This is a genomic window from Spiroplasma endosymbiont of Thecophora atra (genome assembly GCF_964019735.1).
Taxonomy (GTDB): Bacteria; Bacillota_I; Bacilli_A; order Mycoplasmatales; family VBWQ01; genus Spiroplasma_E; species Spiroplasma_E ixodetis_A.
On sequence record NZ_OZ026464.1, the window covers coordinates 57,672 to 288,357 of the forward strand.

The following is a 230,686-nucleotide window of genomic DNA, read 5'->3' on the forward strand; positions in this document are numbered from 1 at the left end:
ATAAAAAATACAAATCTAAATCACCAGCGTTAAATGTTTCATATAATTCATTAACAAAAACAACTTCTTCAATTAGCAGTCCGCAAAAAAAAGGTGTAGCGCTTGTAGTTACTACAAGAACACCAAAAAAACCTAACTCAGCTTTAAGAAAAATTGTTCGTGCTCGTTTAACTAACGGTATGGAAGTTACTGCTTATATTTCTGGAGAAGGTCATAATTTGCAAGAACATGCTATTGTTGGAATCCGTGGTGGGAGAGTTAAAGATTTACCTGGAGTTAGATACCATGTTATTCGTGGGTATTCTGATACTGCCGGAGTAGTAAATCGTAATCAAGGTCGTTCTAAATACGGAACTAAAAAACCAAAAGATAAGAAATAAGGAGGTAAAACTAAATGCGTAAAAATCAAGCTATTAAAAGAGAATTAGTTGCTGATCCAATTTATGATTCAAAAATTGTTACTCAATTAATTAACGCCATTATGATTGATGGTAAAAAAAGTGTAGCTCAAAAAATTGTTTATAATTCTTTTAAAATTGTTGGAGAAAAAACCCAACAAGTACCATTAGAAGTATTTGAAAAGGCAATTGCTAATATTACACCACAATTAGAAATTAAAACTCGAAGAATTGGTGGTGCAAACTATCAAGTTCCTATTGAAGTTAGTGCTACTCGTAAGATAACTTTAGCAATTCGTTGATTAGTTTCTTATTCACAAGCAAGATATGGTAATAGTATGCAAGATAAACTTGCAGCTGAGATTATGGATGCTGCTACTGGTAATGGTTCATCAATTAAAAAACGTGATGAAATTCATCGTATGGCTGAAGCTAATAAAGCCTTTGCTCACTATAAATGATAATAAAGGAGAGAGAAAATGGCAGAAAAATCAGGTCGAGAATATTCACTAGCAAATACTAGAAATATTGGAATTATGGCTCATATTGATGCTGGTAAAACTACAACAACAGAAAGAGTTTTATATCATACTGGTAAAATTCATAAAATTGGTGAGGTACATGAAGGTGCCGCAACTATGGACTGAATGGAACAAGAACAAGAACGTGGTATTACTATTACTTCAGCTGCAACAACTGCTGTTTGAAGAAATAATCGAATAAATATTATTGATACTCCGGGTCACGTTGATTTTACTGTTGAAGTTGAACGCTCATTAAGAGTTTTAGACGGAGCAGTTGCTGTATTAGACGCGCAAACTGGAGTTGAACCACAAACCGAAACTGTTTGAAATCAAGCAACTAGGTATAATGTACCAAGAATTGTTTTTGCAAATAAAATGGATAAAATTGGGGCTGACTTTGCTCATTCAATTCAAACATTAAAAGATCGTCTTGGTGCTAATGCTCATGCAATTCAATGACCAATTGGTGCAGAAGATGCTTTTGATGGAATTATTGATATAATTGAGATGAAAGCATACCATTTTGATGGTAAACCAAATGAGGATTATAAAGAAATTGCAATTCCTGAAGAACTTAAAGATGTTATTGCAAGTAGACGTGAGGAATTATTAGAAGCACTTTCTCACTTTGATGATGATTTCTTTATGAAATATGCTGAAGGAGAAGTAACTGTTGCTGAAATTAAGACAGTAATTCGTAAAGCAACAATTGCTGCTGAGTTTTTCCCAGTATTATGTGGTAGTGCCTTTAAAAATAAAGGTGTTAAATTAATGTTAGATGCAGTTATTGATTACTTGCCTTCACCATTAGATGTACCTGCAATTAAAGGAATATTACCTGTTTCATTAAAAGAAGTAGAACGTTATTCTAGTGATGAAGAACCTTTCTCAGCGTTAGCATTTAAGATCATGACTGACCCTTTTGTTGGAAGATTAACTTTTTTTAGAGTATATTCGGGAACATTAGAATCTGGTAGTTATGTATTAAACTCAACTAAAGAAAAAAAAGAGCGTGTTGGTCGAATTTTACAAATGCATGCCAATAGTCGTGCCGAAATTAAAAAGGTTTATGCTGGTGACATTGCTGCTATTGTTGGTTTAAAAGATACAACTACTGGTGATACATTATGTGATGAAAAACATGAAGTTATTTTAGAAAAAATGGTATTTCCAGAACCAGTTATTTCATTAGCGCTTGAACCTAAAACAAAAGCTGATCAAGAAAAAATGAGTTTAGGTTTACAAAAACTTGCAGAAGAAGATCCAACATTCCGTGTTTCATCAGATAAAGAAACAGGACAGACAATTATTTCAGGAATGGGAGAACTGCATTTAGACATCTTAACTGATCGTTTAAAACGTGAATTTAAAGTAGCAACTAACATTGGAAATCCACAAGTTGCTTATCGTGAAACAATTAAAGCAGTTTGTGAACGCGCTGAGGGTAAATATATTCATCAATCAGGTGGTCGCGGCCAATATGGACATGTTATTATTAAATTTGAACCAAATCCAGATAAAGGATTCGAGTTTGTTGATAAAATTGTTGGTGGTAAAGTGCCACGTGAATACATTAAACCAGTACAAGAAGGATTAATTGAATCATTAGCTAATGGTTTAATTGCAGGATATCCAGTTATTGACGTTAAAGCAACATTATATGATGGTTCATTCCACCCTGTTGACTCTTCAGAACGTGCCTTTAATATTGCAGCTTCTAAATCTTTACAAGATAATAAAGATTTATTAAAACCAGTATTATTAGAACCAATTATGAATGTTGAAGTTATTATTCCAGATGAATATTATGGTTCTATTGTTGGTAAAATTTCTGGTAAAAGAGGTACTATCGAAGCAGATGAAATGCGTGGTAATAGTAAAGTTGTTAAAGCTAAAGTGCCTTTATCTGAAATGTTTGGTTATGCTACTGAATTACGTTCAATGACCCAAGGACGCGGAACATATACAATGTCTTTTTCACACTATGAAGAAGCACCAAAATCAGTTGCTGAAGCAGTTGCTGGTAAATATCAAAAAGGAAGAATTACTAAAAAATAAAATAATTTAATTGAAAGTATAATAACTTTACTTTAAAATTATCTTAGTGTTTAATTTAATTAAATAAAAATAAGTATTAATTATTTCCAAGGAGGAAACAAAAATGGCAGAAAAAGAAGTAAAAAAATCAAAGCCTGTATCAACAGGCCCAAAACAAAAATTTGAACGTACAAAACCGCACGTTAATGTTGGAACAATTGGTCACGTTGATCACGGAAAAACAACATTAACTGCTGCAATTACTAGTTATTGTTCAAAACATGAAGCAGATGGATATAAAGGTATGTTTAAGGACTATGCTTCTATCGATGCTGCTCCAGAAGAAAAAGCACGTGGTATTACTATTAATACAGCTCACGTTGAATATGAAACACCAACTCGTCACTATGCACACGTTGACTGTCCAGGTCACGCTGACTACATTAAAAATATGATTACAGGTGCAGCTCAAATGGATGGTTCAGTGTTAGTTGTTTCTGCAACTGATGGTCCAATGCCACAAACACGTGAACACATTCTATTGGCACGTCAAGTTGGAGTTAAAAAAATTGTTGTATTCTTAAATAAGTGTGATATGGAAAGTGTAGACGATGACGTATTAGAACTTGTTGAAATGGAAATTCGTGAATTACTAACTAAGTATGAATTTGAAGGTGATGATACACCAATTATTCGTGGTTCTGCAAGAGGAGCATTAGATGGTAAAAAAGAATGAGAAGCAAAAATTAAAGAATTATTAACAGCAATGGATGAATGAATCCCAACACCAAAAAGAGAAGTTGATAAACCAGTATTATTAGCTGTTGAAGATGTTTTCACTATTACTGGACGTGGAACAGTAGCTACTGGAAGAATTGAACGTGGAACTTTAAAAGTTAATGATGAAATTGATATTATTGGTATTAACAAAGGTCTTAAAAAAGTTGTTGTTACTGGTATTGAAATGTTCAGAAAATTATTAGATGAAGCACAAGCTGGTGATAACGTTGGAGTATTATTACGTGGAGTTAAACGTGAAGATATTCAACGTGGACAAGTTATTGCTAAACCAGGATCAGTTACTCCACATACTAAATTTAAAGGTGAAGTTTATATTCTAACTAAAGAAGAAGGTGGACGTCATACTTCATTTAATCCGGGATATCGACCACAATTTTATTTTCGTACAACTGATGTTACAGGAAGTATGGGAAACTTTATTAATAAAGGTGAAAAATCGGAATTAATTATGCCAGGTGATAACGTTACTATTACTGTTGAATTAATTCACCCAGTTGCCCTTGAGAAAGGTACTCAATTCTCAATCCGTGAAGGTGGAAGAACTGTTGGAGCCGGACAAGTTACTGAAGTTATTGAATAATCACATTTAATCAAAAATCTTTATTCTCTTTTGAGAATAAAGATTTTTGATTAAAAATATTTTAGTAGTAAAATTAATTTATAGAAAAGAGATGACAAATCAATGCCTTATGTTAAAGAACTGGAAAGTCTAATTTTAAATCGTAAATCAATTCGTAATTATGATCCTAGTAAAGTTATTAGTGATAGTAAAATTAACGATATTCTTAACTATGTGCGTCATACCCCATCTTCATATGGTTTAGAACCATGAAAAATTTTAGTTATTAGTAATTCTAAAATTAAAGCACAATTGCAACCAATCATAAATAATCAACAACAAGTTAGTACTTGTTCACATTTATTTATTTTATTAAGTTATAGTGGTGAAAATTTCAATACTAGTAATCAATGATTTGTTGATACTGTTATGAAAAGACGTAATTTAACAAAACCACAATACGAAATTTATAAATCAACATTTAATAATTTCTTTGATCATGACAAAAAAACACAAATAAATCATTGGGCACAATGTCAAACTTTTATTTTATTACAAAACCTTTTATTATTATTAACTGCTCATGAAATTGATAATGTTGTATTAGGTGGTTTTAATGAACAACAATTATTAACTTACTTAGAATCAAATAAGATTATTGAACCTAATAAGTATCATGTTACAATTTTAGTGTCTGCTGGTTATGGTTATCCATCAAAAACTAAAATTATTAAAAATGAAGTTAGTGAAATCAGTACTCTTATCAAATAAATGTATTAGAAAAGGTATTGCAATGGAAAAATTAAAAATAAATAACTTAGATATTGAATTAAATATTAATGTTATTGGTAAATTTTTAGATAAGATTGAATATCCAATTCTTATTTTTGATTTTGAGACTTTTCGTAATTTATTACATAAAAAAAAGAACAATTCGTATGCTCATGATTTTGAAAAAATTTTTTCAATTGCATTATTAATTATTAATAAAAAAGAAGATTTAAGTGTTAGTAATTTACAAAATAAAAAGTTACATTTATTCGTTAAAACTGTTATTCCACAACCAAATATTTTAAATGAAGATTTAAAACTTGTTAAACATCAACAACAGTTTTTTAAATTTTTAACTAATAAGTTATTAAAATATAACATTAAATCTTTGATTTTACTTGGTGCCAGAACTGAAATATTAATGTTAAAAAACTATTTGAGTTATCATAATGATGAAAGTAAATTCAAAAATAAAGTTAGTTATTTTTTTCAAAAACATAAAATTTTTGATTTATATGATATTTGAAATAATGATCAAGTTTTAAATTTACCTTTATATAAAAAAGGTTTACATCTTGATGTTGGTGCTAGTAAAAAAACTTCAATACTAATTAAAAATAATAATGATTATTGTAAAATATTAAAAGAACAATTTTCATTAACAAATAATAATATTGGAAGAATTATTGATCAATATTTTTTTAATAATATTTGTTTATTACCTAGTTTTACTACGCAAGTAGCAAATCATAATCAAAATGATGTTTTAATTGGCGCTGCAATCTTATCATTACTTTATACTTTTTGTGATAAATATTAAGAAAATAAAAAATATTAATTTAAATAATTAATATTTTTTATTAAATTTTATTTTTTTAGTTCAAATTTTTTGGTATTTGTGAATTATATATTGTTGTATTTGTTGATAAAGGCATTAAATTATTAATTTCATTAACATTCAATCTTGTTTCACTATTTGAACTTACATCTTGAGTTTCTAAATTATCATTATTATTTGTTAATTTAAGTAAATTTTGAAATTGTTTTTCAAGTTCTGTTTTAGATTGACTAATTAAATAAGTATTTTCAAACACTGATTTTTTGCAAGGATATCAATATCCATCTTCATCTCAAATTAAAACATCTTCTTTAGTATATTTTACTTCTTTTTTAGTACCATTTGGATCCCAAGGTAGTGATAATTCTCCGCTTTTATTATCTTTATTAAGATTAACTATTTTTATTTTAGAATCGGGATTTGCTCAAGCTTCCCCCTTACTTATATTATTAATAACCGGAATATAAGTAGTTTTAAATTTTTTTGGTTAACAACTCAATGTTCACCAATAACTCCTGTAATAATATAATCATCGCGATGACAAGTTACTGTTACTTTTTCTAGTGTTTCAATTTCTAATGGGTTATTATCTTGATGTAATTGAAATTCATATTTTACAGTAGGATTTTTAATACAAAATGTAACATTTGAATTTTCTGTATTTTCTTTAAATAACATATTTTCTCCTTCATCTTTTTGTTTTTTGAATAAAGACTTTATTTTAAAAATAAACATATAGTAAATTTTAAATTTCAATATTTATCTTTATTTTTTTTAAAATAATTTAATAAAATGCTGAGTTATACTTGTAAGTGCAAGTAAATAAAATTGCAAAAAATTCTCATATAAAAATTTCATAATGCTAAATTTAGTTTAGAAAAAAGTAAGGAGTTTTTATATGAGTTATAAACATCTTGGCATAGATGAAAGGATTTATATTGAGAATCAATTGAAATTTAAATTTAAAATTAGTGAAATAGCTAAAAATCTTAATCGAAGTATTAGTACTATTATTCGAGAAATTAATAGAAATAAAGATAATAATCATTATTTTTCATTAATTGCACAAAATAAAGCTGAAAATCGAAAACAATCACATATTAGTTTTCATAAGTTTAAAAATAAGAATTTAGTAAAATATGTACAACAAAAATTACTATTAGGTTGATCACCTGAACAAATTTATGGCAGAATTAAAAATTTTCATAAAGAGTGAGTTATTAGTTTTAAAACAATTTATACTTGAATTTATTTTGGAATGCTTGATAAAGTTACTAGTAAAAATTTAAGAAGAAAAGGTAAAAAACGAAAATCTAAAGAAAATCGTGGCAAGTTTAATGGTAAATCAATTAAAGAACGAGATATAAATGTTAATGATCGTATAACACTTGGTCATTGAGAAGGAGATACTATAGTATCATCACGAGGTAAAAGCAAATCATGTTTAATAACTTTAGTTGAAAGAGTATCACGATTTACTTTAGCAATATTAGTTAAAAACAGAACTACTAAAGTTATTAATAAAAATGTTAGTTATTATTTATCAATTCTTCCTAAAAACATTGTTAAAACTATTACTTTTGATCGTGGCAAAGAATTTTCAAATTGACAACAACTTGAAAAAAATTTAGATATAAAAATTTATTTTGCCAATCCATATTCACCTTGACAAAGAGGTACTAATGAAAATACTAATGGTTTAATTAGAGAAAAATTTCCTAAAAAATTTATTTTTTCAAAAACTAATAAAAATGAAGTTCATAAATTTATATTGTCTTTAAACCAAAGACCAAGAAAAATACTAAATTATCTTTCACCAATCGAATATTTGGATAGAAAAATAATTTAGTTGCACTTACCTTTACAATTTAGCAAATTAAAAAAACTAATATAGATAAAAATATCTATATTAGTAATGAACATTTAATAAATTATTATTAATAATATCATTTTTTTATCTTTTTTAAAAATATTTTTGTAATTAAATTATTATATATAATTGTAAAATTATAAGTAAAAGTAGCAATATTATAAATTAAAATCATAATTTTATGATTTACTAACACCCAAACTAATACCTAATATAAGGTGTACTTATGTTATAATTACTATAGTATATTGTTGACTCTTCGTTAAAATTAAGTTTGAAAAGGAGTACTAACTATGAAAATTGGAATTATTGGAGCATCAGGAAAATCAGGACTTGCCTTAACTAAAGAAGCTTTAAAACAGGGATATCAAGTTGTTGCCATTACTAGAAATCTTATTAAAATGCCAATTCTTAATAATGATAATCGATTGACCATTAAAAAAGCTGATCTTACTAATAAAAGTAGTATTAAAGCGGTTGTTAATGATGTTGATATTTTAATTAGTGCTTACGGCCCTACTATTGATAATCCCCAAAATATTCATCAGCAAGTTGCTAAAAACTTAATTACTATCATGCATGAATGTCAAAATATTAAAAGGTTATTAATTGTTGGTGGTGCTGGTAGTTTGTTAAATGATAAGAATGAAATATTAGTAGAAACAATTGCATTTCCTGAAGCATGAAAAGAGCATGCACAACAACAAGTTCAAGCATTAGATACTTATCGTAGCAGTGACATTAATTGAACATATTTTAGCCCTTCTTTATACTATGACCCAGAATTACCAACTTTAGACAAATTTAAAATTGGTAACAATCACTTAATTGTTAATAAAGAAGGAAAAAGTGAAATTAGTTATGGTGATGCAGCAATTGCTATTATTAATGAGATTAAAGAACAAAAATTTATTAAAAAACGTTTTACAGCGGGTTATAATTAATATTTTGTTTGAAAGGATATTAGACAAATGTTAAAACTTACAAAAGAACAAATTTTACAAAAAACGATAACTTTAAATAATGGTGTCAAAATTCCTCAATTTGGATTAGGTACATATTTAATGGTTGATAGTAAATCTATTTATAATTTAGTAATTTGTGCTTTGCAAAATGGTTATCGTCATATTGATACTGCAGAATATTATAAAAACGAGGAGATAATTGGGAATGCAATTAAAGATTTTTTAGCAGAAAATCCAGAAGTTAAAAGGGAAGATTTATTTATTACTTCTAAAATTTGAAATGACAATCATGAATATGAACTTACTAAAGATGCTTTGCGTGGTATCCTGAATCGTTTAAAACTAGATTATTTAGATTTATGTTTAATTCATTGACCAACTAAACAAAGTTTTGAATGTTGAAGAGCCTTAGAAGAATTTTATGAATATGGTAAAGTTAGGGCAATTGGTGTTTCAAATTTTAATAGTTCACAATTGAAAGATTTTTTAAAAAAAATAAAAATAAAACCAGCAATTAATCAAATTGAAACACATCCTGGTTTTAATCAAAAAAACACAATAGATTTTTGTTACGAGAATAATATTGCTGTTACTTCATGAAGAACAATGCTAGGTGGTAGAGCAGATGAAATACCATTATTACAAGAATTAGCAAATAAATACAAGGTTACTACTAGTCACATTGCTTTAAGATGAGCTTGACAATTGGGTCAAGTAGTTATTCCTAAATCAACTAATCCAGAGCGAATTATTAGTAATCCCGATATTGGGGGTTTTCAACTAACAGAAGAAGAGATGTTAAAAATTCAAAAATTACCACAAACTGCTTTAGGGCCACAATCTAATGATAAAAAATTTTGAAAAGGAATTATGATGGATTAAATTTAAAAAGGGGGTTAAATAATTGTGATTTGAAATGATTCAACTAAGGAATTAGCAAAAAAATTAAATACTAATTTTGTTACAGGTTTAACTGAAGAAGCCGCAGCTCAATTGCTAATAGAAACAGGACCTAATCAATTACCAGTTACGAAAAAAAAACCAATTTGAAAAATAGTTTTAGCACATTTTATTGAACCATTTGTTTTAGTATTAATTGCATTAGCAATTATTGCTACTGTTATTGGTCAATGACAAGAAGCATTAGTTGTTTTTTTAATTGTAATTGTTGATGCTACTTTGGCTACTTATCAAGAAGTAAAAGCTGCAGCTTCTTTGGACTCTTTAAAGAAATTAGTTTCTTCACAAGCAGTAGTAATTCGTAATGGTAATAAATACGATATTGATGCTAAAGATTTAGTGGTAGGTGATTTGGTTTATTTAGATGCGGGAATGTTTGTACCTGCTGATCTGCGTATTATTCAGTCTTATAATTTACGTACTAATGAATCACTTTTAACTGGTGAATCAACCTTAATTAGTAAAACTACTGAAGCATTAACTGAAGAAAAATTATCAATTGGTGAAAGAACTAATCTTGTTTTTATGTCTACTTCTATTGCGACAGGTAGTGGTCTTGGTTTAGTTTATGCAACAGCAAAAACTTCTGAAATTGGAAAAATAACTAAGTTATTACAAGAAGAAAAAAAACCTAAATCACCATTAACGCGACAAATGTCTTTTTTAATTAGAATAATTTCGGTTTTTGCTTTATTATTAGGTTTAGCTATGTTTTTATTACAATTTTTCTTAATTAAAGTACCTGCTATTAATGCTTTAATTTTTGGAATTGCTTTAACAATAGCAGTAATACCTGAAGGTTTGCAAGTTATTGTTACCGTTTCATTATCACTGGGAAGTTCAAGAATGGCAAAAAAACATGCTATTGTTAAACATTTACCTGCTGTTGAAACATTAGGTCAAGTTGATATTATTTGTTCTGATAAAACCGGAACTTTAACACAAAATAAAATGACTGTTAAAAAATATTATTTAACAAAATCAGTTAATGATAGTAATGACTTTAAAAAGAAAACTAAGCAAGAACAATTATTTTTAGATTGTTTAGTATTATGTAATAATAGTGAAGTTAGTAAAAATAAAACTATTGGTGATCCAACGGAAGCAGCACTTATTAATTGATCAGAAACATTAAAGTTTCCAACAAAGGCACTTAGTGATAAACATACTCGAGTTCATGAAATACCTTTTGATTCCAATCGTAAATTAATGTCAACAATTAATGAATACGATAAAGAAACTTATGTTTTTGTTAAAGGTGCGGTTGATAATATGATTAATATTTGTACTCATGCGCTTATTAATAATGAAAGGGTAGTATTAACTGCACAAATTAAAAAAGAAATAATTGCAAGTATGGAAGAAATGTCAAATTCAGCATTACGTGTTTTGGGAGCAAGTTATAAAACTGTTAATAATACGAAAGATTATAGTAATATTAGTGAAATTGAAAGTAATTTAACTTTTTTAGGATTAGTTGGAATGATTGATCCACCAAGAAACGAAGTTAAAGATTCTTTAGTTAAAACTAAAAAAGCAGGTATTGATACAATTATGATTACTGGTGATCATTTAAATACTGCTGTTGCTATTGGTCAAGAATTAGGTTTCATTGAAAATAAAACACAAGCACTTAGTGGTAATACGATTGATGATATTCCAGAAGAATCATTTAATGCTAATATTAATCAATATCGAGTTTTTGCTCGTGTTTCTCCTGAACATAAAGTTAAGATTGTTAAAGCATTGCAGAGTCATAATAAGGTTGTTTCGATGACTGGTGATGGTGTTAATGATGCTCCTAGTTTAAAAGCGGCAGATATTGGAGTAGCGATGGGTATTATGGGAACTGATGTTGCTAAAGAATCTTCACAAATAGTATTAACTGATGATAATTTTGCTACTATTGTTGATGCTATTGAAGAAGGACGCAATATTTACAGTAAAATTAAAAGAATTGTTATTTTTATTTTAATTACTAATATGGCCCAAGTATTTTCAATTGTTATTGGTGCTATTTTTGGATGAAATGAATTATTGCAACCAATTCAAATTTTATGAATTAATTTAATTGTTGAATCTGTTATTGCAATTCCAATGTCAATGGGACCTAATAACCCTGATTTAATGCTTAGAAAACCAACGAAACGGAATAATAGAATTCTTACTGGTAGTTGAGGATTTATTTGTATTGTTAGTATAATATTAAGTACCTTATTACTATTAGCTTTTCATTTTTTACCTCAAATTTTACGTGAAAATAATAGTGAAGGTTTTGTTTTTGTTATAATGACTAATGTTCCTGTTTTTTATGCATTTTCTTTTGTTTCAGGTGCTAATACAAGTATTTTTAATAAGATTACTTGAAAAAATAAATATATTTGAGTTGCGGCGATTAGTGCTTTTGCTATTAATACTTTTATTATTTTTACACCTGTTGTTAGCAATGCTTTTGGTATTGGTGCTGGTTTTCGGGTAGTTGATTGATTACTTTGTATTGCTTTATCAACAATATCAATGTGATTATTAGAAGTGTATAAAGGAATTAGACTTTTAGTTAATAAATTAATTAAAAAAGAACAAAATAAAGTAAAAGTTAAATAATATAGAATGGAAAATTAATAATGAGAATTATTCCGTATGAATTATTTAGTTATACACCAGATATGAGTTTAACTGCATTGCGTAAAGAACTACTAATGTATGATCATTGTTTAAATAAAAAAATTACAAATATGGCCATGCAACCATTTTTAGATTTGGAACGCAACTATTTTAATTTACTTTTATGTAAATGAGAATTAGAAATGAAAAAACGAAATCATTATGTTAATTCATTATTTAAATGTTATACTAAATACAATGATTTTGAATTTGTTGCAACTCCTGATTTTTTAATTATTGAATGTTGTATACAATGAGATTTAAAAGGTTTTCAGCCATATAAATGTAATTTAAATTGATATGAAATTATGATGATGACAATTAAAAATAAAGATAAAATAAATAAAGATTTTTATGAACAACTTTCTTTGTGGTATAAAGAAATGTTTATGAAAATTAATAATAATGGTTCTTTTAAACCTAAGAAATTAAATATGAATGTTGTTTTTGAAAAAATAAGTAATTTTTTATTAACAGCATAATAGTTTTTGAAAAAAATTTTGATTTTATTTTATAATTAAATTATAAAACACTCTAATAGAATGGAAATTTTATTTTTGAAATTAAACTAAATATGTTGTTGAATTGCTTCTATTTTAATTACCCTTTTTAAACAATTAACCCATTTACTTTGGCATAAAAGTAATGGGTTAAAATTATATATTGGATAGCAACTATATGTTATTAAATTTTGTGTATTTTCAATAGACTTCTTTCATGTTTGATTTAAAATTTACATTAGTTAATAATTTTAATAGCTTTTGGTAAAGTGACAGATATTAAATTAGTCATTCCAACAAAATCAATTGAATTTCATTGAGCAGTAATTTTAACTTTGACTATCTTACTAGTAGTTGATAAATCAATAGTAGTAATTCTATTAATACAATCTTCATCTATTATATCATATACATAATCAAGGTTTTTGATGACAATATCGCCATAACATATTTTTTGTACAGAATTATTGATGATTGAATCTAATGCATTTTCTATTTCTTCTTTTGTAACAGCATTTGGGTAAATAGCCTCAATTTGACTTGGACTATCAATATTAGTAATTTCGTTTAAATCATTTCATCATTGTAATAAGCAATAACTAATTGTAATATTATTTTTTTCTCCTTTAAATTTGGCTCCATTTTTAGCAACAATTTTAATATTTAAATTTAAAGTTAAAAAATCATTTGGTTTAAAAATATCAATAAAGTATAAATCTTTAAAGTAAAAATATTTTTCAAAAATTTTTATATAAACATCATAGTCATCACTTGTAATAGTTTTTAAACCTGACATTGCTACTAATTTTGCTTGTAATTTATTTAAAAATTCAGATTTTATATTTTTTTTAAATTTTAATGTACCTAAATTTATATTATTAGGAATTTTTGTTGAAATATCAATTTTTGTATCTTTTTTTGAGTCTGGTGTATCACAAGCAACTACAGTTAATGGTATTGGTGTTGATATTGCTAAAATTGATAATAATTTTAATAAATTTTTCATTTTATTTTTCTCCTTTAAATTCATTTACCTTCATATAAATTATATAAAATAAAACTTAAATACCATTATATAATATTATTCACGGCAATAAATAAGAATGACAAAAAATTTCTAAAATAAAGTGTAAAAATAATTAGTAGTTTTAATGATAAAAGTTATCAAAGTTCAATAATTATTGATATAACTAAACAAACAAATATTTCAGATATTTATATGCAAAATTATTTTGCAGAGAAAACTAAACCAGTAACATCAGATAAACAGCAGGCAATTGCAGTTTAAAGAAAATTCAAAAAAATGAATATCTTACTAAGTCAATTAGAAGGTATGTATAAAGAAAAAAATGATTTTAATCAAAGGATAATGATTATACATTAAGATTTGATAAGAGTCCTTTAATAAAAGGTATTATTGAAGGTAGAAATGTATTAGCGCATCAATTAATTTTTATTAGTCCATATCAAAAAATTAGTTATTTTCCTCACTTAATTTCTACTATATATTTAGTTTTGTGATATCTTTATGAAATAGATTACTAAAAATTTATTTAGATAATAATTGGAAATTAGATATCTTTACCACTTTTAATTGTTTTAATATCTTTTTTTAACTGCTCTTTTAAAAATTTAATATCATTCTCACTATTTTTTACTTTTTTTAATGCTTCAATTTTAACTTTAGTATCTTTTTTTAATGCTTGAATCTTATCATTTTTTTCAGTTCTAATTAACAATTTGGCTCCAACTTTCTTTGTTAAAATGTGTAAACCCCTAAAAGGGTATTTTTTTAATAAAAGTTTTTCATATTCAATTAATTCTTGATTGCGAGAAGCAATAACAGTAGCTTGTAAACCACCAGAAATATTAACTGCAGTTCTGCCCATATCAAATAAACCATCTAAAGCACCAATAATACCATAAACAGCAGCATAATAGCTACCAAAACCAAGACCACCTAAAACACCAGCTGTTACAACAGCAGCAGTTCCTGGTACTCCCGCAATTCCTAATGAAGCAACTAATGTTACAATTAAGCCATTAATAAATAAAATAGCAATTGTTCAGTTGGGGAAATTACCAGGAAGGATAAAACTAAATCATAAGAAAGATAAAATAATGCCAGCTTGCACTCCAGCACAGCCATTTAAACCTATTGTTGTTGAAAGCGGCATTACTGTATCACTACCCTCTTCTTTCACTTTTAAATCTTCTTTTAAGGTATTCATAGCAATTGGTAAAGCGGCATTAGAAGACTGAGTTGTAAAACCAGCAATAATTGGTTTCTGTGCTTTTAATAATCAACGATAAGGATTAATACCAAATAAATATAATGATAATAAATGTCATAAGAAAGTAATAAGTAGTGCTAAATAAGTGACTCCAATAATAATGCCAATATTAGCAAGTGCACCAATTGGTTGATTAATAATTGCTGTTGCTAGCATACTCATAACAGCAAATGGCATAATTTTAATAAACATCATTAATATTGAAATAATAATTTTTCATATTGTTTCTAAAGTGTTTCTTGCTTTGTCCATTCGTTCTTCATTATGCTTAGTTAGTTTTTTAATTGCAAATCCAATTAAAGCACCAAGGACAATGATTGGAATAATTAATGTTTGAGTAAAAACACCAATTAAGTTGCTAGGAACGTAACTAATGATAATTTCGGGAATTGTTTTGGCAGTAGTTTTATCGTAACTACCACCATCAGTTAAATTAAAACTTTGGCCAATTTTAAAAGCAATTCCTAGTCCAAAGGCAATAGTAAAAGCAATAGCCACATTTATTAATAAAATAGTAATACCAACTCCTGAAACTTTAGTTATTGTTTTTGAGTTACTATTTTTTTTACTAGTAATTCTAGCAATAGCTAAAAATACTAATGGAATAGTTAACATAGTAATACCAATAATAAAAATAGTTTTTAATAATTCAATTCAGTGTACAATTTCTGCAATTCAGGGTATATAGTCAGGATTGGGTTTTATTGGTGTTCCAGGTAAGTTAGGATAAGTAATGTTATGACTATTAAAACCAGTAATAGCTTGGATAGTAATACCAAAAATTAGTCCTAATCCCATTCCAGTAAAAATACGAATTGGAAATTTAAGTTTAGTTTTTTAATAAAAATAGAAAGTGCTAGGATAATACTAAAAAAGACAATTATCCCGATTAGACTTTGTCAGTGTGAAATACCAACAAAGTCTCTTAATAAGTTAATATTGTCATTACTAAGAGTTGTCATAGTTGCTACCTCATTCTTTTTATTTTTTATAGGTTATGACGATGTTACTTTTCTGCTTGCTATATGAATAATATCACTAGTACGAGCAAAAGGAGGTGAATAAACTAAATCTAAATTTTGTAAATCACGGATGTCCATTTTATTTCAAATGGCAGTAGCAAGAGCATTAATTCTTAATGTGGCATGATTATAGCCTGCCATTTGTGCTGCCAGTAATTGGAAATTTGTTTTATCATAAAATAGTTTCAAGTATAAAGGACGAGATTGTTTTAAGTATCTTGGTAGATCATAATCTTTAATATAAACACTACCAATTTTATTTTTATCAATCGTATCAAAACTACCAGTTTTTGTTATTTCTAAATTACCAACACGTAAAATACTTGATCCTAAAGTTCCTGGATATTTATGTTCTGGGTTTTTAATATTATCAGCAATAATACGTGCCATTTTATTAGCATTAGTTGCCAAGGGAACATATATTGATGATTTATCAAATTGACTATATATTTGTGCACAATCACCACCACTATACATATTTGAAAACTTTTTTGTAACATTTTCTTTAGAAGGAATTTGACAGAATTCGTTAATAATAATTGCTTTATTTTTATTTAATTCAATGTTGCTATTTTGTAAAAAATTCGTATTTGGTTCAAAACCAACTGCTAGTATTACTAAGTCACAAGGTATTGTTTTTCCATTTTTTTTATCACTTACACTTCTTAAACGCAAATCATTAACATTATTATGAGTCATCATTAGTTCTTCAACTTGATAGTTTAGTAAAATAGTGGCATTGTTTTTTGATTTAGTTTTATGATTAATATTTTTTTTGGTTAGTTCATCATAAATTAATTGGCTAAATTCTTTATCAACAACGTCTGCCATTAATCGATCTTTCATTTCAACGATTGTGACATCTTTTTTTTGTTTTAAGCATGCTTCTGCCATTTCCATGCCAATGAATCCACCACCAATAATAACTATTTTTTTAGCATTTTTCATTGCTTTTTTTAGATTTATGGCATCTTCTTTAGTAAAAACATTATAAACATTATGTGGCAAAATACCATGACTAAAAGGTGGCGGAATTTTTGGTTTGGCTCCTGTTGCAATAACTAAGGCATGATAAGATACAACTTTTGCTTTAGTTTTATCGTCTGTTGTTTTTTTGACATGAATTTCTTGTTTTGCTGTATCGACTTTAATAACATTTTGATTTAAATGAATTTTAATTTTATTTTTATTATTAGTTTTTTCTGAAAAATCTTTTTTTGTACGATCATTTAAAAGTTTTTTATCTTTAAATTCATTAGCAATATAATAAGGAATACCACAAGCACCAAGTGAAATATAGTTTTTTTCTTGATAAACATGGATATCAAAATTTTTATCACTATTTTTTTCACTACGTAATAATTTACTCGCAACTCCCATCCCAGTCGCGCCAGCACCAATAATAATAACTTTAATTTTCATTTTTATCATCGCTCCACTCTCATTAATTATAATATATATTTAATAAAAATATCAATTAATAGTGTTTATCTTAAGTATTGATTCATTTTTGAACAAATTCTAAAGTAGTGTCACTAATACCTTTATCAGTTACTAAATTATATTCATTAACAACTGTGTGGTCTAAATCACCAATTAAAAAACTTTGACCGTGGTTAGCATCAAGGATAGTGTATAATGAACTTTTTTTTGGTATTTCATATCGAATTTTTTCTTGAAATAATTCGTTAGCATTAGTGTAGTTAATAAAGTGATCATTTTGACCATGAAGAAATAACATTGGCATATCAGGTATTAGTTTTAAATATTTAATTGGTTGTATTTCTTGTAAACCATCGACACCAAATGTTTTTTGTGCTTTTTTACGACTTAATTTCAACATTAAATTAGTAGGTAAGAAAGCATAATTGTATAGTTTTTCACTATACGTACGATCTAAGCGACTAAATGTACAATCAGAAATAATGAATTTTACTTTTTGATTAATTTTATGTTTTGCATATAAATTGCTTCACATTACTACTGTTGCGCCACCTAATGAAAAACCATATAATCCTAAAGCAGTAGTTTCTTGTTTATATGTTTTACAACAGTATTCAATAATGTCTTGTAAATCTTGTGATTCTTTTAAACCAAAAGTTGTTGGTGATGCATCACTTTCACCATGGTTACGAGCATCATATCAAATAACATTGTAGCCAGCACGTAAAAAAATGAAAGCTTGTTTAAATATTCAAAATCTTGTATTAGTTATTCCATGTAATAAAATTATTGTTTTATTATTATTTTCATTTTTAAGGGGACTTTTTAAAAGATTACCGTATAATGTTAAATTGTCAATTGATGTTTTAATTGAAAAAGGAATTATATTTTCATGTTTTTCTAGGTATTCTCAATATTCAAAATACATTCGCCATTTTGCTAATTCAATTTTAACTTTCGGTTGAAATTGAGAATTATATTGCAAGCATGCTTTAAACATTTCAATTGAATTTATATTAACTTTTTGTCTTAATTTTATTCTATTAATACTACTTTGTTTCATTAGTTTTCCTCACATTTTAGGTCATACACTTTAATAGTCGATGTTATTTAATATTGTTGGTTTTGGTTTACAACGAATATATTTTTTGTATTTTTTATAAGGTATAAATTTAATATATTTGTATTTGCTAACTACGTGTTGTCCATTATTTTTACTATTTCGTCGTAAACAGGGTTTTACTTTTTTGATTTTAAAAGTACCAAAATTAGGAATAGTAATTACTTTACCTAGTTGGTTAATATTTTTAATTTCTTCAATTACACAATTAAAAACTATTTCAATATCTTGAATGTTAAATTTAGTTTTAACTGATACTCTTGCAATTAATTCTTTTGCGTTCATAAAAATCAACCCTATCTGTTTGCCCATATCCTTCTAATATTATTTTATATTATTTTATTTATAAAATGTAATCTATAAATTTTTCGTACTTTGCTTATTAATAATTTTATATATAAAAGGCATTTTACATATTTAATTTGAATAATTTTAACATTAAAAATAATAAGAATCAAAGATAAAAATTTCTTTATTATATTCAATAGTATAAGTAAGCATATTCCTTAACTATAATTATAATTTCTATATAATGTAATTACAAAAATAAAAGCGTTTGGCCATTGCTTTAGTTTTAAAGCAAGTGGTTTTTTATTTTTGAAAGAAAAGAAAGAGAGGTTTAAAATTATTCTAGAGATAGCGACAACAAATGTTTCAATAGGTGATATTGAAAATAAGATTAGAAAATTTAAAGAAAATTTAGAAATTTTTAAAAAAGAATTCACATTTTTCATAAATGAAAGTGTTGAGGAACAACGTAATTATAAACAAAGATATCAAGATATTTTATCAGAAGAAGAATTAGAAAATAGTAAATATGAAAAGGATTTATTTTATAAAGAAGATGATTTAAAAAACTTAAAAAGTAATATTGAAGATTTAACAAAAAGTAGGACTAATAATCAACTTAGAAATCAAACATTGGATGAAAAAATAGCAAAAGATCAAAAAGAATTAAAAAAAATAAGAAAAGAAATTAAAGCTTTGCAAAAAGATAAAGAAGAGTTTAAAGAAAAAAGCGTAAAGATAGATAAAGATACTTTTCAAGAAACTCAAAAAAATATTGAAGATTTCCAAACTACTATGAGAACAAAAATAAAATATGTTGAAGTAGTATCAACTTTAATTGAAGTTAATTCAAGTGATGCAAACATACAAAAGCATTGAGATGCATTATGAATCGATTATAATAATAAAGTTAAAAATTCAAAAGAAAGAGTTCATATTTTAGAAACAGAAATTTCAAATTGAAAAAAAGAAATTTCAGAAAATGAAATTAGTATTAAAAGCCAAGAAAAAGAAATAATAGTATTAACGCAAGAACAATTAAAGTTAGAAATTGATATAAAAAAAATTAAAGATAAAATTGAAAAAAATATAAAAGAAATAAGGGATAAATTAAGTGAAATTAATAATAAAATGAATAGTTGTTTTACTGAAAATAAATTGAATATAACCAAAAAGAGTAATGATATTATTAATTTATTTAATGAATTTAAAACTTTTCATGAAAAAATAAAAGAAGATTTTAAGTTTTTCATTACAATAAAAGAACAAGTAGATAAATTTTTAGGTGAATATTTTTTTATTAAAAACTCTAAAATTGAAAATTCTATATCAATAGTTGCTGATTATGATGCTGCACTTAAAATTATTATCAAGAATTTCACTACTTTTTTTGGAGAAAATAAATATGGTGAACTTTTAAAAAGTATAAAACAGTTTAATAACTATAAAGAAAGTAATGCTCAACAAGAATTACAACCATCAACTTCTAGTGATATCACTATTAATATCAATAATGAAAATAATGGTAAATGCAAATTATTTGATTTTGAAGAATTAAAATTAGAATCAGGATCAATAGTAAAAATGACTCTTAATTATTATAATTTTTTACAAGAATATAAAGGTCCATATTCTTATCTAATTTTTATTAAAGATGATAGTTTAAATGAAGGGAAGAATCAAAAAATAGCAAAAAACCTTTATTTTAATCCATTACTATTATTTGAAGATTGTAATGAAGAAGAACAAATGATTTTTAAAAAATTACAAAATAAAATGGCAAAAAACAGTAAAAAGAATTTTCTTTTTAATGAAAACAAAAAATTTGCTTTATTATGTACTAATGAAAATGATAGTTCGCAAAATCTTTTGTTTTTAATTGATTTTACAACATTAATTAAAATTCCTAAAAAGTTTATTCCATTAATGTATGATTATCAAAAAAAATATAATTTAAATCAAAAAATATGTAAAAAAATAGTTAATAATTTTGAACAAAAAAATAAAAAAGATTATAAATTTATGTTTATAAAATTTAGAGTACAAAATAATAATATTAAAAATTATATTAAAAATTTAGATTTATTATATGAAAAAATTTATCAACAAAAAGATCAATTACAAGAGTTAAAACATTTATTTTTTGAATTTAATGAATTTCTTGATTTAAATAAAAAACAGCAAAATATAAAAATAAGTGATTATGAATCTCAACAAACTAGTGAATTTCTTAAAGAAAATGATTTTGTATATAAAATGGTAAAAGAAATATCTAATATTTTAGATATAACATTAAATTCAATAAATTCAGATTGTTTGATAGGAAATTCTAATAATGTATTACAAATAGCAGATGTTGAATCAATAAACCAAGAAGTATCAGTTGGTCTAGTACTTTCTGAACAAAAGATAGCATTTACAAATAATATATAATCAAAAGTTTTAAACTTATAAATAATGCATATTTTCCAGATAATTAAATTATCTGGAATTTAAAATTAATAAGGAAAGAAATTTAATAATTTAATTTTTTTATATAAATTTTGAAATACTTCTATTTTTAACATTGATTTCTTCTCATGATTTTTCATCATTAATATATTTTTTAAATAAAATGGGAGCGTACCGATGTTGTCAATAAGATTCAAATTTGTCTTAAAATTATAAAGTTAGACGAGAATAATTTTGACTTCAATATGCAATTGTATGTTAATTTTAACACTTGAAAAATATTAGTCAATAATAATACTTACTTTTATAACACAAAAACTCTTATTAAAGTAAACTTTAATAAGTTTTATTTTATTTTTCATTTTTTTTAAAAATCTTTAATCTTAATTTATAATAACTGGATGGCAGTATTTATTTGATAGCATTTAAAATTAACCATTTTTGTATACATATCAATATTATAAGTTCTATCACCAATCATATGTTTTAAAATTTGTTTAATATTAGTTTCAGTAAAGCAACCAATATTTTCAACTAATGCTTGGTTTAATACACCATCTTTTGCATTAATAAAATAACCAACTTTTAATTTTTTATATTGTAAGGTTAATGATTGTAAAAAATCAATTAATTCATAATATTGACCTTTTTTAAATAAAGTTATTGCATTTTGATAGTGTAATTTAGTGATTTTATTTTTTCTTCTTCCAGCCATTATTCCAAGAAATAAAACATGAAAAGCATGAAATTTATCTAAAATAAATTTAGCATTTAAAATTGTAGCAGTTTTTCTAATTCATTTTGCACTATCACCACAAACTATTAAATTTGCTTGCTCAAAGTTTTCAAAATATAAATTACCATATTTTTGAATAAATTTAGCTGTTTTTTCTGCACCAATTTCTGTTTTTGATACTCTTATTTTACAAACTGCTCTTTTATTAATTAATTTTCCATTTTTCTTTTTACCAGTACAAAATACTAATAATCTCATAGAACATTTTTTACAATTTTTAGTATTGTGTTTTTCATTAAACTTAAATTTTCTATGTCCATCATCAATATTTATATATAAAGTTTGATTTTTTTCTAATACTATTTTAGGTATATTTGCTTTTGGTAATTCAAATTTTTGATATGTTCTACAAACTGTACTATTGCTTATTAAACCTTCAATAAAAGTATCACAAACATCACGATACTTTTTATCATCAGCAAAATATTTTAAAATTTGTTTAATAACATTTGGTGCAAGCTTACTATATTTTTTAACACCAAGATAGTTATCTAATAAGGATACGTATTCAGTTTTTTGTTTTTCTATGTTATAATGTTTATAAATACGCCGTTTATAAGTTAGTAAACCCTTTTTTGTTTTTAATTTTCTTTTTCTAAATCTATATGATTTATATTCAGATTTATCACATATACTTCATAAATAATCATCTATTTTGGAAAATAATTCTTCTGTTTGTTTTAAACTTAATTCATCTTGATTAAAATCATGTTTATCTCAATCAAAATTATTAGTAAATGGTAATATAAACATTTTTAATGTTCCTTTCTAATTTTTGTTTGTTAATAATTTAAGTTTAATTTTTTTTTTAAAAAATAAGGAGTAAATATGGCTTTTATCACTAGTTATGCACAATTAAATAAAAAATATAGTCTTAATTTTAGTGATAATAATTATGGTTTTAGTTGAGATATTTTTAAACAATTTGTTGGTGATGAATGAGCAGAATTTTTTACTACCAATTGTTTTTATCGTTTTGTACCAACTGCACGTGGAACAAGAAAAACTTGAAACTGTTTAGCATTTGATTTATTTATATGTTGTAATTTTAGTGATAGTAGTGTCCAAGAAGTAAGAAGATATGAAAATACTCATAGTGAAACTACAATTGGTGCATTAATGAATGTTTGTCAAGTTTTATTAGATAAATATGATATTAATTTACTACCTAATAACCCACATGGTATTAAATGAAAAATAACTAAGGATGGTGGTTGTATCATTTTTCCTAATAATCAACAAATTGATTTTATTGGTTATGCTAATGGTAATAAAATTTTTGGAAAAGAAGCGGGTGGGTCAAGTTTTTTAGGTTCAAGAACAGATGAAATAATAATGGCTGAAGAAAAAGAAACTTTAACAGAAAAGCAACTAACATATCGATATGAAAGATTACAAAACTCTATGTTTAGAAGCAACAGAATTAAAGTGTCAAATGAACCAATTAAAGAGTGAAGTTGAACATTTATTGATAAAAATATATATAGTAGTACATTTGGACAAAAGATTACTCGCTATTTTTACAAAAGTTTCTTTATTACTTTTACATGTAATCCATATGATAAATATCATCCATTTTATTTAAAATACTGTACGTCGTTTTTACCATTAAATGATAAAGTGATGAATAATCTTAAAAAAGTTGGTAAAGTTTACTATGAAAATCAAGACATATTTAGTGGTTTAGGTTTATTTGTTTTAAGATTTACTATTCAACCATTTTGAAATAAATTACCTGAAATTCAAAAAAGAACATTATTAGAAATGAAAAAAAGTAATCCTGATGAATTTAATACTGTTTATTATGGTTTTGAATTTTTAGATAGTGATGCAACAATTTTTCCATTTCAAAAAACAGTAAAATATTGACAATCATATAATTTAAAACAATTTTATAATCAAGAAAAAGATATGTATAAATTTGATTTTTATAGTGTTGGTATTGATTGAGCTACGGGACCAAAAGACCATACTGTATTTATGATAGTTGGTTTTAAAGAATATAATAATACTGGTTATTATGACCCGTATGTTATTTGTGAATTAGTAGTTACTCCAAACGATTTTATTAATGAAAACGAAAAAATTAATGCTTATGTTAATGAAATTTTAGGATTAATGGATAATTTTGAAAATTTTGACCAAGTAATTTATTTTTATGATGATAAAGCAAGAACAGCAATGGATTGATTAAATCAAAAATTAATAGATGAACATAATACTATTTTAATAACACAAACTGCTATTAAACATGCTTCAAATTTAAATCAAGAAGCAGGATTAACTAATAGAGTGGTTTGAATGAGAAATATTATGAGTTATGGAAACTTTTATGCTAATAAAGATGATTTACCAAAAACTACTCAATGTTTAGAAGAATTACGTTATGATGAAACAAAAACTAACATTCCAGACAAAAATATGTACCAAGACCCATATGATGCTTTGTTTTATGCACTATATCCATATAAAAATGTAATTAGAGGTAAAAATAATGCTACTGTGAAAAAAAGTATCTTCACATTTGCTATATAATAAACAATTTCAATATAATTAATAGTATAGGTCTCATAAAATAAACGCCTTTAATTTAGGCGTTATTTTGCATTTAAAAGTATATTTGTAAAAATAATCAAAAATAGTACAATTTAAAAGTAAAATCAAGGAAAAAAGGAGAATTAAAATGCAAGATAGCAAAGAAATGATAAAAAATGTAGAAAATGAAAAAGAAGAAAAAGGAAAAAAATTAAATAATTTTAAAAAATGAATTAAAATAAATTATAAAAAAATAATATTATGAACTGCTGTTATAGCTGCACTTTTATTAAGTATAATGTCATATTATAAAACTTATAATTATAAGTCATATTTAGGACATGATTATACAGTCTACTGGGGGGGCTGGAACAACAATATGATCACATGAAACAAGTGATGAACATAAAATAAATTTATATTTTAGTGTTAAACAAATTCTTGATTATGACATAAAATGAGATGGTATTTATCCAGATGGATATTTTGATAATTAAATTTCTATATTTATATAAGAAATATTTTCATTATATTTATCAAATAAATTAATATTTTTTAAATTTATTTCTTGTTTATCAGTTATTAAAATTATTTCATAATTAGCAGCACCAAATATACCACTAATTTCAATCCGATTTAAGTTATTAATCGGATTTTCAATTTGTAATTCAAATTGATTATTATTATCAATTTGTGAAATTTCTTTATAAAATTCTAATTTAGAAAATAATTGAGATTTATTTGAACCGTATAAATTTAAAGCATTTTCAATTTTATTGTTACTAATAATTGCTCTTGTAAAATACTTTCCATATTCTCCATTACCTAATGTTCAATCAGCAGGAATTAATGACGGAATATTATTACTTTCAAGTTCATTAGTTATAGATAATCAGTTAAATTGATTATCATCTAATTTAAATAATTGATTTTGGCTAATATCATTATTTTTTAACTTAATGTTATTAATATCTGTAAAATCAAAATATTCAGATTTTAATATTACTTTTATATCTGTAAATCTTCAAATATCATCTTTAGTAGGTTTTATTGGGCTTGATTTTAATTCAAAATAATAAGGTAATAATATTTTATTATCATCATTTAATCCTTTATTTATTGATAATGATGAATAAATATATTTTGATAACATAATAAATACTTGTTTAAATACTTTAATTTGCAATAATTTTATATAATTTGGATATTCAAACTCCCATTGTTTAAATAAGTTAGTAATTATTTCATCGGGTTTTTGTCCTGAAAATGTATCACGTAATTCTGCCATCTTATTTATTGCTTTTCCTTTGTCATTGTATAAAGCACCATTAAAATTTCTATTATAGTTATATGTATAACTTAACATATCTAATAATAACTGTTGTAAACTATCAATTGTTGGCGCATCTTGTATTTCAATTGCTATACTTTTAAATCTATTATTAGTTGCAAGATAAACATATCATCCTTCATTACTATAAGATAAAACTTTTTTATCTTCCAAATGTATTTCATGTTTTAATGGTCAATTACCATCTCAAACAGCACCCATTTCCCAACTTAATCAATTATCAGTTACTCTTGCATTATTAATAACTTCTTTTCTTGTTACAGTACCAGTACTAATTTTAATTAAATCTAAAACTGATTTTTCTTGTCCTATAAATTGTTTTGCTAAATTTCAAGGTAAAATTTGTTCACTAAATCATTGTTGTAATATTCTAACTTTTGGTTGAGTTTCAATAGGCATTGATAACAAGGGAAATGCTATCTTATCTTTGACAAATAACTTTGGGTATACTTCCATATTGTCAACTTCACCAAGTACCTTTATATTGCCAAAAATCATGCTTCTAGGGGATTTAATTTTTAAACCAATTACTTTTGTATCTTTGTCTAATGGTTTTTGTAATTTAATAATGATTGGATAACCATCTCTTGTTTTAAAATCTTTAATTTTAATAATAGTTATACTTTTAGTACTTCTTGTTTTTGGATTTTGATAAGGTTGTGAATAATTATTAATGATATATAAATTATCAATATTATTTTCAGTTAAGGGTTCATTAATAGATACAGCATATAACTTAAATTGATTTAATAAATTTATTTCTTGAAAAATTAAATTTTTAATATCAGTCATACTATATTCAATAGTATTATCATTAATATTAGTACTTGGTCTTTGATTTAATTGCATAGTAAAGTCTGATGTTTCAGTAGCAGTAGTTTTTAATACTTTATCAATATCAATAAAACCTATTTTAATAGTATTTGCTGAAAATCTTAAACTATTATTTTCATTATTTTTAAATAAACGTTCAATTTCATAAATATATATAGTTCTTTTTTTAAATTCATCGTAATTATATTTATCAAATCTATATGGGAGGTTCCCAAAAAAGTAGGAAGATGAATTACTAGATAAATAAATTCTTTCCAATATTACCATTTAAAAATGATGATAGAAAAATTAAATTCTCTTTTACCCTTAAATTTATATTCGACGTATTTTAAAAAATATATATTTAAATAAAATAAAAATTATTCTCAAAGTTATTATTAAGGAAAAAGACAAGAAATAATCTTGTCTTTTTTTTGTAATTGTAAAATTTTAAAATTTTTAATAAACCTCTTTAACGCTATTATCAACACGTGTTAGGGAACTAAAAAAGTGAACTACAACACAGTTGTTAAAAATAGTAGCTAGAACATGTGGACTTGCATGGATAAATAAAAAGTGGAGTGATACCTAATAAAATATACTAACCATTTAATGGTAATTCTTGGGGTGGGAGCGAATTGGAAACTAGTATATATAGACCTGTTGTAGGGACCTATTGTATTAATTCTATTCTTTATTTAACCAACCTTGCCACCCCCCAGTGAGCAAGTGTTGGTTTTATTTTTTATTTTTTTTGAAAATTTTTTTGGGCGAGAAAATAAATTTCAAACTTGTAAAAAAAATTGAGCGGTGCCGGTTCAATTAAAATATTAATTTGTTTAACACAAATTAAATAAATATTGAATCGAATGCCTCGATTTCTTTTTAAAATTTCACAATTTATTTTTGAGCCCAGAATTTCTGAAATGAATAAAACTAATAGTAGTATTATTAATAATCTAAAAATCAAAATATATGTTCTTTATGCTATAAGCAACAGAACATATTAGGAAAGGATTATTATGCAAATAGAATTTAAAAAAGAACAAATTGTTAAAGATAAACCACAAGCTATTCTTATTGATTATGGTGAATATAAATTACAATGTCCAAAATGAATGGTTAAAAATAATAGTTTTATTGCTGATGATAAATATACATATTGAGTTTTTAATTTAGAAAATATTAAAAGAGAATTAAGTGGTAATGAATTAATAAAATTATTAGAACCATATATTAAAGACCAAAAAATAACTGTTAATAAACCAACTGCTTCAAAAGAATATTATCTTAATGATATAAAACTTGAACCATTAAAATTTTATGAACAGCATAATAGTTGATTTATGGGTGAAATAACAGATAACAAAACTAAAATTACTAATCCTTGTTTTAAATATAACATTACATGAGAAGAAAACAGAAAATGTTTTAAAATAAATAATCCATATAAACATGATGATTTACCAATTAATTATATAGTTACTTCTTATAAGGAAATTTCAACTCATAATGAAAAAGTATTTTTGTTGAACATGTAAACAAAATAAATTAGATTATTTATTCTTTAATACTAATGATATAAAAACAAGAAAATATTTTTTAAGAGATAAAAATAGTAAAACAATTTGTTACGACTGTATCTTAAATATTAGGTTAAGCAGGAGGTATAAATATGGATAAAGAAAAATTAATTTATTATCTTGATAATGAATTTATGGAATTACTTAAAGATGATATTAGTGATGAAATTAAAATTAATATTAGTAATTGAAAAATGAAATTAATAATGAGATTACAAGAAAAAATTAAAAATGGAAACTTTGATTAATAATGCAATATGACTTAATTATTGGAATTGACCCTGCTGGAATTGGTAATAATGGAATCGTTATATATTCAAATGAAACTAATAGTATTGTTTTAAATAAAACATTTAAAACAAAAACTATTTTAGAAAGTAAAGATTTTTATAAAATATATTTTCAAATAACTAAAAACAAATTTATTGATAAAAAAATATTAGTTATTGTAGAAAATTTCTTTTTAACTTCAAAACAATTATTAACTAATCCATTAGCAACTCCTAAAATTATTGGTGCATTAATGGTATTAGTAGAAGACGTTATGAATTGAGATTTTCAAGAAAACGAACCAAAAAATAAAACTAAAATAGAAAATTATAAAGGAAATATAAAATTTACAAAACATGAACAAGATGCATATAAACATATTCAATATTATTTAAGGAATTATAAAAATGAAAGATAAAGCAAATTATGTCAAATTAACAGTAAAACTGAGTAACACTATTGAAGCAAAATATTACGAAAAAGGTAATAAAGAATTATATTATAGTGTTCGTGGTCAATGAAATGGATTAAACTACGTTACTTTAATTTTTAATAACCCAAAACTTTATAGACGCTGTATTTTATTAAACAAAAATGATGAAATTATTGTAACTGGTCAAATCTTTAACACTTTAAACATTCCTAAAAATCGTGCATTTTGTTCAATAAATGTTAAATGATTTAAAAAATGAAAAGAGTAAAAAATGATATTATGAAAATTTTTATTAATAGTACCAATATTAATAACAAGTATAACACTAATAATATTTTTAATATTTATTATTAAAGAATTAAAAAATGAATATAAAGTATTAAAAATATTAAATGAAATTGCTAATCAAATTGAAAATAAGGAGAAATAATATGAAATATGAAGATAAATGTTCTATGTGCAATAAAGTAAAAGAAAACTTTTTATCCAATACCTGTAATAGTTGTTGATTAGAAGCAGTTAATAAATGAAATAGAAGAAGTTGAGGAAATTTAGGAGACTTTGATAATGAATAAAGAAAAATTACTTAAATATATGAAAGATATAATTAAATGAACTAAAAAAATTAATTATACAAACTCTGATTTTGACAAAAATATTTTAAATTTATTAATTGAAAAAATAGAAAAAGGTGAATTTGACTAATGATAATATTACCTACTTTGTTTGAAAATAAAGATGAAATTGAAATATTATCACCATTTCCAAAAGCAATTCATACAAGTAATGATATTAGAGCAATTATTTTAAGACAATACCCAAATGTTAAATCCAAACACATAATTGTTTCGGACCCAGAAAGTAATGTTGCATTAATAGTTGGTAATAATGATGTTTATCAAGGTTGAATTAAAGTAACAATTAAAAAATTAGAAAATTAAAGGAGAATAAAAAAATGAAAAAGGAAAAAATTAAAATTAGAAATTATGAATTTGAATTATATGAATATCAAGTAAATACTTTATTAGATATTGTAAGAGAAATGTTAAAAGTAAATAAAGGAGATTAAAATGCCAAACGAAAATACACAATCAAATTATACTTTAACTAAGTTAATTAGAACTGGTATAAGTCCAATTTGTGCAATGATTGGTACAAGTGCTTATTATGGTCAAGTAATTGCAAATCCAGTATTAGGTTCAATTAATAGTTTATTATTTGGTAAAAAATTAGGTTTAGATATATGAAATTTAAATCAAAGACCAAATACTAAAACTAAATTAATTAATAGTAGTAAAAAAATATTATTAGGTTTAGGAACAATTGGTTTAGCAAATTATAGTAAATGAACAGAAAATAATATTAGTCCTATTATTCCTACAACACCAACTCCAATAACTACTACAACTACAACAGAAGGTCCTCCATGATTACTATTAAATAAACAAGAAAATCAGTCATTAATGGATTGAGATACATATATTAGTTTAAATGCTTATGGTATATCAAATCTTATTAGTGGATTAACTGAGTTAATACCTAATAAATTTGAAACAATAAGAAAGATTTGTAATATGGCAACTGGTGGATGTTTAATATCAAGTGGAGTTGCTATGGGTATTAATAATGATTTTAATAATGCTTATGCAGTACCTACTATTATTGCAGGAATAAGTGAAATTATTCATAATTTATTACCAATGGAAACAACTAATCATATTGAAGAAATGCAAGAAACATCATTTAATAATGAAACTGCAAGATTAATTAATGATAATAGTTTCACAATTAATAGTGAAAGAACTAGTCAATATGGTAGTGATAATATGAGCGAAGTTCCATTAAATCATGATAATGCTTCACTAAATTGAGATTATAATCACATGAGTTTATAAAGGAGGTGAATAATTTATGAATAAAGAAAAATTACTTGAATATTATAATAATGAAATTCATACATATAAAGAGAGAATGGAACAATTAAATAAAGAAATTGCCTTATTAGTAAGCATTATAAGTAATTCAAAATCGATGATTGAAAGAATTAATGGTGGTCAATTTGATGAATAATTAAAAAATAAATAATTGAAAGGAAAATATTGAAATGAAAGAATTTTTACATGAATTAATAATTATTGGAACAAGTGTTGGAACATTAATTTGCAGAGAAATTATTGTTTTATTAAAAAGATTTATCACAACTCCAAAACATGTTAGAGCAAATAACAAAATTATAAAACATCAAAAAAAATTAGCAAAATTAAATGAAAAGATTAATAAAGGAGAAAAATAATATGACAAAAATTGAATTTAATGAAAAATATAGAAAACAAGATATTAGTATTGATAGAAATTTTGATTTACATATTGATAATTGTTTTAAATTTTCTGATATTGATACATTAGAAAATGCAGTTAATGATTATAAAAAATTAATAAGTGAAATACCACAATTAGTTAAAGATTGATTATTGGGATAAGATTAGGAGAATGTTAAATGTTAGAAAATAAAGATAATGTTCAACAAACAACTGAACCTTTAACTGAAAATAATGTTCAACAAGAAATAGAAAATAAAGTTAATGAAGCAGAAAATAAGTTAAATAAACTTAATCAAGAAATTAAAGAAAAAGAAATAATTAATATATTTAAAAAATATCAAGTTAAAACTGAATTTTATGATTATTTAAAATTTAAAACTAATAATTTAGAAAATTCAAAAATTGAAGAAACTATTAAAAAAATGATTAAAGAACAACCAGTATTTAAAGAAACAATTAATACAGGTGGAAATAAACAAATAATTATTAATAATAAAACAAATGATAAAGAAAATTTTTTAATTAATTATAAAAAGAAAAATTATTTATAAACGAAAGGAAGAAATAAAATGTCAGTACCATTTAATCAAAATTTAGACAATACAGAGAGATTAGTAGAAGCGCCAGAATTTATAGAATTTTTTAAAATTTCAAATAGTCCATGAGCAAACTTTTTCCCTACTGAAATTGTTGACTCAGTAAATATTGAGTTTATTGTTAAAAAACCAAAAAAACCAGAAGTAAAAATTATTGCTTGAGATGATAAAAGTAAAAGATATGAATTACCATATGTTGATACAGATAAAATTAGTAAAAAAATAACTAAAAAATATCTTGCAGGAGAAATTATTGCAGATGTAGATTTAAAAGCAAATAATGGACAAAATTTATTAGATAGTATGCAATATGAAGTTGCAAATGATTTAGCAGATAAATTGGCAATTGATGATACACAAGCAATTGCAAAATTTGCTACTAAAATCGATATTGAAGATACAACACCAGTAGACTATTTAAAATCAATGTTATCTGCTTGAAATACTTTGTTTCAATTTAGAAACATTGCAAATAGTAAATTTTTTATTACTAATGGTCTTTATGATAGTTTAGTTTATTTAGCAGATAATAAAGGTTTAATTACCGATAATCAGTTGGCACAACAATTACGTTTAAATGGAAATAATTTATATGTAAAAGGTGTATTATGTGAAATTGTTCTTGATGATTATATGATTTTTACTAATGATAAAAATGAACAACAATTAATGACCTTTATTTTAGCAACACCAAGAGCGATGAAAAGATATATGATAGAAAATACAGTTATTTATGTAGATTTTATTAAAGATGATAAAGCAGGAAGAGCATATAAAGTTGCTGGTGAAGTTGTTGGAGAAGCAATACCATATATTTCTAATAATGAAACAACATCACGTTGAATGTTATGTGGAGTTATTAAAACAGAAAAAACTGATTTAAAAACTAAAATTACAAGTTTAACAACTGATATTACTGCAAATGTTAATAACAATAATAGTGAATTAAATACACAAATAAAAAGTACTAATGAACTTAAATCATTAAATCCAAATTTAACAAATCCAACTATTAAATATTTTAGTGATGCACAAGGAAAAACTAATGTAAGTAATCAAAAACAAAAAGCAGGTGACTTATATATAACCATTACTGCTAATGTTAATGACTTAAATTATAAAGGAACAACAAATCCAATTAAAATAACTCTTAAATAAAGGAAATTAATATTATGCCAATCGGTACAACTAGTACAGCAATACTTTTAAACATAAATAAACCAAAACATACTAGAACAAGTAACCAACAAGAAAACAAAAGTTTTTGATGAGAAATTTTAGAAATGATTGGTGTACAAGTTATAGCAGTAGCACTTGCTCCTTTTACTGGTGGATTAAGTGAAAGTTTTGCACTTGGATTAGGTGCAAGTGATTTAGTTGCTAGTATTAGTGCTGTTGGTGTAGAGTTTTTAACTGATTTTACTATTAATCAAGTTTATGATTATTTAAAAGGAAATGTAACAAAATTAAATACTTTCTTTAATATACTTCCTGCATTTGCTGGACTTAATAAAATTAGTCGTGGTTATCGTACAAGTAAATTTATTAAACTAGCACAAAAAACTAAAACATTAGAACAAGTGGGAATTAAAGAAGCAAAAAATTTACAAGAAATTATTAGTCAAGTAAGTGGAAAAGAAATTTTAACAGATAAAATTATTGGTAATAAACGTTATTTAATGAATTATAGTTTTACTCCTAATCGTGAAACAGTATTACGAGATTTAGGTTATGTTGCTGAAAGACAATATAAAAATAATTTTCAAAAATTAGAAGCACAAGAGTTAAAAGATTACTTATTATTACAAAATACATTAATAAAACTAAGTCCACAATTAACTCCTAAATTTAAAATTAAAGATATTGAAAAAGCAAATAACTTTTTAAAAAAATTTAATACTGATTTAAAAGAAGTATTAAAAATGAATCAACATGATTGATTAAATTTAGTTCATACAATACATACAGAAAATAGATATGGAAAAACTTTAATTTTAGATTTACAAAAAATTCGTGCTAATGCTATTAAATTTAATTTTAAAAATAATGTTATTCATCAACTTGTTTTAAAAGCAAATCAAACTTTTAAATATTTTGATATTAGATTTTATTTAAAAAAAGGTTTAAATAAATTTTGAAAAGATACACCATATTTTGAAAAAATACGAGAAAGTATATATAAATTACAAGAAAAATTTGAAAAGTTAGAAAAACAAGTATTTGAAAAAATTCAGAAATTAAAAGAAAAAGCAACTAATTTATTTACTAGTGCAGAAAAAAGAGCAATTAAACACGCACAATTAATTCCATTAAATTCACCAGTATTTATGGGTTGTAAAATTCAACCTTTGTCATTAAATAAATGTGCAATTACTATTTATCATCGCAATCCTAAATATAAATCAATTACAGTTGTTGATAGTATTCTTAAAGCAAAAACTTTTGTTACTCAAATACATCCATTCCATTGATATCGTTGATATAGTGGTTGATACATTGGTTATGGTGTTAATCATAATAAATGATTAAAAGCAATAGCATTTGCTCCACCAGTGGTACAACAAGTAATTAGAGATAGTTTTAAAGTATATAGAGAAATATTTAGAACTATTAGAACTTATCATAAAGTAGTAAATATTATTAATAATCCTATTGAAAATATTAACAAATCATTTAAAAATGTTGGTTTAAAATTTAGTGTTAATACTTTATTTGGTACTGGATTATTACATCATTTAGAAAAATTTGCATATAGTCAAGTTGTAACAAAAAGTAAGAAAAATTTAAAAAAAGGTAAAAATAAAATACAAAAAGAAATTGAACATATAACACATAAAAAAACAAAAAAACATACTCATCATTATAAACAAGCATTTTTTAAGGAATGATAAATTATGATTAATAAACTTTGAACTGATGTCAGTCTTGAAAATTATAATAACTGATATCCATTAACTGGAAAAATTACAGAAACGCCACAGCAATATATACAAACATGACCAAATGCTAATGATTGATTTAAAACATTTGCTATTCGTGCTCAAAATGATATTAATGCTTATCTTAATTTTATTTTATCTAAATTTCCTTTTGATAGTTTTAAAGATGAATTAATTAAAGAAACATTAAGAGATATGGTTTATGTAATGGTAGAACATTGAGTATTTAATCGTACACCAATTGAATTTAATGTTGATGCTACTATTCAATTTAATAATGGTAATCAATTTAGTGCAAGTAGTATTCCTACAATTAATGTTTGAGATTTAGCACCTAGTAGAATGAAAATATGGGCAAGACTAACAGAATTAAAACAAATATTTTCAAGTTATAATGATGATGAAATAGATGTTGAAAAAATTGACTTAAAAGCATTTTATACTAGAAATCAAGTTGATGAATTAATTGAACAACAAAAAGAATTTACATTATTAAAACAAATTAAATTATATGATGATTTAGTTGATGATAATGAAAATGAAATATATAGAGGTCCTGTTAGTAAATTTATTAATAAAGGTTATGTTGCAACTGATTATGATAAAGAAACTGAAACAATGATTTTAGATTGACCTGATGAAATTGGTACATTACCCCCCGAAGCATTACAAAATAATCCACAAATTGGTGATTATACACATGCACCAACTTGTGATTTTTCTGCTAAACAACAAAAACGAATTACTACTAATGAAAATGAAATTACCAAATTAAATACTGAATTAATTAAAGCAAATGAAAATATTAATGATGTTAAAAATAATTGATTTAATATTGAAACTAGTCCTTTATGAAAAAAAGTTGAAAATAATAATATAGAAATATTTAAATGATATTTTATTAAAATCAGTTATCAATATTTAACAGAAAATAACTTTATGAAATTTTATAAAGTAATTAAAATTTATTTAAATAATGTTTTTAATGAATTTGAATTGCTAAATGTTGATTCCATGACGTATAGTGAACAAATCCAAAATAAAAGAATTTTAAATACCGGAACGATTTACTATGACAATAGAAATAAAAAATTTAGGGGTGGTGGTAATTCCTATCCTGAACGTGGAAAAATTAATTTAATTGGTGATATAGAAGAAATATATCAATATCAAGGAATAGATACACCAACTGAATTTATAACAGAAGAAAGTACTGAACATGATTATTACACAAAACTAGAAACTAATAATTTATTAGATAAAAAGCAAAATATCAATGATGATGCTTTACAAACAGTTTCTAAACAAATCGTTCCTGCAATTAATGAAATCAATAATAAAATTCCTAATTTATCTGATTATTATAAAAAAGAAGAAGTAGATAAAAAATTAGAAGATGTAAAATCACAATTTCCTATTGCATTTCAAATAAATACTATTAGTGCAGAAATTCCTAATTTAGAAACTACTGATAAAACTATTGTCGGTGCTATTAATGAATTAAAAGAAAAAATAAAAGATAAAAAATTTTCAAATGATTATTTTAAATATAATACTGAAACAAATGAAATTGCATTAAATGATGAAGAAAATTCATTACTTTGTAAAGATTTATTAGAAAATAATGAATATAAATTATTAAAAACTCAAAATAAAAAATTATTACAAGCCATTAATGAAATATTAGAAAAACAACCACAACCCAGTCCAAGTGGTTCAAATTGAAAAGAAGTAGGTAAAGTCGTAGTAGATAAAAATAATATTACACATATAGAATATATATTTAAAGATAAAACACATTATAGAATATATTATAGTTTTGGTGATTATACTAGTAAAGAAAATAATAAAAATTATAGTTGACAAATAATTAATTTTTATTATCAATTAGATACAAATGTTTTAAAAAGTAGTTTATGAATATCAAATAATAATGTTAATGCGGATACTGAAATTAATATTTATAATAATAGAATAATGTGGGGTATGGGTAGAGATTATATTTTTAAAAAATTAGAAGAATTACAGGAATAATATTATGTTTTTTAAAATTATAAAAATTATTTTAGGTTTAATTGGAGTAATTCTATCATCTGCAACTGCTGGCTTAATTATATTTATTATTGTCAAAATTATATTAAAAATTAATCAAATATTTTAAAGAAAGGTGGTAAATATTATGTTAGGTAGATTTTTTAGAAGAGATAAAATAAATACTAGTGATAATCAAAATGAAAAAGTAAAATTTTTAACTAATAAACACAAAAGTACGCATGCTTCAATTTTAAATTATTTTGGTTTTAATGATTTTAATCATGAGACATATTTTACTGATTTTGTGGCAGAAAATAATGCTAATTTATATAATGCTCCATTAGAAATAAATAATGAAACTATTAAACAATACTTAATTCAACAAGAATTTTACAGAAAAAATTGAAATTCTATTTTTAAATTAAGTAAATTAGGAATTAGTGGTTATTTAATTTATATTGCTAATGATGACTTATATTTTCAAGTAGTAGATATTCAACAAAGAGTTTATGATATTACTGGTAAATTAATTCAATGTACTATTTTTTATGATAACTATGAACAAAATGTACAAACAGTAAGACTATTTGAAGTTTATACATTAAACAATGAAGAAGTAACAATTAATCGTGCAATTTATAGTATTAGTGATAATAAAAAACAATTTCCATTAGATTTTAAATTATATATTAATAATCCTAATTTAGCACAAGAACAAACACTAAATATTAACTATATACCAATAGCAATTATGAGAAATAAAGCAAATGAGCTAGCAGATTGTAATAAAGTAATGGATAAAATTAAAGCATTAGATGTTATTTATGAACAAATTGTTTTAGATACCATTTTAAATTCACCTAAATTTATATTTAGTCAAACTTATGGCAATGTTCAATCTTTAATAGAAGACGCAGTAAGAACTTTGGTTACTAAAAATTACATATTTAAAAGTGGTGGAGATAATAATGAACAAAATGAAAATATTAATATGACAAATAGTAATTTTAAAGGTAAAAATTTAACTGATATATACGATTGAAATGTTAATGAAATATTTAAACGTTGTGGTATTCATATACCAAGTCAAAAGAAATCAGCACAACAATCAGTTCCAGAAAGTACAGCTGTAAATATTTCAACTATTAATTATATTGAACAAAAGTTATGACAATTTAATATTGATATTCTTAAATTTATTCAAATATTAGTACGTTTAGATAAAGACTTATTAAGTAGTAAAACATTTAATATTAATGATGAACAAGAAATTAATAATTTAACTGTTAAATTAAAATTATTTAACCCCAAAAATAACCAATTAATAGGAGAGAACAATGGAAAACAACAACAAACCACAAACGAAATTTCCACAGAAACAAACTAAACTTAATCAAGCAGAATTAGAAAATGATTATTTAATTGATAATATTCCTTATGACTTTACTAATATGATGAGAGCTACTAGTGACCCTGATATTAATAGAGCATATGATGAATTTAAAAAAAGAACAATTTATATTTATGAAATTGAACGTTTATTTAAAAATAATGAAAATAATAGTTTAAGATTTTCAGCAAATACTATTAAAATTGGTTTTATTGATATTGAGAAAGTATTAAAAACTACTGCTGTTGAAACATCAGACTTTACTATGCAATTAAATCAAAGAGCAAGTACTAATATTAATGATAATACAATTGAATATAGTATGACTGATATTAAAAATTTAATTTTTCAAGAAATAAATTTATTAAATCAATTTAAGTTATATGCTGTATCTATTAATGAACCCTTAACTGAAAATAATATTGATAATTTATATATTATTAATAATTATTCACAACCTTATCAAAATCCAAAAACAAGAAGTACTAAAAGTATAACTATTATTAAAATTAAAGATTTTAAAACAAGAGATGGTTATCCAATCATAATTAAATTACAAAAACCATTAGATAAAGATACAAAAGTTACTGGTTTAAAAATTAAAGCCCCTAGAAGCATGATTTTTGGCAATATAAAGGTACTTGGTGAAGTTGACAATATGGAAGTATACCCAAAGTTATTTATTAAAGATAAGATAGCATTTCCGTTGTTATCAATGCCTATTGAAACTCAACCAAAAGTTAGAATATTACAACAATGATTTAGTGAACAAATTTTACCTTGAAATTTAGCAAAACAATTTATTGGGCAAGAAAAATCAGTTTTAGATTTAATTGCTATTAGTGGGGGTAAAGAAACAAGAAAAGAAGTAATTAATAATGCAAGAGTAACTGATACTTGATTAGGTTGAGAAATGGGTGGTATTTGAAATGGTAATTGACCATTAAAACATGAAATACATTTAGAAGATAAAAAAGTTTTATCTTTTAATAATGAGGGATGATATGTTTATCTTGCAACCAATAATAGATTTAAAAGTATAGAAATTGAAATAAAAGATGCACCAACAATTGATAGTTTACAAAAATTATTATTAGATATGTTAAGTTATACATATAACTATAATAGAAATTTCGAAGGTGCAGATTATGATGATAAAGGTAAACCAAAAAATAAAATAGCAGAATTAAGAAAAAAATTTGAAGGTCAAAAACCCGATGAAGTAATTACCAACTTATTTAGGCAATGAGAGTTAGATTATCCAAATTATGTTAATTTATCACAAGTTAAAATATTTAAACAAATATTTACTATGTTATCAAAATATATTTATTCATCATTATCAATAAATAAAGGATTAAATGATGATAATAAAATTTTATTGCCATATTATTTTGAATTACAATCAAGTCCAATACAACCTAGTGAAAATGATATTTGACAGTATAAGGATATAAAAGTAATATTAAAATCTGTATATTTTGATTTTACTGATGTTAATAACATTAAACTAAAAAATAATGATATTAGTCAAAATGAATTATTTAAATTAGATGATAATCAATTTAATTGATTATCAATAACAAATGAATTAGAAAGTAATAATATACCTTCATTAATTCCTGCTGATTGAACATTAGCTAATGGTGAATATGGAAAATATTTTACAAAATTAATTATTCATAATAATAAAATTGAAAATGCTTTAAATTTATATGGTTCAAATAAATCAAAATTATTTTCTAAATTAGAATTTTATAAAGAAATTTCTAAAATTGAAAATGTTAATGAATTTGAATTACTAATTGAAAATCCAATTAATAATTTAAATCGGATTGAAATAAGTGGTATTTTTGGTGCTGGTAACTATGATTTAATTTTAATTACCGATAAACAAGAAATAAACCTACAAAATATTAATTTATTTGATAAATATAATGAAAATATTTCTTATATTAACTTAGAAATATAAATTATTTATTAAAATATCCATTAGGATATTTACCATTTCATATTATATCTGTAGTGTAATATCAATTTTGAAAAGATATATCAAATTTTCTTCTTAATGGTTCATCTGCAAAATATAACTCAAATTTATAATCTTTTTTTAAAGTATCATTAGGATTAGTTGTTCAAATAGTTTGAACAACTCATTCAACTTGTTTATGTGGAGTTAAAAAATATTTAACTCCACTAACATTATGGGTAAGCACCCCCATGATTAATCCTATTGTTCCAGTTGTTGTACCAGTTAATGCTAATGCTAATGTTATTTTACTTAAATTTGTTTTTATTCATGTTTTCATATTAAATTCTCCTTTTTTTCCTTGATTTTACTTATAAATTGTACTATTTTTGATTATTTTTACAAGTATGCTTTTAAATGCAAAATAAACGCCTAAATTAAAGGTTTTTATTTTGTAATACCTATACTATTAATTATATGTAACTTGTTTATTATATTTTAAATATGAAAGTGGTTTTTTAAATAATTTTTTATTTTAGTTAAAATTACACTTATATATTTATATAATATATGCAGTAAATTATTTTTTTAAATTATTTACAATAAATTTAGAATTTTTTAAAATAGTTAGGAAAAAAAATATGAGTTTTAATTATTTATGAACTTTAAAAGAAGCAACAAAAAGAATGTATCAATCATTTAGAGATGATATAAAAAATCAATGAGAAAAAACAGATTGAAGAATATTAAAAGAAAGAGATAGAAAATATATTCCAGTTAAAATTAAAGAAAGAACTAGAAATACTATCAATGGTCTTGTTACTTATAAATGTCGTGATTATAAATATTATGATGAACAATTAAAAAAATGAGTAAGAGTTTGTTTATTAGATGAAGAATTAGAATTACCTAAATATAAAAGAACTTGTCAGGATATCAAAAATAATGTTATTGAACATTTTGCTGATGGAAAAAGATATGTTGATATTTTACATACTATGAAGCAAACAAAATTTAGTACAACAAGTATTAGTAGATTATTTCAAGAATATCAAGTTAATAAATTAAATGTTCCAAAAATAAAATTAGAACCAAATCAATTTATTTATATTAGTATTGATGATGGACATCGAAAATTTTGAAAATTTAAACGCAATTCTGGTAAATATTCAATGCGTTTAGTATTATTTTGTACAGATAATGTTAATCATAAATTAGTTAATAAAAGAGCAGATGTAATAATAAGACCAACAAAAACAGCAATTGGTGTTAAAAAAACTGCTGAATTTATCAAAGAACAAGGAAATAGATTTTTCGAAAATTTTGACCAAACAAAAATTATTATTTGTGGTGATAGTGCAGGATGAATTAAAGATGTAGCAGATTATTTAGGTGCGCAATTTGTTTTAGATAAATTTCATTTAGTTAAAAAATTATATGTTGGAATAATCGCTGGAAATAAAGGAAAATATTGAAACGAATATAATACTTGTAGAAATTTTATTGAAAATGGTCAATATGCTGAGTTAATAAAATATATGAATGAAATATTAAAAAACCATAAAAAATTAAAAAAACAATATTTTAAAAATAATAAACAAGGTATTGAAAATCAAGGTGCAAAGTGAAATATAGGTTGTTTTACAGAAGGTAATATTTGACATATTTTAAAAGAAATGCTTGGTAATAGAACTTATAACATAAATATTTATATTAAAATGGTTATTTTTAAATGTAATCAAATAAATTTAAAAACATAACTTAATTAATTTTTTTTATTAAAATTTTAAAAACTTATTAAATTAAAAGTTAATAAGAATTTTTGTTGTGTATAAATATTAATTTTTTTATTGATTTTTTCAATATTTGTATTTTAATTGAAATTAATTTAATTTAGTAGTAAGATATATTTACAATTGCATATAATTATAGTTATTTCTTGTCTATAATTTGAAAGAAATGTTTAAAAAGTAATTATATCCTCCGTTTTTGTTATCGTCCCTATTAGAATACATACCAAAAAACATAAAAGGAAAAAATACACTAAAATCAGAAGACTTAAAAAGATTTATAAAATCTTTTAGAAAACATTTTGAAAGACAAAATCACATAGGAATAAAATACATAGCCTCAAGCGAATACGGAACAAAAACAAAAAGACCACATTATCACATATGTTTCTTCAATTTACCATTAACAGATACAGAATTTCTAAAAAAGAAAAAAGGAAACAACTACTACATATCAAAAACTGTTGACAAAATATGAAATAAAGGAATGCATGTAATAGGAAAAACAACTTATGAAAGCGTAGGTTATACAGCAAGATATACATTAAAAAAATTAGACAAAATTGACTATAAAAAAAATGACATTGAACCTGAAAAACTAACAATGTCAAAAGGTATCGGTTTAAAATTTTTTGAAGAAAACTGAGAAACAATTTATAAATATGATTACATACCTACAGAAGACAGAAACTTCAAACCTCCCAAATATTATGACAGAAAACTAAAAGAAATCAATCCAGAACTATTAGAAGAAATAAAAAAACATAGAAGAGAAATTTTTGAACAAAACATAAAAAATGAAATAAATTCTCAACAAACACTACTAACAGAAATCATGGGAAATAAACAAAGACGTCTTCACAAAAACTTAAAAAAAATTTCTCAGCCATTAAGAAACGAAAAGTAAAATCACACAAATATATAAAATTCTGCTAAGATTAAAAAACAGAAATTAAAATATCGCAATATGGATGAAGCCTCGAAAACTCGAACCATATTGCTTTAATCATTATATACAAAGAAAATGATTAATCAAAGTCAAGTGTTTCAAACACTTGATTTTTTTATTTTCTACCATATTGAAAGTAGGTGAAACAATGAGACGCAAACACATCAAAATGACTAGAAAACACAGAAGATACTTCAAAAACTCTGCAAGAAAAACAAGAATAGCAAACACAATGCCAACAATAAAACGCGGAGGTTACAGAGCATAATGCAAGACTATCAAAAAATAAATATAAACATAGAATGATTTAATAATAATAAACACAAACTAATAACAATAAAATGTCCAACAATACAACTATTAACAAAAACAACAGACATAATCTGTTACCTATTAGCATTAAACATATATCCAAAATTCCAACCAAACAAAACAATACAAAGTTACATATTAGAAAATGGACAAACTGGATACCTAACAATTTGTGGTAACAACTATGAAACAATCGGACATACAAATTTTAAATTCACAAAAGGAGAATAAAATGAAAAAAGAAGAATATTGAAGAAACCCATTTAATTTTGAAATATTTATAAAAAAAGAAAACAAGGAGAACACAAAATGCAATGAAAAGAAATACTACAAATCATAATCACTATCGCAAGCACAATATTACACAAATATTTCACAAAATCAAATGATGAAAAAAAACATTAAAAAACTAAACAAAATAAATAAAAAACAATCAAAACTAGAAAATAAATTAAACAAAATTAAGGAGTTAAAATAATGAAATTTCACACTCAATATAATAACAAAAGAACACCAACAAAAGCAGGTGAAGAAGAAATTACAGAATATCAAAGAATATAAAACGAACATACAAAAGAATGAAAACTTAAACCAATAGGTAAAAGAAACATATATAACGAAATACAAGAAGCAGGTATAGGAACAAGTTTAAAAGAAATGATAACAAAATACCAAAATGACGAAATAGACCAACTAGGAAACAATCAAAACAATTACATAGATACAACAACAATACCTGAAAACAAAATAGACTTTGAAGAACACATAAGAAATCTTGAAAAACAAATCAATGAAACAAAAAATAAAAGAACAAGAAAACAAAACAAAACAAATATATGAAAAAGCAAGAAAGGAAGAATTAGAAAATGAAAAAAAATAAACTAATATACAGTTTCGAAAACACAATAAGTTCTCACCCCAAACACTCAAAATTTTTTAGAAATCAAGAACACAAAACAACAATGAATGCAAGTGATTTAATACCAATATTTGTAGATGAAGTATTACCTGGTGACACATTCAAACTTACAACAAAAGTAATCATCAGACAAACAACTTTAATAAAACCAGTAATGGATAACTCATACATTGACATTTCATATTACTTCGTTCCAAACCGTCTAATCTGAGATGATTGAAAAAAATTCATGGGTGAAAATACTGACGGAGCATGAGCAGTACAAACAAAACCAACAATACCTCAAATAACAGCACCAAACGAAGGATGAGAAATTGGAACAATAGCAGACTATATGGGAATACCAACAGGAATACTAAACCTATCAGTATCAGCATTACCAATCAGAGCATATACACTAATATTTAATGAATGATATAGAGACCAAAATTTACAACAAGAAGTACACCTAGACAAAGGAAGTGCAACAAAACAAGGAACAAACAGAAATAACTACATAAATGATTTAGAATGCGGTGGAATACCAGCAAAAGCCGGTAAATACCATGATTACTTTACAAGCGCATTACCAAGTCCACAAAAAGGACAACCCATATCAATACCAATAGGAGAACTAGCACCAGTTAAAACAGGAACAAACAGAAATGAAATACCAGAAGAACCACTATATATGAGAGGAAAAAAAGGAAGTGCATTAGGAACTGGAACAACATCACTAAATATAAACAGCACACAAAATATAGGAATAGTAGAACAAGGAAACAACATATCACCACCAGCAGGAGCAGCGCAAATGGCACCTACAAATCTATACGCAGATTTAAGACAAGCTTCATCAATTACAATTAATGAACTAAGAGAAGCCATAACAATGCAACAATTATTAGAACTAGACGCACGTGGCGGAACAAGATACGTTGAAATGCTTAAATCACACTTTGGAGTAAATAGCGGAGACGCAAGACAACAAAGACCTGAATATCTAGGCGGAATACATCAACCTTTAACAGTACAACAAGTACCACAAACAAATTCAACAGACGCAACAACACCACAAGCCAATCTAGCAGCATATGGACATAGCGGATTAGAAAACCGTTCATTCAAAAAATCATTCACAGAACATGGTCATATCATTGGAATAGCCACAATAAGATATAATCATACATATCAACAAGGTTTAGAAAAAATGTGAAATAGAAAGGACAGAGAAGACTTTTATGACCCAATTTTCGCAAACATTGGAGAACAACCAATATTAAATAAAGAAATCTTTGCCCAAGGAACAGACAAAGATAACGAAACTTTTGGATATCAAGAACCATGAGCAGAATATAGATATAAACCAAACAGAGTTAGTGGAAAATTCAGAAGCAAAGCGAAAGACCCACTAGACATCTGACACTATGGAGATTTCTATAAAAAATTACCTAAATTAAGTGCAGAATGAATTCAAGAAGACCAAAGTAATATAGACAGAACATTAGCAATCAAATCAACAGGAGAAAATGCTGAACCACAATATCAATGCGACTTTTTCTTTAAAAACGAAATTGAAAGACCAATGCCTACATACAGTATACCTGGTTTAAACAAAATCTAAAGGAAAAAAACAATGTCAAAAGGATTAATAATAATAACAGTAATAACAATAATAATTCTACTAATAATAATCATAATAAAACTCGGAGGTAAAAAATAATGGATTGATTAAACGATATATTAGGAACGGGTAACAGTTCAGCGCGAGTACAAAATCAAATGAACAGAGACTTTGAAGAACGTATGTCTAATACGGCCATGCGTCGCTGTATGGCCGACATGAAAGCCGCCGGAATAAATCCTATACTCGCCGCAGGCGACGGCGCGAGTACGCCTGCGGGCAACGCTGGCGCTGGAGGCCAAGGAGCCGGCGCATTCATTCACCAAGCAGGAAATACAATAGGACGCACAGCAAAAATACTAGGAAAATACTTCTCACATCCATACGGAAACGCAGCTCGCAAAATAGAACAAAACTATGGAAAAAAAAGCGTTAAAAAGTATCATAGCAAACGCAGCAAAAGCGCTAGCTTAAAAAACAAAAAAAATACCAAAAAAAAATAACCTTGAAATTCAAGGTTAAAAAACAAATCTTGTCGTCGATGGGGCATATTATATTTATTTAAAAAAATACAATTAAAAACTATTTCAATATCTTTAATATTTAATTTAATTACTAATTTTAGTATAATTAATTTTTTTAATTTATTTATATTAATACTATTACAATTAAATAACAGTAAATGATCTCACTAATTCAGAAGTAGATAAACTATCATCTAAGCATATACCACTATCGATAATATCTTGTTTAGAAAATGCTTTTTGACTATTAGAAATAGATACAGTTTCTTCTTTATTTAAACTGCTATTTTCTGCAATCATTATTTTACTTTCATTTTCAATATCTTCTTCATCAGTATCTTCTCAGTTAGCAACAGAAAAATAACGTGGAGGAAGTTCATCTAATATTTCATGTATCCTATTTAAATCTTCTGCCTTTTTAAGTAACTTAGCAATTTCAATAACTTTAGTAGTTTCATCATTTATATTCATTTTTTCATTAAACAAATCAGTTAAATCCAATACATTGTCTTCAGAAATTTGTTCTTTTTCTAATCAATTATTAATTTTTTGATTAAATAATTTAGTTAAAATTACTGCATCTTCCTCAGAAATATTAAACTTTTTTAATCAATCATTATTTTTTTCATTAAATAACTTGGTTAAAATTGCTACATCTTCTTCAAAAATTTTTCTTTCTTTAAACAAATAATTAATCATTTTTACTCAATTAATTTCATCTTTATATTTTCTAAAAATAATACGTTTAAATAACGTATTCTTATCTTTTTCTGGCATATTTAATTTTCCTTTCAATGTTTTTTAAATAACATTATAACATCAAATATAATGATAAAAACTTTTACAATAGTATATAATTATAAATAAGTAAGGCTTAAAAATAAATATAACTTTTAGGAGGAAAATATGGAAAAGAAATTTTTAACTTATCCTCATGATATATCAAAAAAAATTATTAATCATACTAGGTATAAGTAAAATTGCAATTGGTTTGTCTATCTTATTTGTTTTTATTACAAACTTAATTATCTATACTAATTCAGGATTAATATTTCCTTTTAGAGAAATAACATAAAATAAATTTACAAAATAAAAAATGAGTATAAATGCTTTAAAACATTTATACTCATTTTAAATTTATATTAATTTTAAAAATTCTAAAATTCGATTTAATTCTTTGTGATTACTATAATTGATGATTAGTTGTTTTTTATTGATTTTTACTTTAGTATCTAAAGTTCTTGATAAAGTATTTTCTAATGCTACTAAATGAAGATCTGACTTTTTCTTATCATTTTGTTTTTGATTTAAACTTAATTGTTGCATATTAATAACATCTTCAACCTTACGAACACTTCATTGTTCACTATATGCCCTTTTAGCAATAGTTACCATTAAATTAAGATTAGTACCTAAACTTAATAATGGTTTAACATGACCCATTGTTAATTCATTGCGTTGAAGCATTTGTAAAATCTCTACTGGCAATTGCAAAATTCGTAAAGTATTAGCAATGTGACTACGTGATTTATTAACTTTTTGTGAGAGTTGTTCTTGAGTTCATTTCATTTTACTAATTAAAGTTTGATATGCCTGTGCTTCTTCAAAAGCATTCAAATCAACACGTTGAATATTTTCAATCAAAGCAAATTCCATTAATTGTTGATCTGTTACTTCAATAGTTACTGCAGAGATCTCTGTTAAACCTGCTAATTTTGCAGCTTTAGTTCTACGTTCACCAGCAACTAATTGAAAAACACCATCTGTTATCGTTTTTTTAACAATAATTGGTTGAATTAAACCATGAATTTTAATTGAATCACTTAGTTCTTTAATTTCTTGTTCATTAAATACTACACGTGGTTGATATGGATTAGGAATAATTTTAGCAAGAGAAATAGTTTGTGAAAAAGTTTTAGCAATTTCTGGTGAACTTTCAATGTTAGTTATCAAATCATTTAAACCTTCACCAAAAATTGATGCTAAACCTTTAGCAGAAATACGATTTTTTTTATCATTAGACATTATTTAACACCTCGTTCACTAAACTTTGATAAGCAATAGCACCACTGCAACGTGGCCGATAACTAAAAATATTTTTACCATGACTTGGTGCTTCACTTAGGGTTACATTTCTTGGAATATAATTTTTATAAACTTTTTCTCTAAAATTTTTTTGAATTTCTTTGATAACTTCAACAGAAGAAGTTGTTCTAATATTAACCATAGTTAATAAAATGCCTTCAATTTCTAAATTGGGATTAAATAATTGTTGTACTAAACGAATAGTAGATAATAATTGTACCAAACCACCTAATGCATAAAACTCAGCTTGTAACGGAATAATAACTGAATTAGCTGAAGCTAAAGCATTACGATTAACTAATCCTAAACTAGGCGGACAGTCAATAATAATAAAATCATATACTTCCTTTACGGGTTCTAATTTTTCTAATAAAATATTTCTTTTATTACGAGATTGCTCTAATAAAAATATTTCGGCTCCCGCCAAAGAAATGGTTGATGGTAATAAATCTACTCCTTGACAAACTTCAGTTTTAATGACTTTTTCCAATGGAACATCATGTACTAAAACATCATATATATCTTGTTCAACTTTATCAGCAGCAAAACCCATTGAAATAGTAGCACTACCTTGTGGATCCAAATCAATAAGTAACACTTTTTTATTTTTTATACCTAAACCTGCAGCAAGATTAGTAGCAGTAGTTGTTTTTCCAACTCCACCTTTTTGATTAGCAATTGCAATAATTTTGCCCATAATAATTACCTTTCTAAATTAATAGACTAATATTTTATCCTACTAATTAAGTTTAACACTAATTTTAATTAATATTATTTACAAAGGTTTACTTTTAATTTGTTGATAAGGTCTTGGATATTTTAAAGCACATAATTTATATTTTTGAAAATGAAGGATTGTTCTTTGACCATAGTTGTTTGGCAATTGAATAGTAAATTGATTAATTAACTTTGCACCCATTGTGTTAATACTATTTTGTGCCAACGCAAGTTCTTCTTCAACTTTAAGACCCTTATAAGCAATAAATAATCCTTCAACTTTTACTAATCCTAAACATAATTCACTTAAAATATTTAGCGGTGCTAATGCTCTTGCTGTTACAATATCAAATGTTTCACGATATTGATGAGCAAATGCTTCTGCTCTTTGATTAATTATATAAACGTTTTCTAAGTTTAATTCAGTAATTACTGTTTTTAGAAATTGACATTTCTTTGTATTTGATTCAATAATGGTTAATTGTAATTTGGGAAAACAAATTTTTAAAATTATTCCTGGTATACCAGCACCACTACCAACATCACAAATATTTTGATCATCCAAAGTGATGTTATTACTAATTAAAAGAGCATCATAGAAATGTTTATAATAAACTTCTACTTCTTCAATAATTGTTGTTAAGTTATATTTTTTATTTTCAGCAATTAAAATTTTATAATACCGACTTAATTGTTGTTCCATTATTGGTGTTAAAGTTAAATTAGTTAAACCTATAGTTCAATCTTTATTCATTGCTTACTCCTAAATCAATCTTTTAATAAAATACTTTATTTATAGTCTACTTTAAATATAATGCTTTAAATAATTAAATATAATTTAATTATAATATTTTTTTAGTATATACTTGAAATTTTATCACATAACTACTATCCTTCAAAATTTAATGTTATTTTTAATTAATTATTAATTAAATAATTTAAAATGCTTAAAATATCATTTTCGTTATATTTTCTTTAAACTCAAATATAATTAACACATATAATAAGAATTATTAAACAAATTATAAAAGTTTTTTAACTCATTGCTTAATTTAAAGTAAATAAGTTTTTATGTTTTAATTGATACCATTGAAAGGAAAAATAAAAAAATGAAAATTTTACTTAATTTTTCAAAGGAACTAACAAAATCTATTAATAATAGTTAATTAAACACTATTATAGAAATTAATAATTGAACAAATCCTATCCAAGAACATAAAAACAAATTTGAAGAAATATATCAAAATTTTCTAAAATCACAAGAATTATCAAAGGTTTTATTTAATAAATCAATAAATGCTAAATTGTAAAGGTAAGTGCAACTAAATTATTTTTCTATCCAAATATTCGATTGGTGAAAGATAATTTAGTATTTTTCTTGGTCTTTGGTTTAAAGACAATATAAATTTATGAACTTCATTTTTATTAGTTTTTGAAAAAATAAATTTTTTAGGAAATTTTTCTCTAATTAAACCATTAGTATTTTCATTAGTACCTCTTTGTCAAGGTGAATATGGATTGGCAAAATAAATTTTTATATCTAAATTTTTTTCAAGTTGTTGTCAATTTGAAAATTCTTTGCCACGATCAAAAGTAATAGTTTTAACAATGTTTTTAGGAAGAATTGATAAATAATAACTAACATTTTTATTAATAACTTTAGTAGTTCTGTTTTTAACTAATATTGCTAAAGTAAATCGTGATACTCTTTCAACTAAAGTTATTAAACATGATTTGCTTTTACCTCGTGATGATACTATAGTATCTCCTTCTCAATGACCAAGTGTTATACGATCATTAACATTTATATCTCGTTCTTTAATTGATTTACCATTAAACTTGCCACGATTTTCTTTAGATTTTCGTTTTTTACCTTTTCTTCTTAAATTTTTACTAGTAACTTTATCAAGCATTCCAAAATAAATTCAAGTATAAATTGTTTTAAAACTAATAACTCACTCTTTATGAAAATTTTTAATTCTGCCATAAATTTGTTCAGGTGATCAACCTAATAGTAATTTTTGTTGTACATATTTTACTAAATTCTTATTTTTAAACTTATGAAAACTAATATGTGATTGTTTTCGATTTTCAGCTTTATTTTGTGCAATTAATGAAAAATAATGATTATTATCTTTATTTCTATTAATTTCTCGAATAATAGTACTAATACTTCGATTAAGATTTTTAGCTATTTCACTAATTTTAAATTTAAATTTCAATTGATTCTCAATATAAATCCTTTCATCTATGCCAAGATGTTTATAACTCATATAAAAACTCCTTACTTTTTTCTAAACTAAATTTAGCATTATGAAATTTTTATATGAGAATTTTTTGCAATTTTATTTACTTGCACTTACAAGTATAACTCAGCAATACATATAAACCACACTTCACAAAAATGCAAATACAAGCACTCACAAGCGAACAAATACCACACTTCACAAAAGAACAAATACCAAGTTTTACAACAAAACAAATAAAAAATTTTACATGAAAACAACCATTTACAGCAGAGCAAATACCACACTTCACAAAAGAACAAATAGCAGCAATACCACCAATTCAAATTTCATGATTTCATGATGATCAAATCCAAGCACTCACAATAAAACAAATACCAGTATTAACATCACAATAAATTAAATGATTTTACTATGAACAAATCCAAGTTTTTACAAAAGAACAAATTCAATCATTTACAATAGAACAAATATCAAAATTTACAATAGAACAAATACAAGCACTCACAAAAGAACAAATACCCGCATTCACAACACATCAAATTAAAGCAATGACTGAATGACAAATTAGTTTATTTACAAAAAAACAAATACCCTGATTTACAGCAGAACAAATAGCAGCGTTTCCAAATTTAGGAATACCGGCATTCACAATAGAACAAATACAAGCACTAACACAAGAACAAATACAATCATTTGCACCAGAACAAATACCAAAATTTGAACCAGAACAAATAGAAAAATTTACAAGCGAACAAATAGCAGCATTTTTATCTGAATAAATAGCAACATTCACAATCGAACAAATTACTTGATTCACCATTGAACAAATAGAAGCACTAACAATTCAACAAATACCACACTTCACAAAAATGCAAATACAAGCACTCACAAGCGAACAAATACCACACTTCACAAAAGAACAAATACCAAGTTTTACAACAAAACAAATAAAAAATTTTACATGAAAACAACCATTTACAGCAGAGCAAATACCACACTTCACAAAAATGTAAATACAAGCACTCACAAGCGAACAAATACCAGTATTAACATCACAATAAATTAAATGATTTTACTATGAACAAATCCAAGTTTTTACAAAAGAACAAATTCAATCATTTACAATAGAACAAATATCAAAATTTACAATAGAACAAATACAAGCACTCACAAAAGAACAAATACCCGCATTTACAGTCTCACAAATACAATCTTTTACAGAAAATCAAATAGCGTCATTTAAAACTTCACAAACTATTATCTTAACATCAAGACAAATCCAATCTTTCACAACACAACAAATCCAATGATTTACAAATTCACAAATTTATTATTTAAAAATCTCACAAGTACAAGCTTTGACAACCAAACAAATAAGTTCACTTAACTACAATAAAATTAGAATGTTTACATCACAATGAACTAAGAAATTCAAAGTTTCACAAATCCAAGCTTTCACAACACAACAAATCCAAGTACTCAATGAAAAACAAATTTCTACTTTTACACCGATTCAAATACAAATGTTTAAAACAAAACAAATCCAAGTTTTTACAAAAGAACAAATTCAATCATTTACAATAGAACAAATATCAAAATTTACAATTGAACAAATACAAGCACTCACAAAAGAACAAATACCCGCATTTACAGTCTCACAAATACAATCTTTTACAGAAAATCAAATAGCGTCATTTAAAACTTCACAAACTATTATCTTAACATCAAGACAAATCCAATCTTTCACAACACAACAAATCCAATGATTTACAAATTCACAAATTTATTATTTAAAAATCTCACAAGTACAAGCTTTGACAACCAAACAAATAAGTTCACTTAACTACAATAAAATTAGAATGTTTACATCACAATGAACTAAGAAATTCAAAGTTTCACAAATCCAAGCTTTCACAACACAACAAATCCAAGTACTCAATGAAAAACAAATTTCTACTTTTACACCGATTCAAATACAAATGTTTAAAACAAAACAAATCCAAGTTTTTACAAAAGAACAAATTCAATCATTTACAATAGAACAAATATCAAAATTTACAATTGAACAAATACAAGCACTCACAAAAGAACAAATACCCGCATTTACAGTCTCACAAATACAATCTTTTACAGAAAATCAAATAGCGTCATTTAAAACTTCACAAACTATTATCTTAACATCAAGACAAATCCAATCTTTCACAACACAACAAATCCAATGATTTACAAATTCACAAATTTATTATTTAAAAATCTCACAAGTACAAGCTTTGACAACCAAACAAATAAGTTCACTTAACTACAATAAAATTAGAATGTTTACATCACAATGAACTAAGAAATTCAAAGTTTCACAAATCCAAGCTTTCACAACACAACAAATTCAATGAATTGATTATGAACAAATACCAGAATTTACCAAAGAACAAATACAAATATTTACAAATCAACAAATACAGGCACTAACACCAAAGCAAATACCCTCATTGACTATTTTACAAATTAGTTGATTTACAATTGAACAAATACAAGCACTAACACCAAGACAAAATAGAGTATTTACAGAAAAACAAATACAAGCACTAACACAAGAACAAATACAATCATTTGCACCAGAACAAATACCAAAATTTGAACCAGAACAAATAGAAAAATTTACAAGCGAACAAATAGCAGCATTTTTATCTGAATAAATAGCAACATTCACAATCGAACAAATTACTTGATTCACCATTGAACAAATAGAAGCACTAACAATTCAACAAATACCACACTTCACAAAAATGCAAATACAATCATTTACCAAAAAACAAATACAAGTTTTTACAGAAAAACAAATTCAATCCTTTACCAAAGAACAAATACCAGCATTTACAATTGAACAAATACCATATTTCACAACATAACAAATCTCAGCACTAATTATTTCAAAAAAAATATATGCACTTACAATTGAACAAATACAAGCACTCACAATTGAACAAATACAAGCACTAACATCAGAACAAATAGAAGGATTGACAAGAGAACAAATTAGTTGACTTACAAATCAACAAATAGAAGCACTCACAAAAGAACAAATACCCGCATTAAGTCCAAGAAAAATGGGAGCATTAAGTCTAGAAAAAAGAAAAATATTAAAATTATTAATTAATAAATACCAAAATCAAGAACAAAAAAGCAAATCTAAAAAAGATTTAACAAAAAAAATTTACCAACAAGAAGCAGAAAAAAAAGAAAGTATTAGCAGTACAAATCAAGAATATAAAGAATCTATATTATTAGAAAATATAAAACCATTAAATTCACACATTAAATGATCAAAATCTTTGCATGAAGAAATAACAAAATATGAAAACCAAGATCTTAATATAACAACTAATCAATTTATTAATAAATACTAGTATTTAACAATCTTTCTTTTTTAAAAATTATTATACAAATTATAAAAAATATTTTCTTAAAAAATAAATGTTTTAATCTAATTTACATTACTATACACTTATTTTTTTTAGATTTAAAACTTATTTCTTCATCATCATTAATTTTTTGATAGTTAATATTAGAAATTTTATTAATTATTTTCTTCTCATTATTTTTAAATGTTTTTATTTTTTTAATATTTTTTTCTAAACTCTCATTGTTCTGTTCAGCCAATTTCTCAAAACTGTCATTTAAGTTTTTTACCATAATTTAAATTTCCCCTTTTTTCATTGTTTAATAAATTTATTATACACAATAAAAATAAAAACTTAATTTATTAAAAAACATTTAAAACATTTATATTTATTAAACTTGATAAAGGTTTTAAAATATTGCTAGCATATAATTTTATTGTCATTTTCTACCTGCTTTAACATAAGGTTGCGCTCAACTTTTTACCAATTCTGTATTAGGACGAAAAATCATTAATGATACTAATGCTATTAAATATGGAAACATACCTCATAATCAACTTGGAATATTATTACTAATAACTATAAATGTTTGTGAAGCATTTATATACTGATATAAAAAAGAAAAAATAAAACAAATAATAGAAGTTAAAAAAAATCTACTGTGTGCCATCATTCATAAAGCAATTGCCAAAAAACCAATACCAGCAAAATTATTACTATAAATAAAAGTACTTGGAAGTACATAAACAAATAAAGCACCTGAAAAACAAGCTAAAGAACTAGAAAATAGCGAAATATAAAATCGAGAACGACGAACATGAATATAATTTAAAGCTACTGCGGTTGGATTTTCACTAATTCCTCTAATGTATAATCCAAGCTTAGTCAAAAATAAAATAGCTGCAAAAATATAAATTGCTAAAAAGGTTACCAAAATTGCAATTCAAGAAAATTGATAAATATAAATACTTGCTAATGAATAATTTATTTCTCCAGTAAATGTTAATGGTAAAATTACTGCTAATCCATAACCAAAGTAATTAATAACCATTGATACTAAAAATTGATTAGTTCTAAACAATAAGGTTGCTAAACTATGAATTAAGCCAAATACAATTCCAATGATAATAGTGATAAAAAATGCCAAAATTGCAACTCCAACACCCAAATTATTTTTTAATTGTGAAACAATTATACAATATGTGGCAGCACCAGTACACATAATACCATCAAAACCAAAATTAACAATTCCTGCTCTAGTATTTAAAATTCCACCTGTACATAACAACAATAATGGACAAGCAAATAATAATGTATTAACTAAAATTGTTGAAAATGAGAGTAACATAATTATTTTTTTATCCTTTTCCTTTTAAATATTTTATTTTTTTTAAAAATTTTTGAAGATTTTGATTCAACATTAACAATTTTAACATTTTGTTATTCATCCTTAATTAATTCTTTTTTTCATATTAACTTCTTTTTTAGTCTTATTAAATATTCTTTAATAGCAATAGAATGAGTTAAGTAATGCCAAATAAAAGAATAAATACCAATAATGTAAATGGTTATTGATAATACTATTATTGCAATTTCTAGATTTTTCAAATACATAAAAGCATTATTTTCAATAGGACTAATAAATAAACTCATAAAAAATGATGAAAATAAAATAACTCCTGGCGTATATCCTGCTAAAGCAGCTACTACTATCCCATAAAATCCTTCTTGAATTGGAGCAGAAAGCGAAGGTAAATTATTATTAACTCCTAAAAAATAAAGATAACCAGCAATTCCTGCTATCGCTCCTGAAATTGGTAAAATTATTAAACCCTGATATTGGGGATTTAATCTGGCATATTTTGCAGCAACGGGGTTTTTAGCAATTGCATTTAATTTAAAACCAAGAGTGCGATTATTAAAAATAATAATTGCGATTAATAAGGCAATAATAGCAATAATAATACCAGCAGAAAATAAATTACTAATGCTAAAAGGTCCACTAATTAATGAAAATCTAAGATTAGTAATTTGTGTTGGAATTTTTAAGTTATGATAAACATTACTGGCTATTAAACCTTTATATCCTTCTCAAGCAATAAAATTAAATAAAATAGTGCTAATAATTTCATGAATTTTAAAATAAGTTTTTAAAATTGCAATAATTAAACCAGCTAAAGCACCAATTAAAACTGCAATTAATAAAAGAAAAGGAGTAATTCATTGACTATAACCACCACTTTTAAAAATAGCTACTGCCAATACATATGTTATCATAGCACTAAATAACATTTGACCACTAACTCCAAAGTTATAAATACGATACTTAAAAGTAATAGCTACTGCTAATCCTGTTAATATTAATACACTATATGTTTCAATTAAATTACTAAAACTTACTAAATTAGTTAAAGGATTAATAAAAATAGTTTTCCAAAATGATAATGGATTAACTTGTAAACATAACATTAATAAACTAACAAAAAATAGAGTTATTAGTAATAATAATGCACCCACTAATCAAAAATTTCATTTTTTAATATTTTCCAACATCTTTTAACCCAACCTTGACCTAATATTTTCCATTTTTTTATTAATTCAACTAGTAATTTTGACAAATGGTCTTTTCAAATAATTAATTGTTCTAATTATTTTTTTCTTTTTCAAACTTCACTTTGTTTGTGGCAATTGATACATTTTATCAGTTTTAACAATTATTTCATTTGTAATAGGATAATCATTCCATAGTGCTGGATTGTTCATTATTTCAACTTTAACATTTTTATTTTCCAATTTACAAACAAATTGTTTGTGATAAATAACTGCTACTCGTTGACACAATAATTGTAATAAGTACGGATCAGTATCAATAATTAAAATACTTGAACCACTTTCGGGTAACTCTATTATCTTTTTAATAATTAATAACGAAGAATTTTCATCTAAATCAGAAAATGGATTAGATAAAATTAATAATTGTGGTTGCTCTTCAATACTTCTTGCTAATACAAATTTCTGCATTTCTCCTTTTGATAATTTATTAATTTTAATAAAAATATTATTATCGTTAAATATTTGATATTTTTTAATAATTTCTCGTACCTTTTTATTAACAACGGCTGTTTTGACAACTCCGGATTTAGTTACATATTTTTCTTTATTATAATTTCAAAAGGTAAAATTTTCAAATAAAGTGGCATCAGGAATTATAGCAGTATTACTATAATGTCCAGATATTCAATCAATTCCTAAATTACTAATTTCTTGCGGTTTAAAATAAGTTACTTCTTGTTCTTGAAAAAAAATGCGTCCTGTTTGCGTTTTAATCATACGTACTATACTTTCAAGTAAAACCTCGCTATAAAGGTTTTCATAATCATAAATACCATATATTTCACCAGGGCGAATTGCAAATTCAATTTTATGAAAATTTGAAATATTGGGTTTATTCAAAGAAAGATTATCAATATAAAGCATTGGTACTGAATTTATCGATTTTGGTTTTTTATAATTAAAAATCTTACCTCAATAATTAGTTGTAAACAATTTAGTATTTTCTTCTAATTTCATTACTTTTGTTTTACCAATATTTAAGTTTTCAATTCAAGATACTCGGTTAGCAACCATTTTAGCAAATTCTTCATCTCTAGTTGTGAAAAGGACCGTTATTTCTTCATTACGAAATGTTTTAAAAATCATTCAAAACTCTACTTTTTGACTATCAGATAAACCAACAGTTGGTTCATCTAACAACAATATTTTAGGTTCTTTGAATAAAGCACGAAGTAAAGATAATTTTTTTAATTCTTCAATCGCAAGTGTTGATACTCTCTTATTTAAATTAAGCTTAATTTTATATTTTTCCATTAAATTATTAATTTTAAATTCAGCTTCTTTTCAATTAGGAAAAATTTTAGCAATAGTTGGTTCATTACCAAGTATAATATTTTGTTTAACAGTAAGATTGTCTAAGAAAAAATCATCTTGACCAGCATAAGCCATTCTAAAATAAAGCATTTCACTAGGATCACGAGGAAAATAATATCCTTTTCTTAAACTATTAATAACAATTTTTCCTTTAGAAGGTTGTTCAAAACCAGCAAGCATTCTAATTAATGTTGATTTACCAACGCTATTATTACCAACAATGGCATGAATTTCTTGTGTTATTTCTAAATTAACATTTTCAAATATAACACGAGTATCATAATATTTACTAATTTTTTGTAACTTCAATATTGTTTTTTCCATAATTATATATCTCCATACTGATTAGTAAAATCAATGTTATTAACACCATAAGTTTGGATTTTACTTTCTGAAGCACTAGGTATAATTTTAAAATTAGGATTAATCTCTTCTTTAAATGTTTCATCAATAATTTCCAAATCAGGCATAAAACCAAAAGCTAAATAATTAATATTATCATAAACATAGTCATTATTATTAATAATATTCGATCCAACAAAACTAATAGTTTTACTATAGGTTGGACGTGAAGATATTAACCTAGCAGTATAGGCAATAATACTGTTATATCAATAATTAGTATTAATAATAAAATTAACACCATGTGTCTCATATAATGATTGGGCAATCTGACCAACACCGGCAACACTATCAGCACTATAAATATTACTTGTTACAAAACTATCATGATGATTAGCATAAATAATTTTATATGTAATTTTGGGATTATCAATACCATTAATTATCTCAGCAAATTGATTCAAAATAGTTTGATCATAATCAATGCCAATATTATTAATAATACCAATTCTAACTATCAATTTACCGTTGTCATCAACATCAAAGTTATATTTTTTATTTATTATTCCATCCTGAACATTTTCAACAAAATATTCAGCAATTTTACTGCCATAATTTAAATGGCTACTAGTTACGTTATCAATATTATATCTAATATCATAAATATTATTAGTGACTTTAACCGTATCAGCAATAATATTATTAAAAAAATAAAATTTAACATTCTGAAATTGTTGTAATACTCTAATTAAGTTTTTAGTAGAATAACTACTAGTTTCACTATGATGTGGAATATACTTTTGAAAACTAGGATTTAAAATATAAACTTTTTTGATATTATATGTAGATAAAAAGTTTCTCAACATTAATGCATAATAATTATCATCTTGAGAACTAAACAATGTTACTACATGATCTTTACCATAAAAAGTTTGTAACTTTTGATAAACAAGTCGGTCATAAATGTTTTGATTTTGTGCTTGTTGATAACTTGTTATTAATAAAACTGTTGGTTGTAAATTTCAAGTACAAGCATAAATACTACTACTAATAGTAGTTATTGTTGGCAAAATTATAGTGAATAATAGAAAACGTCGAAACATAAAAACCACCTACTAATAATACTTATTTATAATTATACAAGAAATTTTAGTTTAATATCAAACAATCAATTTATTGCAAATTAATTAAACAGTTTATTAAAAAAATAATAAAGAATATAAATAAAAAGGATTTATGACAATTAATTTTATTAATAGTAATATTTGGTTTGTTATTATTTTCAAAGTTATTTTCTTTTGTTATTTCTAAAATGTAATGATGAGGAATTTTAATTTTATTTTTAGTCCCATTTACGTTCTTATTTATATCTTTTGCTAGATCATTTATTTGAAACTCTAATTTTTCAATGATTTTAAAAAACAAAAAAATAAATCATTTACTATTAACTTTAACTTATTTATATAAATTTTACATACTTTAAATTTATTTTTAATAAAAACTTAATTAATTGTAAAATACATAAAATTTGATAATATACAATTGTTATATAGTATATATAAATTTTAACCAATTACTTTTATAGGAAAGTAAATGGATTTTTTGTTAAAAGGAGGCATTAAAATGGCAGACAAAAATAAATCAGAAATATTTCAAAAAATAATAGCACAGCAAGACATTAAAGATATTTTAAACCAATCAAATTCTACATTTAAAAATAAAAAAGGAAGAAAAAAAGAAAGACATGGTGGCTTAACATTTAAATTCAGTAAAAAATGATACTAATAATCAATTAACAGATGTAATAATTAATGATAACCCATCAAAAAGTCATATAGAAAATTCAGAGACAGTTTCTATTATTTCAACAGATAGTGAAAATATACAAGAAACAAATAATGATATATGAACAGTATGAACAAAATTCAAAAATTATGTATCACCAGCATCAACTTCAATTTCAAATACAGAAGAAATATCACAAACACAATCAATAATTCAAAAACTAACAAAAGAAAATCAGCAACTTAAAAGTAAAATCGAGTCATTAAAACAAGAAAAAGAAAACAATATTAACTTCGACAATTTTAAATATAATGCTGTAACAATTTTAGATGAATATAAAGATATTTTATTTTGAAAAAATCAGCTTCAAGATCAAAAAAAAGAAAAACAAGAACTTGAACAACAACAAGAAAATATAAAAAAAGAAATTTTAAAAAAAAGAAAACTAATTGAAGAAAATGAAAAACTAAAAAATAATAGTCTAAAAGAAAATAAAAATATTACAAGAGAACAAATTAGAAGACAAAGTATTTGAGAAGAAGAAATATACAAAAAAGAAAAACAATTAGAACACCAATTACCATCAATGTGATTAAACCAAGGATTGCCCGTTTCTGAGACAGTCGGATTAAATAAAGATATTGAAAATAAAAGGGAGCGTACCGATGTTGTCAATAATATTCAAATTTGTCTTAAAATTATAAAGTTAAACGAGAATAATTTTGACTTCAATATGCAATTGTATGTTAATCTTAACACTTACTAAATATTAGTCAACAATAATACTTACCTTTATAACTGAAAAATTCTTATTAAAGTAAACTTTAATAAGTTTTATTATATTTTTAGTTATTTTTGAATTTAGATTTTAATTTATAATAATTGTATGGCTGTATTTATTTGATAGCATTTAAAATTAACCATTTTTGTATACATATCAATGTTATACGTTCTATCACCAATCATTTTTTTTAAAATTTGTTTAATATTAGTTTCAGTAAAACAACCAATATTTTCAATTAGTGCTTGGTTTAATACACCATCTTTTGAATTAATAAAATAACCAACTTTTAATTTTTTATATTGCAAATTTAATGATTGTAAAAAATCAATTAATTCATAATATTGACCTTTTTCAAATAAAGTTATTGCATTTTGATAGTGTAATTTAGCAATTTGATTTTTTCTTCTTCCAGCCATTATGCCAAGAAATAAAACATGAAAAGCATGAAATTTATCTAAAATAAATTTAGCATTTAAAATTTCAGCAGTTTTTCTAATTCATTTTGTGCTATCTCCACAAACTACTAAATTTGCTTGGTCAAAATTTTCAAAAAATAAATTACCATATTTTTCAATTAATTTTGCAGTTTTTTCAGAACCAATTTCTGTTTTTGATACTCTTATTTGACATGCTGCTCTTTTATTAATTAATTTTCTATTTTTCTTTTTACCAGTACAAAATACTATTAATCTCATAGAACATTTTTTACAATTTTTAGTATTGTGTTTTTCATTAAACTTAAATTTTCGATGTCCATCATCAATATTTATATATAATGTTTGATTTGGTTGTAATACTATTTTAGGAATATTAGCTTTTGGTAATTCAAATTTTTATATGTTCTGCAAACTGTACTATTACTTATTAAACCTTCAATAAAAGTATCACAAACATCACGATACTTTTTATCATCAGCAAAATATTTTAAAATTTGTTTAATAACATTTGGTGCAAGTTTACTATATTTTTTAACACCAAGATAGTTATCTAACAATGGGACGAATAAATATAACGGATAGATTTTCTAACTTCAAACAATAAAACTAGCAAATCTAAATATTTGTTAATTAAATTATATCATAAATTTTAAAAATGTTAAAAAATATAATTATGATTTTCTAACTTAAATAACACAAAAATACTAATCTTAAAATTAGAATTAAAAAATATTAAATTGTATTATTTTAAGCACTATTAATATAATTTCTACTATTTAAATAATTGGCTCTAGCCATTAACATATTAATTAACGTTGGATAAGCATATATTTTTGCACCTTTTGTTTGAGATTTAACTAAATATTGAATATCACTTTCAGCACTACAGCCAATATTTCAATCAGCAGGTTGATTAATAATACCTTCTTTATTATTTTCAAAAATCCTTAAAGTTTCTTTATTTACTTTTGTTTCAATTAAAAATGCTATTAATTCATCATATTGACCATTACAAAAATATTTTCAAGACTTTAAAAAGTTTTTTAAATTTTCTGGATTAACTTTATTTTTTCTTTTATCAGGTTTATATGCAGTTCATAAATAATAAAAAGCATGATATTTATCTAATACATAATAAGCACCTAAATATTTTGCTAAATTATATATTCATCCAGCACCATCTCCAGAAACTACTAATTTAGCATTTTCAAATTCATAATATTTTTTTAATCCATTTCAAGTAAAATCAACTGTTGGATTTGCTTGTAAATAATCTTCTTTAGGACTATATTTATAATCACCCATAAAAGTATAAATTTTATTTGATAACTTATTTCTATTTTTATCTATTTGTTTTTTACCAGTATTGTAACTAATACTACGAATTTTTTGCATTTCTCTTTTATGATTTTTATTTCAAACAGGAACATAACAATCATCAGCATTAATATAAATAAATTCACTATTTTTAACTTTAAATTTTTGTTCTGGTAATTTTTCTTGCACTTTTGCATTTTTATGAATTTTACTAATTGTTACTTTTGAAACATAAGTGTATTTTAAAATATCTTGTATATCTTGATAATGTTTCTTTCTTCCAATATATGATATTATTTCTTCTTTTAATCAACTAATAATTTTTGCTCTTTTTTCAATATTAAACTCTTCATAAACTGGATAATAATATTTTTTCTTTAATTTATCTCAATAAACTCTTTGATTAAAAATCATTTTACCAAATTCAAAAATAATACTACGATTACATTTTTTAGCAACTTTATATCTATCTTTATCTCTATTTTGAAAAAAATATTCATCAAAAGCATGGATTTTATTAACATGATTTGTTATAATTCTATTAATTTCATATTCAAGATTATTTTTATAATTAAACATTTTTTAACACCTTTCTATTTATTTTTTTATCCTAACTATTTTAACAAATTTGTTAAAATATTGTTGAAAAATGTTTGGTTTTAGAGTATAATATTTAAAGAACGATTGAAATAACTAGCAAATCTATTGCAACGTTTAAAGATAACTTTTATTAGTTATCTTTTCTTTTTTAATAAAATAATGTACAATAAAGAAAAATATAAATAGAAAAGGAAAATAAAAATGATTGAGCAATGATTAGCAGATGTAATAGTACTTTCAGTAATGTTTGGAATAGTATTTTTGGTGTTAATTACATGTAAAGGACATGATTTATGCCATAGAGAAAAAAAATGGGTATATTTTTTATGTTTATATCTTTGAATTTTTTTGGTTTATTTTGAGCATATAAAATATATAAAAAAGACCATCCTAATTTTAAATTCTGATTAACTGTAAAAAATAAATTTAGAAGAAAAAATAAAAAAATAGCAGTATAATGCTATTTTTTGTTATAATTATATTATAAAAATTAAAAAAATAAATATATGAATAATTAATAAAGTTAATAAGTTATTTTTGGTAGTTTAACTTAAAGATTATATTAATTATATCATAAATTTTTGTGTTTTTAAAGCATATGAAAGGAGATTTTTATGTGCAAGAAGAAAAAATAAAAATAAGAACAATTTTTAATGATGCTAAAGTTTTAAGGGTAGCATTAGAAGAATACTTTAAACATTGTAAACAAACTGAAGAAGTACCTACTAAAATTGGTATGTTAGTTTATTTAGATATTACAGAAAATACTCTTTATAGTTGAAAACAAAAAAAGAGAAATACTTTTTTACAACAAATTAATTGAGCATATTTACAAATACGCCATATTAATACACAAAGATATTTAAAAGCAAATGCAAATAATACTGCATGATATTTAGAAAGAGCATTTGTGAAAGAATATCATTTATCTACAAAAATTGATATAAAAAGTAATGATAATACAGCCCCTATAGCAATTAGTTTAGAAAATAAAGGTAAGAATAAATGTTAAGTAATTTTGGTTATTTATTAGATATTGCTAAAAGAATGTATTTAAAACAACCATTAAATATTACTAAAATTAAACAATTAGGTAGTCTTAAATCAGGTAAAAACATTTAGTGATATTGAATTTCTTGGTATTTTATTAATGTTAGATAATATTAATATTCATGCTTATTTAATTCGTAATATGTCAAAACAATTAAATGATAGTTGACAAGAATTAAAACAAATTATTAGAGCAACATATCCTAGTATTAATTTTATTATTAGTGAAACTAAAAAAACTATTGAATTTAATGGTAGTAAAATAACTTGTAAATATTTACATTCACAAGATAATAGTAATGTTAAATTAACTGGATTAGCAAGTAATTATTTATATGATTATGTAATTATATGAAGTGATGAAAGATATGAAATTACTGAAAATGATTATCAAGATTTAAAAGATGCAATAAGAGGTGCAAATCAATTATTAGAAATTGAAAGTTGTAATCCTTGAAGTATTTTAAATGAATTTATTAAAAAAACTATAAATGCTTGTCCTCAAAATGAAAAACAAATTATTAATGAATTTGAACAATTTACTATTATTGATAATACTATTTATCATTATCAAAATTGAAAATTAAATACTCATTTAAAAGATAGTGATAAACAACAATTATTAGAAATAGAACTTCTAGACCCAATATCTGCAAGAGTAAGAAGTCATGGTTTAGTTGGTTATGAATCTGGTGGAATATATTCACATTTAATTCATAAGATTAGTAGATTATTACAACCAAGTTATAGATTTAGTGCTGGATTAGATTATGGGTTTAAAGATGATGCTTTAGCATGTTTATTAATAGGTTTTGATTATAATTTTAAATTTGTTAATGTTATTGATTGTTTAAAAATAGAAAATAAATTAATTCGTTATGATAATAAACAATTAGCAATATTAGTAGTTGAATTTTATATTAAATTAGCAAAAGAAAATAATTTGTTATATGAATATGGTTTAACTGTATATTGTGATTTTAGTAATTATACATTTATTGAAATGTTAAATGATACAGCAATTAAATATCAAGTTAACTCATGACTATATTTTAAAGATTGTGTGAAATTAAGACTTGAGTTTAGAATAGGTAAGAATGTGGCTTTAATGGCATCAGAACGCTTAAATATTAGTATGAATGCACAAGCATTATTAGATGAATTTAGATTGGCTGTATGAGACCCTAAAAGTATTAAACAAATACCATTAGCGGGTAATGACCATTTAAGAAATGCTTTTGATTATGCTATAGAACCATATATTAGAAATTTAAGTGCAAATATAAATCCTTATTTTGAAAGGAAATAACATATGAATAATCATAATACTGAAATATTAACTCCTAATTGATGTATGATAAATCTTCAAGAAATTATAGCAAATCATGCAAGTAAATTATTATGGGGTAATGGTTATACTTTAACAAGTGAAGATGATAATTATAAAAGAGCAATTGAAAAATTAAAAGAATGAAATAATTTTGATAGTTTATTTTATCAAGATTGTCATATTAAATCTGGTTATGGTTATAGTATTGTTCAAATTGATAAAAGTAAAACTGGTAGAATATCATTAAATTTTGCTCAACCATATGCTCAATCAAGAGTGGCAAGAGTACTAGAAACTGAATATAGTGCATCAACATGGTCAAGAGTACAATATGATGACCAAAGTATTTATGTTAAAACAACATATACTCCAAATCAAATTATTAGATATTTTACTAGTGATTATGTTACTTTAGATGGATTACAAGAAAAAATAAGTAAAGATTTACAATTACCTTTAATAGAAAATCATAATTTAGGTATTATTCCAGTTAAATTTATGCAAAATTTACCTAAAAAGAATTTCTTTGGTGGAGTTATTGGTGATTATTATCCAGATATGACTGCTTGTAAAGGATTACAAAAATTATTAAATCATACGTTTCAAATTATTTGAAAAGAACTTAAATATAATCGTACAAGAGTGTTTGCTGATATTACTCAACAAGAAATAAATCAAACTACAACTGCAATTGATATGAATGAATTATTTGGTGATTTTGTATTACAAGCAAATTTAAGAAGTCCGGGAAGTACTAGTGGAACACCACCAATTGCAATAATACAAGGAAATCCAGTATTAGATAAATACTCTTCATTTATACAATTTATTATTGATAAAGCATTTGAGGGTAGTGGATATAGCCCAGTAAATGATACTACAAGTCAAAAAACTGAAGCAGAAGTATTAATTACTAATAGTAGAGATATGGAAACTACAAGAATTAAAAGAACTTTAAATCAAAGTGATTGAAATGAAATATTTCAAAGATGTTTTATATTAATGGGCTTAGATGGTGATAAATCTAAATGAACATTTGAAATTAAAGAAAATACTATTATAGATAGATTAAAATCATTAGAAATTAATGAGAGAAAATTAGCATTAGATTTAACTAATAGAAAACGTATTCTTGTGCAAGAAGAAGGTGTTAGTGAAGAAGAAGCAATGAACATTCTTGAAGAAAATAGAAGAATGAGAAAAGAAGAAATTGATTTTGATAATAAATTAGTAAAAGATATTGATGGAGAAATTAAAAATGGGAATGATACCGAAAATAAATCATCAATTAATTAAAACAGTTTGAAAATCAACTGGTGAAATTGAAAAAGATTTTACACAAAATAAAGATTTACAATTTCGTGTATGTCCTTTTACTATTATTTTAGGTGCTATAAATTCAACAGAAACTGGTTATAAACCACCAACTAGTATTCCTAATGATTATACTTCATTTAGTAAAATCTTTACTGGAAGAGAAGCAATACAAGCAGTATGAGACCATTCTTATTATCCTATTCAAAATAAAGATAATCCAGATGAAGCATATAAACAATTACAAGTTGGTGATGTATTTTATGGGAATATATTATCAGACCAATTAGGTATTACTTATTCACCAACACCACCAAATAATGCTTTTATTCAAGAACAAGCAATTAAAAATGTAGTTATTAATATTCCAAATGAACCAAAGAATTTTGATTTTATTAATAATATTGTTTCAAATTTATATAAGTTATATATGATTCCAGAAATTAATAAAGTTATAAATAATGATAAATCAATTAAAGTTGATAGACAATGATATATTCTTGAAGTTGCTAGTAAAACATATAATAATGAAAATAAAGAATTGGCTTATATTCAATGTACTTTTAGTTCATTAAATGATAAATTAGCACATAGTGGATTAGCAATTAATCAATATGTACAATTAGGCGCACCTGCTGACCCAGTAGCATTACCAGCATTAGATGAAAATAATAATATTATTTTAGATTCAAATTATTTAACTCTATTACCAGTTACTCATTGTCAAATATCTTTTTATGGTTCAGTAGAACCTATTTCAATAGCATTATGAGGTAGAGAGATTGATAATAATCCTGAAAATACTAAACAACATAAATATAGACAATATACAAGTAAATTATTATTTCCATGAGAATATCAATGTAGTACATATGACCCAGTAAGTTTTCAAGCATTACCAGAAACAAATTATGTATTAACTGTTCAAGGACAATCAGTTTTAGATAGTTATCAAGATTGACAAAAAGTAATTGCTCCAAATTATGATGATGGTGCAACAAAACATTATGAAGGTCATTTAAGAACTAATGTTGAAAAAACTAAAAATACTAATAAATTAGATGTTTCTAATAGATTAGTAAATTATTGAGATAATAATTTTTTAAATGGTGCTGAAATAGAAGATTATAATTATGCAACTGCTGGTAATCCATATTTTCAATATTATAATAAAAATAATAAAAAATTTATTGGTAATACTCATTATAATATGAATAATAATAAATTTAAGCAATTAAATACTATAAATGCATTACATTATTTTATTTATAATCCTATTAGTGAAATACCATTAACAGTTAGAGAAACTATTAAAATTAATCTTAATACTATTCCAGTATTTGGTTCATTTATGAATGCTTTTGTTGGTGGTTTAGATATTGGTGCTAAATTATCAAGTAATTTATTAATACCTCAATTTCCTTATATAAATGGTTTAATATCTGCTGAATTATATAATTTTTATACAACATTATTATATAGTTCACAAAGTACTAATCCAGCATTAATTCCATTCGATGTATTTAGAAATGATACTCCAGATGCTATTCAATCTGTTGCTGGAACAGCAAGTCATATGACATCATTTACATTTAATTTAACTGATAGTTTATCAATGTCAAAATTTAATATTAATGATAATACTAGTTCTACTGGTTATAATCTTACAACTGATAATTTAGTTCAATTAGATAAAACTGATAAAACACAAATATATTTATTACCACCAGATAATGATATTAATCCTTTATTAAAAGAATCAGATTTTACTAATAAAAATATATTAAAATGAGCAATTGATATGATTGATATTAAAGTTGTAGGTAAAAGTAATTTTAAAATCACATTTTATAGTATGCCAGATAATAGAAGTGGTGCTGTTAATGATAATTTTAGTATTTGAAGTGGTACTTATCAAACCGTTGGTAAAGCAAGTAATAATAGTAGATTAATTCAAAATACATTTATTTTAGCAAATAATACTTTTAAATTTGACCAACCATTTAATTATCCACAAGCAATACAACCACCACCATTAATAGAAAGAGCGCATCCTATATTTATTGATTTAAGTAATCAAAGTCAATATGGGATTACAAATAGTATTATTAGTACTACTCAAACAGATATTCATCAAAGTAGATATCAAATGAGACCGCATATTTTAGAAGATGTTAAAGGTAAATTTCATAATAGTATTGGTATTTATGTAAATCAATATGGTTATGATAATGTTGATAAATTTAAAGAAGATTATGAAAGTATAACATTTAATTTTAATTTTAATATGAATGCGTTATATGAAACTTATGATGGTGAAACTACAAAAAGTTGAACTAATTCTAAAAATTGATTTACACCTATTAAAATAAATTTAAATGATATTGGTAATTTACCAGATGACCAAAATGATACTGCTCTTTTCCAAGATAAGGATATTATTTATAATAATAATTCTGGAAATCATAATGATAGTAATAATAATTGAACATTTAATGTTAATAATAAAGAAGATTATAGTCAAATTGCTTCTTTAACAAATGCAGAAAGATTAAATAATATATATATTAATGATTTATTATGAACAAATGATAATCCAAGTAGTGGTCACACAATATCTTCATCAACATGATTTAAAATAATGACTTTTAAAACAAAAGCATATGAAAGTCAAGAAGATAATTTAATTGTTATTGAATATCAATTTATAACTACGTTTTCAGCAATACCTCCACAAAGACCACCTTCATATGAAAAAACTAACGCTAATTGAAACTTACAGACTACATCATTAGTAATTAATCCAAAAAGTTCAACTTAGAAAGGTGGTGGTAATTATGTTAAATGAAAATATAGAAAAGGAAGGTAATAATATGGAAGAAAAAGAAAAAGATGAAGAACAAGAAAATGAATCAAAAGAACCAAAAAGTGAATCAAAACCCGAAGATAATGAATCAAAACAAGTAGAAAGTGAATCAAAAGAGAAAGAAGCTGAAGAATCTAAAGAACCAACTTTAGAAGATAAATATAAAGAATTAGAAGAAAAATATAATGCTTTATATAAAGAAAAAACTGATAAAGATAGAGAAATTAGACATTCAGAAAGTTATAAAAAATATGATTTATCACAAGAAAATATTAATTTATTAAAAAGATATCTTGGAGATAAAGAAGATATTGATAAAGAATTATCATTATTAAATAAAGATTTTCCACATTTATTTAATAAGCTAAATTGTAAAGGTAAGTGCAACTAAATTATTTTTCTATCCAAATATTCGATTGGTGAAAGATAATTTAGTATTTTTCTTGGTCTTTGGTTTAAAGACAATATAAATTTATGAACTTCATTTTTATTAGTTTTTGAAAAAATAAATTTTTTAGGAAATTTTTCTCTAATTAAACCATTAGTATTTTCATTAGTACCTCTTTGTCAAGGTGAATATGGATTGGCAAAATAAATTTTTATATCTAAATTTTTTTCAAGTTGTTGTCAATTTGAAAATTCTTTGCCACGATCAAAAGTAATAGTTTTAACAATGTTTTTAGGAAGAATTGATAAATAATAACTAACATTTTTATTAATAACTTTAGTAGTTCTGTTTTTAACTAATATTGCTAAAGTAAATCGTGATACTCTTTCAACTAAAGTTATTAAACATGATTTGCTTTTACCTCGTGATGATACTATAGTATCTCCTTCTCAATGACCAAGTGTTATACGATCATTAACATTTATATCTCGTTCTTTAATTGATTTACCATTAAACTTGCCACGATTTTCTTTAGATTTTCGTTTTTTACCTTTTCTTCTTAAATTTTTACTAGTAACTTTATCAAGCATTCCAAAATAAATTCAAGTATAAATTGTTTTAAAACTAATAACTCACTCTTTATGAAAATTTTTAATTCTGCCATAAATTTGTTCAGGTGATCAACCTAATAGTAATTTTTGTTGTACATATTTTACTAAATTCTTATTTTTAAACTTATGAAAACTAATATGTGATTGTTTTCGATTTTCAGCTTTATTTTGTGCAATTAATGAAAAATAATGATTATTATCTTTATTTCTATTAATTTCTCGAATAATAGTACTAATACTTCGATTAAGATTTTTAGCTATTTCACTAATTTTAAATTTAAATTTCAATTGATTCTCAATATAAATCCTTTCATCTATGCCAAGATGTTTATAACTCATATAAAAACTCCTTACTTTTTTCTAAACTAAATTTAGCATTATGAAATTTTTATATGAGAATTTTTTGCAATTTTATTTACTTGCACTTACAAGTATAACTCAGCATAAAAATAAAGATACAAATATTAGTAATTCTTTAGATGTAAAAGATAAATTTAAAGAAAATAAAGAAGATGAAGTAGATACTAGAAAAATAGGAATGGTAGGTTAAAAATATGACAAAAATTGAATTTAATGAAAAATATGAAAATCTTCAAAGTGATTATTTTGATATTTTTAATATTACTAGAACTACTAAAGTGGAATTACCAGAAGATTATAATATTGAAAAAATTATTAATGAATATAAAGCCAGTAATATTGATTTAGAAAAATTAATTAATTTTCAAAAAGAAATATTAAATGATTTAAAACAAATTAAAGGAGAATAAAAATGGCAATTATTACAACACAATCAACAACAATTAATGACCCAAGTAATCCAACTGGTAAATTAGATTTATCAGTAAAATATATTAAAAATTTAAAAGTTTTATTATCAAAAAGAGTAGCATTAATTAATGCAACAGTAGAAAATAGAGAACAATTAGATGCTGGTACTGCTATTTATAATATTACGAAAAGAAATCCTACTGAAGATTATACAGCAGGTGCTGGTGCCAATATTCTAACAGCAGTGAATACAGTTCAAATTCTTTTAAATAAAAAGAAAGAAATTAATTTTGAAGAAGAAACATTAGATTTAAAGTTATTAGGTGCAAGATATGAGGATGGTAATGTTCTTGTATCAGATAGTTTAGCATCAAGTTGAATTGATGCAAAAGCAAAATCAGTAGAAATATATTTAGTAGCAAAATTATTAGCATTAGCAGTTAAAACAGCCAAAGATAATGGAATTATTAATATTGCATTACCAAGTAATCCAAAAATAGATGATTATAGAATGCTTTTATGATTAAAAATATCAAATACATTAGCAACATTAAAAGCAAGAATTACTGATGAATATATTGGTACAGATGAAGAAGATTATGTATTATGAGTATCTAGTTTTTTTAAACCATTAGTATTATTATCAACAACTACATTAGGTAGTGATAGTGCTTCACAAGCATTAAAAGATGGTAAAATTGTAGAAATTGGTGGTATTAAAATTATAGAATGTCCTTGATTAGGAAGAAATTATCCTGCTGGAGTTATTGATAAACAAGAATCATTTAATTTTTTAGGATGTGATGCTGTATTAGTTCATAAAGAATCAATAGCATTTCCATTTAATCGTGGTCAAGATAATACTTTTGTTTTACAAACAAATGGTAATGTTAAGAATTTTCATAAGTTTTTAGTTTCAGAAGGTAAAGCATTACGTCCAGATTTAGTTAAAGGATTTACAGTTACTTCAAGTATAGATATTGCCACAGCAATTGAATTTACTAATTTAGGAAAAATAACTATGGCTGGTGATACTCCAACTGCAGATGAAGTAGAAAAAGCAGTTATTACTAAAAATCCTAATTATCAAAAAGGTAATGCTAATTTTTTAAATTTAACAGCAACAAGTGCAAATGTTGAAGGTAAAACTTTATATGATGGTTCTTTACAAGTAACTTTTACAAAGAAGTAATAAAGAAGTAATTTAAATGCCTATTATATTATTATTAAGAATGATATTAGAAACTGCTGTTAGTGATATACAAACTGCTGAATTAATAGAAAAATTTAAAAAAAGTAATTCATTATTTAATAGTTTTTTAAAAAATCCAGCAGGAATATTAAAAAATCAATTAATGTCAAAAGTATTAGGACAAGGTAAATCTCAAAAAGAATTAGCTGAATTTCAACAAGTTTTACAAAAATTAACAAATTTACCAGTAATTCATAAAAAAATAATGACACATATTACTAATAATAATATTGCTAAATTACAACATATTCAAAAACAATATTTAAATGGTAAGTCATTAATGGATAAAGGTAAAGAAATAATAATGAATTCTTTAACACAAGAAGATTATGACAGTATGATTGGAGTTTATGTAAATCTTTCTAGTAGTGCATTAGCAGGTGGTATATGAACTCCCGTAGTACAAGCACAATCTGGTACGTATGGTATTGCTACATTAACATATAGAACAAATTTAAGTAAATCATATGATTATTTTAATGTTTCAAGAGAAACTTGAATTGATATGTGTAAATCTATGGGTGCTTATGGTACGGGTGCTAATAGTGTTTTTATTAGAGAGTATTTAGGTGGAGTTAATAAAACTAGAAAAGAAATGAATTCTACTGTTAGAAAAAATGTTAGTCAATTAAATAGAGCAGTAACTAAACCTAATAAATCAGTTATTAGTACGGTTAATAAATCACAAGCAGTACAAGGATATGGAAGGTATAAAGATTATGGAAAACAAAAATAATATTGATTGAAATGTAAATTTAAATTATATTACAAAAGATGATTTAAAAACTATATATGGTTTTATACCAGATGCAGACCAAACTACTACTGATAATACTAAAACTGATTTTACTATTATGGCAATTGCTATTTCAAGTGAAAGAATTAATACTATTACTGGTAATCAAATTGAAGTAATAGGATTTAAAAATCTTAATGAAACTCAACAACAATTAGTTAAAAGAGCAACAGCAAGAATGACTATATATTATTTAACTGATGGAATGGCATTTATAAGAAGTTCAGTATCTATTAGTGGTAATGGTTTATCAAGTAGTATTAGTCCACCAAGTGAACCAGATTATGTATTAATGGAAGTATATAATTTATTACAACAAGCAAATTTACATACTCCAAGAAAAGCAATTAATAATCCTATTTCATGTAATACAGATAATTTTAATACACCTAGTATATTTGATGAAAGTGATACAAGAGTTATTACTTGAGATTCTGGTAATAAAACATTTTTACAAAAAATGGGATTAATTGAAGGTACTGGTATTACTATTCAAGATGTTAGTGATACTATACCTAAATTAAAATTTAATGTTGATAGTAATATTGATTCATTATGAGAAGTTGATAAAGATAATCCTAATTTTATAAAGTCAAAAGATTATAAAGGTATTGATGTTAATGGAAAAAGAATTATTGATGTTGGTACCCCTACATTTTTAAGTGATGCTACAACTAAAGAATATGTTGATAGTAAAATTCCAGATTTAACTAACTATTATAATAAACAAGAAACTAATCAATTATTAGATAAAAAACAAGATAAATTAACTGTTGGTTCAAATATTAATATTGATGAAACTAATACCATTAGTGCAAATTTAACTAATTATTATAATAAATCAGAAAATGATAAAAAATTAGAAGATAAAGTGGATATAGATAAATTTTCATATGCTTTTACTATTAATGCTCTTAGTACTGAAAATCCTAATTTAGAAACTACTAATAAAACTATTGTTGGTGGTATTAATGAGTTAAAAGAAAAAATAAAAGATAAAAAATTTTCAAATGATTATTTTAAATATAATACTGAAACAAATGAAGTTTCATTAAATGATGAAGAAAATTCATTACTTTGTAAGGATTTATTAGAAAATAATGAATATCAAATATTAAAAACTCAAAATAAAAAATTATTACAAGCAATTAATGAAATATTAGAAAAACAACCACAACCAACTCCAAGTGGTTCAAATTGAAAAGAAGTAGGAGAAATTATAACAGATAAAAATAATAATAATCAAAATTATATAAAATATATATTTAAAGATAAAACACATTATAGAATATATATAAGTTATGGGGATTATACACGTCAAGAAAATAATAAAAATTATAGTTGACAAATAATTAATTTTTATTATCAATTAGATACAAGCGTTGTAAAAAGTAGTTTATGAATAGCAAATAATAATAATAACCAACAAACTGAAATTAATGTTTATAACAATAGAATAATGTGGGGTATGGGTAGAGATTATATTTTTAAAAAATTAGAAGAATTACAGGAATAAGATTATGATTTTTAAAATTATAAAAATTATTTTAGGTTTAATTGGAGTGTTATTATCTTCGGCTGTTGCTGGTTTAATTATATTTATTATAGTAAAAATTGTATTAAAAATTAATTAAATATTTTAGAAAGGTGGTGATTAATATGGATACTACAGCAATTATTATAGTTGCTAATTTATGTATTAATGGAGGTTATGTTTTAATTAAATTAGGAAAAGCATTAGTTGCATTTGGTAAATCTTTAACAGACCCTAATAAAAAAGCACTTAAAAAACAAAATAAAATTAATAAATTACAAAGTAAATTAAATTCTATTAATAAACAACCAGAAATAAAAAGTATTTATTAATAGTAAAAAATGCCTATTAAAGGCATTTTTATTTATTTATAAACTCATATGATTATAATCTCAATTTAATGAAGCATTATCATAATTTAATGGTACTTCACTCATATTATCACTACCATAATATTGACTTGCAGTTTCACTATTAATAGTAAATCTATTATCATTAATTAATCTTGTAGTTTCATTATTAAATGGTGTTTCTTGCATTTCTGTATTATTATGATTTGTATCAATTGGTAATAAATTATGAATAATTTCACTTGCACCAGCAACTATTGTAGGAACTGCATAAGCATTATTAAAATCATTATTAATACCCATAGCAACACCACTACTAATCAAACAACCACCAGTAGCCATATTTGCTATTTTACGTATAGTTTCAAATTTACTTGGTATTAATTCAGTAATTCCAGCAACTAAATTTGCAATACCATATGAGTTAAGACTAATAAATGTATCTCAATCCATTAAATGATTATCATTATTATTAGTAGTACTTAATAATAAATCTGGTGGAAAAGGGTCAACAGTAGTAGTTATTGGACTTTCTGTTGGATTAGGATTAATTGAAGAGTTAGTAAATTTAGCATAATTAACTATTCCAATTGTTCCTAATCCTAATGCTATTTTTTTACTTGAATTTAATAGTTTACTTTTTAAACTTGGCATTTGATTTAAATTTCATATATCAATACCTAATTTTTTGCTAAATAATAATGAATTAATACTACCTAATATTGGATTACCTATAAGTTGACCATAATAAGCACTTGTACCAATCATTGCACAAATTGGACTTATTCCAGTTCTTATTAATTTTAATAAAGTATAATTTGATTGTGAATTTTCTGTATTTGGCATTTTTTATTCTCCTTTTATAAATTTAAATTGCATATTTCCTACTGTATCTCGATTATTACCACAAATAATTAAATATCCAGTATTATTTTCTAATATTCATGAATAATAAATATATTGTGGATATAATTTTGGATGCTGAGTTATACTTGTAAGTGCAAGTAAATAAAATTGCAAAAAATTCTCATATAAAAATTTCATAATGCTAAATTTAGTTTAGAAAAAAGTAAGGAGTTTTTATATGAGTTATAAACATCTTGGCATAGATGAAAGGATTTATATTGAGAATCAATTGAAATTTAAATTTAAAATTAGTGAAATAGCTAAAAATCTTAATCGAAGTATTAGTACTATTATTCGAGAAATTAATAGAAATAAAGATAATAATCATTATTTTTCATTAATTGCACAAAATAAAGCTGAAAATCGAAAACAATCACATATTAGTTTTCATAAGTTTAAAAATAAGAATTTAGTAAAATATGTACAACAAAAATTACTATTAGGTTGATCACCTGAACAAATTTATGGCAGAATTAAAAATTTTCATAAAGAGTGAGTTATTAGTTTTAAAACAATTTATACTTGAATTTATTTTGGAATGCTTGATAAAGTTACTAGTAAAAATTTAAGAAGAAAAGGTAAAAAACGAAAATCTAAAGAAAATCGTGGCAAGTTTAATGGTAAATCAATTAAAGAACGAGATATAAATGTTAATGATCGTATAACACTTGGTCATTGAGAAGGAGATACTATAGTATCATCACGAGGTAAAAGCAAATCATGTTTAATAACTTTAGTTGAAAGAGTATCACGATTTACTTTAGCAATATTAGTTAAAAACAGAACTACTAAAGTTATTAATAAAAATGTTAGTTATTATTTATCAATTCTTCCTAAAAACATTGTTAAAACTATTACTTTTGATCGTGGCAAAGAATTTTCAAATTGACAACAACTTGAAAAAAATTTAGATATAAAAATTTATTTTGCCAATCCATATTCACCTTGACAAAGAGGTACTAATGAAAATACTAATGGTTTAATTAGAGAAAAATTTCCTAAAAAATTTATTTTTTCAAAAACTAATAAAAATGAAGTTCATAAATTTATATTGTCTTTAAACCAAAGACCAAGAAAAATACTAAATTATCTTTCACCAATCGAATATTTGGATAGAAAAATAATTTAGTTGCACTTACCTTTACAATTTAGCGATATAAATTTAATGCTAATAAATAACATAAAGCATCTTCTTTATTTTTTAATAATCCAACTGTTGGACATTTTATTTCTTTTGGACTTTTTTCATTATAAAATCATTCAGTTCTAATATTTCTCATTATTTCACATCCTTTTATGAACTCATCAGCACCGTAAATAAACGGTGGACTATAGAATTATAATGTTATCCAAATTTTAATAATTCTATAGTTTCGTTCTGTATAGAGATAAAATCTCTGTTATAGTTAGGACTTACATTGACATATTTTAAGCAAGAATAAAAAATAGGGAATAGGAGTTAGAAAGGATATATGTCAAATGCCTAAATATTAATTATTGTTTACTTTCCTTATCTTTATTTAGTTCTTTATTTTCGTATTCTATAAAGCAGATTTCATGCATATATCATTTTATTTTTTTGAATCAAAAAATTTTTCTATAATTTCTTATTCAATTACCATCCATTATGAATTTTTTACAATAATTACATTTATAAATTATCATTATCAAATTCTCCATTTTCTATAAATTCAAGTACTTTATAATAAGCAGTAAGTTTACCTGCTTCTTTTAAAGAATCACATAAACAAATACTAATTTGTTTATTTAATCAAATAATTAATTTTTCTTTATTCATTATCAAATACACCTCTTTCTAAATATTCAATTATTAATTCCATATCTAATGTGTCATGTTCAATTAAATATTCAATTAATTTTTCTTTATTAATACAATTTTTATGTCTTGATTTATTAATTTCATCAACTATTTTTCTATGAATAGAACAGTATACTCTGCCATATTTATCTGGTTTTTCTTCTGATTTATTTTCACATTGTATTTGTATATTATCTACTTTATTTTCTATTAAAGTTTCTAATGATTCAGTTCACATACATGTCATGATAAATTTACCTTTCATTAAACTTCAAAATTTTCTATAATTTCTTCTTCTTTTTCTAATTCTTTTAATTTAGATAAGGTAGAATTTAAATCAGTATTATCAATATTATTATTTGAATTAATAATTTTAACTTCATCACCATTATTATCTTTATAAGCAATAGTTTCTTCATCAATTACTACACCTTGGTCTAATTGAAGTGCTAAATTAATATCATCTTGATTATTTAATACAATAATTGGTGTTTTATTAATTTCTCGAATAAGTGCTTTTACAACAGTTTTTAAAGCCATTTGGTCAAAAGCAGAAGTTCATATATGATTTAATTTTCATTCTTGACTTTTTTTATTATAAGTTTTGCCATATTTATCTTTATGTTGATTAATTTCTTCAACAGTCATTCCTTTATAAAAATTATTAATTTTACCATTTTTATCTAAAAGAGAAATATAACAATAATAACCAATTGTATTAATACTTTTTCTTTCAAAAATTAATGCTGGATTAATTTCTCATTTATTATTTTCTTTATTAAATTTATGTGCAGTTGTTATTTTTTCTCTTTGAAAATCAATTACTAATCCAGTTCTTTGTAATAATGTTAATCAACCATCTTCTTGAATTTGTACTTGTAATTCATCACCATAAGGTATTAATGCTAATTCTTTTTTAATTGGATTAATAGAAAGATTTAACTTATATAAATTAATTAATGCATTAATTAAACTTTGTGTATTCATAGTTTTTAAATCTTTACTAGAATTTATAATCATTTCATAATAATTTCTAAATTTTACATATTCTTCTTTATTACTTTTAATAAAATTAGGAATTTTTAATTCATTTTTATTATTACTCATTAGTTGATTCTCCTTTTTTATTTAATATTTCTAAAATTTCATCTAATTTTTTATTAATTTTGCCTATATGTTTTAATAAAATTAAAATTGATTTATCCATGATTGTCATCCTTCTTATTACTTGTTATTTCATCAACTATTTTTTCTAAACATTTCATACATCAATTTTTACTTAATCAAATTCTTTTATTACAATATTTACATTTATTCATACTTATTTATCCTTGTTTTTAATAAACTTAATTCATATTTAATTTGTTTTCTAATTTCAAATTCAATTACTTCATCATGCGAATATTCTAATAATTCATTTAAATATTTAATATTTTCTTTAATTTGTTTGATTGTTAATTCGTTTTTTATTTCATTAAATGTTTTCATTTTTATCTTCTCCTTTAAAATATTTTGTTTTTGCATTCATTCATTCAATTATTAATTCATTTGTTATTTCTATTTTTATTTCTTGTTGACTATTTTTATTAGTTAAATAAACATAAGTTTTATAAGATGGAGTTATACCATTCTCAAGTAACATACAATAATAAGCAGTTAATTGTAATTTAATTCTTTTTAATTTATCTTCATCAATACAAGCATATGTTTTATAATCAACTAAATAATATTTATTTTCTTTTTTATCTAAATAAACTAAGTCTGGAGTTCCAGCAATTAAATTATCAGTAATAGGTTTTTCAATAATAAATTCATAATTATTTTTATCTTTAAATTTTTCTTTTAAAAATATAAGTGATTTTTTACAATAAGAATAATTTATATTATTTGTTAAAGGTTTTAATTTTTTTAATAAATTATTAATAATATTTTCTTCATTAATATTTTGTAAATATAATTCATTAAGTTTATGAACTCATTTACCACGAACTGAAGCATTTTTTAATACTTCTCGGGCTATATGACTATATCCAAAACCTAAATAATTATCAATAATTCTAGAAACTGATATTAATTCTTTATCTTCTAAAAAATATTGATGTGTTTCTTTTTTAAAAATTAATTTACTCATATTTATTTCTACCTATTAATAATCAAAAACATTTATTACATAATCTATTACCAAAAGAAGATTGTTTTCTATATTTATCACAAGAACCAACCATTCTATATTCTCTATATTCCATAAATATTTTTCCTTTCAATTAATGTTTAGAAGCAATAATTATTAATGTTAAAATCATAATAATAATTCCAATTGTTAAAAATATAATTTTACTTTTTCATGATTTTTTATAAAATTCTTTTTGTTCTTCAATTAATTCAATTTGTTCTTTTAATAATTTATTTTGTAATTCTTCATTTTCTTTTTCTTCTTCCATTTTTAATTCCTTTCATTAATTAAGTTTTTTATTTAATTCCTTATTATTTAAATTTATGTCTAATTCCATTACTAATATTTCATATTTTTCAATATAAGCATCTTTGAATAAATGATGTTTATAATTTCTATGAAAGTTAGTAGCATTTTCTACAGTTGAAAAAGCCTTATATTTTATTTGACCTGTATAATTAACTTCATATTTTAATAAGTAAATATATTTCATATTTATTTTTCTCCTTTATTTTATTTATTGTGTTATGATATTGTTAATGAGGTATGTATTTATATATAAACCCCCTATTTTTTTAAATAATACAAATGTAATTATTAATATAGATTAATGGGTTATTTACTGAGCCATAATAAGGCTATTCAAATTAATCTATAATTACATTAAGCGATACAGTGTAACATTTTAACTTGCTTAACATTAAATGCTCTTTTATACTGATATAGAAGTATTTACATTTCGTACTCACTATTTGACTTCTACGACAGTTTTATGAAGTTTTAATCTTTTAACAAAAAAAGAACGATAGTTATATCGTTCTTTGTTATTTCTAAATCTATCTATTAAATTAATGCGCCCCATTATCATAACCAATGTTTAAATTATTTTGTTGCTCATTATTATTTCTATTTATTAACCAGTTCCTAATTGTAACTCCACATCTAAGACCTGTTATAGCACCTAATAAAAAAAGTCCTACACCGACACTATTGAGATTACTAGCATCATTGTTTTTTATTAAACCATATATTGCACCAACACCCAAGCCCATTGTTGAAAGTAATGTTGATGATAACATTGTGATACAACAACAACCAAAATCTTTTTGTAAACAACTTGTATTTGTACTTGTATTTGTCATATTTGCTCCTAATAAACGTGTTGTTTCATTTCTTGATTGTTCTGTTGAATTATTCATAAATCTCACTACTCCTTTACTTAATCAATTTTATTTAATAATTAATTGTTTTTAAATTTAAAAAATTAATGAATATGTTGTGTTATCAACATATTAATTATAGTTAGCTGAGTTATACTTGTAAGTGCAAGTAAATAAAATTGCAAAAAATTCTCATATAAAAATTTCATAATGCTAAATTTAGTTTAGAAAAAAGTAAGGAGTTTTTATATGAGTTATAAACATCTTGGCATAGATGAAAGGATTTATATTGAGAATCAATTGAAATTTAAATTTAAAATTAGTGAAATAGCTAAAAATCTTAATCGAAGTATTAGTACTATTATTCGAGAAATTAATAGAAATAAAGATAATAATCATTATTTTTCATTAATTGCACAAAATAAAGCTGAAAATCGAAAACAATCACATATTAGTTTTCATAAGTTTAAAAATAAGAATTTAGTAAAATATGTACAACAAAAATTACTATTAGGTTGATCACCTGAACAAATTTATGGCAGAATTAAAAATTTTCATAAAGAGTGAGTTATTAGTTTTAAAACAATTTATACTTGAATTTATTTTGGAATGCTTGATAAAGTTACTAGTAAAAATTTAAGAAGAAAAGGTAAAAAACGAAAATCTAAAGAAAATCGTGGCAAGTTTAATGGTAAATCAATTAAAGAACGAGATATAAATGTTAATGATCGTATAACACTTGGTCATTGAGAAGGAGATACTATAGTATCATCACGAGGTAAAAGCAAATCATGTTTAATAACTTTAGTTGAAAGAGTATCACGATTTACTTTAGCAATATTAGTTAAAAACAGAACTACTAAAGTTATTAATAAAAATGTTAGTTATTATTTATCAATTCTTCCTAAAAACATTGTTAAAACTATTACTTTTGATCGTGGCAAAGAATTTTCAAATTGACAACAACTTGAAAAAAATTTAGATATAAAAATTTATTTTGCCAATCCATATTCACCTTGACAAAGAGGTACTAATGAAAATACTAATGGTTTAATTAGAGAAAAATTTCCTAAAAAATTTATTTTTTCAAAAACTAATAAAAATGAAGTTCATAAATTTATATTGTCTTTAAACCAAAGACCAAGAAAAATACTAAATTATCTTTCACCAATCGAATATTTGGATAGAAAAATAATTTAGTTGCACTTACCTTTACAATTTAGCGTTAATATAATTAATACTTTTTATATAATTTTTTATTTTATAAATAAGATTTTCAATTTTTTGATTTTCATTATTGATAACTTATCATCTCTTAAATTTGAACATATTTACAATTTTTATTTTTGTTCATCATAAATGCAATCTATGCTAAATTTTAAAAATTAAAATCAAAAAAGATTTCATTTTAAAAAAATATTTAATATATAAAATTAGTAATTTTTCAATTAAAAAACTACTAATTTTTGTATTATCTATCTTTAAGGTTTAATAATTTTTTTTAAATTATTATATTAACTTCAAACATTATTATTATCACCCTCTATTACCGCATAAGTTGGAGCAAAAGAATATGCTAAAGATAAAACATAACCATTAAAATACATTCAAATATCAACAGTACCTAAAGACAAATTATCTATAATATATTTATTATTTTTTAATTTAGAATTTAATTGCGTGTTTTGTCATCTAAGACCTTTTTGCCCTAATTCATGACAATTAATTAATTCTAGTGAATCATTATTTTGAAAAAAACGATTCTTTTTTGCTAAATCAGTAGTTTTATCTTTTAAATATTTTAAAGTATCACTAAAATTATTATTTTCGTAAGCTTTAAAATCATTTTTATTCATTTTCATTGTAAAGTCACCTTCAAACTTACTGATAGTAAGACGATTGTTTCAAATACCATCTTTAGAACAAAATTTGGCTAATTTATCAGCAGTATTATTAATTCGATCTTGTGTTGACATAGTATCGCGGATGACAACAGGAATTTTAATAGGGTCTAATGTTAAATTATAATATGTTCAACTATTAATTTCAAATTCTCCAAACAAACTTACTTTATCTAGATCTGAAATAATTTTGTTTCTATATTTTCAATTTTCAAATTTATTTTCAAAGGTTTGTGCATATGAATTAGCTTTATTAGTAAAAATTGATTTAACATCAGAACCTGATTGATTTAAAAATACTTTTTGTGCCATACTTTGAAAATCATTTTGTGTTTCTTTAGTGACACTTCAATTATTATTATTATTTGGCAATTGATAATTATGAAATTTCGTTTGATCACGAACAATAAACTTAGCTCCCAATTTTGTTTTTATTTTTTCTAAAATGTCTTCTTTTAACTCATTACTGTTTCATCATTTTGAAATATTTCATTTTAAATCTAAGGTAGTTTCGACAGTATAATCTTTTAAATTATCTTCAATTTTACTTGCTACTTTTTCAATTACGCCTTCAGTATTAGCATTTTGATTAATAAAGTTTATATCAAAAAAATCTATACTTAATTCACGATCTAATGTATTACCATCAAAATCTTTTCATTTTAAATCAAATTTTAGGCTTGATTTTAGAAGATTTCAAGATTCAATTTGATACTTTTCTTTATTATAATCATCCATCCCAAAAGCATTATTATTTTTTCATTCATTAAATTCGACTTTAGTAATTTTTGATTTATCAGTATTTAATTTTAAAATTTCATTAATATTAATACCAGAAAATAATGATTTTAAATTAGAATCATTACCTAGTTCAGAACCAAAATTACTAATGTTTTCTTTAATTACGTCATAAAAATGTTTAGTTAAATCTTGATTAGTAATTTCTTGATTATCAGGAATATTATTAATTTGATTTAATAGTTCTTGTCCAGAACTAGCAAAGTTATCTGGTCTTAAAATATTTTTTTTCTCTTTTATTAGATCCCCAAATAAACTATTAACTTTTTCTTCTGCTATTTTTAATAAATCAGTATCACTCTGTTCTTTACCATGCTCTTCTGGTATTGGTTCATCATTATTTCCACCACAAGCAATAATATTTGTAGTAGCAGTAGTACTTAAAATTATTGCCCCCAAAATACTTAATAATTTTTTCATAATTTATACCCCCATAAATAAATCTTTTTATATAATTAAATATATTCAATACAACTATTATTGACATTAGTAATAAAAATCAAACTTGGATAAAATATGTTTTTAATTTAACAAATTAAAGACATATTTAAATTGTTGAATATATTTACTTCATTTTATATTATTCTAAAATTGTTTTTTATATTATGTTTTAAAGTTTTATAATAAACACTAATAATATCATATTTAGTGATTTTTTATAAGTTTTTTTATGTTTTTACTTATTTTATTTTTTAAAATAATAACTAGTTTTAAAATTTAACATTTACTGTATTTAATACTATTAAAACAAGATTTATTATATAAAACATAGTAAAATTCTACTAAGAAATTTTTCATATTATGCTTAATATTGATTATATAATTGCTAGTATATATTGTTGTTTCTAAATTAATAAAATTGTTTTTTTAAATAAAAATATTATAAACTAATACATTGAGAGGTTATTTAAGAGAGGTATGGTTGAAAAAGCAAATTTAGGTAAATTATTAGAGTTTATTTTTATTAAGGTTTATTATTCTTTTATTACAGTTTTTTTATTTATTTTATCAATATTTATATCTTTAACAATATCTATTGTTTTTTTTACTTTGAAATTAAGTTCAAATACTTTTTTCATTATTTTTCAATATTATATTATGATTTTGTATAGCATTTTTCTTTTTATTTTTGCTTTAATGAATTCTATTAAGTTATTTGGTACACAATTTGAAGATAATTCTTTTCTTCTAATACTAACAAGGCCATATTCAAGAAAAGTAATTATCCTTTCACAATATTTCGTGTTATTTTTATCTTCATTATTTTTTATCGTATCTAATATTATTACTTTATTAGTTTTTGGAGGCATCATAGGAGTAATTCTAAAAATAATATATATTAAATTTTATATTTTAATTATTTTAAAATTATTTCTTTTTTTACTTTTTTTCTCAATTTTAGTAACTAATGGATCGGTAGCTATGTTAGCGTTTTTTTCATCAGAAAAGGTTTTTTTAATATTTGTTATTTTTTGTAGTTTATTCCTTTTGGGTGGTTTGCCTTCTTCTTTGATATTAAATAAAACAGAAAATTTACCAATTTCTTTTAAAGAAGGTGTTGGACCTTATTTGGTTAAACAAATTAAAGAAGCAATGTTATTTAATAAATATTATAAAATGGGATTAATTCGTTATCCTAATTTAACTAAAGATATTGCTGATTTTTATAATAGTTTAACAATTGATGAATTACAAAATATTAATAAAAAGGAAGTTATTAGTAAAAGACAAGATTTTTATAAAAAAGAAGGATTTCTTTTAAATAGTTCATTTAATAGTGGTGAAATGGAAGGTAAAATTGATGTTTGAAATGGACATAATGATTTTAATGGCAAAACAGTTAAAATAGTTTTAGTTTTTAATAAATACTTTATTAATTTAAAAGAATTAAAACAAAAAATTGAAGAATCTAATAACGATACTCAAAAAGATTTATTTCAATTATATGAAGATTATAATAATGAATTTGAAATTAATAATTTTTGTTATTTACAAAAATCAAAAATACCTGATTTGTTAGAATATGATCTTGCTAAATCTTATGTTGAGGAAGGTAGTAATAAAAAAACATTAACTAGTGATGATTGAACAAGAGCTTTTAAAGATGGTGGATATTATGTTAAATTTAGCAGTCCATTACGTAACAAATATGATAATCTTTTTTTTAATCCAATTTATATTTTATTAAGAACTGTGGAAGATTACATTTATAATCAAATATGAATTTATTATCAAGTTAAATCAGAAAAAGTTTTAAATGATGAAAATTTTATTGCATTTAAAAATAATATGAATTTATATACTTTGATTAACTATTTTAATTTTATTGAGCATTGAAACCAAATGTGAACAAATTATATGGGATGTTATGGTAATTTTTGATTTAAACCATTAGCTTTATCAAGTATTGATTTTAATGTTCAAAAAAATACTTTATTTAGTTATCCTGATTTTACTTTTCATTTAAATAGCGAATATAAAATTGATGTTAATAATACTACAAGCATACAAAATAATTTGATTGTTAGTTTATTTTACGGTGTGTTGTGTATTGTTTTATTTTTCTTATCATTTTGTTTTTTCTTAAAAAAGAATATTGGATAAGTTAGTTAGGAGAGTATTTATGTCAACAAATGATAAAAATAAAATTTTAATTAATGTTCAAAACTATAGTAAAAAATTTAAGAAATTTCACATAAATAATATTAGCTTTACTGTATTTGAAGGAACTATTCATGCTTTAGTTGGCCGTTCAGGAAGTGGTAAATCAGTACTGTTGAAATCAATTATTGGTGCTATTCCAATAAGTAATTACGAAGGATTAATTACCATTAATGGCTATAAAGCGGGAACAACTTTTTCAAAAAATAGTTTAGGCTATTCTTTGAATATAGAAAATTTTCCTCAGGGATTAAGTGCTTATAATTTTTTGAAATTTTTAGGTAAAACAACAATAATTTCAGAAAGTAAATTACTAGTAAATTTAGAAAGATTATTAAAAAATTTTGGTTTATGAGAATCACGTAATAAATCTTTAAATTCATTTTCTTCAGGAATGAAAAATAGAATTATGTTGATTGTTGCCCTAGCACATGATCCAAACCTAGTTATTTTAGATGAACCAGGAGCTAATTTAGATTCAGAATCAAGAAAATTTTTTACTTCTGTTTTACAAGATTTAAAAAAAGAAGGAAAAACTATTTTATTAACAACTCATATGATTGATGAAACAAAAGATATTATTGATAATTGTACTATTATTGAATATGGTAAATTAATTTATACTGGGCCAATTGATAAATTTGGAGTTGGTAAAATTTTTGTTTTAAAAACAAGCAATAATCTTGTAGCATCATCACTTTTAAGTTTATATAATTTTCAATTTAAATATAATAAAGATACTGATAGTATTTTAATTAAATTAATTGATAAAAATTATATATCACAACTTAATTTTATTTTGAGTGAAAAGAAAATTGTTATATATGATTTACATGAAAAAGAATTAGATTTATTTTTTATCAATTCATTTTTTTAATTTATTTTTATTTTATAAATAAGATTTTCAAATTTTTTGATTTTCACTTAAAACATGTGCAGCAGGAGGATATTCATCAGCTAATTTGTTGATTGCATTTACCATTACTTCTTTTTGATAATTATTATTAAATTGTAATTCTTGTTTTGTTTTTTTCCTTTTTTGATATAATTTTTGATTATATATTTTCTTTTTTGCTTTCACTTCAGGTCTTTGCTCATATTTTCGTTTTTTATCTTTATTTTTTTGATATCAAGCTTGATCATATTTTTGCTTTCTTGCTTTCACTTCGGGTCTTTGCCAATATTTTTTCCTTCTTGCTTTCACTTCGGGTCTTTGAGCATATTCTTTCTTTTTTGCTTTCACTTCAGGTCTTTGCTCATATTTTCGTTTTTTATCTTTATTTTTTTGATATCAAGCTTGATCATATTTTTGCTTTCTTGCTTTCACTTCGGGTCTTTGCCAATATTTTTTCCTTCTTGCTTTCACTTCGGGTCTTTGAGCATATTCTTGATTTTTTGCTTTCACTTCAGGTCTTTGATTATATTGATTTATTTTTTCTTGATTTTTTTGATATTTTTCTTGATCATATTTTCTCTTTTTTGCTTTCACTTTTTCTTATACTCTTTTTGTTTTTCATTATTCATAAATTTATCACCCCTTAAATCTGTGTCATTGTTTCAGATTTACAATTTTTATTACTGTTTAATTTTTTTTGGTCATCACAAATTAAAATCTTCTTTAAACTTTAAAATGCAAGTAAAATATTTAATATATAAAATTAGCGAACTTAATTAAAAAATCGCTAATTTATTAAATATTTAAATTTGGATATTTGCGTTTTAAAAAAAATAATAAAACTTGAATATCAGCAGGACTAACACCAGAAATTCTTGTAGCATGACCAATTGTTAATGGTCTAACACGCTTTAATTTTTCTCTAGCTTCACCAGTAATACTTTCTACTAAATCATAATCAATATCACCAGGAATTTGTTTTTTTTCTAAACTATTAGTTTGTTGCGCCATTTTTAGTTGTTGATTAATATATCCTGAATATTTAATTGTAATTTCTAATTCCATTAATTGATGATATTGTAAATCATTTATTAAAGGTAACTGTGAAGTAAACATTGATAATTTGACACCTGGACGTTTTAATAATTCATAAGCAATAATATGATTATCGGGAATTGGACCTAAATTATTATTATTAATATACTTAGCAACTTCTGAATTGGGACTAACTTTAATAGTTTTTAATTTTTCAACAATATTAGACATTAATTTTTGTTGAATATTAAATTGTGATCAACGTTGTTCACTAACTAAGCCAACTTGATAACCATATTTAATTAATCTTGTTTGAGCATTATCATTTCGTAATAATAAACGATGTTCAGCTAAAGAAGTTAATAAACGATAAGGTTCAACTGTTCCTTTTGTTACTAAATCATCAATTAAAACTCCGATATATGCTTCATCACGCTTTAAAATTAATGGTTTTTCTTTTTTTATTTTTAAATGTGCGTTAATTCCGGCCATTAAACCTTGACACGCTGCTTCTTCATAACCACTAGTACCATTAATTTGACCAGCACTAAATAAGTTTTTAATTAATTTAGTTTCCAATGTTGGTCATAATTGTGTTGGTTCAAAAGCATCATATTCAATAGCATATGCTCATTTTAATACTTCACAATTTTCTAAACCAGGTAATGTTCTCAACATTTTATCTTGCACATCAATTGGCATCGATGTTGAAAAACCTTGGACATAAATTGAATCCAAAGCAAGTGATTCTGGCTCTAAGAAAATTTGATGACGAGGCTTATCAGCAAAACGTACTACTTTATCCTCAATACTTGGACAATAACGTGGTCCAGTACCTTGTGCTTCACCATTATACATTGGTGATTTATCTAAATTATTATTAATAATAGTATGAGTTTTATCATTTGTATAAAGTAAATAACAAGGTAACTGTTTTGCTAATGGTAAAAAATTTTTAGTTTCATGTGAAAATGCTAAAGGTAAATGACTACCTAGTTCAATATTAGTTTTGTCAAAATCAATACTATTTTTTTTAATACGAGGTGGTGTTCCTGTTTTTAAACGTATCATATTAAAGCCTACAATTTTTAATTGTTCAGAAATACCATTACTTGTTCTTTGACCATCTGGTCCTTCTGATTTCTTATTATGACCTTGTAAAGTTAAAGCTGTCATATAAGTGCCAGTAGTTAAAATCACAATTTCACTAGTAATTTTTTCGCCATTCTCTAAAATAACACCCTTAGCAGTGTTTTCTTCAATTATTAATGATTGTACCATAACTTCTAAAATTGTTAAATTTTCTTGTTTATTTATTGCATTTTGCATATATTGTGAATAAGCAATTTTATCAGATTGAGCACGAATAGCTCAAACTGCTGGACCACGTGAATGATTTAATAGTTTCATTTGCAAAGCAGTAGCATCTGCTGCTTTAGCCATTTCGCCACCAAGTGCATCAATTTCACGAACCACAACTCCTTTGGCGGGTCCACCAATAGAAGGATTACATGGCATTAATGCAATTTTAGTTTTATCAAGAGTAATAATAGCGGTTTTATGACCTGCTCGTGCAGAAGATAATGCCGCTTCAACACCAGCATGACCAGCACCAATTACAATAATTTCATACTCATATTTCATTGATTTCACCTCCATTTCATAAAATATTACATATCAAAATTAATAACATCAAAAATAAGAAATTTTATTTTTAATTTCTTTAGTAATGTTATCATAAACAAGCAAAATATTCATGTACTTTTTAGACTTTTATTAAATAAAATTGAATTTTAGTTAATAATCTTCTCAATTATAATTCATTATCTTTTATACAAGATATAAATATTATTTAAAGAATTAGTGCTGCACCTAAAAATAGCAACTGTTTTGATTAATAATCATTAATACTAATTAAAAGCCAGTAATTACTTACTTTTAAGTATTTTATTTATTAGCACAAGATGTGTTTTTATTGAAAAGACACTTTTGTCATTAACATTGGTGACTGTATCCAATGGTGATAAAACATATGCAACATCTATTTCTTTTTCCATAACTGTAACCTCTTTTGTATACAATTTGACTTAAATAATTTATCTTAATATCCCTACATAAGTATAATTATAATGTTAATTTTTAAATTTGCAAATTTTTATTTACTATACCTTTAAACTTAAAAAGTATTTTTATATGCTGAGTTATACTTGTAAGTGCAAGTAAATAAAATTGCAAAAAATTCTCATATAAAAATTTCATAATGCTAAATTTAGTTTAGAAAAAAGTAAGGAGTTTTTATATGAGTTATAAACATCTTGGCATAGATGAAAGGATTTATATTGAGAATCAATTGAAATTTAAATTTAAAATTAGTGAAATAGCTAAAAATCTTAATCGAAGTATTAGTACTATTATTCGAGAAATTAATAGAAATAAAGATAATAATCATTATTTTTCATTAATTGCACAAAATAAAGCTGAAAATCGAAAACAATCACATATTAGTTTTCATAAGTTTAAAAATAAGAATTTAGTAAAATATGTACAACAAAAATTACTATTAGGTTGATCACCTGAACAAATTTATGGCAGAATTAAAAATTTTCATAAAGAGTGAGTTATTAGTTTTAAAACAATTTATACTTGAATTTATTTTGGAATGCTTGATAAAGTTACTAGTAAAAATTTAAGAAGAAAAGGTAAAAAACGAAAATCTAAAGAAAATCGTGGCAAGTTTAATGGTAAATCAATTAAAGAACGAGATATAAATGTTAATGATCGTATAACACTTGGTCATTGAGAAGGAGATACTATAGTATCATCACGAGGTAAAAGCAAATCATGTTTAATAACTTTAGTTGAAAGAGTATCACGATTTACTTTAGCAATATTAGTTAAAAACAGAACTACTAAAGTTATTAATAAAAATGTTAGTTATTATTTATCAATTCTTCCTAAAAACATTGTTAAAACTATTACTTTTGATCGTGGCAAAGAATTTTCAAATTGACAACAACTTGAAAAAAATTTAGATATAAAAATTTATTTTGCCAATCCATATTCACCTTGACAAAGAGGTACTAATGAAAATACTAATGGTTTAATTAGAGAAAAATTTCCTAAAAAATTTATTTTTTCAAAAACTAATAAAAATGAAGTTCATAAATTTATATTGTCTTTAAACCAAAGACCAAGAAAAATACTAAATTATCTTTCACCAATCGAATATTTGGATAGAAAAATAATTTAGTTGCACTTACCTTTACAATTTAGCATATATAAAAATACATCTTATATTAATTAAGATAAAGAATCACCAAATAATTTTCCCATTTTAATATTAAGATTATTATATAAAGTTTTTAAATGGTAATGTTCACTGAAATGTATATTAATTAATTTATGTAAAGTGGTAACATCTGCCAATGGATCATGATGATCAAATTTAATTTGATTACTATGAGTAAGAGCACTTAAACGGTTATTAGGATAATCATATGTTCTTCTAAATAACTTAACTGAACAAATGTAAAAAAAATTAGGACATTTTAAATCATAATGATTAATTAATGATCTTAAGATATTAATGTTAAAGTTAGCGTGATGAGCAATAACAACAGTATTTTCAGTAAAAAAAGTAACGATGTCTACTCATAATTCTTTAAAGTTTGACATTAAAGATACGCTTTCACTTGTAATTCCATGAACATGAGAAAAAGTAAATTCTTCGGGATGTGGTTTAATTAATGAACTATAAGTTTTGACAATTTTACCTTGTGTTACTTTTATCATAATTAATTGACAAGCACTTGTTTTATTCGAATTTGCAATTTCAAAATCAATAAAAACATAATTAGTATTATCAATCCCTCAATCATGAACACTAAATTTTTTCTTATTATTTAATTTTGATTGTTTTCTTTTTAATAACATTTTTTTAGCAAAAAGATTTTTACTATCTTTACTTTTATACTGTTTAAAAGGTGTAATTATTTCTTGTTTTCCTTCTATATTACCTTTTGATTCAGAATTATCATCTGTTTCAAAATCATCATTTGTCTTCTTGAATTTTACACTTTTAAAAAACATATTAATGGCAATAGCACCTTTCTATCTAAATTTTCATAAATTAATATTAGTTATTCCTTTGATAAATTATAACATTGATAAGTTAGAGTAACTATATTTTTACTTATAAAACTTCATTTTTTGCAAAATTCATTAATTAATTATCATTCTTTAACAAATAACTTAATATAATTTATAAAAATAATATTATGAATAAAATATTATATTGTTGACAATAAAAAAGATTGCGGTTGCAATCTTTTTTTAAATAAGAAAAATATTATAATGAACACGAAGGTGAAGAATTATATCTAGTAATTAATGGTTCACTATCATTTACTTCATTTTGAAAATTATTAATTTTTTTAACTTTTTAGCTATTTTAACTTGTTTATTAAGTTCTTTTTCTTCTAATTTTTGATTTTTTGCTTTTAAATTTTTTAATTTATTTTCTGTGTCTTGCAGTTTATCTTCTCTTTTTTTAATTTTATTTTTACTTTTTACAATTTTATCACTAAGTGTTCCTAATAAAGGACTATTTTTTTATTAATTTTTCTTTGACGTTGTGCATCTTTAAGATTCATTCGTACTAGTTTATCTTTTTACAGTTTAGTTATTAACTTATAAATTTTGATACTTATTGCAGCAGCAATTGCTCCTCCAATAACTATTGGTACAGCATAAAGTAAAAAGTCTAATCCTTCAAATAAATCACTAAAAAATGATTCTATCCCTTGTCAACCTTTTTCAAAAAAATTTCCTACGTCTTTTGTAAAATCCTCAAATCCTTTTGAAATATCTTTTCAAATGCCACTAATATCTGAGCCAATATCATCTACACCTTTACCAATTTCTTCTAATCCTTTACCAATATCATTTCCAATATCTTCTATACCTCTTCCAATATCTTCTACACCTTTACAAATATCATTTCCAATATCTTCTATACCTTTAGCAATATCATCTAATCATCCAAACATAATTTTTCTACCTTTCCTTTAACCTAAACTTGGTCTTAATGTTGTTTTATCACTATTATTTATATTTGTTTCTAAACTATTAGCACCTAATACTATTTTATTATTAAACTGATTAATATTGGGATTTAATTCAGACAATGGTTCTCTATTACATTTATTATTTAGTTTTTCTAAATGATCATCTAACATTTTTAATTCAATTTTTAATTTTTTTGTTTTCTACTTCTTTTTCAACCAGTCCCACTTCAAATGTTTTTCTTTCATAATCGTATTGTGCTTTTTGACTTGCTAATTTTGATTTGAAACATTCCATTTGTTCTTCTTTAAATATTTCATTTTTTTGTTTACTTTCTTTTTTTGCTTTATTAGTTTCTAGTTTTCTATCAGCAATAGAAGCGACAACAGCAGTTGATGCTGTTGCTGCTAGTGCTCCTATGTTAATAGTAATCCTCCACCAACTGCAACAGGTCCTATAATAGGCATATTTTTTTTAAATTGTTTTTTAACATTATTTGCAATTTTCTTTGGTGATGGTATTCCACTAGACTTCTTTACTTTTTCATTATCATTAATTTCTAATTCAGATGATGAAGACACATTTGAATTCAATCTTTTAAAATCAGGCATTTTTTATTTCTCTCTTTCTAATCTATAAAATATTTTTTTAAAGTCTTGTTACTGATTCAGTACGTAAAAGGGGTGTTGCATTAGTTTCTAAATTATTAGCAACTGATAGCATATCATTATTAAAATTATTAATGTTTGGATTTAATTCAGATAATGGTTGTCTATTAGAACGATTATTTAGATTTTCTTGTTCTTCTCTTTTTTGATTTTTTTAACTGTTTTACCAACATTTTTTGTAACATCTTTATCTTTCTTGGGAAATTCTGCTTTCATATTATTTTCTAGTTCATTATTATTAATTTCTAACTCAGGTAAAGGTAAATTAGATTTTTTTTCTTTTTTGTTATTAGGCATTTTTATTTCTCTCTTTCTAATCTATAAAATAAAATATGTTTATTTAACTAAATAATTTAATAAAAAAACTAATATAAATAAATCAGAAAATCTATATTAGTAATGAACATTTATTAAATTAATAACAATATAACATATTTTTTTATGAATGTCAGAATCATACATATATGACTATTAAATGATGAAAATAATAGTTAATAATCATTAATAATGTGTGAAAATAATTTCTTTTATAAAAAAACAGTAACACAAAGTTACTGTTAATTAATTTTTATTTATTTTAATTTAAAAACATATATTTTATCAATTCTTGTTGCTTTACCAGCTTTGCTTCCAAGAGAATTAGTAACTTTTTTCTTTTGAATTATTGAATCTTCATAAGTTTCTTCTAATCTTAATGGAATTTCAATTTTAATACTATCCCACATAATATCAAAATAATTACATACTTTTCTATTATTTGCATCACCAACTACTAAAATAACTGAAGTATCTTTATTACATATTTTTGAAATTTGTAATAAATACTCTTTCATAAAAATTTTATACGTTTCTAAATCATGTCTATCATCTAACTTAATGTTTTTATTATCTTTATTAGTATCAAATCCTAATATTCACATCTTAAGTCAATTTTGTCTTGTATAATTAATTAAATTTAAATATATCAGTTTTTAATTATTAAAAATACTAAAAACAGTATTTTCTGTTAAATATTGTATTTTTTCTAAATTAACATCATATTTTAAATTTTTTATACCACTTGGAATTTCTTGAAATTGCGGTATAAAATGGGAGTCGTATATTTTTATATTTAACATAGTTTTTTCTAAATCAATACAAGGGCCTTTTTTAAACTCACTTATTCCAAATTTAAAAAATAAAGTATCTACTTTACAAGCAAATTCATAATCATTAAATATCTCTTTTAATTGTAATGAAAAATCATATAAAGATAGTCCTTTATCTCTTTTACTTAAAATTACTGATGATATAACTTTTTTAGTTTCTTGCGTAGAAAATATTTGTTCATGATTAAAACTATGAATTCTAGAACTATTTGTAGTTGATTTAACCTCTAAAATTAAATTATATCTAAATTCAAAATCAAATAAATTATTAAAATTTGAATGTCAAAATTCAATAATTGATATATTAAATTTAATTTTAAAAAAATACATAGTTAATAATTCACCAAATATTCCATTTGCTTTTTTTTCATCATAAAAAATATTAGTGTGTTCAAATAATTGTCATATTTTATTTACTTCATCAACAATATTTTCTTTTATATCAGAATAATAATTAATTAAATTTAAAATAAATAATTGAAAAGTATTTAATAACTCTTTATCTTCGGAAAGTAACTCTATTATAAGTGAATTAAAAATAGTTTTTTTTCTTCAAAATTTACTTCAACTTTTTTATTAAAATAAATTTTTATATTTTTATTAACTAGAATTTTAGTAGTAATATTTTTTTCATTAATATTAAAAATAACCATAATTTTTCCGTTATTTGTACCCAAAAATATATTTTCTTTAATCTTAATAACTTTTTTTAAATTATTATTAAGTTTTTCAGTAATTTTTTTAAATTCAGTAATTTTATTCGGTGTTAACATAATGCATTACTCCTCTTCCGGTATGTATAAAGCATAAAAAATAGCATTTTTTTCAAGAATAGTATTATTCTTCATTATATCAAACATATGTATTTCTAATAAAATATGTTTTTCGTTATTTGGATATTTAGTTAAATATCTATCACCTTTATAATTTCCACTTTTACCAGCAAAAATACTTACATATCCATTTTCATATTGTTTTCTTTTAAAATTATTTATATCATTTGGTCTCATAAATATCACTTTTAAAGGATAACTATTCTTATCTTTTAATTCTTCTCAATCTTCATACTTAATTTTACATTTATCTAATATTTTAGTTGAAATATTTTCAAAATCTAGTTCAAATTCTTTTATACTATTAAAAGTAATTTCTTTATGAATTATATTTAATCCATATTTTTGTGGAATTGCTTTATTTAATAATTCAAAATATAATTTTTCTTCAGATTCATTATTTTTAATAATGGCATTTTGCGCACATCATGCAACCAAAGAAGTTTGTTCTATTTTTGCTGCTCCTTTTCTCGTAGGTCTAATATCCTTATCCAATTTAATTGCTCTAATTTTTCATTCTTTTAAACAATCATCACTCTTTTCTCATTCTTTTAATTCAAATCATAATGCTTCTTCTGCAATTAAAATTTTTTTAAAATCTTCATCAATTGAATTTTTACAAAATATCCTTATATATTGTAAAAATTTTTCTCTATATCCAAACCATCTTGCGCTTTGCAAAGCTGTATCTGCATTTGTAGTATTTTTTGCTCTTCTAGTTATAAAAGTTACTAAAAGATTAGGAAACGTTATTCCTCTTTCTACCAAATCAGCTCCTATATATAATATTAGGATTTAATGGTTTTGAAGAGGTATTACGATTAGTTTTGTTTGTTGAATTTTTAATTTGAGTTTCTGTTTGATTAACTCTTGAATTTATAACCTCTAATATTTCATTATCCTTTACATTATTAATATCTAATTCTCTATCAAAATATTCTTTAAAACCTAAATTAATAAATTCTAAATAAGATTTATAGCGAAAATTTAAAAAATTTTTATTTTCTGACTTTAATTTTAAATTTTCTTTATATATTTTTAATTTTTTATTAATATTTTCAAAAATTCTATTTTGCTGATTATTTTGTCTTTCTGAATGAACGAGCATTTCAGAAATATCTTCTTCATCATCAAATAATATCTGTTTTAAAGCAGAAGCTACAAAAAAAGTTGATAATGCCTTTTCAAATGATTCTGTTTCTGTAGAATCAACATCTTTTTCATCTAACTTTTAAGTTTCATGTTCATGTAACTTTCTTATATACTTACTACTACTTTCTTCACCATGAAATAAATCTAAACCGGTATAACCTTTCCCTGGATTTATTGTAACTATAAAAGAAGGAGATAAGTCATTAAATTTACTAATTAATAAATTAGCATATGGAGTTGCTGTTATGGAAATATAAGAATGATATATTAATAGTTCTTTTAATTTAATTATTTGCTTATACAAAGTTGTAGGTTCAATTTTTTTAGTATTATAATTAGAATTTAAACTATATTGATCACCTTCATCATCTATAATCATTATCTTTTGATTTTGTAAATAACTACTTTTATTAAAAATTTTATATAATTTTTCTAAATGAGTTTTATTTTTTAAACATGTTATTATTAATTTTTTATTTGTATTATTTTTCATTCATTCTTCCAACTGATTTGAAGGATAAGTTATAGAGGTTATAACTCTACATTTATTTTTATTACTTACATCACTCTCAAAAACTTCTTTTATTCTATCTTCATTTTGAAGTAATAAATCTTTATCTTTACCCCCAATAACAACTCCCAAATTATAATTATTATCAAATGCAAGTGATAATAGTCCTAAAAAATTAGAAGTTTTTCCAGATTGAACCTTTCCTACTACTACTCCTGTTTTTGAATTTGGAATTCCTAAATTATCAATGCATTTTGAAAGTATATTGATTGAATTATTTAAAATAGAATTTATGCCATCCATATCTTTTATTTTGGAATAATATATTTCTTTAAATTTTTTTACATATTCACCAGAAATATTAATTTCTTTAATATCTTCATTAATAAAATCAAATGTTCCTAAATTATTTTCCATTATCCTATTTCCTTTAATTAATTAAGTTATTGATTTATACATTTTTTAAGTATAAATTCATTATTTCAAAAATTTGAACTGGGTCTATTTGTTTATAATGATTTATATACTTTGACTGTATTATTGAAGCAGCTAATGCAATAATAAACCGTTTTAACAATAATAAAAAATCTTCTTCTCCAACATAAGGTTTAAAAAATGGATGTTCTAAATATATTTTAATATTATAAATATTATTTTTTTCATTTTGAACAATATCTATTCAATTTTCTGTTTGATTAATAGATATATCATGTTTAAAATTAATATTAATACTCTTACCATTTTCACTCTTTAAAGTAATTAAATTATCTAAAATTCTATTTTTATCTTCATAGTTTGTTTTTATATCAACCTTAGTTAAGATATCATTTTCATTTAAAGAATGCTAAATTGTAAAGGTAAGTGCAACTAAATTATTTTTCTATCCAAATATTCGATTGGTGAAAGATAATTTAGTATTTTTCTTGGTCTTTGGTTTAAAGACAATATAAATTTATGAACTTCATTTTTATTAGTTTTTGAAAAAATAAATTTTTTAGGAAATTTTTCTCTAATTAAACCATTAGTATTTTCATTAGTACCTCTTTGTCAAGGTGAATATGGATTGGCAAAATAAATTTTTATATCTAAATTTTTTTCAAGTTGTTGTCAATTTGAAAATTCTTTGCCACGATCAAAAGTAATAGTTTTAACAATGTTTTTAGGAAGAATTGATAAATAATAACTAACATTTTTATTAATAACTTTAGTAGTTCTGTTTTTAACTAATATTGCTAAAGTAAATCGTGATACTCTTTCAACTAAAGTTATTAAACATGATTTGCTTTTACCTCGTGATGATACTATAGTATCTCCTTCTCAATGACCAAGTGTTATACGATCATTAACATTTATATCTCGTTCTTTAATTGATTTACCATTAAACTTGCCACGATTTTCTTTAGATTTTCGTTTTTTACCTTTTCTTCTTAAATTTTTACTAGTAACTTTATCAAGCATTCCAAAATAAATTCAAGTATAAATTGTTTTAAAACTAATAACTCACTCTTTATGAAAATTTTTAATTCTGCCATAAATTTGTTCAGGTGATCAACCTAATAGTAATTTTTGTTGTACATATTTTACTAAATTCTTATTTTTAAACTTATGAAAACTAATATGTGATTGTTTTCGATTTTCAGCTTTATTTTGTGCAATTAATGAAAAATAATGATTATTATCTTTATTTCTATTAATTTCTCGAATAATAGTACTAATACTTCGATTAAGATTTTTAGCTATTTCACTAATTTTAAATTTAAATTTCAATTGATTCTCAATATAAATCCTTTCATCTATGCCAAGATGTTTATAACTCATATAAAAACTCCTTACTTTTTTCTAAACTAAATTTAGCATTATGAAATTTTTATATGAGAATTTTTTGCAATTTTATTTACTTGCACTTACAAGTATAACTCAGCGAATTAATATTCTTAAAATTTTCAAATTCTACTTTATTATTAGAAATATTTAACATATTAAAAATTTGTTTATCTGTTCTGGTTACTTTTTGAACATTTAAATTTTGCATACTAACATTATTAAAGGATTTTTCTTTCACACGATACTCTTTAGCGGTTTTTCTATAGTGACTTGATATTTTTTTTATTTTATTTATAAAGGCATCTTCTAAACCATCATTTCAATCAAATGCATCTTTTGTTTCACTAACCGGCCAATTATCTAAATTAATTTCATCAAATAACCTTCTATAAGTAAAACTGCCAGTATCACCAAAAATATCTTTTGGTCTATAACTAGTATCTCGACCGCCAATAATAACTCTTCCTCTTCTAATTAAAGAGAAACCAGATTCTTGTCTACTAAATTTATCACTAATAGCAATAAAACCAGAAAGATTATATTTTATGTTATTAAAATTAATTTCCTCATTAAATTCTTTATAAAACCGTTCTTCTAAATCCGTCACATTATTCTTAATTACTAAAACTTTTGGTAATTCATATGTTAATGATTCTATATCTTCAAAGTTTTTAAAATTATTTTTACCATCAGTATAAATCAAAACATTATCCTTATCATAGTATGACGTTACAAATTTGATTTCAATATTTTTATAATTTAAATCTCTTCTGTATATACTTGAAATTTGTTCCTTTATTTTATTTTCTTGTCTTGTTGTAACAATAAATTTATTTAACTTTCTAATAGTCAACATAGTATAATGAGTGCTTTTATCAACATGTTTTTTAATAATTTCTGCATAATTTTCATTTACTAATTTTTCCACATTTAAAATTGCAGAATATTCACTCTTATTACCATACATTGTACTTACTAATTCTTATTCTTTACCAAATCAACATGCAGCTGTTTTTAAACCCATACCGAATTCATTTCTACCATTTCTATTTTGTGGTGGTTTATTTATTTGCAATGCTCTTTTAAAATTTTCCAAATCCATACCATAAGCATTATCAATAATTTTTAAATAATGATTTTCTTTATTTTTATTATCTTTATGATACAAAATTATGACTTTTAACTTATAATCTTTTTCAACTTGTTTTAAAATATTTTCTTTTTCAAAATAACTTGCTGTCGAATTATCAACAAATTCAGCAATTGCATGCCAGAGTGTATAAGATAATCTTGAATAGGTAGAGTAAATACTAGTTGTTGGTCTTATATCAACTGGTAATTTATCATTAAATTTAAACATAATTACTTAAATAACTCCTTTATAATTTTATATAACTTTTTCAATTAATATTCTATACTTATTAATGATTTCTTTTATAATATCTACATTTATTGAATTTCCTATTCTTTTAAAAGGTTCATTTTCTGAAAAATTTTCAGGAAATATAAAATTATTATAATCAAAACTTTGTAAAAGCAAAGCTTCTTTTATACTTATAAATCTATAATTATTAATTTTTTTATCTCAAATTATTGGTTTACAATTCGTTTTAACAAGCGCAGGAAAAAAATTTGGTTTCTTTATTCTAATGCCTGAATGCCTAAATTGAATAATACATTCTTTAATATCAAGACCACTGCCTCCAATATTCCACTCAAACTTTTGATAAATTTTCTTTATTTTTAATATATCCTTATTCTTATGTCATCATAAATCAATATTGTTTTTATGTTCAAAATAAAATTTTTGATTTTTAACATAAAATTCATATTTTCACTTTGAAAATGAATTAATTTCTGAATTTGAAATTTTAGTTTCAATTTCAAAAAAATCTAATCATATAGGAAATCTCAACGTTTTAAACTTTATCTTAGTTAAATTACAAAATTCTTGCCAAATATCTAATATTTTTGTATCTAATTCAGAAATTATATTCATAGTTCTTTCTTTTAAATCTAAATTAACATTTTCTATATAGTTTAATGCATTATCTCCAAAAAACTTGCTATGTTTTAATTTTAATAAATCAAATGATAAATTATTTAACAATTTTTTAAAATTTTCATTAGAAGTTTTATAAGAATCATGAAATGCCATTAAAAATAATCTCTGTCTATTTTGAGGTATTCCTATATTTAATGGATTTAATATTAGTTCTTTATCTTTTTCATCAAAAAAAATATATCCCAAATCCTTTAAGGATTTTTTCATAGTAGTTCATGTATCACTATTATTATGTTTAGCTAAATATGCCACATTTTCTAAAAGAACTATTTTTATTTCATTATTATAATGATTTTGATTATATTTTTTAATTATTTCTATAATTTTTTTAAATAATTTTCCTTCTTTATGCTTAAGGCCTGTTTGAGAGCCCGCTTTTGAAAAGGGTTGACATGGAAAACCAGCACATAAAAAATTATAACTAATATCCTTATTTGTAAGTTTTTCTATTACTTGTTCACTTTCAATATCATTTAAAAAAATTGATTCATTTTCTGAATTATTAAAAAAATTATGTTTATATGATTTCTGCAATTAGTTCTTCATATGCTTGTTTTTGACGTCAATAATAAGGATTTGTTCAAATGCTGCTACACATTGACTATCTTTAAACAAATCCTTTATAGAAATATGAAATGCACCAATGCCAGAAAATAAATCTATAAATTTTATAGTTTTCATAATTTCCACCTACTAAGAATTTTATATTGTTTTAAATAATATAACAAATTAATAATTGTAATTATTTTAACAAAAAAACTCTATAAAGTTACTCTTTAAATAATATTAAAATATTATTTAAAATACTGACTACGAATAATACTAAATATTTTACAATCACTAACTTTACCATCTTTAATAAAATTACTACGGGAAATTCCTTCAAACTTCATACCAACACTTTCCATCGTTTTCGCTGAAGCAATGTTCTCTTTAACACAACTGCCTTCAATTCTAATACTATCAGTATTTTCAAATCCGTACTTAATAGCAGTTAACAATGCCTCTTTGGCATAACCTTTACCCCATTCTTTTGGATTAAAAGCATAACCTATTTCCAAACATTTAGTGTGAGCAAAATATCTAATAAAGCCACAAGTACCAATCATCGTATTAGTTTTATCATCTTTTAATTGCACTGCTCACATTAAAGAACTTAATTGTTTATATTCTTGTAATAAAGAATTAATAAAACCAATACTATCATTAATACTTTTATGAGCTTTTCACGGTACATATTTTGTCATATTTTTATTCTTCGCATAATTAAATAATTCTTGTGCATCATTTAAAGTAATAGGACGTAGTTTTAAACGTTGACTTTCTAAAACTGGGATGGCAGGTAAACGATCAATATCATTCATAATTTTCTCCTTTAAATATTTTTAAACATATTTATTATATATTTTCATAATTTTTTCAACACTTGGCAATAGTTTATTAACCTGACTAACACTATAAGTAACTTCCATATTTCTAACAACACCATGTGATACAAAAAAAGTATTTAAATAATATGTACCATAATAATATTTAATTACTTTTAAACTTCCACCAACTGTTAAGCCTGTAGCAACAAAACGGACATTTTCATCTTTTACTAAATCTTTAGCAAAATAATATTTATTATATGATAATTTATATTTTTTAATAGCAATATCTTCAATATTAACACGAATCTTAGTATCTTTATCAGTAGATCATATTGTTTGATAGGAAATTAACTTAGTTTTAATATTGCCACCAGCACTTAATGCTAATGCTGCCATTAATGCCCCTTCAGGAGCACCACCAATACCATAAAGAAAATCTGCTTCCTTGTTAATAACATCAATAGCAGCAAGCACATCACCATCACCAATTAAACGAACAATAATACCTAAATCATGCAACTCTTCAATTATTTTTTGATGTCTTGGTTTATCTAAAATAATACCAATTAAGTCATTATGTTTTTTCATTTTTTGCATAGTTTTAATATTAGTAATAAAATCATCTTCATTGTTAATAGCATCTTGTAAATCGGGTCCAACAAATAATTTTTCCATATACATTTCTGGTAACTTTAAAATAGTATTGGGTGTTGCTGCTGCTAAACAAGCAATACTACCAGCAATATTATAAGCAGCAGGATAAGTACCTTCTACTGGATCAACTGCTAAATCATAAGTTAAAGTTTTTCCTTTTCCTAGTTCTTGATTAACAAATAACATTGGGGCTTGATCTAACTCACCTTCACCAACGATAATACGACATTTAATAGGGACATTATCTAACATAATTGTCATTGCTTCAACAGCAGCAAAGTCAACAGCGTTCTTATCTTTACGACCAATAAATTTATAAGCAGCAATTGTTGCCATTTCTACTGCTCTAATTAAATACATATCCTTATTCATATTTTTCTCCATAATAAATGTTCATTGTTAATTATATGATAATTTTTAACAAAAAACTTAATTATTAAATCTCTTTTTTATTACTTTTAAATATTAACGTTATTGATACTTAGTTTTACAAAAAATTTATGCACAAAATTTTGAATTTAAAAAACACTCCCTAAAAAATATGAAAAACTTTAATAATTTCCAAAAGTTATTTCATGAAAAATTATTTTAAAGTTTTATAATTTAAAATAAAGATTTTGACAGATTAAATAGATTAAATAGATTAAATCTAGTAAGAAAATAAAAAAGAATTAAGTATTTAGTAATACTAATTTTAACTAGTATATTAAGTACTAATATGATTATAAACAGCAATATATTTTAAAAAATTAATCAACATTAAACTCATTGCAAACTAAATAATAACTTGATAGCTATCAATTTAACATTTACAAATATTATTTATAAAACTTAATAAAATTTCACTTTGAATGTCCATCTTTCTTGACAACGCTATTTCAAGTTTTCTTAAATTGATAATCTAATAACAAAAGAGAACTAATTCAATCATATTTTTATTTTAAAATAATAAAATTTAAAAATTGTTTTATTTTGAAAGTAAATAAAAATTATTTACTTTCAAAGGAGAGCAAAAATTATGAAATATTTTAATCCAAATTATTGATTTAAATTATGAATATTAATCGGACCATTTTTTAACAATAAAGTGCAATGTACTAATACTATGTCAATTGATAATGAAATAGATTCTAACAATACATTTGACATAACATCAATAAAAAATTTAATATACAATCAAATAGAACTAGAAACAAGAACAAAAGGATTAATTTTACTCAATAGAAATAAGAGAGCAAAAGGAAAAAGAGGAGGAAAAGGAAAAACAAATATTAAATTAAAAAATAAAACAATGATTACCAAAAACGATAATAAAGGAAAGATAAAAAAAACAAGGAAAAATTCTAGAAAAATTATAAGAAAAAATAGTAAAGATTCAAATAAAGAGTCAGGGACTTCTGAAACAGACAAAAGAAATATTGAAGAAAAAAGTTTAAAAAAAAGAAAACCAATAATATTTGAAAGAAAAGACAATGATAAAGCAAAAGATTTTGTTCCTACACCAATCACAATTAATGGAAATGATATTTTAAATATTTTAAAATTAACTAAAAAAGAAATTCGAGCATTCAATGCAACAATACAAATTCCATACTTTAGCAAACAACAAATTGAAACATTTACCTCAACACAGATTACCTGATTTACAATAAAGCAAATTCCATTTTTTACAAAAATACAAATTCCATACTTTAGAAAAAAACAAATCAAAGCATTCAATACAACAACACAAATACCAGAATTTAGAAAATGACAAATTAAAGAAATTAGCAAACAACAAACTCCATGATTTACAGAATGACAAATACCAGCATTCACAACAACAAATTCCATGATTTACAGAAAAACAAATTAAAGCATTAATAGAATGACAAATTGAGTCATTTACAGAATGACAAATTTCACACTTTGCACAAAAACAAATCCAAACATTTACATAATGACAAATATCAGCATTCACAGAACAACAAATTAAAGCATTAACAAAAGAACAAATACAATGTTTTACTAAAGAACAAATTCCATGATTTACCGAAAAGCAAATTTCATCATTTACAGAACAACAAATTCCATGATTTACCGAAAAGCAAATTTCATCATTTACACCATTATGATCAGAAATTATTGGGAGCGTGTCGAAGATGTCGATAACTAAAAAGTTTTAAAAATAGCTCCTTTCTTTTTTAAACCCTTAAATTAAAAATAAATGACAAAAGACGAGAATAAAAATCTTGTCTTTTTTTTGTAATTGTAAAATTTTAAAATTTTTAATAAACCTCTTTAACGCTATTATCAACACGTGTTAGGGAACTAAAAAAGTGAACTACAACACAGTTGTTAAAAATAGTAGCTAGAGCATGTGGACTTGCATGGATAAATAATAAGTGGAGTGATACCTAATAAAATATACTAACCATTAAATGGTAATTCTTGGGGTGGGAGCGAATTGGAAACTAGTATATATAGACCTGTTGTAGGGACCTATTGTATTAATTCTATTCTTTATTTAACCAACCTTGCCACTCCCCAGTGAGCAAGTGTTGGTTTTATTTTTTATTTTTTTTTAAAATTTCATAATTTATTTTTGAGCCCAGAATTGCTGGAATTAATAAAACGAATAGTAGTATTATTAATAATCTAAAAATCAAAATATATGTTCTTTATGCTAGAAGCAACAGAACATATTAGGAAAGGATTATTATGCAAATAGAATTTAAAAAAGAACAAATTGTTAAAGATAAACCACAATCTATTCTTATTGATTATGTTGAATATAAATTATCGCTTCCAAAATGAATGATTAAAAATAATTGTTTTATTGTTGATAACAGTTACACATATTGAGTTTTTAATTTAGAAAATATTAAAAGATAATTAAGTGGTAATGAATTAATAAAATTATTAGAACCATATATTAAAGACCAAAAAATAACTGTTAATAAACCAACTGCTCCAAAAGAATATTATCTTAATGATATAAAACTTGAACCATTAAAATTTTATGAACAGCATAATAGTTGATTTATCGGTGAAATAACAGATAACAAAACTAAAATTACTAATCCTTGTTTTAAATATAACATTACGTGAGAAGAAAACAGAAAAGGTTTTAAAATAAATAATCCATATAAACATGATGATTTACCAATTAATTATTTAGTTACTTCTTATAAGGAAATTTCAACTCATAATGAAAAAGTATTTTTGTTGAACATGTAAACAAAATAAATTAGATTATTTATTCTTTAATACTAATGATATAAAAACAAGAAAATATTTTTTAAGAGATAAAAATAGTAAAGCGATTTGTTATGACTGTATTTTAAATATTAGGTTAAGTAGGAGGTATAAATATGGATAAAGAAAAATTAATTTATTATCTTGATAATGAATTTATGGAATTACTTAAAGATGATATTAGTGATGAAATTAAAATTAATATTAGTAATTGAAAACTTAAATTAATAATGAAATTACAAGAAAAAATTCAAAATGGTGAATTTGATTAATTATGCAATATGACTTAATTATTGGAATTGACCCTGCTGGAATTGGTAATAATGGAATCGTTATATATTCAAATGAAACTAATAGTTATTGTTTTAAATAAAACATTTAAAACAATAACTATTTTAGAAAGTGCTGAGTTATACTTGTAAGTGCAAGTAAATAAAATTGCAAAAAATTCTCATATAAAAATTTCATAATGCTAAATTTAGTTTAGAAAAAAGTAAGGAGTTTTTATATGAGTTATAAACATCTTGGCATAGATGAAAGGATTTATATTGAGAATCAATTGAAATTTAAATTTAAAATTAGTGAAATAGCTAAAAATCTTAATCGAAGTATTAGTACTATTATTCGAGAAATTAATAGAAATAAAGATAATAATCATTATTTTTCATTAATTGCACAAAATAAAGCTGAAAATCGAAAACAATCACATATTAGTTTTCATAAGTTTAAAAATAAGAATTTAGTAAAATATGTACAACAAAAATTACTATTAGGTTGATCACCTGAACAAATTTATGGCAGAATTAAAAATTTTCATAAAGAGTGAGTTATTAGTTTTAAAACAATTTATACTTGAATTTATTTTGGAATGCTTGATAAAGTTACTAGTAAAAATTTAAGAAGAAAAGGTAAAAAACGAAAATCTAAAGAAAATCGTGGCAAGTTTAATGGTAAATCAATTAAAGAACGAGATATAAATGTTAATGATCGTATAACACTTGGTCATTGAGAAGGAGATACTATAGTATCATCACGAGGTAAAAGCAAATCATGTTTAATAACTTTAGTTGAAAGAGTATCACGATTTACTTTAGCAATATTAGTTAAAAACAGAACTACTAAAGTTATTAATAAAAATGTTAGTTATTATTTATCAATTCTTCCTAAAAACATTGTTAAAACTATTACTTTTGATCGTGGCAAAGAATTTTCAAATTGACAACAACTTGAAAAAAATTTAGATATAAAAATTTATTTTGCCAATCCATATTCACCTTGACAAAGAGGTACTAATGAAAATACTAATGGTTTAATTAGAGAAAAATTTCCTAAAAAATTTATTTTTTCAAAAACTAATAAAAATGAAGTTCATAAATTTATATTGTCTTTAAACCAAAGACCAAGAAAAATACTAAATTATCTTTCACCAATCGAATATTTGGATAGAAAAATAATTTAGTTGCACTTACCTTTACAATTTAGCAAGTAAAGATTTTTATAAAATATATTTTCAAATAACTAAAAACAAATTTATTGATAAAAAAATATTAGTTATTGTAGAAAATTTCTTTTTAACTTCAAAACAATTATTAATTAATCCATTAGCAACACCTAAAATTATTGGTACATTAATGGTATTAGTAGAAGACGTTATGAATTGAGATTTTCAAGAAAGCGAACCAAAAAATAAAACTAAAATAGAAAATTATAAAGGAAATATAAAATTTACAAAACATGAACAAGCTGCATATAAACATATTCAATATTATTTAAGGAATTATAAAAATGAAAGATAAAGCAAATTATGTCAAATTAACAGTAAAACTGAGTAACACTATTGAAGCAAAATATTACGAAAAAGGTAATAAAGAATTATATTATAGTGTTCGTGGTCAATGAAATGGATTAAACTACGTTACTTTAATTTTTAATAACCCAAAACTTTATAGACGCTGTATTTTATTAAACAAAAATGATGAAATTATTGTAACTGGTCAAATCTTTAACACTTTAAACATTCCTAAAAATCGTGCATTTTGTTCAATAAATGTTAAATGATTTAAAAAATGAAAAGAGTAAAAAATGATATTATGAAAATTTTTATTAATAGTACCAATATTAATAACAAGTATAACACTAATAATATTTTTAATATTTATTATTAAAGAATTAAAAAATGAATATAAAGTATTAAAAATATTAAATGAAATTGCTAATCAAATTGAAAATAAGGAGAAATAATATGAAATATGAAGATAAATGTTCTATGTGCAATAAAGTAAAAGAAAACTTTTTATCCAATACCTGTAATAGTTGTTGATTAGAAGCAGTTAATAAATGAAATAGAAGAAGTTGAGGAAATTTAGGAGACTTTGATAATGAATAAAGAAAAATTACTTAAATATATGAAAGATATAATTAAATGAACTAAAAAAATTAATTATACAAACTCTGATTTTGACAAAAATATTTTAAATTTATTAATTGAAAAAATAAAAAAAGGTGAATTTGACTAATGATAATATTACCTACTTTGTTTGAAAATAAAGATGAAATTGAAATATTATCACCATTTCCAAAAGCAATTCATACAAGTAATGATATTAGAGCAATTATTTTAAGACAATACCCAAATGTTAAATCCAAACACATAATTGTTTCGGACCCAGAAAGTAATGTTGCATTAATAGTTGGTGATAATGATGTTTATCAAGGTTGAATTAAAGTAACAATTAAAAAATTAGAAAATTAAAGGAGCATAAACAAATGCATAAGGAAAAAATTAAAATTAGAAATTATGAATTTGAATTAAATTCTTATGTAGTAGATTCCTTATTGGAAGTTATAAGAGAACTGATAAAAACAAACAAAGGAGAATAAATTATGTTAGATGAAATTTTAAAAGTAATTTTTGATAGAACAGATAAACAAGAATTAATTTATATGATAGAAAGATTAATTCTTGTTACTAAAAATCCGTCAGAAACAAAAAAATGACTTATTAAAGAATTTGATAAAAATCATTATGTTTTAGAAAAATTATTGAATATGAACGGAGAAGTTAAATAATGCCAAATGAAAATACACAATCAAATTATACTTTAACTAAATTAATTAGAACTGGAATAAGTCCAATTTGTGCAATGATTGGTACAAGTGCTTATTATGGTCAAGTAATTGCAAATCCAGTATTAGGTTCAATTAATAGTTTATTATTTGGTAAAAAATTAGGTTTAGATATATGAAATTTAAATCAAAGACCAAATACTAAAACTAAATTAATTAATAGTAGTAAAAAAATATTACTAGGTTTAGGAACAATTGGTTTAGCAAATTATAGTAAATCAACAGAAAATAATATTAATCCTATTATTCCAACAACACCAACTCCAATAACTACTACAACTACAACAGAAGGTCCTCCATGATTACTATTAAATAAACAAGAAAATCAGTCATTAATGGATTGAGATACATATATTAGTTTAAATGCTTATGGTATTTCAAATCTTATTAGTGGATTAACTGAATTAATACCTAATAAATTTGAAACAATAAGAAAGATTTGTAATATGGCTACTGGTGGTTGTTTAATATCAAGTGGTGTTGCTATGGGTATTAATAATGATTTTAATAATGCTTATGCAGTTCCAACTATTGTTGCTGGTGCTTCTGAAATTATTCATAATTTATTACCTATGGAAATTACACATCATAATGAAGAAATGCAAGAAACATCATTTCATGATGAAACTGCAAGATTAATTAATGACAATAGATTTACTATTAATAGTGAAACAACTAGTCAATATGGTAGTGATAATATAAGCGAAGTACCATTAAATAATGATAATGCTTCATTAAATTGAGATTATAATCACATGAGTTTATAAAGGAGGTGAATAATTTATGAATAAAGAAAAAATAATTGAATATTATAATCAGGAAATAAAAACATATAAAGAAAGAATAGAAGAATTCAATAAAGAAATATCTGTATTAGTAGAAATTATAAGTAATTCACAATCAATGATTGAAAGAATTAATGCTGGTCAATTTGATGAATAATTAAAAATAAACAATTGAAAGGAAAATATTCAGATGAAAGAATTTTTACATGAATTAATAATTATTGGAACAAGTGTTGGAACATTAATTTGTAGAGAAATTATTGTTTTATTAAAAAGATTTATCACAACTCCAAAACATGTTAGAGCAAATAACAAAATTATAAAACATCAAAAAAAATTAGCAAAATTAAATGAAAAAATTAATAAAGAAAATAAATAATAAAGGGTGATGTAAATGTTAGAAAATGAAGATAATGTTCAACAAACAACTGAACCTTTAACTGAAAATAATGCTCAACAAGAAATAGAAAATAAAGTTAATGAAGCAAAAAATAAGTTAAATAAACTTAATCAAGAAATTAAAGAAAAAGAAATAATTAATATATTTAAAAAATATCAAGTTAAAACTGAATTTTATGATTTTTTAAAATTTAAAACTAATAATTTAGAAAATTCAAAAATTGAAGAAACTATTAAAAAAATTATTAAAGAACAACCAGTATTTAAAGAAATAATTAATACAGGTGGTAAACAACAAACAATAATAACAAATCAACAAAATTCAATAAAAAGTACATTATTGGATTATAAAAAAAATAATAATTTATAACAGAAAGGAAATCAAAAAATGGCAATACAATTCAATAAAAATTTAGATAATACCGAAAAATTAGTAGAAGCACCAGAGTTTATAGAATTTTATAAACAATCAAATTCACCATGAGCAAGTTTTTTTCCTATCGAAATGGTTAATTCAACAAAAATTGAATTTATAGTTAAAAAACCAAAAAATTCAGAAATTAAAGTATTAAAATGAAATGATAAAAGCAAAGGATTAGATGTTAGTTATGCTGAAACTGTTAAAATTTTAAAAGAAATTAAAGAAGAAGCTGTTGCGGGTGAAATAATTGCTAATGTTGATTTAAATGCTGAAAATGGACAAAATTTATTAAATATAATGCAATATGAAGTTGCTAATGACTTAGCAGATTATTTAGCAAATAATGATACAAATGTAATTGCAAAATATGCAACTAAAATAGAAATTACTGATAAAACACCATTAGGATATTTAAAATCAATGTTAGATGCTTGAAATACTTTATTTCAACTAAGAAATAGTAATAATTGTCGTTTTTTTATTACTAATAATCTTTATGATACTATTGTTTATTTAGCCAATAATAAAGGTCTAATTACTGATAATCAAATTGCTCAACAATTAAGATTAAATGGAAATGATTTATACATCAAAGGTGTACTATCTCAAATTGTAATGGATGATTATATGACATTTACTGATAATAATGAAACTAAAATTATGTCTTTTGTTTTAGCAACACCAAGAGCAATGAAAAGATATATGTTACAAAATACAGTTGTATATGTTCAAGATATTGCTGATGGTAAAGTTGGAAGAAGATATTTAGTTGGTGGAGAAGTAACTGATGAATCAATACCCTATATAACAGATGAAGAAACAACTTCACGCTGAATGTTATGTGCAATTGTTAATAATGATAAAAATGATTTAAAAACTAAAATTACAAGTTTAACAACTGATATTACTGCAAATGTTAATAACAATAATAGTGAATTAAATACACAAATAAAAGGTACTAATGAACTTAAATCATTAAATCCTAATTTAACAAATCCAACTATTAAATATTTTAGTGATGCACAAGGAAAAACTAATGTAAGTAATCAAAAACAAAAAGCGGGTGACTTATACATAGTTATTTCTTCAAATGTTAATGATTTAAATTATAAAGGTTCAACAAATCCAATTAAAATAACTCTTAAATAAAGGAAATTAATATCATGCCAATCGGTACAACTAGTACAGCAATACTTTTAAACATAAATAAACCAAAACATACTAGAACAAGTAACCAACAAGAAAACAAAAGTTTTTGATGAGAAATTTTAGAAATGATTGGTGCACAAGTTATAGCAGTAGCACTTGCTCCTTTTACTGGTGGATTAAGTGAAAGTTTTGCACTTGGATTAGGTGCAAGTGATTTAGTTGCTAGTATTAGTGCTGTTGGTGTAGAGTTTTTAACTGATTTTACTATTAATCAAGTTTATGATTATTTAAAAGGAAATGTAACAAAATTAAATACTTTCTTTAATATACTTCCTGCATTTGCTGGACTTAATAAAATTAGTCGTGGTTATCGTACAAGTAAATTTATTAAACTAGCACAAAAAACTAAAACATTAGAACAAGTGGGAATTAAAGAAGCAAAAAATTTACAAGAAATTATTAGTCAAGTAAGTGGAAAAGAAATTTTAACAGATAAAATTATTGGTAATAAACGTTATTTAATGAATTATAGTTTTACTCCTAATCGTGAAACAGTATTACGAGATTTAGGTTATGTTGCTGAAAGACAATATAAAAATAATTTTCAAAAATTAGAAGCACAAGAGTTAAAAGATTACTTATTATTACAAAATACATTAATAAAACTAAGTCCACAATTAACTCCTAAATTTAAAATTAAAGATATTGAAAAAGCAAATAACTTTTTAAAAAAATTTAATACTGATTTAAAAGAAGTATTAAAAATGAATCAACATGATTGATTAAATTTAGTTCATACAATACATACAGAAAATAGATATGGAAAAACTTTAATTTTAGATTTACAAAAAATTCGTGCTAATGCTATTAAATTTAATTTTAAAAATAATGTTATTCATCAACTTGTTTTAAAAACAAATCAAACTTTTAAATATTTTGATATTAGATTTTATTTAAAAAAAGGTTTAAATAAATTTTGAAAAGATACACCATATTTTGAAAAAATACGAGAAAGTATATATAAATTACAAGAAAAACTTGAAGAGTTAGAAAAACAAGCATTTGAAAAAATTCAGAAATTAAAAGAAAAAGCAACTGATTTATTTACTAGTGCAGAAAAAAGAGCAATTAAACACGCACAATTAATTCCATTAAATTCACCAGTATTTATGGGTTGTAAAATTCAACCTTTGTCATTAGATAAATGTGCAATTACTATTTATCATCGTAATCCTAAGTATAAACCAATTACAGTTGTTGATAGTATTCTTAAAGCAAAAACTTTTGTTACTCAAATACATCCATTTCATTGATATCGTTGATATAGTGGTTGATACATTGGTTAGGGTGTTAATCGTAATAAATGATTAAAAGCAATAGCATTTGCTCCGCCAGTTATTCAACAAATAATTAGAGATAGTTTTAAAGTATATAGAGAAATATTTAGAACTATTAGAACTTATCATAAAGTAATAAATGTTATTAATAATCCTATTGAAAATATTAACAAATCATTTAAAAATGTTGGTTTAAAGTTTTCAGTTAATACTTTATTTGGTACTGGATTATTACATCATTTGGAAAATTTTGCATATAGTCAAGTTGTAGAAAAAGGTAAGAAAAAATTACAAAAAGAAATTATTCATATATCACATAGAAAAACTAAAACAAAAACTAAACATTATAAAAAAGCATTTTTTAAGGAATGATAAATTATGATTAATAAACTTTGAACTGGTGTCAGTCTAGAAAATTATAATAACTGATATCCATTAACTGGAAAAATTACAGAAACACCACAGCAATATATACAAACATGACCAAATGTTAATGATTGATTTAAAACTTTTGCTATTCGTGCTCAAAATGATATTAATGCTTATCTTGGTTTTATTTTATCTAAATTTCCTTTTGATAGTTTTAAAGATGAATTAATTAAAGAAACATTAAGAGATATGGTTTATGTAACCGCTGAACATTGAGTATTTAATCGTACACCAATTGAATTTAATGTTGATGCTACTATTCAGTTTAATAATGGTAGTCAATTTAGTGCAAATAGTATTCCTACAATTAATGTTTGAGATTTAGCACCAAGGACAATGAAAATATGGGCAAGACTAACAGAATTAAAACAAATATTATCAAATTATAATGATGATGAAATAGATGTTGAAAAAATTGATTTAAAAGCATTTTATACTAGAAATCAAGTTGATGAATTAATCGAACAACAAAAAGAATTTACATTATCAAAACAAATTAAATTATATGATGATTTAGTTGATGATAATGAAAATGAAATATATAGAGGTCCTGTTAGTAAATTTATTAATAAAGGTTATGTTGCAACTGATTATGATAAAGAAACTGAAACAATGATTTTAGATTGACCTGATGAAATTGGTACATTACCATCCGAAGCATTACAAAATAATCCACAAATTGGTGATTATACACATGCACCAACTTGTGATTTTTCTGCTAAACAACAAAAACGAATTACTACAAATGAAAATAATATTAAATTATTAGAAACTAAAGTTGATAATAATATCAAATCAATAGAAAATAAAATTGAGATTAATAAACAAAATATTGATGATATTAAAAATAACTGATTTAATATTGAAACTAGTCCATTATGAAAAGAGATATCTAATGAACTTTCAACTGATAATTTAAATAAAGAAATATTAGTAACATGAGGTTATATTTATGAGAGTGATATTTATAAATATAAATATACTAGAAAATCTATATTTAAATTAAATGAAGAATATGCAATAAAATCATATACTCTATTAGATACTTTTTATTCAGATAAAACTAATAATATTAGATTATATTTAACTTGCAGTAATTATAAAATTCGCGCTAGTGCTACACCCGGAACATATTATTCAGGATTTATTTCTAAAATATATCAATATCAAGGAACTGGAACACCAACTGAATTTATATCGGAAGAAGGTACTGAACGTGATTATTATACAAAACTAGAAACTAATAATTTATTAGATAAAAAACAAAATAAATTCCTTGCTGGTACTAATATAAATATTGATGAAAATAATAAAATTAGTGCTACTGGTGGTGGAATTGACCCAACTAATTATTATACAAAACCAGAAGTTGATAAAAAATTAGAAGATACAAAAGCATTATTTCCAATTGCTTTTTCTATGAATGCTATTGGTCAAGAAATTCCTAATTTAGAAACTACTGATAAAACTATTGTTGGTGCTATTAATGAGTTAAAAGAAAAAATAAAAGATAAAAAGTTTTCAAATGATTATTTTAAATATAATACTGAAACAAATGAAATTTTACTAAATGATGAAGAAAATTCATTACTTTGTAAGGATTTATTAGAAAATAATGAATATAAATTATTAAAAACTCAAAATAAAAAATTATTACAAGCAATTAATGAAATATTAGAAAAACAACCACAACCAAGTCCAAGTAGTTCAAATTGAAAAGAAGTAGGAACAAGAGAAAAAAATAAATGAGATAATTGACAAATTACTTATGATTTTCAAGAGAATAAACATTATAGAGTTTATTATTCTTGAAGTATATATAATCCAGTTTATACTATTCAAGAATTTATTATAACTGATAAAAAATTGCTGGTGTACAAATACAAACCTTTAATAATAGTGCTAATATAGTAATTTTATCAGTTCAACATGCAAAATTGATTACTATTTATACTGGAAAAGGTAATTTAAAAGGTAATGTATGAAAATTAGAAGAATTACAGGAATAAAATTATGATTTGAAAAATTATAAAAATTATTTTAAGTTTAATTGGAGTTTTATTATCTTCGGCTATTGCAGGTTTAATTATATTTATTATTGTAAAAATTGTATTAAAAATTAATCAAATATTTTAGAAAGGTGGTGAATATTATTTATGCTAAGTCGTTTTTTTAGAAAAGATAGAAGTAATATTAGTGATAATCAAAATGAAAAAGTAAAATTTTTAAGTAATAAAAATAAAAGTACACATGCTTCTATTTTAAGTTATTTTGGTTTTAATGATTTTAATCATGAAACTTATTTTACTGATTTTGTAGCAGAAAATAACGCTAATTTATATAATGCTCCATTAGATATTAATAATGAAACTATTAAACAATATTTAATTCAACAAGAATTTTATAGAAAAAATTGAAATTCTATTTTTAAATTAAGTAAATTAGGAATTAGTGGTTATTTAATTTATATTGCAAATGATAATTTATATTTTCAAGTAGTTGATATCCAACAAAGAGTTTATGATATTACTGGTAAATTAATTCAATGTACTATTTTTTATGATAGTTATCAACAAAATGCACAAACTGTAAGATTATTTGAAGTTTATACGTTAAACAATGAACAAGTAACAATTAATCGTGTAATTTATAGTATTAATGATAATAAAAAACAATTTCCATTAGATTTTAAATCATTCATTAATAACCCTAATTTAGCACAAGAACAAACACTAAATATTAAGTATATACCAATAGCAATTATGCGAAATAAAGCAAATGAATTAGCAGATTGTGATAAAGTAATGGATAAAATTAAAGCATTAGATGTTATTTATGAACAAATTGTTTTAGATACTATTTTAAACTCACCAAAGTTTATTTTTAGTCAAACTTATGGTAATGTTCAATCAACATTAGAAGAAGCAGTAAGAACATTAGTTACTAAAAACTACATATTTAAAAGTGGTGGAGATAATAATGAACAAAACGAAAATATCAATATGACAAATAGTAATTTCAAAGGTAAAAATTTAACTGATATATACGATTGAAATGTTAATGAAATATTTAAACGTTGTGGTATTCATATTCCAAGTCAAAAAAAATCTGTACAACAATCAGTTCCCGAAAGTACAGCAGTAAATATTTCAACTATTAATTATATTGAACAAAAATTATGACAATTTAATATTGATATTCTTAAATTTATTCAAATATTAATACGTTTAGACAAAGATTTATTAAATAGTAAAACCTTTAATATTAATGATGAACAAGAAATTAATAACTTAACAGTTAAATTAAAGTTATTTAATTCTGAAAATAACCAATTAATAGGAGAGAACAATGGAAAACAACAACAAACCACAAACGAAGTTTCCACAGAAACAGAAACAAACTAAACTTAATCAAGCAGAAGTAGAAAATGATTATTTAATTGATAATATTCCTTATGATTTTACTAATATGATGAGTGCTACTAGTGACCCGGATATTAAATAGTAATATGCCCCATCGACGACAAGATTTGATAAATATAATATATATAAATATAATATGCCCCATCGACGACAAGATTTGTTTTTTAACCTTGATATTAAATATTAAATATTAAAAGTTAATTTCTTTTAATATTATTTAATTTTAAAAGGTTATAACATACCACCTTGATTTTCAAATCAAGTTGGTATTTTTTGTTTTAAATATTTGAAATAACAATAATGAAATTATTATATTAATATTAAATTTAATAAAAAACAAAAAATAGGGAGGAAAATAATGCCAAACACATTTAATTTTAACAACATAACAAAAGGTCAACAATTAAAATTTTTTTTAATAATAATAAAACATTAATTTTTAAGACAGAGAATGCTTCGCAAGGTACAAGATTTGTCGTATTTGGTGAAACATTGGAAGGAGAAAAAGTATTAATTCCTGCTTTTACTGCCGCAGAATTGGATACTAAATATACTTATGTTGATGATAAATCACAACGGACTAACAATTTTATCGATTGAAAAAGTGAAACTAAATTTGGAAGAGTCATTTCTCGTTTTCTAGATGTAGAAGAAATTTATTTATTAAATGCTAAAGGTCAGTTAAGAAAATATAATGATACTTTTCATGATACTGTTTGTTTTCAAAGAAGTAATTTTTATGTGTCTAATGAAACCACTTACAATTTTGAAGATTTAAATTTGTTTTCTTTAAAAAAGAAAGTTTCCAATATTTTATTAGAACATAATAGAGGAACATTACCAATGATTGAAAATGTTTCTCTTATTAAACAAGCAGCAGAAAAAATTGGCGTTTCTTCAACAGCGAGTTCTGTTAAATTATTAACAATGGTAGGAAAATTAAAGTTATTTATACAAAAAATTAATCAATTGCATGAAGTAATAAACGTTTCTGCTTATTCGCAAGAGACAAATATTAATGTTGATGATATCACCTCATTAATTTCCCAAACAGAATTATTAAATAATTTAAATAATAAAACTGGCTCAATTTTTACTAAAGAAGAGTTAGCAAAATTTAAAATTAAATTAGAAGATATTAAAATTGGTGACCAAACAAATATTTTTGACATAAAATTTAATTTTATGTATAAAATTGATGATAATAATTGAAGTAAATCTTTTACTTCTGCTACATTCCAAATTGAAACGAAATGAATAACAAAGTTAGAATTATTAGTAAACATTTATGATGGTGTATTTTCAATGCATTTTATTTTAAAACTGTTAAATTTAGAATCAGAAAAAACAACAAATGGTTTTAAGATGTTAGATCAAGAAATTGCAAAATTAGATCAAGAAATTGTAAGTTTTGTTAATTTAATTGCTGAAGATAACAAAGCGGTTGCTGATCTAGTCAATTTACAAAAAAAATGTAGAAAAAAAATGCTTTTTTAAAAACAGAAAATAAATTAAAAAATGCAATTGCAGAAATGCAAAAAATTTTACATAAAAATGAAAAGATTAAACAAGAACGATTAAATTATTTGCTAACAAGGATAAAATTGGTTAATAATGTTCAAATGCTAAGTTATTTACAGAAAAGGTTATTGACAAAAAGTAAAGAATATTTAATAATAAGTAATGTTTTTAATGAGGTGCATAATTTATCTTTATATAATAGAGAAGCTGTTAAAGGATATATTATTAGAAGCACTAAAAATAATAATTTAGTAGCTACTGATTTTGATTATAAAATTGATAATTTATTTAATGAAAATTTTCCTGAATTTGTTGAAATTCATAAAAATTTACCTCTTGAACTTCAACATAAACCAGAAGCTGTTATTGGAAGTTTATTACAATTTTTAGAAGAACTTAAAGAAATAGAAAAAAATAAACTTTTAGCAAAGACAAGTCCTATTTATACATCAAAAAGGATGGGAGAATCTTATTTTTCGTTATTATCATATGCAAATTATGAAGGAATTTTTTCTGAAACCATAAACAATATTAAAGATATCAAATTAAAAATATTAAACTCTAAAAACAATGAAGAAATTAGAAAATATCAACAACAGTTAGAAGAAATATCTATTAAATTTTGAGAATCACAAAAAGATTTTACTAAGTTAGTTAATGAATGTTTATTTTCCTAATGAGAAGCAAGAAATTTGGCTTAAGTTTGCGTTAGAAGAACATTTTTTATCAGAAAATCAAATATTAAAAAATAATGTTATTAAAAATTATAAAGACAAAGCAGAAGAAAAATGGGAGATTGTCAAAAATCCGGAATAAATTAAATCGTTGTAGTCTTATTATTATGTTAGACAAGAAATAATTTGGATTTTTATGAAATTGTATTTAAATGATATAATTTTTTTAAAAATATTGCAACTAAAATACTTATAATTAAGTTTGTTAAATGTTAAACTTATGAAGTAAAGTTAAGGAGAATTTAAAAATGAAAATTAAAGCACTTAAAAAATTACAGTTATTGACTGTAGTACTATTTATTTTAACTATTTTAATTATTATTGCAGGATTATTATTACTAGGTTTATTTCATGGAAAAGAACTAGTAACTATTAAAAGTAATCATTTAGTTAAAAATACAGAACCTTTAATATATGAATATAATGGTTTTACTTTATGAAGTAAATACAGTTGATATTATATATTAACTAATAACAATATTTGCCTTAATAATTTTGGAAGTTATTATATTATTCATAATTCTTATAATTATTCTTTATTATGGTTAAAAATTGCAGTTATTTTTTCTACAATTGTAGTTCCAATTTTTATTTCTATAATTTTGTCATTAACATTCTTAATTATTGGTTTAAAAAGAAAAATAAAAAATAATAATTTTTGAGATGCTATTGCAAATTGTGAAATAATAAGTAATTATTACATTCATTAATTATGTTTCTAAATTTATTTTATTACATTTAAAAATAACCATTTTAATATAAATTAAAATATTATATGTTCTATTACCAAGCATTTCTTTTAAAACATGTCAAATATTTGTTTCAGTATAACAACCAATATTTCATTTCTTACCTTGATTTTCAATACCTTGTTTATTATTTTTAAAATATTTTTTCTTTAATTTTTTATGATTATCTAATTGATTATATAAATAGTCAATTAATTCATCATATTTACCATTATTAATTAAATTTTTACAGTGATTATATTCTTTTAAATATTTTCCTTTATTTCCAGCCAATATTCCAAGATATAATCTTCTAATTAAATGAAATTTATCTAAAATAAACTCAGCACCTAAATAATCTGCAACATCTTTAATTCACCCTGCACTATCACCACAAATAATTATTTTTGCTTGTTCAACATTTTCATAAAATTTTTTACAATGTTCTTTAATAAATTCAACAGTCTTTTTAACTCCAATTGCTGTTCTTGTTGGTCTTATAATTGCTTTTACTCTTTTATTTTGTACTTTGTGATTAATATTATCTGTATATGTTGTTATTAATCTCATAGAGTGTTTTATACCTTTACGTTTAAAATCTCAAAACTTTCGATGTCCATCATCAATTGCTACAAAAATAGGTTGATTTTTTTCTAATTTTACTTTTACTGGATTTGCTTCAATTACTTCTAAATTCTTAAAAACTCTATGAACAGTGCTAACACTAATACCTGCTTTTTTACAAATAGCACAAATATCATGATATCTTTTTCCGTCAGCAAAATATTCAATAATAGTTTGTTCAACATCTTCACCAATTCTTTTATATTTAGGTAATTCTAGTCATTCATCAACTAAACAAACACGAACTCATTTTTGTAATTTTTCATCAAAATATTCATAAATTCTTCTTTTATAAGTTACTGGGCGGTTGTCAAATTTACGAAATAAGTAGTGTATTAAAAATAAATCAGCAATTAGTACAAGGTTTTCAAGAAGAATTATCTGATACATTCAAAGTCTCAAGACAAAGAATTAAACAAAAATTAAATCAACAAAGATTGGCAACTGGTAATTGAAAAGTTGATGATATTATTTCAATTAATAGTATAATCGATATTACTGGTATTAATGAAAAACAAGCAGTTTCATTTAAAGTTTTAACAAAAAATAAAGATGATTTTACTGTTATTATTCAATATTTAAATTCAAAAAAACAATTAGAATATAAAATAAGAGACATTACGATTAATAATTGTGGGACATTCAATTTTACTTTAAATAAAGAAGAAGTTACATTTCCAAATTGACAAGAAATTTTGAAGTTACAATCGTTAATAAATGATTATATAATTTGAAAAGATAAAGAATTAGTAGAACATGTAGAATTGTTATCGAACAAACTTAAAAAAATTAGTAATTCAGTTTTAAGTTTTGTTAAAGTTAATAATCAAAATTTTTTCAATAATTGAGAATGAGAAATTAATTTGCAAAAAATTAAAGAAAAATTATTAGTAACTATTGAACAAGAAATAGAAGAATATAAACAATTAATTGAAAAAGGTCAAATGCAATATGAAAAAAATTTAAAAATTAGTCAAGAATTAAAAGAAAATCTTACTAATGGTAATTTAAATTTTGTTTTTAGTGAAAACAGTAAAGAAAATATTAAAAATTTAAATCAAAATAAAAACAACACCAATGTAACATTTGATATTTTTTATTATAATAAAAAATATTTTATAGGTAGTTATAAAACTGAAACATCTGCCATTAATTTTAAAATTCTTAGAGATAGTTTAATTGCAAAAAACAGGCTACTAGAAATAAAAGAAAAAGTTGCCGCCATAAGAAAATCAGTTTTAATAGTTGATAGTAAAATAAGAACGGCAGTTAATGATTTAACTAAGTTACATGATAGCATTATTGAACTTTTACAAATTAAGAAACAGGAATGAGAAACGTTAACTAATCATACAATTGTAAATGTTCAACTACAAAATCAAAAGATATTAGCACAATTAAAGTTAGATATCGAACAACTTGTTAAAAAAATCAGTTTTATTAAAAATAAAATTTCTGAATTAAGTAACCAAAAAATAGCAAATTCATGATTTTATAATGACTATCTAACTTTTATCAGATATTATGAGAAAGCGAATGAAGTTGCACCTTGAAGTATTGAAAAATATTTATGTTGAGATAAAAACTTTAATATTATTAAAAACAATTTAAAAATATATACTGGTTATGATGATTTTGATGATTATAAAACAATATTTTTAAGTAAACTTTACAATATTAAAACTATTGATATTGAACACTGTCAAAAATCTTTAGTAGAAATATCAAAAACAAAATTTAAAAAACTTAGTTGATGACAAAAAATAATAAATAAATTATCGTGAACATGAAAAAAAACAAAAAGAAATATCAAAGTGATTAAAGAAAATAATATAAAAAATTTTGGAACTTTAATTGCAAATTTAAATGAAAATAAAACATCAATAGATAAAATAAGCGTATCTTATCAAAGACAAAGTATACCAGAACTATTGCCAACATCTGAGCCTTGAGATGAATGAATAATTGAAAAAAAACCTAAATTATCACGTTCAAATAGTACTGATAGTGCGATAAGTTCACTTTCTTATGAATTTGAAGAAAATGATTATTCTATTATTGATATCGATAAAATATTAAGAGAACTTAATAGTTATAGTTTTCCACAGTATAGTGATTTAGAAAGTAGTACTGAATCATCTCGTCAAGAATTTAATCATTGTCTTACTAGAACAGCATCTAGTGATAGTGGCATTTGTTCTGGTCAGATTACTCCTAAACCAGTTAGTACAAATCCTTTTGATGATGAAAGCGATGATGAAGAACTTGCTGGTAATACTATTAATGAATCTAATAATTTAGTAAATACTGTACCATTACCATCCAAATCAACTCCAAAATTAAATTTTTCTTAATTGATAATTAATTTTATATTTTTCTTTATAATTTATATGATACGATGTAATCATATAAGTAAAAGAAACAGGTGTATATTATATGTTAACTGCTGGTATCGTTGGTTTACCTAATGTAGGTAAATCAACATTATTTAAAGCCATAACCAATTCACAAGTATTAATTGAAAATTATCCTTTCGCTACTATAAAACCAAATATTGGTAGCGTTCCAGTCAATGATTCAAGAATTTTAAATTTAATAAAAATTTTTAATCCACAAAAAGTTGTACCAACAATTTTAGAATTACATGATATTGCTGGACTTGTCAAAGGCGCTAGTAAAGGTGAAGGATTAGGTAATCAATTTCTTGCCAATATTAGAACGGTTGATGCAATATGCGAAGTTATTCGTTGTTTTGATGATATTAATGTTACTCATGTTGAAAATAAAATTGATCCAATTAATGATTTTGAAATTATTGAATTGGAATTAATGTTAGCTGATCAAGAAGTAATAAGTAAACGAAAAGAAAAAGTTCGTAAAAAATCGCAAATAACTAGAGATAAACAAGGTATTGCTGAGGTAGCTTTATTAGAAAAAATTAATAATGAATTAAACAATGGTATTGCTATTCGCAATCAAAAGTTAAGTTCAGAAGAATTACTAATGATTAAACCTTATAATTTTTTAACTGCTAAACCAATAATTGTTATTGCTAATATTAATGAAAAAGATTTAATAACTAAAACTAATAAATATGTTGAACAATTACAACAATATATGAGCAAAAAAAATATTACTGTAATTGTTGTTTGTGCTAAGACAGAATGTGAACTTTCTGAATTAGAAGCAGAAGAAAAAAAAGAAATGTTTAAAGAGTTAAATATTTTTGAATCAGGAATTGATCAAATTGTATTAGCAACTTATAAACTATTAAATTTAGGTACTTATTTTACTGTTGGACCCAAAGAAGTTCATGCTTGAACTTTTATTAAAGGAATGAAAGCACCAGAGTGTGCTGGTATCATTCATACAGATTTCATGAAAGGTTTTATTAGAGTTAAAGTTTATAATTATCAAGATATAGAATTATTGGGTAGTGAAAAAAATGTTCAGGAAAAGGGAAAAATGAGAGTTGAAGGTAAAAATTATATAGTTGAAGATGGTGATATTTGTCATTTCCTTTTTAATGTTTAGTTTTAAGATAATATTAATTATAAAAAGGTTATAGTTTTGTTATAATTAATTTGAAAATATACTAGCAAGAAAGGAAAAAATTATTATGTTAAAAAGTAATTTACAAAATCCTGATTCTGACATTCAAGAAAACAATTATGTTCCAAATAAAAAAACTAAAAAGTTTGATGTTCTTAATAAAATAAAAGTTTCAAGAGCTTTACTTTTTTGATCACCAATTGTGCAAATTATTGGTAGTATTGCTTTTTTAATACTATTAATAGTTAATACATTTGTTGGGCAAAAAATGGGGTTTGAATTTAGTAAACTACAATTAGCTTTATCATTATCATATGTTGGAGTTGCAATTTTAGTCAGTATTATTTGTTTTATGATACCAGCAAAGAAACTTAAAAAGAAATCTTCATTTAGAATTACTGCTATTTCAACATTAATATTATCAACATTAATGTTAAGCGGTAGTCTAGTTTTTTGATCAATACCAGTATTATTATTTTTTTCATTAATCTCATTAATTGTATGAATATGTGAAGTAATAGCAGCGATTATTTTAATTTTAGTAGTTGAAGAATTACCTAATGAAAAATAAAGTAGGTGAAAATAATGAAAATTAAAGATTTAGATAATCTTAAAAACAAAGAAACATGTTTTATTCCATATGAACAAAAAACTAAAAATGCATATTTTGTTTATTTGACAATATCAATAGTTCTTTTTTTATCAGTTTTTATTTTTTTATTATTTGCTGCTATTAATGTATCAAAATATAAATTATATAATGTAAAACTTACTGATTTTAATTATCCTATTTTGAATTTATTTTATGTACCAATTGTTTGTTTAATTGCAATTACTGTAAGTATGATTTTATTAATATTTGCTCCTAGAGTAAGTATTGTCTCTTCAAAGTATAGCAGTAGAATGTTTTATACTGCTTTTTGATTATTAATTCTTAGTGTAATGTTAAGTTCAGAAGTACAATTAACTTATATTTCACAATCTGGAATATTATATAATGAAAATTATCATTGAATTAATCCAATTATTGCAAGAATATTTATTATTTTTAGTCTTTTTTTAATTTTGATTACACAACTATTTTTTTGAATTATGCGTAGAAAGTTTACATTTATGAACTCAGATTATGAAATTTATACTACTAGAAGTATGGAAAAAAAACAAAGACGAATTAGAAAACAAGAATTAAAAAAAATTAAAAAACAAGAAAAGGGATTTAGTAAAAAAACTTTGAATATTAAATAAGGGGGACAGATTTATGAGAATTCGTAATTGGTGGTTTATTAGTTTTTATTTATTATTAAGCACATTTATTATTTATGAATTATTTTTTTTAATTGCTTTGTCAAAAAATACAGTTTTAAAAGATTTATATTATTATGGTTTTCAAATTGCAGAACCTTCACCAAGTTTTAATCCTTCAAGTTATACTACAGTTTATTATTTACCAGTAATAGGTTTGATTGTAAGTAGTTTTGGGTTGATAAGTTGTATTTTTACGGCAAGAGTTTTTCTTGAAAAATCTCCTCGTTTTAAATTTGTATTTTTAGTTGTAAACTTTATAATTTTTGTTGTTGGATTTTTAATAAGTTTTTCTGGTCAATTGCTTTATTGTGAATGAAGTAATGATAGTGCACAAATAATACCTAATAGGGGTGGAACAATTGAAACACCAAGTTTTTATTATCGAAATTGAGTTTCTTCAACAATTGTTTGATCAATTTTTGGTTTTTATTTTGCATTACTTGTTGCAGCAGTTATTTTATTACTTAAATTAAATTTAATTAATGTTCAAACATATCACTTTTATCGTCAACGTATTGAACAAGCAATTGAATTTGAACCAGAATTAAAACAACCATTACCAAGTTCTAATGAATTTGATCCAAATGATACACAGACTATTACAATTTTTCTTGATGAAGAAGTAAATGAAAAATTATAATCTAAAACTAATCGTAAAAAAATAATAAAAAAAATTAAATTCTAAAAAAAAGACTAATAAAGTAGAAAAAAAAGTTAGTAAGATTAAAAAATCTTAAATTTAATAAAGATGGTGAAAATATGAAAATTCGTGTACGATATGCACCTAGTCCTACTGGGTATTTACATATTGGTGGTGCTAGAACAGCATTATTTAATTATTTATTTGCAAAAAATAACAAAGGAGATTTTATAGTTAGAATTGAAGATACTGATTTAGAACGCAATATTGAAGATGGAATTAGTTCACAATTAGATAATTTACGTTGAATGGGAATAATTCCTGATGAAACTATTGATTTACCAGGTAAATATGGTCCTTATAAACAAACTGAACGTTTAAATATATATATTCAACATGCATTAATACTAATAAAAGAAAAAAAAGCATATTATTGTTTTTGTACACCTCAATATCTAGAAGAAATGCGTAAGAAACAAGCAGATAAAAATATTTTAGCTTTCCAGTATGATGGAACATGTTCAAAATTAGAGCAGTCTGTAATTGAAGAAAATTTACAAAATAAAATTTCATATGCTATTAGAGTTAAAATTACCACTAATAAAAGTTATAAAATTAAAGATTTAGTTCGTGGTAATGTTGAATTTAATTCAGTAGACTTAGGAGATTACATTATTATTAAATCAAATGGAGTGGCCACTTATAATTTCGCTGTTGTTATTGATGATCATTTAATGGAAATAAGTCATGTTTTTCGTGGTGAAGAACATTTGTCAAATACACCAAAACAATTAGTTATTTATGAGTATTTTAATTGGAAAATGCCAATTTTTGCCCACTTAACATTAATTGTTAATAATAAACGTAAAAAATTATCAAAACGTGATGGTAGCATTATCCAATTTATTCATCAATATCGTAAAGAAGGATATTTACCAGAAGCAATTTTTAATTTTATTGCTTTATTAGGATGAAGTTCGCATGAAGAAAAAGAAATTTATACTAAAGAACAATTAATTAAATTATTTACCCCAAAATATTTAAGTAAAGCACCAAGCATGTTTGATCCAGAAAAATTAGTGTGAATGAATAATTATTATATTAAAAGATTAAATGTTGAACAATACTTAGCTTTAGTAACACCTTTTATTAAAGAAAAATATAATTGAAATAGCAAAACTATTGAATGATGAAAAGAAGTATTATTAATTTATCAATCACAGTTAGAATATGGTAGTCAAATTAATGAATTGGTAAGTTTATTTTTTAAAAATAATTTTAAGGTAAATATAGAAGCAAAGACTTTTTTGAATGATAATGAATGTAACTTAGTTTGTACAACATTTATTAAAAAGATTATTGATTGTAAAAATTGAACTAGTGATAATATTAAAAACATTATTAATGAAGTTAAAAAAGAAACTAATGTTAACGGCAAATTATTATTTATGCCAATTAGAATTATTACGACAGGACAAATGCATGGACCTGATTTAGTTAGCACCATTAAACTATTAGGTTATGCTACCATTATTAATAATGTGAAATTAAATTTTAAATATTAAAGAAAAATAATTATTATTACTTATATAGAAAATATAATATTTACTTTTGTTATAAATAAAAATTATAAAATTGTTCTTTTCACTCAAAATAATTATTAAAATAGAAGAAAAATTTTATATTATGTTACTATTAAAATAAAAAATTAATAATACCTAAAATTTATAAGATATTAATGAGAGGTTAAAATTTATGTCAAGCAATAATTATAAAGTAACTTTTATTCGTGACGCTATACACAAAAATATTAATATCAGCGAACCCGTTATTCAGGTGTTAATATCTTGTAAAGAATTTCAAAGATTAAGATGAATTAATCAACTTGGTGGTGTCCAAATTGCTTTTCCTAATGCAACTTATACTAGATATGTTCATAGTATCGGTGTTTATCATATATTAAATCGTGTTCTTAGTGAAGTTGAAGGTTCTTCTTTATTAACTAAAGAGGAAAAAATAAACATTAAAATTGCTGGTTTATTACATGATTTAGGACATGGTCCTTTTTCACACACTTTTGAAAAAATCATAAACCTTAATGTTAATAAAAAAGAAAATTTTACTCATGAAGATTATACTTGTGCTATTATTAATGATAATAGTACTGAAATTAACATGATTTTAAAACAATTTAATATTAATATTAATGCTATTATTGGTATCCTTAAGAAGGATTATAAAAATTATCCTAAATATCAAATTCAATTGGTATCATCGCAATTAGATTGTGATCGTATTGATTATTTAATGCGTGATGGATATTTTACAGGAGTTGGTTATGGAAGTATTGATATTGATTGAATTATTACAAATATGATAATTGATATTAAAGAGGGTTTAGTTTTTTCATACAAGGCAATTTCTGCTATTGAAAATTATTTAATCACAAGGTTCCATATGTATTCTCAAGTTTATTATCATAAAAGTGGAATTCTTTTTGATCTTAATTTACAAAAATTATTTTCAAGAATAACTGAATTATATTTTGATAAAACTTATTCATTTAAAGTCAATATTCATGATTTTATTGCTATTTTTGAGGGAAAAAGCGTTGAAATACAAACATATTTAAATTGAACAGATGCTACTTTAATTAAGTTAATGCAAGATATTATTAATTTTGAAAACGATAATGAGTTAGTAAAAATATCAAAAGTAATTTTATTTTGTTTTAACTGAGAAAATGAATTGTTGTTATTAACAAGTCAAAATAACACTAATGTTATTGGGGTTAAACAAGATTTAAAAAATGTACTTTATTATTTTAAAAAAGATCCAATTATTATTAAAACAAAAAACGAAGAGTATATTACTTTAGAAAAAATCTCACAAATTTTGCAAGATCCAATTAAAGCACCAAATACAATTTATTTTTTAAAAAAGAAATAGAAATTTAAAACTGTTATAAAATGAGGTAATTATGAAAATTTTAAAATCAATTAATAAAGTTTTTGAGTATCCAAATATTTTAGATTTAACGCCAGGAGATTTTTACTTAAATTCACATGAGTATCACTTAGCAACGCAAGAAGTAATAGTGATATTGGGCGTATTAATTAATAAAGAAAAAATTGAAAATGCTATTAAAACTTTAAATTTTACTTGAATAAATTTTAAAGAAAAAGTAATAGTTTATTTTTCTATTTTTGCCTACCTTATAATAGGTAATGAATATAATGATTTAAAATCAGTTAAAATAAATCAAATTAAATTTAAAGATAATACGTTAAAAATTAAATTTAAAGAAACATTACTTACAATGATTAATAAGTTTCCAAGAACGTTGCATTTAACTAATGTTTTGGGTAATGATAATGATCGCGCTAATATGTATGCAGTTAACGCTATTTTAAATATTAAAAAAGGGATTGGATATGATAATTTTCATATTACTCTTTTTTCAGTATATCAATCGTTAGAATTAAAACTAAAGCATTGTTTAAGAAAATATATTCAAGTTGAACCTTCAGCTAGTAAGAAAAAATTTAATTTTCATAATTTAATAAGATTGCTTAAATTAATTAGTACTACAAGAGTTGAAAGTGAGGAAATGAGTAAAATATTATTAAATTTAAGAGAACGTTTGCGTTATTTTGAACAAATTAATCCTGGTGGTCAAGCAGCAAGATATGAAGCTGAGATAAATCATAATTATTTTCATAATTTAAATTCGTATATAATTAATGAACAAGAATTACTAAGTAATTTTGTCAAGGCTTTAAGTTTATTACAAGAATTATATTTAAAATTAATAGAATTATATAAAGATGATAATACTAAAGTTAAAATGCAAAAAAAAATTGATTTAGAATTAGTTAAAGTTTCAGGAATTAAGATCGAAGATGATCCAAAAAAAATTAATGATAAATTAAGAAATGTACTGGATAATCAAATTTTTGGTAACTATCAAGAATTAATTGATTTAAATTACAATGATGTTGCTATTTTGGAATTTTTAATCAGAATTGGATTTATACAGTATGTTAATGATACAATTGAGCAACTTTTATAAAAAAGTATTTATTTTTATTTTTTTATATGATATAAATTAAATTTATGAGTATAATATTTTAGATATTGAAAGGGGTCTGAACTGTGGACAGTTATGTTATTAATGAACTCACTACTATTATTCTTGATGCAGTAGCATTTGCAAATTATGAAATAGAATTGAATCAAGTTGTTATTGAAATTAATAAAAATAATGACTTAGGTGATTATTCTACATCAATAGCAATGATATTAGCAAAAAAATATAAACAAAAACCATTAGACATTGCTGAAATTATAGTTAAAAATATTCATCAGAAACACCCATTAATTAAAAAAATTGATTATATTACTCCTGGTTTTATTAATATTAATATTAATGTTGAAGTATTTAGTTTGTTATTAATGAAAATTATTAATGAGAAATCATTATATGGTCAATCTAATAAAAAAAATATTACTTATAATATTGAATTTATTAGTGCCAATCCAACCGGACTTTTACATTTAGGACATGCAAGAAATGCGGCTATTGGTGATAGTTTAGCTAATATATTAGAACATAGAGGATATAATATAGTTAGAGAATACTATATTAATGATGCTGGTAATCAAATTAATGTTTTGGCCAATTCAATTTTCATAAATTATCAAAATCTTTGTGGTAATGCTGTTGAATTACCAAAAGAAAGTTATCGTGGTTCTGAAATTTTAACTGCTGCACAATCATTTTTGAAATTAAATGGTAATAAATTTGCAAATAAACCTTTTGATGAAACCTCTTCTTTAATTTTTAAAGAATTTGGTATTAATTATATGCTTTCAGAAATTAAAAAAGATTTAAAAAAATTTAAAGTTAAAATTAATATTTGATTTTCTGAATCATTTTTATATAAAGAAAATATTATTTCTAATTTAATCAAACAATTTGAAATGCAAGGCAATACTTATCAACTTGATGGTGCTATTTTTTTAAAAACTACTTTATTTGAAGATGATAAAGATCGTGTAATTGTTAAGAAAGACAAAACTTATACATATATGCTTCCTGACTTAGCTTATCATCATATTAAATTTCAACGTAGTGATGTGTTAATTAATATTTGAGGAGCAGATCATTATGGCTATATTCCACGAATTAAAGCAGGATTATATATGCTTAATAATGATGCCACTAAACTTGATATTTTATGTATGCAAATGGTAAAGGTTATTGATAATGGCAAAGAACAAAAAATGTCAAAAAGAGCAGGAACATCAATAACTTTAAGACATATGATAGATTTAATTGGAAAGGATGCTTTACGTTATTTTTTAGTATCAAGATCAGTTGAATCACATCTTGATATTGATTTAGCACTTGCTAAACAACAATCTAACGAAAATCCTGTTTATTATGCACAATATGTTCATGCACGTATAAATCAAATTATAGAGAATTATCCAAAATTTGAAATTGCAAATAGTATTAATTTATTAACAGAACAAAAGGAAAAAGAAGTATTGATTACATTAGATGAATATATAATTATTTTGCAAAAAATTGAAAAACAGCATCAACCGCATTTACTTACAAATTATATTCAGAAATTAGCTAAGTTATTTCATTCTTATTATAATAAACATAAAGTTATTAGTGAAGATCAACAATTAACAATTCAACGATTAACATTAGTTTTAGCAATAAAACAAATAATGGCCAATGCTTTAAATTTAATTGGTGTGGATGCGCCTAAAAAGATGTAAAAAATATATTTTTTATTATTTATAATATACAATTTAGAAGGTGATTAAGAAATGCAAAACAAACAAACATTAGTAGAAGTAGCATATAGTTTTTTATGCAAAAAGAAAAAAAGCAGTTTTAATGAAATTTGAACACATGTTAAAAAACAATGTAATATTTCTAAAGAAGATGAAGAAAAAATTGCTGGTGAACTTTATACTGGAATTATTTTAAATACCAATTTTTTCTTAAAAAATGATAAACTTTGATATCCACGTAATGAAGTCTCATTAGAGGAAATTAAAGAACATATGACAAGAGTAGAAATTCCAAGTAATACAAAAGACGAAATTGATAGTACTGAAACAGTTACAGATAATGATGAAACTATAGATTTAAGTGAAGACGTAGAAGATGAAGATGATGATTTAGATACCATTAGTATTAAACCATTAGAAGATAGTTATGATGATGAATAATAATGATATTATTAATTAATATTTAGGAGAAAACTAATGAATTCAAAGTATATATTTATTACTGGTGGTGTTGTATCATCTTTAGGTAAAGGAATTACAGCAGCATCGCTTGGGTGTATATTAAAGCAAAAAAATATTAAGATTTTTATGCAAAAATTTGACCCTTATATTAATGTTGACCCAGGTACTATGAGTCCTTATCAACACGGTGAAGTATATGTAACTAGTGATGGTGCTGAAACTGATTTAGATTTAGGTCATTATGAACGTTTTATTGATGAAAATCTGACTAGAGATTCCAATATTACTGCCGGAAAAGTATACCAAACTGTTTTAAAAAAGGAACGTGATGGTTTTTATGAAGGGAAAACTGTACAAGTTGTACCTCATGTTACTGATGAAATTAAAAAACATATTTTTAATTCCGCAATTAATAGTAAGGCTGATGTTATTATTACCGAAATTGGTGGAACAGTTGGTGATATTGAATCATTAGCTTTTATTGAAGCCATTAGACAAGTTAAAAACGAAAAAGGTCATGAAAATGTTATTGTTATTCACACTACATTAATTCCTTATTTATATTCGGTTGGTGAATTTAAAACGAAACCCAGTCAACATTCAGTAAAAGAAATATTATCATTAGGTATTCAACCTGATATTTTGGTTTGTCGTAGTGAAACTATGCCACCTGATCATATTTTTGATAAATTATCTTTATTTTGTAATATTAAACGCAGTCATGTTTTAGCAATTCCTGATTGTGATAATATTTATAAAGTGCCATTATCTTTAGAACAACAAAAAATTGATGAAGTAGTTTCAGAATTATTAAAGTTAAATAAAACTAAACCAGATATGTCAGAATGACATGTAATTGTTAAAAAGTTAGATAATATTAATCAAGAAGTTACTGTTGGTATTGTGGCAAAGTATTCGAATTTAAGTGATGCTTACTTATCAGTAATTGAATCATTGAAAATTGCAGGTTATAGTCTTAATACTAAAGTTAATTATAAAATTATTAACGCCGAAAGTTTAGATAGTAAAAACATTAATTCTATGCTTTCCCCTTTCCAAGCAATAATTGTTCCTGGTGGCTTTGGTAATCGTGGTGTTGAAGGCAAAATCAATGCAATTAATTATACTCGAGTTAATAAAGTTCCTTTCTTGGGATTATGTTTAGGTATGCAGTTAGCTTGTATTGAATATGCTCGTAATGTATGTAATTTACAAGATGCTAATTCTACTGAATTTAATGAAAAAACTAAAAATCCTATTTTTGATTTATTACGTGGTAAAAATAAAAATGATCAAATTGGGGGAACTTTAAGATTGGGTAATTATCCAACCACTTTAATTAATGATTCATTAGCAAAATCTCTTTATAAACAAACTATTATTATTGAACGTCATCGTCATCGTTATGAATTTAATAATAGTTATAAAACATTACTTGCAAAAAATGGATTAATTTTTAGTGGTATATATAATAAAGAAGATTTGGTAGAAGTGATTGAGTTACCAAAAGAAGTACATCCATTCTTTATTGCAAGTCAGTTTCATCCTGAATTCACATCAAGAATTAATAAACCAAATCCTTTATTTTTAGGATTAATTAAAAGTATTATTAAAAAATAATGATTAAGTAAGAAAATTTAATTTTAAAATTGTTATAATTTTTATGAATTGTATATTCTCAAAATATATATGCAACTAGATTTTTTATGAAAATATATAATATAAGGTTATAATATTTTAAGAAAGAAGGAAAAGAAATGAATAAATTTGTTAGTGCAAAAAATATGATTGATAAAGCAAAAGCAGATAAATATGCCATTGCTCACTTTAATATTAATAATTTAGAATGAACAAGATCTATTCTTGAAGTTGCACAAGAAACTAAATCATCTGTTATTTTAGGTGTTTCAGAAGGTGCTATTAAATACATGGGTGGATTTAACACAGTTGTTAGTATGACTTTAGCGTTATTGAATGATTTAAATATTACTATTCCAGTGGCATTACATTTAGATCATGGTCAATCAGTAGATTCTTGTAAGAAAGCATTAGATGCTGGTTTTAGTTCAGTTATGTTTGATGGTTCTCATTTAGATTTTAATGAAAATATAAAAGGTACCAAAGAAGTAGTTACTTATGCTAAGAAAAAAAATGCATCTGTTGAAGCAGAAGCAGGTACTATTGGTGGTGAAGAAGATGGAGTTATTGGTAGTGGTGAGATTGCTAGTGAGGAAGATTGTAAATCATTAGCAGCTTTAGGAATTGACTTTTTAGCAGCCGGAATAAATAATATTCATGGAAAGTATCCTAAAAATTGAGATGGTTTAAATTTTGATGTGTTAAAAAATTTATCAGTAGTTTCAAATAAGCCAATGGTATTACATGGTGGTTCTGGAATTCCAAAAGATCAGGTTAAAAAAGCTATTAATTTAGGAATTAGTAAAATTAATGTTAATACTGAATTACAAGAAGTATTCGCCGCAGCTATTGAAAAATATGTTACGGAAGGAAAACTTAATGAAGATAAAGGGTTTGATCCTAGAAAAATTTTTAAGCCAGGAATGGAAGCAATTAAACTTAAAGCTAAAGAATTATTAACAGAATTTGGTTCATTAGGAAAATCTTAAAAAAATTGTCATATTATTACTAATATGACCATTTTTAAATAATTTTCCTTAAATTAAGATAAATTTCAAATATGAAAATTACTTTTATTATCAATAACTTGTGATATTTTTTCATTACTTAAAATATCAATTATTATTTCGGCCTTAATAGCAACTTTCGCGTCTAACATATGACCACCAATTACGTTAAAATTATCATCACCAAAAGTAGTATGACAATGAATAATTGGTTTATTTCTATCTTTTTCATCTCAAATGATTGTTCCAATTGTTGATAACAATTCATATTGTTCAAGAAAAGTTTTTTTTACATAATCAGTACTTTTTTTAGGAATGTAGCCTAAAGTGACATTAGTAATAGCACCAATCATTTGGAATTGTGCCATTCCTATGTTTTCTTTAATAGCAAATTGCTCTAAAGTTTTAATAATCATTTCATCTTTTTCAATAATTAATGCATACTTATTTCCGATCATTTTTTTAATTTTCATAATAAGAATCTCACCTTTCTTTTAGCAGTATTTTAACATATTTATTAATAGCAATAATGATTAAAATTGATTATTATAGGAAAAAAATATTTTTTTTGTAATAAAAATTATTTTAAAAAGAAAATATATTAATTTTAAAATTAATAGGTATAATAAAACTAATATTTAAACTAAGGAAGTGATAAAGTTGAAAACTAATGGTTTAGTAATTGCTATTGGTAATGATCATACCGCTTATGAATTTAAACAACCAATTATTAAATTTTTACATACAGAAGGCTATCAAATTTTAGATTTAGGAACAAATAGCAGTGAACCTGTTGATTATCCTAATTTTGGTTTTAATGTTGCAAATGCTATTGTTAGTAAAAAAGCAGATTTTGGTATTGTAATTTGTGGTACTGGTATTGGTATTAGTATTGCTACCAATCGTATTAATGGTGTTCGTTGTGCTCTTTGCTATGAGGAAGAAACAGTAAGATTGGCAAGACTTCATAATGACGCTAATGTTTTAGCAGTAGGTGCTAGAATTATTTCTGATTATAAAGCAGTAGAACTTGTGAAATTATTTTTAAATACTAAAACAAGTGATGAAAAAAGACATCAATTAAGAGTTGCAAAACTAAAATAATTTTACTATTAAATTATTAAAGAGAGGATGTTTAAAAATGGATAAATCTTTTAATAAAGGTCTTGACCCAGAATTAAAAAAAATTGTGAAAGATGAATGACAACGTCAACAAAATCATATTGAATTAATAGCTTCAGAAAACTATGTATCACCAGCTGTACTTACACTCGCTGGAACAATATTAACTAATAAGTATGCAGAAGGTTATCCGGGCAGAAGATATTATAATGGTTGCGAAAATGTTGATAAAATTGAAAATTTGGCAATAGAGCGTTTTAAACAATTATTTAATTGTAGTCATAAACCAGGTCAATGTAAAAAAGGTAATTTTCATGCTAATGTACAACCTCATTCTGGTAGTCAAGCTAATGCTGAAGCATATGCTGCTATATTACGTCCAGGTGATACTATTCTTGGTATGGAACTTGATGCCGGTGGTCATTTAACTCATGGTTATAAAATTAATTTTTCTGGTAAAATTTATCACGGTGTTAATTATGGTGTAAGTAAAAAGGATGAATATTTAGATTATGATGAAATTTTAAAAATTGCTAAAGAATGTAAACCAAAAATTATTGTAGCAGGAGCTAGTGCTTATTCAAGACTTATTGATTGATCAAAGTTTCGTAAAATTGCTGATACTGTTGGAGCATATTTAATGGTTGATATGGCGCATATTGCTGGATTAATTGCTGCTGGATTACATCAAAATCCTATTTGTTATGCTGATATTACAACAACAACAACTCATAAAACATTAAGAGGACCACGTGGTGGTGCTATTCTTTGCACTGAAGAATTAAAAAAGAAAATTGATAGTGCGGTATTTCCTGGTAATCAAGGTGGACCATTGGAACATATTATTGCAGCAAAAGCACAAGCTTTTTATGAAGCATTAACACCAGAATTTAAAACTTATCAAATGCAAGTAATTAAAAATGCGCAAGCATTAGCAAAAACTTTTCTTGATGCAAAATTTCATGTAGTGGCGGGTGGAACTGATAATCATTTATTAACTGTTAATGTTACTAATATTAATGGTTTAAATGGTAAAGAAGCTGTTGATATTTTAGAAAAGATTAATATTGTTGCTAATAAGAATGGTGTTCCCTTTGATCCTTTACCAGCTGTTATTACTAGTGGTGTTCGTTTTGGTAGTCCAGCAATGACAACGAGAGGTTTTAAAGAAGAGCAGTTTATTGAATTAGGAAAGATTATTATTAGTGCTTGAAAATTATCTAAGGGTATTAATGATGATGGTTTACATGAATTAAGAAAAAAAGTTGATATACTTTTAAATAAATTTCCCATTTATGAAGATATAAAATTACCTCAATAATAAAATAATTATTTTACATTTGGAATATGAAAATAAGTTTTCTGTTAATTAACAGAAAACTTATTTTATTTTTTTGAATCTTTAATTTCTTTTATTTTTTCAATAAAATTATTATCATATTTAACCGAAGATTGTTCTTTAATAAACTTTATTAATTTCGAAACATCTTCATCACTAATTCATGGTGCTTGTAAGCGATTGATATTATTTTGTCCTGGAGCTAAAAATAACATATCGCCTTTACCTAATAATTTTTCTGCTCCAGCAGTATCAAGGATTGTTTTTGAATCAATTCAAGATGCAACTTTAAAAGCAATTCTTGCTGGAATATTATTTTTAATTACGCCAGTAATTACATCTACTGATGGTCTTTGTGTTGCTATTACTAAATGAATTCCTGCCGCTCGACCCATTTGTGTAATTCGCATGATTCCTTTTTCAATTTGCTTGCTTGCTTGTACCATTAAATCTGCTAATTCATCAATAACAATAATATAATAAGGTAATTTATCAATTTCTTGACTTATTTTTTTATTATAACTTTCAATATCACGATTTCCATTTTTTGCAAATAGTTGGTATCGACGCATCATTTCTAAAATTACTACTTGTAATGCTGCTGGTGTTTTGTTTGCTTCTTTAATTACTGGAATAATTAAATGTGGGATATCATTATAAATTGCTAATTCTACTCATTTAGGATCGATTAATATTAGTTTTATTTCATGAGGTTTGTATTGTAAGAGCAAAAAAATTAGTAAATCATTAATAAAAACGGATTTTCCTGAACCAGTACTACCAGCAATTAATAAGTGGGGCATTTCTTTTAATGAATGAAAGATGTAATCACCAGTAGTATTTCTACCAATACTAATTAATAATTTTTTATTTTTATATTTTTCGCTTATATTTTCAAATTGTTCTTGCATATTAATTGGAACAATATTTTTATTACTAACTTCAATTCCAATCATTGATTTACCAGCTATTGGTGCTTCGATTCTAATATTATTATTTGCTAAAACTAGTTTTAGTTCTTCTTCTAAGTTAGTAATTTTGTTAATTTTCATTCCTGAAGTGATTGAAACCTCGTATTTTGTTACTGTTGTACCAATAGTAAAATCATTTACTTTTCCTTGAACAGAAAATTCTTTAAATAACTGATTAATTTTTTCTTTATTTTCTAAAGCATATTTTTCATTTTCTTCTTGCTTTTTTATTAGATTATCTGATTTTTAGTTAATTTTAATGTTGGTAAAATATATTTTTGATTAATTATAGTTTGTTCAGGAAGAAAAAATTTTGTTTTTTCTTGATTGTTATTTTGTTTTTCATTTTGATTAATAATTTTGTTTTGCTCTTTAATTTTTGTTTCATTATTTTCTAATTTTTGATTATTAATTTTGTTATTTTCTTGCTAAATTGTAAAGGTAAGTGCAACTAAATTATTTTTCTATCCAAATATTCGATTGGTGAAAGATAATTTAGTATTTTTCTTGGTCTTTGGTTTAAAGACAATATAAATTTATGAACTTCATTTTTATTAGTTTTTGAAAAAATAAATTTTTTAGGAAATTTTTCTCTAATTAAACCATTAGTATTTTCATTAGTACCTCTTTGTCAAGGTGAATATGGATTGGCAAAATAAATTTTTATATCTAAATTTTTTTCAAGTTGTTGTCAATTTGAAAATTCTTTGCCACGATCAAAAGTAATAGTTTTAACAATGTTTTTAGGAAGAATTGATAAATAATAACTAACATTTTTATTAATAACTTTAGTAGTTCTGTTTTTAACTAATATTGCTAAAGTAAATCGTGATACTCTTTCAACTAAAGTTATTAAACATGATTTGCTTTTACCTCGTGATGATACTATAGTATCTCCTTCTCAATGACCAAGTGTTATACGATCATTAACATTTATATCTCGTTCTTTAATTGATTTACCATTAAACTTGCCACGATTTTCTTTAGATTTTCGTTTTTTACCTTTTCTTCTTAAATTTTTACTAGTAACTTTATCAAGCATTCCAAAATAAATTCAAGTATAAATTGTTTTAAAACTAATAACTCACTCTTTATGAAAATTTTTAATTCTGCCATAAATTTGTTCAGGTGATCAACCTAATAGTAATTTTTGTTGTACATATTTTACTAAATTCTTATTTTTAAACTTATGAAAACTAATATGTGATTGTTTTCGATTTTCAGCTTTATTTTGTGCAATTAATGAAAAATAATGATTATTATCTTTATTTCTATTAATTTCTCGAATAATAGTACTAATACTTCGATTAAGATTTTTAGCTATTTCACTAATTTTAAATTTAAATTTCAATTGATTCTCAATATAAATCCTTTCATCTATGCCAAGATGTTTATAACTCATATAAAAACTCCTTACTTTTTTCTAAACTAAATTTAGCATTATGAAATTTTTATATGAGAATTTTTTGCAATTTTATTTACTTGCACTTACAAGTATAACTCAGCTCTTGTAATAATTCCTTATTGGTTTCTATATCAAAGTTTATTTTTTCGTTTTTTACTTTATTGTTTGCTAAATTTTCTTTTGTAAATTGTTTAGTTTCTAATTTAGATTGCTTATTATTGTTTTTTGCTTGTTGTTTATTTATTTTTAGTTCTTTTTTTAGATTATTGATTTTGATAGTATTATTTTGTGTCAAAGTAAGTTTTTTTTGTTTTTCTTTTGCTTTTTCTAATTTATTAATTTTTTGATCTTTTCGCTTAACTTTAAAATCTAAAATTGTTTCTTTGATATGATTTGAAATAGTGATAAATAAAATTAAGGGACGGTTAAAAAATAATCAACTAAAACAAATAATAATCATTAATATATTTAATATAAAATTAACAAAAAAAGTTGTGTAACCTAAAAATTCTAGTATGGTATTACCAATTAATCCACCAACAAGATAAGAAGGAAAGAAACTATCAATAGTTCAATTATTAAAGGAAATAGGTGATTTGAAAAATCCGTGATAGTTATTAAAAATAGTTGAATTTCATCAAGATTGATAATAATCATTAATTAAATTAATATGAAATTTATTGTTAAATCAAATATTATCATAACGACTAATAATAGTAATAGTTTCAATTGTTCAAACGCAGCATATAATAGTAGTAATTATTGTTCAAACAAATGAAGCTTTAAATTTAAAATAATAATTAAAACAAAGTGGAATTAAAGATATATATAATAATATATAAATTAAATATTTGCTTCATCCAAATAAAAAAGAAAATATAAAGTCGTCTAAAAATTTACCAATTGGTAGTAGTCGTAATAAACTAAAAGTTATTAATAACAATAAAATTAGAGTACCTAATAAGATACCAATTTTATTATTATTACTATTTTTAATTTGTTTAATTTTAATATTTTTAAAATCTTTCATAATTTTAAACTCCTAACTTTTCTATTTTAAATTTATTGGTTGAGTGATTGTATAAAAATAATATCATATATAGGGGTGTTTGTTACTACTTACTAACCATTTTAATAAATATTATTATGATGTGAACTATTAGTAATTTTTAATTATTTTTTTAAAAAATATACAATATATATAAATTAAAATATTATTAATATAAGGAGTAAAAAATGATATTTGAGTAATTTTATTTTGTATGTGTTTAGTAGTGATAATTATATTGACAATTTTTTAAATATTATTAGTACTTTAATTGATTATATGGTTATATATAATAAACAATATCCATAGTTTAAATCTTGAAAAAGAATAAAAAATAAATTAAAAGAGAAAAGTAAAAATTAAAGATTGAAAGTGAATTAAAAAATGTATAATACTGAAATGAATAATAATGATTTAATGTTTATGATTATAGGTTTGCCTATAATAGTTATTGTTATAGGAGTTATTATAGTTTGTGTAGTTACTTCAATTGATAGTAGTTCTAGAGTAGATACAGTTAATAATGCAATTGAAAAAGAAATAAAATATTTTTTATTGAATAAAAATGATATAAATTATGTTTTTAAAAATGGTAATTTATATCAACAAATGAAAAATGAGGTAAAGACTGCAATAATAGATTTGAGATATAATAAATATACGCTTAATAAATCATATATTAATAGATCTGAAAATAAGATTAAACAAATACAACGTATTATTAATAAATATTATAAATTAGATAAAAAAAATATTATTGAAATTGATAATGAAGAAGTTACTAATAATATTATTTTAATAGAAAACAAAGAAATTGATAATGAATAAAATAAAGTTACCTAAATAACTTTATTAATAATATTATTGGATTAAATAATGACTTTGTTGTATTCTTATCTTATAACTGAGTAAATAATAAAATATTTTATTATTGAATTCATTTTAATTATTATTGTGCTTGGATTTTATATAGCATATTTTATTATATAAGACATTTTAATATGACTGTTTAATGAAAAATTATCTATTTAAATTAGCAGTTATATTAATTTTTATTCAGTGTCGACTTTAATAATTTCAGTTTTTGTTTTTTGTTTAAATAGTGTATTATTAATTTTTATAAAATAGATTTTAATATTATTTCAGAAAGTAAAAATTAAAGTAAATAATAAAACAGTAATAGCTCCTAGCGTCAAGCCAATAGTTAGAAATATAAAAGAATTACTAATTATATTATTAATTAATTGATATAAAGCAAAGACCAAGTTAATTAAAATAATTGTTGGAATAAGGATTAAACATAAATATTTGAAACCTTTATTTCATTTAACTCATGAATATTGATTATTAAATTCTTTTAAACTATCATAACATTTTCAAATAAGGATAACACCAATTAATTCACAAATACCAATAATCATTTGTCAAATACCAGTAACTCATATTGCGAGCCCATCAATTAAAGGACTACTATTATTAAAGCAGAATATTAAACCAAGCATAAAACTACTAATAATCATTATTAATAATGCTTGATAACGTTTAATACCATAATAACTAATTAGAGGATTAACAACGGCTTCAGCTATTGCTATTAATGAAGATATACCAGCAAAAAATACTGATAAAAAGAAAAGGAAAGCTAAAGTGTGACTTAAAAATGGAAGATGTGTTTGCTCAGTAATGATTGCAAAAACTTGTGGAAAAACTTGAAAAATTAAAGTTGGACCCGAAATAAATACTTCATCAATAGTTTTATGCTGATTATATGCAATTGCACCAATTCCTCCAAAAACAGTACATGTTGTTAATAAAGCAACAATAACAGTACCAACCATAATAATTAAACCTTTATTAGTATTACTAGTACCAATTGGCGCATGACTTGAAAAAATAATAATAACACCTGTACAAGTTGAAAGCATAAAGAAGGCTTGTCCAAAAGCATCAGTTCAAATGCTACTAGTTAATATTTTTTCACTATTAAAACTAAACATTGTTTTTAAACCATCTAGAGCACCAAGCAAAGTTAAAACGTAAATCATCATCATTAAAATCATGATAAATAGACTAGGAATAAAAATTTTATTTGCTAAATCAATCCCTTTAACAACGCCACCCAACAAAATAACACCAGTAATAATTCAAACCATAATTAAACTAATTAAAACTCAAATACTAATATTACCCAATTGACTAAAACTTTGTGGTACATCGTTGGAAGTTTGACCAATTAATTTATTTAAGAAAAATCCTTGTTGATTTAAACCAGGAAGAAAAGACATAACTATTGCCAATAATGATCAAGCGACAAGAACACTATAAAATACACCCATTATTCAAACAACTGCAGTTTGTAAAAATCCAAAGAAAGTCCCGGGAGTTTTTGCTAAATCTTTAAAAATTTCAACATGATTTTTACGATATTTATTACCTAAATTGATTTCAATTAATAAAATTGGTAAAGCACAGACAATTAGTGCAATAAAGAATGGAATTAAAAAGATACCACCATGTTTATTCATTTGATTTGGAAATCCCCAAATACTTCCTAATCCTACAGCAGCACCTAGTACTGACATAATAAATCCTCATGTAGTTATGTTTTTTTTCTTTTTGCCTTTCAGATAATCAGTGCCTTTATTTTTAGATAGTATTATGAATTTTACACAATAGTTATCAAAGTTACAATATATATTAGTAATATATTTTTAATCTTTAGTTAAAAGTTATATTTTTTTAAAACCATTAAAATTCAAATTTAAAAATATCAATGTATAATATTCTTAGTTATGTATATTTGATTTTTGTTTATTAGGAGGAAAATAGATGATAAAGATATTACTTACGTGTTCAGCTGGTATGAGCACTTTAAGACTAGAAGCAAATATGAAAGAGTATATTAAAGAGTTAAATTTAGATTATGAAGTGAAAGCATTAGGTGCTACTGAAGCAAAAGCATCTTTTGCTAAAGGTGAAAAATGGGATGTTGTTTTATTAGGACCACAAGTAAGTTATATGAAAAATGATTTTACTAATATTATTGGAAATGCTGCTCTTAATGTTATTCCAGCAGCAGTTTATGCGATGGTTCAAGGTAAAGAAACGTTAGAATTAGCAATGAGTTTATTAGAAATTAAAAAATAATACTATGAGCATTAAAGAAAAAGAGAAAAGTAGTAATATTGATTTTGAAAAAATTTCACTTGAAATAATTTCTTCTGCTGGAAAAGCAAAATTTTTAGCAATAGAAGCAATTACTCTCGCTAAGGAAGCACAATTTGAAACAGCATTAAAAATGATTGATGAAGCAAATGATAATATTACTAAAGCTTTGCAATCACATATGAGCGTCATTGTTGAAGAAGGTAAAGGTTATCAATTACTTTTTTCAGTATTGTTTATGCATTCTGAAGATCATTTGTTAACAACACAAATGATGATTGAAATTAGTAAAGAATTTATTAATTTATATCAATTTATAAACAGAAAAAAATAAAAATAGGCAAATGCCTATTTTTATTTAAAGTATAAAATTAATCTTTTGGTTTTTTTTCAAAATCTTCTCCATCTTTTTCTAATCCTTTGATTGGACAAAGTAGAGGATAATTTTCTTTACAATAATCACAATGTCATTTTTTCTTTTTGAAAATTTCTTTAAATTTTTTAAACATTATATTTTTTCTCTCTTTCTTTTCATTATTTTTTTGTGAGTATATTTTATTCTTGTTCAAGTTCTGTTCATGAGCCAGTAGTGTTAGTGACTACTTTTCATCCTGTATTACTATTTTCGAATTTAGTTTTTAATTGATTAAAATTCTCAATAATTTTTTCAGATAAAGTATATAAATCTTCGTTTGAAATATAACCTTTTCAACCACTTGCATCTCATTCGGGAAATCTAGAAATAATATTAAAAATTTCAGTTTTATTTTTATTAGTATTTAAAATTTTTTGTCATTCATATCGACTTATTGCAATTTTTAAAGTATCATGTCATAAAAATTTATAATATTTTTCTATTATATTTTTATCGTGAGTATTTGGTGAAAATTGTGGTTTTTTATTAAACAAATTTCCAAAATAGTAACATAGTTCAACTCCGTATGTATTGTATCCACGTACACTAGTTAAATAATTAAGAACATTCATTAATATTTTTGATAATTTATATATATTAGGTTTTGGTCAATTATTTCCTTGATAAGGAAATTTTATGGTATCATATTATATTTTTTCTCTTAATTTTTCAAGGTCATTTAAAGAAAAAAGTTTAAATCAACTATCTAAAGTACTACTTTTTATATACACTAATGTTGCAGGACTTTTTCAATTTTCTTTTCAGACAATAGAAATTTTATTTTCACCATCATATTTTATTGGTTCATTATTTAAAATATTTGTAGTTTTAATTTCGGTGCTTAAAATAGAATTTAAGTTTCCTGTGGTTGTTGCAAATGTTAAAAGACTTACTGTTGTTAATAGTGTTTTCATAATCATCCCCCCTTATTTAGTTTCTTTACTTTATATAAAAATTATTTTAATTATCTGGCTAAAATTTTACTATATTTTAAGTAAAATAAAATATAAAAGATAATAACTCAATTTTAAACATTGGATTTATTTGATACTAAACTTTAAATTTTTTAAGAAATTTATTATAATTTTTTATACTTATAAAAATTAAAAAATAAGTATAGTATTTATATTGTTTTATAATAATTTTAATTATATAAAAGTTTTATTATTATTTTATTTAAAATAATATGGTATTGTATATAGAAGTTTTAAAGGAATATAAAGTTATGTTTAAATTAAAAGCACCTTATAAACCAACAGGTGATCAACCCGAAGCAATTAGAAAATTAGTAGTAGCTATTAAAAATAATATTAAATACCAAGTATTATTGGGAGCCACTGGTACGGGTAAAACTTTTACAATGGCCAATGTTATTGCGCAAGTGCAAAAACCAACTTTAATTTTAGTACATAATAAAACATTAGCTATGCAATTATATGGAGAATTGAAAACTTTTTTTCCTGAAAATCGCGTTGAATATTTTGTCTCATATTTTGATTTTTATCAACCTGAGGCATATTTACCAAAAACCGATACTTATATTGATAAAAATTCTAAACAAAATCAAGAAATTGAAATGTTAAGATTAAGTACTTTAAATGGTTTATCTATTAGTAAAGATGTTATTGTTGTGGCATCGGTAGCAGCAATTTATGGTGAACAAGAACCAACAGCATATAAAGATAACTTTTTTGAATTGAGAAAAGGACAAAAAATTAATAGAAAAGATTTATTATTAAGACTAATTAAAAATGGATATGTACGTAATGATATTACATTAGAACCGGGTAGTTTTAGTGCAAAAGGTGATTTAATAAAGTTAGCTCCATCTTGAAATGATCAATTTTATTTAAGAATTAGTTTATTTGGTGATGAAATTGAAGAAATAGCACGTATTGATACATTAGGCGCTAATGTTTTAGAGCGTTTTTCCTTTATTACAATTTTTCCTGCGCAAAATTATATTACTAGTAAAAATCGTGTTGATCAGGCAATTATTAAAATTACTGAAGAGTTAAAAATAACATTAGCACAACTAAGAAAAAATAATATGTTAGTAGAAGCGCAAAGATTAGAACAAAGAACAGAACATGATCTAGAATCCTTAAAAGAATTTGGTATTTGTAGTGGTATTGAAAATTATTCTCGTCATTTAGAAAATAGAGAAGTGGGTTCAGCACCATATACTTTAATTGATTTTTTTCCAGATGATTTTTTAACAATTATTGATGAATCTCATATGACATTACCGCAAATTAGAGGAATGTATAATACTGATCGTAGCAGAAAAGAAACATTAGTAAAATATGGCTTTCGTTTACCTAGTGCTTTGGATAATCGTCCTTTAAATTTTAATGAATTTTCTAATAAGTTAAAGCAAGTTATTTATACTTCAGCAACTCCTGCTGATTATGAATTAGCATTAATTAAAAATGAAGTTGAGCCTTTTAATGTACCAGTTCAACAAATTATTCGTCCCACAGGTTTATTAGATCCAACAATTGAAATTAAACCAACTAAAAATCAAATGGAAGATATTATTAATCAAATAAAATTACGAACAAAAAATAATGAAAGAGTATTTATTACTACTTTAACAATTAGAATGGCAGAAGAATTATCAAATTTTTTACAAGAACAAAAAATTAAAGTTGCTTATATTCATAATGAATTAAAAACATTAGAACGTACTAAAGTTTTGTTAGATTTAAGAAAAGGTGTTTTTGATGTTATTGTTGGTATTAATTTATTACGTGAAGGATTAGACGTACCAGAAGTATCATTAATCTGTATTTTGGATGCTGATAAATCTGGTTTTTTACGTAATACTAAATCATTAATCCAAACTATTGGTCGCGCAGCACGAAATGTTAATGGTCATGTTATACTATATGGAGATATTAAGACAGAGGCAATGACACAAGCAATTGAAGAAACGCAAAGAAGAAGAGAAATTCAACTTGCTTATAATAAAAAACATAATATAGTACCAGTTACTGTTAAAAAACCGTTGAGTGAAATCGTAAGTACTAGAGAATTAGATGTTGATTTAAAAATTTTAAATTCAAGTAAAGGTAAAACAAAAATAGCTGCTAAAACAAAGATAATTGCTGATTTAAGAGTTGAAATGTTACAAGCAGCTAAAGATTTAAATTTTGAAAAGGCAGCTTCACTTCGTGATTTAATTTTGAGTATTGAAAGTGAAAAATAAAGGAGTAAAATAAGTTGACCGATAAAGCACAAAAAGGTATTTTGATAAGTCCAAATACTAAAATTAATCCTCATATACCAACAATATTTTTAATAAAAAATTATATTACTAAACCTAAAATTTTTATTGGTGATTATACTTATTATCATGATTTTAATGGTGAGCAAGCAGCTATTGATTTTGAAAATAAAAATATAATTTATCATTTTCCAAATATGATAAATGATGAATTAATTATTGGTAAATTTTGTTCAATTGCACAAGGTGTTTTATTTATAATGAATGGTGGCAATCATAATTATTGTGCAGTTTCAACATTTCCTTTACCATTATTTTATAAATCATTAAATTTATCAGAAGTTACAGAAAAAGATAAATTAGATAAATTTCCGATTAAATCACCAACAGTGATAGAAAATGATGTTTGAATTGGTCATGATGTGACAATCTTAAGAGGGGTAACTATTGGTAATGGGACAGTAATTGCAGCTAAAAGTGTAGTTACAAAAAATGTGCCTCCTTATGCTATTGTTGGTGGTAATCCTGCTAAAATTATAAAATATCGTTTTTCTAAAAAAATAGTTCAAAAATTACAAAATATAAAGTGATGAGATTGATCTATTGAAAAGATTATTGAAAATTCAGATTTGTTAAAACAAAATTTTGATAATAAAATATTACAAAAACTTGTAAAAGAAAGTAATAGTTTAAATAAAATAAAGGGGTAATAAAAAATATGAAAAAATATGGTTATTTAACTACTAAAATAGGTTTAATTGAAATCATAGTAGTTGCAGAACAAGTAGTAAAAGTTAGTTTCGTTAATACTCGTCAAGTTGCTAAGGATAGTAGTAATATAGTGGTAGTTAATTGTTTAAAACAACTAGCAATGTATTTTGATAAAAAATTAAATGATTTTAACTTACCAATAGCTTTAAAAGGAACTCCTTTTCAAGAATTAGTATGGAGTAAAACTTGTACTATTCAATTTGGGACAACTTTAACTTATCAAGAATTAGCGCAAAAAATAGGTTATCCAAAAGCAAGTAGGGCAGTGGGTTCGGCTTTAAGTAAAAATCCATTAGCAATTATTGTTCCTTGTCATCGAGTTGTTAATAAAAATAAGAATATTGTTAATTATCTTTATGGTGCCCATATTAAAAATTTTTTATTAGCACAAGAAAGTAAATAAGGTATAAGATTATTTTTTTATGATTGATTATCTTTTTTTTGATTTTTAAAATTGTTAACAATTTTAACTACATAATTTTTAATATAGTAAACAGGATATCCTGCTAACATAACAGCAATTAAAATTAGTGAATTTCATAATGCTCACATATTATTATTTTGTGTACCATAATAATACATTGCTAAAAATGATCCAACAATAGCAATTATTGCTCCTAAATAACCAATAATAATGAAAAAATAAAATCAAAAATTATTAAAAATCTTTTGATAGTCTGGATGTTTGCGCCTTAAAAAGATAATGACTGAATTAACAATTAATTTTAAAAAACTAATAGCAATAATAAAGTAATTAGTTACTTCATACAATTGATTTCATAAAATATAAATTAAAGTAGCAAATATTAATAGTAGCATAGCAGCTCATGGCATATTAGTTCTTTTAGTTGTTTTTTGAAAAAATTTAAACAAATCTTTTTCTTCACTCATTTTAAAAATTAAACGTGATTGATAAAGCAGAAATGCATTTAGTGAACCAACAAATAATAAAATTGCTAGTCCTGAAAAAATATAAGCTAAAACGCGAGGAATATTAGGATTATTGATAATAGCATAATATCAAACGTTACTAAATCCTTTATTTTCATCTAATCATAAAAGTGGTTCATTAATAGTTAACAAAGCAATTAATAGTATTAAATATAAAAAAATAATTAGTCCTGTTGCAATAATTAAAACTCAAAGTACATTTTTTCTTGGATTTTCTACTTCTTCAGTAACATAAGTTATTGCTTCAATTCCTGAATAGGCAAATAGTGTCATTGTTGTAGCTGGTAATAAAACATAAGTTGCAAGAAAAATTTTTGATAAATCTTTTTGAACTATTTCACTATTAAAACTATCTGTATTTCCATAAATCATAGCAATAAATAAAACAAAAGTAATTGGTAATCCTTTTAAAATTGTAAAAATAATTTGTGTTTTTCCAGAACTATTTTTAATAAATATTTGGACTATAGCTAATGCAAATAAAATTAAAATTCCAAATAATTTTATCAACCATTGGTTAGTAATATGAGCTAAAGTACCGATAATATTACCTAATGCTAAAGTAGCAGAAGCAACGGCAGTAGCACTAACCATTAAAACTAAAATCCATCCCAATCAAAACGAACAAGCCATTCAATTTGCTTTTTTTAATCAATAATAAGCACTTCCATTTCCCGGAAAAGAAATAGCAGTTTCTGCTAGTAATAACATTTCTGGCAAAATTAAAATACCACCTAAAATTCAGGCACATATCATTAAAATCGGATTAAATCCACTTTGAAATGCTACTTGTCCAAATGAAATTAGTACTGATGATCCAACTGTGGCAGAAATTGCCATCATTAATATTACTCAAAACGAATACTTCTTTTTTAATTTCATGTCTTTTTCCTATCTCTATTTTTTTATTTCGTATGTATTGATAAAACTTTTTATTTTATTAATATAAGTTTGATAAGCATTTGGTAAGGTTTCAATATGACCAATATTTTCCAAAAATAAATAATCATAATTTTTATAATGGAGTTTAACTTGATAATTATGAATGACATTAGCCATGAAAAATGGGACAAAATTATCTTTTTTACCGTGAATTAATAAAGTAGGAACTTGAAAACCTGTTTTGCTTTTTTTTAATAAATCATATTCTAAAATATTTGTATTTGTAAATTTTTGATATCTTTTTGTTAAACTATTACTAATTAATCATCAAGGTTTTTTATAGCGATATTGCATGACGTAACGAAATTGAACAAGTAGATTAGAGAATCCACAATCAGTAATTGCCCAGTTAATTAAATTGGTTACTTTATAATTAAATAAATAATAATTAATTGTTGATGCACTCATACTATTACCAATTAAACCAATACTGCTAATTTGATAATTATCTTTTATTCAATTAATTAAACAGTTAATATTTTCAGCACAAGTAAGACCAATGTCACTATATTGGCCATCAGTTTTACCGTGAGCAACACTATCAAAAGTTAAAATATTGTATCCTTCTTCATAAAATCATGAGACTAATCTTAATGCTAAATATTTATTTTCTGTTCAACCATGAAAACCAATAACTCATTTATCACTTTTCTTTTTTTGAATGACAGTTAGACAACTAATGTTTTGATTATTATCATTTTTAATGGTAAATTCTTGATAATTTTCTTTTTTTCAATCAATTGGATAGCCATATTTATTAAGATTTTTAATTTGACAATCATATTGATGATAATTAAAACTATTAATATCAACTGTTTGTTCGTTATTTATTTTAAATTTACCTTCTTTTTGATAAGAAAAGCAAAATTCTAAAAATTGTTTTTGATATTTTTTTGAATAAAAATAAACAAAAGGAAATAATAGAATAACTAATAAAATTTTGCTAAAAGAATAACAAAATCTTTTATAACCAGTTAATAAAATTTTTTGATTCACAGATGTGTTGATTACTGTCATTTTTTAAGCCTTTTCTAAACTACTAAACTACTAAACTACTAATTATTTTACACTATCTTATCAAATGTTTAAAATATTAATGTATGTTAATTTAATTATTTTAAAATAATTAAATTAATAATTTTTTATAACTGCTAAATTGTAAAGGTAAGTGCAACTAAATTATTTTTCTATCCAAATATTCGATTGGTGAAAGATAATTTAGTATTTTTCTTGGTCTTTGGTTTAAAGACAATATAAATTTATGAACTTCATTTTTATTAGTTTTTGAAAAAATAAATTTTTTAGGAAATTTTTCTCTAATTAAACCATTAGTATTTTCATTAGTACCTCTTTGTCAAGGTGAATATGGATTGGCAAAATAAATTTTTATATCTAAATTTTTTTCAAGTTGTTGTCAATTTGAAAATTCTTTGCCACGATCAAAAGTAATAGTTTTAACAATGTTTTTAGGAAGAATTGATAAATAATAACTAACATTTTTATTAATAACTTTAGTAGTTCTGTTTTTAACTAATATTGCTAAAGTAAATCGTGATACTCTTTCAACTAAAGTTATTAAACATGATTTGCTTTTACCTCGTGATGATACTATAGTATCTCCTTCTCAATGACCAAGTGTTATACGATCATTAACATTTATATCTCGTTCTTTAATTGATTTACCATTAAACTTGCCACGATTTTCTTTAGATTTTCGTTTTTTACCTTTTCTTCTTAAATTTTTACTAGTAACTTTATCAAGCATTCCAAAATAAATTCAAGTATAAATTGTTTTAAAACTAATAACTCACTCTTTATGAAAATTTTTAATTCTGCCATAAATTTGTTCAGGTGATCAACCTAATAGTAATTTTTGTTGTACATATTTTACTAAATTCTTATTTTTAAACTTATGAAAACTAATATGTGATTGTTTTCGATTTTCAGCTTTATTTTGTGCAATTAATGAAAAATAATGATTATTATCTTTATTTCTATTAATTTCTCGAATAATAGTACTAATACTTCGATTAAGATTTTTAGCTATTTCACTAATTTTAAATTTAAATTTCAATTGATTCTCAATATAAATCCTTTCATCTATGCCAAGATGTTTATAACTCATATAAAAACTCCTTACTTTTTTCTAAACTAAATTTAGCATTATGAAATTTTTATATGAGAATTTTTTGCAATTTTATTTACTTGCACTTACAAGTATAACTCAGCAACTTAATTGTTTTTCAATTTTAATAATAATTTTTAATATTTAATTTTATTAATAATTGCTTTCTAGGAAAGTTTATTGTATAGTAATTTTTTCAGTTGTAAACTTTAAGTGAGATTTATTTAAAATTATCTTTAAATAAATCTTATTTAAAATTGAAACAAAATAATATTTTCAATAATTTTCATTATTAATAAAAATAGTATACGAGAATTTTAATAAAAAGGAGGATACTTAAAAATGATAAATGAAAAAAATAAGACAGTAGAAGAAGATAGTTGAGAAAGTGTTACTACTGTTAATGTTGATGATAGCGACTGTCAAGCAAAAATGGAAAAATTAAATAAAAAATTACAAGAAACAGCTAATGAATTAGAAGAAATAAGTAGTCTTTATGCAAAATCAGTAAAAGAATCATTAGATAAATCAAAAAAAATTAAAGAACTAGAAGATAAAATTGATGAATTAGAAGAACAATTAAAAGCATGTAGAGAAAAAAATAAAAAATTAGAAGGTCTTGAAGATAAAGTTAAAAAATTAGAAGAAGATTTAAAAGCTGAGTTATACTTGTAAGTGCAAGTAAATAAAATTGCAAAAAATTCTCATATAAAAATTTCATAATGCTAAATTTAGTTTAGAAAAAAGTAAGGAGTTTTTATATGAGTTATAAACATCTTGGCATAGATGAAAGGATTTATATTGAGAATCAATTGAAATTTAAATTTAAAATTAGTGAAATAGCTAAAAATCTTAATCGAAGTATTAGTACTATTATTCGAGAAATTAATAGAAATAAAGATAATAATCATTATTTTTCATTAATTGCACAAAATAAAGCTGAAAATCGAAAACAATCACATATTAGTTTTCATAAGTTTAAAAATAAGAATTTAGTAAAATATGTACAACAAAAATTACTATTAGGTTGATCACCTGAACAAATTTATGGCAGAATTAAAAATTTTCATAAAGAGTGAGTTATTAGTTTTAAAACAATTTATACTTGAATTTATTTTGGAATGCTTGATAAAGTTACTAGTAAAAATTTAAGAAGAAAAGGTAAAAAACGAAAATCTAAAGAAAATCGTGGCAAGTTTAATGGTAAATCAATTAAAGAACGAGATATAAATGTTAATGATCGTATAACACTTGGTCATTGAGAAGGAGATACTATAGTATCATCACGAGGTAAAAGCAAATCATGTTTAATAACTTTAGTTGAAAGAGTATCACGATTTACTTTAGCAATATTAGTTAAAAACAGAACTACTAAAGTTATTAATAAAAATGTTAGTTATTATTTATCAATTCTTCCTAAAAACATTGTTAAAACTATTACTTTTGATCGTGGCAAAGAATTTTCAAATTGACAACAACTTGAAAAAAATTTAGATATAAAAATTTATTTTGCCAATCCATATTCACCTTGACAAAGAGGTACTAATGAAAATACTAATGGTTTAATTAGAGAAAAATTTCCTAAAAAATTTATTTTTTCAAAAACTAATAAAAATGAAGTTCATAAATTTATATTGTCTTTAAACCAAAGACCAAGAAAAATACTAAATTATCTTTCACCAATCGAATATTTGGATAGAAAAATAATTTAGTTGCACTTACCTTTACAATTTAGCAAAAGAATGTAAAGAAAAAAATAAAAAATTAGAAGAAGATTTAAAAGAATGTAAAGAAAAAAATAAAAAATTAGAAGAAGATTTAAAAGAATGTAAAGAAAAAAGAGAAGAACTAGAAGAACAATTAAAAAATTGTCAAGAAAAAAATAAAAAATCAGATGAAAGTAAAGGACAATGAATTCCTGGTGAATATAAATGAATGCCTGTTGGATCAAAAATGCCAGAAGGTTGAGTAAAAGTAGATCTTGCTAAAGGTTTAACAATAGTTCAGAGTGATAAAGAAGGACAAACATCAGGAAGTGTTGGAAAGCATAATCATACATTTTTAAATAATGGTCAGGTATGAACCACTCCTGCTTCAGCAAAACTAGCTTTTATTAATGAAAGAACTTCAGGATCATTAGGTTCTAAATATGTACCATTCTTAGGTAGTTATAATGATCTTTTGCGAACTAAAACAACTGCTGATACTGGAAAAGGCATATCTAATACCGAGAATAATTTAGCTGCTGGAATATTTGCTGAACTTTGACAATATCAAGGAGAAAATAGTAGTAGTTAAAGTTAATAAAAAAGAAAGAAAAAAATAATATAAATAAAGTTAATGGATAAATTTATATAATTTAAGTAAATAAAATTATTCCAATTATTTTTTCTAATAAAAAATAATTGGAATATAACATTTTTTAGTAATAATTAATTCTAATTTTTAAATTTTATTATAAAATGAGCAATTGCTGTATTTCATTTTTGAATATATATTGTTCATTTTTTTGTAATTTAAGTTTTTATATACTTTCTTTTGCAATAAATAATTTTAAAATTTTAAATATTGATTTAGATAATATTTTAAACTAATTATAATTGATATTCTTTAATATTAATTAGCAATAATGCTATTAAAGTTAACTATATATAGTATATAATTAATTAGAAAGAGCATATAAGTGGAGGAATAAATGACAGATAATCAAAAATATATTACTGTTAAAGGTGCACGTGAACATAATTTAAAAAATGTTAATATTAAAATTCCAAAGTATAAGTTAGTAGTTATTACTGGTGTCTCAGGAAGTGGTAAATCATCATTAGCTTTTAATACAATTTATGCAGAAGGAAGGCGAAGATATGTTGAATCACTTTCAGCCTATGCTCGTCAATTTTTAGGAAACAGTGAAAAACCTGATGTTGATGCTATTGATGGTTTAGCACCAGCAATTTCTATTGATCAAAAAACTACAAGTAATAATCCTCGCAGTACTGTTGGTACTGTTACTGAAATTTATGATTATTTGCGTTTACTTTATGCACGAATTGGAACTCCTTATTGTAATAAGGGTCATGGTCCAATTAGCACGCAAACTTTAAAAGAAATGGTTAATAAAATTAAAACGTTAGAAGATAATACTAATATTGAAATTTTAGCACCAGTTATTAATGCTAAAAAAGGTAGTCATCAAGATTTATTAGCAAAATTAAAACAAGAAAATTTTTTGCGAGTTAAAATTAATAATAAAATATATAGTTTAGATGAACCAATTGAATTGAATAAATCATTACGTCATGATATTGATATTGTTATTGATCGTATTAAATTTACCAATGATGATAATACTATTTCACGAATTCATGATGCTTTAGAAGTTGCTTTAAATCATAGTAATGGTTTAGCAAAGGTTATTTTATCGCAAACAAATGAAACGTGATTATTTTCTCAAAAATATGCTTGTAAAATTTGTGGATTTTCAATTCCCAGTTTAGAACCGCGTTTATTTTCTTTTAATGCACCAAGTGGAGCGTGTTTTGATTGTAAAGGCTTGGGAGTAAAATTAGAAGTTGACGAAGAATTATTAATGCCAGATTTAAAACTATCAATTAATGATGGTGGCATTGAGTATTATAAAAACTTAGTTGGTACTAGTAATTTAGAATGACAAAAATTAAAAGTTCTTTGTTATCATTATTTAATTGATTTGAATCAGCCATTAAAAAATTTAACAAAAACACAACTTAATTATATTATGCGTGGTAGTGATGAAGCCATTACTTTCAGTATTATTTCGGCAAATGGTCGTAAATATCCTAATCATGATTATATTGAAGGCATTGCCACTTTAATTGAAAGACGTTTTTTAGAAACAACTAGTGATTTTGCCCGTGATTATTATCGTAAATTTATGAGTGAACGCACTTGTTTAACTTGTCAAGGAACAAGATTAAATGAATTTGCATTGGCAGTTAAAATTAAAGATGAAAATAATAAAGAAATGAATATTAGTCATTATACTAATTTAGACATCGAAGAAAGTTTAACATTTATGTTAAATATTAAATTATTAGCTTATCAACAAGAAATTGCTAAATTAATATTAGTAGAAATCATTAATCGTTTAAGTTTTTTAACTAATGTTGGTTTAGGTTATTTAAACTTATCACGAATGGCACAAACTTTATCTGGTGGTGAATCACAACGAATTCGATTAGCAACTCAAATTGGTTCACAATTAACGGGAGTATTGTATGTTCTTGATGAACCTTCAATTGGTTTACATCAACGTGATAATGTTAAGTTAATTGAAACTTTAAAACAAATGCGAGATCTTGATAATACATTATTAGTAGTAGAACACGATGAAGATACAATGTGAGCAGCAGATTGATTAATTGATATTGGTCCAAAAGCCGGAATTTATGGTGGTGAAGTAATTGCTGAAGGTACACCACAGCAAGTTGCTAATAATCCTAATTCAATTACTGGAAAATATTTAAATGGTGAAAAATTTATTGCGTTACCTAAATCAAGAAGAAGTGGTAATGGTAAAGTTATTGAAATTCAAGAAGCACAAGCTAATAATTTACGTAAAATAAATGTTAAATTACCTTTAGGTAAATTTATTTGTGTTACTGGTGTTTCAGGAAGTGGTAAATCAACGCTTGTTAATGATATTTTATATACTAGTATTCAAAAGTATTTGGGTTTAAAGGGACAACGACTAGGAAAACATAAAGCAATAAAAGGGATTGAATTTATTGATAAAATTGTTGCTATTTCGCAAGAACCAATTGGCAGAACACCAAGGAGTAATCCGGCTACTTATACTTCAGTTTTTGATGATATTCGTGATTTATTTACACAAACACCAGAAGCAAAAATTAGAGGATATGCTAAAGGTAGATTTTCATTTAATGTACCAGGAGGAAGATGTGAACGTTGTTCTGGCGATGGTGTTATTAAAATTGCGATGCATTTTTTACCAGATGTTTATGTAACTTGCGAAATTTGTGAAGGAAAACGTTATAATAGTGAAACATTACAAGTTAAATATAAAGGTAAAAATATTTATGATGTACTAGAACTACCTGTTGATTTAGCATTAACTTTTTTTGCTAATCATCCAAAAATCCATAAAAAATTAGCAATGATACAAGAAGTGGGATTAGGATACGTAAAATTAGGGCAACCTGCTACTGAATTATCTGGTGGTGAAGCACAAAGAGTGAAGCTAGCTAAAGAATTACAAAAACGTGCTACTGGCAAAACTATGTATATTTTAGATGAACCAACTACTGGTTTACACGTTGATGATATTAAAAGGTTAATTGAAGTTTTAAATAAAATCGTTAATCATGGTGATACTGTTGTTGTAATTGAACATAACTTAGAAGTTATTAAAGTTGCTGATTACATTATTGATCTAGGACCTGAGGGTGGTAAATTTGGTGGTGAAATCATTGCTACAGGAACACCAGAACAAGTAATAACAAATCCTAAGTCTTATACTGGACAATATTTAAAAGAAGTTATTAATCGCGATTTGAATAGAAAATAATTAAAATATTTTCTGTAGTATTCTTGAATTTTAACAAAAGAAGTGGAGAAATAAAATGTCTTTAGAAGTAGTACCAAATTTAAAAGAAATACTTATAAATTCAACTATACAAAATGTTAAAAGTAATATAATAAAGTTAAAAGAAGTTTTTAGTACTTCTTCTAATATACAATACTTAGAATATTGATTTATTTTTTTTGAAAAAGATTTTTTTAAAAAAAATTTAAAAATAATGGAAAAACAGTATCAATGAATGCAAAAATTTTTAGTGAAAGTAAAAGACGAAGTAATTAATGATGAAAGAAAAGAACTTGAATTTCTTTCTTTTAAGTTTGAAAAAGAAAATTTTTTCCCATGAGATAAAGAACTAGAGTTTGAATTACTTGAATTTACTTTAATATGAGAGGAACAAAAACAGAAGGAAAAGGATAAACTCATTGATAAAATTACAGCATTAAAAATAGAATTAAATTGTAAATTAAGTAGTAAAAAATGAGAATTAAAAGAGAAATTATATAAAATTAATAATCAACAAGAAATTATTTTAAATTTTCATAATAATAGTCTTAAAAAATTAGAAGTTTTTCAAAAACAAAAAACAAGTAAGATTTTTAAATTTAAAAGTAAATTAGTTAAGTTTTTAACTTTTGGTTATTATAATTTTGAAATAAGATTAGTTAATAGAATAGAATGTGAAAAAGTTGTTTTAAATAATCAAAAAGAGCAACTTTATAAAATTGGATTAAAAATTTGTAATATCAAAAAAAGTTTGAATAAAGTTGAAATAAAAATTAGAAAAAAAAGACAAAGACTTAATTTATTTAAAGAAAATATTGTCTCTCTTGTTAAGGAAATAAATTCAATTAATGTACAAAATACTGAAATTTCAACAAATAATAGATTAATAACACAACTATAGTTATTCTTTTTATTTGTAATCTAAAATTGGAGAAAATTATTTTCATTTATATGATAAAATCTTACTTATATATAGACATGAAAGGATTTGTCACTTTGGAAAAAAGAGTATATTTTTTAAATTTTAATAAAAAAATTCTTAAAATGGATTTAATAAGTTTTGGAACTGGTTTAATAGGTATTTTTTTGGGAATTCTAAGTATTTTAGCATTACAACCTTTTTGAGATAATGATAAAGCATCACTTTGAATAACTGTTGTTGCAATTTTTTTTGATATTACTAGTTTTACTTTAGCTTTTCTACCTTTTTTCTTAATGTTCCGTTTAATTAGATTAAAGAAAACTTTGATAAAACAAAATATGAAATTATATCGAAAAGATCAATTTAGTATTTCGCTTGATTTTATTAGTTTTTGTTTAGGTATTATTGGAACAAGTTGCGAAATTATTAGTGTTATTGTGCTTTTACCTCAATTTAATGATAATAAAGTTTTTTCATATCAAATTACTATTGTTGCTGTTGTTTTAAATATTATTAGTTGTATTACTTGTTTAATGGCAACATTAATTACTATTAATATTATTAAAGATTATAAACAAAGAGGAAATTCTATTATTTAAATTAAGATAATTATTTTCAGTAATATCACAAAGTTAAAATAATACAATTATTTATTTATTTTATTTAAATAATTAATTTTTATAAAATTATTAAAATATAATAAATATTAAGATAAATTTTAGTATTAAAATTTTAAAAAAATATGTTAATTTGTTTAAAAGTAATAAACAAGTTTTAAGTCAGGAGTAATTATGAATGTTAAGTAGTATTTGAAAAAAATTAGAAAATAAAGATATTAAAATAAAATCTCAATTAGAAATTGTAAAAGATAATATTACTGAAATTATTACTTGTTATTATGAAAATAATAGAGATCGTTTAAAGTATCAACATTATTATAATATTGAAGATGCATTTAATTTGGCTTCTGATAAAATATTTGATTGTTCAAATTTTAAAATTTTATTAAAACAAAATCCAGAATATGAAAATATATTAGATGTAAATGTAAAGTTATTACTAGATTCTAATAAACATAAGCAGTTATTATTACATAGTTTAGAATTTTTTTATAATATTTTTAATACGGTACAATTATTTTTAAATAGTAATGTTGGAAATTATGTTTTAGATTATACAAATGTAACTTATAAATATAAAAAAGTAAATAATGAAATAAATAAATTAATAAAATTATTAGGTTATGCATTTATTGAATTTAAGAATCTAAATCAAGAACATGCTACTTGAAAGATTTATCATATAATTAAAGATAAAACTATTGGTTTGCTAGAAAAAATTTCTATAGAAAAAAATATTAAAGATATTTTATTAGACTTAAGCATTGAAAATAATGAAATAGAGCAATTAAAAAGTAATCTGATTAGGATTTATCACGAATATTTAGAAAATAGTAAAGAAGATTTTATAAAATATTTTGGTAATAAATTTACAGATAGAATTTGAATTTTATATAATGATACAGGATTATTAAAACATAAAAAACCAACTAAAGTTGAAAAAATAAATAAACTTAAAAAAGAAGATATAAAAGATGCATTAATTTGATTGAAGGATATAATAATTTTTTATTTTGTTTGTTATAATAAAAAAACAGCTGATAAATTATTTGATAATCTTTCAAAAATAAATTTAGAAAAAAATAATTAAAAATTAAAATAAATAAAGGAGAAGTTATGAATAATAATGAAAAAATAAAAGGTAACTTTTATGTTCTGGGAAATAGTTTATCAGACACAGGAGCATTAGTAAGTGGTTTTACAGCTCTTTTTAAGCATTTAAAGATATCTAAAATAGTTAAAATGTTGCCACCATTTTATAAAAATTCTTTTTCTAATGGTCCTGTGGCAGCACAAATTATTGCCGATTATTTGCATATAAATTTAACTTCTGCTTGAAGATTTGACCTTTTTTTATTTGCTGATGAGCAAATTGGTAATAATTATGCAGTTAGTGGAGCTTTAGCTAGTAGAAAAAAAGAATTAACAGTAGAAAGTTTTGTTATTAATCATTTTGATATTATTCATCAAGTAGATGCTTTAATTAGTCAGCATCATATTAATAGTAATGATATAATTTTAGTAGAGTTTGGTGGTAATGATATTTTATATGCTTTTAAACAATTATTATTAAACGACCAAGAAGAAATTATTAATAAAGCAGTTGAGTTAATAAAAAATGCTTTAACTAAATTGATAAATAAGGGTGCTCAACGTATTTTATTATGTAATGTTCCTAATATGAGTATTATCCCTTTATTTAAAAATAAAGAAAAAGATAAGGAACGTATTTTAAATTTAACTACTAATTTTAATAAAATGTTAGATAGTGTTATTGAAGAATTAAATAAAAATAAAAAAAATATTATTAAATATGATATGTTTGCAGCGATAACAAATGCTATTAATAAGTTTAAAAGCTTGAATATTAATAACAATATTATTGATGCAGCAGTTACTACTGATTTTAGTGAAATAATTAATAATGGTATTATTGTTCCTCATTTCAATGAAGGTGTTAATGAAGAAAATATTAATAATTATTTCTTTTTTGATAGCATTCATCCTAATAAATGAGCACATAATATTATCGCTCAAGAATTAATTAAATTAATAAATAATAATAAGAATTAATTAGAAATATTTATTTATAAGAGTTATAATTTTATTATAAAGGAAAAAATAAATATGAAAAAAGAATGAGTTAAATTAATTAAAGTAGACTTTATGCATGGTGTTGAAGAACCTTGATGTAATAACAAAGGTGTTGCAATATTACCATTTATAATTAAAGATGATGGTAGTCGTTATTTTATGCAAACATGTGAGAGTAATCCTTTATTTAATAAAAATAAGCTGGGTAAATATAGTTCAATTACTGGTGGAGTGGAAAATAATAATCCTTTGGAAACAGTTTATAATGAAATGAGAGAAGAAACTGGTATTTTTTTAACAAAAGATACACCTATTTACTTTTTAGGTACTCATTATGCTTCAAAAATAAGCACTAAAGTATGATATTATTATGCAATTGATTTAACTGCACTTAATTTGGATATTAATGATAAATATTATGGTGTTGGCGATGGAACAATAGGAGAAAATAGTTTATATAGTAAATTTATTCCTGAAACAGAATTACGGTTTTCAAACGATTCTTTTTCTCTGACAATTTATGGTGAGTTATTCAATTCTATAAGTCACAATTGTTTTAAAAACATTAATTTTAAAACATTATTATTAAACAATTATTGCGATTCAAAAGCAGAAATATTTAATTCTGCAACTAATAATAATTTGAAGAGAAATATTTTTATTTCGGGTATAGCTAATAAATATGAAGAATTTGGTACTATAAAGAAAAGTAAAAAATTTGTATTTGATTTATCAAATTTCTTATGTAAAGAAAATAAGAAAATAATAAATGCATTTGGAATCGGCGTTGGTGATGAAATAGTAAGTGGTGCTGTTAAGTATGCTAAAGAAAATAGTATTGTTTTGGATAATATTCTTGATGTATGACCATTTCCGCAACAACTTAAAAAAAGTTGACCAGAATATCGTAATCAGTTAATAGATAAAGCAGACATTGTACTATTTATTTTTGGTAATAAAATGGATAAAAATAATAATATTGTTTTATCAAAAGGTGTATTAAATGAATTTGAAATTGCTAGAAATAAAAATAAAATAATAATTCCTATAGCTTCAACTGGTTATGCTGCTAAAGAAATATTTATAAAAATAGAAAATGATATAGAAAATTTTAAATATTTAAAAGATTATTTACATGTTCTTAAGAATGAAAAAAATGCTGCAAAGATAGTTAAAACTATTATTCAAATTTTAGATAATATTAACTAGTAATATTTATTTATATTTTATTTCTTGGTGGTAATTGTGGAGGCGTGCCACTTCCATTTGGACTTAGTTGTCCTAAATAATTAATAAAATGATAATCTCATTTTTCAGAAACTAAATCACCAGTATTTTTTCATTCTTATTTTTATCAATAGTTTCATAAATATGATTTAAATTTTGATTGATAGATGATGAGATAATATTTTTTAATACTAATTGAAAAGGAATATAGTTGCTATTCATAAAAAGTTAACACTAATTTCTAATATTTTAATTTTTAACAATTTTTAAAGAATTATATCATAATAATTTTTATTTGATAATGAAATGTTTAGTAATTTTTTATTATATTATTCAATAGTTTTTTTAATGTTTTTAGAAACTTATGTATATTTTTGTTAATAATAAACTTTCTGTTGATATATTATATATAATTATATTATGTTTAAAATTAATCAAAAATTTTAATTATAAAAGGCAGGAAATTAAGTATGGAAAATCTTAGTGTTGGCGAAATAGTAACAAAATTTAATTTAACAATTTTATATATTAATCCCAAAATTCCAATTGAAAAAAGAATTATTACTAATATTGGTACTAATCGTGGTGGTTTAGAGTTAACAGGATTTAAAACTAAACAAATCTCACGTAGTCGTCGTATAATTTTATTAAGCAGTAAAGAAAGCGAATATATTTCCTCTTTACCAAAAACAGAATTTAAGAACCATTTTAGTAATATTTTAGAAGATCATATTCCTGCTATTTTTGTAACACCTAATTTTAAATTTAAAAAAGAATTATGTGACTGTGCTAAATCAATTAATTCAACAGTTCCAATTATTGAAGTATTATTTTTTACTTCTGAATTTGCAGCAACAGTTTCTACGTATATTGTTGAACGTTTATCTGAATCTAAACGTTTACATGGTACTTTAGTAAATATTTTTGGTTATGGTGTCCTAATTACAGGTGAAAGTGGTATTGGTAAATCAGAAACAACATTAGATTTATTACGTAATGGGCACTTATTTGTTGGTGATGATAGTATTGATATTTTAAAAGTCAATAATAAAATTGTAGGAAAAGTTAATCCGATTATTAAAAATTTAATTTAAATTAGAGGAATAGGTATCCTAGATATTACCAAAATGTATTGATATCATGTTATAATGCATGAGAGTCAAGTAAATTTAATTATTAATTTAATTAGAATTGAAAATGATGGTTGAACTAAAGTTGATCGACTTGGTGATCATAATAACTTTGATGTTTTTTTTGAAATTAAAGTGCCTAAAATAATTATTCCTGTTAGTCCAGGAAGAAATTTAGCTGATTTAATTGAAGCAGCAGTTATTAGTTTAAAATTAAAAGATGAAAGTCAAGACGCTACTGCTAGTTTTCAAAAACAAATAATTAGAAATTTAACAAAAAAGAAATAATTTAATTATTAAATTATCAAAAAGGAAAAAAATATGATTAATGATGATGGATACAATAGTTTAATTACCGATATTCCGGGAACGGGAATTCATATTTATTCGGTATTAATGGCAGTAGGGTTTTTAACTGCTGTCATTGCTTCATGAATAAAATTATATTGTCGTAATATTCCAACTAAAACTTTAGAATGAGGAACATTAGTTATTGCATTAGCAGGATTAATAGGAGCAAGAGCATGATATGTTCTTAATAATACTAGCACAATTGAAAATGCACTTGATGTAGTTGCCGTTTGAAGAGGTGGTATGGCAATTGAAGGAGGCGTTACAGTTGGAATGATAGTAGGATTCTTTATTTTTTATCGTACTTCAAAGCAGTTACAAATTTCAATGTGAGTTTTTATTGATTGTATTGTTCCAAATATTTTATTAGGTCAAGCAATTGGTAGATGAGGTAATTTTTTTAATCAAGAATTACTAGGAACTGATGTTGGTCATCCTTTCAGTTGATTACCAACATGAATAAATAATCATTTACATTATGGTTTTAATAGTGATAAACCAGATCCTGTTGCTGTTTATCGTCAACCTTTATTTTTATATGAGTCATTATCTTCATTATTTGGTTGATTCTTTTTAACGTTTTTTGTACCAAAAACAGGACAAATATTTAATAAAAAACCATGAAAATTAGATTCTTCGCAATTTATTTTGCCTTTAAAGACTAATCCAATTGTTGTAAAAGATTTTTTAAAACCTTGAACAGTTATTAAAAAAATTCATGGATATCGTAAATTTAAATATGAAAGTTGAAAACAAGCATATTTTGATTTTACACCCAATAAGAATAGTGTTAAAAGTGTTGAAAAAATACCTTGAAAAGATGTTAAAAAACATTCAAAAGTTAAATCAAAGATAAAAAAATGATATTTAAAGATTAAATATAATATGCAACCACATTCTAAATCTTTAAATACTATGTATAATCCTAATAATTATCGAGTAACATATGCAGGAGTATCAGGTAGTTTATACTTTGTCTTTTATGGTATTATTAGAATGATTTTAGAACCACTTCGTGATAATAGAGACATTATGAAAATAGCCAATGTTTCAACTTCAATGATAGTTTCTGGAATGTGAATTATTTTAGGTGTTATTTTAGTAATATTTGCACAAATTATTGCACCATCAAGATTTCGTAAAGGAGAATGATTATATGAAAAATCATACTAATAAAGAAAATAAATATGATTATGATTTAGTAGTTATTGGTGGTGGTCCAGCAGGAATGACAGCTGCTATTTATGCACAAAGAGCAAATCTTAAAACTGTGATTATTGAAAAATATATTGTTGGTGGAAAAATGATTAAAACTTCTGAAATTGAAAATTATCCAGGTTATGATTATATTTTAGGGCCTGAATTATCAGAAAAAATGCAAAAGCAAGTTGAGAAACTACAAGTTGAATTTGTTACTGATGAAGTTATTAAAATTACAGATAGTGAAAATCATAAAATTAAAACAGTCCTTTTAAGTAGTGGTGATATTCTTATTGCTAAAGGAGTAATTATAGCTACTGGTTCATTAGAACGTAAAATTGGTGTTCCTGGTGAAGAGGAATATTCTAATCGTGGTGTTTCTTATTGTGCTGTTTGTGATGGTGCTTTATTTAAGAATAAAATTATTAGTGTAGTTGGTGGTGGTTATGCTGCTTGTGAAGAATCTTTATATTTAACAAGATTTACTAATAAAGTTAATCTTATTCATCGTCGTGATCAATTTCGTGCTGATGATAAAACCGTTAATAAAGTTAAAAATAATGAAAATATTAATTTAATAACTGATCATGTTGTATTAAAAGTATTAGGTACTGAGGATAAGAAAAAAGTAGGTAAATTAGAAATTCAAAATATTAAGACTAAGGAAATTAGTGAAATTACTACTGATGCCTTATTTCCTTATATTGGTTCTGATCCTGTTACAAAATTTGTTAAAGATTTAGATATTTACGATAGCAATGGTTATATTATAGTTAATGATAAGTGTCAAACTAAAATCCCGGGATTATATGCAGCTGGTGATGTAATTGCTAAAAATTTAAGACAAATAGTAACTGCTGTTAACGATGGAGCGATTGCAGCACAATATTTAATAAATTTTATTGATAATTTTAATGAATAAAGTGTACAATTGAGGTGATAGTAATGATATCATTTACAACAAGTGTAAAAGATGAAATCTGTCAAAAAAGTTTTAAAAATTGTTGTCAGAAATCTTTGCTATCAGCATATTCGCTTATTAATGGTAAGATTACAAATTCAGATAAAATAAATAATGAGATTATTATTCATAGTTTTCATAACAAAACCACTAGGTTAATATATAAATTTTTAAAAAATCAATATAAAGACGTAAAATTGATAGTTATGGTGGATGTTTTAAATAAATTTGAGCGTCCAAAGGTGTATAATATTCGTATTAATAATAAAATTGATTTTATTATTAATGATTTAATGCTTCAAGATAAATATCTTTTTATTGAGAAAGAAGCTATGCACCAGCATATAATAAAAGAGCATTGTATAAGAGCGTATATCGCAGGAATCTTCCTTGTAGTTGGCAGTATCAATTCTCCTTCAACACCTAACTACCATTTGGAATTACAATTTCATAATGATATGTTGGCTAAAAAAATTAAAAATATTTTATTACAAACTTTTAAATTAAACTTTAAAACAATAAAACGTCGTAATAAAACGGTGCTTTATCTAAAAAAATCTAATGTAATTTCTGACTTTTTAAAAATAATTGATTGTCCACAAGCAGTTTTCGCTTTTGAAGATAAACGTATTTCACGAGAATTATTTAATAATATTAATCGTTTTAATAATATTGATATTTTTAATCAACAAAAAATTTTAAATGCTGGAGACCAGCAAGTTATAATGATTTCTGTTTTAAAAGATAAAAAACTTTTCAAAGCGTTGTCATTAAAAGCTCAAATTATTTCAAATTTAAGATTAAAAAATCCTGAAGCATCACTTTCAGAATTGGGTGAACTTTACTATCAAGAAACCGGTTTTGTCATTACTAAGTCTGGGGTTAATCATTTAATTCGCGAAATTAAGAAAAAGTATCAAGAAACATTGTAAGTTAATAATAAAAGTATAAGAGGAGGCCATACAATGAAAAAGAAAGAAATTTTAAGCAAAGGTCGTCAAAATTTATTGAATGCTTTTGGAAAACGAATGAAAACTTTACGTAATCAAAAAGGTAGAAAATTTTCACAAGAGAAACTTGGAGAAGCAAGCGGCCTACATCGTAATTATATTTCTGATGCTGAAAGAGGAACAAGAAACGTATCTTTAGTTGCAATCTTAAAAATAATTAATGGGTTGGATTCATCTATTAGTGAGTTTTTTGCTGTAGGGTTTGATAATATTGATACTTCAAATTTATATGACACATTTAGTGTTGAATAAAATCAATTTAATACACTTTTAGTAGTACTTTATAAACAAGTACTACTTTTTTATTATTTTATTTTTTATTAAAAATAAATTTGAGAAAAGTTATTAGTACTTTTTATAAAATTAATTGATATTCACTAGTAATTATTTTATCTTAATGAAGATTATGAAATTTATTCACCTTATATTAGGAATAATTAATCATTAAAATGTTATAATTTAATTATTGATTATCATTAAGGAGTTATTATGACAATAGAAAATACAGAAGTTGAAATTGAAAATGTTACTACTAATGTTGATAACGCTAAAAAAGAACCTTATCAATTAAGTAGTATTATTTCACCTATATTTGGTCTTAATCATCAAAAAATAACTACGATTCCAATTAATATTAAAAAAGCCGATAGCAGTTCTAGCACTATTGAGCAATATGTTGATAAAAAAACTAAAGAAAATATTTTTCGTGAAAAAGAAGTAGCGTATAATAATTCTAGTAATCTTGATAATACTAGAATTGCACAAATTAAAAAAAATAGAGAACAACAACAAATATATGATAGTTTACCATCGCGCTATCTAGAATTTCGCGATAAAATATTTAAAGAAACTACATCTATTAATTACAATAATGCAAGTAATAATAACGATACAGTTATTACAACTATTGATTTGTTAGTTGATGATATTTTAGATGAAAATAAATAGGAGATGCTATGAATAATATAATAAATTCCAATATTATTGACGAATTAAAATGACGTAATATCTTAAAAGATATTAGTAGCATAGATAAAGTAATTAATGCAGGAAAATTAGGAAAAGGAATATATTGTGGTTTTGATCCAAGTAATGATTCATTACATTTAGGTAATTTACTACAAATTATTTTATTGCATCGTTTTGCTATATTTGGTTTTCAACCAATTGCTGTTATTGGTGGTACAACGGCAATGATCGGTGATCCAAGTGGTAAAAATAAAGAACGTAATTTATTAGATGAAAATGTGTTACAAACTAATGTTAGAAAAATAAAAGAGCAGTTAGTGACATTATTAAGTTATGAAAATATTGATAATTTAACATCATTAGAATTAATTAAAACATGTAATTTATTAAATGATAAAGAATATGAAACATTAGAAATGATTATTAAAAGTATTAATCCAAATAATCAATATCAACAGACTTTAAGTAGTATTTTAAAAACATTGCCCTTACCTTGAGAAGAATTAGGATTATCAGCATCATTATTAAAAACTTTATATGAAATTTGTAATTTTGATCAAAAGTGAGTTACTATGAAAAGTGATTTAAATAATCTTTCTTTTAAACAATTGTTAAATTATTGTGATAGTTATGTAGAAACTTGAATTACATTTTTAAAATTACCATTGGGAACATTAAACAATAAAATTAAGCCAATTAAAATTATTAATAATCAAACATGATTAGGTCCACTAACAATTACAACTTTTTTGCGTGATATTGGTAAGCATTTTAATGTTAATCAAATGTTAGGCAAAGAAATGATTGCTAATCGTTTAAATTCTGGAATTTCTTATACTGAATTTTCTTATATGGTATTACAAGCGTATGATTTTTATCATTTATATGAAAAAGAGCAATGTTATATTCAATCTGGTGGTAGTGATCAATGAGGAAATATTACTGTCGGTTTAGATTTAATTAGAAAACAAAAAGGTGATGAACATCATGCTGCTGGTATTACTATTAATTTATTAACTAAATCTAATGGTGAAAAATTTGGTAAAAGCGAAAAAGGTGCTATATTTTTAAATAGTGAAAAAACTTCACCTTATGAGTTATATCAATTTTTATTTAATCAAGAAGATAAAGATTTGCCTACTTTTTTTAATTCTTTAACTTTATTTAGTGAAGAACAAATAGCAAAAATTTTAGTAATTCATAATAGTGATGTTAAGCAACATTATGGACAAAAGATTTTAGCAGCTTTATTAACAGTATTTATTCATAAATTAAATGGATATTTTAGTGCTATTAATATTACTAATGCTTTTTTCCACGATCGGATTCATCAAATGAAATCATCTGAGATTTTACAGGTTTTAAAAGATGTACCACATTTTAATCTTAATCATAATGAACAAATAATTGATTTTTTAGTTAATAATCAAATTTGTAATTCAAAAAGAATAGCAAGAGAACTAATTATGCAAGGTTCAATTGTTGTTAATGGTGAAAGAATTACCAATATAAATTTTCTTATTAGTAAAAAAAACGCAATTAATAATCAAGTAACAGTTATAAAAAAAGGTAAGCGTCATTATTTTATAGTTGTTCATAAATAAGGAAGGGTATTTAAATATGATATTTATTAATGTTTCTCCATTATTATGGGATATTATTATTTTTGTTATTATTATTTTTGCTATTGTTACTGGTTTTTTTATTGGGGGAAGAGCATTAATATTTATTAGTGCTGGTAATTTACTTAGTATTGGTTTAATGTTGGCATTTAAACCAATGTTAATAAATTCTTTTAAAAATATGGTATCACCATGGTTTAGTGACCTTAGTGGTAGTTTTGCTTTATTTAAGAATTTATTAACTGATAATATTGGATTTTTGATATATGCTATTGTTTGAATTATTGGCATTAATATTTTATTTTGAATAATCTATATTATTTTATATTTTGTACTTTTTAATAAAAATAAAATTGAACACAAAGCAATAAATGCTACAGCTGGAATTTTAATTAATTTTATTAGAATGAGTATTTTAGGTAGTATCGTAATTATTATGATGGGTACTAGTGTTTTCGGTAATAAATCATTAAGTTATGGTGTTATTAAAAATGAAATACCGACAACTTCTGTTACTCATAAAATATTTAGTAGTATTGATAATAATCTTCCTTTTTTAAATGTTAATGTAACAGACATTAACACTGTTATTGATTTATATCAAAATAGTGAAACATTAAAACAAAGTATAAATGAATTAAAAAATAATACAACTTATGAGGAATGTTACAGTACTGTTGAAAAGTTAAAAATGATAGGTATATTAAGAGTAGATGAAACTGATAAAATTGCTAATGCTCTAAAAGAGATGGAATCAACAGGTGATATCATTGCTAATAAAAAAATAATTATAGATCTCTTGCAACAACATGGAGTTGATAATTTTTTAGATGTTAATTATATGGTATCAGTTTTTAATGCTTATGCTAATATACTTAATTTATATTCGGAAGTAGTACAAATATTCGATGATAATTTAAAAGATATGCCAATAATAGATACTACACTTCCACAAAATATGGGTCGTTATAATCTTTTAAAGCCTAAAATTTCTGCTTTTACTAATTCAATTAAAGATGTAATAGTGAGAGAACATATTATTCAAAATTTAAAAAATATTTATAATCCGTTTTAAAAAAAATAAAAAAATATTTTTTTCTATTTCAATATTTTTATAAAAAAATAGTTGAGGGATTTAATTTTATTTATAACTGGAGTAGTATTTTTTCTTGTCAATATCGAGTGAAAATTTCCCAAAAATATTTGCTGAGTTATACTTGTAAGTGCAAGTAAATAAAATTGCAAAAAATTCTCATATAAAAATTTCATAATGCTAAATTTAGTTTAGAAAAAAGTAAGGAGTTTTTATATGAGCTGAGTTATACTTGTAAGTGCAAGTAAATAAAATTGCAAAAAATTCTCATATAAAAATTTCATAATGCTAAATTTAGTTTAGAAAAAAGTAAGGAGTTTTTATATGAGTTATAAACATCTTGGCATAGATGAAAGGATTTATATTGAGAATCAATTGAAATTTAAATTTAAAATTAGTGAAATAGCTAAAAATCTTAATCGAAGTATTAGTACTATTATTCGAGAAATTAATAGAAATAAAGATAATAATCATTATTTTTCATTAATTGCACAAAATAAAGCTGAAAATCGAAAACAATCACATATTAGTTTTCATAAGTTTAAAAATAAGAATTTAGTAAAATATGTACAACAAAAATTACTATTAGGTTGATCACCTGAACAAATTTATGGCAGAATTAAAAATTTTCATAAAGAGTGAGTTATTAGTTTTAAAACAATTTATACTTGAATTTATTTTGGAATGCTTGATAAAGTTACTAGTAAAAATTTAAGAAGAAAAGGTAAAAAACGAAAATCTAAAGAAAATCGTGGCAAGTTTAATGGTAAATCAATTAAAGAACGAGATATAAATGTTAATGATCGTATAACACTTGGTCATTGAGAAGGAGATACTATAGTATCATCACGAGGTAAAAGCAAATCATGTTTAATAACTTTAGTTGAAAGAGTATCACGATTTACTTTAGCAATATTAGTTAAAAACAGAACTACTAAAGTTATTAATAAAAATGTTAGTTATTATTTATCAATTCTTCCTAAAAACATTGTTAAAACTATTACTTTTGATCGTGGCAAAGAATTTTCAAATTGACAACAACTTGAAAAAAATTTAGATATAAAAATTTATTTTGCCAATCCATATTCACCTTGACAAAGAGGTACTAATGAAAATACTAATGGTTTAATTAGAGAAAAATTTCCTAAAAAATTTATTTTTTCAAAAACTAATAAAAATGAAGTTCATAAATTTATATTGTCTTTAAACCAAAGACCAAGAAAAATACTAAATTATCTTTCACCAATCGAATATTTGGATAGAAAAATAATTTAGTTGCACTTACCTTTACAATTTAGCAATAATGTAACTTTAAATAATTTATTAATAAATCCGACTAAATCAAACTTACCACAAATATAAAAACGAGAGATTGCAATTACAATTTCTTTTATATTTAAAATCAATTTTAGAACACCAAATTTGCTCATACGCAAACGTTTTAAAATTTTATATGGTTTAGTATTTATAAAATTAAATATCTTATAAAATAGATTTTTAATTTTAATTAAGAATTATTGATATCCATATCTTCAAGGATGATTTTTATTGGGTATATAAACTTTTTTAGTTTTTATTAAATTTTCTTTTATAATTGGTTTTTGTGCTATTTCTTTTAGTTCATACATTTGATTATTGTAACTAAGATATAATTCATTAATAAATGATTTAAGTACAATTACATCAGTTCTAGGTTGTATGTATTGAACTTTGTTATTTTTATAAGGAAAATACTTTTTACCATAATATGTTATGGTTGAACCACTATCTGTTTTTCTTTTAGAAAATCTTGAAAGATAAATATTGATTTCTTCCTGTGTAGGAGCTTTAGCCATAGCAGATTTAGTATCATCAATAGGAAAGGCAAATTGTTTATTAAAAGTACTTATGTATGTTTTAAGAAATTTGTTAGCTTCTTCTAAATTTCTAATTTTATTAAGTCGTAATTCACTAATTAAACGACTTTGAAGTGTTCCAAATAAGCGTTCAACGCGACCTTTAGCTTGCGGAATTGAAGTTCTGATTATTTCACAACATCTAAATCATTACAGGACTTTTGAAATTGAGTATAAGTGTCATTTTCTGTATTTATTTTTCCTGCATCAACTTTTTTCTTATATCCAAAAACTGTTCTATTATCGGTATAAAATGTTTTTGGTATTCCATAATTAGTTAAAATTTGATAAAAAATATTATAATAACCATCTAATGTTTCTTGATGATCAAATCATAGTCCAACAATATTTCCTGTAGCATCATCAATTGCAGCATGTAAAAATTATTTTGGTTTATCGTTACCAAATCAATGATGATTACTGGCGTCCATTTGAATTAATTCACCAAAATTTGTTCTTCGATTTCTTGTTGGATGTAAGTTATTTTTTTTATTTTTATGTCTTTTTGGTGAAGTAATTTTTTTTTAATTAATATAGTATAAAGTGTGTTATATGAAATCTTAATTTTTTCTTCATTAATTAATTTCTCATGAAAATGTTGAAAATTAAAATTATAATATTTTGTTTTATACAAGTTTATAATCTTAATTTTGATTTCAAAATTTGTTGCCTTATTAGAAATTTTATTACGAGATTTATGAATAAAATCAACTTTACCTTCTCTATTAAAAATTTGAATTAATTGGTTAATTCTTCTAATAGTTAGATTAAGTTTATTCTTGGCTTGATGTTTAGATAATTTATTAATAATAATATCATTTATAATTTTGTATTTATATTTTTATTTCATAGTCATACTTCTTTCCATATTTATCACCAAGTATATTTAACTTCACTTTTGGGAAATTTTTACTCGATAACTAATAGGAAATTATCACTAAATAATGACAGAGTAGTATTTTTTCTTTGTGTTTTAAAAAAAATATGATATTATTACTTAGTAATTTAATAAATGTTCTTTCCTAATATAGAAAATATCTATATTAGGATTTTTATTAAGTTAATTTTAATAAGCAAAGGAAGATAAAGAATATGTTAGATGATTTATTAAGAAAAACATTAGAAAACACACCTAAAGAATATAAGAAAAATATGATTGATAATTTCAGAATAAATATAGGTAAATTAATTAATAATATTAATGACTATATAGAAGTTGAAGAGAAAATTTATAATGCAGAAAGTAAAGCAGGATATTCTGTTTCCTATACTCCTTTTTATATGTCACTTCAACATCGAATTAATATCCAACTATTAAAAGAAAAAGAAATAGTAAATGTTCTTAATAATGTTGATGAATTAGAAAAGTTTAAAAAATTAGAAGAAATATATAAAGAATTAGTTACTAGAAAAGAAGAAATTGAAGCACCAAATTCAAGATGAAAAAAACGCTAATAAATATAAAGAACCTAATAATCCTGATTTGCAAACAAGAATTAATCAAATTTTAGAAAATGGTCCAAATGCAAAAGAAGAAAGTATCAACGAAAATATTAATATTATCATTAATTATTTAAAAGTTGAAGAGAAAATTTATAATGCAGAAAAAAATGCAGGTTATATTATTGCTGGTACTCCTTTTTATATGTCAACTTATAGTGATATTACTAAGCTAATTTCTGCAGCATCAACGGCTATTAAAGATGAAGATGAAAGTAGAAAAATTATGAAATTAAGAAATATAGAGAAAAGTATATTAGAAATAAGAAATAGAATTGAAGAAAATAATTCTGGCATTTGGAAAAACGCTAATAAATATAAAGAACCTAATAATCCTGATTTGCAAACAAGAATTAATCAAATTTTAGAAAATGGTCCAATAAGACAACAAAATTTTATCGATGCAGCAAATCAAGAACATATTCCTAATAATAGTAATGGTTCAAATAATTTTCTTAATGCTATATAGTATGAACTTATATTAAGATCATTATTTATAGAGAACATGTAAAAGTTACCCCAAAGGGTAACTTTTACAATATTTTATTTTTTATTAAATCAATAGTATTTTCTACTTGTTTATTATTAATTTCTTTTTTGTCTTTTATCTTAATAAATCCATAAGTACTAACGATTAAAAAACCTATATAAATTAAATAAGATATCGTTAGTATTGATATTAGTAAAATATTGTCATAATAATTTTTAGTAAAAAATGAAAATACGCTACTAAAAATTAAAGGAATTATAGCTATTCATAAAATTAAATATTTCTTTTTATTTTTCCTTTCCTCATCTCTAATTAACATTATATCATTTAATTTAATTGACATAGTAGTAGGAGAAAAATTAATTGTTAGTTTTGTTTTAAGGAAATTGATTGATAGATAATTAATTTATATTTTATTTTTTCAAAAACAAAAAAATGATAAATGCTTTTATTGACATTTACCATCTAAAAAATAAATCTGTTATCAATTGATAACAGATTTTAAATTAATTATTAATTTTAAGCACGTCCATATGATTCAACAACTAATGCTTCATTAATATCAGTATTTAGTTCGTCACGTAGTGGATGACGTACATATGTACCAATAAATGTTTTTTTATTGAATTCAATAAATGGTAATGTTGAAGCATTAGCGCTTAATGCTTCAATAATTTTTGCATTTTTTTGTGCTTTTTCAGTAATAGTAATTTTATCTCCTATTTTAACACGATATGAAGGAATATTAACTTTTTTACCATTAACTAAAACATGACCATGATTTACTAATTGACGAGCACCTTTTCTTGTTAAAGATAAACCTAAACGAAAAACAATATTATCTAATCTTGATTCTAAGAATACCAACAAGTTAGTACCAGTAACACCATGAGTTTTTTTTGATTCATCAAATAAATTTTTCATTTGACGAGCATTTAAACCATAAGTGAAACGAATTTTTTGTTTTTCTTGTAATTGTAATCCATAGTTAGAAAGTTTAATTCTTTTTTGACCGTGTTGTCCAGGAGCGAATGTTCGCTTTTTTCCTTTTGCAAATTCTTTACCAGATTCAAGAATTGAGAAGTTTAATCTTCTTGATTTTCTAAAAACTGGACCAGTATATCTTGACATAATAAAAACCTCCTTGGAATGTATACAAACACAAAGAGACTTTAATAAGTTCTCATTAAGATAGTTTACAATTCGCCAGAACAGCACTGGTTACTATTAAGATTAATAGAAAATTCTACTAATAAAAAGAATAATCTTTGAGGGTAAACTATTTGCAACTTAATAATACTTATTTGCTGCTTTCGTGAATGCTTGTTAATTATAGGATAAGTAATGTTATTTGTCAAATATTATTTTTACAATTAAATATCATTAAATTTTAGTTATTATTTTTTTTAAAAAATAATTTAAATTTATATAATAAAATTTAGGATTTAACTTAAAAAGTTAGTTATTGAATTTTGGCATTTTTTGATATCAGTTACTCCTGAATTCCAGAAAAAATCAATATATTCTATTACTTTTTCTACTTTTTAAAGCGAAAGATCTTGATTAAATTTTTTTGCATCATAGAACATAAAATTCATATCTTTTACATTAGAAGTATCTCAATCTGAAAGATCTTGATTAAATTTTTCGGCACCAGCAAACATACTACGCATGTCTATTACTTTTTCTACATTTCATTTTGAAAGATCTTTATCAAATTCAAGAGCATTACAAAACATGTAACTCATATCTGTTACTTTAGAAGTATTTCATTTTGAAATATTTCCATTAAAGTATTTTGCATAGTAAAACATGTAACTAATATTTGTTACATTAGAAGTATTTCAGTTTGAAAGATCTTGATTGAATTTTGAAGCACCACCAAACATATTATGCATAGTTGTTACATTTGAAACATTTCATTTTGAAATATTTTGATTGAATGATTGTGTAAGAGAAAACATTGATGTCATATTTGTCACTTTTGAAGTGTCTCAGTTTGAAATGTCTTGGTTGAATTTTGAGGTACCAGAAAACATTTCTTGCAATGATGTTATTTCTGATGGTAGTTTGTCAGGTACTTTTTCAATTATTCTTAGCATTTTAACAACTTGAATTTCTCCAATTTTATTTTCATAAAATCCAATTTGAACAATTTCAGTAGTTTTTATATCTGATAAGTCTATTTTACTAGTTGTTTGCTCTTCTCCATTACTATCAACGTAAATTGTATTTTGTAGTATTTTATATGTTTTTAATAATGTTCTCATTAATAAAACCCCCCTTTTTATTACTTTTAATATTTTTTAGATAAATATAATTGATAGACTTATTATTTTGCTAAATTGTAAAGGTAAGTGCAACTAAATTATTTTTCTATCCAAATATTCGATTGGTGAAAGATAATTTAGTATTTTTCTTGGTCTTTGGTTTAAAGACAATATAAATTTATGAACTTCATTTTTATTAGTTTTTGAAAAAATAAATTTTTTAGGAAATTTTTCTCTAATTAAACCATTAGTATTTTCATTAGTACCTCTTTGTCAAGGTGAATATGGATTGGCAAAATAAATTTTTATATCTAAATTTTTTTCAAGTTGTTGTCAATTTGAAAATTCTTTGCCACGATCAAAAGTAATAGTTTTAACAATGTTTTTAGGAAGAATTGATAAATAATAACTAACATTTTTATTAATAACTTTAGTAGTTCTGTTTTTAACTAATATTGCTAAAGTAAATCGTGATACTCTTTCAACTAAAGTTATTAAACATGATTTGCTTTTACCTCGTGATGATACTATAGTATCTCCTTCTCAATGACCAAGTGTTATACGATCATTAACATTTATATCTCGTTCTTTAATTGATTTACCATTAAACTTGCCACGATTTTCTTTAGATTTTCGTTTTTTACCTTTTCTTCTTAAATTTTTACTAGTAACTTTATCAAGCATTCCAAAATAAATTCAAGTATAAATTGTTTTAAAACTAATAACTCACTCTTTATGAAAATTTTTAATTCTGCCATAAATTTGTTCAGGTGATCAACCTAATAGTAATTTTTGTTGTACATATTTTACTAAATTCTTATTTTTAAACTTATGAAAACTAATATGTGATTGTTTTCGATTTTCAGCTTTATTTTGTGCAATTAATGAAAAATAATGATTATTATCTTTATTTCTATTAATTTCTCGAATAATAGTACTAATACTTCGATTAAGATTTTTAGCTATTTCACTAATTTTAAATTTAAATTTCAATTGATTCTCAATATAAATCCTTTCATCTATGCCAAGATGTTTATAACTCATATAAAAACTCCTTACTTTTTTCTAAACTAAATTTAGCATTATGAAATTTTTATATGAGAATTTTTTGCAATTTTATTTACTTGCACTTACAAGTATAACTCAGCTTTTAAACTTATATTTATGAATTTATATAGTTTTTTATTATTATCTTAAGATTTATTTAAAAATATTTACTTTTAATTTATAATAATATTTTTATTTAAGTTCATAATTATGATATTAAAGATAAGCAATATAGTTTTGATAAATCTTAATTAAAGTTTATATGTGAAAAAATTAATATACAATAAAAAATATTTAATGTTAATTATTATGAGTAAACTTGATTAAAATTTTTTAATTATTTATTTTTAATACCATTTTTTATTTATTGACTAAAAACACCCATACTATCATTTTTATCTCATGAACCAATTCTATTTGTAACAAGCCTTATTCCTTGATCTTCTGGTAGTCTTTTAAAAAAATTATTTATTTCTTGAAAATGATCAATAATAACTTTTATTGTTGTATAAATATCATCTTGACTTATACTACCACCCAATCCAGTATCGTCTTCTTTTGTAAATTTATTGATAATTTTAAACAATTATTTTTTAAAATTTTCTTGTTTTTCAGTATTATAGATATTTTGGATATGTAAAAAGTTATCATAACTAATTTTTACTTTTATTCAATCATGTGCAGCAGGACGATAATCTACTTCAAATAGATTTTTATTATTAAATTTGTATAAAAATTTGTATAAAAATTTGTATAAATCATTAGCAATTTGTTCTTGAACTCATTTTGTTGGATGAAATTGATCTAAAAAAAAGTAATTATCAATATTTTGTGAGTTTGCACCAGAAACATATTGAGGTTGTAATATTCCATTTTTTCTAAGAGTATTTATATCAATTTTAGTAGCATTTGAATCTTGGTATTGACTTCCTCTATTTTTGAATTGTTCAAATAGTTTATTAAATTTTGAAAAAACATCATACTCTTTAATATTTGTTTTTTCAAAGTTTTTATTTGCTTTTTTAATTTCTTCAGTTAATTTTAAGTTAAATTTATTTACAAGATTTGTCATTGGTTGTTGATTAATAGTTTCTTTATAGTTAGGAATTAATCCCATATCAGCAATATTTGTTATAACTATTTTTTTAATATTTTTATTAATTAATTCTGTTAAATCTTCATCAAGTTTATTAATAATTTTATTAATAGCATTATCAATATCAGTAATGTTATGATCAATTATTCACATTAAATCATTAGTTCCAATGTTTATAAAAACTAAATCATCATTATAAAAATCACTATGTTGTTTTATTAATGATTTTATTTGCTCATCAAGTGAAAATTTATTTAAAAATAAACCTTCAAGACCATAAACTTTTTCTATAAATGTTCCACCAACAGCGTAGTTAGTACCTATTTGTGAAAAATGTTGACCATTTAATGCTATAAAGTCTCATCCAGCTGTAACTTTTTGTTTTAATTTTTTACTAATTAATTCGGTTGCAACAGGGCCATTACATCAAGATCGATTTTGATAATAAGGAGGTTTTAATTGTACATCATGAGATTTCATAAGTTCCTCTGGGAGGGGAATATTTTGAAAAAATTGACTTCCTGCACCAACCAATGCTCCTACATCTGATAAACTGTCTCCTAAAGTATAAAAATTATTTTGAAAATTACTTGTATTATGATTTGCATTACTTAATGTTGAGATTATGTTTGTCATTAATAAAGAACATGTTGTCATTAGTTTTATTAAATTTTTCATAGTTATTTATTCTCCTTTTAATTTATTTTTAGTTTTTAATTTATTGTTTAAATAATGATATATTTTGGTATATATTTTTTAATTTAAGTTTATAATTGAAAAAAATAATATATAATAAAAAAATGTTTAATGTAATTATTTTTTAGAAAATAATACTATATTTTTAAAAAATAAATATTTTTATAAGAGTTAGTTATAACTTTTAATTATTTATTTTGTAATCGATAATTTTGTGTAAAAATAATTATTAAATCTTTGATAATACTTGTTTTTTTAAATAAGTTTCTATATAATTATTAATGCTTTAAGCAATGTAGTCCCGGTAAAAATTACACTGTAAGGAGAAAAAAATGCGTCAAACAACAATGAATTTCAGTAACATTGAAAAAAAGTGATATGTTATTGATGCCAGTGGTTTAATTTTAGGACGTCTTGCAACTAAAGTTGCAATGATATTGCGTGGTAAAAATAAACCTTCATTTACACCACATTTAGATTGTGGAGATTATATCATTATTATTAATGCAAACAAAATTAAATTAACAGGTAATAAATTACAAGATAAGAAGTATTATAACCATTCACAATATCCTGGTGGATTACGTGTACGTAATGCACAAAGTATGATTGCTAAAGATGCTTCTGAATTAGTAGAAATAGCGATTAAAGGTATGCTACCAAATACTACCTTAGGTCGTAAGCAATTTACACATCTTCATGTTTATAACCATGATCAACATCAACATCAAGCCCAAAACCCCGAAGTTTTAATATTAGGCCAAGAGGAGTAGACTTTTATGACAACATCTAATAAACCCGTAACTTATTCAAGTTCAGGCGGACGTAAAACGTCAACTGCCCGTGTTCATTTAAAAAATACTGGTCAATCAAAAATATTAATTAATGGTTTTGAGCCTTTAAAATATTTAGAACAAGAAATCTTAGTTCAAGATATGTTATTACCTTTAAAAGTAACTAATACGTTAGAAAACTTTGAAATTAATATCAAAGTTGAAGGTGGTGGAAGAACTGGTCAAGCTGGTGCAGCACGTTTAGCTTTATCTAATGTTTTAGTTAAGGTGTCAGAAGATTATCGAACATTATTAAGACAATTTGGATTATTAACTCGTGATGCACGTAAGAAAGAACGTAAAAAATATGGTTTAAAAGCAGCCAGAAAAGCACCACAATTTTCAAAACGTTAATATAATAAAAAAAGAGTCTCAGACTCTTTTTTTATTATTTTTATAGTATTACTAGAATTTTATATATTATTTTTGCTTATAATTTATTTTTTTATTTAAATAACTTTCTTTTTTTAATTTGTATTTCTTTAGATAAATTGGAGGTGTTTTTATTATAAACACTATATATGTGTAAAATAAGAATATCAATAATTTGTTTTAAGAATAATGTAAAATTAATTTACAAAAATTTAATAAAATTAAGGAGAGATTTTAATTTATGCCAAAAGAAATTAGAAGAAAAAGAAAAGAGTTATTGTAGGAATGGTTGGTGGGACAGTTTTGGCTGGTGGATTAATCGGGGGTATTATAGCAATTTCTGAAATATTAGTTCAAAATGAGGGGGTATATCAAGAAAAATTAAATATTTTTAATTGACCTGAATCTTATGGTGCAATATCAACTTTATTAAATATAAAAAATGATTTATATGTCGGAACTAGTAATGGTGTATATAAAATTAAAGATAATGCAAGTAATACAAAAGATAAAATAATAACACCAATTACTGGTATTAATGGTTATATTTCTAGTTTAGTTGTTACTAATGATGGAACTGTTTATGTAGCAACTTTTGCTAATGGACTTTTTAGATATTCTCCTGAACAAAATATTTTGACACAAATATCAGAAATAACAGGAGAAGTTTATAGTTTAGTAGTTATGGGCAATAATGTATATGTTGGAACAAGAACTTCTGATTGTTATGGTAAGTTATTTATGATTGAATCTAATAGAAAAGTATCAGAAATTAAGGATTGAATTGAAACATATGGTGAAGTTAGAAGTTTAGCGGTTATTGATAATGATTTGTATATTGGTACTAAAACTGGTACATATACTGGAAATTTATTAATATTTAAACCTAATGGAATATTAGAATTGTTAAAAAAATGAAATCAAAATAATGGTGAAGTTTGGAGTTTAATAGTTTTTGGTAATAATTTATATGTTGGAAGTAGAAATCAACTATATGAAAGTAGACTATTTAAACTTTCTCTTAAAGGAGAAAAAATAACAGAAACTATTGGTTGAAAAAATAATAAAAATTATGGTGAGATTTGAAGTTTAGCTGTTGTTAATAATGATTTATATGTTGGAAGTAGAGTTCAAGTTATTGATAATAAATTTTTTAAAGGTGGATTATATAAGTCATCTGATGGTGGTATTACTTTTACTGAAGTATTTGGTTGAAATAAAGATTATGGTGTTGTAGTGAGTTTATTACCTGTAGATAATAATTTATATATTGGAAGCAAAAATTATAATGATAAAACTAATCAAAATTATCAAGGGAAGTTATTTTTTAAAAGAATAAAATAAAATTATTAAAAAAATAAAAAACATTATAATGTTTATAGAATATTTAGTTAAAACAAACCTTAGCAAAATTAAGTTTCATTTTTAAAATATTAATAAGATAAAGTATATTAATAAAAATTAATGAACATAGTAATTATTAATTATTTTACAATTTTCGATTGCATCTCAAAAATTATTATTTTTTTCTCTTATTTTAAAAACAAAAATAATTACTATGAATAGAAATACTGTATATAGTAAGATTGGAGTGATAATTATACAAAAAATAACTCCAATTTGTAATTGAATTCAAGGATAGTAATTATCAGGAAAATGACTTAAATTACAGAAAGAACTTGCTGAAGTGCTAATACTATAACTTAAACCAAAATGTTTTAACATTGTATATCCATCTTTAAAATTTGAATGGCATTGTTCATTATTATTGAATTTAAAATAAAAGTTACTAAATCAAATTAAGTATAGACCAGTAATTATAATTAAAACCGTGATTGCAAATAATATTAAGAAAATATTTGAATATTTTCTTAATATTATTTTGATTTATTAATTTGATTCAATATTCTACTTGCATCTAAATTAAATGGTATTACAATAATTTCATAGTGAATAATTTCGCGATTAGGGTATCCAAATTTTGTTACTATTTCTTTAAAACTTAGATGAAATAGTGTTGCTAATTGTAATGTTTCAAATGCTTTATATTTTATGTCATCACTTTGATTTGTTTTATATTTTAATAAATAAATTTCTTTGAGTTTTATTTTCATTTCATTTTTATTGCCATTCATTTTTTTACCTCTCAAACTTATATAATTTAACAAGTAAATTATATATAAATTATATCATTTTACTTAATTAATATTTAGTATTTTTTATTAAAAAATTTTAATAAATATACAATAAAAATATGATTATGAAAACGTAGGTGATTTTGCAATAATATCATCATTAATTTTTTCTATATTCTCATTCTCATTTATATCTTTTATATCATCATCATTTAGTGTTGCTTCTTTTCCTAAATTTTGATTTCATTTTTCAATTTTTAAGATATGTATTTTAATCTTTGTCATTCTCAATCCCCTCTTAATAAAAAACCTTGTATGAATAAATTATACAAAAATTTTTTTTACTTTTAAAAATATAAATTTTTATTATAAGAATATTAAATAAAAATTAAATAAAATATTGTTATTATATATTGCAATCGTGCTTGAACAAATATATAATATCTCTGTTGCTCTTTTTGGGACTATAGCTCAGCTGGTTAGAGCGCACGCTTGATAAGCGTGAGGTCGATGGTTCAAGTCCATTTAGTCCCACCATTATATGTGAAATTATGAAATAAACAGTTTTGTTTATTTTTTTTATTATTTAAATCAAATTGAAATTATAATAAAGATATAAATCAATTGATTTATTAAGAATATAAAAAGTTATATTAAAAACCTATCATTAATCAGATATTTTAATTAGTGATAGGTTTTTAGTAATTGTTATTCTTTTTTAGTATTTTTTATATTATTAATTTTTTTATTTTTGAATTATAAATTAATATATAATATATCAGTATTAAGTATATTAATCATATAGTAATTATTATATTTAAGTAGTTAGGAGAATGAGTATGAAAAAACAAGAAATATTAAAACCAGTTATTAATAGTTCTTTAGTTGAAGATGATGTTAATGCTAAATCAAAAGAAAAACATAAATTTCTAAATTTTATTAAATCATATTTTAAAAACTGACGTAATCATTATAACCGTAATGTAATAGTTAATCCTGAAGATGCTCAATATGCAATTTTAATTCGTGATTTTACTAAACAGTTTAAAAAAATTAAAGCTGTTGATAATGCTATTATTAAAGTTAAAAAAGGTACTATTCATGGTTTTATTGGTCCAAATGGATCAGGCAAAACCACTACTATTAAATGTTTAATTAGCGCTATGGTTGAAACACACGGTGATTTAATTATTCATGGTAAGCGTTCATGAACAGTTGAAGCAAAAAAACAAGTTGGTTATATTCCAGAAGCTGCAAGATTTCCTAAACGAATTACTACTTATGATTATTTAATTTCAATGGGACAAATTAGCGGTTTGAAATATAAAGTTGCTAAGGAAAAGACAGAAATGATTTTAAAGGAATTAGATTTATGAAAGTTTAAAAAACGTAATCCTAATGCTTATTCTTCGGGTATGAAGAAAAAGGTGTTATTAGCACAATCACTATTAAATAATCCAGATGTCTTAATTTTAGATGAACCAGCCGCTAATCTTGATCCAACAGCGAGAACAGAATTGTTTAATGATTTAAGAAAACTTCGTGAGCAAGGTAAAACTGTTTTTATTTCATCACATATTTTATCTGAATTACAAAATTTAGCTGATGAAGTTACTGTTTTAAATTATAGTAAAGTTGTTTATACAGGATTGGTTAATAAAACTGATTCATTATATGAAATAAGTTCTAATAATGATAATAATAAATTAATGAAGTTATTAATAGATAAAAAATTTTTAGTAGATGTTAATGAAAATCGTTTATTGGTAAATATTAAAACTGAGGCACAAGTTGCAGCAGTATTAGCAATTGCTTTAAATGCTAATATTATCATTACTTATTTAAAACCATATACTGTTGATTTACAAACAATGTATGAACGAATTGTTATGGAAGCCAATGATAAAAATAAGAAGGGAGAAAAATAATGCCAATATTTCGTTATACTTTTAAAAAGATGATTGCTACTCCTTCAACTTGAATTATTTTTATTATAACTTTAATTTTTCTTGCTTTATCTTGGTCTTTAATTTCGTTATTTGTGGGTTCTGAAGCAATAAAACAATTAACTTATGATCAAGCATTAAATTTTTATGTACCACAATGAAAAGTATTATCATTCTCGGTACTTTTATCAATTATGATTTTTGTATTTATTTCAGTTAAAGCAACACAAGTTTTTCGTGATGAAATTGATGATGGTACTTTATTGATTTTAGTATCAAAACCAGTTAGTAGAACTAAAATTTGGACTGAAAAGTTATTATCTTTACAAGTGGTAATTATTTTATATTTATTTTTATCTATTTTTATTGCTAGTTTTGTCATTACTATTCCTGGCATTGGTAGTTCAACTATTTATAGTGCGGTATTTCCTTATTTATGAATTTTATTTGGTGTTGCTATTATTTTTGATTTAATTATTTCTTCAATTGCTATTTTATTTTCATTAATTTTAAATGCTAAGGCTTTAGTTGCAATTATGATTGGAATGGCTGCTTTATTCAATATTTTTGCGACATTAATTAATGGTTTAGTAACATTTGATCCTACATATTATGTTGTTTCACAGTCATTAGCAGTTTATAATAATGTAAAAGCTAAATTAGATAAAACTGATATTGATTGAATTAATGATGTATATAGAAAACACCCAACAACTACTATTGAATCTATTCAAAAGGCTATGTTTAGTATTTACGATACATATATTAAAGAAGTTAAGTATCCAAATAATTATGATTATCAAAAAGAACAAACAATAGTATTAGCAATTAAGAATGGTAGTACTATTACTCCACCAACTACTGATGCTCCTAAAGACTTAGTTACTCATATTTACAATATTAGTAATGCTTTTCGTCAATGAAAAGAACAAAGTTTTGAAGAATTAATGACAGGTAAAAAAGTTGGACTTGATAACCTTGATCTCAAAAGATCAAATGGTGTTGGTAGCAATGATGTTGATTATTCAGTAAATCTTATGATTACGAATTTAAATACATCTCTTTCTCAATCACAATATGATGCTCTTAATACTAAGACATCACAAGTTAAAGCAATGCGTTATTTAAATATTTTTTATCAATTAAAATATATTTGAGATGGAATATCGACTAAACAAGGTTCAATCTTTTCTTATCCAGGGGAGTATGCTATGACAGCAGATCCTTATTTAGTTAGTTTTAATAAAGTTAACACAAATTATCAAGTTGATACCAATAAAGCAACTAATAGTAAAATTCTTAATTTTCCAGTTTTATTGACTGTCTATGTTTTGATTGGTATTGGTTTATTTTGTTCTTCATGATTAGTATTTAATCGTAGAGATTTTACTTAGTAGTTTAGTATTTTTTATATATTAAATTTCAAACCTCATTATTTAAATGATGTAAAATTATTATTATAATATAGAGCAAATTAATGATAAGGGTGAAATTATGAAAATTAGTGGATTTAAAATTAATAATAGAGCAAATCCACATAAAATTAGTAATTTTTTTGCTACTAAAAAATGATATTTATTAGCATTAATGATTATTATTCCAGCAGTATTGCAACAAATATTATCAGCATCAATGAATTTACTAGATAATATTATGGTTGGAGAATTAAAGGATAGTTTTATTAGTGATTTAAAGCCAATGAATAATCATATTAGGGATATTTTTAATTCATTAGGACTTTGAGATAATTGAAGTTGATGAAAAGATAATGGTTTAGAACATTTTTATCATTTGCAATATTCAGCAGGACAAATTGCTGTTTCGGGAGTTACTGCTTCTAATCAAATTTTTGTTATTATTTATGCCGTTATGGGAGGTTTTATCAACGGTGTTAGTATTTTTGGTGCTCAATTTTATGGAGCTGGAAGATATGGTTCTTTAAGACAAACAGTAAGAATGAGAATTATTTTTGGATTTTTAATTGGAGTAATAGTTATTATTTTATCTTATACAGTAGGCGAATATTTAATTTCTTATACTACTAGTCCTAGTAGTGCATTGGATAAATTTAATCAATTATGTGCTGCTAAAGGATTAACTCTTAATGATATTAATGAGTTAAAGGACATTTTAAATTATAATCATCCTTTTAGTGAAAATTCACTTATTGATTTTATGAATATTCATAATATTGATAAAAATGATCCCCAATTTGTACAAATTATTTTACGTTATTATGAATTTCATTCAGCATCTTTAGCAACAGCACAAGGTATTGATTATAATCAATGAATTGTTTTTTCTTATCCATTATTAGGAATAAACTTTGCTTTTGTTTCAGTATTTCGCGAAACAAAACGTGGTTATATTCCATTAATATTAACTTTTGTTTCAGTATTTATTAACTTTTTATTAAATTTATTATTAATTAATGGTATTGGTGCAGTTACAGGAATTGGAGCACGAGGTTCAGCAGTTGCTACTTTAACAGCGAGAATTGCTCAGTTGGCATTAATTAGTGGTTTTATTATATGAAAGAAATATGAATTTCAACCAAAAGTTTTGAAAATGTTTAAGATTAGGGGTGATTTATTTAAAAAAATTATAATTAAAACATGGCCATTAATGTTAAATGATTTATTATTTGCAGTTGCTACGACAATGATTATTAGATTAATTTCGCAATGAAGCTTTGAAGCATTAAGTGGTTCGGCAATTGCTTCCACGATTAATACCATGTTCTATACTTTATATATTGGATTTGGTATTGCTTCTTCGGTGTTAATTGCCAATCGTTTAGGTGCCGATGATTTGATTGGTGCTAAATATAATGCTAAACATTTAATTAGGTTAGGCTTTTTTGTATCATTATTTTTTGCTGGCTTATTAGTTTTATCTTCATTTTTTTTACCACAATTATTATTTAATGCAACAACAGAAGCCTTACGAATTTCTAGTTGAATGATGCGTGTTGATGCTATAGTTTTTAGTGCTTATACTATTTTGTATACTTGTATTTATGCATTTCGTGCTGGTGGCTTAGCAATTACTGTTTTACTTGTTGATAGTTGTTTTACTTGGTGTTTTTCAATATTAATTTTATTTATTGAGGTACAGTATAGTCCTTTAGATATTGTTTATATTTATGCTATTATGCGTTCTTGTGATGTTCTTAAGATGATTATTGCTTTATTTATTTATCATCGTGGTAAATGAGTAAGAAATTTAGCAAGTAGTATGAATAAAGTATATCCAGAATCTCCACCAGTAATTGATATACCAAAAGCAAAAGATAAAGTTGATATTGCTAATTTTTAAAGATTGAAAATTTCTTTAATATATAATTTAAATAAACGCCATAAAAGGCGTTTATTTAAATATGTTTAATTTTTAAAATTTTACTATTCTTGAATTACTTGGCTTTATTCTTTGCTTATAATTTTTTGTTGGAATATCATTTTCATATTTACGTAGTGTTTGTTCTCAAGGGATGTTCTTTTCTTTTTGTTTATTAATGGGGTTAGATATTTGTAGTTTTGGTTGCATTTTTAGAGGTACTGAAATATCTGAATTTAAAGAATCTGTTGATGTGGATTTTGAATTAAAACCTTCATCACTACTGTTAGATAATAATTGATTTTCCAAATCACAAATTTTTTCATTAAGTTGAAATATTTCTGATTCAAATTGTTCAACCATTTGTTCATTGACTTCGACAATTGTTTCTTTTTCTTGCTGGGGCGGTTGTCAAAGTTACGAAATAATTAATTATCATATTAGTAACTTATTTCCAAAATTACCATTTAAAAATGATGATAGACAAATTAAATTCTCTTTTACCCTTAAATTTAAATTTATATTCGACGTATTTTAAAAAATATACATTTAAAAGATAAAATAAAAATTATTAACAAGGAAAAAGACAAGAAATAATCTTGTCTTTTTTTGTAATTGTAAAATTTTAAAATTTTTATTATTAACATCCTTTAAATATCTACTACACGCAGTGACCAAGTAGGAGAAGTTAATAATTAATAACCGTCTTTAACGCTATTATCAACACGTGTTAGGGAACTAAAAAAGTGAACTACAACACAGTTGTTAAAAATAGTAGCTAGTATGTGGACTTGCATGGATAAATAAAAAGTGGAGTGATACCTAATAAAATATACTAACCATTAATGGTAATTCTTGGGGTGGGAGCGAATTGGAAACTAGTATATATAGACCTGTTGTAGGGACCTATTGTATTAATTCTATTCTTTATTTAACCAACCTTGCCACTCCCCAGTGAGCAAGTGTTGGTTTTATTTTTTATTTTTTTAAAATTTCATAATTTATTTTTGAGCCCAGTTTTCATGGAATGAATAAAACGAATAGTAGTATTATTAATAATCTAAAAATCAAAATATATGTTCTTTATGCTAGAAGCAACAGAACATATTAGGAAAGGATTATTATGCAAATATAATTTAAAAAAGAACAAATTGTTAAAGATAGACCACAATCTATTCTTATTGATTATGGTGAATATAAATTACAATGTCCAAAATGAATGGTTAAAAATAATAGTTTTATTGCTGATGATAAATATACATATTGAGTTTTTAATTTAGAAAATATTAAAAGAGAATTAAGTGGTAATGAATTAATAAAATTATTAGAACCATATATTAAAGACCAAAAAATAACTGTTAATAAACCAACTGCTCCAAAAGAATATTATCTTAATGATATAAAACTTGAACCATTAAAATTTTATGAACAGCATAATAGTTGATTTATCGGTGAAATAACAGATAACAAAACTAAAATTACTAATCCTTGTTTTAAATATAACATTACGTGAGAAGAAAACAGAAAAGGTTTTAAAATAAATAATCCATATAAACATGATGATTTACCAATTAATTATATAGTTACTTCTTATAAGGAAATTTCAAATCATAATGAAAAAGTATTTTTGTTGAACATGTAAACAAAATAAATTAGATTATTTATTCTTTAATACTAATGATATAAAAACAAGAAAATATTTTTTAAGAGATAAAAATGGTAAAGCAATTTGTTATGACTGTATTTTAAATATTAGGTTAAGTAGGAGGTATAAATATGGATAAAGAAAAATTAATTAGTTGATTAAATTTAATTTTAGATAGTGATATAGAACAATATAATAAAGAAAAAGACATATATTATTTAAATAAATTAAAAGGTTCAATTGATATTATTAAAATTTTAATTAATAAAATACAATGCAGAGAATTTGATTAATATGCAATATGAATTAATTATTGGGATTGACCCCGCTGGTATTGGTAATAATGGAATTGTTATATATTCAAATGAAACTAATAATATTATTTTTAATGAAATATTTAAAACTAAAACAGTTTTAGAAAGTAAAAATATGTATAAAGAATATTTTCAATTAATTCAAAAACAATTTATTAATCAAAAAATATTAATTATTGTAGAAAATTTCTTTTTAAGTTCAAAACAATTATTAACTAATCCATTAGCAACACCTAAAATTATTGGTGCATTAATGGTATTAGTAGAAGATGTTATGAATTGAGATTATTTAGAAAGTGAACCAAAAAATAAAACTAAAATAGAAAATTATAAAGGAAATATAAAATTAACAAAACATGAACAAGATGCATATAAACATATTCAATACTATTTAAGGAATTCTAAAAATGAAAGATAAAGAAAATTATGTCAAATTAAAAGTAAAACTGAGTAACACTATTGAAGCAAAATATTACGAAAAAGTTAATAAAGAATTATATTATAGTGTTCGTGGTCAATGAAATGGTTTAAACTATGTTACTTTAATTTTTAACAACCCAAAATTTTATAGACGCTGTATTTTATTAAACAAAAATGATGAAATTTTAGTAACTGGTCAAATTTTTAATACTTTAAATATTCCTAAAAATCGTGCATTTTGTTCAATTAATGTTAAATGATTTAAAAAATGAAAAGAGTAAAAAATGATATTATGAAAAATTTTATTAATAGTACCAATATTAATAACAAGTATAACACTAATAATATTTTTAATATTTATTATTAAAGAATTAAAAAATGAATATAAAGTTTTAAAATTATTAAATTCAATTGCAAAAAATTTAGAAAAAAAATAATCAAATAAGGAGAATAAATAATGAATAGATGTACATGAACTGAAACAATAACATTTGAAAAATTTATTCATGAACCATATTATGATGAAATTAAAAATGAACAAAGACAAAGACAATGTGAAAATATGACAGATGAGCAATTTGATGAATATGGAAGAGCATATTGTAAAGAAAATAGAATTAAAGTTGATGAAATTAATAAATCAAGACATAAAAATTGTATTAATAAAGAAAAATTAATTAAAGATTTAGAAGAACGAATAACATGACTTACAAATGAAATATCTAATGTTAAATATTTTAAACAAATAGAATTTTATATATGAGAAAAAATATGTTTAAAAGATTTTTTAATTAAAATAAAAAACAAAAATATTGAAATTGGTGAATTTGATTATGAATAAAGAAAAATTAATTATTTCTATGAAAGAAAGAATAGATTTATTAAATAATTCATTAATAGAATATTCATCCAAACTTTATGAGTTAGAAAACTGAATTATAAGACTTGAAAGAGGTGAATTTGACTAATGATAATATTACCTACTTTGTTTGAAAATAAAGATGAAATTGAAATATTATCACCATTTCCAAAAGAAATTCATACAAGTAATGATATTAGAGCAATTATTTTAAGACAATACCCAAATGTTAAATCCAAACACATAATTGTTTCTGACCCAGAAAGTAATGTTGCATTAATAGTTGGTGATAATGATTTTTATCAAGGTTGAATTAAAGTAACAGTTAAAAAATTAGAAATTAAAGGAGAATAGAAAATGCCAAGTATAGAAAATCAATCAAATTATACTTTAACTAAATTAATTAGAACTGGAATAAGTCCAATTTCTGCAATGATTGGTACAAGTGCTTATTATGGTCAAGTAATAGATAATCCATTATTAGGTTCAATTAATAGTTTATTATTTGGTAAAAAATTAGGTTTAGATATTTGAAATTTAAATCAAAGACCAAATACAAAAACTAAATTAATTAATAGTAGTAAAAAAATACTATTAGGTTTAGGAATAATTGGTTTAGCAAATTATAGTAAATGAACTGAAAATAATATTAATCCTATTATTCCAAGAACACCAACTCCAATAACTACTACAACTACAACTGAGGGTCCTCCATGATTATTATTAAATAAGCAAGAAAATCAGTCATTAATGGATTGAGATACTTATATTTCATTAAATGCTTATGGTATATCAAATCTTATTAATGGATTAACGGAGTTAGTACCTAATAAATTTGAAACAATAAGAAAGATTTGTAATATGGCTACTGGTGGATGTTTAATATCAAGTGGTGGTGCTATGGGTATTAATAATGATTTTAATAATGCTTATGCAGTACCTACCATAATTGCTGGTGCAAGTGAAATTATCCATAATTTAATACCTATGGAAACTACAAATCATAATGAAGAAATGTAAGAAACATCATTTAATGATGAAACTGCAAGATTAATTAATGACAATAGATTTACTATTAATAGTGAAACTGCAAGTCAATATTATGGTAGTGATAATATGAGCGAAGTACCATTAAATAATGATAATGCTTCATTAAATTGAGATTACAATCACATGAGTTTATAAGGGAGGTGAAAAGCAATGAATAAAGAAAAAATTATTGAATATTATAATAATGAAATTCAGACATATAAAGAGAGAATGGAACAATTAAATAAAGAAATATCTGTATTAGTAAAAATTATAAGTAATTCACAGTCAATGATTGAAAGAATTAATGGTGGTCAATTTGATGAATAATTAAAAATTAAAAATAAATAGTTGAAAGGAAAATATTGAAATGAAAGAATTTTTACATGAATTAATAATTATTGGAACAAGTGTTGGAACATTAATTTGCAGAGAAATTATTGTTTTATTAAAAAGATTTATCACAACTCCAAAACATGTTAGAGCAAATAACAAAATTATAAAACATCAAAAAAAATTAGCAAAATTAAATGAAAAAAATTAATAAAGGAGAAAAATAATATGACAAAAATTGAATTTAATGAAAAATATAGAAAACAAGATATCAGTATTGATAGAGATTTTGATTTACATATTGATAATTGTTTTAAATTTTCTGATATCAATACATTAGAAAATGCTGTTAATGATTATAAAAAACTAATAAGTGAAATGCCACAATTAGTTAAAGATTGATTACTGGGATAAGATTAGGAGAATGTTAAATGTTAGAAAATGAAAATAATGTTCAACAAACAACTGAACCTTTAACTGAAAATAATGCTCAACAAGAAATAGAAAATAAAGTTAATGAAGCAGAAAATAAGTTAAATAAACTTAATCAAGAAATTAAAGAAAAAGAAATGATTAATATATTTAAAAAATATCAAGTTAAAACTGAATTTTATGATTATTTAAAATTGCTAAATTGTAAAGGTAAGTGCAACTAAATTATTTTTCTATCCAAATATTCGATTGGTGAAAGATAATTTAGTATTTTTCTTGGTCTTTGGTTTAAAGACAATATAAATTTATGAACTTCATTTTTATTAGTTTTTGAAAAAATAAATTTTTTAGGAAATTTTTCTCTAATTAAACCATTAGTATTTTCATTAGTACCTCTTTGTCAAGGTGAATATGGATTGGCAAAATAAATTTTTATATCTAAATTTTTTTCAAGTTGTTGTCAATTTGAAAATTCTTTGCCACGATCAAAAGTAATAGTTTTAACAATGTTTTTAGGAAGAATTGATAAATAATAACTAACATTTTTATTAATAACTTTAGTAGTTCTGTTTTTAACTAATATTGCTAAAGTAAATCGTGATACTCTTTCAACTAAAGTTATTAAACATGATTTGCTTTTACCTCGTGATGATACTATAGTATCTCCTTCTCAATGACCAAGTGTTATACGATCATTAACATTTATATCTCGTTCTTTAATTGATTTACCATTAAACTTGCCACGATTTTCTTTAGATTTTCGTTTTTTACCTTTTCTTCTTAAATTTTTACTAGTAACTTTATCAAGCATTCCAAAATAAATTCAAGTATAAATTGTTTTAAAACTAATAACTCACTCTTTATGAAAATTTTTAATTCTGCCATAAATTTGTTCAGGTGATCAACCTAATAGTAATTTTTGTTGTACATATTTTACTAAATTCTTATTTTTAAACTTATGAAAACTAATATGTGATTGTTTTCGATTTTCAGCTTTATTTTGTGCAATTAATGAAAAATAATGATTATTATCTTTATTTCTATTAATTTCTCGAATAATAGTACTAATACTTCGATTAAGATTTTTAGCTATTTCACTAATTTTAAATTTAAATTTCAATTGATTCTCAATATAAATCCTTTCATCTATGCCAAGATGTTTATAACTCATATAAAAACTCCTTACTTTTTTCTAAACTAAATTTAGCATTATGAAATTTTTATATGAGAATTTTTTGCAATTTTATTTACTTGCACTTACAAGTATAACTCAGCAATTTAAAACTAATAATTTAGAAAATTCAAAAATTGAAGAAACTATTAAAAAAATGATTAAAGAACAACCAGTATTTAAAGAAACAATTAATACAGGTGGCAATAAACAAATAATTATTAATAATAAACCAAATGATAAAGAAAATTTTTTAATTAATTATAAAAAGAAAAATTATTTATAAATGAAAGGAAGAAATAAAATGTCAGTACCATTTAATCAAAATTTAGACAATACAGAGAGATTAGTAGAAGCACCAGAATTTATAGAGTTTTTTAAAATTTCAAATAGTCCATGGGCAAACTTTTTCCCTACTGAAATTGTTGACTCAGTAAATATTGAGTTTATTGTTAAAAAACCAAAAAAACCAGAAGTAAAAATTATTCCTTGAGATGATAAAAGTAAAAGATATGAATTACCATATGTTGATACAGATAAAATTAGTAAAAAAATAACTAAAAAATATCTTGCAGGAGAAATTATTACAGATGTAGATTTAAAAGCAAATAATGGTCAAAATTTATTAGATAGTATGCAATATGAAGTTGCAAATGATTTAGCAGATAAATTGGCAATTGATGATACACAAGCAATTGCAAAATTTGCTACTAAAATCGATATTGAAGATACAACACCAGTAGGCTATTTAAAATCAATGTTATCTGCTTGAAATACTTTGTTTCAATTTAGAAATATTGCAAATAGTAAATTTTTTATTACTAATGGTCTTTATGATAGTTTAGTTTATTTAGCAGATAATAAAGGTTTAATTACTGATAATCAGTTGGCACAACAATTACGTTTAAATGGAAATAATTTATATGTAAAAGGTGTATTATGTGAAATCGTTCTTGATGACTATATGGTTTTTACTAATGATAAAAATGAACAACAATTAATGACCTTTATTTTAGCAACACCAAGAGCAATGAAAAGATACATGATAGAAAATACAGTTATTTATGTAGATTTTATTAAAGATGATAAAGCAGGAAGAGCATATAAAGTTGCTGGTGAAGTTGTTGGAGAAGCAATACCATATATTTCTAATAATGAAACAACATCAAGATGAATGTTATGTGGAGTTATTAAAACAGAAAAAACTGATTTAAAAACTAAAATTACAAGTTTAACAATTGATATTACTGCAAATGTTAATAACAATAATAGTGAATTAAATACACAAATAAAAAGTACTAATGAACTTAAATCATTAAATCCAAATTTAACAAATTCAACTATTAAATATTTTAGTGATGCACAAGGAAAAACTAATGTAAGTAATCAAAAACAAAAAGCCGATGACTTATATATAACTATTACTGCAAATGTTAATGACTTAAATTATAAAGGAACAACAAATCAAATTAAAATAACTCTTAAATAAAGGAAATTAATACCATGCCAATAGGTACAACTAATACAGCAATACTTTTAAACATAAATAAACCCAAACATACTAGAATAAGTAAACAACAAGAAAATAAAAGTTTTTGATGAGAAATTTTAGAAATGATTGGTGTACAAGTAATAGCAGTAGCACTTGCTCCTTTTACTGGTGGATTAAGTGAAAGCGTAGCCCTTGGATTAGGTGCAAGTGATTTTATTGCAAGTGCCATTAATTTTGGTATTTATGCTACAACTGATTTTACTATTAATCAAGTTTATGATTATTTAAAAGGAAATGTAACAAAATGAAATACTTTCTTTAATATACTACCTGCATTTGCTGGACTTAATAAAATTAGTCGTGGTTATCGTACTACTAAATTTATTAAACTAACACAAAAAACTAAAACATTAGAACAAATTGGCGTTAAAGAAGCAAAAAATTTACAAGAAATTATTAGTCAAGTAAGTGGAAAAGAAATTTTAACAGATAAAATTATTGGTAATAAACGTTATTTAATGAATTATAGTTTTACTCCTAATCGTGAAACAGTATTACGAGATTTAGGTTATGTTGCTGAAAGACAATATAAGAATAATTTTCAAAAACTAGAAACACAAAAGTTAAAAGAACACTTATTATTACAAAATACATTAATAAAATTAAGTCCACAATTAACTCCTAAATTTAAAATTAAAGATATTGAAAAAGCAAATAACTTTTTAAAAAAATTTAATACTGATTTAAAAAAAGTACTATCTATGAATCAACATGATTGATTAAATTTAGTTCATACAATATATACAGAAAATAGATATGGAAAAACTTTAATTTTAGATTTACAAAAAATTCGTGCTAATGATATTAAATTTAATTTGCTGAGTTATACTTGTAAGTGCAAGTAAATAAAATTGCAAAAAATTCTCATATAAAAATTTCATAATGCTAAATTTAGTTTAGAAAAAAGTAAGGAGTTTTTATATGAGTTATAAACATCTTGGCATAGATGAAAGGATTTATATTGAGAATCAATTGAAATTTAAATTTAAAATTAGTGAAATAGCTAAAAATCTTAATCGAAGTATTAGTACTATTATTCGAGAAATTAATAGAAATAAAGATAATAATCATTATTTTTCATTAATTGCACAAAATAAAGCTGAAAATCGAAAACAATCACATATTAGTTTTCATAAGTTTAAAAATAAGAATTTAGTAAAATATGTACAACAAAAATTACTATTAGGTTGATCACCTGAACAAATTTATGGCAGAATTAAAAATTTTCATAAAGAGTGAGTTATTAGTTTTAAAACAATTTATACTTGAATTTATTTTGGAATGCTTGATAAAGTTACTAGTAAAAATTTAAGAAGAAAAGGTAAAAAACGAAAATCTAAAGAAAATCGTGGCAAGTTTAATGGTAAATCAATTAAAGAACGAGATATAAATGTTAATGATCGTATAACACTTGGTCATTGAGAAGGAGATACTATAGTATCATCACGAGGTAAAAGCAAATCATGTTTAATAACTTTAGTTGAAAGAGTATCACGATTTACTTTAGCAATATTAGTTAAAAACAGAACTACTAAAGTTATTAATAAAAATGTTAGTTATTATTTATCAATTCTTCCTAAAAACATTGTTAAAACTATTACTTTTGATCGTGGCAAAGAATTTTCAAATTGACAACAACTTGAAAAAAATTTAGATATAAAAATTTATTTTGCCAATCCATATTCACCTTGACAAAGAGGTACTAATGAAAATACTAATGGTTTAATTAGAGAAAAATTTCCTAAAAAATTTATTTTTTCAAAAACTAATAAAAATGAAGTTCATAAATTTATATTGTCTTTAAACCAAAGACCAAGAAAAATACTAAATTATCTTTCACCAATCGAATATTTGGATAGAAAAATAATTTAGTTGCACTTACCTTTACAATTTAGCATGTTAAAAAAATTATTTATGGAAATTAAACAAAGAAAAACTAAGAAAAAAATAAATAAAATAAAAGAAAATTTAGTTTTTATTGATAGAATAAATTTACTTATAGAAAAAATTGAAAATTTTAAAATTAATTTTATTGAAATTACAATATATGCACAAGATATAGACTTAACTTCTTACTATCTCTCACAACATAATCTTGAAAATAATTCTAATAAATATTATTTTAAAACAAAAAATGAAACAATAATATTTTTGAAAAAATATAAGAAAATCTATGAGCAACGAATAACAAAAACTAAAGAAAAATATGGAAAATCAATACCATTATTAAATGGTTTGCAACTTAATCAAGAACAAGCACTATTAAAAGGAACAGACTTAATAAGCACAGTATCATTAAAAAATAACAATAATGTTTTAATAAAAATTAAATTAACTGAACAAATCGAAAATATATATACAAGTCTTTTCATAATAAATAATCAAAAAAGTGATACTACAAGTCTTTTAGAATTTGAAGATCAACAAGCAGACACGTTCACGCTACTTTCTGATATTTACTATGATAGCACACCAACCCAATCACAACAAAATTTAAGTTCTTTTATTATTGATACTAGTACAAACACTAAAGAACAAAGTCCTGAAGAAATAGAAGAAATAAAAGATGAAAAAAAATATGAGTTTCTTAATTCTGAAAACTCACAAATAGTAAAAAATAAACTAGCACAAAAAGTAGTATATAACATATAAAAACTTTTAAATAAATTAAAGATTGACTACTATCATTCAATTCTGAATTATTATCTCAATTATCCAACATATCATTAATTGCTCTAATTGAAATAGGATCAAATCTAATTAATTGATTATTAACATCAATAATTAAGTTATCTACCATTCTTTCCAATTCTCATTGAAAAATTAATGGTTTTTCTTTATTTTGTAATTCTTCTTTTTTATTGTTCAATTTTGTTAATATTTCTATTAAGCTAACTGTACTATTTTCATTTCAGTTATTATTTATATTTACAAAATCATTTCTTAAATTTTCAATTTCACTAATAGTTTTATTTATATACCTTGCTTCTGCTCTCTTCTCATATCATTCAGGAAATAATTTTTTGTGTACAAATGGTCCCATAATAAATAATACTAATAATGAACTAGTAACAGCACCCATTAGCATTCGAATTGGTAATGAAAATTTATTTTCATTACTACCAAGTGCTTTAACAATTTTTTCATTACATAAATATGTTATACCAATTCCTGGTATTGTACTAAGCAAAAATCCACTACCAATAATACTCACTTTTTTTCATATATTTAATCCTTAATAATTATATATTAATTGTTGTCTACTATCTTCTGATATTCCTTCTTGTCTTATCATAATTTACTCCTATTTTTTAATTTGAGTTAATAAAATTAATTACTAATATCTTAACATAAAAACTAACATTAATATTTTAATAAACAATTAATTAATATATTTAATATTCTAAAATAAAAATAATAAAAACTAATTAATGGAAATAAGTTTATTAAATAATAAAATAATTAAAACTTCTTTTCATTTTTAATATAATCTCATATATTATCCTTTCAAAGTTGCTAACATTACAGCTTTAATAGTATGTAAACAATTTTCTGATTGTTGAAATACCTTTGATGCAGAAGATCGAAATACTTCATCAGTAACTTCTAATTCACCTGTTCCACCATATTGTTTAACAATATCTTGAGTAATTTGTGTATTACCATCATGAAAACTTGGTAAAGAATGTAAAAATATAACATCTGATTTTGCAATTTTCATTTTTTCATTATTAACTTGATATGGCATTAATTCTTTAATTCGTTGTTTTAATAAAACTTTATCTTCAGATACAGATGTTCAAACATCAGTAGCAACTACGTCAGCATCTTTACTTGCTGTTTTATAATCTTCTGTTAAAATAATAGAGCCACCCGTTTCTTGAGCAATTTCTTGACATTGTTTTAATAGTTGAGGATATGGTCATAAATTTTTATTAGCACAGATTACTAAATTGATTCCTAATTTTGCACTAATAATCATATAACTATTAGCCATATTAAAACGAGCATCTCCAAAATAAACAAATTTAATACCTTTAACATCTTTATTTTTTTTACACTCTTGAATTGTCATAATATCGGCTAGCATTTGTGTTGGATGATATAAATCAGTTAAGCCATTTCATATTGGAACACCGGCATTTTCAGCTAATTCTTCAACATCAGTTTGTTTATATCCACGAAATTGAATACCATTATAAATTCTACCAAGAAATTTAGCGGTATCAACAATTGATTCTTTAATTCCTAATTTACTACTAGTTGGATCAAAATATGTTGAATGCATTCCTAAATCACAAGCAGCAACTTCAAACGCGCTTCTTGTTCGTAATGAATCTTTTCGATATAATAAAGCAACACTATAGCCTTTTAACGGCTGTTTTTCTATTCCTTTTTGTTTTGCAATTTTTAAAGTAGCAGCTAATTCTAATAAGTAATAAATTTCTTCTGAAGTAAAATCTAATAAACAAATAAAATTTCTGCCTTTTAAATTAATAGCCATGATATGTTTTCTTCCTTTCAGTTCCTAATATCTTTATTTAATTTAACATTGATATACAATATGGGCAACACTCTGGCCACATGACAATTCAGAATTAGTAATTTCATAAACATGGATATGTATTATTATATTTAATTTTTAACTCAAATTTATTAACAGCAAGTAATTATTTTGTTAATAAATTGTTAAACTGAAAGTTGTTTTAAATATTTTTCTAGTGAAATAATATATTCTTTTTTAGAATTCCATTCTTTCAAAATTTGATTGATTAAGTAAGAACATATTTTTTTATCTTGGATAATACTCGTTACAACAAACTTTTTAATATAAAATACTCCAATACCATTTCTGATAAAAATTTTAGCAAGTAATAAAACTATTTTTAATTTATTAATTTTTGAATATATATTAATAGCAGACTTACTTTGCATTCAGTATTCTCCTTAACTTAAAATATTCTTTTTTCTCTCTCATAGTTAACATTTAAAACCTTTTTTTATATTTTTGCAATACATATACAAAAAATTACTAATGAATATATATATATATTAAATTAATAAGTGTATTTTATTGTATATTTAAAATTTAAAACTATCAAAATAAAATTTTAAATATACAATAATAAATGAAAATGAAAAATATTGGTTTAGTAATTAAATGTAAAATTAAAAAAACAAAACTTTAAAACTTACTAAAATAGAATATTTTATAAAAGTTTTGAAAATAATGTTTTATCAATAAAACTTAATATAATTTTAAATTTAAAATTTGTACCTAAATTATAGGTACAAATTTTTATTATTTCTCATTTTGCTGTGTATACATCACAATACGTAAAATAAGTTGTAATATTTCATAAATCATACGAATCAAGTAATAAATAAACTTAATTTGGAAAATTCAACTAATAGCACGTATTTCTTTTTCATTTAAAATACCAACAAGATTTTGACAAATTTCTTTTCTTGATTTAGCATAAAAAATCATTTGCATTGAAGAAAAAAGAATTAATAAAATACTACCTAAAATTGATAAAACAATTGAAAGTATATTGGCGCTCGCTGCTGATAAAGTAATTCAAGAATTAGCAGGTGAAAGAGCAAATAGAATAGCAAGTGCAAAAGGAATTAAAACAAAAAATAATGTTATTTTACGAGAAAAATCTCATCAAAAAGTATTAAAACGACTACTATTTGAACTACTTACTGCCCAAGTACTTTCCATTGCCATTGCTAAAGTATAAATAGAACGACGGTGATAAGTTCATGGTAATAATCTTAAAGTAAAATTACCATTATTAAATAAATATGGCCTTAAATAAAAAAACCTAGGTTCAACAGTAATACTATTAATATTACCAAATCCCTTAAATTTTATTCTTTTTGCATTAATACCATATGTTTTTAAATATTTTTGAAATAACTCGCCACCAGTTAAATTAGCACTATTTTCACGATGGAATCAAGAATACTTAATTCAAGTGAAAAATCAAATCATAGTAACAACAAACAAAATTATACCAACAATAGCCACTAAGCTTGCTAAAACAATTAAACTAGTTGATCAAGTCTTTGGATCATTTGGATTAACTGAGGATAATAATAAATTAGTCATAATCTTCTCCTTTCTAACTATTTGAATAGAGTCTACAATATTATAACATAGTATTATTCCACCACGAAAAGAAAGTTATAAACTTCTTGATCACCATCAACAATTTCATATTCAATATCATAATCTTCATCTAAAATTTTTTTCATAAAATTAATTTGATCTTTTGAATAACCTTTACCTTTAAAAATAGTAATTATTTCTGCACCATCTCAAATTAATTTAGTAAACAATACTTTAATTACATTAAATAAATTTTCATTTGAAGCAATAATTTTTTCTTTACCATCTTTATTACGAAAACTAACAGCAGAAAAAAAGTGTTTTTTTCCAATTTTAATACCATCTATTTCAACATCACGATCAGCAACTGTTATATAACCAAAAGCAGCATATTTAATTTCACTTCACATATTTTTATTATTTTCTTTTGCACTTAATTCAGGATTAAAATTTAAAGCAGCACGCATACCTTGAGCAATATTTTTAGCAGGTAATACAAAAACTTTTGATTTTTTTTCTAATTTTCTTGCTTGTTCTGCTGCTAAAAATAAATTACTATCATTTGGTAAAATAAAAACATTTTTTGCATCGACAATTTCAATTGCCTTTAAAAAGTCATCTGTTGATGGATTAATTCTTTTTGAATACATAATAATATTATTAACCTTTAATTCATCTCTAAAAAAGGTTTCAATTCCTCTACCGGGAACAGCAGCAATTAAAGCAAATTTATTATTTAATTTACGAATTGGTTTAATAGTTTGTGTATGTGCTTTTGCCTGTTCCGTCATATTTTCAATTTTTACTTTTAAAATTTCACCAAATTTCTGAAAATAATTTAAAATTTGACCCGGTTTTAAAGTATGAACATGAACTTTAATTAAATCTTCATCATCTACTAAAACTATTGATTGACCATCCATTGTTTCTAAATCAGTTCGTGTTTTGCTTAAATTAAAATCTAACTTACTAACTTTATTTAGTTTTACAATAACTTCTGAACAATAACCAAAGTTTTCTTGATTTAAAACCATTTCTAATTTTGCTGTATCTTGTTGTTCTAATTTTTTCTTTGGTGAAATAGCTTTACCATGCTTTAAACCATACACCATACCTTCAACAATATAAACTAAACCAGCACCACCCGAATCAACAACTCCTACTTTTTTTAAAATTGGCAATAAATCAGGTGTTCTTTTTAACGATTCATTCATTCCTTCTAGTAATTTTTCAAAAATATAAAGCGAATCTTTGCCTGTTATTTCTAATTCATTAATATAACTAGCACCATCTTTAATAATAGTAAGAATAGTACCTTCTACTGGTTTCATAACTGCACGATATGCATAATCTTGTGCACTTTTTCAAGATTTTAATAAATCCTCATTACTAATGAAATCATTTTTTAAATCTTTTGTTTTTATAGTTTGAAAAAAACCACGAAAAATTTGAGATAAAATAACTCCAGAATTACCACGCGCACCCATCATTAAACCACGAGAAAAAGTAGTAGCAAATGTTTTTAAACTATCATATTCTTTGCCATTTAATTCTTTTATACCATTCATCATTGTTAAATTCATATTTGTTCCAGTATCACCATCAGGTACGGGGAAAACATTTAATTTATCAACTTCAAAATGATGATTATAAAGATTATTAGCACCGCTAATAAGCATAACTTTTAAGGTTTTAATATCAATTTTTTTCATTTAATTTCACCTTATATTTTCTTTTATTCTTCAATTAAATCATGAACAAAAATGTTAAGTACTATATAGTCTTGATGTTTAATAATCTTTTCAACAATATATTTTAAATTTTTCTGAGTTTGATTCATAATATTTCAAATATTATTATTAAAAAAACAAACTATATTAATATCAATAATTCAACCTAAATCAGACTTGTTAACTTTAATTCCATAATTATTATCTTTTTCATAAATATTGGTAACACCTGGTACAGATAAAATACTTTCTGATAATGCTTTTTTAATAATGTTCATAATATCTTTATCTTTTTCCACATAATCACCCCTATTATATTAATAATAAATTAAATTTATATAAAATAAAATCTCTTATAATTTTTATAGTCTCTTACATTATACCTAATATAATATATCAAGACAATAATAATCTTAAAGATAAAGATATTATATATTGATAATGGTTTTTTCTATTTATAAAATTTGTATAAAAGATAACGCAACTAATAGTGATATTAGTAATTTTTTTATTGAAAAATATGCAAAAAAAATTATTAATACTTTTAAAAATCTCTATTATATTTTTTATTACTATAACTATATCAAACATTTTAGAATTAGAGATAACAAAAAAAAGAAACATATTTCAACAAAAAACTATCAAGATAATTTAAATATACAATTAATTAAAGAAATAAAAAAAAGTCTTGAATATGCCATTTTAATAATAAACAAAATGGATACAAATATTTATAACCGAAATTTAAAAATAACACCAGAAGAAAATTTACAAAAAAAAGCACAAGATGCAGAAAATGAAAAATATAATGCATCATATTTACATAAAAAAACTAATGCTAATAATTGTATACTTTCATAAACGTTTTCTTTAATCTTTATTTTCTGTTACGTCAATAATAACTTCACTATTATCATCAAGAATTTCTTTAGTTATAAATTGACCAACGCTTTCAGCACCAGTTTTATCAGCAACCGTTTTTAAACGACTTAATTGTTTTTCCAACGGAACCAATGTTTTATTAATGCCAACATAAAGATCGTGATTTTCTACTAAACACTGTAAAAAATTATTATTTAATAACTGAATATGAACGGAAATATTATATATATGATTACTATTTCTTTCAATACCAACTTTAGCAATCATATCTTTTTTAATATATTTAGAATACTTTTCTTGTAAATAATTAAAATTTTTATCAACAGCATTTTTAATTTCATAAGTAATATTAATATTTTTTCCATGGACAATAACTTGCATGATTAATTGCTCCTATCTTTTAATTATTATATACATTTTCCCATAAACAAATAAATTTTAAAAGATAATAGTGTAATTAAATTTAAATTATTAACAACTAAGCAAAATACCAATTATATTTATAATATGCTCAATATAATCTTCAATTAAATTAATGATTAATACTCTATTTTTTATCTTTTCATGATTTTTGTTTTAAAAAATTTTGTTTTCCATTAAAAGCAATAGCTGTTTTTCAACGTGGATAATTATTACCTTTAGTAATAGCATTAGTATTATTCATTGGTTGTAAATTACTAATATCAGAAGTGCCTCCATGAAATAAAGGTCGTTGATGTATAATAGTTCAATTATAACTTTTAGGATCATCATCAAGTTTAACATTACTAATAAAGTTATTCCTAAACATTAGCGCACCTGCATAGTCTTTTCGATATAACTGTGGATTATAATCATCAATAATTTCTCCTTTATTTCATACTTCTTCAATTTGTTGTGGTGTTCAAGTTACTTCGCTATTAACAACATTACTACTGTTATTAGTTTGAACAGGATTCGGATTACTAGTTACTTGATAATCAAGTAATTTTGATTGTGGAAGTGCACCTCCACCAGTATTATTAATAACTATATTTATACCTTGTGTTGATTTATCGTGTTCATTAAAAAATCGATCTGTAAATGATGGTCCAATAGTTTGTTCACCAAAAAGAGAATTTTGTTCAACACTCGCGGATATTTCTGTTGCTGATAAAGCATTATTATTTGTCAATGATAATGCTTTTTTTGATTTATTTCTTAGATTAGCCATTATTAATCATAAAGAAAAAAGTACTAAAAAGAAACTACAAATTAATGCAAAGCCTGAAGGCAAAATAAAAAATAAAACATTAATATTTTTTTTGTCCATAACATAACTATAAATTTTTTTATAACCATAACTTATTAATAATCCTGAACCAATAAGTAAGACAAGCGAAATTACTACTACTATTAATGCTCATACTAAAGTTATTACTCCATATTTATTTAAAAAAATAAATGGAATTGTAATAAACACTAGAGTAATAACCGAAAAAATTAAAGTAAAAATTGTTAAAATCTGAAAAGTAAGAGTAAATGTAATGCCTTTACTATTAATTACTTCAGTTAAAATTGTTAAAATTTCGTTAACATTAGTACGATAAAGTATAAGTCATAATACTCAACTTATAATCAAAGTTATTGCCATTAACCCCGAACTAACAATAATTCCTCAACGATTATGAGAATTAATGTTTCTATAATTCTCTGCTGACACTTCCATACTAAAACCTCACAACTCTAAAATCTCATATATTAAATTCTATCATAAATGATGATTAACATGTTTAACGACAATTATGAAATATAAATGAAAATATAACCTTTATAAAAATACTTCTTGAAAATTAAAATTTAGATTTAACTTAATAAAAATGTATCATAATATTTTTAATAAACTTTAAATTTGCAACTTTCTTGCGAATAATTTTTTGTTAAAGATTGTTGATTTTGTGATTCTGATTTATTAATTTTTTCAATATTTAATCTTTCATCTAATGATTGATCTTCAAAAAATTTCCTTCTACTCTCTTTTTTTGCTAATCTATTTTTTTTCTAAAATATCAAATAAACTTTCTACTTTTAATGTACTATTTAATTGAGATTGTACTAATCTTTTATCTGCTTCTAACGTGGTAGTCATTTCTAATTTTGCAAGGTCTAACTGCTTAGTTAAAATATCTTGTTGTACCCTACTTCTTTCTAGACTTAATTGTTAAAGTTCTTTTTCCCTAATCAAATTTTCTGCTTCTATCTTCCTTTTTTCTAATTCTATTTTTTTATATTCTATTTGTTTAGTTAAAATAATTAATTCTTTTTCATTTATTTCTAACTTTAATTGTTCAAGTTCTTCTTGCTTAATTAAATTTTCTGCTTCCAATCTTTCTGTTTCTAATCTTTCTTTTTGTATTTCTGATCTTATTTTACTAATTTCTAATTCCTTATTTAATTTTTTATTTCATTCTTGAAAAAATTTTTTGACATTTTTTCTTCTTTTTCTTTCTGCTCAAATTGAAAGTGTATTACCAATTATTACACTTCCAGAAAAAATAGATATTGCTACTAACCCAACACCACTTACAAACAAGCCAGTAATAGCAGCAGTACTTATAACAGCTTGAATACCAGTTTTTCAATAAAATTTTTTATTTTCTTTATCTAAAGTTTTTTTGCAATAACAACAGTTTCATTATTACAATTATTTAAATTTTGTAATTGCGTTTCCATATCTTTTATCCTTTTCAATTGTTTATTTACATTTTTATATATATGTACTTATTTTTTATGAATTGATAATGAACAATTATTACTTCTTTCTACATTTACTACTGTTGTTAAATTAAATTCTTGAGGGATCGGTGATGAAGTAATATTTAAACTAGTTATGTTATTAAGTTTTGCTAATTCTTCTCTTACTTTAACTAATTCAAGTTCAACTTTAGTTCTTTCTAATTGTTTTTTAACAATTTTTGCTCTTACTGTTTCTAATTGTAATTCTTCTAATTTTCTCTGAAGAATACTTGATTTTTCATTATTCTCATCTTCTAGTTCTACTTTCTCTTGTTTATTTTGTTTAATCGTAGCTTTAATAACTGCACCCATCATAGCACCAGATGTGCCTGCACTAGCTGCTATTCCTAAATCAGAACATTGAAAGCCATCAATTCCACCAGCCGCTAATGTTACTACTGTAGCAATACCGGCAGCTATTATAGATAAATTTTTTACAAAATTTTTTTTAAATTTTTTTCGAAAACTTTTTTGGTAGATTGTCAAAAATCCGGAATAAATTAAATCGTTGTAGTCTTATTATTATGTTAGACAAGAAATAATTTGGATTTTTATGAAATTGTAAATTTATCTTACTACTAATTTAAAAATATTACAATTAAAATACTCAATTTTATAAATTATAAAAATATTTTAATAATTTAATTAACATAAATATATAACAAAAATTCTTATTAACTTTTAATTTAATAAGTTTTTTTAATTTTTTATTTTAAAATAAGTAAAATTATGTTTTTAAATTTATTTGATTACATTTAAAAATAACCATTTTTATATAAATAAAAATACTATATGTTCTATTAACAATCATTTCTTTTAAAACATGTCAAATATTTGTTTCAGTAAAACAACCAATATTTCATTTTGCACCTTGATTAACAATACCTTTTTTATTATTTTTAAAATATTGTTTTTTTAACTTTTTATGATTATCTAATTCTTTATATGCTAAATTGTAAAGGTAAGTGCAACTAAATTATTTTTCTATCCAAATATTCGATTGGTGAAAGATAATTTAGTATTTTTCTTGGTCTTTGGTTTAAAGACAATATAAATTTATGAACTTCATTTTTATTAGTTTTTGAAAAAATAAATTTTTTAGGAAATTTTTCTCTAATTAAACCATTAGTATTTTCATTAGTACCTCTTTGTCAAGGTGAATATGGATTGGCAAAATAAATTTTTATATCTAAATTTTTTTCAAGTTGTTGTCAATTTGAAAATTCTTTGCCACGATCAAAAGTAATAGTTTTAACAATGTTTTTAGGAAGAATTGATAAATAATAACTAACATTTTTATTAATAACTTTAGTAGTTCTGTTTTTAACTAATATTGCTAAAGTAAATCGTGATACTCTTTCAACTAAAGTTATTAAACATGATTTGCTTTTACCTCGTGATGATACTATAGTATCTCCTTCTCAATGACCAAGTGTTATACGATCATTAACATTTATATCTCGTTCTTTAATTGATTTACCATTAAACTTGCCACGATTTTCTTTAGATTTTCGTTTTTTACCTTTTCTTCTTAAATTTTTACTAGTAACTTTATCAAGCATTCCAAAATAAATTCAAGTATAAATTGTTTTAAAACTAATAACTCACTCTTTATGAAAATTTTTAATTCTGCCATAAATTTGTTCAGGTGATCAACCTAATAGTAATTTTTGTTGTACATATTTTACTAAATTCTTATTTTTAAACTTATGAAAACTAATATGTGATTGTTTTCGATTTTCAGCTTTATTTTGTGCAATTAATGAAAAATAATGATTATTATCTTTATTTCTATTAATTTCTCGAATAATAGTACTAATACTTCGATTAAGATTTTTAGCTATTTCACTAATTTTAAATTTAAATTTCAATTGATTCTCAATATAAATCCTTTCATCTATGCCAAGATGTTTATAACTCATATAAAAACTCCTTACTTTTTTCTAAACTAAATTTAGCATTATGAAATTTTTATATGAGAATTTTTTGCAATTTTATTTACTTGCACTTACAAGTATAACTCAGCACTTTTTAAAATAATAATTAATCAAAAAATAAATTGGAATAATTGAAATATTAAAACCATCGCAATTAAAAATAAACTAATAAGAATAAAAACACTTGTTGTTTGATCTTGAGTAATCATATATTTTCACTATTTATTTTCTATAGCATTAATACCAGGTAAATCCTTACCTTCTAGATATTCTAATGAAGCACCTCCACCAGTTGAAATGTGGCTAAATTTATTTTCATATCCAAATTTAACTGATGCTCCTGCACTATCACCACCGCCAATTAGTGTAAATGCACCTTTTAATTGTGAAATAGTTTTACAAATATTTTTTGTTCCATTAACAAAGTTACTCATTTCAAAAACTCCTAATGGTCCATTTCAAAAAACAGTTTTAGCATTAATTAAAGTATTTTCAAATAATTTAATTGTTTTTGGACCAATATCCATTCCTTCATATCCATCATCAATATTTTCATTAGTAGTAATTTTACCTTTGATGTCCTTAAATTCCGGAGCAATTACAAAGTCAATAGGTAGTATTAATTTTTCTTTTCCTAATTCAATAATTTCTTTAGCAATATCAATTTTATCTTTTTCTAATAATGAATCACCAATTTTATAATTCAATGCTTTCATAAAAGTATAAGCCATACCACCACCAACAAGAACTTTATCAGCTTTTGTTAATAATTGTTTGATAACATCAATTTTATCTGATACTTTAGCACCACCAAGTACTGCTATAAAAGGATGTTCTGGATTAACGGTGATTTTATTAAGCATTGTTAATTCTTTTTCAATTAATAAACCAACACAACTATTTTTGATATTAGTAGCAATACCAACATTAGATGCATGAGCACGGTGTGCAGTACCAAAAGCATCATTAACAAATACATCACCTAAATGTGCTCAATATTTACCTAATTCGGGATTATTAGTAGATTCTTTATTACCATTTAAATCTTCAAAACGAGTATTTTCTATTAAAAGTAATTCTTTGTTTTTAAGATTATTAATAGCTGTTTCAAGATTTGTACCACGAGTTTCATTAATGAATATTACATTTTCTTTTAAGATTTCACTTAGTCTTTTTGCAACAGGCGCTAAAGTATTCTTCGCTTTATCAGCTTCAGATTTAATTCTTCCAAGATGTGATAACATGATTATTTTTGCATCTTGATTTTGTAAATACTTAATAGTTTCGATGCTTGCTTTTATTCTTGTATCATCGGTAATTTTATTATTTTCTAATGGTACATTGAAGTCAAAACGAACAATAACTTTTTTATTTTTAAAATCAAGATCCTTTAATGTTTTTTTATTCATATAATTTTCATCTCCTTTTTTCATATTATAATTTTAATATATTTTTAAAACGATTAATAAAAATGCATCTTGTAATTGGTAAGATGCATTTTTGTAGTTTAATATTTTAATTAAACTATTTAAAAATTATTTTAGCTTTGCTAAGTGTATTACTGTTCTTACTAATTGTGATACATATGAAATTTCATTATCATATCAAGCAAAAACTTTAACAATTTGTTTGCCTTCAACTTCAATAACTTTTGTTAATGTTGCATCAAAAATTGAACCAAAACTTGAACCAATAATATCAGTTGAAACAATTGGATCTTCATTATAAGCAAATGATTCGCTACTATGTTTTTTCATTGCTGCATTAACTTGTTCAACAGTAACATTTTTCTTTAATTCAATTGTTAAATCAACAATTGAACCAGTAATGATTGGAACCCGCATTGCTGAACCATCTAGTTTTCCTTTAACAGAAGGGATAACTAAACCAATAGCTGTAGCAGCACCTGTAGCTGCAGGAACAATATTAGACATAGCACTACGTCCTCTTCTGAAATCTGAATGTTCTAAGTCTAGTAAACGTTGGTCATTGGTTGCAGCATGAACTGTTGTCATTCATCCTTTAATAATTCCAAATTCTGATTCTAGAGCATGAACAACAGGAGCAAGACAATTAGTAGTACATGAAGCACCAGAAATAATATTATCAGTACTTTTTAGAATATCATGGTTAACATTATAAACAATAGTTTTTAAGTCTCCCTTAGCTGGTGCTGAAATCACAACTTTTTTAGCTCCAGCATCAATATGTGCTTGTGCTAATTCTTTTGTTGTAAAACGTCCAGTTGCTTCAATTACGATATCAACAGCATTGGCTTTTCATGGTAATGCTTTTGGGTCTTTTTCTTGACAAACTTTAATTATTTTACCATCAACATTAATAGTATTTTTTGATTTGTCTGCTTTGATTTTTCCGTGTTTTCAAGTTCTATGTGCTGAATCATATTGTAATAGATATGCTAGGGCTTCTACATTTCCTAAATCATTGATAGCAACAATATCAATTTCTTTTTTGTCAAATAATTGACGGAAGGCAAGGCGGCCAATGCGCCCAAATCCATTAATTGCAATTTTAATTGCCATTATTAAGTCACTCCTTTTGTGTGTTTGTTTTTTATATTGATTAATGACTAGGTATATTATAAACAAATATTGTTAATATTTGTCATAAAATATGGATTTATTTATAAAACATTTATTTTATTAGTAAATTATTTCCTTTATTTTAATTATAGTTTTCATTATTTTATGTGGGAGATTGTCAAAAATCCGGAATAAATTAAATCGTTTTAGTCTTATTATATTTTAGACAAGAAATAATTTGGATTTTTATGAAATTGTAAATTTATCTTACTACTAATTTAAAAATATTACAATTAAAATACTCAATTTTATAAATTATAAAAATATTTTAATAATTTAATTAACATAAATATATAACAAAAATTCTTATTAACTTTTAATTTAATAAGTTTTTTTAATTTTTTATTTTAAAATAAGTAAAATTATGTTTTTAAATTTATTTGATTACATTTAAAAATAACCATTTTTATATAAATAAAAATACTATATGTTTTATTAACAATCATTTCTTTTAAAACATGTCAAATATTTGTTTCAGTAAAACAACCTATATTTCACTTTGCACCTTGATTTTCAATACCTTGTTTATTATTTTTAAAATATTGTTTTTTTAACTTTTTATGATTATCTAATTCTTTATATAAATAATCAATTAATTGTTCATATTGACCATTATTAATGAAATCTTTACAATTATTATATTCACTTCAATATTTTCCTTTATTTCCCGCCATTATACCAAGATATAATGTTCTAATTAAATGGAATTTATCTAAAACAAACTCAGCACCAAGATAATCAGCAACTTCTTTAATTCATCCAGCACTATCTCCACAAATAATTATTTTTGCTTGTTCAACATTTTCATAAAATTTTTGACAATGTTCTTTAACAAATTCAGCAGTTTTTTTAACTCCAATTGCTGTTCTTGTTGGTCTAATAATTGCTTTTACTCTTTTATTTTGTACTTTATGATTAATATTATCTGTATATGTTGTTATTACATAGAGTGTTTTATATCTTTACGTTTAAAATCTCAAAACTTTCGATGTCCATCATCAATTGCTACAAAAATAGGTTGATTTTTTTCTAATTTTACTTTTACTGGATTTGCTTCAATTACTTCTAAATTTTTAAAAACTCTATGAACAGTACTAACACTAATACCTGTTTTTTTACAAATAGCACAAATATCATGATATCTTTTTCCATCAGCAAAATATTCAATAATAGTTTGTTCAACATCTTCACCAATTCTTTTATATTTAGGTAATTCTAGTCATTCATCAACTAAACAAACACGAACTCATTTTTGTAATTTTTCATCAAAATATTCATAAATTCTTCTTTTATAAGTTACTAATCCATACATTATTTTTCTTGTTCGATATTGATAATCAACTATTTTATATTTCTTTTTATCTCTTGTTTTAAATATTCTTCAATCTCGTTTTTCTCATTTCTTTGTTATATGTTCTAAAACTAATTTATCAATTTTAGCATATTGTTCTCTAAAATTTCATTTATAATTAAAATTCACATTTACTTCTCCTAACTATTTTAAAAAATTCTAAATTTATTGTAAATATTTTTAAAAAAATAATTTACTTGTTTATTATATACATATATAAGTGTAATTTTAAATAAAATAAAAATTATTTAAAAAACCACTTTCATATTTAAAATATAATAAACAAGTTATATATAATTAATAGTATAGGTCTCATAAAATAAACGCCTTTAATTTAGGCGTTATTTTGTATTTAAAAGCATACTTGTAAAAATAATCAAAAATAGTACAATTTAATAAGTAAAATCAAGGAAAAAAGGAGAATTAAAATGCAAGATAGCAAAGAACTAATAAAAGATGTAGAAAATAAAAAAGAAGAAAAAGGAAAAGAAATAAATAATTTTAAAAAATGAATTAAAACAAATTATAAAAAATAATATTATGAACTGCTGTTATAACTGCACTTTTATTAAGTATAATGTCATATTATAAAATTTATAATTATAAATCATATTTAGGACATGACTATACAGTCTACTGGGGGGGCTGGAACAACAATATGAGAAACTAAAAATTTATATGATGAAAATAAAATAGATTTATATTTTGGTATTAAGCCAACATTTAAAGATGATATAAAATGAAATGGTCAATATCCTGATGGATATTTTGATAATTAAATTTCAATATTTATATATGAAATATTTTCATTATATTTATCAAATAAATTAATATTATTTAAGTTTATTTCTTGTTTATCAGTTTTTAAAATTAAATCATAATTACCAGCACCAAATATACCACTAATTTCAATCCGATTTAAATTATTAATCGGATTTTCAATTTGTAATTCAAATTCATTAATATTATCAATTTGTGAAATTTCTTTATAAAATTCTAGTTTTGAAAATAATTGAGATTTATTTGAACCATATAAATTTAATATATCTTTAATTTTATCTTTATTAATAATTGTTTTTGTAAAATATTTACCATATTCACCATTACTTAATGTTCAATCAGCAGGAATTAATGACGGAATATTATTGCTTTCAAGTTCATTAGTTATAGATAATCAATTAAATTGATTATCATCTAATTTAAATAATTCATTTTGGCTAATATCATTATTTTTTAATTTAATATTATTAATATCTGTAAAGTCAAAATACTCAGATTTTAACACTACTTTTACATCTTTGAATTTTCAAATTTCTTTATCACTTGGTTTTATAGGACTTGATTTTAATTTGAAATAATAAGGTAATAATATTTTATTATCATCGTTTAATCCTTTATTAATTGATAATGATGAATAAATATATTTTGATAACATAATAAATACTTGTTTAAATATTTGTATTTGCTGAGTTATACTTGTAAGTGCAAGTAAATAAAATTGCAAAAAATTCTCATATAAAAATTTCATAATGCTAAATTTAGTTTAGAAAAAAGTAAGGAGTTTTTATATGAGTTATAAACATCTTGGCATAGATGAAAGGATTTATATTGAGAATCAATTGAAATTTAAATTTAAAATTAGTGAAATAGCTAAAAATCTTAATCGAAGTATTAGTACTATTATTCGAGAAATTAATAGAAATAAAGATAATAATCATTATTTTTCATTAATTGCACAAAATAAAGCTGAAAATCGAAAACAATCACATATTAGTTTTCATAAGTTTAAAAATAAGAATTTAGTAAAATATGTACAACAAAAATTACTATTAGGTTGATCACCTGAACAAATTTATGGCAGAATTAAAAATTTTCATAAAGAGTGAGTTATTAGTTTTAAAACAATTTATACTTGAATTTATTTTGGAATGCTTGATAAAGTTACTAGTAAAAATTTAAGAAGAAAAGGTAAAAAACGAAAATCTAAAGAAAATCGTGGCAAGTTTAATGGTAAATCAATTAAAGAACGAGATATAAATGTTAATGATCGTATAACACTTGGTCATTGAGAAGGAGATACTATAGTATCATCACGAGGTAAAAGCAAATCATGTTTAATAACTTTAGTTGAAAGAGTATCACGATTTACTTTAGCAATATTAGTTAAAAACAGAACTACTAAAGTTATTAATAAAAATGTTAGTTATTATTTATCAATTCTTCCTAAAAACATTGTTAAAACTATTACTTTTGATCGTGGCAAAGAATTTTCAAATTGACAACAACTTGAAAAAAATTTAGATATAAAAATTTATTTTGCCAATCCATATTCACCTTGACAAAGAGGTACTAATGAAAATACTAATGGTTTAATTAGAGAAAAATTTCCTAAAAAATTTATTTTTTCAAAAACTAATAAAAATGAAGTTCATAAATTTATATTGTCTTTAAACCAAAGACCAAGAAAAATACTAAATTATCTTTCACCAATCGAATATTTGGATAGAAAAATAATTTAGTTGCACTTACCTTTACAATTTAGCATTTGTAGTAAAGTTATATAATTTGGATATTCAAACTCTCATTGTTTAAATAAGTTAGTAATTATTTCATCCGGTTTTTGTCCAGAAAATGTATCACGTAATTCTGCTATTTTATTTTTTGCTTTACCTTTATCATCATATTCTGCACCATTAAAATTTCTATTATAATTATATGTATAACTTAGCATATCTAATAAAAGTTGTTGTAAACTATCAATTGTTGGCGCATCTTGTATTTCAATTGCTATACTTTTAAATCTATTATTGGTTGCAAGATAAACATATCATCCTTCATTACTATAAGATAAAACTTTTTTATCTTCTAAATGTATTTCGTGTTTTAATGGTCAATTACCATCTCAAACAGCACCCATTTCTCAACCTAGTCAAGTATCAGTTACTCTTGCATTATTAATAACTTCTTTTCTTGTTACAGTACCACTACTAATTTTAATTAAATCTAAAACTGATTTTTCTTGTCCTATAAATTGTTTTGCTAAATTTCAAGGTAATATTTGTTCACTAAATCATTGTTGTAATATTCTAACTTTTGGTTGAGTTTCGATAGGCATTGATAATAGTGGAAATGCTATCTTATCTTTAACAAATAACTTTGGGTATACTTCCATATTGTCAACTTCACCAAGTACCTTTATATTGCCAAAAATCATGCTTCTAGGGGCTTTAATTTTTAAACCAATTACTTTGGTATCTTTATCTAATGGTTTTTGTAATTTAATAATGATTGGATAACCATCTCTTGTTTTAAAATCTTTAATTTTAATAATAGTAATACTTTTAGTGCTTCTAGTTTTTGGATTTTGATAAGGTTGTGAATAATTATTAATGATATATAAATTATCAATATTATTTTCAGTTAATGGTTCATTTATACTAACTGCATATAATTTAAATTGATTTAATAAATTTATTTCTTGAAAAATTAAATTTTTAATATCAGTCATACTATATTCAATTGTATTATCATTAATATTTGTGCTAGCTCTTTGATTTAATTGCATAGTAAAGTCTGATGTTTCAACAGCAATAGTTTTTAATACTTTATCAATATCAATAAAACCAATTTTAATAGTATTTGCTGAAAATCTTAAACTATTATTTTCATTATTTTTAAATAAACGTTCAATTTCATAAATATATATAGTTCTTTTTTTAAATTCATCGTATGCTCTATTAATATCTGGGTCACTAGTAGCTCTCATCATATTAGTAAAGTCATAGGGAATATTATCAATTAAATAATCATTTTCTACTTCTGCTTGATTAATTTTAGTTTGTTTCTGTGGAAACTTCGTTTGTGGTTTGTTGTTGTTTTCCATTGTTCTCTCCTATTAATTGGTTATTTTCGGGATTAAATAATTTTAATTTAACTGTTAAGTTATTAATTTCTTGGTCATCATTAATATTAAATGTTTTACTATTTAATAAGTCTTTATCTAAAAGTACTAATATTTGAATAAATTTAAGAATATCAATATTAAATTGTCATAATTTTTGTTCAATATAATTAATGGTTGAAATATTAACTGCTGTACTTTCGGGTACTGATTGTTGTGCTGATTTCTTTTGACTTGGTATATGAATACCACAACGTTTAAATATTTCATTAACATTTCAATCATATATATCAGTTAAATTTTTACCTTTAAAATTACTATTTGTCATATTGATATTTTCGTTTTGTTCATTATTATCTCCACCACTTTTAAATATGTAGTTTTTAGTAACCAAAGTTCTTACTGCTTCTTCTAATGCTGATTGAACATTACCATAAGTTTGACTAAATATAAATTTAGGTGAGTTTAAAATAGTATCTAAAACAATTTGTTCATAAATAACATCTAGTGCTTTAATTTTATCCATTACTTTTTCACAATCTGCTTGTTCATTTGCTTTATTTCTCATAATTGCTATTGGTATATAATTAATATTTAGTATTTGTTCTTGTACTAAATTAGGATTATTAATGTATGATTTAAAATCTAATTTATTTTGTTTTTTAGTATCATTAATACTATAAATTGCACGATTAATTGTTACTTGTTCATTGTTTAATGTATAAACTTCAAATAATCTTACAGTTTGTGCATTTTGTTCATAATTATCATAAAAAATAGTACATTGAATTAATTTACCAGTAATATCATAAACTCTTTGTTGTATGTCAACTACTTGAAAATATAAATTATCATTTGCAATATAAATTAAATAACCACTAATTCCTAATTTACTTAATTTAAAAATAGAATTTCAATTTTTTCTATAAAATTCTTGTTGAATTAAATATTGTTTAATGGTTTCATTATTAATTTCTAATGGAGCATTATATAAATTAGCATTATTTTCTGCTACAAAAGCAGTAAAATAAGTTTCATGGTTAAAATCATTAAAACCAAAATAATTTAAAATAGAAGCATGTGTACTTTTATTTTTATTAGTTAAAAATTTTAATTTTTCACTTTGATTATCATTAATATTGCTTTTATCTTTTCTAAAAAATTTACCTAACATAATATTCACCACCTTTCTTAAAATATTTGATTAATTTTTAATATGATTTTTACAATGATAAATATAATTAAACCTGCTGTTGCTGATGATAAAATTATTCCTATTAAACCTAAAATAATTTTTATAATTTTAAAAAACATAATATTATTCCTGTAATTCTTCTAATTTTTTAAAAATATAATCTCTACCCATACCCCACATTATTCTATTGTTATAAATATTAATTTCAGTTTGTTGGTTATTGTTATTATTTGCTATTCATAAACTACTTTTTACAACGCTTGTATCTAATTGATAATAAAAATTATAGTTGACAAATAATTAATTTTTATTATTTTCTTTAGTTGTATAATCACCATAACTTATATATATTCTATAATGTGTTTTATCTTTAAATATATATTTTATATAATTTTGATTATTATTATTTTTATCTGTTATAACTTCTCCTACTTCTTTTCAATTTGAACCACTTGGAGGAATTGGAATTGGTTGTGGCTGTTTTTTGATAATTTCATTAATAGCATCAACAATAGTTTTATGTTCAGTTTCTAAATTAGGAATTTCTTGACTTAGAGCATTTATTTTAAATGCAATCGGAAATTGTGCTTTTGTATCTTCTAATTTTTTATCTACTTCTTCTTTTTTATAATAATCAGATAAATCTACTTTACCACCAGTAGCACTAATTTTATTATTTTCATCAATCTTAATATTTTCACCAGCAATTAATTTATCTTGTTTTTTATCAATATTTAGTTTATTTTCATTAATTGCTGGAACAATTTGTTTAACAACTGTTTGTAAATTCTCATCATCAATATTTTGCTTTTTATCCAACAATTCATTAGTTTCTTGTTTTGTATAATAATCATGTCCAGAAGTTTCTTCTGCTATAAATTCAGTTGGTGTACCTTTTCCAATATATTGATATATTTTAGAAATAAATCCTGAGTAATATGTTCCAGGTGTAGCACTTGCACGAATTTTATAATTAATGCAAGTTAAATATAATCTAATATTATTAATTTCATCTGAATAAAAAGTATCTAATAGAGTATATGATTTTATTGCAGATTGTTTATCTAATTTAAATATAGATTTTCTAGTATATTTATATTTATAAATATCACTTTCATAAATATAACCTCATATTACTAATATTTCTTTATTTAAATTATCAGTTGAAAGTTCATTTGATATTTCTTTTCATAATGGACTAGTTTCAATATTAAATCAGTTATTTTTAATATCATCAATATTTTGTTTATTAATCTCAATTTTATTTTCTAATAATTTGATATTATTATCAACTTTAGTTTCTAATAATTTAATAGTATTTTCATTTGTAGTAATTCGTTTTTGTTGTTTAGCAGAAAAATCACAAGTTGGTGCATGTGTATAATCACCAATTTGTGGATTATTTTGTAATGCTTCTTGTGGTAATGTTCCAATTTCATCTGGTCAATCTAAAATCATTGTTTCAGTTTCTTTATCATAATCTGTTGCAATATAACCTTTATTAACAAATTTACTAACAGGACCTCTGTATATTTCATTTTCATTATCATCAACTAAATCATCATATAATTTAATTTGTTTTGATAATGTAAATTCTTTTTGTTGTTCAATTAATTCATCAACTTGATTTCTAGTATAAAATGCTTTTAAGTCAATTTTTTCAATATCTATTTCATCATCATTATAACTTGAAAATATTTGTTTTAATTTTGTTAATCTTGCTCATATTTTCATTCTACTAGGTGCTAAATCTCAAACATTAATCGTAGGAATACTACTTGCACTAAATTGACTACCATTATTAAATTGAATAGTAGCATCAACATTAAATTCAATTGGTGTACGATTAAATACTCAATGTTCAACCATTACATAAACCATATCTCTTAATGTTTCTTTAATTAATTCATCTTTAAAACTATCAAAAGGAAATTTAGATAAAATAAAATCAAGATAAGCATTAATATCATTTTGAGCACGAATAGCAAAAGTTTTAAATCAATCATTAACATTAGGTCATGTCTGTATATATTGCTGTGGGGTTTCTGTAATTTTTCCAGTTAATGGATATCAGTTATTATAATTTTCAAGACTGACATCAGTTCAAAGTTTATTAATCATAATTTATCATTCCTTAAAAAATGCTTTTTTATAATGCTTAGTTTTTGTTTTAGTTTTTCTATGTGATATATGGATAATTTCTTTTTGTAACTTTTTCTTACCTTTTTTTATAACTTGACTATATGCAAATTTTTCTAAATGATGTAATAGTCCAGTGCCAAATAAAGTATTAACTGAAAATTTTAAACCAACACTTTTAAATGATTTATTAATATTTTCAATAGGATTATTAATAACATTTACTACTTTATGATAAGTTCTTATTATTCTAAATATTTCTCTATATACTTTAAAACTATCTCTAATTACTTGTTGTACCACTGGTGGAGCAAATGCTATTGCTTTTAATCATTTATTACGATTAATACCATAACCAATGTATCAACCACTATATCAACGATATCAATGAAATGGATGTATTTGAGTAACAAAAGTTTTTGCTTTAAGAATACTATCAACAACTGTAATTGGTTTATATTTAGGATTGCGATGATAAATAGTAATTGCACATTTATCTAATGATAAAGGTTGAATTTTACAACCCATAAATACTTGTGAATTTAATGGAATTAATTGTGCATGTTTAATTGCTCTTTTTTCTGCACTAGTAAATAAATCAGTTGCTTTTTGTTTTAATTTATTAATCTTTTCAAATGCTTGTTTTTCTAACTTTTCAAATTTTTCTTGTAATTTATATATACTGCTAAATTGTAAAGGTAAGTGCAACTAAATTATTTTTCTATCCAAATATTCGATTGGTGAAAGATAATTTAGTATTTTTCTTGGTCTTTGGTTTAAAGACAATATAAATTTATGAACTTCATTTTTATTAGTTTTTGAAAAAATAAATTTTTTAGGAAATTTTTCTCTAATTAAACCATTAGTATTTTCATTAGTACCTCTTTGTCAAGGTGAATATGGATTGGCAAAATAAATTTTTATATCTAAATTTTTTTCAAGTTGTTGTCAATTTGAAAATTCTTTGCCACGATCAAAAGTAATAGTTTTAACAATGTTTTTAGGAAGAATTGATAAATAATAACTAACATTTTTATTAATAACTTTAGTAGTTCTGTTTTTAACTAATATTGCTAAAGTAAATCGTGATACTCTTTCAACTAAAGTTATTAAACATGATTTGCTTTTACCTCGTGATGATACTATAGTATCTCCTTCTCAATGACCAAGTGTTATACGATCATTAACATTTATATCTCGTTCTTTAATTGATTTACCATTAAACTTGCCACGATTTTCTTTAGATTTTCGTTTTTTACCTTTTCTTCTTAAATTTTTACTAGTAACTTTATCAAGCATTCCAAAATAAATTCAAGTATAAATTGTTTTAAAACTAATAACTCACTCTTTATGAAAATTTTTAATTCTGCCATAAATTTGTTCAGGTGATCAACCTAATAGTAATTTTTGTTGTACATATTTTACTAAATTCTTATTTTTAAACTTATGAAAACTAATATGTGATTGTTTTCGATTTTCAGCTTTATTTTGTGCAATTAATGAAAAATAATGATTATTATCTTTATTTCTATTAATTTCTCGAATAATAGTACTAATACTTCGATTAAGATTTTTAGCTATTTCACTAATTTTAAATTTAAATTTCAATTGATTCTCAATATAAATCCTTTCATCTATGCCAAGATGTTTATAACTCATATAAAAACTCCTTACTTTTTTCTAAACTAAATTTAGCATTATGAAATTTTTATATGAGAATTTTTTGCAATTTTATTTACTTGCACTTACAAGTATAACTCAGCACTTTCTCGTATTTTTTCAAAATATTGTGTATTTTTTCAAAATTTATTTAAACCTTTTTTAAATAAAATCTAATATCCAAATATTTAAAAATTTTATTTGCATTTAAAACAATCTTATGTATTGAACTTTTTTTAAAATTAAATTTAATAGCATTAGCACGAATTTTTTGTAAATCTAAAATTAAAGTTTTTCCATATCTATTTTCTGTATGTATTGTATGAACTAAATTTAATCAATCATGTTGATTCATAGATAGTACTTTTTTTAAATCAGTATTAAATTTTTTTAAAAAGTTATTTGCTTTTTCAATATCTTTAATTTTAAATTTAGGAGTTAATTGTGGACTTAATTTTATTAATGTATTTTGTAATAATAAGTGTTCTTTTAACTTTTGTGTTTCTAGTTTTTGAAAATTATTCTTATATTGTCTTTCAGCAACATAACCTAAATCTCGTAATACTGTTTCACGATTAGGAGTAAAACTATAATTCATTAAATAACGTTTATTACCAATAATTTTATCTGTTAAAATTTCTTTTCCACTTACTTGACTAATAATTTCTTGTAAATTTTTTGCTTCTTTAACGCCAATTTGTTCTAATGTTTTAGTTTTTTGTGTTAGTTTAATAAATTTAGTAGTACGATAACCACGACTAATTTTATTAAGTCCAGCAAATGCAGTTAGTATATTAAAGAAAGTATTTCATTTTGTTACATTTCCTTTTAAATAATCATAAACTTGATTAATAGTAAAATCAGTTGTAGCATAAATACCAAAATTAATGGCACTTGCAATAAAATCACTTACACCTAATCCAAGGGCTACGCTTTCACTTAATCCACCAGTAAAAGGAGCAAGTGCTACTGCTATTACTTGTACACCAATCATTTCTAAAATTTCTCATCAAAAACTTTTATTTTCTTGTTGTTTACTTATTCTAGTATGTTTGGGTTTATTTATGTTTAAAAGTATTGCTGTATTAGTTGTACCTATTGGCATGGTATTAATTTCCTTTATTTAAGAGTTATTTTAATTTGATTTGTTGTTCCTTTATAATTTAAGTCATTAACATTTGCAGTAATAGTTATATATAAGTCACCGGCTTTTTCTTTTTGATTACTTACATTAGTTTTTCCTTGTGCATCACTAAAATATTTAATAGTTGGATTTGTTAAATTTGGATTTAATGATTTAAGTTCATTAGTACTTTTTATTTGTGTATTTAATTCACTATTATTGTTATTAACATTTGCAGTAATATCAATTGTTAAACTTGTAATTTTAGTTTTTAAATCAGTTTTTTCTGTTTTAATAACTCCACATAACATTCATCTTGATGTTGTTTCATTATTAGAAATATATGGTATTGCTTCTCCAACAACTTCACCAGCAACTTTATATGCTCTTCCTGCTTTATCATCTTTAATAAAATCTACATAAATAACTGTATTTTCTATCATGTATCTTTTCATTGCTCTTGGTGTTGCTAAAATAAAGGTCATTAATTGTTGTTCATTTTTATCATTAGTAAAAACCATATAGTCATCAAGAACGATTTCACATAATACACCTTTTACATATAAATTATTTCCATTTAAACGTAATTGTTGTGCCAACTGATTATCAGTAATTAAACCTTTATTATCTGCTAAATAAACTAAACTATCATAAAGACCATTAGTAATAAAAAATTTACTATTTGCAATATTTCTAAATTGAAATAAAGTATTTCAAGCATCTAACATTGATTTTAAATATCCTAATGGTGTTTTATCAGTAATGTCTATTTTAGTTGCATATTTTGCAATTACATTTGTATCATTATTTGCTAAATAATCTGCTAAGTCATTAGCAACTTCATATTGCATACTATCTAATAAATTTTGACCATTATTTGCTTTTAAATCTACATCTGTAATAATTTCTCCTGCAAGATATTTTTTAGTTATTTTTTTACTAATTTTATCTGTATCAACATATGGTAATTCATATCTTTTACTTTTATCATCTCAAGCAATAATTTTAACTTCTGGTTTTTTTGGTTTTTTAACAATAAACTCAATATTTACTGAGTCAACAATTTCAGTAGGGAAAAAGTTTGCCCATGGACTATTTGAAATTTTAAAAAACTCTATAAATTCTGGTGCTTCTACTAATCTCTCTGTATTGTCTAAATTTTGATTAAATGGTACTGACATTTTATTTCTTCCTTTCATTTATAAATAATTTTTCTTTTTATAATTAATTAAAAAATTTTCTTTATCATTTGGTTTATTATTAATAATTATTTGTTTATTGCCACCTGTATTAATTGTTTCTTTAAATACTGGTTGTTCTTTAATCATTTTTTTAATAGTTTCTTCAATTTTTGAATTTTCTAAATTATTAGTTTTAAATTTTAAATAATCATAAAATTCAGTTTTAACTTGATATTTTTTAAATATATTAATCATTTCTTTTTCTTTAATTTCTTGATTAAGTTTATTTAACTTATTTTCTGCTTCATTAACTTTATTTTCTATTTCTTGTTGAGCATTATTTTCAGTTAAAGGTTCAGTTGTTTGTTGAATATTATCTTCATTTTCTAACATTTAACATTCTCCTAATCTTATCCCAGTAATCAATCTTTAACTAATTGTGGCATTTCACTTATTAGTTTTTTATAATCATTAACAGCATTTTCTAATGTATTGATATCAGAAAATTTAAAACAATTATCAATATGTAAATCAAAATCTCTATCAATACTGATATCTTGTTTTCTATATTTTTCATTAAATTCAATTTTTGTCATATTATTTTTCTCCTTTATTAATTTTTTCATTTAATTTTGCTAATTTTTTTTGATGTTTTATAATTTTGTTATTTGCTCTAACATGTTTTGGAGTTGTGATAAATCTTTTTAATAAAACAATAATTTCTCTGCAAATTAATGTTCCAACACTTGTTCCAATAATTATTAATTCATGTAAAAATTCTTTCATTTCAATATTTTCCTTTCAACTATTTATTTTTAATTTTTAATTATTCATCAAATTGACCACCATTAATTCTTTCAATCATTGACTGTGAATTACTTATAATTTTTACTAATACAGATATTTCTTTATTTAATTGTTCCAATCTTTCTTTATATGTCTGAATTTCATTATTATAATATTCAATAATTTTTTCTTTATTCATTGCTTTTCACCTCCCTTATAAACTCATGTAATTGTAATCTCAATTTAATGAAGCATTATCATTATTTAATGGTACTTCGCTCATATTATCACTACCATAATATTGACTTGCAGTTTCACTATTAATAGTAAATCTATTGTCATTAATTAATCTTGCAGTTTCATCATTAAATGATGTTTTTTGCATTTCTTCATTATGATTTGTAGTTTCCATAGGTATTAAATTATGGATAATTTCACTTGCACCAGCAATTATGGTAGGTACTGCATAAGCATTATTAAAATCATTATTAATACCCATAGCAATACCACTTGATATTAAACATCCACCAGTAGCCATATTATAAATCTTTCTTATTGTTTCAAATTTATTAGGTACTAACTCCGTTAATCCATTAATAAGATTTGATATACCATAAGCATTTAATGAAATATAAGTATCTCAATCCATTAATGACTGATTTTCTTGCTTATTTAATAATAATCATGGAGGACCCTCAGTTGTAGTTGTAGTAGTTATTGGAGTTGGTGTTCTTGGAATAATAGGATTAATATTATTTTCAGTTCATTTACTATAATTTGCTAAACCAATTATTCCTAAACCTAATAGTATTTTTTTACTACTATTAATTAATTTAGTTTTTGTATTTGGTCTTTGATTTAAATTTCAAATATCTAAACCTAATTTTTTACCAAATAATAAACTATTAATTGAACCTAATAATGGATTATCTATTACTTGACCATAATAAGCACTTGTACCAATCATTGCACAAATTGGACTTATTCCAGTTCTAATTAATTTAGTTAAAGTATAATTTGATTGATTTTCTATACTTGGCATTTTCTATTCTCCTTTAATTTCTAATTTTTTAACTGTTACTTTAATTCAACCTTGATAAAAATCATTATCACCAACTATTAATGCAACATTACTTTCTGGGTCAGAAACAATTATGTGTTTGGATTTAACATTTGGGTATTGTCTTAAAATAATTGCTCTAATATCATTACTTGTATGAATTTCTTTTGGAAATGGTGATAATATTTCAATTTCATCTTTATTTTCAAACAAAGTAGGTAATATTATCATTAGTCAAATTCACCTCTTTCAAGTCTTATAATTCAGTTTTCTAACTCATAAAGTTTGGATGAATATTCTATTAATGAATTATTTAATAAATCTATTCTTTCTTTCATAGAAATAATTAATTTTTCTTTATTCATAATCAAATTCACCAATTTCAATATTTTTGTTTTTTATTTTAGCTGAGTTATACTTGTAAGTGCAAGTAAATAAAATTGCAAAAAATTCTCATATAAAAATTTCATAATGCTAAATTTAGTTTAGAAAAAAGTAAGGAGTTTTTATATGAGTTATAAACATCTTGGCATAGATGAAAGGATTTATATTGAGAATCAATTGAAATTTAAATTTAAAATTAGTGAAATAGCTAAAAATCTTAATCGAAGTATTAGTACTATTATTCGAGAAATTAATAGAAATAAAGATAATAATCATTATTTTTCATTAATTGCACAAAATAAAGCTGAAAATCGAAAACAATCACATATTAGTTTTCATAAGTTTAAAAATAAGAATTTAGTAAAATATGTACAACAAAAATTACTATTAGGTTGATCACCTGAACAAATTTATGGCAGAATTAAAAATTTTCATAAAGAGTGAGTTATTAGTTTTAAAACAATTTATACTTGAATTTATTTTGGAATGCTTGATAAAGTTACTAGTAAAAATTTAAGAAGAAAAGGTAAAAAACGAAAATCTAAAGAAAATCGTGGCAAGTTTAATGGTAAATCAATTAAAGAACGAGATATAAATGTTAATGATCGTATAACACTTGGTCATTGAGAAGGAGATACTATAGTATCATCACGAGGTAAAAGCAAATCATGTTTAATAACTTTAGTTGAAAGAGTATCACGATTTACTTTAGCAATATTAGTTAAAAACAGAACTACTAAA

269 protein-coding genes, 1 tRNA gene and 2 pseudogenes (2 of these 272 only partly in view) are annotated in these 230,686 nt (G+C 23.4%); 159 read left to right on the forward strand and 113 right to left on the reverse strand.

Features of this window, described 5'->3' with window-relative positions; all coding sequences use genetic code 4:
- The 6 genes from rpsL to AACL05_RS00325 all read left to right on the forward strand — a co-directional run.
- Positions 1–380, forward strand: partial view of a 30S ribosomal protein S12 gene (gene rpsL / locus AACL05_RS00300; protein ID WP_252320120.1) — the 3' portion only. The gene continues 40 nt to the left of window position 1, outside the view; only the last 380 of its 420 coding nucleotides appear in the window; the start codon falls outside the window, past its left edge; the stop codon is at positions 378–380.
- A 14-nt stretch (positions 381–394) separates the two neighbouring features.
- A complete protein-coding gene (gene rpsG / locus AACL05_RS00305; protein ID WP_174481359.1) occupies positions 395–862 on the forward strand; it encodes a 30S ribosomal protein S7 in 468 nt (155 codons plus the stop codon).
- A gap of 15 nt (positions 863–877) precedes the next feature.
- Positions 878–2,980, forward strand: a complete 2,103-nt coding sequence (gene fusA, locus AACL05_RS00310) for an elongation factor G (protein ID WP_338961653.1) — start codon at positions 878–880, stop codon at positions 2,978–2,980.
- 103 nt (positions 2,981–3,083) lie between these two features.
- Complete coding sequence (gene tuf / locus AACL05_RS00315; RefSeq protein ID WP_338961656.1) at positions 3,084–4,340, forward strand: elongation factor Tu; 1,257 nt, start codon at positions 3,084–3,086, stop codon at positions 4,338–4,340.
- A 102-nt stretch (positions 4,341–4,442) separates the two neighbouring features.
- Positions 4,443–5,090, forward strand: a complete 648-nt coding sequence (locus AACL05_RS00320) for a nitroreductase family protein (RefSeq protein WP_338961659.1) — start codon at positions 4,443–4,445, stop codon at positions 5,088–5,090.
- 22 nt (positions 5,091–5,112) lie between these two features.
- Positions 5,113–5,910 (forward strand): hypothetical protein, encoded by a 798-nt coding sequence (locus AACL05_RS00325; protein ID WP_338986046.1) that lies wholly within the window; start codon positions 5,113–5,115, stop codon positions 5,908–5,910.
- A 55-nt stretch (positions 5,911–5,965) separates the two neighbouring features.
- On the opposite strand, the gene AACL05_RS00330 is transcribed toward AACL05_RS00325, so the two are convergent.
- Positions 5,966–6,184: a hypothetical protein gene (locus AACL05_RS00330; RefSeq protein WP_338961663.1), complete on the reverse strand. Its 219-nt coding sequence runs from the start codon at positions 6,182–6,184 to the stop codon at positions 5,966–5,968.
- Positions 6,185–6,369: 185 nt separating this feature from the next.
- A complete protein-coding gene (locus AACL05_RS00335) occupies positions 6,370–6,606 on the reverse strand; it encodes a hypothetical protein (RefSeq protein WP_338961665.1) in 237 nt (78 codons plus the stop codon).
- Between the two features lie 220 nt (positions 6,607–6,826).
- Between AACL05_RS00335 and AACL05_RS00340 the strand changes: the two genes are divergently transcribed.
- The 5 genes from AACL05_RS00340 to AACL05_RS00360 all read left to right on the forward strand — a co-directional run bounded on the left by AACL05_RS00340 (position 6,827) and on the right by AACL05_RS00360 (position 12,869).
- The gene (locus AACL05_RS00340) at positions 6,827–7,777 is read left to right on the forward strand and encodes an IS30 family transposase (RefSeq protein ID WP_338960236.1); all 951 of its coding nucleotides are present in this window, start codon (positions 6,827–6,829) and stop codon (positions 7,775–7,777) included.
- 314 nt (positions 7,778–8,091) lie between these two features.
- Positions 8,092–8,742 (forward strand): NAD(P)-dependent oxidoreductase, encoded by a 651-nt coding sequence (locus AACL05_RS00345; protein ID WP_338961666.1) that lies wholly within the window; start codon positions 8,092–8,094, stop codon positions 8,740–8,742.
- A gap of 27 nt (positions 8,743–8,769) precedes the next feature.
- Positions 8,770–9,645 (forward strand): aldo/keto reductase, encoded by an 876-nt coding sequence (locus AACL05_RS00350; protein ID WP_338961669.1) that lies wholly within the window; start codon positions 8,770–8,772, stop codon positions 9,643–9,645.
- Positions 9,646–9,669: 24 nt separating this feature from the next.
- Positions 9,670–12,327, forward strand: a complete 2,658-nt coding sequence (locus tag AACL05_RS00355; protein ID WP_338961672.1) for a cation-translocating P-type ATPase — start codon at positions 9,670–9,672, stop codon at positions 12,325–12,327.
- Between the two features lie 20 nt (positions 12,328–12,347).
- Positions 12,348–12,869: a hypothetical protein gene (locus AACL05_RS00360; protein ID WP_338961674.1), complete on the forward strand. Its 522-nt coding sequence runs from the start codon at positions 12,348–12,350 to the stop codon at positions 12,867–12,869.
- Positions 12,870–13,125: 256 nt separating this feature from the next.
- On the opposite strand, the gene AACL05_RS00365 is transcribed toward AACL05_RS00360, so the two are convergent.
- From AACL05_RS00365 to AACL05_RS00385, 5 genes are all read right to left on the reverse strand, one after another.
- The gene (locus AACL05_RS00365; RefSeq protein ID WP_338961677.1) at positions 13,126–13,893 is read right to left on the reverse strand and encodes a hypothetical protein; all 768 of its coding nucleotides are present in this window, start codon (positions 13,891–13,893) and stop codon (positions 13,126–13,128) included.
- Positions 13,894–14,458: 565 nt separating this feature from the next.
- On the reverse strand, positions 14,459–15,979 hold the full coding sequence (locus AACL05_RS00370; RefSeq protein WP_338986048.1) for a dicarboxylate/amino acid:cation symporter: 1,521 nt from the start codon (positions 15,977–15,979) through the stop codon (positions 14,459–14,461).
- 197 nt (positions 15,980–16,176) lie between these two features.
- Positions 16,177–17,625 (reverse strand): FAD-dependent oxidoreductase, encoded by a 1,449-nt coding sequence (locus tag AACL05_RS00375; RefSeq protein WP_338986050.1) that lies wholly within the window; start codon positions 17,623–17,625, stop codon positions 16,177–16,179.
- 70 nt (positions 17,626–17,695) lie between these two features.
- Entirely contained in the window at positions 17,696–18,709 is a 1,014-nt protein-coding gene (locus AACL05_RS00380; protein ID WP_338961686.1) for an alpha/beta hydrolase, read from the reverse strand.
- Between the two features lie 30 nt (positions 18,710–18,739).
- Positions 18,740–19,051 carry an HU family DNA-binding protein gene (locus tag AACL05_RS00385; RefSeq protein ID WP_338961688.1) on the reverse strand — a complete coding sequence of 104 codons (312 nt, stop codon included), beginning with the start codon at positions 19,049–19,051 and terminating at the stop codon, positions 18,740–18,742.
- Positions 19,052–19,363: 312 nt separating this feature from the next.
- Between AACL05_RS00385 and AACL05_RS00390 the strand changes: the two genes are divergently transcribed.
- Positions 19,364–21,487: a hypothetical protein gene (locus tag AACL05_RS00390; protein ID WP_338986052.1), complete on the forward strand. Its 2,124-nt coding sequence runs from the start codon at positions 19,364–19,366 to the stop codon at positions 21,485–21,487.
- A 406-nt stretch (positions 21,488–21,893) separates the two neighbouring features.
- On the opposite strand, the gene AACL05_RS00395 is transcribed toward AACL05_RS00390, so the two are convergent.
- Positions 21,894–23,054: an Mbov_0401 family ICE element transposase-like protein gene (locus tag AACL05_RS00395; protein ID WP_338986054.1), complete on the reverse strand. Its 1,161-nt coding sequence runs from the start codon at positions 23,052–23,054 to the stop codon at positions 21,894–21,896.
- Positions 23,055–23,129: 75 nt separating this feature from the next.
- Between AACL05_RS00395 and AACL05_RS00400 the strand changes: the two genes are divergently transcribed.
- Entirely contained in the window at positions 23,130–24,836 is a 1,707-nt protein-coding gene (locus tag AACL05_RS00400) for a hypothetical protein (protein WP_338961696.1), read from the forward strand.
- A gap of 341 nt (positions 24,837–25,177) precedes the next feature.
- The gene (locus AACL05_RS00405) at positions 25,178–25,333 is read left to right on the forward strand and encodes a hypothetical protein (RefSeq protein ID WP_338986055.1); all 156 of its coding nucleotides are present in this window, start codon (positions 25,178–25,180) and stop codon (positions 25,331–25,333) included.
- Here AACL05_RS00405 and AACL05_RS00410 read toward each other — a convergent pair.
- Positions 25,330–27,288, reverse strand: a complete 1,959-nt coding sequence (locus AACL05_RS00410; protein WP_338986056.1) for a hypothetical protein — start codon at positions 27,286–27,288, stop codon at positions 25,330–25,332. The two genes, AACL05_RS00405 and AACL05_RS00410, sit on opposite strands and share 4 nt — an antisense overlap.
- A 734-nt stretch (positions 27,289–28,022) precedes the next feature.
- On the opposite strand from AACL05_RS00410, the gene AACL05_RS00415 reads away from it, so the two are divergent.
- The 20 genes from AACL05_RS00415 to AACL05_RS00510 all read left to right on the forward strand — a co-directional run bounded on the left by AACL05_RS00415 (position 28,023) and on the right by AACL05_RS00510 (position 40,538).
- Positions 28,023–28,541: a hypothetical protein gene (locus AACL05_RS00415; protein WP_338961702.1), complete on the forward strand. Its 519-nt coding sequence runs from the start codon at positions 28,023–28,025 to the stop codon at positions 28,539–28,541.
- A complete protein-coding gene (locus AACL05_RS00420; protein ID WP_338961476.1) occupies positions 28,513–28,683 on the forward strand; it encodes a hypothetical protein in 171 nt (56 codons plus the stop codon). Before AACL05_RS00415 ends, AACL05_RS00420 begins: the two co-directional genes overlap by 29 nt.
- Positions 28,676–28,831 carry a hypothetical protein gene (locus AACL05_RS00425; RefSeq protein WP_338961479.1) on the forward strand — a complete coding sequence of 52 codons (156 nt, stop codon included), beginning with the start codon at positions 28,676–28,678 and terminating at the stop codon, positions 28,829–28,831. Before AACL05_RS00420 ends, AACL05_RS00425 begins: the two co-directional genes overlap by 8 nt.
- Before the next feature lie 2 nt (positions 28,832–28,833).
- On the forward strand, positions 28,834–29,271 hold the full coding sequence (locus tag AACL05_RS00430; protein ID WP_338961703.1) for a hypothetical protein: 438 nt from the start codon (positions 28,834–28,836) through the stop codon (positions 29,269–29,271).
- Positions 29,261–29,554, forward strand: a complete 294-nt coding sequence (locus tag AACL05_RS00435; RefSeq protein WP_338961240.1) for a hypothetical protein — start codon at positions 29,261–29,263, stop codon at positions 29,552–29,554. Before AACL05_RS00430 ends, AACL05_RS00435 begins: the two co-directional genes overlap by 11 nt.
- Positions 29,555–29,557: 3 nt before the next feature.
- On the forward strand, positions 29,558–29,716 hold the full coding sequence (locus tag AACL05_RS00440; protein ID WP_338961242.1) for a hypothetical protein: 159 nt from the start codon (positions 29,558–29,560) through the stop codon (positions 29,714–29,716).
- A gap of 1 nt (position 29,717) precedes the next feature.
- Positions 29,718–29,861, forward strand: a complete 144-nt coding sequence (locus AACL05_RS00445; RefSeq protein ID WP_338961243.1) for a hypothetical protein — start codon at positions 29,718–29,720, stop codon at positions 29,859–29,861.
- Positions 29,854–29,991: a hypothetical protein gene (locus AACL05_RS00450; RefSeq protein WP_281747958.1), complete on the forward strand. Its 138-nt coding sequence runs from the start codon at positions 29,854–29,856 to the stop codon at positions 29,989–29,991. The genes AACL05_RS00445 and AACL05_RS00450 overlap by 8 nt, the downstream gene beginning before the upstream one ends.
- Positions 29,991–30,227 (forward strand): hypothetical protein, encoded by a 237-nt coding sequence (locus tag AACL05_RS00455; protein ID WP_338961704.1) that lies wholly within the window; start codon positions 29,991–29,993, stop codon positions 30,225–30,227. The genes AACL05_RS00450 and AACL05_RS00455 overlap by 1 nt, the downstream gene beginning before the upstream one ends.
- Before the next feature lie 129 nt (positions 30,228–30,356).
- The gene (locus AACL05_RS00460) at positions 30,357–31,181 is read left to right on the forward strand and encodes a hypothetical protein (RefSeq protein WP_338961705.1); all 825 of its coding nucleotides are present in this window, start codon (positions 30,357–30,359) and stop codon (positions 31,179–31,181) included.
- A gap of 16 nt (positions 31,182–31,197) precedes the next feature.
- Entirely contained in the window at positions 31,198–31,356 is a 159-nt protein-coding gene (locus AACL05_RS00465; protein WP_338961498.1) for a hypothetical protein, read from the forward strand.
- 34 nt (positions 31,357–31,390) lie between these two features.
- On the forward strand, positions 31,391–31,579 hold the full coding sequence (locus AACL05_RS00470) for a hypothetical protein (protein ID WP_174481134.1): 189 nt from the start codon (positions 31,391–31,393) through the stop codon (positions 31,577–31,579).
- Between the two features lies 1 nt (position 31,580).
- The gene (locus AACL05_RS00475; protein WP_338986059.1) at positions 31,581–31,766 is read left to right on the forward strand and encodes a hypothetical protein; all 186 of its coding nucleotides are present in this window, start codon (positions 31,581–31,583) and stop codon (positions 31,764–31,766) included.
- Positions 31,767–31,783: 17 nt separating this feature from the next.
- Positions 31,784–32,158: a hypothetical protein gene (locus AACL05_RS00480; RefSeq protein WP_338961707.1), complete on the forward strand. Its 375-nt coding sequence runs from the start codon at positions 31,784–31,786 to the stop codon at positions 32,156–32,158.
- Between the two features lie 18 nt (positions 32,159–32,176).
- Positions 32,177–33,361: a hypothetical protein gene (locus AACL05_RS00485; RefSeq protein WP_338961708.1), complete on the forward strand. Its 1,185-nt coding sequence runs from the start codon at positions 32,177–32,179 to the stop codon at positions 33,359–33,361.
- A gap of 14 nt (positions 33,362–33,375) precedes the next feature.
- Positions 33,376–35,094: a hypothetical protein gene (locus AACL05_RS00490; protein WP_338961709.1), complete on the forward strand. Its 1,719-nt coding sequence runs from the start codon at positions 33,376–33,378 to the stop codon at positions 35,092–35,094.
- Positions 35,095–35,097: 3 nt separating this feature from the next.
- Positions 35,098–37,176, forward strand: a complete 2,079-nt coding sequence (locus AACL05_RS00495) for a hypothetical protein (RefSeq protein WP_338961710.1) — start codon at positions 35,098–35,100, stop codon at positions 37,174–37,176.
- Between the two features lie 4 nt (positions 37,177–37,180).
- A complete protein-coding gene (locus AACL05_RS00500; protein ID WP_255495924.1) occupies positions 37,181–37,303 on the forward strand; it encodes a hypothetical protein in 123 nt (40 codons plus the stop codon).
- Between the two features lie 18 nt (positions 37,304–37,321).
- Positions 37,322–38,563 carry a hypothetical protein gene (locus tag AACL05_RS00505; RefSeq protein WP_338961711.1) on the forward strand — a complete coding sequence of 414 codons (1,242 nt, stop codon included), beginning with the start codon at positions 37,322–37,324 and terminating at the stop codon, positions 38,561–38,563.
- Positions 38,514–40,538, forward strand: coding sequence for a hypothetical protein (locus tag AACL05_RS00510; RefSeq protein WP_338961712.1), 2,025 nt, complete (start codon positions 38,514–38,516; stop codon positions 40,536–40,538). The genes AACL05_RS00505 and AACL05_RS00510 overlap by 50 nt, the downstream gene beginning before the upstream one ends.
- Before the next feature lies 1 nt (position 40,539).
- On the opposite strand, the gene AACL05_RS00515 is transcribed toward AACL05_RS00510, so the two are convergent.
- A complete protein-coding gene (locus tag AACL05_RS00515; RefSeq protein ID WP_338961713.1) occupies positions 40,540–40,875 on the reverse strand; it encodes a hypothetical protein in 336 nt (111 codons plus the stop codon).
- A 301-nt stretch (positions 40,876–41,176) separates the two neighbouring features.
- Between AACL05_RS00515 and AACL05_RS00520 the strand changes: the two genes are divergently transcribed.
- The 6 genes from AACL05_RS00520 (at position 41,177) to AACL05_RS00545 (ending at position 46,611) form a co-directional block, all read left to right on the forward strand.
- Positions 41,177–42,295 (forward strand): Mbov_0401 family ICE element transposase-like protein, encoded by a 1,119-nt coding sequence (locus AACL05_RS00520; protein WP_338961714.1) that lies wholly within the window; start codon positions 41,177–41,179, stop codon positions 42,293–42,295.
- Between the two features lie 229 nt (positions 42,296–42,524).
- On the forward strand, positions 42,525–43,232 hold the full coding sequence (locus tag AACL05_RS00525; protein ID WP_338986060.1) for a rolling circle replication-associated protein: 708 nt from the start codon (positions 42,525–42,527) through the stop codon (positions 43,230–43,232).
- A 309-nt stretch (positions 43,233–43,541) separates the two neighbouring features.
- On the forward strand, positions 43,542–43,817 hold the full coding sequence (locus AACL05_RS00530; RefSeq protein WP_338986061.1) for a hypothetical protein: 276 nt from the start codon (positions 43,542–43,544) through the stop codon (positions 43,815–43,817).
- 426 nt (positions 43,818–44,243) lie between these two features.
- Positions 44,244–44,471, forward strand: a complete 228-nt coding sequence (locus tag AACL05_RS00535) for a hypothetical protein (RefSeq protein WP_338986063.1) — start codon at positions 44,244–44,246, stop codon at positions 44,469–44,471.
- Positions 44,453–46,108 (forward strand): major capsid protein, encoded by a 1,656-nt coding sequence (locus AACL05_RS00540; RefSeq protein ID WP_338986065.1) that lies wholly within the window; start codon positions 44,453–44,455, stop codon positions 46,106–46,108. The genes AACL05_RS00535 and AACL05_RS00540 overlap by 19 nt, the downstream gene beginning before the upstream one ends.
- A gap of 98 nt (positions 46,109–46,206) precedes the next feature.
- Positions 46,207–46,611 carry a hypothetical protein gene (locus tag AACL05_RS00545; protein ID WP_338961717.1) on the forward strand — a complete coding sequence of 135 codons (405 nt, stop codon included), beginning with the start codon at positions 46,207–46,209 and terminating at the stop codon, positions 46,609–46,611.
- 165 nt (positions 46,612–46,776) lie between these two features.
- Here the strand turns inward: AACL05_RS00545 and AACL05_RS00550 are convergent, their stop codons facing one another.
- The 5 genes from AACL05_RS00550 to AACL05_RS00570 form a co-directional block, all read right to left on the reverse strand.
- Positions 46,777–47,409 (reverse strand): hypothetical protein, encoded by a 633-nt coding sequence (locus AACL05_RS00550; RefSeq protein WP_338961719.1) that lies wholly within the window; start codon positions 47,407–47,409, stop codon positions 46,777–46,779.
- A 360-nt stretch (positions 47,410–47,769) separates the two neighbouring features.
- Complete coding sequence (locus AACL05_RS00555) at positions 47,770–48,657, reverse strand: ParB/RepB/Spo0J family partition protein (protein WP_338986067.1); 888 nt, start codon at positions 48,655–48,657, stop codon at positions 47,770–47,772.
- A complete protein-coding gene (locus AACL05_RS00560) occupies positions 48,650–49,414 on the reverse strand; it encodes a ParA family protein (RefSeq protein ID WP_174480209.1) in 765 nt (254 codons plus the stop codon). Before AACL05_RS00560 ends, AACL05_RS00555 begins: the two co-directional genes overlap by 8 nt.
- A gap of 78 nt (positions 49,415–49,492) precedes the next feature.
- Positions 49,493–50,188 (reverse strand): 16S rRNA (guanine(527)-N(7))-methyltransferase RsmG, encoded by a 696-nt coding sequence (gene rsmG / locus AACL05_RS00565; protein WP_338961722.1) that lies wholly within the window; start codon positions 50,186–50,188, stop codon positions 49,493–49,495.
- 568 nt (positions 50,189–50,756) lie between these two features.
- Entirely contained in the window at positions 50,757–51,707 is a 951-nt protein-coding gene (locus AACL05_RS00570) for an IS30 family transposase (RefSeq protein ID WP_338960236.1), read from the reverse strand.
- Between the two features lie 131 nt (positions 51,708–51,838).
- Between AACL05_RS00570 and AACL05_RS00575 the strand changes: the two genes are divergently transcribed.
- The 6 genes from AACL05_RS00575 (at position 51,839) to AACL05_RS00600 (ending at position 55,087) form a co-directional block, all read left to right on the forward strand.
- Positions 51,839–52,078: a hypothetical protein gene (locus AACL05_RS00575; protein WP_338986069.1), complete on the forward strand. Its 240-nt coding sequence runs from the start codon at positions 51,839–51,841 to the stop codon at positions 52,076–52,078.
- 153 nt (positions 52,079–52,231) lie between these two features.
- The gene (locus AACL05_RS00580; RefSeq protein WP_338961725.1) at positions 52,232–52,462 is read left to right on the forward strand and encodes a hypothetical protein; all 231 of its coding nucleotides are present in this window, start codon (positions 52,232–52,234) and stop codon (positions 52,460–52,462) included.
- Between the two features lie 90 nt (positions 52,463–52,552).
- Complete coding sequence (locus tag AACL05_RS00585; RefSeq protein ID WP_338986070.1) at positions 52,553–52,696, forward strand: hypothetical protein; 144 nt, start codon at positions 52,553–52,555, stop codon at positions 52,694–52,696.
- A 345-nt stretch (positions 52,697–53,041) separates the two neighbouring features.
- On the forward strand, positions 53,042–54,376 hold the full coding sequence (locus AACL05_RS00590) for a hypothetical protein (RefSeq protein ID WP_338986071.1): 1,335 nt from the start codon (positions 53,042–53,044) through the stop codon (positions 54,374–54,376).
- A 90-nt stretch (positions 54,377–54,466) separates the two neighbouring features.
- Positions 54,467–54,589, forward strand: a complete 123-nt coding sequence (locus AACL05_RS00595) for a hypothetical protein (protein WP_338961726.1) — start codon at positions 54,467–54,469, stop codon at positions 54,587–54,589.
- Between the two features lie 111 nt (positions 54,590–54,700).
- The gene (locus tag AACL05_RS00600) at positions 54,701–55,087 is read left to right on the forward strand and encodes a hypothetical protein (protein WP_338961728.1); all 387 of its coding nucleotides are present in this window, start codon (positions 54,701–54,703) and stop codon (positions 55,085–55,087) included.
- 82 nt (positions 55,088–55,169) lie between these two features.
- Here the strand turns inward: AACL05_RS00600 and AACL05_RS00605 are convergent, their stop codons facing one another.
- The 5 genes from AACL05_RS00605 to AACL05_RS00625 form a co-directional block, all read right to left on the reverse strand.
- A complete protein-coding gene (locus AACL05_RS00605) occupies positions 55,170–55,373 on the reverse strand; it encodes a hypothetical protein (RefSeq protein WP_338961729.1) in 204 nt (67 codons plus the stop codon).
- A 141-nt stretch (positions 55,374–55,514) separates the two neighbouring features.
- The gene (locus AACL05_RS00610; RefSeq protein WP_338961730.1) at positions 55,515–56,429 is read right to left on the reverse strand and encodes an ABC transporter permease subunit; all 915 of its coding nucleotides are present in this window, start codon (positions 56,427–56,429) and stop codon (positions 55,515–55,517) included.
- A gap of 92 nt (positions 56,430–56,521) precedes the next feature.
- A complete protein-coding gene (locus AACL05_RS00615) occupies positions 56,522–57,634 on the reverse strand; it encodes an ABC transporter permease subunit (protein ID WP_338961732.1) in 1,113 nt (370 codons plus the stop codon).
- Positions 57,635–57,637: 3 nt separating this feature from the next.
- Complete coding sequence (locus tag AACL05_RS00620; RefSeq protein WP_338961733.1) at positions 57,638–59,332, reverse strand: ATP-binding cassette domain-containing protein; 1,695 nt, start codon at positions 59,330–59,332, stop codon at positions 57,638–57,640.
- Between the two features lie 2 nt (positions 59,333–59,334).
- A complete protein-coding gene (locus AACL05_RS00625; RefSeq protein WP_338961734.1) occupies positions 59,335–60,453 on the reverse strand; it encodes a hypothetical protein in 1,119 nt (372 codons plus the stop codon).
- A 520-nt stretch (positions 60,454–60,973) separates the two neighbouring features.
- Between AACL05_RS00625 and AACL05_RS00630 the strand changes: the two genes are divergently transcribed.
- Positions 60,974–61,135, forward strand: a complete 162-nt coding sequence (locus AACL05_RS00630) for a hypothetical protein (protein WP_338961736.1) — start codon at positions 60,974–60,976, stop codon at positions 61,133–61,135.
- 873 nt (positions 61,136–62,008) lie between these two features.
- On the opposite strand, the gene AACL05_RS00635 is transcribed toward AACL05_RS00630, so the two are convergent.
- The 3 genes from AACL05_RS00635 to AACL05_RS00645 form a co-directional block, all read right to left on the reverse strand.
- On the reverse strand, positions 62,009–62,614 hold the full coding sequence (locus AACL05_RS00635; protein ID WP_338961737.1) for a hypothetical protein: 606 nt from the start codon (positions 62,612–62,614) through the stop codon (positions 62,009–62,011).
- Between the two features lie 101 nt (positions 62,615–62,715).
- On the reverse strand, positions 62,716–62,913 hold the full coding sequence (locus tag AACL05_RS00640; protein ID WP_338961738.1) for a hypothetical protein: 198 nt from the start codon (positions 62,911–62,913) through the stop codon (positions 62,716–62,718).
- A gap of 190 nt (positions 62,914–63,103) precedes the next feature.
- Positions 63,104–64,252: an Mbov_0401 family ICE element transposase-like protein gene (locus AACL05_RS00645; protein WP_338986072.1), complete on the reverse strand. Its 1,149-nt coding sequence runs from the start codon at positions 64,250–64,252 to the stop codon at positions 63,104–63,106.
- A 637-nt stretch (positions 64,253–64,889) separates the two neighbouring features.
- Here AACL05_RS00645 and AACL05_RS00650 point away from each other — a divergent pair.
- The 5 genes from AACL05_RS00650 (at position 64,890) to AACL05_RS00670 (ending at position 71,224) form a co-directional block, all read left to right on the forward strand.
- Positions 64,890–65,285, forward strand: coding sequence for a terminase small subunit (locus AACL05_RS00650; protein ID WP_338986074.1), 396 nt, complete (start codon positions 64,890–64,892; stop codon positions 65,283–65,285).
- Positions 65,286–65,423: 138 nt separating this feature from the next.
- Positions 65,424–66,632, forward strand: a complete 1,209-nt coding sequence (locus tag AACL05_RS00655; RefSeq protein ID WP_338986075.1) for a phage terminase large subunit — start codon at positions 65,424–65,426, stop codon at positions 66,630–66,632.
- Between the two features lie 3 nt (positions 66,633–66,635).
- Complete coding sequence (locus AACL05_RS00660) at positions 66,636–67,949, forward strand: hypothetical protein (protein WP_338961744.1); 1,314 nt, start codon at positions 66,636–66,638, stop codon at positions 67,947–67,949.
- Entirely contained in the window at positions 67,918–70,788 is a 2,871-nt protein-coding gene (locus tag AACL05_RS00665) for a hypothetical protein (protein WP_338986076.1), read from the forward strand. Before AACL05_RS00660 ends, AACL05_RS00665 begins: the two co-directional genes overlap by 32 nt.
- 16 nt (positions 70,789–70,804) lie before the next feature.
- Positions 70,805–71,224 carry a hypothetical protein gene (locus AACL05_RS00670; RefSeq protein ID WP_338986078.1) on the forward strand — a complete coding sequence of 140 codons (420 nt, stop codon included), beginning with the start codon at positions 70,805–70,807 and terminating at the stop codon, positions 71,222–71,224.
- Here the strand turns inward: AACL05_RS00670 and AACL05_RS00675 are convergent.
- Positions 71,221–72,171 carry an IS30 family transposase gene (locus AACL05_RS00675; RefSeq protein WP_338960236.1) on the reverse strand — a complete coding sequence of 317 codons (951 nt, stop codon included), beginning with the start codon at positions 72,169–72,171 and terminating at the stop codon, positions 71,221–71,223. The two genes, AACL05_RS00670 and AACL05_RS00675, sit on opposite strands and share 4 nt — an antisense overlap.
- Before the next feature lie 40 nt (positions 72,172–72,211).
- Between AACL05_RS00675 and AACL05_RS00680 the strand changes: the two genes are divergently transcribed.
- The 6 genes from AACL05_RS00680 (at position 72,212) to AACL05_RS00705 (ending at position 76,517) form a co-directional block, all read left to right on the forward strand.
- Positions 72,212–72,382 carry a hypothetical protein gene (locus AACL05_RS00680; protein ID WP_338986080.1) on the forward strand — a complete coding sequence of 57 codons (171 nt, stop codon included), beginning with the start codon at positions 72,212–72,214 and terminating at the stop codon, positions 72,380–72,382.
- Positions 72,383–72,386: 4 nt separating this feature from the next.
- On the forward strand, positions 72,387–72,602 hold the full coding sequence (locus AACL05_RS00685; RefSeq protein ID WP_338961748.1) for a hypothetical protein: 216 nt from the start codon (positions 72,387–72,389) through the stop codon (positions 72,600–72,602).
- Positions 72,603–72,604: 2 nt separating this feature from the next.
- Positions 72,605–73,795, forward strand: coding sequence for a hypothetical protein (locus tag AACL05_RS00690; RefSeq protein ID WP_338961749.1), 1,191 nt, complete (start codon positions 72,605–72,607; stop codon positions 73,793–73,795).
- 16 nt (positions 73,796–73,811) lie between these two features.
- A complete protein-coding gene (locus AACL05_RS00695; RefSeq protein WP_338961750.1) occupies positions 73,812–74,591 on the forward strand; it encodes a hypothetical protein in 780 nt (259 codons plus the stop codon).
- A complete protein-coding gene (locus AACL05_RS00700; protein ID WP_338986081.1) occupies positions 74,575–76,167 on the forward strand; it encodes a hypothetical protein in 1,593 nt (530 codons plus the stop codon). Before AACL05_RS00695 ends, AACL05_RS00700 begins: the two co-directional genes overlap by 17 nt.
- Before the next feature lie 143 nt (positions 76,168–76,310).
- Entirely contained in the window at positions 76,311–76,517 is a 207-nt protein-coding gene (locus AACL05_RS00705) for a hypothetical protein (protein ID WP_338961753.1), read from the forward strand.
- A gap of 36 nt (positions 76,518–76,553) precedes the next feature.
- On the opposite strand, the gene AACL05_RS00710 is transcribed toward AACL05_RS00705, so the two are convergent.
- Both AACL05_RS00710 and AACL05_RS00715 read right to left on the reverse strand, forming a co-directional pair.
- A complete protein-coding gene (locus tag AACL05_RS00710; RefSeq protein ID WP_338961755.1) occupies positions 76,554–77,381 on the reverse strand; it encodes a hypothetical protein in 828 nt (275 codons plus the stop codon).
- Positions 77,382–77,384: 3 nt separating this feature from the next.
- Entirely contained in the window at positions 77,385–77,579 is a 195-nt protein-coding gene (locus AACL05_RS00715) for a hypothetical protein (protein ID WP_338986082.1), read from the reverse strand.
- 40 nt (positions 77,580–77,619) lie between these two features.
- On the opposite strand from AACL05_RS00715, the gene AACL05_RS00720 reads away from it, so the two are divergent.
- Positions 77,620–78,570 (forward strand): IS30 family transposase, encoded by a 951-nt coding sequence (locus tag AACL05_RS00720; protein ID WP_338960236.1) that lies wholly within the window; start codon positions 77,620–77,622, stop codon positions 78,568–78,570.
- A 19-nt stretch (positions 78,571–78,589) separates the two neighbouring features.
- Here AACL05_RS00720 and AACL05_RS00725 read toward each other — a convergent pair whose 3' ends face one another.
- From AACL05_RS00725 to AACL05_RS00770, 10 genes are all read right to left on the reverse strand, one after another.
- A complete protein-coding gene (locus AACL05_RS00725) occupies positions 78,590–78,721 on the reverse strand; it encodes a hypothetical protein (RefSeq protein WP_338986083.1) in 132 nt (43 codons plus the stop codon).
- A 371-nt stretch (positions 78,722–79,092) separates the two neighbouring features.
- Positions 79,093–79,239 carry a hypothetical protein gene (locus tag AACL05_RS00730; protein WP_338961757.1) on the reverse strand — a complete coding sequence of 49 codons (147 nt, stop codon included), beginning with the start codon at positions 79,237–79,239 and terminating at the stop codon, positions 79,093–79,095.
- Positions 79,232–79,507: a hypothetical protein gene (locus tag AACL05_RS00735; protein ID WP_338961759.1), complete on the reverse strand. Its 276-nt coding sequence runs from the start codon at positions 79,505–79,507 to the stop codon at positions 79,232–79,234. Before AACL05_RS00735 ends, AACL05_RS00730 begins: the two co-directional genes overlap by 8 nt.
- Before the next feature lie 17 nt (positions 79,508–79,524).
- Positions 79,525–80,367: a RecT family recombinase gene (locus AACL05_RS00740; protein ID WP_338986084.1), complete on the reverse strand. Its 843-nt coding sequence runs from the start codon at positions 80,365–80,367 to the stop codon at positions 79,525–79,527.
- Positions 80,368–80,571: 204 nt separating this feature from the next.
- Complete coding sequence (locus AACL05_RS00745; RefSeq protein WP_338961762.1) at positions 80,572–80,748, reverse strand: hypothetical protein; 177 nt, start codon at positions 80,746–80,748, stop codon at positions 80,572–80,574.
- The gene (locus tag AACL05_RS00750) at positions 80,735–81,391 is read right to left on the reverse strand and encodes a PD-(D/E)XK nuclease family protein (protein WP_338961764.1); all 657 of its coding nucleotides are present in this window, start codon (positions 81,389–81,391) and stop codon (positions 80,735–80,737) included. The genes AACL05_RS00745 and AACL05_RS00750 overlap by 14 nt, the downstream gene beginning before the upstream one ends.
- The gene (locus tag AACL05_RS00755) at positions 81,384–81,506 is read right to left on the reverse strand and encodes a hypothetical protein (protein WP_338961765.1); all 123 of its coding nucleotides are present in this window, start codon (positions 81,504–81,506) and stop codon (positions 81,384–81,386) included. The genes AACL05_RS00750 and AACL05_RS00755 overlap by 8 nt, the downstream gene beginning before the upstream one ends.
- An 18-nt stretch (positions 81,507–81,524) precedes the next feature.
- Positions 81,525–81,701, reverse strand: coding sequence for a hypothetical protein (locus tag AACL05_RS00760; protein ID WP_338986085.1), 177 nt, complete (start codon positions 81,699–81,701; stop codon positions 81,525–81,527).
- 15 nt (positions 81,702–81,716) lie between these two features.
- Positions 81,717–81,926 carry a hypothetical protein gene (locus AACL05_RS00765; protein WP_338961769.1) on the reverse strand — a complete coding sequence of 70 codons (210 nt, stop codon included), beginning with the start codon at positions 81,924–81,926 and terminating at the stop codon, positions 81,717–81,719.
- 355 nt (positions 81,927–82,281) lie between these two features.
- Entirely contained in the window at positions 82,282–82,632 is a 351-nt protein-coding gene (locus AACL05_RS00770; protein WP_338961770.1) for a hypothetical protein, read from the reverse strand.
- 210 nt (positions 82,633–82,842) lie between these two features.
- On the opposite strand from AACL05_RS00770, the gene AACL05_RS00775 reads away from it, so the two are divergent.
- On the forward strand, positions 82,843–83,793 hold the full coding sequence (locus AACL05_RS00775; RefSeq protein WP_338960236.1) for an IS30 family transposase: 951 nt from the start codon (positions 82,843–82,845) through the stop codon (positions 83,791–83,793).
- Between the two features lie 314 nt (positions 83,794–84,107).
- Here AACL05_RS00775 and AACL05_RS00780 read toward each other — a convergent pair whose 3' ends face one another.
- Positions 84,108–85,712: a lipoprotein gene (locus tag AACL05_RS00780; RefSeq protein WP_338961771.1), complete on the reverse strand. Its 1,605-nt coding sequence runs from the start codon at positions 85,710–85,712 to the stop codon at positions 84,108–84,110.
- A gap of 1,089 nt (positions 85,713–86,801) precedes the next feature.
- On the opposite strand from AACL05_RS00780, the gene AACL05_RS00785 reads away from it, so the two are divergent.
- Positions 86,802–87,896: a hypothetical protein gene (locus AACL05_RS00785; RefSeq protein ID WP_338961772.1), complete on the forward strand. Its 1,095-nt coding sequence runs from the start codon at positions 86,802–86,804 to the stop codon at positions 87,894–87,896.
- Positions 87,897–87,915: 19 nt separating this feature from the next.
- Entirely contained in the window at positions 87,916–88,830 is a 915-nt protein-coding gene (locus AACL05_RS00790; RefSeq protein ID WP_338961774.1) for an ABC transporter ATP-binding protein, read from the forward strand.
- 12 nt (positions 88,831–88,842) lie between these two features.
- Here the strand turns inward: AACL05_RS00790 and AACL05_RS00795 are convergent, their stop codons facing one another.
- The 3 genes from AACL05_RS00795 to AACL05_RS00805 all read right to left on the reverse strand — a co-directional run bounded on the left by AACL05_RS00795 (position 88,843) and on the right by AACL05_RS00805 (position 91,940).
- The gene (locus tag AACL05_RS00795) at positions 88,843–89,442 is read right to left on the reverse strand and encodes a hypothetical protein (RefSeq protein WP_338961775.1); all 600 of its coding nucleotides are present in this window, start codon (positions 89,440–89,442) and stop codon (positions 88,843–88,845) included.
- Between the two features lie 201 nt (positions 89,443–89,643).
- Positions 89,644–91,527 carry a tRNA uridine-5-carboxymethylaminomethyl(34) synthesis enzyme MnmG gene (gene mnmG, locus AACL05_RS00800; RefSeq protein WP_338986087.1) on the reverse strand — a complete coding sequence of 628 codons (1,884 nt, stop codon included), beginning with the start codon at positions 91,525–91,527 and terminating at the stop codon, positions 89,644–89,646.
- A gap of 284 nt (positions 91,528–91,811) precedes the next feature.
- Entirely contained in the window at positions 91,812–91,940 is a 129-nt protein-coding gene (locus AACL05_RS00805) for a hypothetical protein (RefSeq protein WP_255495891.1), read from the reverse strand.
- Positions 91,941–92,182: 242 nt separating this feature from the next.
- On the opposite strand from AACL05_RS00805, the gene AACL05_RS00810 reads away from it, so the two are divergent.
- The gene (locus tag AACL05_RS00810) at positions 92,183–93,133 is read left to right on the forward strand and encodes an IS30 family transposase (RefSeq protein ID WP_338960236.1); all 951 of its coding nucleotides are present in this window, start codon (positions 92,183–92,185) and stop codon (positions 93,131–93,133) included.
- Between the two features lie 50 nt (positions 93,134–93,183).
- On the opposite strand, the gene AACL05_RS00815 is transcribed toward AACL05_RS00810, so the two are convergent.
- The 19 genes from AACL05_RS00815 to AACL05_RS00905 all read right to left on the reverse strand — a co-directional run bounded on the left by AACL05_RS00815 (position 93,184) and on the right by AACL05_RS00905 (position 105,547).
- Entirely contained in the window at positions 93,184–93,972 is a 789-nt protein-coding gene (locus AACL05_RS00815) for an exonuclease domain-containing protein (protein ID WP_338986089.1), read from the reverse strand.
- A 581-nt stretch (positions 93,973–94,553) separates the two neighbouring features.
- Entirely contained in the window at positions 94,554–94,931 is a 378-nt protein-coding gene (locus tag AACL05_RS00820; RefSeq protein WP_338986091.1) for a hypothetical protein, read from the reverse strand.
- A gap of 18 nt (positions 94,932–94,949) precedes the next feature.
- Positions 94,950–95,120: a hypothetical protein gene (locus tag AACL05_RS00825; RefSeq protein WP_338961782.1), complete on the reverse strand. Its 171-nt coding sequence runs from the start codon at positions 95,118–95,120 to the stop codon at positions 94,950–94,952.
- The gene (locus AACL05_RS00830; protein ID WP_338961784.1) at positions 95,089–95,244 is read right to left on the reverse strand and encodes a hypothetical protein; all 156 of its coding nucleotides are present in this window, start codon (positions 95,242–95,244) and stop codon (positions 95,089–95,091) included. The genes AACL05_RS00825 and AACL05_RS00830 overlap by 32 nt, the downstream gene beginning before the upstream one ends.
- A 119-nt stretch (positions 95,245–95,363) precedes the next feature.
- Positions 95,364–95,558 carry a hypothetical protein gene (locus tag AACL05_RS00835; RefSeq protein WP_338961785.1) on the reverse strand — a complete coding sequence of 65 codons (195 nt, stop codon included), beginning with the start codon at positions 95,556–95,558 and terminating at the stop codon, positions 95,364–95,366.
- A 177-nt stretch (positions 95,559–95,735) separates the two neighbouring features.
- A complete protein-coding gene (locus AACL05_RS00840) occupies positions 95,736–95,912 on the reverse strand; it encodes a hypothetical protein (RefSeq protein WP_338961787.1) in 177 nt (58 codons plus the stop codon).
- A gap of 275 nt (positions 95,913–96,187) precedes the next feature.
- The gene (locus AACL05_RS00845; protein WP_338961788.1) at positions 96,188–96,535 is read right to left on the reverse strand and encodes a hypothetical protein; all 348 of its coding nucleotides are present in this window, start codon (positions 96,533–96,535) and stop codon (positions 96,188–96,190) included.
- A 51-nt stretch (positions 96,536–96,586) separates the two neighbouring features.
- On the reverse strand, positions 96,587–97,093 hold the full coding sequence (locus AACL05_RS00850) for a PD-(D/E)XK motif protein (protein WP_422397355.1): 507 nt from the start codon (positions 97,091–97,093) through the stop codon (positions 96,587–96,589).
- 191 nt (positions 97,094–97,284) lie between these two features.
- Positions 97,285–97,536 (reverse strand): hypothetical protein, encoded by a 252-nt coding sequence (locus AACL05_RS00855; protein WP_338986093.1) that lies wholly within the window; start codon positions 97,534–97,536, stop codon positions 97,285–97,287.
- A gap of 6 nt (positions 97,537–97,542) precedes the next feature.
- On the reverse strand, positions 97,543–98,364 hold the full coding sequence (locus AACL05_RS00860; protein WP_338961793.1) for a Z1 domain-containing protein: 822 nt from the start codon (positions 98,362–98,364) through the stop codon (positions 97,543–97,545).
- A complete protein-coding gene (locus AACL05_RS00865) occupies positions 98,336–98,824 on the reverse strand; it encodes a Z1 domain-containing protein (RefSeq protein WP_338963003.1) in 489 nt (162 codons plus the stop codon). Before AACL05_RS00865 ends, AACL05_RS00860 begins: the two co-directional genes overlap by 29 nt.
- A 3-nt stretch (positions 98,825–98,827) precedes the next feature.
- Entirely contained in the window at positions 98,828–99,676 is an 849-nt protein-coding gene (locus tag AACL05_RS00870) for a hypothetical protein (protein ID WP_338961795.1), read from the reverse strand.
- Between the two features lie 450 nt (positions 99,677–100,126).
- Positions 100,127–101,077: an IS30 family transposase gene (locus AACL05_RS00875; protein WP_338960236.1), complete on the reverse strand. Its 951-nt coding sequence runs from the start codon at positions 101,075–101,077 to the stop codon at positions 100,127–100,129.
- A gap of 76 nt (positions 101,078–101,153) precedes the next feature.
- A complete protein-coding gene (locus AACL05_RS00880; RefSeq protein WP_338986094.1) occupies positions 101,154–102,050 on the reverse strand; it encodes a hypothetical protein in 897 nt (298 codons plus the stop codon).
- A gap of 15 nt (positions 102,051–102,065) precedes the next feature.
- On the reverse strand, positions 102,066–102,443 hold the full coding sequence (locus AACL05_RS00885; RefSeq protein ID WP_338961797.1) for an ATP-binding protein: 378 nt from the start codon (positions 102,441–102,443) through the stop codon (positions 102,066–102,068).
- Between the two features lie 27 nt (positions 102,444–102,470).
- Complete coding sequence (gene dcm, locus AACL05_RS00890) at positions 102,471–103,682, reverse strand: DNA (cytosine-5-)-methyltransferase (RefSeq protein WP_338986095.1); 1,212 nt, start codon at positions 103,680–103,682, stop codon at positions 102,471–102,473.
- A complete protein-coding gene (locus AACL05_RS00895; RefSeq protein ID WP_338986096.1) occupies positions 103,683–103,829 on the reverse strand; it encodes a hypothetical protein in 147 nt (48 codons plus the stop codon).
- Positions 103,830–103,942: 113 nt separating this feature from the next.
- On the reverse strand, positions 103,943–104,512 hold the full coding sequence (locus tag AACL05_RS00900; protein WP_338961803.1) for a GNAT family protein: 570 nt from the start codon (positions 104,510–104,512) through the stop codon (positions 103,943–103,945).
- 21 nt (positions 104,513–104,533) lie between these two features.
- On the reverse strand, positions 104,534–105,547 hold the full coding sequence (locus AACL05_RS00905; RefSeq protein WP_338961805.1) for a fructose-bisphosphatase class II: 1,014 nt from the start codon (positions 105,545–105,547) through the stop codon (positions 104,534–104,536).
- 646 nt (positions 105,548–106,193) lie between these two features.
- On the opposite strand from AACL05_RS00905, the gene AACL05_RS00910 reads away from it, so the two are divergent.
- From AACL05_RS00910 to AACL05_RS01035, 26 genes are all read left to right on the forward strand, one after another.
- Positions 106,194–107,030 (forward strand): hypothetical protein, encoded by an 837-nt coding sequence (locus AACL05_RS00910; RefSeq protein ID WP_338961807.1) that lies wholly within the window; start codon positions 106,194–106,196, stop codon positions 107,028–107,030.
- Between the two features lie 845 nt (positions 107,031–107,875).
- Positions 107,876–108,049 carry a hypothetical protein gene (locus tag AACL05_RS00915; RefSeq protein ID WP_338961809.1) on the forward strand — a complete coding sequence of 58 codons (174 nt, stop codon included), beginning with the start codon at positions 107,876–107,878 and terminating at the stop codon, positions 108,047–108,049.
- Between the two features lie 316 nt (positions 108,050–108,365).
- Positions 108,366–108,536, forward strand: coding sequence for a hypothetical protein (locus tag AACL05_RS00920; protein WP_338961236.1), 171 nt, complete (start codon positions 108,366–108,368; stop codon positions 108,534–108,536).
- The gene (locus tag AACL05_RS00925) at positions 108,529–108,684 is read left to right on the forward strand and encodes a hypothetical protein (RefSeq protein ID WP_338957292.1); all 156 of its coding nucleotides are present in this window, start codon (positions 108,529–108,531) and stop codon (positions 108,682–108,684) included. The genes AACL05_RS00920 and AACL05_RS00925 overlap by 8 nt, the downstream gene beginning before the upstream one ends.
- A gap of 236 nt (positions 108,685–108,920) precedes the next feature.
- Positions 108,921–109,871 (forward strand): IS30 family transposase, encoded by a 951-nt coding sequence (locus AACL05_RS00930; RefSeq protein WP_338960236.1) that lies wholly within the window; start codon positions 108,921–108,923, stop codon positions 109,869–109,871.
- Positions 109,872–110,043: 172 nt separating this feature from the next.
- A complete protein-coding gene (locus tag AACL05_RS00935; RefSeq protein ID WP_338986098.1) occupies positions 110,044–110,208 on the forward strand; it encodes a hypothetical protein in 165 nt (54 codons plus the stop codon).
- Entirely contained in the window at positions 110,198–110,491 is a 294-nt protein-coding gene (locus AACL05_RS00940) for a hypothetical protein (protein ID WP_338961240.1), read from the forward strand. The genes AACL05_RS00935 and AACL05_RS00940 overlap by 11 nt, the downstream gene beginning before the upstream one ends.
- Before the next feature lie 3 nt (positions 110,492–110,494).
- Complete coding sequence (locus AACL05_RS00945) at positions 110,495–110,653, forward strand: hypothetical protein (RefSeq protein ID WP_338961242.1); 159 nt, start codon at positions 110,495–110,497, stop codon at positions 110,651–110,653.
- A 1-nt stretch (position 110,654) separates the two neighbouring features.
- Positions 110,655–110,798 carry a hypothetical protein gene (locus AACL05_RS00950; protein ID WP_338961243.1) on the forward strand — a complete coding sequence of 48 codons (144 nt, stop codon included), beginning with the start codon at positions 110,655–110,657 and terminating at the stop codon, positions 110,796–110,798.
- Complete coding sequence (locus AACL05_RS00955; protein ID WP_338961811.1) at positions 110,791–110,928, forward strand: hypothetical protein; 138 nt, start codon at positions 110,791–110,793, stop codon at positions 110,926–110,928. The genes AACL05_RS00950 and AACL05_RS00955 overlap by 8 nt, the downstream gene beginning before the upstream one ends.
- A complete protein-coding gene (locus AACL05_RS00960) occupies positions 110,928–111,164 on the forward strand; it encodes a hypothetical protein (protein ID WP_174480108.1) in 237 nt (78 codons plus the stop codon). The genes AACL05_RS00955 and AACL05_RS00960 overlap by 1 nt, the downstream gene beginning before the upstream one ends.
- Before the next feature lie 131 nt (positions 111,165–111,295).
- Positions 111,296–111,481, forward strand: coding sequence for a hypothetical protein (locus AACL05_RS00965; RefSeq protein WP_338961813.1), 186 nt, complete (start codon positions 111,296–111,298; stop codon positions 111,479–111,481).
- The gene (locus AACL05_RS00970; protein WP_338961814.1) at positions 111,481–112,305 is read left to right on the forward strand and encodes a hypothetical protein; all 825 of its coding nucleotides are present in this window, start codon (positions 111,481–111,483) and stop codon (positions 112,303–112,305) included. Before AACL05_RS00965 ends, AACL05_RS00970 begins: the two co-directional genes overlap by 1 nt.
- A 16-nt stretch (positions 112,306–112,321) precedes the next feature.
- Positions 112,322–112,480, forward strand: coding sequence for a hypothetical protein (locus AACL05_RS00975; protein ID WP_338961250.1), 159 nt, complete (start codon positions 112,322–112,324; stop codon positions 112,478–112,480).
- A 33-nt stretch (positions 112,481–112,513) separates the two neighbouring features.
- Entirely contained in the window at positions 112,514–112,702 is a 189-nt protein-coding gene (locus tag AACL05_RS00980; protein ID WP_174480113.1) for a hypothetical protein, read from the forward strand.
- Positions 112,703–112,717: 15 nt separating this feature from the next.
- Positions 112,718–113,092: a hypothetical protein gene (locus AACL05_RS00985; protein ID WP_338961252.1), complete on the forward strand. Its 375-nt coding sequence runs from the start codon at positions 112,718–112,720 to the stop codon at positions 113,090–113,092.
- An 18-nt stretch (positions 113,093–113,110) separates the two neighbouring features.
- Complete coding sequence (locus AACL05_RS00990) at positions 113,111–114,292, forward strand: hypothetical protein (RefSeq protein ID WP_338961816.1); 1,182 nt, start codon at positions 113,111–113,113, stop codon at positions 114,290–114,292.
- A gap of 14 nt (positions 114,293–114,306) precedes the next feature.
- Positions 114,307–115,638 carry a hypothetical protein gene (locus tag AACL05_RS00995; protein WP_338961817.1) on the forward strand — a complete coding sequence of 444 codons (1,332 nt, stop codon included), beginning with the start codon at positions 114,307–114,309 and terminating at the stop codon, positions 115,636–115,638.
- Positions 115,639–115,869: 231 nt separating this feature from the next.
- Positions 115,870–116,004, forward strand: a complete 135-nt coding sequence (locus AACL05_RS01000; RefSeq protein ID WP_338986100.1) for a hypothetical protein — start codon at positions 115,870–115,872, stop codon at positions 116,002–116,004.
- A gap of 3 nt (positions 116,005–116,007) precedes the next feature.
- Positions 116,008–117,969, forward strand: a complete 1,962-nt coding sequence (locus tag AACL05_RS01005; protein WP_338961820.1) for a hypothetical protein — start codon at positions 116,008–116,010, stop codon at positions 117,967–117,969.
- 102 nt (positions 117,970–118,071) lie between these two features.
- Positions 118,072–118,194, forward strand: coding sequence for a hypothetical protein (locus AACL05_RS01010; RefSeq protein ID WP_338961822.1), 123 nt, complete (start codon positions 118,072–118,074; stop codon positions 118,192–118,194).
- A gap of 20 nt (positions 118,195–118,214) precedes the next feature.
- A complete protein-coding gene (locus AACL05_RS01015) occupies positions 118,215–119,462 on the forward strand; it encodes a hypothetical protein (RefSeq protein ID WP_338961823.1) in 1,248 nt (415 codons plus the stop codon).
- Positions 119,407–119,562, forward strand: a complete 156-nt coding sequence (locus AACL05_RS01020) for a hypothetical protein (protein ID WP_338961825.1) — start codon at positions 119,407–119,409, stop codon at positions 119,560–119,562. The genes AACL05_RS01015 and AACL05_RS01020 overlap by 56 nt, the downstream gene beginning before the upstream one ends.
- Before the next feature lie 410 nt (positions 119,563–119,972).
- On the forward strand, positions 119,973–120,977 hold the full coding sequence (locus tag AACL05_RS01025; RefSeq protein ID WP_338961827.1) for a hypothetical protein: 1,005 nt from the start codon (positions 119,973–119,975) through the stop codon (positions 120,975–120,977).
- A gap of 35 nt (positions 120,978–121,012) precedes the next feature.
- Positions 121,013–121,678 (forward strand): hypothetical protein, encoded by a 666-nt coding sequence (locus AACL05_RS01030; RefSeq protein WP_338961828.1) that lies wholly within the window; start codon positions 121,013–121,015, stop codon positions 121,676–121,678.
- A 305-nt stretch (positions 121,679–121,983) separates the two neighbouring features.
- The gene (locus AACL05_RS01035; RefSeq protein ID WP_338960349.1) at positions 121,984–122,445 is read left to right on the forward strand and encodes a hypothetical protein; all 462 of its coding nucleotides are present in this window, start codon (positions 121,984–121,986) and stop codon (positions 122,443–122,445) included.
- Here AACL05_RS01035 and AACL05_RS01040 read toward each other — a convergent pair whose 3' ends face one another.
- The gene (locus tag AACL05_RS01040; RefSeq protein WP_338986102.1) at positions 122,446–123,477 is read right to left on the reverse strand and encodes an Mbov_0401 family ICE element transposase-like protein; all 1,032 of its coding nucleotides are present in this window, start codon (positions 123,475–123,477) and stop codon (positions 122,446–122,448) included.
- A gap of 47 nt (positions 123,478–123,524) precedes the next feature.
- On the opposite strand from AACL05_RS01040, the gene AACL05_RS01045 reads away from it, so the two are divergent.
- The 12 genes from AACL05_RS01045 (at position 123,525) to fba (ending at position 137,487) form a co-directional block, all read left to right on the forward strand.
- Complete coding sequence (locus tag AACL05_RS01045; RefSeq protein ID WP_338986103.1) at positions 123,525–125,441, forward strand: hypothetical protein; 1,917 nt, start codon at positions 123,525–123,527, stop codon at positions 125,439–125,441.
- Between the two features lie 82 nt (positions 125,442–125,523).
- Positions 125,524–126,621 (forward strand): redox-regulated ATPase YchF, encoded by a 1,098-nt coding sequence (gene ychF / locus AACL05_RS01050; RefSeq protein ID WP_338961832.1) that lies wholly within the window; start codon positions 125,524–125,526, stop codon positions 126,619–126,621.
- An 85-nt stretch (positions 126,622–126,706) separates the two neighbouring features.
- A complete protein-coding gene (locus tag AACL05_RS01055; protein ID WP_338961834.1) occupies positions 126,707–127,210 on the forward strand; it encodes a hypothetical protein in 504 nt (167 codons plus the stop codon).
- 14 nt (positions 127,211–127,224) lie between these two features.
- Positions 127,225–127,884: a hypothetical protein gene (locus AACL05_RS01060; RefSeq protein WP_338961835.1), complete on the forward strand. Its 660-nt coding sequence runs from the start codon at positions 127,225–127,227 to the stop codon at positions 127,882–127,884.
- A gap of 13 nt (positions 127,885–127,897) precedes the next feature.
- A complete protein-coding gene (locus tag AACL05_RS01065) occupies positions 127,898–128,584 on the forward strand; it encodes a hypothetical protein (RefSeq protein ID WP_338961836.1) in 687 nt (228 codons plus the stop codon).
- A 119-nt stretch (positions 128,585–128,703) separates the two neighbouring features.
- A complete protein-coding gene (gltX, locus tag AACL05_RS01070) occupies positions 128,704–130,149 on the forward strand; it encodes a glutamate--tRNA ligase (protein ID WP_338986105.1) in 1,446 nt (481 codons plus the stop codon).
- A 190-nt stretch (positions 130,150–130,339) separates the two neighbouring features.
- Positions 130,340–131,533: an HD domain-containing protein gene (locus AACL05_RS01075; RefSeq protein WP_338961840.1), complete on the forward strand. Its 1,194-nt coding sequence runs from the start codon at positions 130,340–130,342 to the stop codon at positions 131,531–131,533.
- 31 nt (positions 131,534–131,564) lie between these two features.
- Positions 131,565–132,656, forward strand: coding sequence for a hypothetical protein (locus tag AACL05_RS01080; RefSeq protein ID WP_338961842.1), 1,092 nt, complete (start codon positions 131,565–131,567; stop codon positions 132,654–132,656).
- Between the two features lie 83 nt (positions 132,657–132,739).
- The gene (gene argS, locus AACL05_RS01085) at positions 132,740–134,380 is read left to right on the forward strand and encodes an arginine--tRNA ligase (protein ID WP_338961843.1); all 1,641 of its coding nucleotides are present in this window, start codon (positions 132,740–132,742) and stop codon (positions 134,378–134,380) included.
- A 51-nt stretch (positions 134,381–134,431) separates the two neighbouring features.
- Positions 134,432–134,839, forward strand: a complete 408-nt coding sequence (gene rpoE / locus AACL05_RS01090) for a DNA-directed RNA polymerase subunit delta (protein WP_338961844.1) — start codon at positions 134,432–134,434, stop codon at positions 134,837–134,839.
- A 36-nt stretch (positions 134,840–134,875) separates the two neighbouring features.
- Positions 134,876–136,480, forward strand: coding sequence for a CTP synthase (locus AACL05_RS01095; protein ID WP_338961845.1), 1,605 nt, complete (start codon positions 134,876–134,878; stop codon positions 136,478–136,480).
- Positions 136,481–136,617: 137 nt separating this feature from the next.
- Positions 136,618–137,487, forward strand: a complete 870-nt coding sequence (gene fba, locus AACL05_RS01100; RefSeq protein WP_338961846.1) for a class II fructose-1,6-bisphosphate aldolase — start codon at positions 136,618–136,620, stop codon at positions 137,485–137,487.
- Positions 137,488–137,540: 53 nt separating this feature from the next.
- Here fba and AACL05_RS01105 read toward each other — a convergent pair whose 3' ends face one another.
- Positions 137,541–137,978, reverse strand: coding sequence for a PPC domain-containing DNA-binding protein (locus tag AACL05_RS01105; protein ID WP_338961847.1), 438 nt, complete (start codon positions 137,976–137,978; stop codon positions 137,541–137,543).
- 187 nt (positions 137,979–138,165) lie between these two features.
- Here AACL05_RS01105 and rpiB point away from each other — a divergent pair, with 187 nt between their 5' ends.
- Both rpiB and glyA read left to right on the forward strand, forming a co-directional pair.
- Positions 138,166–138,609 (forward strand): ribose 5-phosphate isomerase B, encoded by a 444-nt coding sequence (gene rpiB, locus AACL05_RS01110; RefSeq protein WP_338961848.1) that lies wholly within the window; start codon positions 138,166–138,168, stop codon positions 138,607–138,609.
- 37 nt (positions 138,610–138,646) lie between these two features.
- Entirely contained in the window at positions 138,647–139,948 is a 1,302-nt protein-coding gene (glyA, locus tag AACL05_RS01115; protein ID WP_338961849.1) for a serine hydroxymethyltransferase, read from the forward strand.
- Positions 139,949–140,013: 65 nt separating this feature from the next.
- Here the strand turns inward: glyA and AACL05_RS01120 are convergent, their stop codons facing one another.
- The 3 genes from AACL05_RS01120 to AACL05_RS01130 all read right to left on the reverse strand — a co-directional run bounded on the left by AACL05_RS01120 (position 140,014) and on the right by AACL05_RS01130 (position 143,372).
- Positions 140,014–141,168: a DNA translocase FtsK gene (locus AACL05_RS01120; protein ID WP_338963008.1), complete on the reverse strand. Its 1,155-nt coding sequence runs from the start codon at positions 141,166–141,168 to the stop codon at positions 140,014–140,016.
- Positions 141,169–141,388: 220 nt separating this feature from the next.
- Positions 141,389–142,339: an IS30 family transposase gene (locus AACL05_RS01125; protein WP_338960236.1), complete on the reverse strand. Its 951-nt coding sequence runs from the start codon at positions 142,337–142,339 to the stop codon at positions 141,389–141,391.
- A 76-nt stretch (positions 142,340–142,415) separates the two neighbouring features.
- On the reverse strand, positions 142,416–143,372 hold the full coding sequence (locus tag AACL05_RS01130) for a TMF family protein (RefSeq protein ID WP_338986107.1): 957 nt from the start codon (positions 143,370–143,372) through the stop codon (positions 142,416–142,418).
- 402 nt (positions 143,373–143,774) lie between these two features.
- Between AACL05_RS01130 and AACL05_RS01135 the strand changes: the two genes are divergently transcribed.
- Complete coding sequence (locus AACL05_RS01135; RefSeq protein ID WP_338961853.1) at positions 143,775–144,218, forward strand: hypothetical protein; 444 nt, start codon at positions 143,775–143,777, stop codon at positions 144,216–144,218.
- Positions 144,219–144,442: 224 nt separating this feature from the next.
- On the opposite strand, the gene AACL05_RS01140 is transcribed toward AACL05_RS01135, so the two are convergent.
- Positions 144,443–145,972 carry a sodium-dependent transporter gene (locus AACL05_RS01140; RefSeq protein ID WP_338961855.1) on the reverse strand — a complete coding sequence of 510 codons (1,530 nt, stop codon included), beginning with the start codon at positions 145,970–145,972 and terminating at the stop codon, positions 144,443–144,445.
- 247 nt (positions 145,973–146,219) lie between these two features.
- Here AACL05_RS01140 and AACL05_RS01145 point away from each other — a divergent pair, with 247 nt between their 5' ends.
- Both AACL05_RS01145 and AACL05_RS01150 read left to right on the forward strand, forming a co-directional pair.
- Complete coding sequence (locus AACL05_RS01145) at positions 146,220–146,537, forward strand: PTS sugar transporter subunit IIB (RefSeq protein ID WP_252320477.1); 318 nt, start codon at positions 146,220–146,222, stop codon at positions 146,535–146,537.
- Positions 146,538–146,541: 4 nt separating this feature from the next.
- Positions 146,542–146,889 carry a PTS lactose/cellobiose transporter subunit IIA gene (locus tag AACL05_RS01150; protein WP_338986109.1) on the forward strand — a complete coding sequence of 116 codons (348 nt, stop codon included), beginning with the start codon at positions 146,542–146,544 and terminating at the stop codon, positions 146,887–146,889.
- A 37-nt stretch (positions 146,890–146,926) separates the two neighbouring features.
- Here the strand turns inward: AACL05_RS01150 and AACL05_RS01155 are convergent, their stop codons facing one another.
- From AACL05_RS01155 to AACL05_RS01165, 3 genes are all read right to left on the reverse strand, one after another.
- The gene (locus tag AACL05_RS01155) at positions 146,927–147,064 is read right to left on the reverse strand and encodes a hypothetical protein (RefSeq protein WP_252320481.1); all 138 of its coding nucleotides are present in this window, start codon (positions 147,062–147,064) and stop codon (positions 146,927–146,929) included.
- Between the two features lie 46 nt (positions 147,065–147,110).
- Positions 147,111–147,542: a hypothetical protein gene (locus AACL05_RS01160; RefSeq protein WP_338961859.1), complete on the reverse strand. Its 432-nt coding sequence runs from the start codon at positions 147,540–147,542 to the stop codon at positions 147,111–147,113.
- A gap of 75 nt (positions 147,543–147,617) precedes the next feature.
- Positions 147,618–147,884 (reverse strand): hypothetical protein, encoded by a 267-nt coding sequence (locus tag AACL05_RS01165; RefSeq protein ID WP_338961861.1) that lies wholly within the window; start codon positions 147,882–147,884, stop codon positions 147,618–147,620.
- A gap of 311 nt (positions 147,885–148,195) precedes the next feature.
- Between AACL05_RS01165 and uvrB the strand changes: the two genes are divergently transcribed.
- Genes uvrB through AACL05_RS01180 form a run of 3 tightly spaced genes read left to right on the forward strand, consistent with a single transcriptional unit; the run spans position 148,196 to position 151,373 of the window.
- Positions 148,196–150,181 carry an excinuclease ABC subunit UvrB gene (gene uvrB / locus AACL05_RS01170; RefSeq protein WP_338986111.1) on the forward strand — a complete coding sequence of 662 codons (1,986 nt, stop codon included), beginning with the start codon at positions 148,196–148,198 and terminating at the stop codon, positions 150,179–150,181.
- A 14-nt stretch (positions 150,182–150,195) separates the two neighbouring features.
- A complete protein-coding gene (locus AACL05_RS01175; RefSeq protein ID WP_338986113.1) occupies positions 150,196–150,909 on the forward strand; it encodes a CatB-related O-acetyltransferase in 714 nt (237 codons plus the stop codon).
- An 8-nt stretch (positions 150,910–150,917) separates the two neighbouring features.
- A complete protein-coding gene (locus AACL05_RS01180; RefSeq protein ID WP_338986114.1) occupies positions 150,918–151,373 on the forward strand; it encodes a methylated-DNA--[protein]-cysteine S-methyltransferase in 456 nt (151 codons plus the stop codon).
- A gap of 17 nt (positions 151,374–151,390) precedes the next feature.
- Here AACL05_RS01180 and AACL05_RS01185 read toward each other — a convergent pair whose 3' ends face one another.
- The 3 genes from AACL05_RS01185 to AACL05_RS01195 all read right to left on the reverse strand — a co-directional run bounded on the left by AACL05_RS01185 (position 151,391) and on the right by AACL05_RS01195 (position 154,988).
- Positions 151,391–152,803, reverse strand: coding sequence for an APC family permease (locus tag AACL05_RS01185; RefSeq protein WP_338961866.1), 1,413 nt, complete (start codon positions 152,801–152,803; stop codon positions 151,391–151,393).
- Positions 152,804–152,818: 15 nt separating this feature from the next.
- On the reverse strand, positions 152,819–153,880 hold the full coding sequence (locus AACL05_RS01190; protein ID WP_338986115.1) for an alpha/beta hydrolase: 1,062 nt from the start codon (positions 153,878–153,880) through the stop codon (positions 152,819–152,821).
- Positions 153,881–154,037: 157 nt separating this feature from the next.
- Positions 154,038–154,988, reverse strand: a complete 951-nt coding sequence (locus AACL05_RS01195) for an IS30 family transposase (RefSeq protein ID WP_338960236.1) — start codon at positions 154,986–154,988, stop codon at positions 154,038–154,040.
- Positions 154,989–155,330: 342 nt separating this feature from the next.
- Here AACL05_RS01195 and AACL05_RS01200 point away from each other — a divergent pair, with 342 nt between their 5' ends.
- The 18 genes and pseudogenes from AACL05_RS01200 (at position 155,331) to AACL05_RS01285 (ending at position 175,046) form a co-directional block, all read left to right on the forward strand.
- On the forward strand, positions 155,331–155,663 hold the full coding sequence (locus AACL05_RS01200; protein ID WP_338986116.1) for a hypothetical protein: 333 nt from the start codon (positions 155,331–155,333) through the stop codon (positions 155,661–155,663).
- A gap of 86 nt (positions 155,664–155,749) precedes the next feature.
- On the forward strand, positions 155,750–156,700 hold the full coding sequence (locus AACL05_RS01205) for an IS30 family transposase (protein ID WP_338960236.1): 951 nt from the start codon (positions 155,750–155,752) through the stop codon (positions 156,698–156,700).
- A 223-nt stretch (positions 156,701–156,923) separates the two neighbouring features.
- Positions 156,924–157,286, forward strand: a complete 363-nt coding sequence (locus tag AACL05_RS01210; protein WP_338986117.1) for a hypothetical protein — start codon at positions 156,924–156,926, stop codon at positions 157,284–157,286.
- Positions 157,287–157,683: 397 nt separating this feature from the next.
- The gene (gene uvrA, locus AACL05_RS01215) at positions 157,684–160,554 is read left to right on the forward strand and encodes an excinuclease ABC subunit UvrA (protein WP_338986118.1); all 2,871 of its coding nucleotides are present in this window, start codon (positions 157,684–157,686) and stop codon (positions 160,552–160,554) included.
- Positions 160,555–160,609: 55 nt separating this feature from the next.
- Positions 160,610–161,473: a hypothetical protein gene (locus tag AACL05_RS01220; protein ID WP_338961871.1), complete on the forward strand. Its 864-nt coding sequence runs from the start codon at positions 160,610–160,612 to the stop codon at positions 161,471–161,473.
- Between the two features lie 77 nt (positions 161,474–161,550).
- Complete coding sequence (locus tag AACL05_RS01225) at positions 161,551–162,093, forward strand: hypothetical protein (protein WP_338986119.1); 543 nt, start codon at positions 161,551–161,553, stop codon at positions 162,091–162,093.
- A gap of 196 nt (positions 162,094–162,289) precedes the next feature.
- Positions 162,290–163,204 carry a hypothetical protein gene (locus AACL05_RS01230; RefSeq protein ID WP_338961873.1) on the forward strand — a complete coding sequence of 305 codons (915 nt, stop codon included), beginning with the start codon at positions 162,290–162,292 and terminating at the stop codon, positions 163,202–163,204.
- Between the two features lie 26 nt (positions 163,205–163,230).
- A complete protein-coding gene (locus AACL05_RS01235) occupies positions 163,231–164,187 on the forward strand; it encodes an SGNH/GDSL hydrolase family protein (RefSeq protein ID WP_338961875.1) in 957 nt (318 codons plus the stop codon).
- A 54-nt stretch (positions 164,188–164,241) separates the two neighbouring features.
- Positions 164,242–165,417: a hypothetical protein gene (locus tag AACL05_RS01240; protein ID WP_338961876.1), complete on the forward strand. Its 1,176-nt coding sequence runs from the start codon at positions 164,242–164,244 to the stop codon at positions 165,415–165,417.
- A 488-nt stretch (positions 165,418–165,905) separates the two neighbouring features.
- A pseudogene (gene hprK / locus AACL05_RS01245) lies at positions 165,906–166,853 on the forward strand (HPr(Ser) kinase/phosphatase).
- A 33-nt stretch (positions 166,854–166,886) separates the two neighbouring features.
- Positions 166,887–168,089 (forward strand): prolipoprotein diacylglyceryl transferase, encoded by a 1,203-nt coding sequence (locus AACL05_RS01250; RefSeq protein ID WP_338986120.1) that lies wholly within the window; start codon positions 166,887–166,889, stop codon positions 168,087–168,089.
- Positions 168,073–169,038, forward strand: coding sequence for a thioredoxin-disulfide reductase (trxB, locus tag AACL05_RS01255; RefSeq protein ID WP_338961879.1), 966 nt, complete (start codon positions 168,073–168,075; stop codon positions 169,036–169,038). The genes AACL05_RS01250 and trxB overlap by 17 nt, the downstream gene beginning before the upstream one ends.
- A 23-nt stretch (positions 169,039–169,061) precedes the next feature.
- Positions 169,062–170,009: a DNA-binding protein WhiA gene (whiA, locus tag AACL05_RS01260; RefSeq protein WP_338961881.1), complete on the forward strand. Its 948-nt coding sequence runs from the start codon at positions 169,062–169,064 to the stop codon at positions 170,007–170,009.
- A gap of 33 nt (positions 170,010–170,042) precedes the next feature.
- Positions 170,043–170,339 carry a helix-turn-helix transcriptional regulator gene (locus AACL05_RS01265; protein WP_338961883.1) on the forward strand — a complete coding sequence of 99 codons (297 nt, stop codon included), beginning with the start codon at positions 170,043–170,045 and terminating at the stop codon, positions 170,337–170,339.
- A 237-nt stretch (positions 170,340–170,576) separates the two neighbouring features.
- Positions 170,577–171,035 carry a hypothetical protein gene (locus tag AACL05_RS01270; RefSeq protein WP_338958961.1) on the forward strand — a complete coding sequence of 153 codons (459 nt, stop codon included), beginning with the start codon at positions 170,577–170,579 and terminating at the stop codon, positions 171,033–171,035.
- Between the two features lie 8 nt (positions 171,036–171,043).
- Entirely contained in the window at positions 171,044–172,660 is a 1,617-nt protein-coding gene (gene tyrS / locus AACL05_RS01275) for a tyrosine--tRNA ligase (protein ID WP_338961884.1), read from the forward strand.
- Between the two features lie 16 nt (positions 172,661–172,676).
- On the forward strand, positions 172,677–173,753 hold the full coding sequence (locus AACL05_RS01280; protein ID WP_338961885.1) for a hypothetical protein: 1,077 nt from the start codon (positions 172,677–172,679) through the stop codon (positions 173,751–173,753).
- 342 nt (positions 173,754–174,095) lie between these two features.
- On the forward strand, positions 174,096–175,046 hold the full coding sequence (locus AACL05_RS01285; protein WP_338960236.1) for an IS30 family transposase: 951 nt from the start codon (positions 174,096–174,098) through the stop codon (positions 175,044–175,046).
- 239 nt (positions 175,047–175,285) lie between these two features.
- Here AACL05_RS01285 and AACL05_RS08715 read toward each other — a convergent pair.
- Positions 175,286–176,492: pseudogene (locus AACL05_RS08715) on the reverse strand (ISNCY family transposase).
- 266 nt (positions 176,493–176,758) lie between these two features.
- Between AACL05_RS08715 and AACL05_RS01295 the strand changes: the two are divergent.
- Together AACL05_RS01295 and AACL05_RS01300 are read left to right on the forward strand one after the other, a co-directional pair.
- Positions 176,759–177,121 (forward strand): hypothetical protein, encoded by a 363-nt coding sequence (locus AACL05_RS01295; RefSeq protein ID WP_338961888.1) that lies wholly within the window; start codon positions 176,759–176,761, stop codon positions 177,119–177,121.
- On the forward strand, positions 177,087–177,635 hold the full coding sequence (locus AACL05_RS01300) for a hypothetical protein (RefSeq protein ID WP_338961889.1): 549 nt from the start codon (positions 177,087–177,089) through the stop codon (positions 177,633–177,635). The genes AACL05_RS01295 and AACL05_RS01300 overlap by 35 nt, the downstream gene beginning before the upstream one ends.
- Before the next feature lie 64 nt (positions 177,636–177,699).
- Here the strand turns inward: AACL05_RS01300 and AACL05_RS01305 are convergent, their stop codons facing one another.
- The 6 genes from AACL05_RS01305 to AACL05_RS01330 form a co-directional block, all read right to left on the reverse strand.
- Positions 177,700–177,999 (reverse strand): hypothetical protein, encoded by a 300-nt coding sequence (locus tag AACL05_RS01305; protein ID WP_338961890.1) that lies wholly within the window; start codon positions 177,997–177,999, stop codon positions 177,700–177,702.
- A 176-nt stretch (positions 178,000–178,175) separates the two neighbouring features.
- Positions 178,176–178,787 carry a 30S ribosomal protein S4 gene (gene rpsD, locus AACL05_RS01310; protein WP_174480874.1) on the reverse strand — a complete coding sequence of 204 codons (612 nt, stop codon included), beginning with the start codon at positions 178,785–178,787 and terminating at the stop codon, positions 178,176–178,178.
- 413 nt (positions 178,788–179,200) lie between these two features.
- A complete protein-coding gene (locus AACL05_RS01315; RefSeq protein ID WP_338961893.1) occupies positions 179,201–179,926 on the reverse strand; it encodes a BspA family leucine-rich repeat surface protein in 726 nt (241 codons plus the stop codon).
- A gap of 93 nt (positions 179,927–180,019) precedes the next feature.
- Positions 180,020–180,970, reverse strand: a complete 951-nt coding sequence (locus tag AACL05_RS01320) for an IS30 family transposase (protein ID WP_338960236.1) — start codon at positions 180,968–180,970, stop codon at positions 180,020–180,022.
- 367 nt (positions 180,971–181,337) lie between these two features.
- Positions 181,338–181,559 carry a hypothetical protein gene (locus AACL05_RS01325; RefSeq protein WP_338986122.1) on the reverse strand — a complete coding sequence of 74 codons (222 nt, stop codon included), beginning with the start codon at positions 181,557–181,559 and terminating at the stop codon, positions 181,338–181,340.
- Positions 181,560–182,747, reverse strand: coding sequence for an SGNH/GDSL hydrolase family protein (locus AACL05_RS01330; RefSeq protein WP_338986123.1), 1,188 nt, complete (start codon positions 182,745–182,747; stop codon positions 181,560–181,562).
- Positions 182,748–183,097: 350 nt separating this feature from the next.
- Here AACL05_RS01330 and rplM point away from each other — a divergent pair, with 350 nt between their 5' ends.
- From rplM to AACL05_RS01345, 3 genes are all read left to right on the forward strand, one after another.
- Positions 183,098–183,538 carry a 50S ribosomal protein L13 gene (rplM, locus tag AACL05_RS01335; RefSeq protein ID WP_252319876.1) on the forward strand — a complete coding sequence of 147 codons (441 nt, stop codon included), beginning with the start codon at positions 183,098–183,100 and terminating at the stop codon, positions 183,536–183,538.
- A 6-nt stretch (positions 183,539–183,544) separates the two neighbouring features.
- Positions 183,545–183,952, forward strand: coding sequence for a 30S ribosomal protein S9 (gene rpsI, locus AACL05_RS01340; RefSeq protein ID WP_281748548.1), 408 nt, complete (start codon positions 183,545–183,547; stop codon positions 183,950–183,952).
- Between the two features lie 303 nt (positions 183,953–184,255).
- Complete coding sequence (locus AACL05_RS01345; protein ID WP_338961896.1) at positions 184,256–185,314, forward strand: hypothetical protein; 1,059 nt, start codon at positions 184,256–184,258, stop codon at positions 185,312–185,314.
- 533 nt (positions 185,315–185,847) lie between these two features.
- On the opposite strand, the gene AACL05_RS01350 is transcribed toward AACL05_RS01345, so the two are convergent.
- Together AACL05_RS01350 and AACL05_RS01355 are read right to left on the reverse strand one after the other, a co-directional pair.
- A complete protein-coding gene (locus tag AACL05_RS01350; RefSeq protein WP_338961898.1) occupies positions 185,848–186,105 on the reverse strand; it encodes a hypothetical protein in 258 nt (85 codons plus the stop codon).
- Positions 186,106–186,228: 123 nt separating this feature from the next.
- Positions 186,229–186,390, reverse strand: a complete 162-nt coding sequence (locus tag AACL05_RS01355; protein WP_252319474.1) for a hypothetical protein — start codon at positions 186,388–186,390, stop codon at positions 186,229–186,231.
- Between the two features lie 175 nt (positions 186,391–186,565).
- Here AACL05_RS01355 and AACL05_RS01360 point away from each other — a divergent pair.
- The 4 genes from AACL05_RS01360 to AACL05_RS01375 all read left to right on the forward strand — a co-directional run bounded on the left by AACL05_RS01360 (position 186,566) and on the right by AACL05_RS01375 (position 191,369).
- A tRNA-Ile gene (locus tag AACL05_RS01360) sits at positions 186,566–186,642 on the forward strand.
- A gap of 302 nt (positions 186,643–186,944) precedes the next feature.
- On the forward strand, positions 186,945–188,033 hold the full coding sequence (locus tag AACL05_RS01365; RefSeq protein WP_338961899.1) for an ABC transporter ATP-binding protein: 1,089 nt from the start codon (positions 186,945–186,947) through the stop codon (positions 188,031–188,033).
- Entirely contained in the window at positions 188,033–189,445 is a 1,413-nt protein-coding gene (locus AACL05_RS01370; RefSeq protein WP_338961901.1) for an ABC transporter permease, read from the forward strand. Before AACL05_RS01365 ends, AACL05_RS01370 begins: the two co-directional genes overlap by 1 nt.
- Positions 189,446–189,545: 100 nt before the next feature.
- Positions 189,546–191,369: an MATE family efflux transporter gene (locus tag AACL05_RS01375; protein ID WP_338986124.1), complete on the forward strand. Its 1,824-nt coding sequence runs from the start codon at positions 189,546–189,548 to the stop codon at positions 191,367–191,369.
- 72 nt (positions 191,370–191,441) lie between these two features.
- On the opposite strand, the gene AACL05_RS01380 is transcribed toward AACL05_RS01375, so the two are convergent.
- Positions 191,442–191,750 carry a hypothetical protein gene (locus tag AACL05_RS01380; RefSeq protein ID WP_338961904.1) on the reverse strand — a complete coding sequence of 103 codons (309 nt, stop codon included), beginning with the start codon at positions 191,748–191,750 and terminating at the stop codon, positions 191,442–191,444.
- 856 nt (positions 191,751–192,606) lie between these two features.
- On the opposite strand from AACL05_RS01380, the gene AACL05_RS01385 reads away from it, so the two are divergent.
- From AACL05_RS01385 to AACL05_RS01450, 14 genes are all read left to right on the forward strand, one after another.
- Complete coding sequence (locus AACL05_RS01385) at positions 192,607–193,029, forward strand: hypothetical protein (protein WP_338961906.1); 423 nt, start codon at positions 192,607–192,609, stop codon at positions 193,027–193,029.
- Positions 193,001–193,171 (forward strand): hypothetical protein, encoded by a 171-nt coding sequence (locus tag AACL05_RS01390; protein WP_338960340.1) that lies wholly within the window; start codon positions 193,001–193,003, stop codon positions 193,169–193,171. Before AACL05_RS01385 ends, AACL05_RS01390 begins: the two co-directional genes overlap by 29 nt.
- Positions 193,164–193,325, forward strand: a complete 162-nt coding sequence (locus AACL05_RS01395) for a hypothetical protein (protein ID WP_338960339.1) — start codon at positions 193,164–193,166, stop codon at positions 193,323–193,325. The genes AACL05_RS01390 and AACL05_RS01395 overlap by 8 nt, the downstream gene beginning before the upstream one ends.
- Before the next feature lies 1 nt (position 193,326).
- The gene (locus AACL05_RS01400) at positions 193,327–193,764 is read left to right on the forward strand and encodes a hypothetical protein (protein WP_338961908.1); all 438 of its coding nucleotides are present in this window, start codon (positions 193,327–193,329) and stop codon (positions 193,762–193,764) included.
- The gene (locus tag AACL05_RS01405; protein ID WP_338960335.1) at positions 193,754–194,047 is read left to right on the forward strand and encodes a hypothetical protein; all 294 of its coding nucleotides are present in this window, start codon (positions 193,754–193,756) and stop codon (positions 194,045–194,047) included. The genes AACL05_RS01400 and AACL05_RS01405 overlap by 11 nt, the downstream gene beginning before the upstream one ends.
- 3 nt (positions 194,048–194,050) lie before the next feature.
- Complete coding sequence (locus tag AACL05_RS01410; RefSeq protein ID WP_338957299.1) at positions 194,051–194,203, forward strand: hypothetical protein; 153 nt, start codon at positions 194,051–194,053, stop codon at positions 194,201–194,203.
- A gap of 20 nt (positions 194,204–194,223) precedes the next feature.
- Positions 194,224–194,607: a hypothetical protein gene (locus tag AACL05_RS01415; protein WP_338960333.1), complete on the forward strand. Its 384-nt coding sequence runs from the start codon at positions 194,224–194,226 to the stop codon at positions 194,605–194,607.
- Positions 194,600–194,734 carry a hypothetical protein gene (locus AACL05_RS01420; RefSeq protein WP_338956809.1) on the forward strand — a complete coding sequence of 45 codons (135 nt, stop codon included), beginning with the start codon at positions 194,600–194,602 and terminating at the stop codon, positions 194,732–194,734. Before AACL05_RS01415 ends, AACL05_RS01420 begins: the two co-directional genes overlap by 8 nt.
- Complete coding sequence (locus tag AACL05_RS01425; RefSeq protein WP_338960331.1) at positions 194,734–194,979, forward strand: hypothetical protein; 246 nt, start codon at positions 194,734–194,736, stop codon at positions 194,977–194,979. Before AACL05_RS01420 ends, AACL05_RS01425 begins: the two co-directional genes overlap by 1 nt.
- Before the next feature lie 3 nt (positions 194,980–194,982).
- Complete coding sequence (locus tag AACL05_RS01430; RefSeq protein WP_338961910.1) at positions 194,983–195,645, forward strand: hypothetical protein; 663 nt, start codon at positions 194,983–194,985, stop codon at positions 195,643–195,645.
- A 180-nt stretch (positions 195,646–195,825) separates the two neighbouring features.
- A complete protein-coding gene (locus tag AACL05_RS01435) occupies positions 195,826–195,984 on the forward strand; it encodes a hypothetical protein (RefSeq protein WP_338960327.1) in 159 nt (52 codons plus the stop codon).
- Positions 195,985–196,024: 40 nt separating this feature from the next.
- Positions 196,025–196,198 carry a hypothetical protein gene (locus AACL05_RS01440; RefSeq protein ID WP_338961912.1) on the forward strand — a complete coding sequence of 58 codons (174 nt, stop codon included), beginning with the start codon at positions 196,025–196,027 and terminating at the stop codon, positions 196,196–196,198.
- A 17-nt stretch (positions 196,199–196,215) separates the two neighbouring features.
- On the forward strand, positions 196,216–196,401 hold the full coding sequence (locus AACL05_RS01445) for a hypothetical protein (protein ID WP_174480219.1): 186 nt from the start codon (positions 196,216–196,218) through the stop codon (positions 196,399–196,401).
- 17 nt (positions 196,402–196,418) lie between these two features.
- On the forward strand, positions 196,419–196,643 hold the full coding sequence (locus tag AACL05_RS01450; RefSeq protein ID WP_338986126.1) for a hypothetical protein: 225 nt from the start codon (positions 196,419–196,421) through the stop codon (positions 196,641–196,643).
- Here AACL05_RS01450 and AACL05_RS01455 read toward each other — a convergent pair.
- Positions 196,640–197,590: an IS30 family transposase gene (locus tag AACL05_RS01455; protein ID WP_338960236.1), complete on the reverse strand. Its 951-nt coding sequence runs from the start codon at positions 197,588–197,590 to the stop codon at positions 196,640–196,642. The two genes, AACL05_RS01450 and AACL05_RS01455, sit on opposite strands and share 4 nt — an antisense overlap.
- 40 nt (positions 197,591–197,630) lie before the next feature.
- On the opposite strand from AACL05_RS01455, the gene AACL05_RS01460 reads away from it, so the two are divergent.
- The 5 genes from AACL05_RS01460 (at position 197,631) to AACL05_RS01480 (ending at position 201,794) form a co-directional block, all read left to right on the forward strand.
- On the forward strand, positions 197,631–197,876 hold the full coding sequence (locus AACL05_RS01460) for a hypothetical protein (RefSeq protein WP_338986128.1): 246 nt from the start codon (positions 197,631–197,633) through the stop codon (positions 197,874–197,876).
- Between the two features lie 18 nt (positions 197,877–197,894).
- Complete coding sequence (locus tag AACL05_RS01465; RefSeq protein ID WP_338961913.1) at positions 197,895–199,079, forward strand: hypothetical protein; 1,185 nt, start codon at positions 197,895–197,897, stop codon at positions 199,077–199,079.
- A gap of 14 nt (positions 199,080–199,093) precedes the next feature.
- The gene (locus AACL05_RS01470; RefSeq protein ID WP_338986129.1) at positions 199,094–199,987 is read left to right on the forward strand and encodes a hypothetical protein; all 894 of its coding nucleotides are present in this window, start codon (positions 199,094–199,096) and stop codon (positions 199,985–199,987) included.
- A 76-nt stretch (positions 199,988–200,063) separates the two neighbouring features.
- Entirely contained in the window at positions 200,064–201,014 is a 951-nt protein-coding gene (locus tag AACL05_RS01475; RefSeq protein ID WP_338960236.1) for an IS30 family transposase, read from the forward strand.
- Between the two features lie 42 nt (positions 201,015–201,056).
- Entirely contained in the window at positions 201,057–201,794 is a 738-nt protein-coding gene (locus tag AACL05_RS01480; RefSeq protein ID WP_338986130.1) for a hypothetical protein, read from the forward strand.
- Here the strand turns inward: AACL05_RS01480 and AACL05_RS01485 are convergent.
- The 6 genes from AACL05_RS01485 to AACL05_RS01510 all read right to left on the reverse strand — a co-directional run bounded on the left by AACL05_RS01485 (position 201,730) and on the right by AACL05_RS01510 (position 207,289).
- Positions 201,730–202,356, reverse strand: a complete 627-nt coding sequence (locus AACL05_RS01485) for a hypothetical protein (protein WP_338986131.1) — start codon at positions 202,354–202,356, stop codon at positions 201,730–201,732. The two genes, AACL05_RS01480 and AACL05_RS01485, sit on opposite strands and share 65 nt — an antisense overlap.
- Before the next feature lie 285 nt (positions 202,357–202,641).
- Entirely contained in the window at positions 202,642–203,646 is a 1,005-nt protein-coding gene (argF, locus tag AACL05_RS01490) for an ornithine carbamoyltransferase (RefSeq protein WP_338961942.1), read from the reverse strand.
- A gap of 185 nt (positions 203,647–203,831) precedes the next feature.
- Positions 203,832–204,077, reverse strand: a complete 246-nt coding sequence (locus AACL05_RS01495) for a hypothetical protein (protein ID WP_338961939.1) — start codon at positions 204,075–204,077, stop codon at positions 203,832–203,834.
- A 367-nt stretch (positions 204,078–204,444) separates the two neighbouring features.
- Positions 204,445–205,260 carry a hypothetical protein gene (locus AACL05_RS01500; protein ID WP_338961936.1) on the reverse strand — a complete coding sequence of 272 codons (816 nt, stop codon included), beginning with the start codon at positions 205,258–205,260 and terminating at the stop codon, positions 204,445–204,447.
- Between the two features lie 53 nt (positions 205,261–205,313).
- Positions 205,314–206,972 carry a DAK2 domain-containing protein gene (locus AACL05_RS01505; RefSeq protein WP_338986132.1) on the reverse strand — a complete coding sequence of 553 codons (1,659 nt, stop codon included), beginning with the start codon at positions 206,970–206,972 and terminating at the stop codon, positions 205,314–205,316.
- Positions 206,973–206,995: 23 nt separating this feature from the next.
- The gene (locus tag AACL05_RS01510; RefSeq protein WP_338961931.1) at positions 206,996–207,289 is read right to left on the reverse strand and encodes a hypothetical protein; all 294 of its coding nucleotides are present in this window, start codon (positions 207,287–207,289) and stop codon (positions 206,996–206,998) included.
- A gap of 418 nt (positions 207,290–207,707) precedes the next feature.
- Here AACL05_RS01510 and AACL05_RS01515 point away from each other — a divergent pair, with 418 nt between their 5' ends.
- Positions 207,708–207,851, forward strand: coding sequence for a hypothetical protein (locus tag AACL05_RS01515; protein ID WP_338986133.1), 144 nt, complete (start codon positions 207,708–207,710; stop codon positions 207,849–207,851).
- A gap of 9 nt (positions 207,852–207,860) precedes the next feature.
- Here the strand turns inward: AACL05_RS01515 and hpf are convergent, their stop codons facing one another.
- From hpf to AACL05_RS01560, 9 genes are all read right to left on the reverse strand, one after another.
- Positions 207,861–208,253 (reverse strand): ribosome hibernation-promoting factor, HPF/YfiA family, encoded by a 393-nt coding sequence (gene hpf, locus AACL05_RS01520; protein WP_338961928.1) that lies wholly within the window; start codon positions 208,251–208,253, stop codon positions 207,861–207,863.
- A gap of 166 nt (positions 208,254–208,419) precedes the next feature.
- The gene (locus AACL05_RS01525) at positions 208,420–209,559 is read right to left on the reverse strand and encodes a hypothetical protein (protein WP_338961927.1); all 1,140 of its coding nucleotides are present in this window, start codon (positions 209,557–209,559) and stop codon (positions 208,420–208,422) included.
- A gap of 492 nt (positions 209,560–210,051) precedes the next feature.
- On the reverse strand, positions 210,052–210,423 hold the full coding sequence (locus AACL05_RS01530) for a hypothetical protein (RefSeq protein ID WP_338986135.1): 372 nt from the start codon (positions 210,421–210,423) through the stop codon (positions 210,052–210,054).
- Positions 210,424–210,611: 188 nt separating this feature from the next.
- Positions 210,612–211,112: a hypothetical protein gene (locus tag AACL05_RS01535; protein ID WP_338986137.1), complete on the reverse strand. Its 501-nt coding sequence runs from the start codon at positions 211,110–211,112 to the stop codon at positions 210,612–210,614.
- Between the two features lie 485 nt (positions 211,113–211,597).
- A complete protein-coding gene (locus tag AACL05_RS01540) occupies positions 211,598–212,548 on the reverse strand; it encodes an IS30 family transposase (protein ID WP_338960236.1) in 951 nt (316 codons plus the stop codon).
- Between the two features lie 233 nt (positions 212,549–212,781).
- Positions 212,782–213,972 (reverse strand): phosphoglycerate kinase, encoded by a 1,191-nt coding sequence (locus AACL05_RS01545; protein ID WP_338961956.1) that lies wholly within the window; start codon positions 213,970–213,972, stop codon positions 212,782–212,784.
- A gap of 126 nt (positions 213,973–214,098) precedes the next feature.
- A complete protein-coding gene (gap, locus tag AACL05_RS01550) occupies positions 214,099–215,106 on the reverse strand; it encodes a type I glyceraldehyde-3-phosphate dehydrogenase (RefSeq protein ID WP_338986138.1) in 1,008 nt (335 codons plus the stop codon).
- 422 nt (positions 215,107–215,528) lie between these two features.
- Entirely contained in the window at positions 215,529–215,840 is a 312-nt protein-coding gene (locus AACL05_RS01555; RefSeq protein ID WP_338961960.1) for a hypothetical protein, read from the reverse strand.
- A gap of 266 nt (positions 215,841–216,106) precedes the next feature.
- Complete coding sequence (locus AACL05_RS01560; RefSeq protein ID WP_338961962.1) at positions 216,107–216,646, reverse strand: UPF0236 family transposase-like protein; 540 nt, start codon at positions 216,644–216,646, stop codon at positions 216,107–216,109.
- 491 nt (positions 216,647–217,137) lie between these two features.
- Between AACL05_RS01560 and AACL05_RS01565 the strand changes: the two genes are divergently transcribed.
- Positions 217,138–217,296 (forward strand): hypothetical protein, encoded by a 159-nt coding sequence (locus AACL05_RS01565; RefSeq protein ID WP_338961966.1) that lies wholly within the window; start codon positions 217,138–217,140, stop codon positions 217,294–217,296.
- Here AACL05_RS01565 and AACL05_RS01570 read toward each other — a convergent pair.
- The gene (locus AACL05_RS01570; RefSeq protein WP_338986140.1) at positions 217,293–218,045 is read right to left on the reverse strand and encodes a hypothetical protein; all 753 of its coding nucleotides are present in this window, start codon (positions 218,043–218,045) and stop codon (positions 217,293–217,295) included. The genes AACL05_RS01565 and AACL05_RS01570 overlap by 4 nt on opposite strands.
- A 40-nt stretch (positions 218,046–218,085) precedes the next feature.
- Here AACL05_RS01570 and AACL05_RS01575 point away from each other — a divergent pair, with 40 nt between their 5' ends.
- Positions 218,086–219,036, forward strand: coding sequence for an IS30 family transposase (locus tag AACL05_RS01575; RefSeq protein ID WP_338960236.1), 951 nt, complete (start codon positions 218,086–218,088; stop codon positions 219,034–219,036).
- Here AACL05_RS01575 and AACL05_RS01580 read toward each other — a convergent pair.
- From AACL05_RS01580 to AACL05_RS01650, 15 genes are all read right to left on the reverse strand, one after another.
- A complete protein-coding gene (locus tag AACL05_RS01580) occupies positions 219,033–220,400 on the reverse strand; it encodes a hypothetical protein (protein WP_338986142.1) in 1,368 nt (455 codons plus the stop codon). The two genes, AACL05_RS01575 and AACL05_RS01580, sit on opposite strands and share 4 nt — an antisense overlap.
- Positions 220,351–221,592, reverse strand: a complete 1,242-nt coding sequence (locus AACL05_RS01585; protein ID WP_338961971.1) for a hypothetical protein — start codon at positions 221,590–221,592, stop codon at positions 220,351–220,353. Before AACL05_RS01585 ends, AACL05_RS01580 begins: the two co-directional genes overlap by 50 nt.
- Before the next feature lie 17 nt (positions 221,593–221,609).
- A complete protein-coding gene (locus tag AACL05_RS01590; RefSeq protein ID WP_338961973.1) occupies positions 221,610–221,732 on the reverse strand; it encodes a hypothetical protein in 123 nt (40 codons plus the stop codon).
- A 181-nt stretch (positions 221,733–221,913) separates the two neighbouring features.
- Positions 221,914–223,734 carry a hypothetical protein gene (locus tag AACL05_RS01595; protein WP_338986143.1) on the reverse strand — a complete coding sequence of 607 codons (1,821 nt, stop codon included), beginning with the start codon at positions 223,732–223,734 and terminating at the stop codon, positions 221,914–221,916.
- Between the two features lie 3 nt (positions 223,735–223,737).
- On the reverse strand, positions 223,738–224,460 hold the full coding sequence (locus AACL05_RS01600) for a hypothetical protein (protein ID WP_338986144.1): 723 nt from the start codon (positions 224,458–224,460) through the stop codon (positions 223,738–223,740).
- Positions 224,461–225,411, reverse strand: coding sequence for an IS30 family transposase (locus AACL05_RS01605; protein WP_338960236.1), 951 nt, complete (start codon positions 225,409–225,411; stop codon positions 224,461–224,463). It abuts the gene before it with no gap.
- A 151-nt stretch (positions 225,412–225,562) separates the two neighbouring features.
- Positions 225,563–226,516, reverse strand: a complete 954-nt coding sequence (locus tag AACL05_RS01610; protein WP_338961979.1) for a hypothetical protein — start codon at positions 226,514–226,516, stop codon at positions 225,563–225,565.
- A 14-nt stretch (positions 226,517–226,530) separates the two neighbouring features.
- A complete protein-coding gene (locus AACL05_RS01615) occupies positions 226,531–227,715 on the reverse strand; it encodes a hypothetical protein (protein WP_338961981.1) in 1,185 nt (394 codons plus the stop codon).
- 18 nt (positions 227,716–227,733) lie between these two features.
- Positions 227,734–228,108, reverse strand: coding sequence for a hypothetical protein (locus AACL05_RS01620; RefSeq protein WP_338961982.1), 375 nt, complete (start codon positions 228,106–228,108; stop codon positions 227,734–227,736).
- 17 nt (positions 228,109–228,125) lie between these two features.
- Positions 228,126–228,311: a hypothetical protein gene (locus AACL05_RS01625; RefSeq protein ID WP_174480219.1), complete on the reverse strand. Its 186-nt coding sequence runs from the start codon at positions 228,309–228,311 to the stop codon at positions 228,126–228,128.
- A 1-nt stretch (position 228,312) separates the two neighbouring features.
- Positions 228,313–228,501: a hypothetical protein gene (locus tag AACL05_RS01630; protein ID WP_174481134.1), complete on the reverse strand. Its 189-nt coding sequence runs from the start codon at positions 228,499–228,501 to the stop codon at positions 228,313–228,315.
- A gap of 40 nt (positions 228,502–228,541) precedes the next feature.
- On the reverse strand, positions 228,542–228,700 hold the full coding sequence (locus AACL05_RS01635; RefSeq protein ID WP_338959443.1) for a hypothetical protein: 159 nt from the start codon (positions 228,698–228,700) through the stop codon (positions 228,542–228,544).
- A gap of 15 nt (positions 228,701–228,715) precedes the next feature.
- The gene (locus AACL05_RS01640; RefSeq protein WP_338961983.1) at positions 228,716–229,543 is read right to left on the reverse strand and encodes a hypothetical protein; all 828 of its coding nucleotides are present in this window, start codon (positions 229,541–229,543) and stop codon (positions 228,716–228,718) included.
- A gap of 3 nt (positions 229,544–229,546) precedes the next feature.
- Positions 229,547–229,792 carry a hypothetical protein gene (locus tag AACL05_RS01645; protein ID WP_338960331.1) on the reverse strand — a complete coding sequence of 82 codons (246 nt, stop codon included), beginning with the start codon at positions 229,790–229,792 and terminating at the stop codon, positions 229,547–229,549.
- On the reverse strand, positions 229,792–229,926 hold the full coding sequence (locus AACL05_RS01650) for a hypothetical protein (protein WP_338956809.1): 135 nt from the start codon (positions 229,924–229,926) through the stop codon (positions 229,792–229,794). The genes AACL05_RS01645 and AACL05_RS01650 overlap by 1 nt, the downstream gene beginning before the upstream one ends.
- A gap of 145 nt (positions 229,927–230,071) precedes the next feature.
- On the opposite strand from AACL05_RS01650, the gene AACL05_RS01655 reads away from it, so the two are divergent.
- A protein-coding gene (locus AACL05_RS01655) for an IS30 family transposase (protein ID WP_338960236.1) crosses the window boundary here: on the forward strand, positions 230,072–230,686 show its 5' portion. It continues 336 nt past the right edge of the window; only the first 615 of its 951 coding nucleotides appear in the window; its start codon is at positions 230,072–230,074; its stop codon lies off the right edge, out of view.